The 230,686-nt window shown below is 55.4% G+C and carries 146 protein-coding genes and 2 pseudogenes (1 of these 148 cut by a window edge); 61 read left to right on the top strand and 87 right to left on the bottom strand.

Annotated features, from left to right (window positions below):
• The 12 genes from ilvN to RBB75_RS00690 form a co-directional block, all read right to left on the bottom strand.
• Window positions 1-189: the 5' end (the start) of an acetolactate synthase small subunit gene (gene ilvN, locus RBB75_RS00745; protein ID WP_179638604.1), read on the bottom strand. 426 nt of this gene lie to the left of the window's left edge; the window shows 189 of its 615 coding nt (coding positions 1-189); it begins with the start codon at window positions 187-189; the stop codon falls past the left edge of the window.
• A complete protein-coding gene (locus tag RBB75_RS00740; protein WP_353069220.1) occupies window positions 171-755 on the bottom strand; it encodes a GNAT family N-acetyltransferase in 585 nt (194 codons plus the stop codon). The genes ilvN and RBB75_RS00740 overlap by 19 nt, the downstream gene beginning before the upstream one ends.
• Window positions 756-853: 98 nt before the next feature.
• A complete protein-coding gene (locus tag RBB75_RS00735; RefSeq protein ID WP_353069219.1) occupies window positions 854-1,426 on the bottom strand; it encodes a hypothetical protein in 573 nt (190 codons plus the stop codon).
• A gap of 251 nt (window positions 1,427-1,677) precedes the next feature.
• On the bottom strand, window positions 1,678-3,423 hold the full coding sequence (ilvB, locus tag RBB75_RS00730) for a biosynthetic-type acetolactate synthase large subunit (protein WP_179638601.1): 1,746 nt from the start codon (window positions 3,421-3,423) through the stop codon (window positions 1,678-1,680).
• A gap of 248 nt (window positions 3,424-3,671) precedes the next feature.
• Entirely contained in the window at window positions 3,672-5,360 is a 1,689-nt protein-coding gene (ilvD, locus tag RBB75_RS00725; RefSeq protein ID WP_179638600.1) for a dihydroxy-acid dehydratase, read from the bottom strand.
• A 30-nt stretch (window positions 5,361-5,390) separates the two neighbouring features.
• Entirely contained in the window at window positions 5,391-5,903 is a 513-nt protein-coding gene (locus tag RBB75_RS00720; protein WP_179638599.1) for a hypothetical protein, read from the bottom strand.
• Window positions 5,900-6,550: a 3-isopropylmalate dehydratase small subunit gene (leuD, locus tag RBB75_RS00715; protein ID WP_353069218.1), complete on the bottom strand. Its 651-nt coding sequence runs from the start codon at window positions 6,548-6,550 to the stop codon at window positions 5,900-5,902. Before leuD ends, RBB75_RS00720 begins: the two co-directional genes overlap by 4 nt.
• Window positions 6,550-8,019 carry a 3-isopropylmalate dehydratase large subunit gene (leuC, locus tag RBB75_RS00710; RefSeq protein WP_353069217.1) on the bottom strand — a complete coding sequence of 490 codons (1,470 nt, stop codon included), beginning with the start codon at window positions 8,017-8,019 and terminating at the stop codon, window positions 6,550-6,552. Before leuC ends, leuD begins: the two co-directional genes overlap by 1 nt.
• A complete protein-coding gene (locus tag RBB75_RS00705) occupies window positions 8,016-8,729 on the bottom strand; it encodes a hypothetical protein (RefSeq protein ID WP_353069216.1) in 714 nt (237 codons plus the stop codon). The genes leuC and RBB75_RS00705 overlap by 4 nt, the downstream gene beginning before the upstream one ends.
• A gap of 5 nt (window positions 8,730-8,734) precedes the next feature.
• Window positions 8,735-8,917, bottom strand: a complete 183-nt coding sequence (locus tag RBB75_RS00700; RefSeq protein WP_179638595.1) for a hypothetical protein — start codon at window positions 8,915-8,917, stop codon at window positions 8,735-8,737.
• A gap of 5 nt (window positions 8,918-8,922) precedes the next feature.
• Window positions 8,923-10,032 carry a 3-isopropylmalate dehydrogenase gene (gene leuB / locus RBB75_RS00695; protein WP_353069215.1) on the bottom strand — a complete coding sequence of 370 codons (1,110 nt, stop codon included), beginning with the start codon at window positions 10,030-10,032 and terminating at the stop codon, window positions 8,923-8,925.
• Window positions 10,033-10,056: 24 nt separating this feature from the next.
• Complete coding sequence (locus tag RBB75_RS00690) at window positions 10,057-11,250, bottom strand: 2-isopropylmalate synthase (RefSeq protein WP_179638593.1); 1,194 nt, start codon at window positions 11,248-11,250, stop codon at window positions 10,057-10,059.
• 120 nt (window positions 11,251-11,370) lie between these two features.
• Here RBB75_RS00690 and RBB75_RS00685 point away from each other — a divergent pair, with 120 nt between their 5' ends.
• From RBB75_RS00685 to RBB75_RS00675, 3 genes are all read left to right on the top strand, one after another.
• Window positions 11,371-12,294: a LysR family transcriptional regulator gene (locus tag RBB75_RS00685; protein ID WP_179638592.1), complete on the top strand. Its 924-nt coding sequence runs from the start codon at window positions 11,371-11,373 to the stop codon at window positions 12,292-12,294.
• 117 nt (window positions 12,295-12,411) lie between these two features.
• Complete coding sequence (locus tag RBB75_RS00680) at window positions 12,412-12,879, top strand: Spy/CpxP family protein refolding chaperone (RefSeq protein WP_353069214.1); 468 nt, start codon at window positions 12,412-12,414, stop codon at window positions 12,877-12,879.
• 164 nt (window positions 12,880-13,043) lie between these two features.
• Entirely contained in the window at window positions 13,044-13,679 is a 636-nt protein-coding gene (locus RBB75_RS00675; RefSeq protein ID WP_257030988.1) for a porin family protein, read from the top strand.
• An 86-nt stretch (window positions 13,680-13,765) separates the two neighbouring features.
• Here the strand turns inward: RBB75_RS00675 and RBB75_RS00670 are convergent, their stop codons facing one another.
• From RBB75_RS00670 to RBB75_RS00655, 4 genes are all read right to left on the bottom strand, one after another.
• Window positions 13,766-14,293 (bottom strand): outer membrane beta-barrel protein, encoded by a 528-nt coding sequence (locus RBB75_RS00670; RefSeq protein ID WP_179638590.1) that lies wholly within the window; start codon window positions 14,291-14,293, stop codon window positions 13,766-13,768.
• 102 nt (window positions 14,294-14,395) lie between these two features.
• On the bottom strand, window positions 14,396-15,040 hold the full coding sequence (locus RBB75_RS00665; protein WP_179638589.1) for an outer membrane beta-barrel protein: 645 nt from the start codon (window positions 15,038-15,040) through the stop codon (window positions 14,396-14,398).
• Window positions 15,041-15,055: 15 nt separating this feature from the next.
• Window positions 15,056-16,927 carry a hypothetical protein gene (locus tag RBB75_RS00660; RefSeq protein ID WP_179638588.1) on the bottom strand — a complete coding sequence of 624 codons (1,872 nt, stop codon included), beginning with the start codon at window positions 16,925-16,927 and terminating at the stop codon, window positions 15,056-15,058.
• Between the two features lie 91 nt (window positions 16,928-17,018).
• Window positions 17,019-18,116: an energy transducer TonB gene (locus RBB75_RS00655; RefSeq protein WP_179638587.1), complete on the bottom strand. Its 1,098-nt coding sequence runs from the start codon at window positions 18,114-18,116 to the stop codon at window positions 17,019-17,021.
• A 381-nt stretch (window positions 18,117-18,497) separates the two neighbouring features.
• On the opposite strand from RBB75_RS00655, the gene galE reads away from it, so the two are divergent.
• Together galE and RBB75_RS00645 are read left to right on the top strand one after the other, a co-directional pair.
• On the top strand, window positions 18,498-19,469 hold the full coding sequence (gene galE / locus RBB75_RS00650) for a UDP-glucose 4-epimerase GalE (RefSeq protein ID WP_179638586.1): 972 nt from the start codon (window positions 18,498-18,500) through the stop codon (window positions 19,467-19,469).
• Between the two features lie 83 nt (window positions 19,470-19,552).
• Window positions 19,553-20,140: a DUF421 domain-containing protein gene (locus RBB75_RS00645; protein WP_179638585.1), complete on the top strand. Its 588-nt coding sequence runs from the start codon at window positions 19,553-19,555 to the stop codon at window positions 20,138-20,140.
• 34 nt (window positions 20,141-20,174) lie between these two features.
• Here RBB75_RS00645 and RBB75_RS00640 read toward each other — a convergent pair whose 3' ends face one another.
• Complete coding sequence (locus RBB75_RS00640) at window positions 20,175-20,360, bottom strand: hypothetical protein (protein WP_179638584.1); 186 nt, start codon at window positions 20,358-20,360, stop codon at window positions 20,175-20,177.
• A 73-nt stretch (window positions 20,361-20,433) separates the two neighbouring features.
• Between RBB75_RS00640 and RBB75_RS00635 the strand changes: the two genes are divergently transcribed.
• Window positions 20,434-21,774, top strand: a complete 1,341-nt coding sequence (locus RBB75_RS00635; RefSeq protein ID WP_257030987.1) for an amidohydrolase — start codon at window positions 20,434-20,436, stop codon at window positions 21,772-21,774.
• A gap of 97 nt (window positions 21,775-21,871) precedes the next feature.
• Here RBB75_RS00635 and RBB75_RS00630 read toward each other — a convergent pair whose 3' ends face one another.
• Both RBB75_RS00630 and RBB75_RS00625 read right to left on the bottom strand, forming a co-directional pair.
• Window positions 21,872-22,033 (bottom strand): MFS transporter small subunit, encoded by a 162-nt coding sequence (locus RBB75_RS00630; RefSeq protein ID WP_179638583.1) that lies wholly within the window; start codon window positions 22,031-22,033, stop codon window positions 21,872-21,874.
• A gap of 58 nt (window positions 22,034-22,091) precedes the next feature.
• Window positions 22,092-23,468 (bottom strand): L-lactate MFS transporter, encoded by a 1,377-nt coding sequence (locus RBB75_RS00625; protein WP_179638582.1) that lies wholly within the window; start codon window positions 23,466-23,468, stop codon window positions 22,092-22,094.
• Window positions 23,469-23,676: 208 nt separating this feature from the next.
• Here RBB75_RS00625 and acs point away from each other — a divergent pair, with 208 nt between their 5' ends.
• Window positions 23,677-25,632: an acetate--CoA ligase gene (gene acs / locus RBB75_RS00620; RefSeq protein ID WP_179638581.1), complete on the top strand. Its 1,956-nt coding sequence runs from the start codon at window positions 23,677-23,679 to the stop codon at window positions 25,630-25,632.
• A gap of 8 nt (window positions 25,633-25,640) precedes the next feature.
• Here acs and RBB75_RS00615 read toward each other — a convergent pair whose 3' ends face one another.
• Together RBB75_RS00615 and RBB75_RS00610 are read right to left on the bottom strand one after the other, a co-directional pair.
• Window positions 25,641-28,037, bottom strand: a complete 2,397-nt coding sequence (locus tag RBB75_RS00615) for a PAS domain S-box protein (RefSeq protein ID WP_353069213.1) — start codon at window positions 28,035-28,037, stop codon at window positions 25,641-25,643.
• A gap of 66 nt (window positions 28,038-28,103) precedes the next feature.
• The gene (locus RBB75_RS00610) at window positions 28,104-28,694 is read right to left on the bottom strand and encodes a YybH family protein (RefSeq protein ID WP_257030986.1); all 591 of its coding nucleotides are present in this window, start codon (window positions 28,692-28,694) and stop codon (window positions 28,104-28,106) included.
• A gap of 78 nt (window positions 28,695-28,772) precedes the next feature.
• Here RBB75_RS00610 and RBB75_RS00605 point away from each other — a divergent pair, with 78 nt between their 5' ends.
• Window positions 28,773-30,164, top strand: coding sequence for a dicarboxylate/amino acid:cation symporter (locus RBB75_RS00605; RefSeq protein ID WP_179638579.1), 1,392 nt, complete (start codon window positions 28,773-28,775; stop codon window positions 30,162-30,164).
• 71 nt (window positions 30,165-30,235) lie between these two features.
• Here the strand turns inward: RBB75_RS00605 and RBB75_RS00600 are convergent, their stop codons facing one another.
• Together RBB75_RS00600 and sppA are read right to left on the bottom strand one after the other, a co-directional pair.
• Entirely contained in the window at window positions 30,236-30,595 is a 360-nt protein-coding gene (locus RBB75_RS00600; RefSeq protein WP_353069212.1) for an HU family DNA-binding protein, read from the bottom strand.
• A 249-nt stretch (window positions 30,596-30,844) separates the two neighbouring features.
• Window positions 30,845-31,858 carry a signal peptide peptidase SppA gene (gene sppA, locus RBB75_RS00595; RefSeq protein WP_353069211.1) on the bottom strand — a complete coding sequence of 338 codons (1,014 nt, stop codon included), beginning with the start codon at window positions 31,856-31,858 and terminating at the stop codon, window positions 30,845-30,847.
• Between the two features lie 188 nt (window positions 31,859-32,046).
• Between sppA and RBB75_RS00590 the strand changes: the two genes are divergently transcribed.
• Complete coding sequence (locus tag RBB75_RS00590) at window positions 32,047-32,862, top strand: dolichyl-phosphate beta-glucosyltransferase (protein ID WP_179638576.1); 816 nt, start codon at window positions 32,047-32,049, stop codon at window positions 32,860-32,862.
• Between the two features lie 921 nt (window positions 32,863-33,783).
• Here RBB75_RS00590 and RBB75_RS00585 read toward each other — a convergent pair.
• The 4 genes from RBB75_RS00585 to RBB75_RS00570 form a co-directional block, all read right to left on the bottom strand.
• Window positions 33,784-36,504 carry an ABC transporter permease gene (locus tag RBB75_RS00585; protein WP_353069210.1) on the bottom strand — a complete coding sequence of 907 codons (2,721 nt, stop codon included), beginning with the start codon at window positions 36,502-36,504 and terminating at the stop codon, window positions 33,784-33,786.
• Window positions 36,501-36,848 (bottom strand): PadR family transcriptional regulator, encoded by a 348-nt coding sequence (locus RBB75_RS00580; RefSeq protein ID WP_179638574.1) that lies wholly within the window; start codon window positions 36,846-36,848, stop codon window positions 36,501-36,503. Before RBB75_RS00580 ends, RBB75_RS00585 begins: the two co-directional genes overlap by 4 nt.
• Before the next feature lie 374 nt (window positions 36,849-37,222).
• Entirely contained in the window at window positions 37,223-39,376 is a 2,154-nt protein-coding gene (locus RBB75_RS00575; RefSeq protein ID WP_353069209.1) for a hypothetical protein, read from the bottom strand.
• 501 nt (window positions 39,377-39,877) lie between these two features.
• Window positions 39,878-43,894, bottom strand: coding sequence for a chitobiase/beta-hexosaminidase C-terminal domain-containing protein (locus RBB75_RS00570; protein WP_353069208.1), 4,017 nt, complete (start codon window positions 43,892-43,894; stop codon window positions 39,878-39,880).
• A 571-nt stretch (window positions 43,895-44,465) separates the two neighbouring features.
• On the opposite strand from RBB75_RS00570, the gene RBB75_RS00565 reads away from it, so the two are divergent.
• Complete coding sequence (locus RBB75_RS00565) at window positions 44,466-46,733, top strand: TonB-dependent receptor (RefSeq protein ID WP_353069207.1); 2,268 nt, start codon at window positions 44,466-44,468, stop codon at window positions 46,731-46,733.
• Window positions 46,734-47,285: 552 nt separating this feature from the next.
• On the opposite strand, the gene RBB75_RS00560 is transcribed toward RBB75_RS00565, so the two are convergent.
• Complete coding sequence (locus RBB75_RS00560; protein ID WP_353069206.1) at window positions 47,286-47,510, bottom strand: hypothetical protein; 225 nt, start codon at window positions 47,508-47,510, stop codon at window positions 47,286-47,288.
• Window positions 47,511-47,528: 18 nt separating this feature from the next.
• Here RBB75_RS00560 and RBB75_RS00555 point away from each other — a divergent pair, with 18 nt between their 5' ends.
• From RBB75_RS00555 to RBB75_RS00545, 3 genes are all read left to right on the top strand, one after another.
• Window positions 47,529-47,717 (top strand): gamma-glutamyltransferase, encoded by a 189-nt coding sequence (locus RBB75_RS00555; protein ID WP_353069205.1) that lies wholly within the window; start codon window positions 47,529-47,531, stop codon window positions 47,715-47,717.
• Between the two features lie 621 nt (window positions 47,718-48,338).
• The gene (locus RBB75_RS00550) at window positions 48,339-51,479 is read left to right on the top strand and encodes a TonB-dependent receptor (protein ID WP_353069204.1); all 3,141 of its coding nucleotides are present in this window, start codon (window positions 48,339-48,341) and stop codon (window positions 51,477-51,479) included.
• Window positions 51,480-51,899: 420 nt separating this feature from the next.
• Window positions 51,900-53,027, top strand: a complete 1,128-nt coding sequence (locus tag RBB75_RS00545; protein ID WP_179638569.1) for an NAD-dependent epimerase/dehydratase family protein — start codon at window positions 51,900-51,902, stop codon at window positions 53,025-53,027.
• Here RBB75_RS00545 and RBB75_RS00540 read toward each other — a convergent pair.
• The 10 genes and pseudogenes from RBB75_RS00540 to RBB75_RS00495 form a co-directional block, all read right to left on the bottom strand.
• On the bottom strand, window positions 53,024-53,722 hold the full coding sequence (locus RBB75_RS00540; RefSeq protein ID WP_179638568.1) for a glycosyltransferase family 2 protein: 699 nt from the start codon (window positions 53,720-53,722) through the stop codon (window positions 53,024-53,026). The genes RBB75_RS00545 and RBB75_RS00540 overlap by 4 nt on opposite strands.
• Entirely contained in the window at window positions 53,715-55,142 is a 1,428-nt protein-coding gene (locus RBB75_RS00535; RefSeq protein ID WP_353069202.1) for a hypothetical protein, read from the bottom strand. Before RBB75_RS00535 ends, RBB75_RS00540 begins: the two co-directional genes overlap by 8 nt.
• On the bottom strand, window positions 55,139-55,867 hold the full coding sequence (locus RBB75_RS00530; protein WP_218884551.1) for a TIGR04282 family arsenosugar biosynthesis glycosyltransferase: 729 nt from the start codon (window positions 55,865-55,867) through the stop codon (window positions 55,139-55,141). Before RBB75_RS00530 ends, RBB75_RS00535 begins: the two co-directional genes overlap by 4 nt.
• A 27-nt stretch (window positions 55,868-55,894) precedes the next feature.
• Window positions 55,895-56,632 carry a class I SAM-dependent methyltransferase gene (locus RBB75_RS00525; RefSeq protein WP_353069201.1) on the bottom strand — a complete coding sequence of 246 codons (738 nt, stop codon included), beginning with the start codon at window positions 56,630-56,632 and terminating at the stop codon, window positions 55,895-55,897.
• Window positions 56,633-56,722: 90 nt separating this feature from the next.
• Window positions 56,723-57,100, bottom strand: coding sequence for a molybdopterin-dependent oxidoreductase (locus tag RBB75_RS00520; RefSeq protein WP_353070427.1), 378 nt, complete (start codon window positions 57,098-57,100; stop codon window positions 56,723-56,725).
• 772 nt (window positions 57,101-57,872) lie between these two features.
• A pseudogene (locus RBB75_RS00515) lies at window positions 57,873-58,448 on the bottom strand (cytochrome b/b6 domain-containing protein); the annotation flags it as partial.
• Between the two features lie 315 nt (window positions 58,449-58,763).
• Complete coding sequence (locus tag RBB75_RS00510; RefSeq protein WP_218884648.1) at window positions 58,764-59,201, bottom strand: response regulator; 438 nt, start codon at window positions 59,199-59,201, stop codon at window positions 58,764-58,766.
• A 211-nt stretch (window positions 59,202-59,412) separates the two neighbouring features.
• A complete protein-coding gene (locus RBB75_RS00505; protein WP_179638564.1) occupies window positions 59,413-61,488 on the bottom strand; it encodes a beta-galactosidase in 2,076 nt (691 codons plus the stop codon).
• A 58-nt stretch (window positions 61,489-61,546) separates the two neighbouring features.
• Window positions 61,547-62,863, bottom strand: a complete 1,317-nt coding sequence (gene xylA, locus RBB75_RS00500) for a xylose isomerase (RefSeq protein ID WP_179638563.1) — start codon at window positions 62,861-62,863, stop codon at window positions 61,547-61,549.
• A gap of 583 nt (window positions 62,864-63,446) precedes the next feature.
• Window positions 63,447-63,830, bottom strand: coding sequence for a hypothetical protein (locus RBB75_RS00495; protein ID WP_257030981.1), 384 nt, complete (start codon window positions 63,828-63,830; stop codon window positions 63,447-63,449).
• 373 nt (window positions 63,831-64,203) lie between these two features.
• Between RBB75_RS00495 and RBB75_RS00490 the strand changes: the two genes are divergently transcribed.
• The 3 genes from RBB75_RS00490 to RBB75_RS00480 all read left to right on the top strand — a co-directional run bounded on the left by RBB75_RS00490 (window position 64,204) and on the right by RBB75_RS00480 (window position 68,190).
• Window positions 64,204-65,475: an ROK family protein gene (locus RBB75_RS00490; RefSeq protein WP_179638562.1), complete on the top strand. Its 1,272-nt coding sequence runs from the start codon at window positions 64,204-64,206 to the stop codon at window positions 65,473-65,475.
• Window positions 65,476-65,495: 20 nt separating this feature from the next.
• Window positions 65,496-66,977, top strand: coding sequence for a xylulokinase (gene xylB, locus RBB75_RS00485; protein WP_353069200.1), 1,482 nt, complete (start codon window positions 65,496-65,498; stop codon window positions 66,975-66,977).
• A gap of 130 nt (window positions 66,978-67,107) precedes the next feature.
• Entirely contained in the window at window positions 67,108-68,190 is a 1,083-nt protein-coding gene (locus RBB75_RS00480; protein WP_179638560.1) for an ATP-dependent DNA ligase, read from the top strand.
• 30 nt (window positions 68,191-68,220) lie between these two features.
• Here the strand turns inward: RBB75_RS00480 and RBB75_RS00475 are convergent, their stop codons facing one another.
• From RBB75_RS00475 to RBB75_RS00435, 9 genes are all read right to left on the bottom strand, one after another.
• Window positions 68,221-69,585, bottom strand: a complete 1,365-nt coding sequence (locus tag RBB75_RS00475; RefSeq protein ID WP_353069199.1) for a DNA polymerase domain-containing protein — start codon at window positions 69,583-69,585, stop codon at window positions 68,221-68,223.
• A 586-nt stretch (window positions 69,586-70,171) separates the two neighbouring features.
• Window positions 70,172-71,734, bottom strand: coding sequence for a tetratricopeptide repeat protein (locus RBB75_RS00470; RefSeq protein WP_179638558.1), 1,563 nt, complete (start codon window positions 71,732-71,734; stop codon window positions 70,172-70,174).
• Window positions 71,731-75,555 carry an FG-GAP-like repeat-containing protein gene (locus RBB75_RS00465; protein WP_179638557.1) on the bottom strand — a complete coding sequence of 1,275 codons (3,825 nt, stop codon included), beginning with the start codon at window positions 75,553-75,555 and terminating at the stop codon, window positions 71,731-71,733. Before RBB75_RS00465 ends, RBB75_RS00470 begins: the two co-directional genes overlap by 4 nt.
• A 20-nt stretch (window positions 75,556-75,575) precedes the next feature.
• On the bottom strand, window positions 75,576-77,174 hold the full coding sequence (locus tag RBB75_RS00460; RefSeq protein ID WP_353069198.1) for a tetratricopeptide repeat protein: 1,599 nt from the start codon (window positions 77,172-77,174) through the stop codon (window positions 75,576-75,578).
• Window positions 77,175-77,186: 12 nt separating this feature from the next.
• A complete protein-coding gene (locus RBB75_RS00455; protein WP_353069197.1) occupies window positions 77,187-80,831 on the bottom strand; it encodes a carboxypeptidase-like regulatory domain-containing protein in 3,645 nt (1,214 codons plus the stop codon).
• 298 nt (window positions 80,832-81,129) lie between these two features.
• Window positions 81,130-82,362: a multiheme c-type cytochrome gene (locus RBB75_RS00450; RefSeq protein WP_353069196.1), complete on the bottom strand. Its 1,233-nt coding sequence runs from the start codon at window positions 82,360-82,362 to the stop codon at window positions 81,130-81,132.
• 6 nt (window positions 82,363-82,368) lie between these two features.
• Complete coding sequence (locus RBB75_RS00445) at window positions 82,369-83,772, bottom strand: hypothetical protein (protein ID WP_353069195.1); 1,404 nt, start codon at window positions 83,770-83,772, stop codon at window positions 82,369-82,371.
• Window positions 83,773-83,995: 223 nt separating this feature from the next.
• Entirely contained in the window at window positions 83,996-87,550 is a 3,555-nt protein-coding gene (locus RBB75_RS00440; RefSeq protein WP_353069194.1) for a glycosyl hydrolase 2 galactose-binding domain-containing protein, read from the bottom strand.
• 254 nt (window positions 87,551-87,804) lie between these two features.
• Complete coding sequence (locus tag RBB75_RS00435; RefSeq protein WP_353069193.1) at window positions 87,805-89,901, bottom strand: hypothetical protein; 2,097 nt, start codon at window positions 89,899-89,901, stop codon at window positions 87,805-87,807.
• 1,459 nt (window positions 89,902-91,360) lie between these two features.
• Between RBB75_RS00435 and RBB75_RS00430 the strand changes: the two genes are divergently transcribed.
• The 3 genes from RBB75_RS00430 (at window position 91,361) to RBB75_RS00420 (ending at window position 97,977) form a co-directional block, all read left to right on the top strand.
• Entirely contained in the window at window positions 91,361-92,500 is a 1,140-nt protein-coding gene (locus RBB75_RS00430; protein WP_257030980.1) for a GntR family transcriptional regulator, read from the top strand.
• A 248-nt stretch (window positions 92,501-92,748) separates the two neighbouring features.
• Window positions 92,749-96,321 (top strand): TonB-dependent receptor, encoded by a 3,573-nt coding sequence (locus RBB75_RS00425; protein WP_353069192.1) that lies wholly within the window; start codon window positions 92,749-92,751, stop codon window positions 96,319-96,321.
• A gap of 240 nt (window positions 96,322-96,561) precedes the next feature.
• Entirely contained in the window at window positions 96,562-97,977 is a 1,416-nt protein-coding gene (locus RBB75_RS00420; RefSeq protein ID WP_179638549.1) for a glycoside hydrolase family 32 protein, read from the top strand.
• A gap of 381 nt (window positions 97,978-98,358) precedes the next feature.
• Here the strand turns inward: RBB75_RS00420 and RBB75_RS00415 are convergent, their stop codons facing one another.
• The 3 genes from RBB75_RS00415 to RBB75_RS00405 are packed head-to-tail and all read right to left on the bottom strand — an operon-like array spanning window position 98,359 to window position 103,501.
• A complete protein-coding gene (locus RBB75_RS00415) occupies window positions 98,359-99,636 on the bottom strand; it encodes an MFS transporter (protein WP_353069191.1) in 1,278 nt (425 codons plus the stop codon).
• On the bottom strand, window positions 99,633-100,304 hold the full coding sequence (locus tag RBB75_RS00410) for a carboxymuconolactone decarboxylase family protein (protein WP_353069190.1): 672 nt from the start codon (window positions 100,302-100,304) through the stop codon (window positions 99,633-99,635). The genes RBB75_RS00415 and RBB75_RS00410 overlap by 4 nt, the downstream gene beginning before the upstream one ends.
• A gap of 2 nt (window positions 100,305-100,306) precedes the next feature.
• A complete protein-coding gene (locus RBB75_RS00405) occupies window positions 100,307-103,501 on the bottom strand; it encodes a TonB-dependent receptor (RefSeq protein ID WP_353069189.1) in 3,195 nt (1,064 codons plus the stop codon).
• Window positions 103,502-103,760: 259 nt separating this feature from the next.
• On the opposite strand from RBB75_RS00405, the gene RBB75_RS00400 reads away from it, so the two are divergent.
• Window positions 103,761-104,297 (top strand): carboxymuconolactone decarboxylase family protein, encoded by a 537-nt coding sequence (locus RBB75_RS00400; RefSeq protein WP_353069188.1) that lies wholly within the window; start codon window positions 103,761-103,763, stop codon window positions 104,295-104,297.
• Between the two features lie 309 nt (window positions 104,298-104,606).
• Window positions 104,607-105,311 (top strand): 4Fe-4S dicluster domain-containing protein, encoded by a 705-nt coding sequence (locus RBB75_RS00395; protein WP_353069187.1) that lies wholly within the window; start codon window positions 104,607-104,609, stop codon window positions 105,309-105,311.
• Between the two features lie 722 nt (window positions 105,312-106,033).
• Here RBB75_RS00395 and RBB75_RS00390 read toward each other — a convergent pair.
• Window positions 106,034-108,421, bottom strand: a complete 2,388-nt coding sequence (locus RBB75_RS00390; RefSeq protein ID WP_353069186.1) for a TIM-barrel domain-containing protein — start codon at window positions 108,419-108,421, stop codon at window positions 106,034-106,036.
• A gap of 943 nt (window positions 108,422-109,364) precedes the next feature.
• Here RBB75_RS00390 and RBB75_RS00385 point away from each other — a divergent pair.
• A complete protein-coding gene (locus tag RBB75_RS00385; protein ID WP_179638543.1) occupies window positions 109,365-110,375 on the top strand; it encodes a LacI family DNA-binding transcriptional regulator in 1,011 nt (336 codons plus the stop codon).
• Window positions 110,376-110,546: 171 nt separating this feature from the next.
• Here RBB75_RS00385 and RBB75_RS00380 read toward each other — a convergent pair whose 3' ends face one another.
• A complete protein-coding gene (locus tag RBB75_RS00380; RefSeq protein ID WP_353069185.1) occupies window positions 110,547-112,940 on the bottom strand; it encodes a glycoside hydrolase family 2 protein in 2,394 nt (797 codons plus the stop codon).
• A gap of 55 nt (window positions 112,941-112,995) precedes the next feature.
• Window positions 112,996-115,218, bottom strand: coding sequence for an alpha-galactosidase (locus tag RBB75_RS00375; RefSeq protein WP_353069184.1), 2,223 nt, complete (start codon window positions 115,216-115,218; stop codon window positions 112,996-112,998).
• A 254-nt stretch (window positions 115,219-115,472) separates the two neighbouring features.
• On the opposite strand from RBB75_RS00375, the gene RBB75_RS00370 reads away from it, so the two are divergent.
• Window positions 115,473-117,227: a tetratricopeptide repeat protein gene (locus tag RBB75_RS00370; protein WP_353069183.1), complete on the top strand. Its 1,755-nt coding sequence runs from the start codon at window positions 115,473-115,475 to the stop codon at window positions 117,225-117,227.
• 64 nt (window positions 117,228-117,291) lie between these two features.
• Here the strand turns inward: RBB75_RS00370 and RBB75_RS00365 are convergent, their stop codons facing one another.
• The 3 genes and pseudogenes from RBB75_RS00365 to RBB75_RS00355 form a co-directional block, all read right to left on the bottom strand.
• Entirely contained in the window at window positions 117,292-119,082 is a 1,791-nt protein-coding gene (locus RBB75_RS00365) for a CRTAC1 family protein (RefSeq protein ID WP_434557142.1), read from the bottom strand.
• A 53-nt stretch (window positions 119,083-119,135) separates the two neighbouring features.
• Window positions 119,136-121,718 carry a tetratricopeptide repeat protein gene (locus RBB75_RS00360; RefSeq protein ID WP_353070426.1) on the bottom strand — a complete coding sequence of 861 codons (2,583 nt, stop codon included), beginning with the start codon at window positions 121,716-121,718 and terminating at the stop codon, window positions 119,136-119,138.
• A gap of 60 nt (window positions 121,719-121,778) precedes the next feature.
• Window positions 121,779-122,198: pseudogene (locus RBB75_RS00355) on the bottom strand (FG-GAP repeat domain-containing protein); the annotation flags it as partial.
• Between the two features lie 1,151 nt (window positions 122,199-123,349).
• Here RBB75_RS00355 and RBB75_RS00350 point away from each other — a divergent pair.
• The 4 genes from RBB75_RS00350 to RBB75_RS00335 all read left to right on the top strand — a co-directional run bounded on the left by RBB75_RS00350 (window position 123,350) and on the right by RBB75_RS00335 (window position 131,098).
• Window positions 123,350-127,078, top strand: coding sequence for a TonB-dependent receptor (locus tag RBB75_RS00350; RefSeq protein ID WP_353069181.1), 3,729 nt, complete (start codon window positions 123,350-123,352; stop codon window positions 127,076-127,078).
• A 241-nt stretch (window positions 127,079-127,319) separates the two neighbouring features.
• Complete coding sequence (locus RBB75_RS00345) at window positions 127,320-128,624, top strand: tetratricopeptide repeat protein (RefSeq protein WP_353069180.1); 1,305 nt, start codon at window positions 127,320-127,322, stop codon at window positions 128,622-128,624.
• A 206-nt stretch (window positions 128,625-128,830) separates the two neighbouring features.
• Window positions 128,831-129,886 (top strand): hypothetical protein, encoded by a 1,056-nt coding sequence (locus tag RBB75_RS00340; protein ID WP_257030972.1) that lies wholly within the window; start codon window positions 128,831-128,833, stop codon window positions 129,884-129,886.
• A gap of 3 nt (window positions 129,887-129,889) precedes the next feature.
• Window positions 129,890-131,098, top strand: coding sequence for a hypothetical protein (locus tag RBB75_RS00335; RefSeq protein ID WP_179638536.1), 1,209 nt, complete (start codon window positions 129,890-129,892; stop codon window positions 131,096-131,098).
• A gap of 216 nt (window positions 131,099-131,314) precedes the next feature.
• Here the strand turns inward: RBB75_RS00335 and RBB75_RS00330 are convergent, their stop codons facing one another.
• Window positions 131,315-134,974 (bottom strand): carboxypeptidase-like regulatory domain-containing protein, encoded by a 3,660-nt coding sequence (locus tag RBB75_RS00330; protein ID WP_179638535.1) that lies wholly within the window; start codon window positions 134,972-134,974, stop codon window positions 131,315-131,317.
• Between the two features lie 629 nt (window positions 134,975-135,603).
• Between RBB75_RS00330 and RBB75_RS00325 the strand changes: the two genes are divergently transcribed.
• Entirely contained in the window at window positions 135,604-136,437 is an 834-nt protein-coding gene (locus tag RBB75_RS00325) for a tetratricopeptide repeat protein (RefSeq protein ID WP_353069179.1), read from the top strand.
• Between the two features lie 124 nt (window positions 136,438-136,561).
• Here the strand turns inward: RBB75_RS00325 and RBB75_RS00320 are convergent, their stop codons facing one another.
• Together RBB75_RS00320 and RBB75_RS00315 are read right to left on the bottom strand one after the other, a co-directional pair.
• The gene (locus RBB75_RS00320) at window positions 136,562-138,304 is read right to left on the bottom strand and encodes a CRTAC1 family protein (protein WP_353069178.1); all 1,743 of its coding nucleotides are present in this window, start codon (window positions 138,302-138,304) and stop codon (window positions 136,562-136,564) included.
• Window positions 138,305-138,475: 171 nt separating this feature from the next.
• Window positions 138,476-139,981 (bottom strand): cytochrome c3 family protein, encoded by a 1,506-nt coding sequence (locus RBB75_RS00315; protein ID WP_179638532.1) that lies wholly within the window; start codon window positions 139,979-139,981, stop codon window positions 138,476-138,478.
• 331 nt (window positions 139,982-140,312) lie between these two features.
• Here RBB75_RS00315 and RBB75_RS00310 point away from each other — a divergent pair, with 331 nt between their 5' ends.
• Window positions 140,313-141,332 carry a LacI family DNA-binding transcriptional regulator gene (locus RBB75_RS00310; RefSeq protein WP_179638531.1) on the top strand — a complete coding sequence of 340 codons (1,020 nt, stop codon included), beginning with the start codon at window positions 140,313-140,315 and terminating at the stop codon, window positions 141,330-141,332.
• Window positions 141,333-141,453: 121 nt separating this feature from the next.
• On the opposite strand, the gene RBB75_RS00305 is transcribed toward RBB75_RS00310, so the two are convergent.
• Both RBB75_RS00305 and RBB75_RS00300 read right to left on the bottom strand, forming a co-directional pair.
• A complete protein-coding gene (locus RBB75_RS00305) occupies window positions 141,454-143,142 on the bottom strand; it encodes an alpha-L-fucosidase (protein ID WP_179638530.1) in 1,689 nt (562 codons plus the stop codon).
• Between the two features lie 72 nt (window positions 143,143-143,214).
• Window positions 143,215-145,896 (bottom strand): glycosyl hydrolase family 95 catalytic domain-containing protein, encoded by a 2,682-nt coding sequence (locus RBB75_RS00300; RefSeq protein ID WP_353069177.1) that lies wholly within the window; start codon window positions 145,894-145,896, stop codon window positions 143,215-143,217.
• Between the two features lie 246 nt (window positions 145,897-146,142).
• Here RBB75_RS00300 and RBB75_RS00295 point away from each other — a divergent pair, with 246 nt between their 5' ends.
• Together RBB75_RS00295 and RBB75_RS00290 are read left to right on the top strand one after the other, a co-directional pair.
• Entirely contained in the window at window positions 146,143-147,444 is a 1,302-nt protein-coding gene (locus RBB75_RS00295) for a glycoside hydrolase family 27 protein (RefSeq protein ID WP_257030971.1), read from the top strand.
• 58 nt (window positions 147,445-147,502) lie between these two features.
• A complete protein-coding gene (locus RBB75_RS00290; protein ID WP_179638527.1) occupies window positions 147,503-149,653 on the top strand; it encodes a beta-galactosidase in 2,151 nt (716 codons plus the stop codon).
• Between the two features lie 91 nt (window positions 149,654-149,744).
• On the opposite strand, the gene fucP is transcribed toward RBB75_RS00290, so the two are convergent.
• The 3 genes from fucP to RBB75_RS00275 are packed head-to-tail and all read right to left on the bottom strand — an operon-like array spanning window position 149,745 to window position 153,989.
• A complete protein-coding gene (fucP, locus tag RBB75_RS00285) occupies window positions 149,745-151,076 on the bottom strand; it encodes an L-fucose:H+ symporter permease (RefSeq protein WP_179638526.1) in 1,332 nt (443 codons plus the stop codon).
• A gap of 19 nt (window positions 151,077-151,095) precedes the next feature.
• A complete protein-coding gene (locus tag RBB75_RS00280) occupies window positions 151,096-152,103 on the bottom strand; it encodes a zinc-binding alcohol dehydrogenase family protein (protein ID WP_179638525.1) in 1,008 nt (335 codons plus the stop codon).
• Window positions 152,100-153,989, bottom strand: a complete 1,890-nt coding sequence (locus RBB75_RS00275; protein ID WP_257030970.1) for an aldo/keto reductase — start codon at window positions 153,987-153,989, stop codon at window positions 152,100-152,102. Before RBB75_RS00275 ends, RBB75_RS00280 begins: the two co-directional genes overlap by 4 nt.
• Before the next feature lie 158 nt (window positions 153,990-154,147).
• On the opposite strand from RBB75_RS00275, the gene RBB75_RS00270 reads away from it, so the two are divergent.
• Entirely contained in the window at window positions 154,148-154,522 is a 375-nt protein-coding gene (locus RBB75_RS00270) for an L-rhamnose mutarotase (protein ID WP_179638524.1), read from the top strand.
• A gap of 90 nt (window positions 154,523-154,612) precedes the next feature.
• On the opposite strand, the gene RBB75_RS00265 is transcribed toward RBB75_RS00270, so the two are convergent.
• Window positions 154,613-156,559 carry an alpha-L-arabinofuranosidase C-terminal domain-containing protein gene (locus RBB75_RS00265; protein WP_353069176.1) on the bottom strand — a complete coding sequence of 649 codons (1,947 nt, stop codon included), beginning with the start codon at window positions 156,557-156,559 and terminating at the stop codon, window positions 154,613-154,615.
• Window positions 156,560-156,875: 316 nt separating this feature from the next.
• The gene (locus tag RBB75_RS00260; protein WP_353069175.1) at window positions 156,876-158,138 is read right to left on the bottom strand and encodes a tagaturonate epimerase family protein; all 1,263 of its coding nucleotides are present in this window, start codon (window positions 158,136-158,138) and stop codon (window positions 156,876-156,878) included.
• A 408-nt stretch (window positions 158,139-158,546) separates the two neighbouring features.
• On the opposite strand from RBB75_RS00260, the gene RBB75_RS00255 reads away from it, so the two are divergent.
• The 6 genes from RBB75_RS00255 to RBB75_RS00230 all read left to right on the top strand — a co-directional run bounded on the left by RBB75_RS00255 (window position 158,547) and on the right by RBB75_RS00230 (window position 165,793).
• The gene (locus RBB75_RS00255) at window positions 158,547-160,160 is read left to right on the top strand and encodes a ribulokinase (protein WP_179638522.1); all 1,614 of its coding nucleotides are present in this window, start codon (window positions 158,547-158,549) and stop codon (window positions 160,158-160,160) included.
• The gene (locus RBB75_RS00250) at window positions 160,157-161,884 is read left to right on the top strand and encodes a sodium:solute symporter family protein (RefSeq protein WP_179638521.1); all 1,728 of its coding nucleotides are present in this window, start codon (window positions 160,157-160,159) and stop codon (window positions 161,882-161,884) included. Before RBB75_RS00255 ends, RBB75_RS00250 begins: the two co-directional genes overlap by 4 nt.
• A gap of 31 nt (window positions 161,885-161,915) precedes the next feature.
• Entirely contained in the window at window positions 161,916-162,143 is a 228-nt protein-coding gene (locus tag RBB75_RS00245; protein WP_179638520.1) for a hypothetical protein, read from the top strand.
• 28 nt (window positions 162,144-162,171) lie between these two features.
• On the top strand, window positions 162,172-162,900 hold the full coding sequence (gene araD, locus RBB75_RS00240; RefSeq protein ID WP_179638519.1) for an L-ribulose-5-phosphate 4-epimerase AraD: 729 nt from the start codon (window positions 162,172-162,174) through the stop codon (window positions 162,898-162,900).
• Between the two features lie 234 nt (window positions 162,901-163,134).
• The gene (gene araA, locus RBB75_RS00235; protein ID WP_179638518.1) at window positions 163,135-164,589 is read left to right on the top strand and encodes an L-arabinose isomerase; all 1,455 of its coding nucleotides are present in this window, start codon (window positions 163,135-163,137) and stop codon (window positions 164,587-164,589) included.
• Between the two features lie 103 nt (window positions 164,590-164,692).
• Window positions 164,693-165,793: a LacI family DNA-binding transcriptional regulator gene (locus tag RBB75_RS00230; protein ID WP_179638517.1), complete on the top strand. Its 1,101-nt coding sequence runs from the start codon at window positions 164,693-164,695 to the stop codon at window positions 165,791-165,793.
• 1,462 nt (window positions 165,794-167,255) lie between these two features.
• Here RBB75_RS00230 and RBB75_RS00225 read toward each other — a convergent pair.
• From RBB75_RS00225 to RBB75_RS00215, 3 genes are all read right to left on the bottom strand, one after another.
• Window positions 167,256-169,166 (bottom strand): PDZ domain-containing protein, encoded by a 1,911-nt coding sequence (locus RBB75_RS00225; protein ID WP_353069174.1) that lies wholly within the window; start codon window positions 169,164-169,166, stop codon window positions 167,256-167,258.
• A 90-nt stretch (window positions 169,167-169,256) separates the two neighbouring features.
• Window positions 169,257-170,042 carry a LytR/AlgR family response regulator transcription factor gene (locus tag RBB75_RS00220; RefSeq protein ID WP_353069173.1) on the bottom strand — a complete coding sequence of 262 codons (786 nt, stop codon included), beginning with the start codon at window positions 170,040-170,042 and terminating at the stop codon, window positions 169,257-169,259.
• Window positions 170,043-170,199: 157 nt separating this feature from the next.
• The gene (locus RBB75_RS00215; RefSeq protein WP_257030969.1) at window positions 170,200-171,114 is read right to left on the bottom strand and encodes a sensor histidine kinase; all 915 of its coding nucleotides are present in this window, start codon (window positions 171,112-171,114) and stop codon (window positions 170,200-170,202) included.
• 257 nt (window positions 171,115-171,371) lie between these two features.
• Here RBB75_RS00215 and RBB75_RS00210 point away from each other — a divergent pair, with 257 nt between their 5' ends.
• The 11 genes from RBB75_RS00210 (at window position 171,372) to RBB75_RS00160 (ending at window position 182,918) form a co-directional block, all read left to right on the top strand.
• Window positions 171,372-171,905 carry a nuclear transport factor 2 family protein gene (locus tag RBB75_RS00210; protein ID WP_179638513.1) on the top strand — a complete coding sequence of 178 codons (534 nt, stop codon included), beginning with the start codon at window positions 171,372-171,374 and terminating at the stop codon, window positions 171,903-171,905.
• A gap of 258 nt (window positions 171,906-172,163) precedes the next feature.
• A complete protein-coding gene (locus RBB75_RS00205) occupies window positions 172,164-172,760 on the top strand; it encodes a hypothetical protein (RefSeq protein ID WP_179638512.1) in 597 nt (198 codons plus the stop codon).
• Between the two features lie 72 nt (window positions 172,761-172,832).
• Complete coding sequence (locus tag RBB75_RS00200) at window positions 172,833-173,261, top strand: hypothetical protein (protein ID WP_353069172.1); 429 nt, start codon at window positions 172,833-172,835, stop codon at window positions 173,259-173,261.
• 993 nt (window positions 173,262-174,254) lie between these two features.
• Window positions 174,255-174,515: a ferritin-like domain-containing protein gene (locus RBB75_RS00195; protein ID WP_179638943.1), complete on the top strand. Its 261-nt coding sequence runs from the start codon at window positions 174,255-174,257 to the stop codon at window positions 174,513-174,515.
• A 119-nt stretch (window positions 174,516-174,634) separates the two neighbouring features.
• On the top strand, window positions 174,635-175,423 hold the full coding sequence (locus RBB75_RS00190) for a cytochrome P460 family protein (protein ID WP_179638510.1): 789 nt from the start codon (window positions 174,635-174,637) through the stop codon (window positions 175,421-175,423).
• A 122-nt stretch (window positions 175,424-175,545) separates the two neighbouring features.
• A complete protein-coding gene (locus RBB75_RS00185) occupies window positions 175,546-176,385 on the top strand; it encodes a TonB-dependent receptor (RefSeq protein ID WP_353069171.1) in 840 nt (279 codons plus the stop codon).
• Window positions 176,386-176,424: 39 nt separating this feature from the next.
• Window positions 176,425-178,536, top strand: a complete 2,112-nt coding sequence (locus tag RBB75_RS00180) for a TonB-dependent receptor (protein WP_353069170.1) — start codon at window positions 176,425-176,427, stop codon at window positions 178,534-178,536.
• 72 nt (window positions 178,537-178,608) lie between these two features.
• Window positions 178,609-178,932: a hypothetical protein gene (locus RBB75_RS00175; protein WP_353069169.1), complete on the top strand. Its 324-nt coding sequence runs from the start codon at window positions 178,609-178,611 to the stop codon at window positions 178,930-178,932.
• Between the two features lie 973 nt (window positions 178,933-179,905).
• Window positions 179,906-180,403 carry a hypothetical protein gene (locus RBB75_RS00170; protein WP_353069168.1) on the top strand — a complete coding sequence of 166 codons (498 nt, stop codon included), beginning with the start codon at window positions 179,906-179,908 and terminating at the stop codon, window positions 180,401-180,403.
• Window positions 180,404-180,445: 42 nt separating this feature from the next.
• The gene (locus RBB75_RS00165; protein WP_179638506.1) at window positions 180,446-181,063 is read left to right on the top strand and encodes a hypothetical protein; all 618 of its coding nucleotides are present in this window, start codon (window positions 180,446-180,448) and stop codon (window positions 181,061-181,063) included.
• Window positions 181,064-181,601: 538 nt separating this feature from the next.
• Window positions 181,602-182,918, top strand: a complete 1,317-nt coding sequence (locus tag RBB75_RS00160) for a carbohydrate porin (protein WP_353069167.1) — start codon at window positions 181,602-181,604, stop codon at window positions 182,916-182,918.
• Window positions 182,919-183,315: 397 nt separating this feature from the next.
• Here the strand turns inward: RBB75_RS00160 and RBB75_RS00150 are convergent, their stop codons facing one another.
• Window positions 183,316-184,788 (bottom strand): hypothetical protein, encoded by a 1,473-nt coding sequence (locus RBB75_RS00150; protein ID WP_353069166.1) that lies wholly within the window; start codon window positions 184,786-184,788, stop codon window positions 183,316-183,318.
• Between the two features lie 929 nt (window positions 184,789-185,717).
• Here RBB75_RS00150 and RBB75_RS00145 point away from each other — a divergent pair.
• On the top strand, window positions 185,718-186,659 hold the full coding sequence (locus RBB75_RS00145; protein ID WP_179638503.1) for a DsbA family protein: 942 nt from the start codon (window positions 185,718-185,720) through the stop codon (window positions 186,657-186,659).
• Between the two features lie 716 nt (window positions 186,660-187,375).
• Here the strand turns inward: RBB75_RS00145 and RBB75_RS00140 are convergent.
• The 6 genes from RBB75_RS00140 to RBB75_RS00115 form a co-directional block, all read right to left on the bottom strand.
• On the bottom strand, window positions 187,376-189,082 hold the full coding sequence (locus RBB75_RS00140; protein WP_179638501.1) for an FAD-dependent oxidoreductase: 1,707 nt from the start codon (window positions 189,080-189,082) through the stop codon (window positions 187,376-187,378).
• A gap of 231 nt (window positions 189,083-189,313) precedes the next feature.
• Window positions 189,314-190,549 (bottom strand): NAD(P)/FAD-dependent oxidoreductase, encoded by a 1,236-nt coding sequence (locus tag RBB75_RS00135; protein ID WP_353069165.1) that lies wholly within the window; start codon window positions 190,547-190,549, stop codon window positions 189,314-189,316.
• 384 nt (window positions 190,550-190,933) lie between these two features.
• Entirely contained in the window at window positions 190,934-191,563 is a 630-nt protein-coding gene (locus RBB75_RS00130; protein WP_353069164.1) for a response regulator transcription factor, read from the bottom strand.
• A 127-nt stretch (window positions 191,564-191,690) separates the two neighbouring features.
• Window positions 191,691-194,948 (bottom strand): sensor histidine kinase, encoded by a 3,258-nt coding sequence (locus tag RBB75_RS00125; protein WP_353069163.1) that lies wholly within the window; start codon window positions 194,946-194,948, stop codon window positions 191,691-191,693.
• Window positions 194,945-196,987, bottom strand: coding sequence for an amylo-alpha-1,6-glucosidase (locus RBB75_RS00120; protein WP_353069162.1), 2,043 nt, complete (start codon window positions 196,985-196,987; stop codon window positions 194,945-194,947). The genes RBB75_RS00125 and RBB75_RS00120 overlap by 4 nt, the downstream gene beginning before the upstream one ends.
• Window positions 196,988-197,107: 120 nt before the next feature.
• Complete coding sequence (locus RBB75_RS00115) at window positions 197,108-197,614, bottom strand: DM13 domain-containing protein (protein ID WP_179638491.1); 507 nt, start codon at window positions 197,612-197,614, stop codon at window positions 197,108-197,110.
• Between the two features lie 1,008 nt (window positions 197,615-198,622).
• Between RBB75_RS00115 and RBB75_RS00110 the strand changes: the two genes are divergently transcribed.
• The 3 genes from RBB75_RS00110 (at window position 198,623) to RBB75_RS00100 (ending at window position 202,756) form a co-directional block, all read left to right on the top strand.
• Window positions 198,623-199,045: a hypothetical protein gene (locus RBB75_RS00110; RefSeq protein WP_179638487.1), complete on the top strand. Its 423-nt coding sequence runs from the start codon at window positions 198,623-198,625 to the stop codon at window positions 199,043-199,045.
• Entirely contained in the window at window positions 199,008-199,637 is a 630-nt protein-coding gene (locus tag RBB75_RS00105) for a response regulator (RefSeq protein ID WP_179638485.1), read from the top strand. The genes RBB75_RS00110 and RBB75_RS00105 overlap by 38 nt, the downstream gene beginning before the upstream one ends.
• 689 nt (window positions 199,638-200,326) lie before the next feature.
• Entirely contained in the window at window positions 200,327-202,756 is a 2,430-nt protein-coding gene (locus RBB75_RS00100; protein WP_353069161.1) for a sensor histidine kinase, read from the top strand.
• Between the two features lie 513 nt (window positions 202,757-203,269).
• Here the strand turns inward: RBB75_RS00100 and RBB75_RS00095 are convergent.
• The 3 genes from RBB75_RS00095 to RBB75_RS00085 form a co-directional block, all read right to left on the bottom strand.
• Window positions 203,270-204,232, bottom strand: a complete 963-nt coding sequence (locus tag RBB75_RS00095) for a sensor histidine kinase (protein ID WP_353069160.1) — start codon at window positions 204,230-204,232, stop codon at window positions 203,270-203,272.
• Between the two features lie 182 nt (window positions 204,233-204,414).
• The gene (locus RBB75_RS00090; RefSeq protein WP_353069159.1) at window positions 204,415-204,903 is read right to left on the bottom strand and encodes a heavy-metal-associated domain-containing protein; all 489 of its coding nucleotides are present in this window, start codon (window positions 204,901-204,903) and stop codon (window positions 204,415-204,417) included.
• A gap of 1,267 nt (window positions 204,904-206,170) precedes the next feature.
• Window positions 206,171-206,857: a sigma-70 family RNA polymerase sigma factor gene (locus tag RBB75_RS00085; RefSeq protein ID WP_179638481.1), complete on the bottom strand. Its 687-nt coding sequence runs from the start codon at window positions 206,855-206,857 to the stop codon at window positions 206,171-206,173.
• 439 nt (window positions 206,858-207,296) lie between these two features.
• Between RBB75_RS00085 and RBB75_RS00080 the strand changes: the two genes are divergently transcribed.
• The 3 genes from RBB75_RS00080 (at window position 207,297) to RBB75_RS00070 (ending at window position 210,328) form a co-directional block, all read left to right on the top strand.
• Window positions 207,297-209,261 carry a ligand-binding sensor domain-containing protein gene (locus RBB75_RS00080; RefSeq protein ID WP_353069158.1) on the top strand — a complete coding sequence of 655 codons (1,965 nt, stop codon included), beginning with the start codon at window positions 207,297-207,299 and terminating at the stop codon, window positions 209,259-209,261.
• Window positions 209,262-209,317: 56 nt separating this feature from the next.
• Window positions 209,318-209,530, top strand: a complete 213-nt coding sequence (locus RBB75_RS00075; RefSeq protein ID WP_353069157.1) for a triple tyrosine motif-containing protein — start codon at window positions 209,318-209,320, stop codon at window positions 209,528-209,530.
• 90 nt (window positions 209,531-209,620) lie between these two features.
• Window positions 209,621-210,328 (top strand): sensor histidine kinase, encoded by a 708-nt coding sequence (locus tag RBB75_RS00070; protein ID WP_353069156.1) that lies wholly within the window; start codon window positions 209,621-209,623, stop codon window positions 210,326-210,328.
• A gap of 432 nt (window positions 210,329-210,760) precedes the next feature.
• Here RBB75_RS00070 and RBB75_RS00065 read toward each other — a convergent pair whose 3' ends face one another.
• Window positions 210,761-212,617 carry a glycoside hydrolase family 15 protein gene (locus tag RBB75_RS00065; protein ID WP_179638476.1) on the bottom strand — a complete coding sequence of 619 codons (1,857 nt, stop codon included), beginning with the start codon at window positions 212,615-212,617 and terminating at the stop codon, window positions 210,761-210,763.
• Window positions 212,618-213,047: 430 nt separating this feature from the next.
• On the opposite strand from RBB75_RS00065, the gene RBB75_RS00060 reads away from it, so the two are divergent.
• Window positions 213,048-213,728, top strand: a complete 681-nt coding sequence (locus RBB75_RS00060; protein ID WP_179638474.1) for a MarC family protein — start codon at window positions 213,048-213,050, stop codon at window positions 213,726-213,728.
• Between the two features lie 473 nt (window positions 213,729-214,201).
• Complete coding sequence (locus RBB75_RS00055) at window positions 214,202-217,225, top strand: sensor histidine kinase (RefSeq protein ID WP_353069155.1); 3,024 nt, start codon at window positions 214,202-214,204, stop codon at window positions 217,223-217,225.
• A 132-nt stretch (window positions 217,226-217,357) separates the two neighbouring features.
• Here RBB75_RS00055 and RBB75_RS00050 read toward each other — a convergent pair whose 3' ends face one another.
• Window positions 217,358-218,203, bottom strand: a complete 846-nt coding sequence (locus RBB75_RS00050) for an MIP/aquaporin family protein (RefSeq protein ID WP_353069154.1) — start codon at window positions 218,201-218,203, stop codon at window positions 217,358-217,360.
• A 293-nt stretch (window positions 218,204-218,496) separates the two neighbouring features.
• Between RBB75_RS00050 and RBB75_RS00045 the strand changes: the two genes are divergently transcribed.
• The 3 genes from RBB75_RS00045 to RBB75_RS00035 all read left to right on the top strand — a co-directional run bounded on the left by RBB75_RS00045 (window position 218,497) and on the right by RBB75_RS00035 (window position 222,023).
• Window positions 218,497-219,399, top strand: coding sequence for a hypothetical protein (locus RBB75_RS00045; RefSeq protein ID WP_353069153.1), 903 nt, complete (start codon window positions 218,497-218,499; stop codon window positions 219,397-219,399).
• Between the two features lie 42 nt (window positions 219,400-219,441).
• Entirely contained in the window at window positions 219,442-220,512 is a 1,071-nt protein-coding gene (locus tag RBB75_RS00040) for a DUF4331 family protein (protein ID WP_353069152.1), read from the top strand.
• A gap of 338 nt (window positions 220,513-220,850) precedes the next feature.
• On the top strand, window positions 220,851-222,023 hold the full coding sequence (locus tag RBB75_RS00035; RefSeq protein WP_179638464.1) for an outer membrane beta-barrel protein: 1,173 nt from the start codon (window positions 220,851-220,853) through the stop codon (window positions 222,021-222,023).
• Window positions 222,024-222,117: 94 nt separating this feature from the next.
• Here the strand turns inward: RBB75_RS00035 and RBB75_RS00030 are convergent, their stop codons facing one another.
• From RBB75_RS00030 to RBB75_RS00005, 6 genes are all read right to left on the bottom strand, one after another.
• Window positions 222,118-223,122 (bottom strand): MBL fold metallo-hydrolase, encoded by a 1,005-nt coding sequence (locus RBB75_RS00030; RefSeq protein ID WP_179638462.1) that lies wholly within the window; start codon window positions 223,120-223,122, stop codon window positions 222,118-222,120.
• A gap of 130 nt (window positions 223,123-223,252) precedes the next feature.
• Window positions 223,253-225,943, bottom strand: a complete 2,691-nt coding sequence (locus RBB75_RS00025; RefSeq protein ID WP_179638460.1) for an MGH1-like glycoside hydrolase domain-containing protein — start codon at window positions 225,941-225,943, stop codon at window positions 223,253-223,255.
• Complete coding sequence (locus tag RBB75_RS00020) at window positions 225,940-226,971, bottom strand: VOC family protein (RefSeq protein ID WP_353069149.1); 1,032 nt, start codon at window positions 226,969-226,971, stop codon at window positions 225,940-225,942. The genes RBB75_RS00025 and RBB75_RS00020 overlap by 4 nt, the downstream gene beginning before the upstream one ends.
• A complete protein-coding gene (locus RBB75_RS00015) occupies window positions 226,968-228,572 on the bottom strand; it encodes a GMC family oxidoreductase (RefSeq protein WP_353069148.1) in 1,605 nt (534 codons plus the stop codon). Before RBB75_RS00015 ends, RBB75_RS00020 begins: the two co-directional genes overlap by 4 nt.
• Window positions 228,573-228,614: 42 nt before the next feature.
• A complete protein-coding gene (locus tag RBB75_RS00010; RefSeq protein ID WP_353070425.1) occupies window positions 228,615-229,541 on the bottom strand; it encodes an MIP/aquaporin family protein in 927 nt (308 codons plus the stop codon).
• A 20-nt stretch (window positions 229,542-229,561) separates the two neighbouring features.
• A complete protein-coding gene (locus RBB75_RS00005) occupies window positions 229,562-230,365 on the bottom strand; it encodes a glucose 1-dehydrogenase (RefSeq protein WP_353069147.1) in 804 nt (267 codons plus the stop codon).
• Window positions 230,366-230,686 lie beyond the last annotated feature (321 nt).

Below are 230,686 nucleotides of genomic sequence, written 5' to 3'. Positions count from 1 at the left end.
CGAGGCGCGAATGCGATGCGCAGCATGGTCCGGCGCCTCGCAGACGATCGTCATCCGCGAGATATCGGCCCGCTCGCTCTCACCCACCGTCAGTGAGACGATGTTGATGTTGAGTCGGCGAAACAGCGAGGCGACACGCGTCAACACGCCGGGTTTGTCTTGGACCAGAGCTACAAAGGTGTGGAGCATGAGACCTCGGAGATGTTCGGGTTGTGCAGGCTGTAAAGTGTGTGGCGCTCATACGGATGGCCTGACGGAACGCGGGGATGATTGAAGTCGAGCTCAGGATGATGAGTCATGCCTAACTTCTCCATGACGCGACGCGAAGGATGGTTAGCCAGTGTCGTAATCGCAACGACCTCGGCGAGTGCGAGTTGTCGGAATGCAAAATCGATGATGGCACGTGCGCCCTCCGTCGCCAATCCCAGCCCCTGGTGGTCCTGTGTGAGGCGCCAGCCTATCTCGACCGCGGGTTGATGGAGATTGGGTACGGCGTCGCGCATGGTTTGCAGTCCTATGGTCCCGGCGAACGCGCCCGTCTCGCGCAGGGTCGCGGCGAAGAAGCTGAACCCCTCGCGTTCGAAGGCCGCAAGGTAGCGGTCGATCGACTCGTCGCTCTCCTGGCGTGTGAACGGAGCGGGGTAAAACCTCATAACGGCCGGGTCGGCGTTCATTGCGGCGAAGGGTGCACGGTCAGTCTCCTGCCAGCGGCGCAAAAGGAGACGGGGAGTCTCGAGTTGGAGTGTCTTGGGCAACTCATCTTCTCTCAAAAAATAGTTCAGTGCGGCAGCTTCGGTGTGGAGCATAAGTGCCTTTCAGCCGGGTGCTGCGTTTAGTAACGAAGCGCGGCGTTTTAGTTTGGACTATGGGGCAGCGAATCGACCGGCGGTGCAGGGTACTGGCGAAGATAAGTCTTGGGAACCTCATAGAGGATGAGCTCGCCCGGCTTAGCCTTCGGGCTTGCACTGCTGCAAAGATTGCCCGCTGTCACTCCAGCGCTGAGAATCGCTGCAACGGAGTAGTTGGTATAGAGCTCACTCCGTGGCCTGCAGTCCGCATACATATTCGCGAGGATGCGGAGAATGGTCGCCTTCTTCGGATCCACCAGGATAAATCCGTTCTTGTCGGTCCCCATAGCGACCGATCCGATCTGATCCTCGCGAAGAGCCACATTCAACCTCTCATCGTGGACAGGCGCGTTGGTGAGCGCGTTGATCACCCGGATGCGAACCTGACCCGGCGGAGGCGGGGCTTCGGCAACAGTTTGAGCCGATGCAGCAGCCTGAACCGGCGCAGCAGCCTGTGCCGGCGCAGCAGCAGCTTGAGCCGAAGCAGCCACAGACGCCGAGACGGCGAGAAGCGGCCAGACAACGCGTGCGAGAACTCCGAGTTTTCTACTCGCTCCAGCTCCGAATCGACTCAGCATCTGTAGCCCCTCTCTCAAAAGATCACAATTGTGCAGCAGGTAAAAATAAACTTCAAAAATCTGGCGTATTTTTCGGCGATCAAAAGCACGCTGCTAACGCACCACGTTTGCCACGCATTTCACCACGTTCTCACCATCAAAAAACCACATCCAGAACACCGTTTTTTCTAAAACACCCCTCAAAAACAAGGGAAAAACAATGATCTTAGCTCCAGCACCACAGCCAGAATTTTTCTGGAGAAACCTAAAGATTATTCGTCCTCCGCCGTCTCCAGAAGCGGATCGTTCGCCGGCCGCCGCACCATCTCATGGAGCGCCGCCCCGGGAGCGATCATCGGATAGACCCCATCCTCTTTCTCAACCTGAAAGTTGATCAGAAACGCCTTACCGCTGGTCCGCGCCTTTGTAACCGTGGGGGTCACATGCTTTCGTTCGCTAACATGCGCCCCATCAATACCATGCGCTCCCGCCAGCTTCACGAAGTCAGGCGACAGAATCGGCGATGCTGCGTAGTTCTTCTCGTAAAACGCCTCCTGCCACTGCCGAACCATGCCCAGAAACCCATTGTTAATCACGGCGATATTGATCGCCAAACCCTCCTGAACAATGGTCGAAAGCTCAGCAGCAGTCATCTGAAATCCACCATCTCCTGCGATCACCCACACATCTTTGTCAGGACAAGCGACCTTCGCGCCAATCGCCGCCGGAAGCGCAAAACCCATGGTGCCAAGGCCTCCGCTGGTGATCAGCGAACGAGGCACATCGTGCTTATAGTACTGCGCCTCCCACATCTGGTGCTGCCCGACATCTGTAACGATGATGGTTCGATCGGCGCGGCCCGCTGCGTGTGCTTCGCGCCAGATGTCGTTGATGACATGGGCTGCATAAAGATGGCCATTGTCGGGCAGATTGATGATGTCGCGAACGGCTGCATCGCCCTTCATCGCATTGACCTCACCGATCCAGGTTGTATCTGTCTTCTTCGCCAGCAAGGGTAGAAGAAGTTCAAGAGTCTCGCGAAGATCGCCTATAAGAGCCACGTCAGCTTTCACATTCTTGTTGATCTCGGACGGATCGATCTCGATGTGAATCTTCTTCGCATTCGGCGCATAGTGCGCAAGGTTGCCGGTAACGCGATCGTCGAAGCGCATCCCGAAGGCTAGTAGCAGGTCGGCCTGCTGGATCGCGTTGTTGACCCACGATTCGCCGTGCATTCCCATCATGCCGAGCGACAGCGGGTGATACGTCGGGAAGGCTCCGAGGCCGAGCAGCGTGCTCGCGACGGGGATCTGTTGACGTTCTGCGAAAGTGAGAACCTGTGCTTCAGCGCCGGAGTGCGTGATGCCATGACCGGCGAGGATGACGGGGCGTTTCGCCTGCTGGATGAGTTCTATCGCCTGTTGGATGGAAGAGGACTCCGCCTGCAGCATCGGGTGAGGGCGGTAGGGCGCGGGAGCAGCAGCTTCAAAGTTGAAGGCGGCGGTGTTCTGCTGTGCATCCTTCGTGATGTCGACCAGCACAGGGCCGGGGCGGCCATTGGTCGCAACCTGAAAGGCTTCGCGCAGTGCTGGTGCGATGTCATCAGCACGCGTGACGAGGTAGTTGTGCTTGGTGATGGGCAGCGTGATGCCAGTGATGTCGACCTCCTGGAACGCATCGGAGCCGAGAACCTTGCTGCCAACCTGGCCGGTGATGCAGACGATGGGGATGGAGTCGAGCATGGCCGTCGCAATGCCGGTAACGAGGTTCGTAGCGCCGGGTCCGCTGGTGGCGATGCAGACGCCAACCTTGCCCGATGCGCGGGCGTAGCCATCGGCCATGTGCGATGCGCCCTGCTCGTGGCGCACCAGGATGTGATGGATGGGAAACTTGCGCAGTGCGTCATAGGCAGGGAGGATGGCTCCGCCTGGGTAGCCGAAGACCTTGTCCACGCCTTCGCCGACGAGTGTGGCCCAGATGATTTCCGCTCCGGTGAGTTGGGGGTTGTAAGTGGTCATGGTTAGCTCCCGAAGGGTCGAATTACAGTGAAGATAAAAACAATGTCGACGATGGTAATGACAGCTCCCAGCACGCGGTACTGCTGTTGTTTCTTTCTGCTGTGAAGGCTACTCCGCATCTCCCACGCTTCCTTTGATCCGCTTCTGGCTATTAGGTGGATAGCCAAGGAGGGCTTGATCATCAGGGACGTTCCAATGAGCAAGGCGTAGATCGTAAGAAGAATTGTTATGCCTTCGATCATGATTGGTTAGGTGGTGACGGCTCCTTCGCTGGCGCTGCTTACGGTGTTAACGTACTTGGCGAAGACGCCGCGTTTGAATCGGGGTTCGGGGGCCTTCCATGTGGCGAGGCGTTTGGCGATCTCGGCTTCGGGGATGTTGAGGGTTAGTTTGCGGTTGGGGATGTCGAAGGTGATGGTGTCGCCTTCGTGGACGGCGGCGATGGGGCCTCCAAGCTGGGCTTCGGGTGCGACGTGGCCGACCATCAATCCACGTGTGGCACCGGAGAAACGTCCGTCGGTGAGGAGAGCTACGGTTTCGCTGAGCTCCGGGATGCCCTTGATGGCGGCGGTGACGGCGAGCATCTCGCGCATGCCTGGGCCTCCACGTGGGCCTTCGTAACGGATGACGCAGACGTCGTTGGGGTTGATCTTACCGGCCTCCACTGCGGCGTGGCACTCGTCTTCGGACTCAAACACGCGGGCGGGGCCAGTGTGATTGAGGCGCTCGTGTCCGGCTACTTTGACGACGCAGCCATCGGGCGCGAGATTGCCCTTGAGGATGACGAGGCCGCCGGTGGCCTTGAGTGGGTGGTCGGTGGTATAGATGACCTTCTGGTTGGGCGTCTCGACAGCCGCGGCGGCTTCTTCGGCGAGGGTCTTGCCGGTGACGGTGATCTGACCGCCGTCGATGAGACCAGCGTCGAGGAGTCGTTTAGCGAGAAGGCGGCTGCCGCCTGCGTTTTGATAGTCCGTGGCCGCGTACTTGCCACCGGGGGAGAGATCGCAGATGTGCGGGGTGCGGTCGCTGATAGCGTTGAAGTCGTCGATGGTGAAGGGAATGTTGAATTCGCGCGCGATGGCAAGCAGATGAAGGACTGCGTTGGTGCTGCCACCCGAAGCGCAGGCGGAGACGTAGGCGTTCTCGATAGCTTTGCGGGTGACGATCTTCGACGGGCGAAGGTCGTTCTTGGCTAGTTCCATGACGAGACGTCCTGCTTCACGGCTGGCTGCGGCTTTCTCGGGAGACATGGCGGGGACGCCGGTGATCTGGATGGGGGAGATGCCGAGGAACTCGCCAGCCATGGCCATGGTGTTGGCGGTGAACTGTCCGCCGCAGGCTCCGGGGCCAGGACAGGCGGCAGCTTCGAGGGCTTCGAGTTCGTCATCGGTGATCTTGCCGGCGGCGTGTGAGCCCATGCCTTCGAAGACCTGGAGGATGGTGATCTCCTTGGTGGTGCCGTCGGGCTGGGGAAGCTTGCCGGGGGCGATGGAGCCGCCGTAGAGCATGAGGCCGGGGATGTCGAGGCGGGCGAGGGCCATGATGGCGGCAGGCATATTCTTGTCGCAGCCGGCGATACAGACGAGGCCGTCGAAGGAGTTGGCGCGGGTGATGAGTTCGATGGAGTCGGCGATGACCTCGCGGGAGACGAGCGAGGCCTTCATACCCTGGGTGCCCATGGTGATGCCGTCGTGGACGGTGATAGTGTTGAACTCCATGGGGGTGCCGCCGGCGTCGCGAATGCCTTGCTTGACGGCGGCGGCGACGTCGCGGAGATGGAAGTTGCAGGGACCGACCTCGGTCCAGGTGTTGGCGATGCCGATGATGGGCTTGTGCAGGTCTTCTTTGGTGAAGCCTACACTGCGCAGATAAGAGCGAGCCGCAGCGCGGGATGGGCCTTCTGTGAGGACTCTGGAATACTTCTTTGCGTCGGCCAAGTATCTCTCCTGTTTCCGTTTTGATCTCTACTAATCTTTGGTGTAGCCGGGAACGTGTTGTGGTGGTGCAGCGGTGGCGTTTGGTTGCGTGATGATCTGCAGATCAAACATGACAGCCTTCACGGCAGTATTTTTCGCGAACGGTTCGGTGATGGTCCAGAGACCTATGTGGGTCTGGGTATCCAGTATTGCCAAGGTAAGGTTCGAGTAAGCGTTTGAGTGGCCCTCTCCGTTCAGAACGTCCATAGTGCCGGTTCTGGCCACCATGTGGATTTCGAAGATGAGGTCTGCGGTAGCTGGCGAGGAAACAAGTTGATACTTTCCGAAGGAAGACAATGCGGTGTAGAGACCGTTGTAGACCTCCGCGCAGGTCTTGTAGTCTTCCTCACATCGATTTGAGAGGAAGATTGTTTTGGCGGCGGCGATCTGTGGAGGGATCGGAGCGTACGAAGCTGCAGGTGGGTTTTTGTTCGCACTGGCGCTAGCAGACCCGGCAGCGGTAACAATAGCCAGCGCGAATATGGCTACAATTTGATTTTTCACGAAGTAGCTCCGCTTATTGAAGCGGACTTCGGCTTCAGCCAGAATTCGGTGTCGTGTTTTGTTTCGTAGGTGTCTAGCGCTGATCCGTGGCGCAGGGTTAGGCCTATGTCGTCGAGGCCGTTCAGGAGGCAGTATTTGCGGAAGGGGTCGATGTCGAAGTGCGCGCTGAAGCCTTCGTCGTCGGTGACGGTCTGGGCTTCGAGGTTGATGGTGATCTTGTGGGCGGGATTTTTTTCTGAACGCTGCATCAGGGTTTGCACGTCGGCTTCGGAGAGGCGGACGAGGACCATTCCGTTCTTTCCTGCGTTGGAGAAGAAGATGTCTGCGAAGCTCGGTGCGATGACGCTAAGGAAGCCGAAGTCGGTGAGAGCCCAGGCGGCGTGCTCACGGGAGCTGCCGCATCCGAAGTTTTTTCCGGCGATGAGAATCTTCGCGCCCTTGTGGTGGTGTTTGTTGAGGACGAAGGTCTGGTCGGGTTGGCCAGCGTCGGGGCCGTCCTGGATACGTCGCCAATCGTAGAAGAGGAAGTCGCCGTAGCCGGTGCGTTCGATGCGCTTGAGGAACTGCTTGGGGATGATCTGGTCGGTATCGACGTTGGGGCGGTCGAGAGGGGCGGCGTGGCTGGTGAGAACGTTGATGGGATGCATTAGTTCGCCTCCTTCTGTGTTGGCTGATCTTTGAACTGCCAGGTGCGAATATCGGTGAAATGGCCGGTTATGGCGGCGGCAGCGGCCATCTGTGGGCTGACGAGGTGGGTGCGGCCACCGCGGCCCTGACGGCCTTCGAAGTTTCGGTTCGAGGTGGAGGCGCAGCGCTCGCCGGGAGCGAGGATGTCTGGGTTCATGCCGAGACACATGCTGCAGCCCGGCTCGCGCCAGTCGAAGCCTGCTTCGGTGAAGACTTTGTCGAGACCTTCCTTTTCGGCTTGCGTTTTGACGGACTGTGAGCCAGGCACAACCATCGCACGGACTGAGGTGGCGACGTGGTAGCCGCGAACGACAGAGGCGGCGGCGCGCAGGTCTTCGATGCGGGCGTTGGTGCAGGAGCCGAGGAAGACGCGGTCGATCTTGATCTCTTCGATGGGTTCGCCTGCGTGCAGGCCCATGTATTCGAGTGCGCGCTCGAAGGCTTTTTGGTCGGCTTCGTTTGCCGTGGGGTCGGCGAGGGGAACGGTGCTTTTGACGCCGGTGACCATGCCAGGTGAGGTGCCCCAGCTGACGGTGGGGGTAATGTCGGCCGCGTTGAGAGTGAGTTCGCGGTCGAAGATTGCTCCTTCGTCAGTTACAAGTTCGGACCAGTGGGCTATGGCTCCGTCCCATGCAGTGCTGGACGGGGAGAAGCGGCGGCCTTTGAGATAGGCGAAGGTGGTGGCGTCGGGGGCGATCATTCCAGCGCGGGCTCCGGCTTCGATGCTCATGTTACAAACGGTCATGCGGCCTTCCATCGAGAGGGCGCGGATGGCGGAGCCGGCGTATTCGACGACGTAGCCTGTAGCTCCGGCGGTGCCGATCTCGCCGATGATGTGGAGGACGATGTCTTTGGCGGTGACACCGACGGGAAGCGTGCCTTCTACGTTGATGCGAAAGGTCTTTGGCTTGTCCTGTGGGAGCGTCTGCGTGGCCATGACGTGTTCGACTTCACTGGTGCCGATACCGAAGGCGAGTGCGCCGAACGCGCCGTGGGTGCTGGTGTGCGAGTCACCGCAGACGATGGTCATTCCGGGTTTGGTAATGCCAAGCTCTGGGCCGATGATGTGGACGATGCCTTGCTCGGGCGACTGGACGTCGTAGAGTTCGACACCGAAGTCGGCGCAGTTTTTGCGGAGGGCTTCGATCTGCTTGGAGGCGATCTGGTCGACGATGTGCAGGCGGTCCTCGATGCTGCTGGTGGGGACGTTGTGGTCTACCGTGGCGACGGTGCGGTCGGGGCGGCGCAGCTTGCGTCCTGCCATGCGGAGACCGTCGAAGGCCTGCGGGCTGGTGACCTCGTGGACGAGATGCAGGTCGATGTAGAGGATGCTGGGTTCACCCTGCGGCTCGACGACGAGATGCTGCTGCCATACTTTTTCGAAGAGTGTCTGTGGCTTCGTTTGGGGTTTCGTCTGGGGGGTATTCATGGTTGTGCCTTTTGCTCTGTTGATGGAGGTAGGGTGAAGGTGTTGGCTCCGATGGCGGCGGGCTGAATCTGATGGGGCGTGCCATCGGGGTCGACGAGAATGGCGCGAGTGACCTGTTGAATAACGGTGCTGCCGGAGGGCGGTTGTGCGGTCCAGCGGGCGACGCTGTGAGTCAGCGCCGGGGGGATGTGGTCTGGGTCGATGGGATGGTTGGCGAAGATCCAGAGAGTGTATTCGGCGCCGGGTTCGCTGGGGGTTCTGCTGTCCTTGATCCAGTCGATGGCGGCGAAGACGATGAAAGGATGGGGAAGTCCGAGGTCGACCCAGAGCAGGCCGCGCGCCGGATTAAAGCGAAAGACACAGCCGGTGATTGAGAGATAACGGTTGTCGTCGGCGCGAACTTTATCGGGGACTGACAGGAAGTCGAGCGCGGTCTCGTCGAGTGGTTTGTAGCCGGTCTTGGGACTGCCCCAGAAAGTTTGCGGAGCAGTGAGGTATTGGGCCAGGAATGGCCGGAAGCGGGTATCGAGAACCAGTTGGGTCTCGCGGCCGTCGGCCGGCGGGGGGCCGTATTGCCATAGCCACTCGACGTTTTCTTTTGGCTGCTTCTTGTCTTTCTTGATTTGTGGCGAAGAGATTTGTGCGTGCGCGGCCGGAGTTGCGAAGAGCAGCAGAGTGGCGGCGAATTGGATGGCATGGCGCATCTTCATTTTGGTTAGCGACTGCGTCTAGGTTGATTGAACTTTCTTTGACTGAACCACAGCAGGCCGTTGACCAGAGGAAACATGATGATCGCCGTGATGAGGAGCGCCATCGGCGGCGCACCCCGCAGCCAGCGATAGACCAACGCTACGGTGATTGCGAGGTTTGCCAGGGCCGTCTTGAATCTCAAACTCATGTCCTTTAGACGGCGTGCATGGCCTGGCGGCGGTCGATGGACTCGGCCAGGGCCTGGTGTACGAGCTTGCCCATCTCCTGCGTGCTGACTGGGGTTTGGCCGGGTTGCTGCCCGCGAGCGATGTCGGCGGTGCGGTAGCCAGCGTCGAGAACTTTGTTGACCGCTGCTTCGACGGCCCTGGCATCCTGCTCGAGATTCGCTGAATGGCGGAGGACCATCGCGGCGGTTAAGATCGCGCCGAGTGGATTGGCTTTGCCGGTGCCGGCGATGTCGGGTGCGCTACCGTGAACGGGCTCGTAGAGGTTGACTGCGCCGCCGATAGTCGCCGAGGGCAGCATGCCGAGGGAGCCGGTGATGACTCCCGCTTCGTCGGAGAGGATGTCCCCAAAGAGATTTTCGGTGAGGACGACGTCGAAGTTCCGAGGGATGTTCATGATGTGCATCGCCATCGAGTCGACGAGTTGGTGCTCAAGCGTCACGGAGGGATAGTCCTTTGCGACTTCGGTGACGGTGGCTCGCCATAGTTGAGATACCTCGAGGACGTTGGCCTTGTCGACAGAGGTGACCTTTTGGCGGCGGTTGCTGGCGAGCTCGAAGGCCACGCGGGCTACGCGTACGACCTCGTCGCGGGTGTAACGCATGGTGTTGATGGCCTCGTTGCTCTCGCGGTCCCACCAGCGTGGCGCGCCGAAATAGAGTCCGCCGAGTAGCTCGCGGACGAAGAGGATGTCGACGTCTTTGGTGACTTCGGGCCGTAGCGGGGAGCTCTCGCTGAGCGCGGTGTAGGCGATGGATGGGCGTAGATTGGCGAAGCCTCCGAGGGCTTGCCGGATTTGCAGAAGGCCCGCTTCGGGACGTTTGTCGGGAGGGAGCGCGTTGAACTTGTTGTCGCCAACAGCACCGAGGAGGACAGCATCGCACTCCAGAGCAGCATCGAGCGTGGCCGTGGGCAGGGGAGAGCCGGTCTCAGTGATGGCTATGCCGCCGATGAGGCCTTCGACGAAGGTGAACTCGTGTCCGCCCAGCTCAGCTACAGCGCGAAGAATATTTGTGGCCTGGTGGGTTACTTCGGGGCCGATGCCGTCGCCGGCGAGAACTGCAATTTTGAGTCGCATGACGCTCTTTCCTTTTGCGTGGATCTAGTGCGTGGTAACGGAGGACTTGTCCGATTGCAGAAGACCGAGCAGATCCTGGTCGTAGATGGATTTCTTGCGGTCGGCGAGTTCGGTGAAGCGGTGATAGACGTCGTCAAGTTGCGTGCGTGTGAGCGAGTGTCCGAGTTCGGTGAGGCGTTGCTCGAGGAGGCGGCGCCCGCTGTGTTTGCCGAGCACCATGTTGGTTGCGGGGACGCCGACGGACTCGGGTGTCATGATCTCGTAGGTGAGCGGGTTGGCCATCATGCCGTGCTGATGAATGCCGGACTCATGGGCAAAGGCGTTGGCACCTACGACGGCCTTGTTGGGCGAGCAGCCGAAGCTGATGAACTCAGCAAGCATCTGGCTGGTGGGGAAGAGCTGATTGAGTTTGATGTTGTTGGTGTAGGGCAGCTTGTCTCGGCGCACCATAAGGGCCGCGGCGATCTCTTCGAGTGCGGCGTTGCCGGCGCGTTCGCCGACGCCGTTGATGGTGCACTCGGCCTGGCGGGCTCCAGCCTGAATGCCTGCGAGGGTGTTGGCGACGGCCATGCCCAGGTCGTTATGGCAGTGGGTGGAGAGAATGACGTTGTCTCTGCCATTAGGACCAACGATGCCGGGAACCTTTGCGAAGAGCATGCGGAAGGTGGCGGCGTACTCGTCAGGCGTTGTGTAGCCGACGGTGTCGGGGATGTTGATGGTGGTGGCTCCGGCCTGAACCGCGACGGTCACGATCTCGACGAGAAAGTCAGGGTCGGTGCGCGTGGCATCCTCGGCGGAGAACTCGACGTCGTCGGCGAAGGTGCGGGCGAGACGGACGGACTCCGCGGCTTGATGGAGTGCCTCGGGGCGAGTGATCTTCAGCTTGGCTTCGAGGTGGAGGTCGGAGGAGGCCAAGAAGGTGTGGATGCGCGCCTTCTCAGCTGGCTCGATAGAACGGGCGGCGGCTTCAATGTCCTCGCGTTTGCAACGGGCGAGGGAGGCGATGCGGGGGCCACGAACTTCGCGGGCGATCATGCGGATGGAGTCGGAGTCGCCCTGGCTGGCGATGGCGAAGCCGGCCTCGAGGACGTCGACTCCGAGGTCTGCCAGCTGGTGGGCCATGCGCAACTTTTCGTCGTGATGCATCGTGCAACCGGGGGACTGTTCGCCGTCGCGGAGGGTGGTGTCGAAGAAGACGATTTGATTGGGCGAGGACATTAGATTTAGCACTCTCGATCTGGACGTTATCATAATGCATGCTTATGATGGCTTGCAGGTATATCAGAAATTCTAATTGCGACATTCAAGCGGTAGATCTCGGCTGCACGGAGGTAAGGATTGGACTTAGTCCAGATGGAGACGTTTCTGGCGGTGGCAGAAGAGCGTAGTTTCTCGCGAGCGGCAGCACGCCTCCATCGTACTCAGCCAGCGGTGAGTCAGGCAATCGCCAAACTGGAGGGGGAGTTGGGAGAGGTTCTGTTTGAGCGCTCATCGAGGGATGGAACGCTGACCGACGCGGGGGAGGTTTTGCGGGAGTATGCCTCTAAGTTGCTGAATCTGCGGAATGAGGCGGCGGGGGCGCTGACGGAGTTGCGCGAGCTTCACAGGGGCAGGCTGAACCTGGCAGCGAACGAGTACACCTGCCTTTATCTGTTGCCATTGCTTGATGAGTTTCGGAGGCAGAACCCCAGGATTAAACTGGCGGTGCAGCGAACGCTGGCCAGCAGGATCTCGGACGAGGTACTAATGCACTCTGTGGAGCTGGGGGTACTCTCCTTTCGCCCGGACGATGCCCAAGTAAAGTCGATGGTTGTGTACCGGGATGAGTTGGCTTTTGTGGTGAATCCGCGACATCCCCTGGCTGGGGCAGGGAAGGTGTCGATCCGGCAGTTGGGTGGGCAAAACTTTATTGCTCATAACATTCCATCGCCGCAGCGACAAAAGGTTATTCAGGCGTTCAAACGGCATAAGACTCCGCTGCAGATGGGGGTCGAGCTGCCGTCGCTGGAAGCGATCAAGCGGTTTGTTGAGATGGGGAATGGTGTGGCTCTGGTGCCGGGGCTGACGGTACGGACCGAGCTTGAGAGCGGGGCGTTGGTGCGGGTTCAGGTGCCGGAGCTGCAGATTGAGCGCAAGCTGCGGCTGGTTTATCGGAGGCAAGCTAGCCTGTCGCATGCGGCGCTGGCCTTTCTCAATGTTGTGGAGGCCTATGCGGCAGCGCATGGCGATCCGTACTGTTTCCAGGCCGAACGGGGGATGTGAAGACCGCTGTGAATTTTGCAAGAAAGCGGAACATTTGCGAAAAAAGGGCGTCTGTACGAATAGACTTGACCGCCGGAGAAACTCTTCCGGCAGATGCAGCATGAGAGTGAGAATCCGATGATGACACTATTTCGCAAACCAGTATTACAAGCAGCTCTTTTGGCGCTCTGTACGACCGCGCTGAGTGCACTTCCCGCAATGGCACAAGACCCATCTCCTCCGCCGGCGCAGGATCAGGCAGGCCCCCCAAATGGCGGCCACCGGAGTGGCGCTCAAAGGGAGGAGCATCAGGTTGAATTCCTGACGAAGAAGCTCAACCTGACTCCTGATCAGGTGACCCAGGTGAAGGCGATTGACGACGATTCACGAACTCAGATGATGGCTTTGCGGCAGGACACCACAACTCCCCAGGCTGACAAGCGGGCGAAGATGATGGACATCCACAAAGCCTCGCAGGATAAGATACGTGCCGTGCTGACCGACGATCAGAAGACGAAGTATGACGCTCTGCAGGCTCAGATGAAGGAGCGTCGAGAGAGTCGCGAGGGTGGGCAGGGAGCGCCTTCTTCTCCTCCGCCGCAATAATGCGTTAGGAAAAGATGGTCACAGGGGCTGGAGAGATGCAGATCTCCGGCCCTTCTTGCGTCGGTAGTACAACTTCGGGCAGCGGTGCGGTTACAATGAAGAACAGTGAATACGGCGTGCCATAACTTTTGAAGCGCGTTGCCTGCGGGACAGCGTAGGAAGTTATGGGCGAATTCGAAGGGATCCAGCGAAGAATGAAGAAGACGATGTTGTTGTTGGGCGCGCTGACGTTATCTGCGGCCGCCGGTTATGCGCAGGAGAGCCGGCAGGACGTGAGCGTAAGCGGAAGCGCGGCGTTTGCCCCACAGATTACCGGAAACAGCGTGCAGAAAAACACAAGCACGACTATTGGACTGGTTGCGAGCTACCGCTATCTGCTGACGCCGCGGAGCGGACTTGAAGTTAACTACGGATACCAACAGAACACGCAGTACTATCAGGTCTTTGGCAAGGCTAACGGCGGCATTCATACTCTGCAGCAGGAGGTTAGCGCTGCCTACGTCTTCAACCTGAACTTCAAGCACTTTAACCCGTTCCTTGAAGCTGGTCCGGGGGTAATGTTCTTCTCGCCGTTCAAGGATGCGGGATCGACCAACCTGGACGCGAAGCGGAATACAAACATTGGCGCTCTCTTTGGCGGCGGTGTCGCGTATGAGCTAAGTCCAAGCTTCGACATTCGAGCGGAGTACCGTGCGTTCCTGGTGAAGACTCCGACCTTCAGCCTTCCGGGCAATATCTTCAATACCAATCGCTATGAGATTATCTCGACTCCTTCGATCGGTATTGCTTATCACTTCTAACGGTCTGCAGCTTTAAACAGGAAAAGCCCCGGCGTGAACCGGGGCTTTCTCATGTTCTGAATTACGAGTACCTGACAAACAGTCTTCTATCGGAAGCGATAGGCCGCACCCAGCGTGAGGATGTTCGGGGTAAGACTGGAGCCGGCGAAGCTAAACCATTGCTGGTACTCCCAGTCGGCGCGTATGTAGAGGTACGGTTTCACCTTGTAGTCGGTGCCAATACCGGCAGCTATAAGGTTATACGCGAGATTCGGGCGGAATCCGTCCGGGTTGACAGGGAAGTTGAAGACGCCGCGTCCGTAGAGAACCTTGCCATAAGGGACGAAGCGGCGATATTCGCGAAAGTAGCGGCCGCCCACCTCATAGGTCTTCTCGTAGAGATCATTCTGATCTTTGACGAAATGGAATTCGCCCGTGACCCCGATGTGAGAGAGAAAATCGAAGTCAAAGTAGGCAGCGCCGCCATTGAACCGATCTCCGTAGTCGGAGTTTGCGGTGGAGAAGCCGCCACCAATCTTGAGATCTCCTGTGCGAGTGGCCGTTGGATTGGCCTGCGCGCTTAGCATCGATGCGGTCCCCAACAGACCCAGAAAAAGAACAGTCTTTGTCAGCACGTGCACTCCTGTCGAACAGCGTATTCCTTACCGCAGGCTGAAGAGCGCAACGACAGGACATTGAGGTGAAGCAATAACTTCATCATGAGTCAGACTCTCCGGCTAGCGCCAAGTATAAGCAGCACCAATCGTGTAGGCAATTGGGGAAAGGCCATTGGGTGCAAGGCCGGGCCACTTCTGGAGCTCCACATCGAAAGCCCGTACATTGATATGCCGAGTTGCTCGCACATCCAGGCCGCCGCCGCCCGCATACTGGAAATATGTAAATGTTGCCGGCGTGTTGAAGCTGCCAGACTGGAAACCGAAGCGGCCAATACCGAAGAGGACTTTGACATAGGGCTCAAAGCGCTTGTAATGCCATTTGTAGCGCGGGCCCAAGAGGTAAGAGTTCTCGCTGATATCGCCGGGCGTGATGACGGAGATGTGAATGTCGCCTTCGGCTCCCAAATGTTGACCGATATCGTAGTTGCCGTAGATGGTGATGCCCTTAATATATGGCTGCGTATAGTCGGGACTGATGAACGTTCCTGCGGCACCGATCTGTATCGAAGCTGTGCGAGTGGCGGTTGGAACGGCTTGCGCATGCGACCAGTGAGTCAGACTAAGGACGCAGGCGAAACAGCCGATGAGAATATGCCGCTTCAACAGTTGTGCCTCCTTATCAAACAAAAATTGATGCATACGTTGTGTCGAGGGAGCGGGACCCAGACAATAAAAGGCGTGGACGGTCTGAATGAGCAGGTCCATCCACGCTCTTAGGTTTTAGTTTTGTTGTGCGTTGGTTGGTGGGGGAGTGGCAGCCGGTGCTGCTGCGGCTGGTGCTGCTGTATTGTCTGCAGGAGCTGCGGTCAACGGTTGTGCGGCTGGGGCCGCTGCAGGTTCTGCGGGTGCTTTGTAGTAGCTAAGTTTCAAGTAGACCGGCTCAACCTCAAAGGGCATTTTGTCGGCTGCTGTTAGGAGAGGCTCGAAGGCCGAGTGCAGGACGAATACCTGATCGGTCCAGGGATCGAAGCGGAGGAAGCTGGCCAGTGGCATCGCTGCCTGTTGTTTCAGGTCCTTCATATCCAGCTTCGGGCCCTTTGTCGTGATGGCCTGCATCCAGAAGGTAGGATCTGTGTCGCTCTTGACGAGGCCGTCGCCAATCATCGGCTCGTTGAGCGCTTTCAAACTCTTAACTCGCTGCTGTAGTTGCTGGAGGTAGAGGCTGAAATACTGCTGTCCGCCCTCGAGTTCCTTCGCATTGAGCAATTCCATTGCTTTCTTTGCTGCTGCAGCGTTGTCAGCATCGGTGTGATGCATGGGGATGCGGTTGAAGACTGTCGTGGAAGGAAAGAGCAGACGGTCGTTGAAGGCGTACTTGGTGTCGAGGCGGTGAGCGAGAATGATGTGTGCAATCTGGAAAGCCAGAATTGCATTGAGGTTGCCCATCTGTTGCGCGCCGTCTTGAGTGACAACGCCAGTGGTATCAAGCAAGCTCTTTGAGATGACGATGGTATTGCCAATTGCGAGAGACTCCAGCGGTTCTGTCAGCAGCGTTCGGCATCGTATCGGCCTGGAAAGTGTGATGTTGTTGTACGCAAGAATGTTGCCAGCGAGTGCTTCAAGAGTTTTGTCGAACTCGCTTGGCGCATCGAGTAGACCAGCCTGGAAGAGGCGCTCGACGATATTGTCTTCTGCCTGCTGGACCCAGGCGCGCTGTGCTCCCAGAGGGCTGACATCCTGAGCGTCGTTGCTGACGTCGGTTGCGCCGACAACGTCCATTGAGGTGTTTTCGCTCTCTGGCGGCGGGACCTTCAGAACATAACCCCAGATATGATTAATGGCTTTGAACTTCAGAGTGCGTGAGACGCTCCTGGGGTCGCTCTCTTCCACGTAAAAGGAGGTCGGCAGCCAGAGGTCGGGCTGGACGTTGGTCCGCCAGCTGTCAAAGTGATAGAACTCCTTCTGGTCTTCCTGGGTCCCGGCGAAGTCACCGTTGAAGCGAACAACGTTGCCGCTGCGCGCCTCGATCCAGATACGGCCGAAGAAGCGACCGAAGGATTTCTTACCTTCAATCGGGGTTACGTCAAAGACGGCCGTCGGAGTGTTGCCGAGGAAGTCGTTGCGCACGTAGCCAAAGGTATAGTGCTGACGATCGAAGCTGTTGGAATCCATCAGTAGCATCTGCACAAAGCCGGATTCGTGGAAGTTCAGATGGAGACTATTGCCGAGACCGCCGACGAAAGAGACGGAGTGCTTAAAGAATCCGAGTTTGCCGTCATTGCTAGTGCCCTTTGAGGTCTCTTTGTTGACCACATATGAGTTGTCGCCGATGACGCTCTTGAAGTCGACGCGGCTGAGGAAGTGCTCGTCAGACTCCGGAACCTGACCTAGAAGAGGATCCGGCTTCATGGTCTGGATGTAGGTCTCCACAAGAGGAGCCCGCTCCTTGACGGTCTTGACGATCACCTTTTCGCGGGCGATCGCCTTGTCAATCAGTGCGTTCTGCGCGGCCGTCGGCTTGCGCGTTGAGGAGAGATCATCATCCATCTTCTTCTTTTTGCCAGGATGTAGGATGCCTGCTCCCGCGGGGAGAGTGGTTGCGACTAGAAGTGCCAGCAGCAGACCGGCGGTAGACTGTTTCCCGAGAATCATGATTTACGGCTCCTACGGTGACCCCCTGGGGTCAGCCTGATTATGGACTAGATGCTATTTCATGCTGCAACAACGGAACAAAAAAAGTTTCTTATCCGGCGAGTTGGAAAGCTACATTGACAACACCTTCCCAATCGATCGGATGACCCGATGCGTCTGTTGCGGGTTGAAAGCGTGTGGCCTGTACGGCGTGAATGGCAGAGTCGCCAAGGCCGTGGCCGAGATCGCTGGTTACGCCCAGAACCTGGACAGCACCAGAAGAGGAGACCCGAAGGCGGACAGATACGACGCCCTCAATATGAAGGTTGCGAGCCTCCGCGGTGTACTCTGGCTTGGGTTTGAAGAGAACCTTCGGTGCGGTCTTCGCCATTGCCGCAGAAGGCCCGGCTGGCTTTGGCATCGGAGGAGGAGCGTTTTGGCCGAGATTGACGACGCCGGCGGTGCGACCTGGGGCATTCATCGGTCCAGTGCCACCAGTGACTCCAAGCTTGACGCCGACAACGCCAGCTGAGGCGTTATCTCTACCATGCATATTCTGACTGCCAGCTGAACCGGAACCAAGATTGACAATAGTTGACTGCGCGCCCATGCCGTTATTGGAAGCCGGCATCCCCGACATTCCTTTGTTGCCAAGATTGATGGAAGTTGTCGAAGGACGGTTCGAGGGTGCGATTGGGTTGGTCTGTGAGCCGAGGGCGACAGCAGTTGGATGGGGAGAGTTGTTGATCAGCGCAGCCGGCTGAGCTTGTGCAAGGCTGACGACCTTGGGCGCCGGTGGAGGTTGAACGAGCTTGGGAGGTGCCGGAAGAACAACCGGCATCTGCTGCACCATCTTAATCTCAGGCGGCTTCGGAACGTCAGGCAGCTTTACGTCAGGCAGCTTAATTTTCGGCGGCTCGACCTTAACCACTGGTGTAGGCGGAAGTTTTGGCGGCTTGATCTTGATTGGCGGCGGCTCGTCGGGCTTCTTCATCGGAATCGGCTCAGTCAGCTCAGTAAGCTTGTGCCTAGTGTCAATCGTCTTCTTCGCAGCGGCGCCGATGATAATAGCGCAAAGCGCAAGCACAACGTTCAGAGCGATAGAGGTGAAGAGCGAGGACTTGCTCTGGTTGCCGTCGTTCAGGACGCCGAAGTGTGCGAATTGCATATTCTGCGGTGCGGGATCATCACTGCGAAGCGGCTTTGCCATAAAAGTCCTTGAAGTGCCTCGTACCGAGGGCGGGAGAGTTACACCAGTACTGTTATGAAAACAGAACCGATGCGAAGGAGGAATAACTCCGAGGTGCTATGCCGGAGCGCCATAGGGTGATTCGAGCCCGTCGTCTTTGACTCAATGCAACTTGTCACATCACCGGGGGGGTGGAACGCTGTGTCGGCCCGACTTAAGAGACGCAAGCGAGGAAGGAAAAGGTTGTAGCAGGCTCCATGCTTTAGGGAGGTGTCTTTTTCTTTCAGGGCCGGGGCTCTGCTTTTCTCTTTGTTTACTACTACTGCAAGTATAGTGCCGTAAGCGTAAGTGATTGACACTGGCACTTTTGTGGTATCCAAGAAGGGTACTAGGAGACGATGAATGAAGATTCTGATAACAGGTGGAGCAGGGTATATCGGCGGTACGGTAGCGCGGATATTGCTGACTCAAGGTCATGCCATCACGGTGTTCGATAACCTTTGCCACAGCAAGCGCTCGGCGGTCGCTGAAAACACCAAGTTTATCGAGGGCGATATAGCGGATCGTCCTCTGATCGAAAAGACTCTTCGCGAAGGGTGTTTTGATGGCGTGATGAACTTCGCGGCCCTAATCGAAGCTGGCGAAAGCATGAAGCATCCAGAGGTCTATTTCAGAAACAATACTGCGGCAACCCTGACTCTTCTGGAGGCAATGCTGGCTACTGGACACGACCGGCTGGTCTTCAGTTCCACTGCTGCCTGCTATGGGGAGCCTGAGAAAACGCCGATTCTCGAGGACGCGAAACTGCAGCCTACCAATCCCTATGGTGAGAGCAAGCTGCTTGTTGAGCATATGCTTCGATGGATGAACCTCATTCATGGGTTTAAGTATGCGAGCCTGCGCTACTTCAATGTCGCTGGAGCTGTTGAGGGGTACGGGGAGGCGCATGAACCCGAGTCTCACCTGATTCCGCTGATCCTCGATGTAGCGCTAGGGAGGCGGGCGAATATTAAAATCTTCGGCCGCGACTACCCGACCAAAGATGGAACTTGCGTCCGCGACTACATTCACGTGCGTGATCTGGCTGAGGCCCACCTTTTGGCTCTACAAGCGCTTAGCGACTCAAACAGCCGGCTGATCTACAACATTGGTAATGGACAGGGGTTCAGCGTTCTTGAGGTCATTGAGTCGGCGCGCCGCGTGACGGGCAGGACCATTGCTGTGGAGGAGTGCGATCGCAGGCCGGGCGATCCGGCGGTTCTTGTGGCGAGTTCGGCGAAGATCAAGGCTGAGTTGGGGTGGTCGCCTAAGTATGCGGAGTTGGATCAGATTATGGCCAGCGCATGGGAGTGGCATCAGAAGCGATATGCGTAGCAGCGTTTCGAACTGGGCGGCGAGCGTGGAGTGGCGCGCTGCCGTCCCGGCGCTGATGTTGCGATGAGGTAGAAGGAGGCATTTTGATCGAGAGCATGTTTCATCTGCATCTGCCGCTGCTGGAGAAGATTCTCCGGCCGGTTATCGTCTACCTTTTTCTGATTGGATTTTTGCGGTTGTTCGGTAAGCGAGAGCTTGCGCAGTTGAATCCATTCGATTTGGTGGTTCTGTTGAGCCTCTCAAACACCGTGCAGAACGCCATGATTGGCGATGACAACTCTGTATCCGGGGGGATCATCGGCGCGCTATCTCTGCTGACGATCAATTGGCTGCTGTCGCGCCTACTCTTCAATATGCCAAAGCTCAACCAGGCCTTCGAAGGATCATCTTCGGTTTTGATTCGTCATGGGATTGTCGATTGGGAGGAGGCCAAGCGTGAAGCGCTCACGGAGATTGAGCTGCGATCTGTGCTCCACAAGCAGGGATTCGACGACTTCAGCGAGGTTGAGAAGTGCGTTCTCGAGCCGAATGGAAACTTCTATCTCGAAGGGATCAAGTCGATGAGTGATGACGCGCAACGGGCGGAGTTGAGAAAAGCGATCGAGGAGCTGCATCTCGAGGTGAGACAGATGCGTATTGAACTGGCTTCCCGAGGAGCGTTACCGATTTGAATGAGAGGCCTTGTGAGTAAGTGATCTGAGGCAGCTAAGAGTTTGCTGAGTTCTTCTCGAGCGCTTTTGTGTAGCGTTCCGGCGGGGCTGGAAGTTGGGAATCGCGTACGGCGGCGCGATATCCTCCCATATAAATCGAGTACATCACCGCCAGCGCACAACCCACCCCGAAGGCGAAGCCAAGAAAGACGCCAATCAACGATGGCCAGTAAAAATTCACGATAGTTGGAGTCTACCGCGGCCAGCCATTTAGAGTTCTAGTACAAAATAACGTTCGATCCGGGAGAGTTGCGATGCAGACATGGCAGCGAATAGCGGTATGCTGGATCACTGCGACAGCGGTTGGCATGGCAATTCCATCACGCGCGCAAGAGGTCTCGGCGCTGGTCGAGAAGCAGCTTCCGGACTTTTTGACGACCTACAAGAGTATTCATGCTGCGCCCGAACTCTCTCATCATGAGGCTCAGACCTCGGCCTTGCTGGCAGGCGAACTACGCAAGGCGGGTTACTCCGTTACAGAGCGCGTGGGAAAGTATCCTGACGGCTCGCAGGCGTATGGCGTGGTCGCGATTCTCAAGAATGGCGCAGGTCCAACCTTACTAATCAGGACCGACCTTGACGCTCTCCCGGTGACCGAGAAGACGTCGTTGCCTTATGCAAGCTCTGTGCGATCGAAAAACCCTGCGGGACAGGACGTCGGCGTTATGCATGCCTGCGGGCATGATGTTCATATCACCACCATAATCGGGGTAGCGCGCAATATGGCTGCACTGATGAGCCAATGGCACGGGACGCTGATGTTGATCGGGCAGCCGAGCGAAGAGACGATCGATGGGGCGAAGGCGATGTTGGCTGATCATCTGTATGAGCGCTTCGGTCAGCCGGACTTGGCGATTGCGCTCCATGATGCGAACTTCGCGGCGGGCAAGGTCTCGGTGGTGTCAGGTCCGGCGCTGGCTAGTTCTACCTCAATCGATGTGGTGATGCGAGGCGTCGGCAGCCACGGTGCGGCACCGGAGGCGGGCAAAGATCCGATCGTGATGGCGAGCGAGTTTGTGGTAGCGGCACAGACGATCGTGAGCCGGTCTATTGCTCCCGACCAGCCGGCCGTTGTGACCGTGGGCGACATTCATGGCGGTACGAAGCGCAACATCATTCCAGACGAAGTGAAGATGGAGCTGACAACCCGCTGCTACAGCGAGGCGGTACGACAGGCGATCATCGAGGGTGTACGGCGCACAGCTAAAGGAATCGCCATTGCGGCCGGCGTCCCAGAGGACAGGATGCCACTCGTGACGGTGCTTGAGGGCGAATCGACGCCGGCCACGATAAACGATGCGGTGCTTGCGGCACGGCTGCAGAAGATATTTGTTGAGAAGCTTGGTGTCGAAAACGTAGTCGAGAGAAAGCCCGTCATGGGCAGTGAAGACTTTGGAATATTCAGCCTCGATCACAAGATTCCGGCAGTCATCTTCTGGCTCGGCGCCTATGACCCTGCGAAGGTGGCGGAGAGTGAACGCACCGGCTCCGTGCTGCCTTCACCACACTCTCCCTTCTTTGCTCCGCTGCCGGAGCCGACCATACGTACCGGCGTCACGGCGATGACTGATGCAGCAGTCTCATTGCTGCAATAAAAACTGACACCGATTGAGTGGTCTCGGCGTCAACCTATGGGACTTCTTTCCATACATGAGGCTTAGTTCACTAGGGGATGGTGAAGTTATGCTCGACTCACTTCGCTGGAGCCGTGGGCGTGGGCGTGGAGGCAGCAAAGATCTTCAGGGCGTTTTTTACGGTGTAGTCAAGCCCCCAGGCGGTGGGGATGATGACGATGATCCAGGCCGCCGCGACTAGAAGTGGAGAGGATTTTTTGACGTTTGTGGAATCTGCCATGAGAGCACTCCTGAGTCTGGGATACGGGCGGAGGTAAAAGGCACTCCGCCGGGTTAGGTTAGTGGGCTGGCCCAGCGGCGACGGCGACGTTCTGGTCTTTCAGCCAATACTTTTCAGCAACCGGCCGCACCATCAGGTTTGCCACAAAGCCGACGATCAGCAGACCGCACATGATGTGCAGGATGAGCGGATAGGCTTCCTGCTTACTCATGTGATTTGCGACGTAGTGGTCGAGGATGCCGTTGACGATGAGCGGGCCGATAATTCCGGCAGCCGACCATGCGGTGAGCAGGCGGCCGTGGATGGCAGAGACGTTGAAGCCGCCGAAGAGATCCTTCAAGTAGGCGGGAATGGTGGCAAAGCCTCCGCCGTACATCGAAATTACCAGCGCGGCGATAGCGACGAAGAGCGGAATCGAGTCGATCTTGTCCTGGCGCGAGAAGGGAAGAAAGAAGTAGAGAATGGCACCGAGCGTGAAGAAGGTGAAGTATGTTCCCTTGCGCCCGATGAAGTCCGAGACCGAGGCCCAGAGAAACCGGCCGGCCATATTGAAGATGCTCAGAATCCCTACGAAACCGACAGCGGCTGCGGGGCTGATCTGGCCCTTGAAGAGGTCCTGAATCATCGGCGCTGCCTGCTCCAGGATTCCGATGCCTGCTGTGACGTTGACGAACAGCATGACCCAGAGCAGCCAGAACTGTGGCGTCTTCCAGGCCTCGGTGACGGCGACGTTATGGCTCGATATCAGCGCGGAGTGGTTGACCGATGGAACCCATCCCTCCGGTTTCCAGCCCGTTGGCGGGACGCGTATGGTGAAGACGCCGAACATCATGAAGATGAAGTAAAGGACGCCCATGGTGACCATGGTGTAAGGAATTGAGGGCTGGCCGGCGGCTTTGAAGTGAGCCATCAGGTTGCTGGCAAGCGGTCCGCCGATCATTGCGCCACCGCCAAAGCCCATGATGGCGAGGCCGGTAGCCAGGCCTGGACGGTCGGGAAACCACTTGATGAGGGTCGACACCGGGGAGATATATCCCAGTCCCAGGCCGACCCCGCCAATCACTCCATAACCGAGGTAGATAAGAGCTAGTTGATGCGTGCTGGCTCCAAGCGAGGCAATCACGAAGCCTGCGCCGAAGCAGATTGCGGCGTAGAACATCGCGCGGCGCGGACCTGCTTTCTCCAGCCACGCTCCAAAGAGTGCGGCTGATAAGCCGAGGACTGCGATCGCAATCGAGAAGATGTAACCGACCTCTTTGAGGTTCCAGGCGGAACCATCAGCTGCATGCAGAGCCAATAGAGGATTTTTGAAGACGGAGAAGGAATAAACCTGCCCGATGGAGAGATGGATTGCAAGGGCTGCGGGTGGGACCAGCCAACGGCTGTATCCTGCAGGGGCTATAGAGCGGTCACGGTCGAGAAAAGCCAGGGCCATTGAGAACCTCAGGAGTTGGTAGGTCGTTCATCGTCGAGCGGAAGGCACATAAAACAGTTGATTTCTCTGACAGTCAGATGCGAAAACCACCATACATGATTCGGACAGCACCCGTGTCATCAAAATGCAACGCGCACAGGTTGCCCGGTTAGAGTTGTATAGAGTACCTTCACCTTGCGGGATGAAACCATGGAGGGTTGTGCGGGAGATGTCTGAACAGAGTACGGATCTGGATTCGAGTCTGCGGGAGAACCGCGTATTTCCGCCGCCGCCGGCGTTTGCCGCGCAGGCTCACGTGAAGAGTCTTGAGCAGTATGAGGCTATGTACAGGCACAGCGTGGATCACCCGGAGGAGTTCTGGGCCGAGGCCGCTCACGAACTTGATTGGTTCGCGCCGTGGACGAAGGTGATGGACGGCGAAGGAGCACATGCAAGATGGTTTATCGGGGGCAAACTTAATCTCTCGCATAACTGTGTCGATCGTCATGCTCTGGGAGACCGCAAGGATAAAGTCGCTCTGTTGTGGGAAGGTGAGCCGGGTGAGGTCCGCAAGGTAACATTTGGGGAGTTGCATGAGCAGGTGCAGCGCTTCGCGAATGTGTTGAAGTCGCTGGGAATCCGCCGTGGCGACCGAGTTGCGATCTACATGGGCATGGCGCCGGAGCTTGCGATTGCTTTGCTCGCCTGCGCACGAATTGGTGCGGTGCACTCTGTGATCTTTGGCGGTTTTGCAGCTCATGCCATCTCGGACCGCGTTAATGACTCCAGCTGCGTCGCCATCCTCACGCAGGACACGAGCTACCGTCGTGGTTCCGAGGTGCAGTTGAAAGCAATCGTCGATGAGGCGATGGAGAAGTGTTCCACGGTCAAGCATGTCGTCGTCTTCCGGCGCTCGGGCTCTCCGGTAATGATGCAGCCTGGCCGCGATCTGTGGTGGCATGAGGAGATGGAAAAAGCCTCGGCGGAGTGCGCTGCGGAATGGATGGACGCAGAAGATCCGCTGTATCTGCTCTACACTTCCGGGACTACCGGCAAGCCGAAGGGTCTGCTGCATACCACCGGCGGCTACGCTGTGCAGACCTATCTCACCAGCAAGTACATCTTCGATCTGCGCGATGAGGACGTGTACTGGTGCACCGCAGACATCGGCTGGGTGACAGGGCATAGCTATGTTGTTTATGGCCCTTTGCAGAACGGTGCGACGGTAGTAATGTATGAGGGCGCGCCTAACTGGCCTGAGTGCGACCGCTTCTGGAAGATCATCGACGACCACAAGGTGACCATCTTCTACACTGCTCCGACAGCGATCCGAGCCTTCACAAAGTGGGGAACCGAGTGGGTGAAGAAGCACTCGCTCGACTCTCTGCGGCTGTTGGGTACGGTAGGCGAGCCTATCAATCCCGAGTCGTGGATGTGGTACCACCGCATGATCGGCAAGGAGCGTTGCCCAATTGTTGACACCTACTGGCAGACCGAGACTGGGGCCATCATGATTGCTCCAGTCCCTGGCGCTGTGGCAACCAAGCCGGGCTCGGCTACAAGACCGTTTTTTGGAATTGTTCCCGAGGTGGTTACGAAAGAGGGCAAGCCCGTTCCCGATGGCCATGGGGGGCTTCTTGTTGTACGCAAGCCCTGGCCTTCCATGGCTCGAACCATCTATGGCGATCAGGCCCGTTACGAGGCGGCTTACTGGAGCGAGGTTCCCGGCAGCTACTTTACCGGCGACGGCGCGCGCCGCGATGCCGATGGGTACTTCTGGTTGATGGGACGCGTCGATGATGTCATCAATGTCAGCGGCCATCGACTAGGCACGATGGAGGTAGAGTCGGCGCTTGTTGCCCATCCGAAGGTGGCGGAGGCGGCTGCAGTCGGCAGGCCCCACGAGATGAAAGGGCAGGCGATTGCCGTATTTGTCACGCTGGAAGGTGGTCACGAGCCTAGTGAGGAGCTGCGTCAGGAGTTGCGGCAATGGGTCGCGAAAGAGATCGGCGCGCTTGCCCGGCCGGACGATCTGACTTTCACCCAGGCTCTGCCGAAGACACGCAGCGGAAAGATTATGCGGCGACTTCTGCGCGAACTCGCAACCACCGGTGAGGTGAAGGGCGATACCACTACGCTTGAAGACTTCACCGTGATCGCAAAGCTGCGCGAGGGCGAGGAGTGATGGGACCTCTAGCGTAGGTTGGTGCTGGGTTTGGTGGGGAGAGTGAAGTGGAAGATGGTGCCCTGGTCGGGCGCGCTGGTGGCCCAGATGCGTCCGCGGTGTTGATTGATGATGCTACGACATATTGCCAGGCCGAGGCCTGTGCCGCCCATCGCGCGTGAGTCCGAGGCATCGCCTTGCTGAAAGCGGTCGAAGATGTGTTCGAGCTTATCAGCAGGGATGCCTCGGCCCTGATCGCGAACCTCGATTAGCGCTTCATTCTCGTCAAGATTGCGCGCTGTAAGGTGGATCTCGCTGCCTTCGGGAGAGAACTTGATCGCGTTTGAGATGAGATTGTTCAGCGTCTGCAGAATGCGGTCAGGGTCGGCCCAGACGTTGACACCATGAGCGGCGAAGAAGATGCGGATATTCGGCCGCGGAGTGCGCGTCTGTTGAACGCTCGCCGCTCTTCGCAGCAGATCTTCTGCGCTGCACATCATCGAGTGGAGCTCTGTCTTGCCGCTGCTGATGCGCTCAAGGTCGAGAATGTCGTTCACCAAACGCACCAGCCGATCGGAGTTACTGATGGCAATCTCAAGCATCTGCTGAGTCTTCTCCGGGCGATTGGTGAGTGCGCCGCCGGCGAGCAGGCCAAGCGCTCCACGAAGTGAAGTAAGCGGCGTGCGAAGCTCGTGGGAGACGGTGGAGATGAACTCGTCTTTCATGCGGTCGAGGGCGCGGCGTTCGGTCGTATCGGTGAATGCCACAACGACACCAAGCGCTTTGGGTGCGCTCGAATCAGGCGACTGCGAGTCGATCTGCGGCCTCGCGACATACTCCACCGGGAAGCAGCTGCCATCTTTGCGCCAGAAGATCTCATTCGAGATGCGGACCGTCGCGAAGTTGGTAAGGCTCTTGCGGATCGGTGAGTCGGCGGAGGCGTAAGGTGTACCGTCGGCGCGTGTGTGGTGGATCAGTTGATGCATGTTGCGGCCCAGCATCTCCTCCTGCTTGTAGCCGAGCATCTGAGCCGCGGCGGAGTTGACGACCGTTACCTTGCCTTCGAGATCGATACCGTAGATACCGTCGCCGACAGACTCGAGGATAGAGTCGGATTGCCGCGTGAGAGTGCGGAGTCTGCCTTCCGCGCGAACCTGCTCGCTGATATCAACACCGAAGCCGAGAACGTACGGTGCGCGTCCGGGCACGACGATCAGCTTGTTCCGGTAGGCGACTACGCGCATATCTCCATCGCTGTGAGAGAGGTGTAGGAGGCCTTGCGCTTCGCCGGTCTCGCCTATCTTTTTCAGGTAGGCAGGCAGAGCGGCCTTCCTGTCGGGCACGATGAACTCCTCGAGATTATGCCCGGTCATCTCCTCGATCGTGCGCCCCAGGGTTTCGGCGCCGTGAGTGTTGATCGACAGAAGTGTTCCGCGCAGGTCGTGGGTGCAGACCATGCCCAGCGATCCTTCGACGAGCTGGCGGTAACGCGCTTCGCTCTCGCGCAAGGTCGCTTCGGCAGCGCGTTGAGTTGTCACATCAATGCCGGTTGCAATGATGAATGCAACCTGACCCTGCGTATCGGTCAGCGCAGTCGCGGACCACGCGATGCGTCGTATGCTGCCGTCACGGTTGAGCCATTGATTCTCGTAAGCGGCAGGGAAGTGGCCAGAGCGGAGACGTTCGAAGGTCTCAATGGCTTCGGGAATCTCCTGACGTGGGATCAGCTTGTCCCACGCGTAGCGGCCGACAAGGGTGGGGAAGTCGTAACCCGATGCGTTCTCGCACGCGCGATTGAAACGAACGATTCGACCGGCCGGATCGAATACGGCGACTAGTGCGCCCACGGTATCGAGAACGGCCGAGACGAAGTTTCGCTCCACGGTAAGGGCAGACTCTACACGCTGGCGTGAACGAGCGGCACGGTCCATCTGACGGATGCGACCATTGAGCTCCAGACGCGTGATGACCTGGCGGCTGAGGACGCTGAGAGCCGAGGATTGAGCCGGAGTCAGCGTGCGGGGATGCCGGTCCAGTACCAGCAATGCTCCAATGCTTACTCCGCCGGGAGTTGTCAGCGGCGCGCCCGCGTAAAACCGGTAGAGACGACCATCGATAAGAATGCCATCGGGAGCGTAGTCGGGGTCGTTGCGTGCGTCGGAGATCTCGTAGACCGTGTCGCCCAGAATAGTGGTCTCGCAGGGAAGGCTACCGAGCGCAACGTCTTGTGAGTCGATCCCAAAACGGGAGCGTAGCCAGATGCGGTCCGAACCGATCAGCGAGATAGCTGCGACCGGCGTGTCACAGATCTGCGCAGCCAGGTTCGTCAGGTCATCCAGGATGGGATCGGGCGCACTGTTGAGTACCTCATATTGGTTGAGGGCCTCGATTCGCAACGCTTCGTCTTTGACCAGGAGAGCATTCATTTCAACAGTTCGATCGTAGGGGATGTGCAAAGGATTGCGCACTCCTACTTTTGTTGCAGCAATGATTTACGGCTTTGGAAGGGTGCAGCACTCCTTCGTTGGAGGAGGCTCTTCTGCGCTCGCGTCCAGGGCGACCTTCCAAGTGCCGTTGGGTAACTTCTTCCATATGGTGAAGTAGCGTCCCGAGATCACCACGGGCTCGCCATTTTTATCTTTACTATGGCCTTCATAGTGCCCCCAGGTGAATCCCATGTCGTTGGAAGGGCCCATCTGGGCGCCCTGCGGAGTCCAGGTAAGCTGATAAGTCTTTGGATCCCACTGAGCCTGTGCGGCGATGGCGGTGCGGCCAAGAATCGCAGGCTTACCGTTGTTGAGAGTAACTCCATCTTCTGCGAACCAGCTGCCAAAGGCTTTTCCCCCGCCTTCGGCAACCGCCTGCGAAAAGCGCCCTTCCAGTTCGAGCAACACCAGGGCACCGGGTGTAAGAGTCGGTTGGGATAGCGGGTTGGAGACGATCCCAGGACTCTGTGCTAGGGAGTCGAAACCGGAGGTGGCAATGATCCCCGACCCGGCACCGCTCTGAGCGATCGTTTGAGCGATCAAGGGAGAAGATGCAATAGCGCAAAACATGATGCTGTTGAGGGTTACGCGTAGCATAGTGTGTATGCTATCAGCGCTCGAAAAGGGTTTGGAGAGCATCTGCTTTCTGTTGAAGACTGGTATTCTTCGCACCTGATGTTAAAGACGAACTTTCAGCGCTTTCTGTTGCTTGCGGCTGCGATTTTCCTCTCAGCTGGAATCTTGCAGGGGTTGATCCATGGCCCCGCGGTTCGCTATGCGGGAGTCGCCCTGCGATGTGTCGCCATCGTGCTCTTGGCTCTGTTTGCGCTCCAGCGCCGCTCCCTAACGCCTTGGATATTCGTTGCAATGGTAACCGGGGCCGAGCTTGGCTTCGATGCGCCCGTGTTGGCGATCAGCCTCCGTGTCTTCAGCGACATCTTTTTGCGGCTGATCAAGACCATCGTCGCGCCACTGATCCTCGCCACACTGGTGACCGGCATCGCTGGTCATGGCGACCTCAAGAGCGTCGGCCGGATGGGAATCAAGAGTCTGATCTACTTCGAAGTGGTTACGACGTTGGCGTTGGTCATCGGTCTCGCAGCCATCAACCTGAGCCATGCTGGAGTTGGCCTCTCTCTGCCCCCGGCTACCTCCGGCGAGACGATCGCATCGCAGCCCCCAACTCACTGGCAGGATTTTCTACTCCACGTCTTCCCGGAAAATATCGCCAAGTCCATCGCCGAAGGTCAGATTCTCCAAGTGGCCGTCTTCGCGGTCTTTTTCGGGATCGCCCTGGCCAGCCTCGATGAAAAAAGACGGACTCCGGTTCTGCACCTGTTCGAGAGCCTGAGCGAGGTCATGTTCAAGTTCACCAATGTTGTCATGTACTTCGCTCCGGTCGGGGTGGGGGCCGCGATGGCCTTCACCGTCGGCCAGATGGGTCTTGGAGTTCTGGTGAATCTAGGCAAACTTCTTCTGACTTTGTATGGTGCCTTAGTGGGCTTCGGCCTTCTCGTTTTGCTGCCGGCTGCGCTGCTTTTTCGTGTGCCGGTTCGGCGATTCCTCGCGGCTGTTGCCGAGCCTGCGACGATTGCCTTTGCCACGTCGACCAGTGAGGCAGCTCTTCCACGCGCGATGGAGTCGATGGAGGCCCTCGGCGTCCCGCGCCGGATCGTCGCGTTCGTTATTCCTGCGGGCTACAGTTTTAACTTGGACGGCTCGACGCTCTATCTTGCGGTTGCCAGTATCTTCGTGGCGCAGGCAGCGGGAGTTCATCTATCGCTTGGCCAGCAACTCCTGATGATGGTGACTCTCATGCTGACCAGCAAAGGAGTCGCGGGGGTTCCCCGTGCAACGCTAGTCGTCCTGCTAGCGACGGCGGCCACCTTCCGCCTGCCTACCGAGCCGATCTTCGTCATCCTCGGCATCGACGCGCTCGCTGATATGGCGCGCACATCGGTCAATGTTGTGGGAAACTGCCTCGCCAGCGTTGTTGTAGCCAAGTGGGAGGGAGAGTTCGGCACGGAGCCGATCTCGGCGGTGGTTTTAGAAGGAATGGCCGAGTGACGGACACTAAACTCCGAAGCAAAGAGCAGGTGCCGAAGCACCCGCCAGCTTGAAGATGGGCATCGCCGTGGTTACATTGCCGGGGGATGATGTGGGTCGATGTGCTCTTCGTCAACCGCTTTTTTCGCAGCTGCAGGTCGAGATTTCACAGCGCCGTTCGGATTCACCGAGTCACGAAGTTCCTTCGACGGCTTGAAGAAGGGAACCCGCTTCGCTGGAACATCGACCTTGGCTCCAGTCTTTGGGTTTCGGCCCGTCCGGGCATTTCGCTGGCGGGTCCGAAAGCTTCCGAAGCCGCGAATCTCGATCTTGTCACCGGTCTTCAGAGCTCCAATGACAGCATCGAAGAGCGTATCGACGATAACCTCCCCGTCACGGCGGGTCAGGTCTCCAAGAGAGGTCACTTTATCAACAAGGTCGGCTTTAGTCATAGTGGGTTCCTTTCGTACTAGGGGGAGGGCGATCGGGCCCGGCAAAGCAATCCGTTGTTGTTGATTGTAGACGGGATGGAGGCTAAAAGGTTGTGCAAGAAGTCAAAAGAATCAGTCGACCAGGTATTGCGTCATAGGATGCAAAATCCGGCCTATCGGTCGGAAGATCAATAAAAAAGAGCCCCATTCCTTCGGGGCTCCGTTCTGTTCTTGCAGGGTTTAGCGAGGTAAAGACTGAAGGACCGTATCTTACTTCCACATAAAATAAAAACCCGGGGCACGGTTCAGCAACTGGCTGGGGTTCGGGAACAGGTCTTCGCCGTCGTCGGCGAGCAGAGCAAACAGCCCGCGCTTATTTTTTGAAGGGCGCACCACATTTGGTTCGCCGGAGATTCCTGCCTCCCTGGCAGTCTCGATCAAAGCCACCCGATAGCCGCCTACCTTATCGATCAAGCCCAGCGGAAGGGATTGCTGCCCCGTCCATACCTGGCCGGTCGCCAGAGGTTTGATCTTCTCGTCCGTGGTATGGCGCCCAGTCGCGACGTCATGAACAAATTGCGTGTACATGTTATCGACCAGTGACTGAAAATAAGCCTCTTCTTTGGGCGTCAGATCACGGCTGGGATCGCCCGCATCCTTGAATTCTCCGGCGTGGATGACCACGTTCTTCAACTTGGCCCAGCGCAACAGGTCGCCATAGTTGGTCCACTCCATGATCACTCCAATTGACCCGACAACGGAGGCATCGTTCGCATAGATCCTGTCGCAGGCGCTGGCGATGTAATACGCTCCGGATGCGCCCACCGACTCGATGGAGGCGACAACCTTCTTATGGCTCTCCTGCCGCACCCGCAGCACCTCGTGGTAGATCTCCTGAGAGGCAGCAGCCCCGCCGCCAGGCGAGTTGATGTGAAGCAGAATCGCCTTGACCGACGAGTCATCCCCAAACTTGCGCAGCTGCGTGTCGATGGCTTCAGGAGAGAGAATCGCCCCGGAGATGTCGATTACCGCGATGCTGTCCGAACTTAAACCCAGCCCAGCCGAACGTCCGCTGACCGAACGTGCCGTGACCCAGACCATAAACGTGACCAGCAGAAACACAGCGGCCAGGGAACCGGCGATGATCCCTATATAAAACCACGCGGAACGTTGGCGCGGGGGAGGGAAGCCTTGCCGTGGTGGATAAGGATAAGCAGGCGTTTGCGTGTTGGAAAACGATGGCGGCGGTGGCGGTGGCGGCGGTGTTGAGTAGTCTTCCGGCATGTTGTGGAGTTTAGCAGGCGTCTTGATTGCGGTGCGCAGTCGCGGGTTGAGCAGCTAGCCGGGGAAAGATGCAGGCAAAGTGAAAAATAGAGCCAATTGATGCGGTTTTTGCGTCAAACATTGCAGTATGATAAATCGCGACACGCTCCGTGTATCTCTCTGGAATCGTTGAAAGAAAGTCTGACGTTATGGCACATCCGCAGCTAAGTATCGTAATTCCGGCCTACAACGAGAGCGCTCGTATCGAGAATGCTCTGGACAGGGTGTTGTCGTGTGTCGCGGAACAGGGCTGGGATGCCGAGGTTCTGGTCGTCGACGACGGCTCCACCGACGATACCGCTGTGATCGTGCAACGTTGGATGACGCAGCACCCGCGTCTTCATCTTGTGCAAAACCCCGGTAACCGCGGCAAAGGCTACTCGGTGCGCAACGGCCTTCTTCAGGCCGCAGGCGAGATTGTCATGTTCACCGATGCAGACCTTTCGGCTCCGATGGAAGAGGCGGAACGCCTAATCGCGGCCTTGAACGATGGGGCAGACGTGGCGATCGGCTCCCGCTGGATGGACCGGACTCGTCAGACGATCCACCAGCCGCTCTATCGGCAGTTCTTCGGTCGCTGCTTCAACTGGGTCACTCGAACTGTCATGGGCCTGCCGTTTAAAGATACCCAGTGCGGTTTCAAGGCATTCAAGCGCTCCGCCGCTCAGGTCATCTTTCGTCTGCAGACCATCGAACGCTGGGGCTTCGACCCCGAGATCCTCTTCATCGCTCGCAAGCTGAAGTATGTCATTCGCGAGGTCCCGGTCACCTGGGGTCACGACGAACGCAGCCGTATGAGCTACCTGAAAGACGGCATCAAGATGCTGGAAGACATGGCGCGCATTCGAGGTAACTTCGTGGCCGGCCGATATGACAAAGCCATCGCCGCCATGAAGGACACCAGCGCAATGGTGACTCCTCAAGTGGAGCAGGTGGCCAAGGTCAGCAGCGCGGAAGTCCGCTAGGTCCTTGTGCAGTCTGCCGGCTGGTTTACTACGGCCCACCGCCTTGGTAAAAAGCGTCTCCCTATTCGGTGCTGTGTCCTTTATGCTTTCTCTTTCCGATTTCTAATATCACATTAGAAGGATACTGACGTTAGAACGAATATTGACGATAGCAAGGCGCGTCGGAAAATCTTGTCCGAGCCGGTAGTTCGGCCTCCAAGTAAACCGGTAGTTTGCACCCACGAGGGAGAGATTTTCTTGAGGTGTCACTCCGCCCCTAGTCAAATGTAAATGGTGTTAATGCTGCCGATGATGTTGCCCCGCTGCGATTTGAGTATAGCGAGACAGAGACCGCTCGACGCTAAGTTCAGCATCGCAACGGTGAGAACATTCCCGAGGCTCGTTGTAGGCGGCTTCCTTTGCGGACCGCAATGGCGAAGGTGCCAGACAGCAAGCCAATTGTGCCATCGAGAATGTGCAGGATCAAGAGCGGGAATCGCATACTTTTTACGGCGTTTTCAGCACTTATGATTGCGAAATCACCTGTGAAGTAAGTCTACGCACTTTGTGGCGGAAACGTTCGTAGTTTGTGAAGTGTATAAGCGCTAACGCCAAGCTCATCGGGCATCATTCCTGAGGAGCTCTATTCCCCATAAATTCTCGGATGGTCGGCAAACAGGAATTTGTCCGGTCGTAGAGGTTCAGTTTCGAATAGTCCGTTACCTACCCTCGACTCAGAAACCAAAGATTTCTCTTGTCTGGAGCGTTTGTTATGTGACTTGGCGATAATGCGTTCGTTGACGACCTGCGGGAATCTTGGGAGTACGGCGTTTTGGGACACATCCTCTGGAACCCCGAGTGGGGTGAATTCATCAGCATCCCGAAGATGGTCATCGGGATGGCCACAACCTGCGAAGACAAATCTCGAGGAGCGCCAGGAAGTCATTCGGAGTGAAGTGTAGTGATTGGATCCAGGCGCATGGCGCGCAGCGCCGGGATATAGCTGGCGGCGAGCGCGACAGTGGCCAGTGCAAGGGTGACGCCAGCAAATGTGGGCAGATCGGTCGACGACACGCCGTAGAGCAGTCCAGCCATGAGGTGAGAGACAATGAGCGCACCCACTACACCGAGGCCGGCACCAGCGGCCGCCAGTCCGAGTCCCCGGCGCAGGACCATCTTGAGGATATTGCCTCTTTGAGCTCCCAGCGCGAGACGAACGGCGATCTCACGTCTTTGTTCATTCACAACATAGGAGATAGTTCCGTAGATTCCAAGTCCGGCAAGCAGCAAGGCAGTGGCCGCAAAAAACGCCACCATTTCCATGGAGAATCGCCTAACGGAGAGCGAGGAGGAGAGCACGTCACCCAGCGCCTCCGCACGGAAGACCGGAAGTTCCGGATCGACAGCCTGGACCTGGCTTCGCTCCTGTTCGAGGATGGTGCTGGGATCGAGTTGTCCGCGAAGAAAGATGGCCAGGCTTTTGGCGGGGTGCTGGTATATGCTGCGGTAGATCTGCGGCGTCGCCACGTTGGCCAACGATTCCGTGCGAGCATCCGCAATCACGCCGACGATCGTGGTCCAGGCTGGCTTGGCCGAGTTCAACAGTTCGCGGGCATCCAAGTGCAAGCGGACACGTTTGCCAAGCGGGTCTTGGTTTGGCCAATAGGTGCGAGCCGCAGCCTGATTGATGACCGCAACCTGGGGCGTGTCCTCAAGGTCCTGGTTGCTGAAGAGGCGTCCTTTCAACAGCGGCATGCCTAACAGGTGAAAGTATTCGGGCGAAACGATGGGGCTATCGATCACAGGTGCCTGATTGTCCATCGTCTCGATACCTTCGCGGATCAATGGCAGTGGGCTTGGATTGCTATGGCCCAGGGGAAGAGCGTCCACGTCGCCGATGGCCGCCTCTTCTACACCCGGCAGGATTCGGCTGCGGCGAAGAACCTCGCGCAGCAAGACCGACTCCTGGGTCGCGGTTCGGTAGATATCCTGACTGGGATCGTTAGGCCCCGGAAGCCAGGTTTGAATGGCCATAACGCGGTCAGGATTGAAGCCGGGCTGTACCTTGAACAAGTCCCAAAAGCTGCGCAGCAGAAGACCTGCGGCGACCATGAGCACCAGCGAGAGCGCCAATTCACTGATGACCAGAATCTGGCGCGCGCGCGAGCGTCTATGTGAACCTACAGACCCGCGGCCTTCCTGCCTGAGCGTCCCGATCAGATCGACACCGCTCATAAGCCAGGCGGGAGCAAGCCCGAAGATGGTTCCGGCTGCGACGGAGACTGCGAGAGCGAACACCAGCACGCCCCAGTTGATCGATATGTCGCTCATGTGCGGTAGGCTCTCCGGAACCAACTGCAGCAGGAACTTCCTCGTGAAGAAGAGAATCGCACAACCGGCGATCCCGCCAAGCAGGAAGAGCAGCAGACTCTCGGTCAGAAGTTGACGGATGAGGCGCGTTCTTTGCGCTCCCATAGCTTGGCGAACCGCGAGCTCACGGCCTCGCACACTGGCTCTGGCGAGCAGGAGATTGGCGACGTTGACGCAACTGATCAGGAGGACCAATCCTACGGCGCCGAACAGCAGAATGAGAGATTGTCGAACGCTGCCGACCACGCTTTCGCTCAGCGGAGTCAGGCGCACGGTCCACGCGGCCTGTGACGGATATTCCTCCGGATATTGCTTTTTCAGCGATTCAACCAGCGCATCGAGGTGCTCCTGCGCGGCCGCAATCGAGAGACCGGGCTTCAAGCGGGCGACCGCTCGACTCTGCAGACGTAAACCGCGCCGTGGGGGCGGAAACGGCAGACCGGCCATGCCGGCTCCCAGCCATACTTCCGTATTTCGCTCCTCGCTGGTTGAGCCCAAATCGCGAAAACCGCGCGGCATGACGCCCACGACGTGATAAACGTCGTTGTCCAGGCGCAGCGCTTTGCCGACAATGTGTGGGTCGGCTCCGAATTCTCTCCTCCAGAGCCCGTCGCTGATCACGGCCTCCAGGTTGAAGCCGGGAGTCGCATCGTTCGGATCGAATGTACGACCCAACTGCGCGTCTACACCGAGTACCGTGAAGTAATTCGGCGTAGCATGCTTGTAGCTGAGACGCTCGGGCTGTGCACTGCCGGTCAGGTTCACGTCTGCGCCGGTGCCGGAGACCGACACGGACTGGAATATCCCGGCACTCTCGAGGTCTCTCCACTCAGGGACGGAGATGCCGACATTTTGCGCGCCTACGCCCGGAAGGTCGTCCTGAACGCGCACCAACTCGGATGGGTTTGGATACGGCAAAGGGTGCAGCAGCGTGGCGTCGATTACGCTATAGATCGCGGTGGTGGCTCCGATGCCCAGCGCCATAGTGGCGATCGCAATGAAAGAGAATCCAGGAGATTTCAGGAGCATGCGAACCGCGTATCGCAGGTCGAAGAACAAATTCTCAATAAAGGGAATGCTGTGCTCGGCGTGATGGCCCTCCCGAATCGCCTGGGCCGCGCCTAGTTTAAGCGTCGCCTGCCGCCGTGCCTCGGCGGGCGACATTCCGGCGCGCAGATTCTCCTCTGTCTGGAACGCGAGATGTTCGGCGATCTCATCCTGCAGGCGTTGGTCGGCAGTCCGTGATGTGACGAGATTCGACAAGCGTATCAGCGAGCGTCGCAGGAATTTCATGTTAAATCCTCCGCCTTGAGTTTGAAAAAGCGCGCGATGATCGCTGCTGTTTGCTCCCATTCGCGGGTCTCCGCCTGGAGTTGCTTGCGGCCGGCCGCGGTAAGCCGATAGAAGCGCGCGCGGCGGTTGTTCTCCGATGCGCCCCACTCGGAGGCAATCGAGTCTTCATGCTCCAGCCTGAGCAGCAAGGGATAAAGCGTACCCTGGTTGACAGCCAGAAGGTCTCCGCTAATCTGCTCGATGCGCCGGGCTATTCCCCAGCCGTGCTGCGGTCCCAGGACATCGAGTGTCTTGAGGACCATCAGTGCGAGCGTACCTTGCAAGACGTCGGGCTTTTCCTTCATGACAAATCAACCTTTAGGTTTCCAACAGGAATAATATGGCATGCTTCCTTTTGGAAAGCAACAGGAAATATTAACTTTTGCCGACAAACCCAGAAGAGCCGTCGGGAAACGCCGGAACATTGTTTATTGAAGCGGCGAGTTTGATTTCTAACGAAAAGTCGGCAAGTGTCGAGAGATCTGCAAGTAGCTCCAACCTCAACTGTTGACTTCAGGTCAATGCACTCATTGAGTTCTGTGCCGAGAGCCTTGTGAGTTCCTGATCGACTGCGAACTGCCCGGAGCTGTCTGGTTCGGGCTAGTTCGAATGGCCAGTTGTAGCAGTGCACGAAGACCGGTGTTTTGAGGGCAAAATAGAATCTGCCACACACACTAACTCATTGGGTCGGTAGCAGCCCAAACACTGTCACCCCGTTTTGCGTGCCGACGTACACCTTTCCGTTCACGATCACCGGTGCAATAAACTTGTTGCCGTTCCCAAAGTTGTCGCGTCCATTCGCAGCTTGGCCGCTGTTGTACAACTCATGCGACAAATTCGCCGGATCGTACGCGTGCAATACCCCCGGCATCGTCAAGCCAGACTCTAACGCCCACACGATCCCATTCTGCGTCCCATTCGCCGAGATCGTTGGCGTTGGCCCCGGATGCTGGAACGTCACCGACGTCTTGTTCGAAGGATTCGTAGCCATCACCGCATTCGTCAATGGAAACGCCTTCAGCACATCCCCGTCAGCCGCGTAGTACACCACCCCGTTGAAGTACGCTGGCGTCGAGTACACCATCCCCGCCATCGCCCCTGGAATCTCCTGGTAGATATTGCTGTCCATCGGATCGCTCGCCGGATTGAACTTACCCATGTTGTCCCGATCGGCCAGATAGATATTCTTATCTTTGCCCGCGGCCACAATCAGGTGATGCACCCCGCCGCTGGCATCCTTCTGATCCGGCAGCAGCATCGCTCCACCCGATCCCAAATCCAGATCCTCGCTCGACTCCGCGCTCCCGTTATACGTCTCAAAGTAGTCCACCACCGCCAGCTTCCCACTCGCTGTCGAAAGTTTCACCATCGCATTTCCGTAATCGCCCTGCGCCGGAAATCCCGCCGTCGTCAGCGTCGTATCAAACGTCCCATTCGCATCCAGCAGATAGATGAATCCGCTGCTGTCTGCAGCCATTCCATCCCCGCTCATCCAGATCGAACCCTCGTCCCCATCCGGCGTCAAGTTCAGCAGCTGCGTCTGCTGTAGCGTCGACTCGCTATACCCCATCACCCAACCCGTGTACAAACCCGCATCGCAGTGAGAAGTCCAGCCTGTGTAGATCGTGCCGTTCACCAAAAGAAGCCCCGCCCGCTCCGCATATTGCGCAGGATCAAAGACCACGCTGCCGTTCTGGCTATTGTCTCCCGTTCCCGGATAGCTGGCCGCAATCTCCGTGGGTGTGGACAGATCCGCGCCTGTCGTCAAGTCCAGCGCATGCAACCGATGGTGATATCCCCCACTTGTATCCTTGGTCATCCCGATAGTAAACAGAGTCCCATTTGTCCCCTGCTTGCGATCGATTACCGGAGTCGAGGTGATCCCGATCTCCGGCGTAATCTGCGAGCATCCATGATCGTCGCTCGTCGTCTCGCCGCTGCCCAGGAGCGACTTCACCCACAGCTGTACGCCCGTATCCGCGTCGAACGCATACACGCTGTCATGCTCCGTCGCCACATACAAGACATTGTGCAGCTGGCTGCTCGACTGTCCGAGTATTGGTACATTCGCCAGATAGAGCGGCTGCGCATCCACCTTGCCGTCGGCCGCATCAAACGCGATCTTGCCAAACTGCGTCGAGTTCACATTGCTCGGCGAAAGAATCGTCTCCTGCGCATTCAGCCCATCACGCGCGAGGTCGTAGTGGAACGTCGTCACATCCGGCGCGTTCGTCATCGCCACCGACTGCACCGTCAAAACCAGCGACGCAGTATGGACGATGCCTCCTGACGTACCCGTGATCGTCACTGTGGCCGATGCCGACGCCACACTGAGCGCCGCCGACAGAATCGTGCTCTGCGCCTTCCCCGGAACAAGACTCAGTGTCGCAGGATTCGCCGTCACTCCCACAGGCAGTCCCGCAATCGTAACCGCCACCGTGCCGCTGAACCCGTTCATTGCGCCTCCAGTCACACTCACCGGCACACCAGCTGCTCCGCCGACCAACGTCAGCGATGTGGGCGCCAGCGTCAGCGTAAAGTCGGGCGGAGGCGCGGAGATGGTCGCTGCTACCGTGGAGCTGTGCGTCAATGCCCCGGAATTCCCCGTCAGCGTCAGCGTAGCGTTCCCCACCATCGCGCTCGCCGCCGCAGTTACGGTCACACTCTGTCCCGTGCCAGGAGTCAGCATAAGCGTCGCCGGCTGCGCGGTCACCCCAGCCGGCAGTCCAGTAATTGCAACTGCAACCATTCCAGTAAAGCCGTTCGCCGCTGTCGCAGTCACATTCACCTGCTGTCCCCCAGCGCCCGGCATAAGCGTGATCGCCGCAGGCATAGACGCGAGAGAGAAGTCCGCTGGAGCCGGTGCCGGCGCACTTTTCCCTCCGCAAGACGTCAAGGCAACGGAGAACACAATCAAACCGATTCCAGCTCTAAGCCCACTACGCAATCCTGCACCTGGTCCGTTACCAAGACACCCACTCATCGCCTTCGAGACAGGTCCCATAACCACCCTCCGAGACTGAACACTTAACCTGGACTACCCGCACCTGTCCATTCAAGACAAACCAAAACTACATCCATCCGCTCCGCCAGCTGTCACCAAAATGTATAACTCTGGTCCGCGCTCTCAACCCGAGTTGAGAAGCGGGTAGACTTAGACTACGCGCCCGGGGGCGACTTGGACTGCGACCACGTCAAATGAGAGTTTGCTGACCGACGGCCAGTCCGCGATAGACAGATGCAGAAAAATCGTATGTCTGTGCGAAATTGAGTGTTGTCGATTCAATTTGACGATCCGTAACCAAAAACCGGATCCATGCAGCATTTGCGTTTGCTAATTGTGATATGTCCAGTCAAGAATGTTAGCGTTCATGCTTGAGCCGCCACTTCCCGCTGTGAAGCCCAAATAGGCAGTTGTGCCACCAAGTACGCTGGCTAAATTCACAGCTTCGGTCGCGGTAAAGCTCGCAGATGTTGTAGTGTCGGTAAGCGTCAATGTAAGGTTCGTACCGTCGTAAGTGACGTGCGCATGCAAGATGTGTCCGCTAGTCAAGATTACATTGGAAGGAGTCAGATTCATGGAAGGTATCGTTGGCTGTGCTCCATCTGTATAGAACCCGGTAGAGTCTGATCCTTCACCGGAGTTGTTGTGAATATCGAACTTGATTGCCAGACTTTTTCCTATTCCAGAAATTCCGCCTCCGTATCCCAGCGCGTTTCCTGTCGATCCAATGGCCAAGGGTCCTTTAGTTTGAATGGCGAAGGTAAAACCATCTGCCACCCCGTTGAGAATCTGAAAATCAAAGTCGGTCGTAAATGTAGCAATGTTGACAGCCGGTGTAAACCATATCGAACTTCTGGAAGAAGTCTGGCTTGCAGTCATCATCTGCAGCGTCGAACCGCTCAGAATCCCAACTCCGTTAAAGATGAAACTGCTTGCGGCACCCGCGAAACCGTTTGGGAAATTGATTACTTCAGTCGTCGGACTGATCGTGTACCCGCCACTTGACACAGAGCTTGCCGAAAGACCTGGAGCAATAGCCACCGCTTGAATAGTCTCAGTTGATCCAACCAGAATGGGGCTGGAATACACCGAAGAACTGGTGCTGGGTGTTGTGCCGTCCACCGTGTAGTAGATGACACTGCCCGCTGTGGAGTCGGAGAGCGTAATGCTTTGCGCACTCGCATATGTGCCTGGCGCGGGGGAGAACGTCGGCACGGCGGTAACACCAGGTACCGCAGCCGAAATCACATAGGTTGCAGTCGTGACAGCGCTTTGCAAGCCAGATGGCGCAACACCTAGCGCTTCGAATGTTGTCGTCGTTCCTGCATTAACCGCAATAGGGTTGCTGTACACCGAAGAGGATGTTGTCGGAGTCGTGCCGTCCATCGTGTAATAAATCGCGGCACCCGAAGTGGTATCACTGAGCGCAATGTTTTGCGTCGTCGTATAGCTGCCACTCGGGGGACTGAAGGTCGGAGATGCAGGAGGAACTGCGGCCACCGAGGCGCTGTAGGTCCAGGTTAGGATCTTCTGGATTGCTGTGCTTCCGCCGGATCCGCCTGTGAAGCCTACATATGCCGTATTGGCTCCGACAATCTGGGGAATATTAATCGCCTGACTGTAGATAAATGTCTTAGCTGCGATGATGTCGGTCAGAGTTAACGTTAGAGTGGTGCCGTCATAAGACAGATGAGCCTGCATGATGTTGCCACTCTTCAAAATGACCCCGCTTGACGTCATATCGACGGCAGGAATCGTGGGCATTGCTCCATCTATATAAAAACCAGTAGAGTCGTCGCCCTCTCCCGAGTTGTTGTGGAAGTCAAACTTAACAGCAACGCTGGTGGGCATGGCTTTCGTGCTTGCATAACCTAACGCCGAGCCGTTGCTTCCAAGTGCAGTGGCCTTTGCATTCTGTATTGTGAACGTGAAGCCGTCCGCTTGCGGATTAATAAGCTGGAATGCAAAGTCTGCCGTAAAGGCGCGAATATCAATGGGTACGTTATAGAAGGCGCTCCCCGCCTGGCTAACGCCTCCGCTCGTGAGTAGAAGGCACGCGTCACTACTGGTAGTAGCTGAACCGTTAAAGGTGATTCCAGTAGCGGTTGAAAAGCCGCTGCCAAAATTTATGCTCGAACTGCCGGGCTGTATAACATAAGCGCCCGCGACAGCGTGATTTGTCAGCCGCGCCGGATCTACTGCTAAGGCGCTTATGGTTGTATTTGCTCCCACCGCTATGGGACTCGAATAGACAGCAGATGAGGTCGTGGGCGTGGAACCATCCAGCGTGTAGTAGATCGTGGCGGAGCTGTCCCTGTCGGACAATACAACCTGCTGCGCTGAGTTATAGGTGCCTCCGGCTGGGGTGAATACCGGCAACGGCGTCAATGGTGACGGAGTGAAAGCTGCGGAGGTTATCGAGCTCTGAAGGTAGTTGGTTCCACTCGCCATCGCTTTGACCGTTGTAGCGGCCGTTAGCCAGATTGGCGAAGTATAGAGATTGGAACCAGTGGTAGGAGCTGTTCCATCCAACGTATAAAAAATATTCGTCGAGGGCGTTGCCGTACTGAGCCATATCTGTTGGGGCGAATCGAAGACACCCCCGTTGGGTATGAAGGTTGGCACCGCAGCAACTGGTTCGCCGTTGAGTAAGCCAAATACATCAAGCTGATGCTGCGCTCCGACGTACACCTTGCCATTCGTGACAATAGGTACAACAAATTTGTTGGACAGACCAGGATTGTCGCGCGGCTGCTTATCGCTTTCATACAAAACCTTCGACAAGTCGGTGGCATCGAAAGCGTAGAGAACCTCGGGAGCAGTGCCCCCGGTTTGCCGCACAGCCCACGCTATACCGTTCTGTGTCCCGTTTGAAGATATAACGAAACTAGCCCCCGGGAAGCCGGAGGTAATAGTGCCCCGGCTGGAAGAGGTAGATGCGAGTACACCATTATTGAGGCTAAACGCTTTAGGGTAGTCTCCAGTACCCCATATATAAACACTTCCATTCCAGTAGGCGGGAGTGCTGAAGATGCCTGTCGTTGCGCCCAGAATATCCTGCAAAGCGTTTGTGTTCGAAGTGCCTCCGGGTAAATAGCCACCGAGATTATCTCGATCTAAAACCACGATGCGTCCTTCTTTTCCCGCCTGTATTAGGAGGTGAGGATTGGGACCTGTTCGATCGGGCAACAGAAGGACCCCGCCGGAGCCCAGATCGTGATCAGCTGCGGATAACGCAGCCTGATTGAAGGTAGTGAAGGCATCAGTCACAGCAAGACTGCCACCTGACAGACTAACTTCCACAACGCTGTCCCCGAGATTGACACTCGGATTGAAAGGAGGGAAAGGAGTGTTCAAGCCATTACCCGTTGAAAAGAACATTCGCCCGCTGGTCCCTCCATTGTCGATTGGCATTCCGGCACCGGACTCCCAGACACCAGCTCCAGAACCGCTGGGAGACAAACAGATAGCCCCAGTCTGGGCAAGTGTTGTGCCATCAAATGCCAACAACCAGCCATGCCATGGGCCGTTATCACCGTGAGAACCAAACCCGGCATACACTATGCCGTTGTAGTAACTTAAGGCCGCGCGGTTCAGCTGCCATAACGGACTAAACGCGATTTGGCCGCCTGAGCTGCCAGCTCCTGTGCCCAACGCCGTCGCTTGAATTACTGTTGGGCTGTTTGGCTGCTCTGCTCCGGTGAGTATGTTGATCGCATGCAGCCGCTGTACATATCCTCCACCTTCCTTCGTCTTGCCGATGACGTACATCGTGTTGCCAGTGACGTTGATCGCAGGGGTACTAGTGATTCCTATTTCAGGAACAATGTCATTTGAGTCAACATCCGCGCTGGGAACCGTGGTTGCGCCAGGCGCAGCGCCATAAGCTGAGTTGAGCAGGCTTATCTGCCACAGTGGCTGCGCATTTGTGCCAGCATTCGAATCAGCATCGAAAGCGTAAACGGAGTCATGCTCGGTTGCTACAAAAACAACGTTGTGTACGAGCCCATCGGTCATCGTAAGGCCGTTGATGTAGAGAGGCTGGGCATAGACATAACCATCTACGGATCTCGAAAAAAGCAGACCGAACGATGAGCCAGTAACATTAGTTGGAGTCAGTAGTGTCTCCTGAATATTTGCTCCCGCCTCAGTATTGTCGTATCGCCAGGTAGGCACATTTACCGAAGTCGCGACTTGGCCCAACGCTGCCTCAGTCATAGCAGTGAATACGCAGAAAAAAAGCGTTGCTCTTAACAAGGACCTCGCAGCTGCTTCAAACCTGCTTGAAATGTAAGGTGGAAGACCTGAGATGGCCAGACCAATAGGCACAAATTTAACCAGCGACATGACTCCCCTCCAGCGTCCCAAGGTTGTTTCGTTGAGAGGGGAGGATGAATCAAATTCCTAACGAGTTTCCAACCAAGGGCCGAATCGAACGACAGAACTGCAGCAGGATCTTTCGCTCCCGCGGCAGGAGGCCAACAAACGTGCCGACTCATGCAGCACATTAAACGCAAAATGTAATGCATCTGAGCCGAACACGTGTATGCACAGTAGTAATGAAAGCTGGTTACTTTGCCGCGTCGTACGAGCGCCAATCGCAACTTCTTTTAATGGGGATAGTTGAAACACCAACCTACTCGCAGCCCTTGGCCACGCAGACAAAGTCCGTTCATTCAATCAACAATGTTGTTCATGACATCTAAGCTGTCGAATTTTCCCTTGATGACCTGCGATTGGAGATGTCAGCACGAAAACATAAGTGTGCCCATCCTCGGCTCCTTCCCCGAAGGATGGGATGTAAACTGCTCCACACCCAATCCCGCAGGCCTAAAACGTCTAACAAACGGTGAAGGATTTGAATTTACGCCTACCTTTCGGGGTCACAAGATGCCTGCTACTTTGCGTCTGTTCCGCAATGGGTCAGGCGAATACGGGAGAGTTACTTCTAAAAGCGACCGATTCCACTGGAGCAGGACTCGAAGCATCCGTGACCGTAATAAGTCAGGGGAACCAATATAGAACCGTCCTTATAACCGATGAAAAGGGAAACGCTGTTATCCGTCGGCTTCCATATGGGGTTTACTCGATCACCGCCGAGAAACAGGGTTTTTCGTCGGTCTCCAGCACTCTGCAAATGGGGTCATCCATCCCCATCGAATCGGTGGTTCAACTCCAGGTTGCCCCGGTGAACACGGTCGTAGCTGTGAATACCGAGGAGACGCTCATCGATCCGGACCGACCCTCCTCCATCATGCAGATAGGCTCGAGACAGATTCGGGACCGCGTCCAGTCTCTACCCGGCAGATCGATACAAGACCTCGTGGTCTCGCAACCTGGCTGGCTCTACGAGGGCAATGCGGTATTGCATCCGAGGGGTTCTGAATACCAGACCCAGTTCGTGGTCGATGGGCTTCCGCTTACCGACAATCGTTCGCCCAGCTTCGGACCGGAGATTGAGGCTGACGATCTGGAATCAATGAGCATCTATACCGCCGGCTTCCCTGCGGAGTACGGTAGGAAGATGGGCGGTGTGATAGAGCTCAACACCAAGCGCAACCCCGACGCAGGCCTGCACGGGCAGTGGATCCTGACAGGCGGGACATATGACACGTTAGGCTCCTATGCAAGAGTGCAGGAGACGTCGGGCAAAAATACGTTTTCGGCAACCGCGTCGGGCGGTATGTCAGCGCACTATCTCAACCCCGTGGTGCCGGAGAACTTCACCAACCGTGGGACTGTCGGCGACTTTTCCCTGAGGTATGAACGGGATTTCAATGAAAAAGACCGACTGATCGTGGTCGCCCGACACGAGTTTTCGCGATTCGAAATTCCCAATGAACAGTTGCAGCAAGCGGCGGGTCAGCTCCAGACCGGCGACAACTTTGAAACCATAGGGTCGGTGACTTATCAGCACATATTTTCGTCTGACAGCCTGGGAACGCTGGAGGGATTTGTTCGCAAGAATGCCAATGACCTCTACTCCGACGTCTTCTCGACACCTATCATCGCTTTCCAGAAAAACTACTTCAAGGAAGGCTACTTCAAGGGAACCTACTCCAGGCACTATCACAATCAGGAGCTCAAAGCCGGGGTCGAGTCAGATAACAGCTTCCTGCATGAGAAGTTCAACTACTCCATTACTGATCCAACACAGTTCGATCCCGATACTCCCCCGGCGCTGAATTTCGCCGCCAGCCGTCCCGACTTAGAACAGTCTACGTTCGTCGAGGACCTCATCCGTTTGGGGAGTTGGACGGTAAGCGCCGGGCTCCGTTGGGACCACTATCAACTCATTCTGAATGAAATTGGAATTAGCCCAAGAGTTTCGGTCGGCTACTATGTTCCGTCTTGGAAGATGGTGCTGCATGCCTCGTACGACCGAGTCTTTCAGACTCCTTCCTTTGAAAATATCCTGATTTCGAGCTCAACTCAGATTGATGCGCTCAGCAGCGACTTCCTTCGTCTACCAGTAAAGCCGTCGAGGGGTAACTACTACGAGGGAGGTGGAACTAAAGCCTTTGGCGACCGGATACGGCTGGATGTGAACGTCTATCCACGCGACGTGAGTAACTATGCAGACGACGACCAACTCCTCAACACCGGCGTCAGCTATCCGATAGCCTTCGATCACGCGGTCATTTATGGTGCCGAAGGTAAGTTGCAGGTCGTCAGGATGGGTCCGCTTACTGGGTTCATCAGCTACTCCTATATGGTCGGCCGTGTCTGGCTCCCCGTGACCGGCGGCCTGTTTCTTGGCGATGACGCGGATAACGCATTGTCGCAGTTGAGTGGACATTTTCCCGACTCGCAAGACCAGCGAAACACGGCGCGCACCCGCTTTCAGTATCAGCTGATGCCGCGACTGTGGTTGGCGGCAGGCGCTTCGTACGGCTCGGGCTTGCCTTTCGAGTACCAGGGCACGTATCAACAGGCAGTCGATGAGTACGGTCTCCAGATCGTAGATCGATTGAACTTCGAGCGGGGGCGAATTCTCCCAACGCTGGCAGTCACCGCATCCCTTGGTATTGATCTATACCAGGGCGACAAGTTTAACTCTCGCTTACAGCTCGACGGCGACAATCTGAATAATCGCTTGAATATTATCGATTTTGGAGGTCTTTTCTCCGGGAACGCAATCGCGCCTGGACGCAGCTGGGCATTGCGCCTGAATTCGTTTTTCTAGCGATATCGGCCGCCCGTCCTACAAGAAGTCGGAGAAGTACCGAATTTGAGACTTGCGTTACGGTAGGAGTTAGTTGGTTGTAGGCATAAGAAAGCGCCGTTGCCAAATACGCCACCGTCCTACTCCCCGAAGCCTCGGCGACCTGAGCAGAGGCTCGGCTGCAACGACAGCATCTCCTTCGTCGATAGTCCAACAGGGCAGGCTCTTAAGGCGTCGGCCAACATGACCGTGAGCGGAAACACAGACCAGCACGACAAACTCTTGGCTCTATGGAAAACTGACGACTCCCGGGATGTCCTGAAGAGACAATGCTGGCCCAGGCTCCTCATTAGCTGAGGAGAAGCAGTAAATCGTCTTCGCGCTGCGGAACCCCTCTAAACTTGCGACACTACTACGAAACTCATTGCTCGGGCGGAGACAGTCCGCTTGGGTAGAGAAGCAAGGCAAGAACGCCTTGATATATCGGAGTGAAACTCTAAACGTACGGCTTTGATCGCACCTCATTTTTTTGTCTGCGAACATTCGACCAGGAGAACAACATTGCGCCGTCGCTCATTCATCGCCGCACTCCCGCTTGCCATCGCGTAGCTTCAGCCATCCGTCGCCATCGCCAGAGTGGCGACCCGAATCAGGCTCATCGGACACATCCCTGCCGAACTTCCAGCCCTCAAGCGCCGAACGCTTTGTGCGACCAGACGTGCATGCCGGCGACCGGGTCTCAGGTGCCAGCTTCGCCAGCCGTTCCGCCGCTATGGGATGCTCTGGAGCCGCCGGCACAGCCACCCCATCGCGACCTTGACTGCAATCGAAACTCTGAAGCGAGGCGGCTCCGCAATCGCCGCCAACGCCTGCCTTGGCTTCCTCGAGCCGACAAGCTCCGGCATCGGTGGCGACTGCTACACAATGATCTGGGATCCAAAGCTCGCCAAGGTCGTCTCATTAGCCTTAGAGATGCGCGCAAACGGCCGCGTCCTCGCCTACTAACGTGGCCTGAGATCCATCCTTGCCTGACTTAATACGCGCGGCCCATTTTGGATGATCGTTACTGTTTTGGGGAATCGTCGTCTAACTGGAGTGATGTCTTCGGCAGCTTTTGAGCGCCCTTGTACTTTGTTTTTATCCGATCTTCTTGACACGCTCCGCTACGGCTTCCTCTTTGCTTGCCGTTAGCGTTGAGTCGATGCTCGCATCGTGAATGGCGAAATAAGCTCAAAAAACTGACAGAACTAGTTGATTCCAATAACCGTTTGCACTCATTAATTTGTCGATAGATTGGCGAAAAATAAATCCGCTAGTAATGACTCGGCATATTGACATCGCTGGAAATAGGTGAAATTTTAGATATCATCACAAAAAAGTTTATTGTGGAACGGGTCGCGGTCCGCTTCAGATAGTAAATCGAGGCCGACAAGACCGGTCCACCGGCGTTATTTGGGCCCATCAGATCTAATTGCAATACGTACGTTCGAAGTCCTTTTTCGGGCCGCAGTTCTTCCACATAGAAGTCGTAGGTGCAACTTGATTTGCAGGAGGCCTGAAGTGAAAATTTCTAAATTGTTCTCAAGCGGATTCTTAGGTTTTGTTCTGTTGTTACAGAGCGTTGGCGTGTGCCTTGCACAGTCGACGGCGAATCTGTCGGGCACCGTGATAGACCCAAGCGGTGCGGTGGTTCCAGGCGCGCACGTTAGAGTGCATTCGCTTGCCACGGGCCTTGATCGCGAGGTCGTTACCGATGGGGCGGGAGTTTATGGCGTTCCGTCGTTGCAACCAGGCGAATATGAAATACAGATTTCTGGTGCGGGCTTCAGCCTATATACCGTAAAGAAGTTGACGCTGGAAGTGAATCAGACGGTTGCGGTGAATGCGCAGCTTGCTCTAATATCGGCCGGCGAGACGGTGCAGGTGGACAGCGGCGCACCGCAGATCGAGACACAGACCATGACGGTCGGGCAGGTCATCGACAGGACAACGGTGCAGCAGATTCCACTGAACGGGCGGCACTTTCTGGATCTGACGGTGCTGACGCCCGGCGGCGTGGTTGCTCCGACAGCCGGAAGTCTGACGTCCGCGAGCCGCGGCCTGGGTGCCAACTCCTTTGACTCAGCAGGCAATCGCGAAGACTCGGTAAACTTCCAGATCAACGGCGTGAACCTGAACGATATCAGCCAGAACCAGATCACCTTTCAACCGTCGATCAGCACCACCTCCGAGTTCAAGATCGATAACTCGACGTTCAGCGCAGAGTATGGCCGCAGCTCGGGCTCGATTGTGAACGTTGCCACGCGCTCCGGCACAAACCAGTTTCATGGCGAGGCGTTTGACTACTTCCGCAACGACGCGCTCGACGCGCGCAACTACTTCAACCGCAATTTCAGCCCTGCAACCGGATTACCAATTCCTGGCCTACCGGGCGAGAAGGCGCCGCTCAAGCGCAACAACTTCGGCGGATCGGTGGGCGGTCCCATCTGGAGAGAACACACCTTCTTCTTCGGCAGCTATGAAGGCCTGAGGCAGAAACAGGGCATTCTGCAGAACAGCACGGTGCTTACGGCCGCTCAGCAGGCGCAGATCGCGGCGAACGCGGCACAGTTTCCCGCTGCTGCAAAGCTGGCGGCGCTGCTTCCGCTCCCGAACAGCGGAAGTAATTATGTCGCGTTCACGCCTGGCCCGGTCAACATTGATCAGTTCACCGTCGACATCATGCACCAGTTCAGCACCTCGGATTCGGCGCATGGTTTCTATGCCTTTCAGAAAGACGTTCGTACGGAGCCTGCGTTGCAGGGGGATACGATTCCAGGATGGGGCGATCACCGCAACGCGCATCGGCAGATACTCACCTTCAACGAGACGCATGTCTTCAACCCGAACTTCGTGAATGAAGTGCGTCTCGGCTTCAACCGCATCTCCATCGCCTTCAACCCGGCCAATCTTACTAATCCGAATGATGTAGGCCTTGGCGATGGCCTTCAGGGCAATGTTGGTCTGCCGCAGATCACGCTCTCCGATATTGGTCTGGTCTTTGGTGGGCCCGCGGGATTCCCGCAAGGACGCAACGACACGCTTGGTATTCTTTCGGATACGGCGACATTGCTGCGCGGTAGGCATAGCATCAAATTCGGTGGTGAGTATCGCCGCTATCTGAGTGCCAGCTTTGCCGGGAACATCGGGACGCTTACCTATGTGAGCACAGCCAACAACTTCGAGATGGACAACGCCACGGTCTTTAGTATTCAACCGAATACCGTCACCAGCCGGGTCTACGACACCGCAGTCGGAGGGTTTGTACAGGACAACTTCAAGCTCACACCGAAGCTGACACTGGAGTATGGCTTGCGCTTCGAGTGGAATGGTACGCCGGTCGAGGGTGCGAACAGATTTGTGCTCTTTAATCCGAATGGAAATGGGGGGCCAACGCTGACGCAGGTGGGCACCAATGGAATTTCTGCCAACGGCGCCTACTCGCAGAACTACAACATCGAGCCCCGGCTGGGATTTGCGGCCGATGTCTTCGGCACCGGGAGGACCGTGGTGCGTGGAGGCTATGCGTACCTGGTCGACCAACCGGTTTCGAACGTAGTGGGCGGACTGTACACCAATCCCCCCTTCAGCACGGCAGTCTCTTATAACGGAGCTCCCATTCCTGTCTCGACGCTGTATGCATCGGCGAAGGCTTCGGCCATCGGGATCAGTTCGGTCAACCCTAACCTCAGGAACGGGTACATCGAAAGCTTTAATCTGAACGTGCAGCAGGCGCTTGCCGCCGGCATGGTTGCCTCGATCGGGTACTACGGATCGGTTGGACGCCATCTGCGCATTACAACCAACGAGAACCAGGCATCCGGGCCAGTTGGATCCCCGCATCTGTATCAGAAGCTCTCACCCAATAGCCCCATCGATGCCAACGTCTCCATTGCTTCGAACATTCCGGAGGTAAACAGCATCGGCATCTCGAATTACAACGGGATGTGGGCGACGCTCAGTAAGACCATGAGACGCGGACTTGAGTTTAATGTGAACTACGAGTGGACGAAGTCGATGGATCTCAACTCGCTCGGGTCACAGGGAGGCCTTACTGCGGCAGGTGGTGCTCCGCAGGACAGCAACCATCTCAGCGGCAACTACGGGCTGTCGGATTTCGACACGCGCAATCATTTCGCCGGAACCGCGATCTATAACCTGCCCTTCAAGGGCAACCGCCTGGTCTCGGGTTATCAGCTTTCGACGATCGTTCAATACCAGACGGGAAACCCCATCAACATACTCTCAAGCAGCTCAAACTACAACGGCCTTACGGGTGCTGTACGCCCCAACAAGGTTGGTTCAATCACAACGCATAAATCGCAGACTGCGATTGCCAATGTAACCTTCATTCCGCACTCGAATGTTTGCGCCATTGAACCGACTTTGGCCGTTCCGGACGGATGCAGTCTGCAGATTCAGGGAACGCAGGCGACTCCGACTGCAGCCATCGTCTACACCGGCATCGGCAATATTCAGCGGAACGCAGTGACTGGACCTGGATTTGCGGACGTCGATCTTTCCGGAGAGAAGGACACGAAGCTATTTGAAGGGTTTAACTTTAGACTGCGTGTGGATGCCTTCGACATTCTCAACCATCCCAACTTCGGTCAACCGTCTGGTAACACGCAGTCTTCGACCTTCGGCCAGATCTCCTCGACCCGCTTCGCCACCAGCGATGGCGGCTCTTCCCGTCAGCTTCAAATTAGCGGTAAGTTTGTGTTCTAAATAGACTGGACGGCGCTTCGCTGAGTTGCTCTCAGCGGGGCACCCCTTTGTTTAACATGCGTTCTCAACCTGTTTTTCACTTTGAAAGCCTATCGCTTCTAGCGCCGGGCGGAACGCCTGATGTCGGACTTTCATGCCCTTAAGTTATGTCAAAGCAGCTGGCTCGAGACGGAACACCTCATCAGTTGGTGGGTAAATAGGGCAATTACGAATGCCATTGTGACGCATCCCTCTGTAGATCTTCGGAATTAGTGTGTGTTTGTTCCGAGCCAACGGTTGCGACGCCAGTTGACCCTTCTATGGGTTTGATGAGCAGGCAGCACGGATGGCGCAGTTCCTTCAGAATAGCGCCTTCAACATCGATATATTTGCAATCGAAGGATCCAGCAAAGGAAAGATCGCTAGGTTAAGATAGAGGTAATGTCACATCCAAAACGCGCATTGGTCACAGGCGGCGCTGGCCTGATCGGTTCTCACGTCGTCGATCTCCTCATTCGTGAGGGCTGGAGCGTTCGTATACTCGACAACCTCGAACCGCAGACGCACAAGAACGGAAGGCCGATGTGGATGAACCTCGCGGCGGAGTTCCGCCAAGGCGACGTGCAGGACTATAAGACCATGCACGAAGCACTACTCGACATCGACGTCGTCTTTCACGAAGCGGCCTATGGCGGCTACATGCCTGAGATGGCGAAGTATGTGCTCGTCAACAGCTTCGGCACGGCACAGATGCTGGAGATCATTCGCGATCATAAGCTGCCGATCCAGAAGGTTGTCGTCGCTAGCTCGCAGGCCGTCTACAGCGAGGGTGCGGCGCTGTGCGTGGAGCACGGTCATGTTGTTCCGCTGCTTCGCCCCGCGGAGCAGTTACGCGCAGGCGACTTCAGCGTGCACTGTCCAATTTGCGGCAGACATACGATCTCGATCCCTACGCCGGAGGGGACGCCGGGCGGCGGCGAGACAGTCTACGCGCTGACCAAGGTGGATCAGGAGCGGCTTGTGCTTTTATGGGGCAAGCAGACCGGCATCCCCACGGTGGCGTTACGCTACTCCTGCACTTATGGGCCGCGCCAGTCGCTGTTCAATCCGTATACCGGCGTCATCGCGATCTTCTGCACTCGGCTGCTGAACAACCAGCCGCCGATTCTGTATGAGGACGGCGGACAGACGCGCGACCTCTGCTTCGTTGAAGATATTGCCCGTGCCAATCTTCTGGTGGCGACGACCGACAAGCTGGACGGTCAGCCGGTCAACGTCGGCAGTGGACATGCCACCAGCGTACGCGACCTTGCGGGTATCATCGCCGAACAGCTCAGTATTCCTCTCGCACCGCTGGCACGCGGCGAGTTCCGTCCCGGTGAGATTCGCTCGTTGATCTCCGACATCAGCCGTATCCGCAGCATTGGCTATGAGCCGCAGACTACGCTCGAACAAGGCATCGCGAAGTATGTCGCGTGGATCAAGACACAGGGTGCGGTAGAGGACTACTTTTCAAAGGCTGAGACAGGATTGCGCGAGAAGGGTATCGTCCAGAGCATTGCTGTCTAAGATTTGCGCGACATGCCAACCCGGAAGGCGACGACGAGGATGCGGACGCCTGCCTTGAAGGAGGTGCGCAGATCGCCGGAGACCTTACTGACGCCGCCGATTCTGCGCCGATAGTTCACAGGCAGCTCGAGAATGCGCAGCTTGTGCTGCGCCGCCTTGATCTGCATCTCCAGGTTCCATCCGTAGGTCATCTCCGACATCTGCAGCCGCTCGAAGCTGGTGCGACGAATCGCGCGGAAGGCTCCCATGTCGGTGTAATGGACGCCCTGCAGCATGCGCACAAGAAAGCCGACGAGGTGCGCTGCAAAGATCTGACTGCCGAGCATCGAGCCTGGCTCGACGTGTCCGCGAATGCGGGAGCCGATCACGAAATCGGCCTCATCGCGCTCGATGGGTTCGATTAGTCGCGGCAGGTCTTCAATGGTGTCGCTGCCATCGCCGTCGAGGTAGACAAGGATGACGCTGCTCGCCAACGCCGCCTCCGATCCAGCCTTGCACGCTGAGCCATATCCGCGAGAAGCCTGAACTACACGCGCGCCTGCGGCAGCGGCAACCTCTCCGGTGCCGTCAGTCGAGCCGTTATCCACAACGATGCACTCCGCGATACGATCCCATGGCATCGAGGCGACGACGTGGCCGATGGACTCGCACTCGTTCAGGGTGGGGATGATGACGGATATCTGCGACTTACTCATGAGGCGAGCGCCTCTGCGCGACGCTGTGGCGCATCGTCCATTGTCGCCATACGACATCTATTCCCAGCGCAACGAGCACGCCGGTGTAGAGGATGCGGTTCAGCAAGAATTCGGACTCCGCCGTACCCGCGCCCAACTGCGTCGCGCAGAGATAGAACAGGCCGCTGGTGTATGCCAACAGCGGAAGGCTCGGCATCAGGGTGAAGAACGGCACCAGCCATGCGACGTACCATGGATAGTGCGGCGAGAAGAGCAGCATCATGGCAAAGGCCAGCACCATCGCGGGGGGAAGAAAGTTTGCGGTAGCAGGAAGGTTGAGGGCTTCGGTCCAAAGTGAACCGCGCACCTCGCCGGGAGCGAGGCTGCTCGCCGTCTTCCAGCACCACACCAGAATTGCAGCGAAGACACAGGCTACGAACACCATATACGCTGGTACGGGCAAAACGTGCAATCCCGGAATATGCTGCGTCAGCTCCAGCAAGAAATAGCGTGCGCCGGAGCGCATGCCTTCTTCTTGAATGTAGCCGCCGAGAAATCCGAAGACGCGCATGCCTACGGTAGCGTAGCAGGCATAGGAGAACGCGCCGAGTGCCGCCAGAATCGCGGGCATTTTGTAATCACCACGGCGGAAGAGCGCGGGAAAGAGTATCAGAGGATAGAACTTGATGAAGATGGCCGCACCGAGAAAAACCCCTGTAGCAAGTGGCCTTCCGCGATAGCGCGCCAACAGAGCGAGAGCGATGAACGCCATCGCGGCGGAGTCCAGGTGCCCGGAGCTGCCGATCTCCCAGATGAGCAGCGGGCACCAGGCGTAGAGCAAGACTCTCTCCCGCGCGAAGCCCATGCCTGTAAGCAGGTGGACCAAGGCGTACATGGTCAGCCCCTCCATCAGGATCATCGCCAGCTTCATAAACGTGACGGTGGGATTGAGAAAGGTGATGAGGAAGAACAGAAACTGCGAGACCGGAGGATAAATCGTGTGCGCGTAGTCGCGCCGGTTGATGTGATCGAAGAGGTCCTGATTCGGAGCACGCAGAGCAGTAAGCGCAGGATCACCCGGCACATAGCGATACGGCGAGATGTGTGCATGTTGCACTACTCCATCCCACGCGTAGCGATAGATATCCGAAGACATGAAGGGTTCCGGCAGCAGTGTTACCAGACGACACGCGATCGCTATGGTCAGAATGATCGCAAAGGTATAGCGGTTGACCGGCTGTGTCAGAATGAGGGCCATGGCCGCGAGATAGACCAAAACAGACCAGCCGCTAACGCCGGAAAAGCCAATAGTAAAGTGATGGAACTCCTTGATGAGCTGACGTGTCAGGTCGAGCAGGATGAATCCAAGCACGCTCAACACGATGTTCGTCAGCCATGCCCTTACCCCCGCGTGGCGTAGTTGTATTCTTTCCTGGCTCATGGCTGCGTCTCCAGGTCCAGCAAAAACTTTCTGCTGTGCTCTGCCGCGTATCCCTTCAACGTTGCGAACGACGGTCTTGTTCCATCAAGCAGTTCCGCGCGAAGGATCTCAAGCGTTGCGCCATCGTCGACGTCGTACCACATGGGTAATTCGACAAGCTCGATGCCTGCAGCGCAGACCGCCGCAACGGTTTCTTCGTACACGACTGAGGTACTCCACGTAATGTTCGTGAAGGGCCGTGGATGCGGCTGCTTCAGGCCGATCAGATAGTAGCCTCCGTCGTTCGATGGGCCCAGCACGATACGATCGCCCGACTGTAACAACGCCTCGACCGCCTGCGAGAATGCTGCCGCCGGCACTGTCGGCGAGTCCGAGTCGATCAGGCACACCGCTCCGAATCCGCAGGCAAGCAGGTCCTCCGCCGATGCCAACAGCCGCTCGCCAAAGCTGTCGCCACGCTGTGGAATCAGCGAGAACTCCGGCGGCAGCAAACCATCGAAGAGAGCCTCATCCCCGATGGGCGTATACGAGATAACTCCGGCACTGTGTCCCTTAGGCTGTAATGCTGCGATGTTCGCCGTTGTGTCCTTCAAAAAACAGGTATTGATGGCAGCCGACTGCTCCAATGTCAGAGGCGGTGCCAGCCGAGTCTTTACCTTGCCCGGCCTCGGAGCCTTCGCCATTACGGCCAACGCGCAGACCGAAGCCAAAGTGGCATCTTTCATTGTAGGGTTCAGGATCGGATACAGCACTCAGGCAACACTCCAGTTCTTCAACGTGTGCTCCTCCACCCTCTCACACACTCCCTCTAAGGTTAGATCTTCCTCTGCATACGGCTTTTGACAGACGGCATACTGATATCCAGTGGTGCTCTGGATGCTTACCGACTTCCAAGGTTGTGTGTGGATCAGGTCGCAGAAGGCTTTGTGGCAGAGCACTTCCGCTTTATGCGGCTTGCCGCTCCATCGTCCGGAGCGACTGATGATGTTTGCCGCAAGATGCATCCCCAGCAGGGGAATGCGCGTCTTAAATGCGGATGTTGGTTCCGCGAAAAAACATCGGCCACCGGGTCTCAAAATGCGAAAGACTTCAGCCAGCACCGCCTCTCTGTCTGGGACGATCAGCAGGAGTCGCGAGCAGATCACTGCATCTACCGGAGCGTTTAGTTCCGGTAGCGCCTGAGCGTCGCCTTCGCGGAAGCTGCAGTTCTGTAGACGCAGATTGGAGGCACGCACCTTCGCCCACTCCAGCAGACGTGCCGACATATCGATGCCCATCGTGCGAATGGTGGGATAGCGTTGCGCCAACCGCCGCGAATAAAACCCCGGACCACAGCCGACCTCAAGGACATAGGTTCCACTCAATGGGCCATCTTCGGGAAAGAGAGCCTCAGTAATCTCCGCGGTATGATCGCGAAACAGGTACTCGCGACAGATCGCATAGAACCACGCGCACTGCTCAAACAGATTGTCACTATGGTCTCGAATCACTGAGCAGGGTGGACTACAGTCAATTGGTTTCATTGTGCGTCAGTCCCATCGCCCCCAGCCAATATTACAGCCCCGCATACCAGTCATACCCTAGTTTGGTCCAGTAGTCATCCGGTTCATATTCGTATAGCTGATCAGACCTATGCGTTTGATCTGCTTGTAGCCGTACTTCGTCGGCATGTGGAGCCTCAGGGGCGCTCCATGAAATTGGGTGAGTGGAGCGCCCATCAGCTCCGTGACAAGTAATGTCTGGGGATGACGACATACTTGCATATCGTATCCGGTGTAGTAGTCGCCGCCGGACGTCTCCATGTAGACGTACCTCGGCTCCTGACCATCGATGAGCGCGGGAGGGTACGCGTCCAGAAAGTCCACCATCTGTACGCCCCGCCCAATAGACGATCTGGCTCCAACCTTCGATGCATTTGAATTGCGTGACCAGTTCGTGCCTGGGGAGGCGCAGGACATCCTGCAGCGTGAGAAGCAGGCCTGGCGTGCCCGGCGCGAGCGTCGAATGGCTCTGCCCAGCCTCCTTTCGACCCCGCGGCATGTGACCGCTTCGGCTCTCGCGCTTCACTTCTTGATCAACCATCTCCGCTGGGGCCATCTTTTTTGCCGTACCGGGCGGTGGCGTCTTGTTATCGTGGCCTTGATCCTCATGCGATGCGGCGGCGACGTACTTGTACTCCCAGGCAGTTACATCGCGGCTGAATCGCGGATGGTCTGCATCATCGCGACCGACAAGCTGCAGGCGATAGTTCTCCGGAACCAACTCCATTTTCAGACCATAGACCCCGATAACCCGCAAATTCTCGGCCTTGCGGAGTGAATACGTCGGAGCTAATGCCCGATCATCGAAAATCGTCCGTGACAGTGACGCGTTGGCATTGAACGCTCGTCGAAACGGAGAGGGCTGCATCTCCAGCCGAGAGCGATCGGTAATCCAGTCGTACAGATTGTAGCCTGCAATGGCTGCAACAGCCGCGACGGCAAACGAGCGGCGCGTGTGCTTGCGCGAGTCAGCTAGAACGGCGGCGTTCTGCTCAGCCAGATGCGCAGCAACGGACTCCTCCAGGCTATCCTCAGCGGCTTCGACGAACTCGGGTTTCGGCGACACAGACGGATTCTCGTCTTTCGCAGAAGGCGTCGGAGCACCTTCGACCGCTGGCGATGAAGGAGCTTCTTCTGGCTCGACGGGAACCGCGGAGGGCTCGTCCTCGCTTGAAGCGGCAAGGAAACCCATTGTGATCCAGAAGTGCTCCCAGCGCGCCATCTCGTAGCCGCCGAGGATCGTCGTCATCCAGTGAAGCTGCGTCGGCTTGTAGATCGCCAGTCCACTCACCAGCATCCCAAATCCCATGACGATCACGCCTGAATAAGCGATGCGCTGGGCCCCGTTGTATTTTGTCTGCGGTGGTAGCCCTTTTCGCAAGTGCAAGTCCACTAGTGTCACCTGAATCGCCTCCTGCAGGCTCGTCCGCTCCGGAACTAGAAAGTGCCACTCGCCTGAGATCGCCAGAAACGACCCATAGGCAATGCCATTTGCGGCAAAGATCCACATAAAAAAGAAGTGATGTCCCAGTCCCTGGGTGACGTGATACGGTGCGTTCATCGCCTTCCAAAACCAATTCGGAAACAGGTGGAATAATGTGAATTTTCCGATTCCAATGCGATATATCTCATGCGGATGCTGGTAGGCATTGTCCGTGTCGTTCCAATAAATCAGCAGTCCGCTCCAGATCATCAGGAAGAGCACGGGAAAGTTAATCCAATGCATCCACCGAATGGCGAGCGGATGCTTTCGGTCAATCCGCATTGGGGCCGACAGCTCCCGTGTCTTTGTCATCTCTACGCGCAACTTGTTTAAATGATCGCCATTATCTAAAAAACACGAACGACAGTCTCGATTAGAGCGGCTAGGCTTCAAAAGGTTACAAGAAAATCATCGCTACGGACCCATTCGTTTATGCGTGGCATGATCGGCTAAGGCAGGATGTACTCTGAGGGTTCAGGTGTATTCGTGTTCTTGCGGATTGATGGAAAATGCGCAGTCCGGAATACGCAGGTCACTTTAACACGGAGCAGTGAAGTGTTTCCCCGGCCTCGCTCGCCAACGGTGCTGCGAACAAAGTCAGTATCGCAGCTTCGCCAGTAGATCCGCAGGATGTACTGGTTTCGGCAGCAAGTCGAAGTCATATCCCTGAGCCCCAGCATCTTCAAGCAAATCGACGGTTGCGGCCTGTCCCGAGAGAAGCAAGCTTTTGCATTCAGGGTGAGCCTGTCGAAAATAGATTGCTAATTCAACCCCGGTCATGCCGGGCATCATCACGTCGGTGATGAGGAGGGCAGGAAGTCGCGCGGCTCTTGCGGCGATTGCCATTTCAGGTGATCGAATGTGCTTGCCTCGAAGCCTAATTGATTCAAGGTGATTGCTAGGGGTCTGGGCTATCACAAATTCATCATCAACGACAAGACAACACGTTTCGTCGGCGTTGGAGATTAAAAAGCGCGAGTTGCCGTTGACTGGTCTTATTGTGCCGCCTTGAGAACGCGCGTACCCGCGCGGCAAACAGAAAGCTGGCAAGGTTAGGCACGCTCAAGTCGAAGGCGCCGGTTATCATCAAATCAGTTTGACGAAAACGTGTGCTGATACATCGAAGCGCACCAAGAGGTCACGTGAAGGCACGAAACTTTGGGCTGCCAGCATTGAACTGAGGCCCAACACTAAGATGAGCGTGCAGTATCGTTCCATTTTCGCTGCACGAGACAAAGCGATCCTCCTACTCAGTACCGGCCAACTCCTTAAGCACTGCGACACCAAATCGGGGAAGGGAAACGCTGGTTGTATCGCCACCCTTGAGCACATCCTGCATTGCATGAGGCAGCTGGATGAGGTGCATCTCAGACCCGTAGTTCGTCAGGATGAGAATCCTGGTCTTTGTGTTTGACCTTATCGTCACATCCACATCTGTTGGGATCTCAGGCAATACCGTCGCGACTCCGCTCTGCTTGAGCATCCACTCTGCCGCGTGTTTCATCGCAGGCTCATTGAGCGCCGCACCTATGTATGTGACCGTTCCCCGTCCAACTTTCCTCGTCACGGCTGCAGGCTGCCCGTCCAGCCAGCCATTGCTTGCGCCGTAGCGCATCAAAACCTGGGTCGTCTGTTCCGTTACGCTTAATTGTTCGGCCCAGATATTATTCTGCGCGTCGCCCCACACGCCACTCACAGGGATGGCTTGATCCAACGCATAGAATTGTTCGACTCTTGCTCCCAACATCGCGGCTAGTGGCCCGGGTTGCCGTTCTGAAAAGAGACTATTGTCTTCGTTCTTCATAGCGCTTCGCTGTCCGAGCACCAAATTGCCACCCGCGAGGACGTAAGCCTGTAAATTTTTGGTGGCCTCCGGGGTCAAAACGTTGAGCGCTGGAGCGACAACCAGTTTGTACTGCGCAATAGGTGCGGTATCGCTAATCACATCAACTGAACGGGCCAACTGATGTAGTGGAGCGTAATAGCTCAACAGTGCATCGATAGGGTCGAAGGCTTTGTTGTGTCTCTGCCAGTTGATAGCCCAACGACTCGAGTAGTCTTGCAGCACAGCAACCTGAGACTGTATGGTTGTTTCCGCCAACGATGGAGCAGCTTTCTCAAACTCTGCCCCAATTTGTTTTACCTCGTTATATAGCGGAACAGGGGTCCCATCTGCTCCAACCAGCGTGCCGTGATACTGCTCCTGTCCATTCAGGGCACTTCGCCATTGCCAGTACTCCACAGCTTCCGAGCCATGCCCTATCGCATTCCACGCCATGGCTCGAACCTCGCCCTTGTCGAGCGCATTGTTGTCCGTTTGCCAGTTCACAGATCCAGGCTGCGTCTCCATCACCCAGAAGTTCTTGTGCAAGAATCCGCGGGTCAGATCGTGAGTCGCCCCGTTGCGCACTGGGTCGAGATGCCCAGTGCCCACATAATCGTCCCACGAGGCAAAGTCGAGGTCCTGCGCTACCGTGTAGTGATCGTAAGCGTCGAACCATCCCATCATATTCGTGGTGATCATCTGCCGAGGCTCAGCATGAGCACGGATCGCATCTAATTGGTTCTTCTGATAACTCCGCCAAGTGTCGGAGACAAACTCTTTCCAGTTCAGCATCAGACCCGGGTTGCCCCCGTGATTGGCAATCGGGATCTGGTTCCAATCCTGATACGTCTCACTCCAGTAGGCGGTGGTCCACCGATTATTTAGATTCTCAAGCGTGCCGTACTTCGCGTGAAGCCAGTTCTGAAATTGCGTCTGGGTTGAAGGTCCGAAGCTTTCGTTGGCGTATTCGTTGTCAATCTGCCAGCCGACCACATTCGCATCGTGACCGAAGGCCTCGGACATCTTCTCCGCGACTCTCCGGCTGAGCTCGCGATACTTTGGATCGCTCCAGTCAAACTGCTGGCGGCTTCCGTGCCCGTCTTTCCGACCGTTCTCCATGGTGCGGAGAGTCTCTGGATATTTCTGCGTGAGCCATGCTGGCGGTGCGGCGGATGGCGTGCCTATGACAACCGCAATGTGATGCCGCTCTGCTGCACGTACCGCATGCTTCAACCACTCCAGATGAAAATCACCTTCGTGAGGCTCGATAGTGCTCCATGCAAACTCACCCACACGCACAAAATTTATGTGCGCCTGTTCCATCAGCGTGAGATCTGCATCCCAACGACTCTCCGGCCACTGCTCGGGATACCACGCCGCGCCAAGGCCCAATGCGGAGCGGCGCGCATCTGAGGGCAACGGTGCCTGCGAAAGGGCAGGGAAGATTAATGCCAATGAGACCAACGCAGACAGTGCAATCCGGTTCCGCAAAATCATCGTAACTCCTTCATGTTCTCCTCACCGACGTTCGCGGCCCGGTGCGGTCTTTCCTTGACTACAGGTAACGATTGATCAAGTTTTCCAGTTGCTCTTGCCGTCCCGATCGAGGTTGCGGGTTGATATTGCGCTCCTCGCTTCGGGCAGCGATCTCATCCAATGACTCTTTGCCCGCAAGAATCGCCTGGTTCTCCGGTAGATTCCAACCGGCATAGCGTGTCGAAACAATCTCAGCGAGACGCCCTTCCTCCTGGACCTTCGCCGCGATCAGGAACGCGCGTGCACACATATCCACACCGCCAATGTGTGCGTGCAGCAGATCTTCCGGCTCCGTAGACTGTCGCCGCACCTTTGCATCGAAATTCATACCGCCCATCCCCAGACCGCCGGCCTGGATTACCTGGTACATTGCCAGCGTCATCGAGTACAGATCTGCGGGAAATTGATCCGTGTCCCAACCGAGCAGTGGATCGCCGCGATTGATGTCGAGAGAACCGAGAATTCCGAGGTCAGCAGCGGTCGCAATCTCATGTTCGAAGGTGTGCCCTGCCAGCAACGCATGATTCGCTTCCAAATTCACCTTCACCTCGCTCTCGAGGCCAAACCTCTTCAGAAATCCAAAGACTGTTGCGGTATCGAAATCGTACTGATGCACAGTGGGTTCTTTCGGTTTAGGTTCAAGAAGGATTTGCCCACTGAATCCGATTTTGTGCTTATACTCCACCACCAATGAGAGCATGCGACCCATCTGTTCAAGCTCACGCTTCAGACTTGTGTTCAGGAGTGTCTCGTAGCCCTCGCGGCCTCCCCACAACACATAGTTTGCACCGCTTAATCGTTTCGTGACGTCCATGCAGTGTTTGATCGTCGTTGCACTGTAGGCAAACACCTCGGGGTCAGGGTTAGTTGCGGCGCCTGACATGAACCGCGGATGGCTGAAAAGGTTTGCCGTACCCCACAACAACCGAGTCTTTGACGACTCCATCTTCTTCGCCAGGTAGTCCGACATGCTGAGAAGATTCGCAATGGATTCACGTAGAGTTGCGCCCTCAGGCGTGATATCGCGATCATGGAATGTATAGAACGGGAGATCGAGAACGCGAAAAAGATCGAATGCAGCGTCAGCTTTATCATGGGCGGCTTGCATCGCATCATCGCGGTTCATCCAAGGACGATTTATTGTCGGTGCGCCAAACGGATCGCTACCGTTCATCACTAAACTATGCCAATAAGCGACTGCAAATCGCAGATGATCGCGTAGCGGCTTTCCTAGTACCGATCGGTCGGCGTCGTACCAACGGTACGCCAGACCGGATGTGCTGGCTGATCCCTCGTATCGGACTGTCGTAAAGTCACTGAAAATCGATTGCCCCATATATCCCCCAATAAAATTTGCTTTGTGCCTTTGTCTTATAGAGAACTTACTCGATCGAGTGCTCCGCTGGACGAAACCGCACAGTGTAGAAACCGCCGAAGAGGGTCAGTAGAACGCCCCACCAGAGTGTCGGTTGCAAATTCGCCAAAACTGTGGACGGTTCGTGACCGAAGTGCTCAAAGGTGCCTTGGCCTAACAGAACCAGACCATCGGCAAGCATCAAGATACGGTAGAAAAACCATATCGAGAGCTTTGCTTTGCGAGTTTGACCTCCTTGTTCTTGCGAGTGATTGTCCCTCATCGTTTCTCCTTCAGCTCTGTTTAAAAACTATGTTCAGAACGAAGAACACAACGATCACTACTGCTGCCAGAAGGCTGGTTTCTGCAGAGACTTTCTGCGCCGTCGCTGCGTAGCGGAGTTACTCCGTAGACCAATCCAGCAAGTTGGGCGGTGGGTGTAGCTTTCGTCATCGGCCTTACGGCGACCGTCACGCCAACGCAGATCAGCCAGCTCCACAACACATGATAAAGGTTCTTCGCCATCGGACGTGCGTCGGGACTCATTGCGATATATCGCAGACCCTCACCATTCATACGCACCCAGACAAACATTCCTATTGAAGCGGCGGTTCCGGCAATAGCCCCCGAATCCTCCGGCTTTCGTAGCCCTCTTCCACAGCATGCCCAAGATCACAGTCCCGAAGAGCGGCGCAATGAAAAAGCTGTATAGCGCTTGCACGTAGTCCGTGATCGAGGCCGCATTCATCCCGAGATTATGCTGTCGCAATCGACACGAGCATCCCAATAGCCGTTGACCATCGTCCCATAGTGACGTAGTGCTTGACCGATGCTTTTTGTTGATGAACGCGCCGTAGATGTAGTAGGTCCAGACAGTGATGAACGCGCCATAGATGTAGTAGGTCCAGACAGTGGAGAACGCGCTGATATTGCCCGCCATGTCGCTCATAAAAATTTCCCAAAAAGGTTGGTGATCGTCGGGATGATCAAAAAAACGTTATTTTACTCGCGACCCGAACTATATCGACCATGCGACTAAGTTGTCAATGGGTATTGCTTGGACTGCAAATAGACATCCTCGTGCCACCCGCGCAGAATAGATGTTTACAGGCTATTCATACCTTCCCCTGAGGTTGCTTTACTTCTCTCTATAAATTGCGGTAAGGCACCGTTATACTAGGCCTTGACGAAATAGTTCTTGCGATTTTATTAACTCGGCGAGAGACACATCCCCTTTGCAAACTAAAGGTTGACTAATTTACGAGAGGCCTACTTCTTCGACTATCGATAACTAATGAGCTTTCAGCTTATGCGAGCACGCCATGTTTGCTAAAGAAATAACGGAGCGCGTCGAGAAAGGCTTCAGGCGGATCGATCTCGCTTACGTCGAGCTCGCATCAAGCGAGATCGCCCGCGACATCAACCGCGACATCGTGTTGGAGATTGTTCGGTCCAAGCAACCGATCTCGCGTGCGGATCTGTCACGCGTCTCAGGCTTGCAGCCCAGCACCGTCTCTAATATCGTCGAGCAGCTGCTTCAGGAGACCTGGATTGTTGAAGGGGCGGTGGCCCGGAGGCCACGCGGCCGCCGCCCGACGATGCTATCGCTCAACGACAATCTCGTCATGTTGGTAGCCGACCTTCGGCCGCGAAGAGCAATCCTTGCCATCATTGATCTCAACGGGCGCATGCTCGCGCATGAAGAGATCAGTATCTTCTCGGACCCTGAGCGATCTGTGGCGGGAATGATCGAAGCTATGCAGGCGATGCGTGATCGCTTTCCCCACAAAACCTTTGAAGGGGTTGGAATCAGCGTGCCTGGCCGCGTCCACCCAAAGACAAACCATCTGATTCACGCCCCCAACTTGAAATGGGCGGACTACGACATTAAGGGAGCGATCCAGAAGAAGCTTCACCTCCAGGTCGAGCTTGACAACGATGCAACGGCTTGTCTCCTCTCCGAACTCTGGTTTGGACGCATGGACAAGACACGGAATGCCGTTCTTATCAGCCTTTCGGAGGGACTTGGCACTGCAATCTTTGCCAATGGGCAGATTGTCTCTGGTCTCAACGGCCTCGCGGGCGAGTTTGGGCATATTCCGGTTGATCCTGCTGGGCCTCTTTGTGGTTGCGGAAAGCGGGGTTGCTGGGAGACGCTCGCGTCATCCGATGCTGCCCTCCGTTTCTATTCTGAGCTCAGACCAAACACAAACATTACCTCCATTCAAAATCTTATGCACTTAGCCAAGGAAGGCGATTCGCACGCAATCAAAGCGATCAAGAAACAAGCCCTTCATCTAGGACAAGGGCTCCGACTCGTCACAGCAGCCCTTTCGCCAGAACTTCTTCTCATCACTGGTGCTCTTACGACTGCGTGGTCCACCTTCGGTTCCATCGTGCAAGAAGAGTTGATTTCCGGCATTCTCGCAGGCTCTCCACCTCGCCTGGAGATTACGACTGGGGGAGAGATGGCTCGCCTTCGTGGAGCTGCTGCCATCGCGCTTCAGCGTCACTCCGGCTATCACAGCTCATTGCGCCGTAGTATAAACACAAGTAAGCGCTCAGAGTCTGCAACCAAAACGCTCGCAACATAACGGAAGACGAGACGCCAACCATGTATCTCGGTATTGACTGCGGCACTCAAGGAACAAAGGCTCTCTTGATTGACGAGCATGGCATCGCACATGGTCGAGGACACGCGACACATCAAATTATCCAGCGACCTTCCGGCGCTCGCGAGCAGGAACCTCAATGGTGGATTGAGGCACTCCGACTCTCAATCAAGCAAGCAATGGCGAAGGCTCCTGGCCGTCCGATAAGAGCCCTCGCAGTTTCGGGCCAGCAGCACGGGTTGGTCGTTCTTGATGAACGCATGCAGGTGATTCGTCCCGCCAAGCTTTGGAACGACACCGAAACCGCATCGCAGAACGCCGAACTGATCGCCCGATTTGGAGGTGAGCAAACTTTTCTCAAGCGCTTTGGCATCATTCCCCTTACCGGCTACACGGTATCAAAGCTGCTTTGGCTGCAGCAGCGAGAACCAGAAAACTTCGCAAAAATTCGACACATTCTTCTTCCTCATGAGTACCTCAACTTCTGGCTTACCGGCAATCTCTACGCGGAGTATGGAGACGCCTCTGGCACGGGCTACTTCGATGTTCGCAGCCGTGCCTGGGCTGCTGAGATTCTCGCCTCTATTGACCATGGCACCGGGCAGCTTCTTCGTGCGCTTCCGGCACTTGTTCCTGCAGAGCGGATCGTTGGAACTGTAAAGCCAGATATAGCCGCGGATCTTGGTATCTCCAACTCTTGTCTTGTCGCCAGTGGCGGTGGAGACAATATGATGGGAGCAATTGGCACAGGTAATGTCACGGAAGGCGTTGTTACCATGAGTCTTGGCACCTCCGCTACCGTCTACTCGTTCCGCGATGAATTCGTGCCCAGCTTGGATCCAGGCATCGCTCCCTTTTGTGCGTCCTCGAACGGCTGGCTTCCTCTCGTGTGCACCATGAACGCAACTAATGTCGTCACACAGATGTTGAATACGCTTGGCCGCTCAGTCACTGACATAGAGTCAGCTATGACAACTACAGTGCCGGGGGCGGATGGTCTCACTTTCATTCCGTTTCTCAATGGCGAACGCACGCCCGACCTACCGTCTGCGCACGGCTCTATTCTCGGGGTCTCGGCGTCCAATTTCACTCCAGCCAATCTCATCCGGGCGACGATTGAAGGAGTCAGCTTTGGCGTTCTCGATGGCCTCGATCTCATCCTCAATGGTAAAAGCGCAAAACGCATTCTACTCATCGGAGGTGGTTCACGTTCAACGCAATGGCGTCAGCTTCTGGCCGACGCGAGTGGCACAGACGTTCACGTTCCTCTGGAAGAAGAAGCCGGGTGTCTCGGCGCTTGCATTCAGGCCATCTTTGCCGCTGGTAGCGAGGGCGGTTCTCGAGAAACCTTTGTCGAGATCTGCGATCGTTGCATCAAGCTTGATGACAGGGGGACAGCTTCGTCTAATCCTATAATTGCGCCCCAATACGCTGAGGTGCGTGCTGCGTACAAGCAACATCGACTCGCTCAATATGGTGTCTAGCAACACGAAACACAATCGTATTTGCAGAGCCTCGACCTGTGGGAGGCGGCCAGTTTGAGCGCGAATATAGCGAAAAGCCACTGAAAGATAGCGATCAACCGCGACAAGGACAGCCCGCATCAAACACAGCATGCGCTTACCGTTGTCGCCGCCGATCCTGCCAATGCTCGCCAAGCGGGTCGATACGATCCCCTCCGATGCAGACGTATGGATCTTTGAGCCGAAGTGGGACGGATTTCGCGCTATTATTTTTCGCGACGGAGAGGAGTTGCTACTCCAAAGTCGCGATGGCAAGCCTCTCGATCGCTACTTTCCAGAACTGCGCGACCCGCTGCTCAAGCTATTGCCGCAACGATGCGTCCTGGATGGGGAGATCGTCATTGCGCGGGATGGCGGTCTTGACTTTGAGGCCTTGACGCTACGCATACATCCTGCGGCTTCGCGCGTGAAGACCCTCGCTGCCCAATCTCCGGCTTCGATTGTCTTCTTTGACCTGCTTCAACTTGACGACCGTGACCTGCGCGACGAGCCTTTCGCCGTGCGGCGCGGCGAGCTTGAACGAGTCCTTGCAAACTTGCACATGCCGCTGCACCTGACGCCCGCAACACGGAACCGCACAATTGCGCAGGACTGGTTCACACGTTTCGAAGGGGCGGGGCTCGACGGCGTGATTGCCAAACCCATCGCGGGGCCATATACGCCAGACAAACGTACCATGCTCAAGATCAAGCACGAGCGTGACTGCGATTGCGTTGTCGCCGGTCTTCGGTGGCACAAGGATGGCGAAGGCACCGCGGTTGGCTCGCTACTGTTAGGCTTGCATGACGCTTCTGGGAGGCTACAGCACGTCGGGGTCTGCGCCAGCTTTACCGCCACCAAACGCAGGGAGCTAGTGGAGTTTCTCGCACCCTATCGCGAAGATGCGCTCCGCAACCATCCCTGGGAAGACTGGAAAAGCGAGGACGCACATGCCAGCGGCCGCATGCCCGGCGGCCAGTCGCGATGGAGTGGTGGCAAAGACCTGAGCTGGGTGCCGCTCCGCGTTGAGCTTGTGGTCGAAGTCGCCTACGAGCATATGCAGGGCACACGCTTCCGCCACCTGGCGCACTTCAGGCGTTGGCGTCCTGACAAGGTTCCAAGGGACTGCACCTACGAGCAGCTCGAGGTCATTCCGCCTGAGGAATTGATGAGCATTTTTCCGGAGCGAATCTAGCCGCGAGTCAACAGGCTCCAACCGAGCGCTTCACGTCCTTTCTTTCGTCTCGCGCCACGCCCGTGTTGGGTCATCGTCCGGATCCGGCGTATCCTGCGACGGCCGTAGCGTCTCCGGCACATGTCGCAGATTCACACGAATGCGATACCACACGTACGCCGACCCGCGCATGCGGTCCAACAGCACGTCATCCGGTGCCAGCAGCGCCGCAGCTTCGGAGTGCTGCTGCTTCCACCGCTCGAGCCCTGCTTCCGCCGCAGCTTTGTCGGATGACTGTGCAACCACGATCAGGGGCATCGTGGGCTGCCGTCGTCCTTTCTTCGCGACAGGAGCGGCCGCCGGATCAACCTCTTCACCTTCAGCTTTGACCACCTTACTTGACTTGCCGGAGCTGCGGGCCTTCGATGGTTGCACACGCGCAGGCTCACCCTCCACCTTACGGAAGTGAGGAGGCCATGGCGCATCGCCGAGACCCACCGCCTCATCCCGCTCAGCCATTGTCAGCAACGCATCGAGCACACCCGCGTGTTCGTCCATGGCAGCGTGCGGGTCACCGATCTTCACGAATCGATCCGGAATGGTAAGCACGGTGAAGTCCGCTGGATCGCATCTCATCACTTCATCCCACCGCAGCGGTGTGCTCACTCGCGCATCGGGCAGCGGCCGCACCGAGAAGGCGGAGCAGGTCGTCCGATCTTTCGCATTCTGGTTGTAGTCCAGAAAAACTCCATGTCGCTCTTCCTTCCACCATTTGCTGCTCGCCAACGAACATCGTCCCTCCACCGCGCGAGCCAGAGCCAGCGCGGCCCGGCGCACTTCGGTAAAGCTCCACCTCGGTTCAATCCGGATATTGATGTGAATACCACGTGATCCACTGGTTTTCGGCCACGCCACCAGACCCAACTCGTCGAGAAGAGCTTTCACTTCCATGGCTACAATGCGCACGTCGCTCCATCCGACTCCGGGTTGCGGATCGAGGTCCACGCGCAGCTCATCGGGATGATCGAGGTCTCCCGTGCGAACCGGGTGCGGGTGCAACTCTATGCAACCAAGGTTCACAATCCAAGCGAGACCGGCGGCCTCATCCACCACCACTTCGTCTGCGGTGCGACCGGACGGGAAGGACAAGGTCACCGTCCGCATCCAGTCCGGGAGATCACTGGGGGCGCGCTTCTGATAAAACGGCTCCGCCTCCGCGCCATTTACAAAGCGTTTGAGGACCACGGGACGATCCACGATGCCGCGCAGCGCACCTGGCGCGATGGAAAGGAAGTAGCGCACAATGTCCAGCTTTGTCAGCTGGACGCCCTTTGAAAAGTAGGGCTTTGACGGGCTGCTGATGCGCACCATGTGGCCCGCGACCTCAACCAACTCTGCATCATCTGTCTTCGCCATGACATTCTCCTCGCTCCTGGCAGTTGTGATGCGCTTCACCGGTCCAGGAGTGGTTGAATGCCGGGCAGAAAGGCGAGCCGGCTAGGTCTCCATCCTCGGAAATAGCCGGAATGCCAGCAGATCATCGCGTCTGGTCCGCAGTTTCGATTCGCCTGGAAGTCAACGTCGTGGATCTTCTACTTCCTTTATCGGAATTTTGAGACCAATGAAGGGTTTCGTCGGATCAATGTTTGGCTCAAGCCTGATAGCGTATCCACGCGCGATATTCATTTGATTTCTAAGCGGGGAGCATACATGTCAAAGGTGCGTGTAGTAGGACTTTTACCCTTTCGTTGGACGGTTTCAGCCCGGGGATAGATCAGAGCCTGGACGATCCGCTGGGCAAGCGCGGCCCAAATATCTTCAAGTGGTTTTTCATACCAAGACATTCTGCGCCATGCACGGTCAGGAAGGCGGATCGATCGCCATGGGCGACGTGTTCGCACGGCGGACGGTGGAAAAAATTTTGGCGCCTGATCCGTGCTCGCACTGATTCATCCGCAGATGCAAATCTAACAAAGTGTTTAGGATCGCCATTACTGCGAGGTTAAGGGCATTGGAGCGGCAGACCGGAGTGCGGTCTTGGTGCGCCGGTTGCCGAGATGAACTGTGCTAGATCAATGCCGGTGAATGCGGCGGAGGCCTGGCCGCCGACTTCGCGCGACTGGCGGAAGAGCTGCATCTCGCGGTCGGAGTCGGCGGCGCGGCCCATGCGCTTGTAGGCGAGAGCGAGGTGGTAGTGTGGCTCGGGGTCGTGCGTGAGCCTGAGAGCGGTTTCGTACTCGGAGACTGCGTCGGCGAAGTCGTTGCGGCGGAAGTAGCTGTCGGCAAGCTGCTGGTGGGCTTTAGCGAGGGCTGAGTCTAGCTGGATGGCGTGCATGAGCAGGGCCTCGATTTGCGCGGCGTTGCCTGGAGGATATGCGCGGGCGAGCGCAAGGGCGTAGAAGTAGTTTGCGTTTGCGCTGTTGGAGTCGAGCGCAAGATAGCGTTTGAAGGTGTCATGAACGCGGCTCCGCTGATCAGTTGAAGCGGCAGCGGATGTAGCGAGGAACGAGTAAGGGCGCGGGTCCGCCGGGTCGATATCTGTGGCTGTAAGGAAGTTCTGGAGTGCCGCGTCGATGTCGCCTTGAAGGAAGCGGGTGGTGCCTGCTCCAATCTGCATGGAGACTGATTTGGGATAGCGGGTGATGCCTTCAGTGAATGCGGCGGCAGCATTGGCGAGCGAGCCGGAGAGGAGCAGTTCGTATCCGATGCCGAAGGAGCTCTCTTCGGAGGGCAACAGAGCGACGGCCACGCGGTATTCCTGTGCGGCTTGTGGGAAGAGGCCAGAGCCTTCGTCGGCGCGGGCAAGGAGCTGGTGGAGCTCAGATGTGTCGCGGGTGACGAGAAGCCGTTTGAGTAGCTTTAGCGCGGCGTCGAAGTTGCCTGCTTCGAGCCAAGCAGCGGCGAGGGTGCGGGAGGCAGATTCGTTGGCGGAGTCGAGCGCCAGGGTGTGTTGCAGCGGCGGGATGGCTTGGGAGGGTTGATCGTGGGCAACGTACAACTGGCCGAGCCGGAAAGATGGTTCGGGCTGATCGGGATGCTGTGCGACGGCTTGGCGGAGTTGGGGTTCGAGGACGCAGGGCCAGTCCTTTGCAGTTGACGTAGCAAAGGAGGTGTCCTTGCGCCTCAGCTCGGCGATGCCGCGCAGCACACCAGTGGAGGCGGTTGCGATGGATGCGGAGTAGCCGCCGGGATCGATGAGGCCGCGGATGCCAGAGGATTGGAACTCGAGCGGAGGCGCGGGGGCGCGGGCGAGGACGATGTCCGCGTTGAAAGGGGCTGATTGGAGATGAATGGAAAGTGGGCCGGATGCAGCGTAGCCCGTGAGGACGGCGGAGAGTGCGTAATCGCCAGGTGGAAGGTCTGCGGCGAAGCGGAAGCGTCCGGATGAGTCACTGATGGCCTGCTGCGTGGAGCGACCTGCGAGGGTGAGGGTGACGTTGGCGAGGGGGTTGCCGTCTGAGTCGCGAACGGTGCCGGAGACGGATGCTGAATCGGCTGCGGAGCTGAAGGTTGGTGAGAGGATGACGAGCAAGAGCAGGCAGGCGAGAAGGCGAAGAGGTCTCATGGCGTTCCCATCCTGTCGAGCGCGGATTGCACGGCGGCGTTGCCCGGATGGCGGGTAAGGAAGGTAGTAAGGATCTCGCGGGAACGATCGCGCTGGCCGGCGCGGTTGTAGAGGGCCGCGGCGTTGATCGCGGCGCGGTCAAAGTCCGGAGCGAGCCGGCGGCAGCGCTCGAACTGCTCCAGCGCTTGGTCGGTCAGGCCGAGGCGGAGCAGGACGGCGCCGAGATTATTGATAGCGTCGGGGTTGCGAGGGTCAAGACGGATTGTGGTTTCGAGTTCTTCGCGGGCGTGCTTCAAGTCGTTCTGCGCGACCAGTGTCACGGAGAGGTCGAGATGAAGCTGGGCGACGCCAGGCGCGGTGGCGATCAGCTCTTCAAGGATCCTCTGGGCTTCGGCGGCGCGGTTCTGAAACTGGTATATGCGCATCATGTTTTCGATCGCGTTGGCGTGGTGCGGATTGATGACCGCGGCGCGGCGGAACTCATCGAGAGCCTCGTCATACCTCTGCTCGGAGCCAGAGACTGTGCCGAGGTTGTTCCAGGCGTCTGAGTCTTGCGGGTTGAGGCGCGTCGCTTCGGTGAGATACTTGCGGGCCTCGGGGTAGAGCTTGCGGTTGAGGAAGATGGTGCCGAGGTTGAACCAGGCAAGCTGGTTGTTGGGATCGGCGTCGATGGCGCGGAGGAAGGCGAACTGGGCGGCTTCCTCATGGCCGTACTCGGAGAAGGCGATGCCGAAGGTGAGGTAGTCGTGCTGCATGGGAGCGCCGTAGTAGGGGCCGGGAAACGGCATGGCATGAGCGAGGAACTCGTCAGACGTGCGCGGCGCGGAGTTGGCGTCGGTGATGACTTCCTGCGCGGCGACGAGGCCGGTGTAGACGCGGACGATCGCGCCCTGCACGTCGAGGAGGAAGGAGACGGGCAAGGGCATGTCGCGGCGGCGATCGAAGAGGTATCGGTACTGGATGTTCCAGGGGCCGAGTTCGCTTTCAGTGGCGATGTGGATGGGGAATGCGGAGGTTGCGAAGGCGGTTGCGGATAGCTCTTTATCGGAAGATGCGGAGACAACGAAGAGCGCGAGGTTAGCACTAGTGAATGCCGCAGAGGCTTGCGTGAGGTGTTCGAGCTGTCTGCGGCTGTCTTGTTTCGCGGTGCAATCCGCGCCGAGGAAGGTGAGGAGGACTTTCCTTCCCTTGAGATCGCTGAGTTGATGGATATCGCCGGTGCTGTCGGGAAGCTTGAGGGCGGGGCCGAAGAGCGGGGCGATCAACCATGTGGCCAGCCTCGTATCAACTTGTGCGGATAGCTGCGAGGGAGGCGGAGCAGAGGCGGTGTGCGATGGAATGGATCGATAGGGTTCTGCTTTGAAGGTTGGCGTGCCTTCATCGATCTGAATGCGATGGTCGATTGGGAGGCCGTCGTAGCGATCGACGTTGCCGGTGGGCCAGCAGATGGAGATGGAGATCGGTCCCGATGCGCTGCCGAGGCCGAAGGACAGTTCCTTCGTGTGCTGCGAGGCGAAGCCGCTGCCTGCGGAGATGAACTTAGTCTGGCGTTGCGCGCCGGACTCGATAGTGACGGTCGCGCCGATTGCGTCGCGGTTGCTGGTGTGTCCGGTGAGGCGAAGGACGATCGAGTTGCCGATGTCTTCGAGGTCGTTGCGGAGTAGGCGCAGCTGTGGGCCTGTGCGGTTTTTGAGGACCACTTCGAGGCGGCCGTCGTGGTCGAAGTCGCTGAGCGAGAAGGCGCGAGCGTCGTCGATGAGGTCGAGACCGACCGCGCCGGAGACCTCCGAGAACGTGCCATCACGGTTGTTGGCGAAGAAGACGTTGCGCTGGTAACCACTCCAGGAGTAGCCCGAGCGGAGAAGCTCGTTGATGGCGTTCCAGGCGAGTTCGTACTCGGGCGATGCTCCGGCGGAGGTAGCGGAGCGTTGCGCGACCTGCCGCCAGAAGAAGCTCTGTAGGTCATAGTGGTTGGGACTGGAGACAAAGCCGTTGGCGACGTAGAGATCCGCCCAGCCATTGTTGTCGAAGTCCCATGATGCGCTCGACCATGACCAGCCGCACTTGGCCGATCCGGCATGGGTGGTCCGGTCGGCAAAGCTGCCATCGCCGTTGTTGCGATAGAGCGAGTTGCCGGCGTTGTGCTTGCGATAGAGCGCGCGGATAGTGGAATCGACGCCGGGAAGGAACTGATCGTCGGCGGTGATGCGGTTGCCTTCGGCGAGCCACATATTGGCAACGTAGAGGTCCTGAAGACCATCATTGTCGTGGTCGATCCAGCAAACACTCATGCCTGGCCCGTAATCTTCGACCCCTGCTTTGGCGGCGATGTCGGTGAAGGTGCCGTCGCCGTTGTTGCGGTAAAGATTCTTGCGGCCGAAGTCGTTGGCGACATACAGATCGGGCCAACCATCGTTGTCGTAATCGCACCAGGCGGCGGCGAAGCTAAAGCGGTTATTGTTCTGGTCCATGCCGCTTGAGACAGTGACGTCTTCGAAGGTTCCGTCACCGCGGTTGCGGAAGAGGAAGTTTGGCGGCCCATTCTGCGCGTCATAGTAAGGCGCGGGAAACTGGTGATGGTTCAGGCCCTTGTAGTAACTGTAAGTGCAGAGATAGACATCGAGGAGGCCATCGCGGTTGTAGTCCACAATCGCCGCGCTGGTAAAGGTGCCTTGCGGCAGCCGGCCGAAGTGGAAGGCATCAGGGCGGGGTTCGAAGCGGCCATTGCCCAGGTTCTCGAAGAGAAGGACGCCGCCGGTGCGGACGACGAGGAGGTCCTGCCGCCCACGGTTTCGGAAATCTGCGAGGAGTGCAGAGGCGGTGCCGTCGAGGATGCCGGTGCCGGAGGCTTCGGTGATGTCTTCAAAGGTGCCATCGCCTCGGTTGTGATAGAGGCGGTTAGGAAGACCGGCGGGCTGGCAGACGTAGAGGCTGTCGTATCCGCTTGCGTCAATGTCACCGACGGCGATGCCGTGGTTTCCATAGACGTCGATGCCGGTAGCACCGTCGAGCGCGGTGCGACATGCGTCGATACCAAGCGACAACTGTGTGCTCGGGGAGAGGCAGCGGCCTGTGATCTCGGTGAAGCCGGGGCCAGTAAGGCGGCTTCGGAGTTCGGGATCGGCAGCCCAGTGCGTGATCTTCCACTCGGCAGCGTCTTCTCTTGCCCACACTAGCTTCCACGCTCCAACCCGTTGTTCGCGTGCGCCATCGTGTGTTTTTCCGACAAAGTTGTAGCGGATGTCCGTGTCGATGGTTAGCGGAGAGGTCGTTGCGATGCGGATGTCGCAGAGGTCGAGCTCAAGGGTTTCAATCTTGGCGAAGGGAGCGAGGTATATGGCCAGTTCGGCGAGGAATTTCTCTGGGCTGCTGCTTTGCGAGACTTGGAAGCTGCGGCGCTCGATGTGAAGCGCGCCGGAGTTGCGAAGTGGGACCGTTTGGAATTGAGCCATCGAGCAGGCTATGAGCGATTCCGCGAGATGAGTGCGTATTGCACCGATTACAGATGTCTCGGCATATATTGAGGCGACCCATGAATCCAGCACTTCAATAATGTCGACAGCATATTGCTCACAGACAAAGATGTCTGCTGCAGGATCGAGTTTGGAGATGAAGCGTTCGAGCAGCAGAGGGTAGAGCGTTCGCGAGGTTACCAGGCATGGGGGAGATAGAGGTGGCGGCGGAAGCAACAGCGCTGCGCGGAGTTTGGCCGCACGCAGCGCGAGAACGATACCTCCGGAGCGAACGAACGATCGGCGGGAGAACCACGTCGAAGAGGCGGGATCGGGAAGGTCCGAGGTGGGATGTACGTTTTCGGTCATTGAGTCTTAAGCTCAGGAAGTCACTGCAAGGAAGATCCGCCAGTCATCTCGCGCATTTCGATGTTGGCGTTCGCTCGGCGTTGCGCGATGAGAGCCTTAGCCTGGTCTTCTGCCTTCTGAGCGAGGACGACGTTGCCGGTCTTGCGGTAAAGACGTGAGAGCTGAAAGTGGATGCTGCCGTCCTGATCTCCGGGAAGAGCGAGTTGATACTCCCGTATGGCAGCCTCAATGCTGCCTTCCTTGGCGTCGGCGTGGGCGAGCAGGAGGTGGACTCGGGGCTGCATCTCGGGGGGTCCGGCAGCGCACTTCGCGAGATAGGGCCGGGCTTCGACGTAGTGGAAGTTGGCAGCCAGGATTTCGGCCATGAGGAGGTTTAATTGCGGGTCCTGCGGGCGGTCGGCGAGAGCGAGCCTGTCGGTAGCGGCGGCTTCGTCGAGCCGGCTCGTGCCAATGTCAGCGACGACTGAGCCGAGAAGAGCCCCGGGGTCGTGGGGATCAACTTCGAGGGCCTTCCGGTATTCGCCGAGGGCACTATCCATCTGACGCTGGTCACGGTAGAGGTCGCCCACCATGTCGAAGCTGGCGGCGGAGTGCGGGGCGAGATCTTCAAAGCGAGCGAGGGCGGCTACGGCCATGCGCTCATTCGATTTGATGGACCAGTAGAGGGCTTGGGGTTCTTGCGGGGAACGCTTCAGAGCTTCGTCTGCCTGCGCGGCGCTGTGTTCGTAGTCGCCTGCCCAGAAGGCGCAGGCTGCTGCGTCGAGCAGAGCGGCAGTAGCATCGCAGGCGGCCAATGACGCTTTATTGAGGGCAGAGCTGAGTTGCTCGTCGAGCTTCTGCAAGGCAGTTTGCGAGTTTGCGGGAATAGGAAAGAGATCGGGGTGCGATTCAAGCCAGCTTACTGTGCGGGCAAGCGTAGCGTGCTGGGCAGGAGTGGCTTTGGCGAGCGCGCGGTTGTAGGTGTCTACGGCTTCAAGAGGACGGCCCTGGGCGAGGAGCTCGTCGGCGAAGAGCGCGCGGGCCCAAACAGATTGCGGCTGGATCGTGGCTAAGTCCTGGCCATCGGCGGCGATGACGTTGAGCGACGCGGTGCCGAGGCCGAGCCATGCGGCCGGGTTATCTGGAGTGAGGCGGGCGGCAGTGGCATAGGCAGACTCTGCCTCGCGGGGTTTGTTCAGGACAGCGTTGGCTTTGGCGAGAGTGAGAAGGACTTCGGGATCGCTGGGCTGAAGGGTGTGCGCTTTGTTGAGATAGGGCACGGCCAATTCGGGCTTGCCGGACTGGATATACCCCTTGCCGAGAAAGAGCATGGGAATATAGAGGGTCGGTCTCAGCCGCAGAGCGTGCTTCAGACTGATGACGGAAGGGCCAATCTCGCCGGCTAGATACTCCATGACGCCGCGGTTAGACCACAGCTCAGGCGTGGCAGGAGCGAGAGTTGTGGCGCGAGCGTAGATGGCCGCAGCTTCAGCGTACTCTCCGGAAGACTGAGCGGCGCGCGCCCTCTCAAGCAGTCCGTCGAGATCTTGTGCCTGGCCGCGCAAGGGACAGGCACAAAGCACACCGGCGAAGAGCGACAACGAGAACGCAACACGCCGAACAAGTTGAGACAGCCGCATCAGACGACCAATCTACCAGATCACCTTCAGAGCGAATTGGATGGATCTGGCGTCGAATGCCTGGGTTATATAACCAAACTTTCCGACACCGTCGTCCACGCCAGTATCGGGAGTAAAGAAATTCGCGTGATTCGGCAGGTTGTAAAACTCCGACCGGAACTGGAGGTTGATGGTGTCGTGGAGCTGCCAGACCTTCTGTAGCGATGCGTCCCAATTATCATAACCAGGGGAACGCAGGCGGGAGATATACCGAGGGGTATTGCCAGGGGTATACGCGGGAGCATTCTCGAACGCTGCAGTGTTGAACCAAGTGCCGGTGCCAGGAACGGTATTGCTTCCTATGCCGGGGTGAGAGACATGGGGGTCCGCGATCTGTTGCGCATGCTGATTGCCGCCGAAGTAGTTGGAGTTGTTGTTGCCGGTGATGCTGAGCGGGAGTCCCGTCTTGATCGTGGTGATGCCTGATACCTGCCATCCGCCAATCACTGCGTTGGTAACCCGGCCAGCGTTGCCGGCAAACTTCTTACCTTTACCGACAGGGAGCTCGTAGATGTAGTTCACCACCAGACTGTGGGTCTGGTCGGTTCCGTCGACAGACCTGTCGAATCCCGGATTGTAGTTGTTCCGATAGCCGTTCGAGTTACCCCGATAGGCCCAGTCGGCCGTTCCGCCGGTGTCATCGATGAATCTTGAAAAGGTGTACGAGACGAGGACATTCAATCCCGCATGGAAGCGATGATTGTAGTCGATCAAGAGCGCGTTGTAGTACGAATCGCCGATGGTAGGCTCGTTCTCCTGCACGCCGCAGTACTGCGGGAATGGCTGAAGCAGATGGGCCTGCTGAATGGTGGGAGCATCGAGGCCGCAGGAGCTGGACTTGATGACGCCATAGAACGGATTGGGCACCATGGCGACCAGATTGTTATTGTTCGCCGCCGTAACCAGCGAAGGATCCAGCTGTGTGCGGTTGATGTAGTTGGCGAGCAGGTGGGTTCCGCGGTTGCCAACGTAGCTCGTCGTCAGCACGTCGTTTGTTGTGAACGCATACTGCACTCCCAGCGAGAACTGCTGCAGGAGGGGAGAATGGCGGTTGTAGTGAACCCCGGTGCTTGCGTTAAACCCTACGTCGGTCAAAGGTCCGAGCGCGTTGCCGGTAGGCGCCAGCAACCCATTGGGGAAGGGATTGCTGAGGTTCGTTTTGAGGGTGAGACCACCATTATCGCTGGCGTCGTAGTTTGTCGCCTGGCTATATCCGGGGCTGGACTGGATACCAACGAAGGAGGATGGAGGAAAGAATATCCCGTACCCGCCGCGCAACACAATGTGCGTGTTGAGCTGGTCGGTAAAGCCGAAGCGCGGCGCGACGTTGGTCAGATTCAGATTGTTCAGGCCGCGGTTGCCAGAGGTGCTATACACCTCTCGTCCGGGAAGGGAGAGTCCAACCGAGTTGCCGATGGGGTTGATGCCGGTGTAGTCGAAGTAGGCCTGACGGTTATGCCGCTCCGTGAACGAAGGCTGAAACTCGTAACGCAGTCCGAGGTTGAGAACGACTGTCTTCGTTACCTTGAAATTATCTTGACCGTAAAAGCCGATGTAGTGCCTCTGGGGGGCGGTATGGAAGGCGTTAAGGGTGGTAGGGTTACCGTTCGTTCCGCTGTCTGGCGTTCCGATCAGCAGCGACGCAAATCCATAGCCTGCAGAACCAACCGGGCTCGTGTTCAGAAACTGCGAAGTGTAGTCCGGCTGAAAGCTGAACTGAGTATTTGCAGGACCATTGCCGTTGTTCTGCAGGACGACGTCGATAAAGCCGAAGGAGAGGTCATGCTGCTTGAACGTCTTGGTTGCGTCCACGCTCACGCTGCCGACATTCGCGATGCCGGCTCCGAATCCGCCTTGGACGGGTCCAAGCGAAGAGCCTCCGTTGCCGACAAAGATCTCAGGGAACTGGTTCGAACCGTTGTTGAGGGCCGCCGGCAGTCCAAGGGTTGTCTGGTCGAATGGGTAGCCTTGGTATAGGCCGCCCTGGTTCCAGCGATGGAACCCAGCGTTTGCGCTGATCGCGGTGGTCGCATTGAAGATATGGCTGAAGCCGGTGGCGATGCTGTAGCGGTTGTTGGGACGGATGTTGCCTGGACCGCCGGGATCACTCGCGCCATAGTAAGTAGGCGAGTTTGTCTTCTGCTCGTGCTTGTTCGCGTAGCGGAAGTACATGCGGGTGGCATCGGTGAAGTTGTGGTCTACCCGGACGATGAACTCGTTCGAGGTGGTCGGGGCGGAGGCGGTCGCAAAGAAGTTGTTGCTTACGTTGCCGTTGGTCGGTGTGGGGTAGTACGAGATGAGCTTTGCGCCGACCGGGTTAATCGATGAAGAAACGTTGTTGTTCTGGAAGGGATCGCGGTAGTAGCAGGTCGCCGTTCCACCGGGGCAGCTAACCTGCTTGCCGACCGTCGCGTCGACGCTTCCGTTGGTTAAAACTCGTCCGGTTGCGGGATTAAAGAGCTGGTTCACCTGGATGGTGTTGCCAAAAGGATCGAGAACATTGGTGGTCGTGCCGTTTACTGTTTGCGTGACCAGCGCTCCCGTCAACAGTTGCGAGAAGTCGCCTGTCCGCATGGCGGCAGTCGGAACGGTAAAGGTGCTGTTAACCGGGGACCCTTGACGCAGCCCCTCGTATGCGCCAAAGATGAAGGTCTTGTCGCGCTGCTTGTAGAGTCCGGGAATGTAGAGCGGTCCGCCGGCGGAGACTCCAAACTGGTTGCGCCTGAATTGTTGTCTCGGGCTGCCGTTATGGTTGTTGAAGTAGTTGTTGGCGTCCAGGTCGGAGTTCCGGATGAACTCAAAGACGTCGCCATGAAAGTTGCTGGTGCCGGACTTGGTCTGGATATTGATGACGTTGCCGGTGCTGAATCCGTTCTGGGCGGTGAAGGAGTTGGTTTGGATCTTGAACTCGCCGACGGCCTCGACAGAAGGCACGTAGATGGCAGCGCCCCAGGTGCTATCCGTATCCCAGATGCCGTCAATCAGATATCCTGAGGTGCCAAAAAAACCTCCGCCGAAGTTGAGGAAGGAGACGTCCTGGTCGGCCTTGCCGGAGGTTCCGCCTTCGCCGAGCGCCTGACTCTCCGAGGTGTTCGAAACAGAGGAGTTGAGGGTCGCAAGAGCGATGACGTTCCGAAGGTTGAGCGGGAGATCCTCGACTTGCTTCGAGGTGATCTCGGAGGAAAGGTTAGCGTCGCCGGTGTTCAGCAGCGGCGCCTGGCTGGTGACTTCGATCTGCTCACTTTCGGCACCAATAGGAAGCCGGATGTCCTGATGGGCTGAGCGCTCCGCGACGAGGGTAATCCCCTTTTGCTGATAGGATTTGAAGCCCTTCATTTGAACCTGCAGGCTGTACTGTCCTGGCGGCAGCAGCGGGACAGTAAAGTCGCCGTTGGCCTCCGTCTTGATCGCACGGGAGACACCGTTGTCGGATCCCGAGACGATGACGGTCGCCCCTGAGATGACCGCGCCGGTGGTGTCAGTGACAGTCCCGGTCAGGGTCGCTGAAGTGGTGAGGTCCTGAGCAACGAGAGCAGGCGACACGGTGACGAACGTGAGAACTGCAAAAATTGAGAAAAAGGCAATCCAGACCGTGCCTGAAGAGCGAAAAACTTTCATGTTCAAGCTTCCTCCGAAAATTCCTACTCGCTCGTCCGGAACTTTTTCATGTTCCGTAACGTGACAAGCGCGAGCAGGATAGCGGCACCCATTACCGACATCCGAGACAGAGCAGGCAAGGTGTACTACGGTAAGCTGAAACGTAATCTCTCATAATCATTTTCATTTCAGTTACTTACGAGCTTGGTAGGGTACTGTCCGCAACCCAATATTTTCTGCGGGACGGAGCCCTCAGATCAGTGGCAAGATCAGCGGGAAGCGTCTGCAAGAACCGGAGTTCAAGGCTGAGGAACGGAAATCAAGGAATGCTTGCGCGCACGATACGAATCTGGTGATCCGTGAAAGAGGCGTGGGTTTGGGGAACCTCAACCTTTGGCATGTGACAGGTGACGCAGTTGTTGGTGGCTACCTTGCACCCAGATGCGGATGGGATCGGATTGGACGTAGAAGGGGGATGATCGCGAACCTGTTGAGCCGACCCTGAGTTGTGGCAAGCGAGACAGTTGTGGTCGTAGGCTGCACTCTCGCGGACCAGCGGCCGGTGGGGGTCATGACAGGCGATGCAGGTGATACGTGCGTCGCCGGTCTTTCCCCAGCAACGGCTCTTCTCCAGGCGGTAGGGCTGAAAACGGACCGAGATCGCGCCGAGGTTGGCTGGCATAAAGACAGCGACATCGGAGAAGGTGCGGTGACAGGAGCCGCAAAAGTCGACAGAATCGGCAGGCGACATGGAAGCGGGGTTGATGACGGAGGCGATGGTCTGGCGAACCTTTCCGGTTTTGGCAGCGACAACATGCGCAGCGCCAGGGCCGTGGCAGGCTTCACAGGTGACGCCGGGGACGGATTTTTCTGGAACGAAGACGTTCGATAAAGTGGACGCGGTAGTGTGGCAGGCGAAGCAACGCTGTGCGGTATCGAATGCAAGTTCGTGACCGAGAGCGTCGTGCAGGCTCGAAGGAAGCTGTCCGGAGTGGCCGACGGTGATGTCGAGGGCGTTCAGGGCGGTGTAGTAGCTGAGGCGTGACTCGATGTAGCCGTCCTTTTGCCTGAGGAGATAGGTCTGGCCGGTCTCGCTATTGCCGAAAGCCCAGGCAACGGCTCTGGAGTCGGAATGAGACCCGGAGGCTGAGACGGAGTCAACCGAGTAGATGGTGCCACTCACGGTCTGTTGAACTGCGTACGAGAAGGTGCTCTCCTGAAACTTCAAGGGTGAGTGGAGAGAGAGCAGTGAGGCTGGTGTCGCCGCATGGTACATGGGGGTCTGGTGCTGAAGAGAGGCTATGTCTGCGTGGCAACCCGCGCAGGCGGCCTCGCCCGCGTACTCGCTTGCGGAGGCGTCGCCTTTGGTAGGCCAAAAAGCAGAGGCGTACATACGCTCCTGAGTCGTGAGGCTGGTAGGTGCAGTAACCACTTGGGGAGTCGTGTTGGAACGGGCGTAGCAGAGAGTGACCGCTGCGATGGCTGCGACGCAAAAGAGATGGCGGACCGCTGGCCGGAACCGCGTCACTAAGCTCGGTCTAAGGACTGGCAAGGTGATCTACCAATATGATGTGGCAACCACATCGACCGCGACCGGGGCGTTGCCTACGACCTTAATGCGGAGGACGGCCTGCATATTTTTTCCCTCCCAGCCAGATGGCGCGGACTTCAGAAGGTCGTTCATTCTATCGGGGCTGGTAACGAACTCGGCTGCGGCCTGGGTGCCAAACGAGCCTATGCCGCCAATGGAAAGCACTGGGCCGCCGGTGTTCGAGTGTTGCAACCGTGATATCAAAGCGTAGTCTTCGGTCGCCGGAACCCCATTTTCTTCGTTGATCGTCCAGCTATGTGCGGGGTCCGCACGGTTTTCGATTTTGATGCCATCTCGAAACGAGTAAGGGAGGTCCTTCGTCGTCTCGAGCGTCCACGTGTCGTTGAAGCCGCCGACGAGCACAGTGGGAGTATTACGGATGTCACCCATGGTGATATCTGCTGCAGACCTCAGATTGTATGGCTTGTCCCAACCCTTCATGAGGCTGACGACCTGCGTAACGGCTGCAAGATCCGCGACACTTACGAAACAGTCCTTCACCGCCGTGAGATCGTCCGCCTGAATGGTGCCACCCTTGGGGAGATCTACAAAGAACTCGGGACCATTGTGTTCGATTCCATGCTCTTTTTTGTAGCGTGCGAGGTATGAGGGCGTGAAGCGATAGACGGCATTTGATCCGACGTAGACCAGGACAGGCTGGCCGGAGCGGGTAAGCGGTGCCCAGAATCTCTGCTGCAAGATATTAGAGCGGACTGTCCAGGCCTTCCAGCCGACGAGAACGAGCAGAGAGAAGATCACTGCGGCAAGGCCGATGTAAACTCCTGCCCGGCGCGCCTGCGGGGGGTGGTCGAAGCTGACGGGCAGAGGAGCAACGTGATCAAGCACAGGCGGCCCTATCAGGGCTGCGCCGGCTATAGGGGCTGTCGAGTCATGGGAGGCGGAGTCGAGGGCGGACGCGGAGACCGGAATTGGCCTCAAACCGTGGTCCTCTCTTAGCCCGTGTTCGTAGTGAAAGGTGACCCGGTACGATCCGGGCTTGAGCTCGATGTGGACGATCTCAGGGGGTGCGTCTGAGTTGGCTTGGGAGTTAGGCTCGACGGCTTGGTAGAACTGGGCAAGGCGCTTGCGGACGTCGGCGGCGCGCATTCGGACGACTGGATCTTCGCTGGTGTCGTAGTTAGCGGCGCGGCCAAAGACCTCGATGCCGAGGATGCGTTCGCGCAACGATGCGTCATCGCCATGCAGGGAGTGCTTGACGACATAGCTAAGAAGATCCTGGCACTGCCTGCTGGTACGAAAGGGCTGGCTTTGCAGAATGAGGTGCAAGGTGGCGCGAACCGCCGCGTCGCTGGGCTCCAAACGGGGTAGCGGGGAGGAAAGACTCTCGGGCGCGTGCGGCACAGTTGGCATGTTTGTTCCCATTTAATATCGATAAGATAACCGGCGGTAGTATACCCCCGATGGATCGTCCAGCACTAAGTGATACAAGCCTCGCAGCAGGGGTCTACCCGGTCATTCAACTTCCAGGATGTGGGCCTGCCGTCGCTGAGTGCGCGGGACGCATCGTAGACTGCCCCCTAAGTGCGAGATGCGGAGCATAGACGCCGTGTTAATGGCAGAGAGAACTCGCAGACTACGGAGCGAGCGCAATGGAAGCCGGTGTAACGTTCCATCCACGCAGATCGACTTTCATCATCGTGGTTGCGCTCGTCGTGGGATAGGCTATGTCAATCGTCTTCGTCGCGCCCGGAAGCAGTGAGACGTAGTTGTCGCTGTAGTACGCGGGCAGGATGCGTAACCCGGTTGTCGCATCCTTGAGCGTGAGTTTGGTTGCGACCGCAGCACCCGTTCCGGAGTTCACGAGAGTGATGGTCGCATGGCGTTCGCTTCCGTTTGTCGCGGAAATCTTCCCCGTAGCAGTGAGGTTTGCAGCAGGCATCTCGTTCATGCGTCGGTAGTCAGACTTGTTCGCTGCGAGCCAGTAAAAGTTGTCGGAGAGCAGCCTGCCAGTGCTGTCCTTCAGTTCAAGCTTGATGAGAACCGTGCGGGCTGCCTCCAGAGCGGCTTTAAGCTCCATGGCCAACGCGGGCGTCTCGGCATTTGCAGCGGCGGTGAGAGTGGCGGTCTTGTCGAGCAGTGGCTTGCTCCTTGTGTCGAAGACCCGCGCTGTGACCGTCACGTTCGTGAGCGGTACAAGCGTGTTGTTGATGATGGCAACATCGTGCGCGGGAAGGTTCATCTGAATATGGATCGGCTCCGAAGCTTTCTTCACTCCATAAAAGGAACCGTGGGTGTCGTAGTCGTGGCTGAAGATCTGCCACTGTGTACTCGGCCATGCAGGCTGCGTCATCCACAGCAAGCGGCCGCTGTTGGGCTGCCAGAGATGCGCGTTGAAGCCTTCGAAGACAGCGCGGTGACCCTCATAGTTGAGCATCTGCGCCTTGCGATCGAAGTCTGTAAGGCTCGTCGCCGGACCGAACTCTTCATTGATCGTTTGAACAAATGGCTCAGTCGCGCCGTTCCCGCCCTGATGCCAGTCGTGGTAAGCCCAGTCGTCGCTGATGGGCCACTGGTCTTCTTTCGGAAGAAATGCCTGGAAGGCTTCCAGAGTTGGCGGCGAGGCGAGCCCAACTTCTACTGCAAAACCAAGAGACAGCTTAGTAAAGTAGTCCTCTGGCTCCTGGTATTTGTATGGACCGCTATCATGCAGATTGATCTTGTTCGAGTCAGCAGAGTAGTAGCGGGTGCCGTCGAGTTCGGTGATTAGTTTGTTGAGTCCGACGTTGATCGCAGGCGGAGGAACGCCCTCGTTCCGGCCGCACCACACGGCGATCGAAGGATGATTGCGGTAGCGGGAGATCGTGTCCTTCGCGTTGGCGAGAAAGAGCTCGGAGTCGTCGGGTTCGAGATTCCAGTTCTGTGTCGAGTCCCAGAAATCATTCCAGATCAACATGCCATATTCGTCGGCGAGCTCGTAGAAGACGTCTTCGGTGTCCTGGCCCATCCAGTTGCGAATCATGTTGACGTTGGCTTCCTTGTGCAGCCGAAAGAAGGGTTCTATGCGTTCGCGCGAGACGCGCTTGAGCATATCGTCCATGCCCCAGCTTCCGCCTTTGACAGCGATCCGGATGCCGTTCACCTTAATGACGAGCGCAGTGCCAGGCTTCATGTCGGCATCCGGCTTGAGCGCGGGTGAGTCTTCCATGCCGGGAACGATCGAGGTTATCCAGCCTTCGGGTGTCTCGCGAAACCCTTCATGGGACTGCTCGATGACCGGGCCTTTGCCGAGCAGCTTAGCCACCGTCGGCGAGTCCTCGACGCGGCGAACGTGGCCGCTGGCATCGAAGGCGCTGATCTCGTAGGTGATCTCGCGGATGCCGAAGCGCTCTTCCCGAACGTCGGAAGCCTTTCTACCTTGCTCAAAAACAAGCTTCATGGTGTGCAAGTCCTGTGCGCCATAGCCATTCGGCCACCAGAGCTTCGGATGCTGCACAATAAGCTGCGGAAACTCCTTGGGCGATAGTTCGACGGATGTGCCGCCTGATGGAACAATCACAGCCTTCGAAAGATGGACATCGTCAAACGCAATCCCGACCGTGCCGCGAACGGCGGCCTTGGTGTCGTTCGCGAGCGGCACACGGACTGTGATCTCGGCCGTGGTGATGGCTGGGTCTGGATCGCTGAGATGCGTGATGATCTGCGGAACTGCGACTTCGACTGCGCCGCTTGCGGTCACCACTACATCCTGCCAAATCCCGATGTTGCGGTCGCGAATGCCGGGTATCCAGTCCCAACCCTCGGTCGCGCCGAAAGTCGGGCCGTCGAGCATCATCACGCCACCGTTATCGCCGGAGCCTGCGGCGAGGCTCTGCTCATGCGCGATGCCAGGATGGAATGGGGGCTCTATGAAGACGGCGAGGGTGTTCTTCTCGCCGGGTTTGACGAACTGTGTCACGTCGAACTCTTTATGGCGGAATGCACCTAGGACGTCACCGACGCGGTTGCCATTGATGAAGATCGTCGCGCGGTAGTTAATGCCGTGGAAGGTCATTGCAAGCTTCCTGCCCTTCATCGTTGCGGGCGGGGTGAAGGTGTTGCGATACCAAAAGCTATGCTTGGAGAGCGACTCGGGGATGGCCATGTTGTCGAGGCCGAAGTCCGGGTCTGGATAGACGCCACGTGCGATCAGCGTCGTCAGGACGGTCCCAGGAACAACAGCGGACATCCACTTCGCGTCATCGAAACTCGAGCCGGCGATTTCGCTGCCGGATACCTTGATATCCGCAGCGTCTGCGAGCATCCAGCCGTGGCGAAGGATGAGCGTATTGCCGTCGTTGATCGCGGCATCGGTACCCACCGCCCAAGGAACCGCTTTGGGCGCGAGGAATGGCGCAGAGCTATGCGGGAGCAGCGACGGGTCCTGCGGAGCCACCATTCCGGATGGGCCCTGCGTCTGGATGGGCCATGGCCGCGAACCCTCTTCAAACGGAAGATTGTCGAGACCCGCCGGCACTGTAGACATGGCTGAGATCGCATCCGCAGAGAGCGGCGTTGAGCGCAGACTGACCTGCGCGAGCAGGCCACCGAAGTGCTTCGTGCCAGGCCAGGAAGAGTCTTCGGTTGGGGCCATGAGGATCGCGCTTGACGAGACGCCGAGTGCAATCGTCCCCGACGCGACTTCGGCTCCGTCCGCTAGGAGGTGCGATCTGCCATCGGCGTCGACTGATACTGCCAGCGAATGCCAGACGCCGCGGGCGAGCGGAGTTGCGCCGATGAGCTCGTGGCCTTCGCCCATTCCGCCTGCCCAGAATGCGGGGCGGCCATCCTTCAGCGCGAGATAGCGCGGGAAGTTCTCCCTTGGATGGCCGACTCCGGCGAGGAAAGCAGTCTGTGCAGGCTCATCGGACTTGAACCAGAGCGACATCGACCAGCTATGCTGTGCTGCTGCGAGAGCCTCATGCTCATGAAGATTCTTGCTGAGTCCAATGCCCCCCTGAAGGATGTGTGCGTTGTACGGGCCGTACGCCACTGCCGGTTGGGCCATGATGATAAGACTTGGCACGGTGGGACTCTGCGCCATGCCACGGCCAGTTGCGGCGAAAGCGATGAGAGCAACTGCGCCGATTCGTCCGCCCAAATTGCAAATGATGGATCCAGCAATCATTAATTCATTCCCTCTTGAATTCATCCCTCTTGATTAAGGTTCCGGATTTGTAATTCCAACCAGGTTACTTTTGAGCGGTGAGGCGGAGCAACAGCACTCCAGCGACGGCACAAGTGCGATATAACGGCTTTAATCGACTTGTGTGTCCACAGCTCGAGGAATAGCTTGTTCTCCCCGCCGTGGTCGAGCTTCCGGAATACCGCGACCCACTTGTCGGAGAGACGCGTGAGCGTGAGTCATAGCAGAGAAGCCGGGAAAGATTGCAAGAGCTACACGCACTACGGCGCCACCGTAGAGTAAAAGCTCTTGGGGATTGGCTGGCGATCGATGCCAGGGCCCTCCCAAAGCAGAAGAGGCTGGTCCGAGACTGGCCCGGGAGGCATCTGCGCGTTTTCGAGGCCGACCCTGCGCTCAATGCGGATGTGGTGATCTCCGGCGGTAAGCGCAGTGCTGATGCGCATCGCTTGCACGGAGTCGCCTTCAGAGCCGCATACCTGCCGACGTGCTTTGGGCGAGTGCGCCGAGTGTCCGTCGATGCTCATCGTCGCCTCCAGGCTGGTCAGTAGCGTGAAGGTGTAGCCTCCGTTGGCTGGGACGTGCAGGATGCGGTCGAAGACGCTAGCTCCGGGCAGCAAAGTTTCAAGAGCCACCGACGCGGGGGCAAGCCTGGCCTGAGCGATCACAACCGGCTGGCTGCTCCATCCCTGCTGCGATTGTTCGCTGTTGCCGCCGCTCACATGCAGGAGCACGCGAAAGCGGCCCGATCCGTCAAGCAGCGTCCCCTTCGAGTCCGGAAAGCGGTGGCGAACACTGCGGCCTTCGCTTCGTGTTCCATCGCCGAAGAGCCACTCGAAGCGGCGGCCCTCGGTCGCGGGATCATCTGCCGTGAATTCGACAGATTGCTTTGGCTTGAGCAAACCTGCAGTGTAGGTGAAGTGAGCTTTGATCCGTGCCGGCTCAATCACCGGACTCGTAGCTCCTCCCTCAACGTCGGTCGCTGCGCCCTCAAAACCTTGTTCGGTTGCACCCGTGAGCGTCACTCCGGATACATCACCCTTCAAAATTGGAGCGACCATCGCCGGACCATCCATAGCCCACATGTCTTTGAAGGCGATGTCGCGGACACTCGGGTTGGGCTGGTCGATGTTGAAGAGCGAATACCAGTCCTCAAGACGAATGTCCCGGAACCGGTAGTCAGAGTGCGAGCCTCTGCCTTCGGGATCGGCCCAGAGTTCGAAGAACGCAAAAGGAACTTTGCAGCCGCCGTAGCCGGTGTGGATCACGTCCATGTTGCTCATATGAAAGTGGGCGCTGTTGAACGTCTTCTGGGGCCACGCGACGCGGATGGTGTTCGAGATACTGGTTGAAGCGATCGTGTCTTCGATTGTGATGTTGGTGACGTCGTGTCCGGGAATGCGCATCAACGCTAGTTCGTACCCGTCCCAGTTACCCTGAAGCGCGAAGACGTCGTCCGAGGCGCGGAAAAAACTGTTGCGAATCGTGGTGTCGCCGCCGCCAAGCCAGTCGATGCCGTCCTGGTTGGCGTCGTTCGGATTGCCGCCAATCACCTTAACGTTGTAGATGCCTATGTGGCGCGAGTCCTTCATCTGGACCTGCCAACTCCGGCTGCGCGTTATGCACGTAATGCCGTCGAGCTCGATGTTGCGTGCGTTGTCCATGATGATGCAGTGCCAATTCTTCTTATGTATCCAGCCGGTATCAAAATACGGATTCTGCGGGCCGTCGTAGATGATGGTGCCGGTACCGAGGACATGTACGTTCTCGACCTGCCAGATGTTGAGCGAGCCGAATAGGACCGCGCCGCCGGCGAGATAGATGGTGTCCCCGGAACTGGCATCGATGTTCTCGTGATAGACGCCGGCGCCGTAGTAGCGGACGTGTGGCGTTGAAGCCGTGATGCCGGAGTGGTCGATGGGGTTGGCGAAGAGGAAGAGAATCTCAGCATCGGCAAAGTGGTCGCCGGGGCGCGTGATCGTCAGCTTCGATGGCCCCGCCATGGTGAAGCTGATCGTCGCTCCGTGGCGCGCAGGGCGAATGCCAAAACGCATCGGTTGAACTTCAACACCGCTGTCCCAGAAATGTGGATCGTCCGCCGTGACCGAGACATGGACCGGACCGGAGGTATCAAAGTTCAGCAGGTAGTAGCCCGTCGCCGCGTGCAGTACGTCCGTGCTCTGTCCGTTCAGGCTCACGCGGAAGTGCGAAGAGCTTACCTCCGCCGGCACAGGATACAGTGTTAGTTGTGGGAGTACACCACTTGCGTACGATGCTTGGCTGAAAACAGCCGTAAAAATCCAAATCGTTGAGAGCACACGAAAGATCAAATCGTTGCGTGAAGCGGAAAAGTGGGACATTTACTCAGATGACTCCAGGGATAAGACTTGCATCTAGAATGGAATTGCCTTCGGTCGCTCTCAGTGCACCGTACAGCGGCTGTTGCCGGTTAGAGGCGGTCGTGGCATGCATCGCCCTGGCATGAGTTCTGGTCTGTCGTATTTCTATAAGCACGGCGATAGAACTGTGAAATTGAACGGATGGGATTACGAGGTTCATTGCCAAACAATCCTTGGAGTCATTTTTTGGTAGCCAAGCCGACTGTGCTGCTAATCTGTTTTTAACGGGTCAACATTATCAGTCTCCGCAAGGGAAAACATCGTCGGCAAAGCTTATTGTCGTAATTGATACTGCCTTCGAAAGCGATATGAAGCAGAGACCAGCGTGATCCTTACGGGATAGTGAGACCCTTCAGAAATACAAAGCTGTTGCACATCAGGCATTCTAACGACGGTAAACGTCAAGGTACTGTACGGTATTACTTTGACGTAATCTGTAATTGACGGAATTTCTACAACTTCGTGTGGGTAACTTACTGTAGAGAATACGTACTAAAAAGAGAGGTCAAACCGATTCATACCCGAGTCAAGTCGGAGCGAAGCCGAGCGCACCTTCAACATTTTTCTAAAATGTTTTTGACGGAGCTGCAGCACTCTATCGATTCGAACCTTTTGACCGGAATAATCTGGATTCGTGCGGGCGCTCGATGCCGGAGGCATTCTTCAATATCATTGAGTCCTGCCTAGAAGCTATCGGTGATCGCTCAAACGACACGCAAGTTGATGGAGCGCTTAGTTAAAGCTATTCTACGATTGCCAACCTGCATGATAGAGGTGCTAAGTGGCGCTTTTATCGTCTGAGTCAAGATCCAATGCGATCCGTGTGCTTGGACAAGAGATGGCCTCTCATTTCGATTATCTTTAGTGGCGGTTCAATCTTCGGGAAGCGCGGCAAGCTTAGAAACCTGCTTGCGAAGAGGCTTCGTCGCGGCCGATACAATATCAATTGGCGATGAGATTCGCGATGCTAGGCCGCCAATCGTGTGGAGTTGCATTTGGAGACAGGAACTTGACACCCTTATCAACTACCTCACGGCCATTAGCCAGTGTCACAACTATAGCTTTGAGAATGTGCTGGAAATTGAGCGGCAGATGCAAATCATCCTCGAAATTCCTACAGGTGAAGCGTACGACTTTAGACGTTTGGTGTACTGGACCCCTTATGACGGGGTTCTAACTCGCGATTCAGCGCTAAGAGTAGGAAGCCTAATCCCGGCTTTGGGAGATCTGCACACATATAGATTTTCGGTCTTCCAGAGGCACATCAAAGCACCAAGCCGAAGGGCATAATAGCCGTATGGTGATCCGTATCGAACCAGACTCGCGTATATTCAAATCTTCTGTTAGTTGTCTAGTCTAAAGCTCTATCAGCTTGTCAAAATACTGCCGTGGGTTGACTATGGAGCTGGCGAGGACCGACATGGCCGAGATGGAAGATGGTTTCGACGAAAGTGAAGATCGGGATAGCAGCTCGCAGCCCAAGTATCTCAATATCGTACAAACGTTAAGGCAGAAACTAAACTCGGGCCACTACCGGGGAGGTGCCCGGCTGCCGAGCGAGGCGGAACTAACGCGACGGTTCAAGGTGAGCCGCATGACCGTCGTTAAGGCTATTCAGCATTTGCAGCAGGAGGGCCTAGTCGTGAGGCGCGTGGGGTCCGGAACCTACGCGGCGCCCCAGGACGGATCGGAGAGCCTCGTTTTCGGCCTGCTCATACCTGATCTCGGCGAAACTGAGATTTTCGAGCCCATTTGTCGCGGCATGGTTCGATCTCCGCAGGCGAAGCGGCACTCGCTGCTCTGGGGACATTCCTTCGCCAGCGCGGACAACAAAGAGGAGCAGGCCAAACAGCTCTGTCAGCACTATCTCGATCAGAAGGTCAATGGAGTCTTCTTCGCGCCGCTCGAGTTCAGCCCGCATCGTGAGCGCGTCAATAGAGAAATTCTCAAGAAATTGGATCAGGCCACCATCCCGGTCGTACTGTTAGACCGCTGCGGACTGAGGTTTCCCGCCATGAGCCGGCACGATTTGGTCGGTCTTGACAATCGGCGTGCAGGGTACCTCATCACCGAACACCTGCTCAAGCTGGGGGCGAAAAACATTGCGTTTCTGGCCCGAAAAGGTTCGGTGGAGACCGTAGAGGCCCGCATTGTCGGTTGCCGCGAGGCACTCTTCGCCGTGGGCAGATCGTTGGTTGAAATCGTCATTGTTCCTGAAGACGCGATTGATTCGAAGACGATCCGCGAGGTCCTCGACCGTAGATCGCTTGACACACTCGTTTGTGCCAACGACCACATCGCGGCCAATCTAATGCAAACCCTGCTCGGGTTGGGCAAACGGGTTCCAGAACAGGTCCGGGTCGCCGGGTTCGACGATGTCAGCTACGCCGGATTGCTGCCTGTCCCTCTCACAACAATGCACCAGCCATGCGGCAATATCGGCGCAGCTGCTATGTCGGCAATGCTCGAAAGAATAAACAATCCTTTTCTTTCTCCTCGCTCCATCCTTCTCGACGCCCACCTAGTCGTGCGGCAGTCCTGTGGAACCTTGACCGACTAAGCGAACTCATCCTAATCAGCGCAGCGATGTCCCCATCAATGCAAATCCTCTCTCTTACGTCTTTTGACAAAAGGTCTAAGTGTCGGAATTGGTATATTCAGATTAATCACATTTACCTATACCAATTTCTTGACATATGTATACCTAAATCACTAAAAATGTCTTCGGATCAGAAGGTGCGCAGCGAGCTTTACGCAAAGGTGAATGCGTTACTCCCTGCGGACTCTCGCTACCTCAGGAGGCGGCAAATGAAACAGCAATGTTCTACGGCAAAAGGTCTTTCAAACCGCCGAAATCACATCTCTCGCATTTTTGTGGTGTGCCTCGTCATTCTCCTGCCGTTCCTCGGCCATCCGCGGGCATTCGCGCAGACCAGCTTCGGGTCGATCGTCGGCACCATTAAGGACTCCGCTGGCGCGACCGTAGTCGGTGCCCAAGTCACGTTGACGAACAACGGCACCGGTCAAACGGAAACTGCGAACACAGGCAGTGGAGGCAACTACACCTTCCTCAACCTCAATCCGGGTTCCTATTCAGTCGTCGTCTCGAACCCTGGCTTTAAGGCGTTCAATCTATCGCATGTCGACGTGACCATCGGCGGCACGACGCGTGCCGATGCAGCTCTCTCTCTAGGCGATGTGTCGCAAAGCGTGACGGTTGAGGCGTCGGAAAACACCAGTCTTCAGACGGACAGCTCCTCGTTGGGCGGGGTGGTTGAGGGGAGACAGGTTCTTGAGTCTCCGCTCAACGGTCGGAATGTAAACAACCTTTTGGACTTCGTTCCTGGCGTTGTGCCCGGCGGCGGAACCTCGGGCAATACTATGGCCAACGGAGGCAGCGGTAGCTTCCAGGCGGGTGCACAGACGCAGGCAATCGCATACGGCAACTACCAGATCGGCGGCGGCTTCAGCGGACAAAGCCTATTCTTCGTCGACGGCGTGCTGTCCAACATCCCGGAGAACAACGTCAACTCGCTGGTGCCCACACAGGACGCTGTGCAGGAGTTTCGCGTTTCGACGAATAACGTGACCGCAGAGTTTGGCGGTTTCGCAGGCGGGGTCATTCAAATCTCCACCAAGAGCGGCACGAACGAGTTTCACGGCTCGGCTTATGAGTACTTCCGAAACACGGTGCTTGATGCGAACGACTGGTTCAGCAACCATCAGGGACTTCCGCGGCCGCCGCTGCATCAGAATCAGTTCGGAGCCAACGTCGGTGGCCCGCTCATCAAGAACAAGCTGTTCTTCTTCTTCTCCTACGAGCGCGAGACGCTAACCTCGGGAAGCATCTCTACCTACACGCTTCCAACCGCTGCGCAATTGAGCGGCGACTTCTCGGCTCTGGGAACGAACATCTATAACCCTGCGACCGGCGTGCAGTACTCCTGCAACGGGCGCCTCAATGTTATCTGCGCTCCCGATCCCACCGCAGTAAAGATCCTTCAGCTCGAGGCTCCACTTCCGAACCGTCCGGGACTGACGAACAACTATGTCGCCACTGCGCCAATCTCAGGCGCACAGAACCAGTACAACGCTCGCGTGGATTACAGCCTGGGTAAGGCGGATCAACTCTTCGCGCGGTACACCTTCTGGAATCCGCACAACGGCGACAGTGATCCGTTGGGGACCAAGACTGGCGCGGGGCCGACCGGCAATACGACCACAGAAGCAGTTGTGGGCGACAATCACGTCTTCAATCAGTCAACTATCGCCGACCTCAGGCTCTCCTACCTCGAGAACTACAACTTTCAAGTTCCCCTCTCGAATGGATTCAACCAAAGCGCCATCAACGCAAACTACGGCGCGCTACAGTCGCAGCAGGTCAACAACCAGGGTCTGCTACCAGGCCTCGGTATCCAGAACTATAGTGTGGGAGCTGAGCTCTCGCAGCTCTACTGGCTAAACACCGCATACTCGATCAACGGAAGTCTGACCAAAGTCAAAGGCCGCCACACTATCAAGGTCGGCGGTATTGGACGCCAAATCGAGTGGACTGGCTTCGGCAACAATCAGGGAGTTGGACTGAGTGCGCTCTCGAGCTTTACCGCGAGCCCCTCCGATCCCACCTCTGGAAACGCCCTTGCCTCCTTCCTGGCAGGCGTGCCATCGAGCGTTGGTATTAATGAGGTTGGTGCAACTCGTGCCTTCCTTCACTCCTACGGCTTCTACGGCGTTGATACTTACCAGGCGAGCAATAAGCTAACGCTGAATCTCGGCGTTCGCTGGGAGCAGCCCGGATCCTACTCTGAGGTTAACAACAACGACACCGTCCTGCTCCCCAACCTAGCGACTAGTCTTCCGGCTGTTACAAATCCCGTCACTGGCTCGAGCCAGGCGACGGTCGGCGGTCTCTCCTTCGTTGCAAGCCCGGATTACTCCTCGCGACGTGAGGAGCAGCTCCACTGGAAGCTCTTCTCTCCACGCGTTGGATTCGCCTATCGTCTGGACGATCAAACCGTCGTTCGCAGCGGTTACGGTATCGCCTTTCTCCCGGCCGAAATTACGGCGGACGGACCTGGAGGCAGCCCGATCAACTCAGCCTCGACAAGCCTTGCCAACACACCGGGCACCAGTTACGCCGGAGAGCCTACGGTCGCTAATCCCTTCCCGAACGGGATCAACCTGCCACTCGGACGCAATCCTATGGCCCTGACGCAGCTTCTAGGACAAGGGATCGGATCTCGCATCCCCGATCAACCTTACGGTTACGTACAGCAATTCAACTTCGGCATAGAGCGCGCCTTGAGTAACAAGTCGACCTTCACGCTTGCCTACGCCGGAGCAAAGGGCACCCACCTTGTGCTCTCACAGGGCTTCACCGGGACCGGCATCAATCTCAACCAACTGCCTGATCAGTACGACTCTATTGGCGGCGACCCCGGCTCAGGGACCGGTCTCTTCACCCCAACACCGAACCCATACGCAGGAAGGTTCTCCTCGGGTGGCCAACTGAATCAGCCCACGGTGCTCCAAGGCTACTTGCTGAAGCCGTACCCGCAGTACACGGGAGTCAACCAGAGTGTCCCGCGGTTTGGCGCCTCCACTTACGAGGCGCTGCAGTCAAGTTTCACACAGCGCACCAGCCACGGAGGTCTCATCCAGGTTGCCTACACCTGGGCGAAGCTGCTTAGCAACACGGACAACACCAGCAGCTTCCAAGATGGACAAGGTGGCCAAGGCGTCGTGCAGGACAACTACAACGTCAAGGCGGAAAAGTCGATTAGCCTTCAGGACCTGACCAACAACCTCGTGATCAACTACGGCATAGATCTTCCGTTCGGCCGCCGCCAGATGTATCTCAATCGTGCGAACTCTTTAGTCAACGCGGTCGTCGGCGGATGGCGTGTGAACGGCATCACGACCTTCCACAGCGGACTGCCGGTGCCGTTCTCTACCAACGGAAACTTCCTGAGCCAGTACTTCGGTTCCGGACCTATTCGGCCGAACGTCATTCCCGGTTGCGTCAAAACCGCGACGGGGTCGGCGCAGAACAGAGTCAATTCGTGGTTCAACACCACTCCAAATTCGGAAGGCGGCAAGGGTTGCTTCTACAATCCGGGCCAATTCCAGTTCGGCGATGAACGGCGCGTGGATTCAAACATCCGCTCTGCCGGCGCGGCCAACTTTGACTTCTCCGCAAACAAGAGCTTTCCGATATTCGAGCGCGTGACCGGAAAGTTTAGCGTGGAGACTTTCAATCTTTTCAACCGCGCGCAATTCGCGCCACCGAACAGCAACCTGAACGATCCCGCATTCGGTACCGTCACGAGACAAGTCAATCTGCCGCGTACCTTGCAGTTCGCCATGCGTGTGTCGTTCTAATCTGAAGGCGCACCGAAGGAGTGACCGCCGGTGCGCTTCTGTTTTGCAAACCTATCGTTTCTGCAAAAGCTATTTTTGCATTCACAAAGTTACGCGAATTGTGAGGGAGTGCTGTTAGTGAAACAACCGTCTGGAAGATTCACGAGCCGTCGTGCTTTTCTGTCATCGGGCGGCCTGGTGACCGCAATGACTCTGTTGCCAGGTAAGCTCGTGGCGGCCTTACCGGCAGGAGGCCCTGAGATGCCCGCAAGCACTCTTGCGGCTGACCCTATGCGCCCCCAGTTTCATCTGCTGCCCGCAAGAAACTGGATGAACGACCCCAATGGACCGGTATACTTTAACGGGCAGTACCATATGTTTTTTCAGTACAACCCCCAGGGTCCGACGTGGGGCAATATGAGCTGGAATCACGCGGTAAGCAATGACATGCTGCACTGGTCTCATCTTCAGCTTGCACTCACTCCTACTCCCGACGGACCGGACTCCTTTGGAGTCTTCTCCGGATCGGCGCTGCAGGTCGGCAAGCGTGTCTACTTCGTCTACACCGGAACGAAGGTGAGCACAGCCAAGCTCGCGACGATTCGCGACGGCCAGGACAGGATTCAGGAGTCGCAGTGTCTCGCGTGGTCCGACGATCCGCAACTCATCAAGTGGACCAAGAACCCGCAACCGGTTGTGCCGCTTCCCCCCGAGGGCATGAAGATCACCGGCTTTCGCGATCCGTCTGTGTGGAAACAAGGCGACTGGTATTACATGACGATCGGGGCGGGAGTGGCCAAGATCGGTGGATGCGTTCTGCTCTACCGATCGAAGGATCTGAACGCGTGGGAGTACATGCATCCGCTGTCCAGCGGATTGTGGAACGGCAAACCGGCCTCGAATCCATGCGATAGTGGTGAGATGTGGGAGTGCCCCGAGTTCTTCGCGCTCGATGGCGGCCATGTACTGATCTACTCGACCGAAGGCAAGGTCTTCTGGCAATCCGGCGTGCTCGATCAAGTCACGATGAAGTTCCAAAGCTTTAAAACGGGACTGCTCGATCTGGACGCATTCTATGCGCCGAAAACACAGCTTGATGCGCATGGCCGCAGGATCCTATGGGGATGGATCCCCGAGAGGCGGCCGGAGGCTGCAATGCGCGAGGCCGGATGGTCCGGCATGATGAGTCTGGCGCGTGTCATGAATCTCGACAAAGATGGTTCTCTTCGCCTTCGCGTGCTCCCGGAATCGAGGCATTTGCGTGCAGGTGCCGTTCCAAAACAGCAGTCGGCAACGGGAGCTAGGGCGGTGCTCAAGGGCGCCTCCGGAGAGGTGATATGTTCAGGCGTCAAGGGAAAAAGCTTTGAGCTAACCCTGGCGAGCAACTCTGCCGAGCTTCTCCACATCAGCTACTCGAGCGTGGAGCATAGGTTGAATGTGGCGGGACACGAGGTAGCCCTTGAACCGACGGATGAGCCGAGAATTCATATCTTCGTAGACGGCTCAGTGATCGAATCAATCGTAAGCGAACGCGTGGGCTATACTAGTCGCTTCTACTACAGCGCAAAGACCGCACCCGATATTACGGCTAGCGTAAAAGGCGAAGGTCAAATTACCGCATGGAAGATCTCACCGATTACGGGCAATCGTCTTACCACGCCCGCATCCCAGGTGTAGCAATCGGCTTCGAGATCACTTTTGAATCGCTATCTTGAGAAGGCAGCGATCGTAGGAGTGCTGGGCGGCTCCTATTTGGCCTTGACAACGCAGTCATCGCCGACACCACATCGCAGCTTACCGAGATCTCTCAACTGAATCCAACCACCTTCGGCCTCGCCGTCTCTATCCATGGGCTTATCCCTATCGTCACATCACGTCATCGCGCGCCGTCGTCTGCAGTCCATCGACGTAGCGGTTGTAGATCGAGAAAACTACGGTAAAGAGTACGGTGTCGTGAGTGCGAAGCGGTGTTGGCGCGCCTCGTCCACGAGTTTCGGAGAAAGGCACAACCAGCGGTGATCGCTGGCATGTCTTTAAGAACTGCACTATGCGGCATGGTTATTTCTCCAACGAAATGCTGGCCGAGGCCAGGCTGATATCAGTTGCGTGATATGGATTGCGGTCGCTTCGGAGGAACACGCTGAGTCCGGCGGCTAGTAACGTGGTGCATGCCAAGCCGACAATGCAGCGCGGTTGATAGGAACCAGCGCGGTCGTAGAAATGTCCCACCACCATGGGGCCGGTTGCGCCTCCAATCGCGTAAGCGGTCCATGTAAGGCCGTAGAGTACAGAGAAGTGTTTCCGCCCAAAGTAGCGTGCCAGCAGGTAGGGTGCGACGTCCGCTTCGCTTCCGAGTCCGATGCCAAGGAGGGCCGCCCCCAGAAGAGCCATGGCCGAGGTGCCCGAGAAGGCAAGGACGAGCGTGCCGGCGGCGGAGAGCAAAAGGATACCGGTCTGGATTCTCTGCGCGGGGAATCGGTCGATCAAGAAGCCTGTAAATAATCGGCCGATGATACCTGCACCGCCCTTTACTGACAGGGCAAGGGCAGCGGCCTGGACGGTGATGCCGTGTTCGGTGAGCATGGCCGCGAGATTTGTTACCAGGCCATTTTCACCGAAGGCCGAGAGCATGATGATGAAGGCAAGTATCCAGAAGGGTGCGGTGCGGAGTGCCGATCCGACGGTCGCGCCGGACATTGGGCTTTCATCCACTCGCTGCGGCACAGACCTGTTGCGTACGAGAAGAGCGGTGACCGGCAAGCTAAGCAACGCAACTCCACCGAGCATAAGATAGGCGTCGCGCCAGCCATGGTGATCAATTACCCATTGCGTAAGCGGAGGGATAAGAATGGACCCTACACCGCTGCCGGTAAGGAGGAGAGCGAGTGCGAGCCCGCGGCGCCGGTTGAACCAGGTAAGAATGGTGCGCGTATAGGCGAATTGGGCGGTGCCGTTGGCAACTAATCCCAGGACGAAGTAAGTCAGGTAGAAACGTTGGATGCTCGGACCGAGTCTACTGAGCGACGCCAACGCTAGCGCGAAGATTACGATTGAGGGCAAAATAATACGGCGCGGCGGAAGACGGTCAAGCAGAACACCGATTCCGGGAGAGACGACGGCTACAGTGATCGCTGCCAAGGCGAAGGTGCCGGAGATGGCTTCGCGCTGCCAGCCGAATGCCGCATGCAGGGGGTTCAGGAACAGGCTGAACGTGTAAGGCACGATGGGAGCGAAGCTCACCATTACTCCGACGAAGGCGGCCATCGCCACTTTCCATCCCTGGTAATTAATGGAACTCTCATCGTCCTGGAGCTTCAAAATAACCTTGTCGCTCAATCGTTGCTCCCGTGTTTTGGCGCTTCGGACGATCCGGGTTCTTCCTGAGGAGCATTTGCGTACATGGAAAGCAGATCCTGCGAGGGCAGCCCAAACGCATTCACAACCCGATTGAAACAGGCGAAGAGCGCCGTGACATGGATGGCTTCCGCAATCTGCAGATCAGTCCAACCAGAGTCGTGTAGTAATTCGATGTCGACGCGAGAAACGCTTTGCGCATCGTCTGTGATCTTTTGCACGAAGCGAAGAAGGGATCCCTGTTGCGAAGTAAACTCCTTGGAATCGACCTCACATTGCATTACTGCTGTAAGCAGTTCTTGCGAGCCACCATTCGTACGGAGAAAGAACCCGTGACTGTCAGCGCAATAAGCACAACTATTCAGAGAGGAGACAAACGTCGCGATCAACTCTTTATGCCGTCGATCGAGTGCGCCGTCTACGAAAAGCATGGATTGTGCGAGACCCATCATGTGCTCCAATAGAGGCGGATGGGTTGCAAAGCACTGCAGAATACCCGGTACGCGTGGCCTGCCGAAGTCGGTGCGAAACCTCATGTAGAGGCGTTCAACCTCTGGTGGGGCGTCATTCTCGTTTACGATCGGTAGGTTTGTCGATTGGATAGGAAGCAACTTATCCAGGGCGAGTTTTTGGCCTTCCCGCATGATCATGATTAGAACTCCAATCTTGCGGCAAGCTGAAATGCTCTAGGTCCGCCAGAGCCAAAGAACCCTCCTGCGGTCGTAACTGCGGAGTAGAAGTTCGACTGTACTGTCTGAGCGGGTTGACCGTTTTGCGCCGATTGAAAAGGGCCGATGGAGATGCTTCGTCCTGCATAGTTCTTATTGCTGGTGCCACGGATGTTCGTTTCGTTGAAGATATTGAATGCTTCTCCAATGAGGTTGAGGCTAATTCCTTCCTTGAATTTGAATTGCTTCTGCAACCGAAAGTCGAGAGAGCTGAATGGACTGAAGAAGTTGATGTTTCCCGGGACGTGCTGAAGGAGTCCTCCCGCAAGGCAAGGAAACGTAGCGGGACACGCGGGAAGAGCGTTCCACTTATCGATCATAGCGTTCAATTGATTGCTGTTTTTAATCTCGCGACCGAGGGAGTTACGAGAGATGAGAGGGAGGCGAGAGCCGTTTGCGCCGTTAATGGCGGTCCCCGGTAGGAAAGTGTCGGCAGGCACGCCGGACCCGAAGGTGTAGATCGGCGCGAAGGAGATTTGCCAAGGGAACTGCACTTCTCCGTAGAGGGTGATTCGATTCAGCTCATCGGTGACGGCGTATCCCTTCTCGAGTTGGGGCTGGTTGATTCCTTCGACGAGATTGACCTGCTCGTTGGCGTTGCTGTTGGTGAGTTGATCGTCGTCGGAGTAGTCGAGTGTCTTCGATAGGGTATAGCTGATGTTGTATTGATATCCTATGCGGCTTAGGTGCGACTGCCTATGCTGGAGACTAAGGATCAGGCCCTCGTACCAGGACTTTGCCCTGGACTCGATAAGGGTGATGTTGTCGGAGATTCCGCTGAGCGGATCGGTCAAACTGCAGGGCACGTTGTTGCCCGGGCATGAAACGTAGGGAGAGTTTGAACTGGTGCTGCGAAGCAGATGGCCATTCAACTGACGATTTGCGAAGACGTGCAGCCCGTCTGCTGACATAGCCCAGCTGTCGCCAAACTGCTGCTGAAAGCCAAGAGAGAATTGTTGAACCAGAGGATGATGGGAGTCGGGGCCCATGCCGATCATGCCAACTCCGCCTGTCTGATGGGGGCCGCTGAATGGCGCTGCAAGGCTGGGGCTGCCTGTGCCGAAGCTCGCTTGGGGAGCAAAGCATGCATTGAGACTGGGCGGCCCAGGCACAAAGGGGGAGACGCAGTACGATCCGGCGTATTGGGTGACGGTGAGGGCGCGGTCGTTCTGCACGAGTTCTTCGGCGCCACTTTCAAGAATGATGCGGTCGTAGTAGATTCCGTAGCCGCCGCGGACAACTGTTTTGCCCAGGCCGAAGGGATCGTACGCGAAGCCGATGCGAGGACTGAAGTCCTTCATGTCGGGTGACTTTTTAAGGTCGATCACGTTCGCCATCCAGGTGCATGGGTTCGTCGGCACCGTAGTCAAGTTGGGGCAGGGGTCGTGGGCGCTGGAGGTCCCGGTGAGGTTGGAGTCGTACTCCCAGCGCAGGCCAAGGTTGAGAGTCAGCCGGGGCAGGACGCGCCAGTCGTCTTGGGCATAGAACGCAAGGTAACCGTTGAAGACTTTCGGGATCGGCACCGGCGTGACAGGCGCGCTGCTCTTGATTCCGACTGCCTCCGGAATATCAAGATCGTTGATTTTGCCGTCTCCGTTCAAATCAGCAAAGGCGAAGTTGGTCGTAAGGATTACCGTGCCGGTGCCGAAGACGTTGATCTCTCCGTGCGCGGTGTAGTGCTGAAATTCACCGCCGAGCCGGAGAGCATGTTTCCCAAAAGACCAGGAATAAGCATCGCCGAACTGATATCGGTTCAGAAAAGTGGCTTGTGGAAGATTGAAATTTGCTCCATCTGCAATATCAGGAAAGATGAGTTCGTTCGTCAGGTTCAATTGCGGATTCGTAGTGGGCGCACTGGGTGAGTAGGGCGGAATGTCGTTATAGAAGTTGTCGTAGTGGAAGGAAAAGTTGTTGATGCGGGTGGGCGAGAGAACAGTTGTCAGTCCTGCAACGAGCGAGTTGAATCGGTTGAGGGAGTTCTGACGTTCCGCTGACGTGAAGGAGGGTGTGGTCTGGGAGGGTGTGGCCTCGCCGGTATCCGTCGAACGATTGAAGGAATATCGAGCCATCAGAGTGTTCTTCGCACTTAACTGCTGGTCGTATCGAGTCGACCAGAGTGCTTCACGAAGTGGAGAGGGAGCAGAGGTGTTTTGAATTTGAGAGGTCGTGAAGTTACGCGTTCCGGTCTGGAGCGCTGCGTTCTGGTCGCGGTATTCGAAACCCGTGAAGAGCCATGCCTTTTCCTTCCGGATCGGACCACCCAGCGTTGCGCCGTACTGTTCTCTGTCAAATGGCGGCGTGGGAAGGGAACGGTCGAATGTCGCCGGCAGTGCCTGCAGATTGCGATTGCGCTCGTAGAAAAACAATGACCCGTGATATTTGTTCGTTCCAGTCTTTGTGACGATATTGATAATGCTGTTGCCTGATCGCCCGACTTCGGCCGTGAATCTCGCGGTCGCAATCTGAAACTCCTGAATCGAATCCTCAGGGAAGTTAGAGAGTGTTCCTCCGACCACCTCGTCGTTGTTGTCTCCGCCGTCGACAGTAATGTTGCCACCTCTACCGAATCCGCCTGCTGAGCTTACTTCGAGGGTGTTGGTCTTCGTCGGGTCGAAAGTGGGTGCGGGACGGTTTCCTGGCACCAGATAGGCAAGTTCGAGGAAGTTCCTGCCGTTCAGCGGAATACTCGCAATAGTCTGCGATGTGATCTGACCCTGAATCATGGACTGCGTAAGATCAACATCCCGTCTGCTATTGCTGTTGACATCGATCGTGCTCGTCTGAGCAGCAACGCTCAGCGTCGTATCCAGCGTAATGGACTTTCCAGCTTCGATCTGGACGTTACTGTAGCGCACGTCAGCGAATCCTGTGGAGGCGAGTACAACCGTGTAGCTTCCAGGTTCAAGATTCGACAACGTGAAGGAGCCGTCCGCGCCGGTTGCACCTTCTCGTGTGGTGCCTTGCCGCTCATTGGTCGCGGTTATATGCGCACCTTGGATGAGCCTGCCGCTCGAGTCCCTCGTGATCCCGCCGATCGAGCCGCTGGGCAGTTGAGCATGCAACGATGAACCGAAAGCCAGGATGCAAGCGATAGTTCCAACCGGGGAATACAGGCGCATCGGATAGAGCCTCCAAAAAATGTAGAAAACCGGTTTTGCGTACGGCCTGAAGACAAGGAAGGCATACACAAATAATGTGGTTGCGGTTGACGCGAATCCTATAGATCACATGGCAATCTGTCATCCTTCATAAGGTGGAGAACGGACTCCATCTATTTCGGGACGTGATTTATGGCGTATGCTTTTCGCATATAAATTTTGGAGAACTCCTATGCCGCACATTAAATTGCCAGAAGGATTGCAAAGTATACGCAGCGCGATGGCGCTTCGTCCAGAGACCGCCAAGCCTCTCAATGAACTCGCGGAGGCGTTGTTGCACGCGCCGAACTCTCTACCGCAGGGAGACCGCGAATTGATCGCGACCTATGTCTCATATCTGAATGACTGTTATTTCTGCCAGACCGTTCATGGTTCTATCGCGGCTGCTTGCCTCAACGACGACCACGAACTGGTGAAGCGTGTGAAGGTTGACTTTCACGGGGCGGACATCTCGGAGAAGCTGAAGGCGCTACTGGTGATCGCAGCGAAGGTGCAGAAGGGCGGTAAGCAGGTATCGGCGAACGACATAGAAGCTGCTCGGGAGCAAGGCGCGACAGATATGGAGATTCACGACACGGTTCTGATTGCAGCAGCCTTCTGCATGTACAACCGGTACGTCGATGGTCTGGATACATGGCAACCGCGCGACGAAGAGCTGTATCGGCAGCGAGGCAAGAAGACCGCGCAGGAAGGGTATGTCTCGATGAGCCGTGAATATCTGCCTGCGAAGGCGCCTGAAGTCGGAGCGCAAAGTTGAGACTGCCGTTGTACCGCCGGGTGAATGATGTCAAAAAAAGCTAGCTTGGACGGCATTAGACGCAGGCCTTACACTCCGAGTCCGGAGACTCTTGCACTGTTGCGAGTGTCTGGTAATGCAATCAATGGGGTCGGCGAAACTGCCGTTCGCAGAGCTTCCCCATTCTTCTGGCATCCGCCGAACCAGCATCCGTACGGCGATTTGCAAATTGTCGCCCGGCAGAGCTCGCGCCGTTGTCCCGGTGCAGCGGAGGCCTTTGCTGCTGCGTACAATCACCCAGAGCTCTGTCCCATAGCGGAACAACGAAACGTGGCTTCTGCCGAGCAGCTTGCATCTGAGATGAAGGCATTTGCGCTCACTCACGAAGCCGATGCAGTCGGCGTTGCAGCGATGGATCCGCTGTATGTCTTCGAGAGTTACACAATCGAAGAGCCGTGGGTCATCGTACTTGCGCTCGCACACAACTACGAACGCCTTCGACAGGTTCCTTCGGATGAGACGAATGGGATCGGAGTGAGCGACGTTGGCGATCAATACGCTCGAGGCACACGATCGTCCTATGCACTTGCGAACTGGATACGCTCGCAAGGATACGACGCACACCCGTATCCAGGTCCAATGGCTGATGCGTTGCTGCTCGTCCCACCCGCAATCGCATCCGGTCTCGGTGAGCTGGGCAAGCACGGTTCTCTGATCAGTCCACAGTTTGGGGCAGGCGTTCGTCTCGCGGGCGTTACAACCGACATGCCCCTTGTCGCAACAGCTCCGATCCGCTTTGGAGCTGATGACTTCTGTCAAAGCTGTCAGGCATGTACCAGGGCCTGTCCTCCCAGTGCCATCCTGGAACAGAAGCAGATGGTCCGTGGTGTGGAACGCTGGTATGTAGACTTCGACAAGTGCATCCCCTATTTTGCCGAGGCGGCATCCTGCGGAATCTGTATTGCAACCTGCCCATGGACGAAACCAGATGCGCGGCCCAAGCTGCTCGCCACAATGGCTAAACGGACTCCTTGATTCAGGAATGGACCTCGCGCGTGAATCCCTATGTCGCGTCCTGCAAGTACATTCTTCTCATCAGCCTTGGTAAAGGTCCTTGTGCTAACAAGGCAACTGTCAATTTGCGAATAGTCGGCAAACTGGAATGTGGCGGTCTTTTCAGTTGTAATAAATCGCCGAGTCACTCATTTAACCGTGATCGGCAAGCGGAAATCGGATTCCGACAGGGAAGTTCTTCGGCTGGATCAAAAAAACGTCTGCTTTCATGATCTCGCTTCGCTTCCTCTGAAAAGAGAAACACCCCCTTGGACACCCCTAAAGAGAAAAGAAAAAGCCTAAACAAATGAGAGAGAATCTCGACGGGCTCATCCCTGCGCCGCTTACTCATCCCCGTGTGAGGTGCGCGCATCACTGAAATCTACCGACAGACTTTCCAATCGCTGACACTGCCACGGCTGGATCGCATCACACTCAGACTTACTTTACCGCTACCAATAGGTAAGCGAAAGCACGCCGCAAAGGTGGGCCGTTATTCGGACAGCGACCCTTCAACCATTACTACGCTTCAATATGACTGGTTCGCGAACACAGGCGCCTTTCCTTTCAAAATCTAAAATCGTGACATAGACTTCCCGAAGCGTTCCGGCCTCACCACCATCAGCTACAACGGGCCGGTTCTCATTATGGATGGTATTACGCGGTGGGGACAAATTATGGCAACGATTAAATTAACGAGAATCTTAGTGCACGATTTCAATCAGACCAGTCTCTTTTTCGTTCCAAGCATTGGCGCCTTCTTGTTTCAGCTTGCCGGTAGCGTCGTCCCACTTGAGAGTTGTAATCTGCCTGTCTCCTTTTTCATAGGCGTAGGTTGTGCCGTCATCGTTGTAAAGCGTGAACTCTCCATTTGCTCCGGGGTACACTTTCACCTTTGCGATCGCCTGCTGACCATGCGTGCTTTCGACTGGAGCTCCCAACGGTAGGATTGATCCAGCTCTCACAAAAAGCGGAATAGTGTCGATAGGAGCGTTCACAGTAAGTGTTTGGCCGCCATGCAATCTCTCATTCGTCCAAAAGTTGTACCAGTCGGCACCATCTGGGAGATAGACTTCGCGGGTGCTGGCTCCTTGCTCAACCACCGGCGCGACGAGCAACGCAGGACCGAACATGTACTCGTCGGTTATATTCGAAATTTTGTTGTCATGTGGAAAATCCATGAACAGCGCCCGCATGAACGGTGCGCCGGTCTGATGAGTAAACCAGCCTAGCGAGTATATATAGGGCATGAGCGTGTACCGCAGCTTCAGATACTTCTCAAGGATCAGCTGGGCCTCGGTTCCGTAACTCCAGACCTCGTTGTAGCGTCGAGTACCATGTGTGCGCATGGTTGGGAGAAAGGTTCCATATTCGAACCAGCGTACGTAAAGCTCCGGATAATCATCGTATTGCCCCACATTATTGCGCGCGCTTGTGGGATCAATGAGTGGTGTATGAGACGGAGTATGCCTGTAGGGAAGATCTTGCCAACCACCGATATCGTTACCCGCGTAGGCAATGCCGGAGGCTGCGGTATTGAGGCCAGTTGGAATCTGGCGCCGCAAAGTATCCCATGTGGGCGATATGTCCGACGACCAGAAGATTGTGCCATTTCGCTGGGCTCCGAGATAAGCGTCCCGCGAAAGCGTGAGAGAACGTTGTTGCGGCTTGTCCCGGCGAATGCCGTCATAGATCGCACCGGTGTGCGATAACGGATACACATTGAAGTACTGTGTCCCTGGACCGATGCTCAGGTAAGCTCCGTCAGGCGGAAGGTCTGGTTCGGTTTCGTCGGCCCAGAAGAAGTCGAAACCTTTTGCAGCGATATTGTCTCGAATCAGTTTCCACCACCAAGTGGCTGCTTCGGGGTTTGTCGTATCGATGTCTGATCCTGCTTTATCGTATGGCATGCCGTCAACTGGCTTGCCCGGTGCCGGCTCGTCGGCGGTCACCGGAAGTCCGCTTGCGTAGTGCTCGAACCAGCCTTTGTTCAAAAGGAAGTCGTAATAACGCGACCCTGGCGCAAAACGTGGCCACACGCTAATCATCGACTCGACGTTGTCAGTATGTAGTTGCTTATTCATGGCCACAGGATCGGGCCATGCCTGGGCATCAAAGTCATACTGACCCATCTGCGTGTAATAGAACCAGTCCACGACGATGATATCCAAGGGCAGATGGCGTTCGCGATAGCCTTTGGCTACGGCGAGCACTTCTGCCTGCGAGCTATAACGCTGCTTGCACTGAATGAAACCGTATGCCGCCTTTGGCAGCATCGGTGTCGCGCCTGTAAGCAGCCGATAACCCTCATAGATCTCGTCGGTGGTATCTCCCGCGATGACAAAAAACGAAACTCTTCTGCCGAGCGTCGATGTCCATTTTGTTTCGCCGTCAAAGGCTGGATAAATGGTTGTGGACGATGGGTTGTCCCATACGATTCCGTACCCCTTATTTGTGACCAAAAACGGAACACAGTACGATGGAGAAGCAGGGGCGAGATAATTAGCCACACATGTGATAGGGCGTTGCCGGTGGTCGAGGTAGCCTTCTTGATTTTCACCCAGACCGTAGTAATGCTCGTCGTCGGCTGCCCGGAAACTTGCGCCGACGGTGTAAAGTGGCAGGTCCTCCGCCTTTATACCCCGCGCATTCTTGAGAGTGTCGTCTTTTTGGTTCAACTCAGCCATCTGCCAGCCATTCATCTCAGTGAGCGAGGAACCGTCCGGCAATGTGACAGAAATGTCTGTGCCGGGCACAGAGCCTGAAAAGAACTTTGCGGTATCCGGGAGTCTTTCATTTGGACTCCGTTGATGCTCCGGAGCAACTATCACGGTCATTCGCTGACTCTTGTAGACGTCGGCACCATCTCCCCGCAAGGTGTGTATCCAGCCAGTTTGTTCCGGCTTAGCCACGAAGCCATAACCTGGACCAATCGCGGCCTCTCGGGCAATCATGCTCAATGTGACACGTACGATGTTTGGCGCATAGGGCTCGATCGTGATCTTTTGACCGTTTCTCTGGAGTGGCAGTGATTGTCCCAGTGAGATTGCCGGAACAGCTAGGAACAGCAAGGTAGAGAACCAATGATTCATTAGCGCCTCTTGAGTGTGATACCGATCTTTCGACAATACGATACTTCTGCATCGTAAGCAGGCAACCGGATACCATGGCTTCTAGGCAATGCGCGAAACGGTGCGTTGGAAAAGCGGATACAACATATGTGGCTCTCCTGAATCAGGGTTTTAGCGATCAAGCATCGTGTTGAGGCGAAGCCTGTTAACCCGCAAACGCTGCGTTAAAAAGCACGGCAAGTTTGCGTGGCGAACCCGTCTGTTGGCATCGGGAGAAAAGAACGACAGCGGAATTGTCAAGAATTTTATACGTAAACTGTAATGTTTACGCAAACCTGCGTACATGCACAGCAAGACTTCTGTCAAGCTACGATTTGTCAGCCGAAGTTACCCTCAAGAGTTATGTCTCCACGTAGCGTGATGGGGAGACGTATTGGTAGGGGTGTAGCGGGTGTCGAGCGAGGCATTCCATGACGGCAGCTCGGTGATTTTGCTTATTGGATGGCTGCAGTCTGACCCGGGACACAATAAAGCAGGGGTTCCGGTTCGAACCCGTTGACCTTGAATGAGCTGATCACGGAGCAGATGGGGGCACCTTTCCGCTTGCATTAGTTGGGCCAAAAATGTTTGCAAGAGTCATTCCTACTCCTCCTTTCACTTTATTTCTTGTCATTGGCGCGTGAGCGCGAATCGCCGTAGCCGCATCGCAGTTGAGAGAGTGCTTAACGACCATGGCTTCGAACAAGGTCCTCATAGTGTCGAGCAGAGGTCTTGTTGGCTTGACCGTTCCCAATCGCAAACGCAAGAACATATCCCAGAATCAACCTCTCAAATAGACATTTGGATACAATCTTCCGAATGCGTTGATAGAAGATATATTCAATTCATGTCCGGTTGCTATCAGCATCGGTCAAACGATGATTGCGAAAATCGGTTATGGCTAACGCCGTTCTCGCGGGGATTTATGAATATTGAAGCTGTCGCCAGACGCGCCAACGTTTCAACTGCCACAGTTAGTCGGGTAATCAATCGACCAGAACTGGTGCGGGCATCGACGGCTGCGGCGGTTCTGGAAGTCATTCGTGAGTTGAACTTCTACCCCAACCGGAATGCGCGAGCGTTGGGAACTGGCCGCAGCAGCATGTTTGGGCTGATCATTTCCGATATCACCAATCCCTTTTTCCCTGAGTTGGTGAAAGCGTTTGAGACCATTGCGGTAGAACACGGACAGGAGGTGCTGGTCGCGAACACTGATTACAATCCGGTTAGGATGGAGCATTGCCTGAGCCGCATGCTGGAGCGCAAAGTGGACGGGGTCGCCATTATGACCTCCGAGATGGATGAGGCGCTGATAGGGCCTTTCGGCAAACGTGGCATTCCGCTGGTGTTTTTAGATGGCGGGAAGCCGGCGCTTGGAGTCAACACTATCAATGTGGACTACAAGACAGGCATCGGACAGGCGATGAAGCATCTGAGAACGCTAAATCATCGCCGGATCGGATTTATCAGCGGCCCATTGAGGCTGATCTCGGCGCGGAAACGTCTGGACGCATTCATGAAGGGCATGGCAGTCGATAAGCCCCGCATGAAAGAGACATGGATCGAGGAAGGAGATCATCGGATCGAAGGCGGAAAGATTGCGATGAAGCGCATGCTAACTTCTAAGAAGTTGCCGACGGCCGTGATGGCGTCGAACGATCTCACTGCGATCGGGGCGATCGACGAGATCCATGAACAGGGTTTGCGGGTGCCGGAGGATATCTCGGTGATCGGCTTCGACGATATTCACATGAGCGCCTTTACCCATCCTGCTCTGACGACGATCCGCCTGCCCAGAACGGAGATTGCACAGATTGCCTTTCAGGCTCTGTTTGAAAGTTATGATGGGCACCAGATTGAACCGCGTCCGGGAAGAAACCGCGTAATTGAGCCTGTGCTGGTGGTCAGGAAGTCGACGGGACCACCGAAAAAGTAAAGTTGGTTTTGTCTGAGATTTGTAGTACGGCTCAGGGAAGGCTTTGTCACAGGGCGGTTTTTACTGCGGTCCGTGCTTTCGCACGAATATCCCATCCTATCGCGATGGGACTGCGAAAGGATGGGATATTCGGTCTCTGTGGAACTAGCGTTGCGGCAATGGGTGAGTTGGTCAGGCTTGTTCGGGTGAGGCTGCGGAGCACTGAATGTCGACGGTCTGCTCGCCGAGGACTGGGTGAATGGCGCGCAGGCGGAGGCTGCCAGGCTGTTCCTTCGTGCGGATCCAGATGGCTCCCGTGCCTCCAATGAGACTGAAGGGGTTGTCGCCGATGATCTCGCCGGGACCTTCGAGTTCAAGCCGGATGGCATCGTTGGCGAAGGGGCGTACCTGGCCGAATTCATCGTTGACTCGGAGGACGACGCGGGTGGTGTCGGCACCGTCTGCGATCAGTTCATGATCGTCGGGCAACAGCACGAATTGCTGATCGACGCCCTTGCCGGAGTAACGTTTTGAGATGACCTGTTTGCCGCCGATGTAGCCTTCGATGCGGAGGTCTCCCCAGGCGCGCAAGCCTTCGCCGAGCGGGATGGTGAAGGGCGCGTGTTTAAGGGAAGGGAACTGTTTGCGGTCGGGATCGCCTTCGCCGACGAGGCGTTCGCCTTTGGAGTCTTCGACGAAGAGCTTGAGGTGGTCGCAGTTGGAGGAGATCATGGCGGTGGTGAAGCCGATCGATTCGTCGTTGCGAGCCCAGTGGAAGGCGGGTTCGAGCACGATCTCTTCGGCGGGTTCGCACATCGATTTATAGAAGCCTGCGGCGGACTTCGGTGTGCGGAAGATGTCCATGACGCCGTGGTAGCAGATGCGGTCGCCGGAACCGAAGTTGTTATGCGTGTTGTAGTCGAAGGCGCACCAGCCGATGCCGCCTGCGTATTGGGGGTTGGAGGCGAGAGTGTCGTGGACGCGAGCGTGGCGGACGACGAACTCCTGCAGACGCTCCTTGCTGTCGATGGTTTTGGTGGGAAAGGTGTGGCCGACGAACTCGGTGTTGAGGTAGAGGGGATGGTTTGGGGCCTTCAGTGGCCAGCCGAAGTCGTTCATGGTGAAGACATCTTCGAGGAATTCGGACTCCTGGAAGTAACGGATGCCGCCGGTCTGGCGCAGCTCGTCGAGCGCGTGCGCAAGGGCGTTGGTGCGGGTGTAGAAGTCGTGGTTGTCGCGTGACTCGTTGATGCGGACGCCCCAGAGGATGATGGACGGGTGGTTCCAGTCGCGGCGGATCATGCGGCGAACATTATCGACCGCGATATCCTGCCAGGGCTTATCGCCAATGTGCTGCCAGCCGGGAATCTCTTCGAGGACGAGCAGGCCGATCTCGTCGCAGGCGTCCAGGAAGTACCGGGACTGCGGATAGTGTGAGGTGCGGACGATGTTGCAGCGAAGATCGTGCCGGAGGATCTTTGCGTCTTGTCGTTGGACGCGTGCGGGCATCGCCTGGCCGACGAAGGGGAATGTCTGGTGGCGATCGAGGCCGTGGAGCTTGACGATCTTTCCGTTGAGCGAGAAGCCTTGCGGGGTGAACGTCGCCTCACGGAAGCCGATGCGGCGTGCGTCTTCGTCGATGACTTTGCCGTTTTCGAGAAGTTGGACGTGAACCGTGTAGAGGTGCGGAGTTTCGAGATCCCAGAGGTTGAGCTTGCCTAGCTTATCGAGAGTAAGCGTGTAGGAGCCGGGGACCGGGGAGGTGGGCGGAAGAGCGCCGAGCGCCTGGTCGGCATCGGCTTCATGGTGTTCGATTGGCGACGGTTCGGAGATCTTTTGTGTGGCGATGGCGATGACCTTGTCCTCGTGCTCGCGACGGAGTTCGGCGCGGATCGAAAGTGCTCCGAGACGGGAGTCGGGGGCGCGATCCAGGAAGCATTCGACCTCAACGGTGGGGGCGGCACTGAGCACATTCTTTGGACGAGCGTAGATGTTTTCAAGGAAGGTCTGGGGGACGACGCGGAGTGATACCTCACGATAGATGCCACCGAAGGTGAGGTAGTCGACCTCGTTGCCGAAAGGGGGGATGTCGGCGCGCTCGGTGGAGTCGACGTCGACGGAGAGGAGGTTTTTGCCGGAAGGGTCAAGATGCTGGGTGAGTTCGAAGGAGAAGGGCGTATATCCTCCGCGGTACTCGCCGAGCTTCGTGCCGTTGAGATAGACGGTCGATGCGGTCATGACGCCTTCGAAGTCAACAAAGACGCGCCTTCCGCGTGCGGCGGCAGGGACGTTAAGGGGTCGACGGTAGAGGGAGATGAACTCGTAGGTCTTGTCGTCAAAGCTGTGCCAGGGCAGACGAACGTTGGTGTGCGGGACGACGACCCGGGTAAAGCTGGAATCGTCGAACCCGGGGGAATGGCCCTCGCTCGATGTCTTGGGGCTGTAGCGCCAGCCGCGATTGATGGGCAGGATCATGCGGCTGCCAGGAGTGGTGACGGGGGCGATCGCATGGCTGGTGGCGGCGGGGGCTATGGCACCGGCTGCAAGGACTGTTCCGGTGGAGGTGAGAAAGTTTCTGCGGTTCATGCTGTCGGGTCCGTTCTATGAGTTAGAGAAGATTCGTTTGGGATTGAAGGAGGTGTTATTTGTGTTCGACCTTCTCGAAGACAATTGCGGTGCTGTCGTAGTCGCCGATGAGATGAAGGGAGATGCCCGGTCCCATGAGTTCACTACCGGTCATCTCCTGCGGCAAGCCTGGCGCTTTTAGTGGATCGAGTGGTTTGACCCGGTAGAGGGCTGCCGGCTCGAGTCCCTGAGCGCGAAGAGTTTGAAATGGTTCTCCGTAGTGTTGCGAGTGCAGAAAGGCGAAGAGTACTGCCTGATGGCCATCTTCGGCGACGTACTCGAGCGCTGTCTGCTCGCTGGTCTCAGGTGCGATGAGACGATACAGCGCGCCTTGCTGCACGGTGGAGCGGATGGTTTTGTAGAACGCTATGAGATTTGTGGCGAGAGCGGATTCGTCAGCCGTCCATTTGGTGACGTCGCTTCCGATTCCGAGAGCACCAGTCATAGCGACCGTAAAGCGGAACTGCAGCGGGATGATACGGCGGTCGAGGAAGTTTGGGACGTCGGTGACCCACGCCACCATGACTCCAAGGGTGTAGGCGTGGGAGAAGCCATCCTGGATGGAAAGGCGGTCGAGAGCATCGGTGTTGTCGGAGGGCCAGACCTCGTCGGTGTAGCGGAGAATGCCGAGGTCGACGCGGCCGCCACCGCCGGAGCAGGACTCGATCTCGAGCTTCGGGTGTCGTTTGCGCAGTTCGGCGAGTATCTCGTAGAGGTTGTTGATGTAGCGAACATAGATCTCCTTCTGCTCCGGCAATGGCACTGCATCCCAGCCCGGCTCGGACCAGTTGCGGTTGTAGTCCCACTTGAGGAAGGCGATGTCGTTCTCGCTTACAAGCTTGTCCAGAAAGCTGAGGATGTACTGCTTTACGTCATCGCGGGCGAGGTTGAGCACGAGTTGGTTGCGGGCTTCGGTGCGCGGGCGGCCAGGGAAGTTCATCGCCCACTCGGGGTGCTTGCGATAGAGATCGCTGTCCGGGTTGATCATCTCGGGTTCGACCCAGATGCCGAAGTCCATGCCGAGTTGATGGACGCGATCGATGACGGGTTTGAGGCCGTGGGGGAACTTCGTCTGGTTGACGTACCAGTCGCCGAGACCGGCGTGGTCGGTGACGCGCTGGCCGAACCAGCCGTCATCGATAACCATGCGCTCAACGCCGAGGCTGGCGGCCTTTTCGGCGAGGGCCAGCTGGCCGGCTTCGTTGACGTTGAATCCGGTTGCCTCCCAGGAGTTGTAGATGATGGGCCGTGGTTTGGGATGCGGTGCTCCGGGCAGAATCTGCTGTTGCTGGAAGCGGTGAAGAATTCGCGAGGCTTCGCCGTGTCCTTTGCTGGTGTAGCCCGCGTAGAAGATGGGGGTTTTGAGAGATTCCCCCGGACCGAGAGGATAGGAGAAGTCAAAGTTGTTGTAGCCGCCCGTGATTTTGACGCGATGGCTGAAGGTTTGTTCGACGTCTATCTGCCAGCTCCCGCTCCAGCCGAGTTCGGCGAACCAAACGGGGCCTGCTGTCTCGGTGGTCTCGCCGGTGCGTCCGATGGCGAGCCATGGATTGGACTGGTGTGAGGTGCTGCCGCGGCGGCTTTCCAGCACGCTGTGGCCAGGCACAAGGGGGACGGTGTGCAACTGCCACTCGGCTCCCCAGCGGCCACTTAGTGAGCTTAGCTCGTAGGAGGTACTTGGAGGCAGGTTGAGGGTTGCGGAGGCGGCTTGTTCTACCGTGATGACTCCCTTGGTGCGATTTTCGATTTGAGACCAGCGAGCGAGAATACCTGGCGCGTACACCTTGTAGAAAAGATGGACATAGACCTCGGCGAGGCGGTCACGGAGTGTGATCTCCAATTGATTGCCGTTGGGGCCGTCGGTCTGTTTGCTATCGAGATAGTCGAGGAGGAGCGAACGGTTGCCGTCCGGGAAGCTGATTTTGAGGGCGGGCTGCGTCGGTATGCCGCCACCCCAACCGGCGTATTCGAGTGGGGTGGCCGACACGGAAGGATCGAAGGAGGCGGCCTCCGGGTAGGCTTTTGGCGTGGCTGGAGTCGACGGCCCTTCTAGGCGTGGACCCCAGTACATTGTCTGGAGACCGTTCTGATCGTTGACCCCTATTTCGTAGGTCATCTCACCTGCGGACAACTGCCAGACGCGTGTAGCAGGATCGTAACGAATCGCAGACTGAGGGAGCGCAGCCCCTGAGGTCACTAGCGCCGCAAGAAGAACGAGGTAGACTTTACGTCCAGGCAAGAAGAGCTCCTTAGTTTGGAGAGTCAAAGTATCTGCGCGGCGCAGAGCGCGGGTTCGTTCGATCTTGTCTAATGTACGCGCATACATTGCAGGCTAGCAATTGTAAATTTGTGGATGCTACAAGGGATCGTGCTTGCAATTCGCGTTTATATGATGATGGTTGCTACGCCAAGTCGAGAAATGCAATTCAAAACAGGGCAAACGCGATTCACCTTCCTCCTGAAAGAGACGGAGTTATAGTTGCAGTCAAGTACATGAAGAACCCCACTAACAACCTGTTTGAGACGAGTGCAGCGAATTCACCGAGGGTAATATCGCGCGAATTACTTTCTCACGCCAAAATGGGCGCTGCTAGTTGGGTTCGTGGTGTTTTGGTGGCTGTCGCTGTGCTTCTGTTTGTTGTCTCCCTTGACTTGGCATTTGCGCAGCAGATCTCTGCTGACGTGACGGGGGTTGTACAGGGAACTGTCCATTCTCCAAACGGTAAACCTGTCGACGGCGCAGTCGTGAGGCTCGAACAGAAGGGGGCTCATGCTGGTATCGAGATTCAAACCAACGCAGATGGCACGTTCGCGTTTTCGCCCATTCAACCGGGAATATATCGGCTGAGCGCGGAGAAACCGGGATTCCGTGGCCGCGCTGTAACTGTCACACCATCTTCAAAGGGCACCCAACAGAAGGTTGATCTGGTCCTAGAAGATGGAGGTTCAGGCCAATTTACGCCCGGGACAAACTCTTCGTCTTCCGGACAAGCTATGGCGTTCGCCGACAAACCGAACTTCACCGTTGCGGGAGTGACTGATTGGACGGCGGTAGGGGGGCATGGATCGGACTCTATGCTGCGGACCAGCGAAGCTCTCGCGAGTGAAACAGTTACGCTCAAACCATGGGATCAGACAGGCAGTATTGGAACAGCTGATGCTGCTCCTGTTAGAAAGGAGATTGAAGGCAAGTTGCGCTCAGAGTTGAAACATTCTCCGGGAAGCTTTGAAGCGAACCATAAGCTTGGTGAATTCTATCTTCGAACTGGCCGGTACGGCGAATCGTTAGCGCTTCTACAAAATGCATATCGGATTAATCCGGAGAATCTGAAGAACCAGTACGACCTAATTCTGGCTTATGACCGGAGTGGTCGTACTGCGGCGGCCCTCGATCGCGTCCATGAGCTACTCAAGCAACATGGGAACGGGAAGCTATATCGGCTTGCGGGTGAGTTGGATGAGACATCAGGCAATCCTCTAGCCGCCGTTCATGAGTATGAGGAGGCGGTCCAACTGGAACCCAGTGAACAGAATTATTTTGAGTGGGGTTCTGAGTTGTTAATTCATCGAGCTATTTGGCAGGCACAGGAGGTCTTTCGCAGAGGCAACGAAACCTACCCTAGGTCGGCCAGAATGCTTACGGCCCTGGGTGCGGCTCTCTTTGCCGGCGCGCTGTACGAGGAGGCGGCCGCTCGCCTGTGCCATGCTTCTGATCTTGACCCGATGGACTCTGAGCCGTATATGTTTATGGGTAAGATGCAGATTGTGGCTCCCGATATATTGTCGTGTGTTGAGCAGAGACTGGCACGGTTTGTAAAGGAGCAGCCTGATAATGCTCTTGCCAACTATTTTTATGCGATGGCGATCCTAAAGAGGCAGCACTATTCGGAGGAGACCCAGACCATGAATCAGGCCGAGGCGCTGCTTGCGAGAGCTGTCTCTATCGATGCAAAATGCGGCGACGCTTACCTCCAGCTCGGGATACTGTCTGCGTCTCGATCCGAATTTTCCGAGGCGATCGATTTTTATAAAATGGCAATCGAAGGGGAGCCGCAGCTGGGCGAGGCCCATTACCGGCTCGCGCTAGCCTATGACCGAGTCGGTGAACGAGCGAAGGCCGAAGAAGAGTTCAAGCTTCACGATGAGATCAAGAGTCAACAGGCAGAGGCCATTGAGAAGAAACGCCGCGAGGTTAAGCAATTCCTCATCATTCTGCCAGATCAGCCCGTTCCTTCGACGGCACGATAAAAGCAAGCAGACTGATCCAGCGCTTGTCGACTGCGCATCGCTGATGAGAACCGGTCACATCTCCCTATGTGGAGCGCGAGGTGGAGGAGGGCTTGAAAGTTGCGACGATTCCGTAGCCTTCGCGGATGGTTAGTATCTGATTCGGTTTGACCTGCAGGAATCGTTCGATCTTTTGCGTCGTCGGCCACTTGACTTCAATTACATCCACTACTTCGGCCTTGCCCAGACCGAAGTGAATGCGCAGATCGCTCTGCGACATCACGCTTGTACCGCTATGGACTTCGTCCATTTGTATGTGCTTGCCAATTATGACCCGCACACGAGCTCCGATTGCGGTGCGATTGCACTTCACGCCAAGTAGTTTGATCTTGATCCAGTTTTGTTTGTTGCCTCCGTTGTTGCGAAGGAGTGATGGCAAATCGTTCATGTTAAGAATCAGCACATCCATGTTCCCGTCGTTGTCATAGTCTCCGAAGGCCGCGCCCCGGCTGGAAAAATGTTCGGCGATGCCGAGCCCCATCGACGACGAAACATCCTTGAAGCGTCCATTGCCAAGGTTCTTGTAAACCAAGCGCGGGTTCTTGAAGGTCTGATCGAAATGGTAGTTGTCGATCTCGGGGTAAACGTGTCCATTTACCTGAAGGATGTCCTGCCAGCCATCATTATCATAGTCAATAAAAGCGCATCCCCATGCGACATAGCGGTTATTGATTCCAACCCCAGAGGGAAACGTAACATCGCTGAAGGTTCCATCGCCGTTGTTGTGGTAAAGGTTGCAGGTGTCGTCCGCGAAGTTGGTCTTGAAGATGTCGAACCAGCCGTCGCAATCGTAGTCGGCGACCGCGACACCCATTCCGGCCTGCTCATGGCCGCTATCGCTGTAGGCGCAACCGGCGATAACGGCGACATCGGTGAACGTTCCGTCGTGATTGTTCTGGAAAAGAATACTCGGTTGTGAGTCCACCGCAACATAGATGTCAGGCCAGCCGTCGTTGTCGAAGTCGTAAGAGACGGAGGTTATAGAGTATCTCGGGCCGGGTTTCAGGATGCCCGACTTTTGCGAGACGTCGGTAAAGGTGCCGTCTCCATTGTTGTGATAAAGAATGTTCGTGTCGCCAGGAAGGCCGCGGGGGCCGCACATGATGGGCACTCCCTTCCACTGACAATAGTGCGTATCGTCTGCGGCTGGAATTGTCTCCGGATTCAACTTGAGATAGTTACAGACGAAAAGATCGAGGTGGCCGTCCCTGTCATAGTCGAGAAAGGTGCAGCCAGCGCCCCAACGGAACTGTTCCTGATAAAGGCCGGCATGATGAGTGACATCAGTAAAGGTTCCATTTCCATTGTTGTGGAAGAGGATGTTATGCCCCCAGAACGTGCAAAATAGATCGTCCCATCCGTCGTTGTCGTAGTCGCCGATGCAGACGCCGGTCTGCCAACCGGTGACGCCCAGACCTGACTTCTCGGTGACATCAGTAAACGTGCCATCGCGATTGTTCTTGTAGAGATGAGATATTGGTGCCTTTCCAACGGGCCAATGGGCATCCAGTCGATTCCCATTGGTGAGATAGATGTCCAGCCAACCGTCGTGGTCGTAGTCAAAAAAAGCCAGCCCACTTCCCTTGGCCTCGATAATGGAGCGCTTGTGGTCGATACCGCCCCACACATTTGGGATTGTCAATCTGGCTTGCTGCGCGACGTCCACAAACTGCACTGGGGGCAGGGGATTTGATTTGGCGGCTTGGATCAGCGTTGGGTCTCTCCATTGCCAGAGCGGAGTGGTTAGCGCTTCCATCAATGGGGTGCCAAGCATAACAAGAGATGAACCGAGGAAGCGACGCCGGGGAAGATTCATAGGTTGCGATTATAGAGGGACAGGATTGGTTGGGTCGGGGTTTGAAACTTCGATTAAGGCACTTCGTTCAACATCTCCGTGGCGTGTATGGCGCTCGGGTTCTCAGGCTGAATGCGGAGCAGATCCTGCAAAACCTCTTTGGCTTTTTTCCTGTCGTTGCGCAATGCGTAGAGTCGAGCAAGATTGAGATAGGACTGGTCGAAACTTGGGACGATGCGGATGCAAGTCTTGAACCGCTCCTCTGCCTTCGCGTAGTCCTGCTCTCTCACGAAAAGAACGCCAAGGTTGTTCAGTGCTTCAGGATAATCGGGACGCAGTCCGACGGCTTTTTGCAGATAATCCGATGCGTTTTGCATCTCGCTTTTCTGTGCGTAAAACATACCGAGACTGTAGTTGATTTCAGGATTGTCGGGTTCAATTTCGATCGCGCGGTTCAAGCAGTTCTGTGCCTTCTCCACAGCGCCCTGTCGTCGGTACACATTTCCCAAGTTCAAAAGAGCAATGGCATAGGTTGGTCTGAGGAGTAATGACTGTTGAAAGTTCTGGATGGCTTCGTCAGGATGGCCTTCCTGGGCAGCCATCATTCCAAGATTGTTCCACGCCTCGGGATAGTTTGGACGCAGCTTCAGCGTTTGTTGAAGGTATTGGCGTGCCTGCTTGAAGTCATTTCTTCGCAGGCTGAGTGTCCCCAGGTTGTAATAGCCTTCCGGATCATCCGGTTTTGCGGCGATGACCTGCTTGAATGACTCAGCGGCCTGTTCGAGATAACCATGCTGAAAGAGCGCTACCCCGTAAGTAAAGTCATTGCGTTGAAATCCGCCTTGGTAGAGCACTCCGCCTAGAGGCATCGCCTTTTGCATGCGACCCGCTGCCGTGGTTGGAACAGACCTTACATCCTCGAGGAGACGCTCGGCGCTAAGCAGTCCCTGATAAACCTTGACGATCATGCCGTCTCTGTCCAGCAGGAAGGAGGTTGGAATCGCTAGGTCTCTGCGACGATCGAACAAGTAGCGATAGATGATGTTATAAATTCCCGCTATCTCTACGGTTGCGAAGACAAGCGGAAAGGAAAATTTCTCTTGCGCCGCGAATGACCGAGCTTTATCGAGATCGTACAGTTCGTCGACGCCCATTGCGAGGATCTTCAGTTGGCTTGCGGTGAAGGCTGACCAGTGATGATTAAGAAGTCTCAGCTGGTCGGGACAGAGCGGCGCTGTTGTTGCCCAGAAGTTGAGAAGCACAAAGTTACCGCGTAGAGCTTGGAGACTTCGCATGCTGCCCGTGAGATCAGGTAGGGAAAACTCTGGCGCCATTATGGGTTCAATGAGCCACGTATCAACCTGTGATGGTAGAGGCTCTAACGTCGGCGGGGCGCCTGCTTGTGCCAAGGAAGGGTTGGGGGCGGCGAAGGGTTTGGCTATAAATGCGGGGGCACCCTCTTCGATTTCGATCCGGTGGTTTACTGGTAAATTCTCGAATTTTTGAGAAAGCCCACTCGGCCAACAGATCGTGACGCTGGTCGGTCCCTCCGACTTCCCAACCCCAAAGAACACCTCTTTGGAATGCTGAGCCAGAAACCCGGAGCCTGCTTGCAGATACTTTGTCTGACTGAGGGTTCCAGCTTTGACCGTAATCGCAGTTCCGATCGCATCGCGATTGCTTTTGGTGCCTCGTAAACGGAATGCAATCGAGGCGCCGATATCTTTCATCACATTATGAAGGATCCGTAGCTGGGGGGCGTTGCGGTTTTTGAGGATGAGCTCCAAACGTCCGTCGTGGTCGAGATCGGCGAGGACGAAAGAGCGGCCGTCCTCTGGGAAGTCCAAACCGAGCGCACCCGAAACCTCAGAAAATGTGCCATCGCGGTTGTTCCTGAAGGCTACATTTCTTTCATGGCCGCTCCATGAGGTGTCCGATCGAATCAATTCGTTAAGAGCGTTCCAACCACGCTCGTAGGCCAAAGCGGGGACAGCGTCTTCGGGAGACTTCGCAACCACTTGCCGCCAGAAAAAACTGCTGAGATCGCTTCGCTCTGATTGACGCTCAGAGGCGGAGATGTACCCATTGGCGACATAGAGGTCAGGGTAGCCGTCATGATCGAAGTCCCACAGATCTGAGCACCAGGCCCATCGGCCCATCTCTACTCCGGCTCGCTGGCTGATGTTTTGAAACTGCCCATTCCCTTGATTTCTGTAGAGCGCATTTCCCCGCGCGTGCCGCTGGTAGAGTGCGCGGATTTCTTCCGAAGCCTTTTCCTGAAAGTGCATTTGCGTTGAAACCCTTTGGCCCGCCGCCGACCACATATTGGCGACATAGATATCTTGATTTCCGTCGTTATCAAAATCGGACCAGCAGGCACTCATCCCTGCTCCCACGTCCTCAACGTTGGCCGAGCTCGAGACTGCGGTGAACGTTCCGTCTCCGTTGTTCCGATACAAGTTATTGCGCCCGAAGTCATTGGCCACGTATAAATCGGGAAAGCTATTAGAGGTGGATTCGCCCCAGGCGCACGCGAAACTGTATCGGTTGTTATCAACATTCAGTCCTGCGGCTTCGGTATTCTCGACAAAGGTACCGTTCCCCTGATTGTGCAGCAGGCAATTGGCTGGGCCATTCCGGGCGTCGAAGTAGGGCACTGGATAGTGATACTGATCGAGGCCCAGGTAATAGCTGTACAGGCAAAAGTAGATGTCGAGAAGTCCGTCGCGATCGTAGTCGGCAATCGCAGCATGTGTGAACGATCCCTGAGGAAGACTCGTAAATTGGAAGGCGTCGCGCTTGATCGCAAACGTTCCGTCCCCTTTATTTAGGAATAGCAGGGGGCCGCTCCCGCAAACCACCAGAAGGTCCTGAAACCCGTTATTCCTAAAGTCGGCGAACAGAGCGCATGCGGTATTGTCCAGCACTCCGACGCCGGATCTTTCCGTTACGTCTTCGAAGGTGCCGTCACCCCGATTGCGGTACAGGCGGTTCGGCAGACCTGCCGGCTGACAGACATAAAGATCGTCGAATCCATCGTTATCGAAATCCCCCGCGGCTATGCCGTTGTTGCCGTAAACGTCGATGCCGCATGCGCCATCCAAGACCGTACGCCAATAGTCGGACCCGCGAAGCATTTGCTTTGTATACGATTCCGTTCCACCGAGAGATTCATGGGTGACGTCAATGAAGACGGGCCCGTCAGTGACGCTCAAGATCTCTTCCGTAGCCTCCCATCTTTGTGCTTTCCAAGTTTCCAATGCGTTCCGCGATTCGTCGTAGGACCACTCGGTGCGCCACAATCCAACTCGCTCCTCGCGGTGTCGATCCTTTCGATTGGCGACGATGTCATATCGAACATTCAGGCGAACCGTAAGGGGAGCGCTCGAGACTTCCTTGATATCAGTGATTTCGAACTCTGCGGTTTCCACGCACGAGAGCTGCCCTAGCCATCTTTGAACCTCCTTGAGAAATCGCTCACGTCCAGGGACAACCTGGGACGAAAACTGTCGCTTCACGACATGCATCGCATCCCCGGAGCCTAGCCTGATCTCTTTGGTGAGAGCCAGTGGCGAGGCTTCCACGGAAGAATCCAAGGAGCTGGCTAAGGCTGAAAGATCATTGGCTGATGCCTCGAGGGCTCGGCTCCAATGATTCAGTTGTGACCCGATTTCAAAGGCGTATTTCTCGGTGATGTAATCATCTGAACCCGGAGGAACCAGACGGAGAACATCTTCCAATGGAGATTTTTGGGGGTAGTGGGGTCTGAGCCTTATGTCGGCGTAGGAGAAGTTTGAAGCTTGACTTGGGAGGGTCTCCAAGGGGGCGAGCAGGAATGAAGATGCATGGAAGGCAACTGGACGAAACAGGACAGGTGTTAAGCCTAAGCTCTTGAGGAGTTTTCGCCGTGAAAGAAAGTGACTTCCGCTTTTGCGATGCGACATTTAGGGTAGGTCCGTGTAGATGGCAATGTTAGCACCGGGCGAGACGCAGCTGGGATCGTGCCCCGGAAACACACAACCCACCGGGGGAAGAAGCCCATCTATCTGCAGACGGCAGTCTCAACCTTTTGGTTGACAATAGTTATCCGGTTGTACTAAATTCCTCACGTTGACAAATGTAAACGCTTACTTTTATCCGGAAAAGGTTTACGTGTCTATTCAATTAGCCTTTCGGGTTCGGCGAAGCGCAATGACCATGGAACGAAAAAACTGAGGTAATTCGGATGGCTTTTGATCGCAATGCTATGAGCTGGTGTAGACGTTTCGGCTTTATAACCCTTTCATGTTTGTGCCTTCTCCTGGCTCAGACCCAATGCGTCTTTGGGCAGGTCGACGAAGGAGCAATCAACGGCACGGTCGTAGACGCCGCAGGTGCGATTGTTCCGAATGCTCACGTGACTCTTTTGAATATCGACCAAGGGTTGTCTCTGGAGACCGTTACGAACGGAGCCGGTGTATACATATTCTCGCCGGTAAGGATCGGTAACTATACGGTTACGGTCACGAGCCCGGGGTTTTCTACAACCTCTCAGAAAAATCTTACGGTGTCTGTCGGGCAGAACTTGCAGGTAAACATTGAATTGAAGCTAGGCGCAGCGACCACGACGGTGGAGGTTACTACCGCGCCACCGCAGTTGCAAACAGACGAATCGTCGGTTGGACAAGTTGTGTCCGAGCGCACGGTAAATAGCCTGCCTTTGAATGGGCGCAACTTCACCTTTCTTGCTCAGCTTGGTGCCGGCGTGAATTCGTCGCAGGCGGACACACGCGGAAACGCGGCCTCCGGAGCCTTTACCGCGAACGGTCTGCGGCCGGCGCAGAACAACTACCTGCTCGATGGTATCGACAACAACTCCAACGCAGTCGACTTTCTGAACGGAACGAACTTTGTCATTCTTCCTCCGTTGGACGCGATCGCGGAGTTCAAAGTACAGACGGCAGGCTTCAGCGCTGAGCTTGGTCGTTCGGCCGGCGCCGTTCTGAACGCCACGATCAAGTCCGGCACGAACAGCCTCCATGGAGCGGTCTGGGAGTTCTTCCGCAATGACAAGCTGGACGCGGCAGACTATTTCGAAACAAAAAAAGGAGCGTTGCGCTTTAACCAGTTCGGAGCAACCATCGGTGGGCCAATCATCAAGAACAAGCTCTTCTTCTTTGGCGACTATGAGGGCTTTCGGCGCGTCCAGGGTAATACTCAGTCTGGTGTCGCCGTGCCGACAAATCTGGAGAGAAGCAGCGGCTACACAAATCTCTCTGAACTGATCACTGATCCGACGAAGCTGCGTACAGACAATGTAGGCAGACAGATACCATTTGGCACGATCCTGGACCCGGCAACAACGCGTCCGGTTACGGCAGGTACGGTTGACCCTGTCTCAGGTTTCCCAGTGAACAAAAGTGGCTACGTTCGCGATCCGTTCGGCTCTTGCGGGCCAAATACCCAGTCTTTTTCACCAGCAACCTGCAACCTGAACCAAATCCCTGGCTCGCGCCTGGATCAGAATGCAATCGGCCTGCTTAATCTATATCCATCGCCAACCGGCTCGGGCATCGCCTCGAACTTTGTAACAAGTCCAAAACTGTATGAGCATCGCAACGCCTTTGACGTGCGCGGTGACTACAATCCCACGCAAAAAGAGCAGATATTCGTTCGCTTCAGCTACGTGGATGACCCACAATTTATTCCGGGGCCTTTTGGGGGTATTGCCGACGGCGGCAGCTTCCAGCAGGGCCTCCAGACGGCGAAATCCGATCAGGCTGTTGCCGCCTGGACCCACGTGTTTACTCCCGACATCGTCAACGTAGGGCGTGTTGGCTTCAACCACCTGCACACCACTCGATTTGGCCCAGAGGGTAGCACTACGGGCCTCCCAGCAAAATATGGGATCCAAGGCATTCCGCAGTCGTCTGAAAACGGAGGCCTTCCGGCAATCGTCATCGGCGGCCTACAAACGCTGGGCAGCAATGACTTCCTGCCTTCTGACGAGGTCAGCCAGACCCTTCAGATCACGGATGACTTCACCAAGATCTATGGAAAGCACAGCTTTAAAATGGGCGTCGAGTTCCAGAATGTCCACTTCAATACGTTACAACCCGCGTACTCCCGAGGTGAGTTCGACTTCAATAGTGGCAACTACGTAGGTATCCCGGGCCAATCTGGCGACCAGAACGGTATTGCACAATTCCTAGTGACACCACAGAAAGCAACCTATCCAGATACGATGTATCCAAACGTGCAAGGAGTCGGTTTTGTGGGAGGGGCGAACGAGATACACGCTTCCAACATCAGCAAAACCTACGACACCAGGAAGTACCTCGCCGTATACTTCCAGGATGACTGGAAGGTCACTCCGAAGTTGACGCTTAATCTCGGCCTGCGCTGGGATTACTTCAGTCCAATCTCCGAATCAAATGGCGCCCAGAGCAACTTTGTTCAAAGCGGTCCTCCAAACGGAGTGCCGACCTATCTAATTCCGGCGTCAGGGAAGGCCGATAGGTCTCTGTCTTCCACCTCCAATAATCCCTCTCTTAACGGCAACGGCTTCCTCGATCTGTTAGCAAAAGACGGAATTACGCTCGAGGAAACCAACAGATACGGGAAGGGACTCACCCAGAATCAAAAGAATAACTTTGCGCCGCGCGCAGGCTTCGCCTATCAAGTTACTCCGAAGTTTGTAATGCGTGGCGGCGTTGGACTCTTCTACAACGCCTTTGAGAGTCAGGGATACGGACCCAACATCGGTGAGAACTATCCCTTCGTCTACAACTTCGACTACAAGGGAACCACAGACTCCGCAGCCTTCGGTAGCGGTTCTAACCCCTACGGCAGCTGCGCGACCGCAGGTCCGGGCGGAAGCGCACCGATTGGTACCGGGTTGTCCTGCAGTTCCTTTACGCCTCTTGCGGTGAATGCTAAAGGCCTGGGTCTTCAGGGGCTTCAGTTCAAATTCATAACACCGGTTACTCTCAGCTCCAACTTCACTCTCCAATACGCGATTACTCCCTCTATGTCCGCGCAGGTTGCTTACGTATTTACGAACGTCAATAACCTGCAGGTTGGTATCGGCAACAATAACGTCTCCCAATTGATACCTGCCAACACCAGTGTGCTTCCTTACCTGCCGTTTCCAGATTTTGGTCAGAATGGGAGCTACCAGCAAACTCTTGGAATCAGTAACTACAGCGGCCTGCAAACCAAACTTGAACAACAGTTTTCTAGTGGGTTGAATTATCTTGTCACCTACACCTATTCGAAGACGCTTTCGGATGCCGCCGACCTTCTCAACGGAGGCAGTACGGGAAATTCGAGTGGATTTCGGGCCGCGTATGTCCCGGGGCTTGGTCCGAGATTTGACTACGGGCTGGCCGACTTTGACATCCGAAATGTGGTTCATTTGAGCGGTGGCTATCAACTACCGTTCGGCAAGGATAAGAAGTTCATGGCCGACGCTGGCAAACTCGCGAATGCTGCTATCGGAGGGTGGAGTCTGAACTGGATCGTAACCCTCCAGGGCGGTCAACCGATCACTCTCACTTGTCCGACCGCAACAACCTCCGGAACGTATTGCAATGACGTGCAAGTCCCCGGGCAGAGTCAGAAGCTTGGCCTGCATAAGGACTCGAACGGAAAACTCAGCTGGTTTGGAAACCCGAACGCCTTCCAGCAGCCCTGCCCGCTGGGCACAGCTGCACCCGCCGGATGCTTCCCTCTAACCGGAAGTGCAATTCTGGGAGCCGGGCCCTCAACTACCACTGGTCCGGGATTCCATCGGTTCGATTTCTCAACGTTCAAGGCCTTCCAGCTTAGCGAGCGCTTCTCGATGCAGTTCCGGGCCGAGTTCTTCAACATCTTGAATCATCCGAACTTCAATGCGCCTAACTTCGGAGGTAACGGCGTAACGGCGATCGGAAACTCGGGCAATTTCACCGATTCCCGCTTTGGCGAAATCGGATCGACCCGCGATGCACCATACGATCCGCGACAGATTCAATTTGCTCTGAAGCTATACTATTAATCTGAGTTGAAATACGCGGGAAAGGCGCCTCCAGCGGCTCCTTTCCCGTATTTGTTTTCCAGGGTGCTCAATTGCGCGTATCGTTGTACTTGTGCGGCGATTCCAGAGGTGGACTGTGAGCAATAGGCCCCGGTTGCGGCTCGTAGTTCTTGGTGGCTCGCTTCTGGTTTGCTCGGTATTTGCGGTGAATAGCTCGGCGACCCAGGACAGTCGGAGCCAGGAGCTGGATCGCCAGTTTCAGTTGGCAGTAGCCCAATACCATGCTGGAAAGTTCACGGAGGCCGGTGCCCAACTGGAGCGTCTCTTACCGAGTGTGCCGAAGAACTTTGAAGTCCACGAGCTTCTGGGCCTGACCTATGCTGCACAGTCGCGGGACGAGAAAGCTGTAGAGCAGTTGGAGATAGCAGTACAATTGCGACCGGATTCGGCGACTGCGAGAACAAATCTGGCGACGGGCCTTTTTAATTCAGGGAAGCTCGTACTAGCTGAATCACAGTTTCGTAAGGCACTCGATCTCGAGCCTCAGGAGTTTGACGCTAACCACAACTTAGCTGACTTCTATCTTCAATCCAATAGGATTGCGGATGCTCTCCCTCTGCTTGAGCGGGCACAGCGAATTAATCCTTCCTCGTACAATAACGGCTACGACTTGGCTCTTACCTACGTTCTCACTGGTAGATTAGGCGATGCGCGGCAGCTAATTCGGAGCATTATGCAACAAAAGAATACCGGCGAACTGCACAACCTTCTGGGTCAGATCGAGGAGAAGGATGGAAGATATGTGGAAGCGGCGAACGAGTTCGAAGTTGCCGCTCAAATGGATCCGAGCGAGGACAATCTGTTTGCCTGGGGAAGCGAGCTTCTTCTCCACAGGACGTATGAGCCAGCCATCGACGTCTTCCACCAAGCTAGCCGGCATTATCCGAATTCCCCACGTCTACTCATCGGGTTAGGGATGGCCCTATATTCACAGGGCAGGTATGCGGAATCGATCGAAGCTTTGCTTACAGCAGCGGATCTTGACCCTGCCGATGCCCGATGTTATCTCTTTTTATCCAAGTCGTACCTTAGCTCTCCCAATCAGGCGGATGATGTAATCGAAAGATTTCGGCGATATTCGGAACTGCAGCCACGCAACGCGCTGGCGCAGTATTATTACGCTGTTAGTTTATGGAAGGGGAAACGGCTGGAAGAAGCCAGTGTGGATTTTCGGGCGGTGGAGTCTTTGCTGCAAAAGGCGATTGCGTTAGATGGAACACTCGCCGACGCGCATTTGCAATTGGGCATTCTGTACGCAGATCAGCATGAGTTGTCAAAGTCGCTTCCTGAGTATCGGCGGGCGCTAGAATTGAATCCTAGTCTTCCAGATGCTCATTACCGTCTCGGCCAGTATTATGTTCGCGCCGGACACAAAGACCAAGCACGGGAGGAGTTCGCGCTCTATCAAAAACTGGAGGCCCAACACATGGCCGCGGTTGATAAGGAAAGGGCCGAGGTCCAGCAGTTTGTGTATTCGGCGAAGTCCGGCTCGGGAACCAAGCCTTGAATGCCGGCGTCAGCGATCGATGTCGAACAAGAGAGAAGAAGTTGCGCATGATCGAAGTTAGGAGGACATAAGGTGGATTTGAGTTGAGGGCATCATCGTCATCCAGCGAGGCGACTCTTGTCCGATCTCGAACTGCACAGCGTCTTAGTCGCAGCAGGCGCGACTTCCTGCGCAGTACGGCTGGATTGGCGCTGGGAAGTGCGCTGATGGGAAGCAGCCCCTTTGTGTATGGAGAGGCTGCGGCAAAGAAGCGGAAGATCATTGTCATTACGTTTGGTGGAGGTGCTCGGGATCAAGAGACATTCGCTCCGGAAGGGCAGGAGAATATCCCACACATGCTCCACGAACTGGCTCCGCAGTCCAGTTTTTTCACGCATGTGACAAATCAGGGGATATTGGGCCACTATGTGGCGACCGCAAGTCTGGCGACCGGCGTTTACGAAACGCTCAATAATTTTTCGGCGGTTCCGCCTGAACATCCTACGGTGTTTGAGTATTTTCGCAAGGACCTGAATCGCCCGTCGTCGAGTGCATGGGTGGTCGCGCCCAGCAACGGGTTTAACCGAATTGGCGAAAGCAACTATCGTTCCTATGGTCCCGGCCTGGGAGCGAAAGTTATTTTACCGAAGCATCTACTGAGTGCGGCAACATCCGGCGCGGGTGCGGATTTCAACCATTTGCTTCGTGACAATTATGAGACACCGCTATATGCACCGCAAATTGGAGGCGGCGAATTCGAACTGCAGCAAATGGAAAGAATATTGAAGCTCTCGGTAGATGATTTCATGGTGCACGCACGAACTGTCTCGAGCCCGGATGAGCTTTCCGTATATATTGCAAAGCGTCTGATGCAGCAGGAATCTCCAAGTTTGCTTTGGATTACGATGCACGATATCGATGTCGCTCACACCGGCGCTTACTCGCTCTATATTGAAGCAATTCGGCGCACAGACCGTCTTTGTGCGGAGCTTTGGAAAGCGGTTCAAGCCGAACCCGAGTATGCGGGTAATACGACGATGTTTATCCTGCCGGATTTTGGACGCGATGCCGACGAGGATGCCGGCGGGAATGGATTTCAGCACCATCGCACGGGTGACGCAGCGTCACGCACGACGTGGATGATGGCTCTGGGCACAGGCGTTCGACAGGGAATGGTGTACGATCGTCCGCTGCAATCGATCGATCTTGTCCCCACTCTCGGCGCAATGATGGGATTCTCGCCGAAGCTGTCACAAGGCGCGCCGATCCACGAGTTGTTATAGGGTATGCTGCCAAGGGACCTCAAAGCCGAACAGTTTTTTGGGTATCCGCCCGAGGCAAGAAAGCTCGTCGTGGCTCACCTGGAATCACTGAAGCAACTGCCGCTGAGCTTCGTGCCAAGCTTACTACGGGAGGTCATTGAATACGATTACAAGTTTCCCGCAGAGCATGCGGCAATCGATCGGGAACTTGCTGCTCTTAGTTCTCTAACGCCCGCGCAGGTCCATGAATGCTTTCAGGCATTCTGGCAACTTTCTCTATCCGGGAAACTTGAGAGCCTTGATTGGATCAACCAGCCAGCCCAGTTTGTCGAACAGTTATCGGCATACCTTTGGACAACTCATCAACTGGATGCGTTCAGGGACGCAGCGATCGCTTACGGCAACCGTACGCGCATAGGAACGGCGGCGCCCCAACCAAATGCCATGCGCAGACTTGGAGTTGCGGTTATCGGGCAAGGCGTTGTGTCTTACGACGAGCCTCTGTTCCGTAATCTGCGCGAGCACGGAACTTATTTTAGGCAAGTCAAGCCGGAGAACGGAGTTAAACTTCTGCTGGCCGCGGTTGAAGCCAGGGCAAAGGCATATCCGGTTCCTTATGGACATTGGTATGTCGATGGAGGGCAGGCAGCGAAACACAGCCCATTGCTCACTTGCGTGTTCTTTCAGGAGCTTGAACCCGTACGCGCCGCATTGCTAAAAAATATTCAAATGGAGATTGGAAGACCGGGAATGGGCCCTGAGGAACTGCGCACACACATGGCGCGTCTATCTCCAATGGACCTCGGTCTCGACAAAGGAGGAGAAGAGGTGTTGCAGCGCTTTCAGGTGAAGCTGCTCACAGAGGGTTCTGGTACCCAGATATTCAGTACGACCTTTGTCCAGTGGACGGCGCGCGAAGCTTTGCGAAGGGCGCAACCCCTCACCTTATTTGTGCGTTTTGCCCCCCGGCAACGGCAGAGACCAATGAATGAGCTGATGTCCGGTAGCGAGAGCAATCCCGAACTCGATCTCAGGGGCTCCTTGATTGATGCGGATATGGGCGCCTACTATCATTGGATCAACCAGCAGCGACTCCCGGGATCTGAACAGTCTTCGTTTTTGGTTTGGTTTGAGGACCACGGCGAGGCCCTCGTGATTGCTCCATCACTGCCTAGGGGCACAGAGTCGAACTCGATGCTTAGTCTCGCGGAGTTGCTTTCAGTTGTCGGATGATCGCCGGGCAATCCTGACTGTGAGGCGTTGTACGGCCCAAGATTCGAAAGCGGCTCCGAATAAATGACGCCTTGAACGACCAGCTTATCTTTAGGGCTAAGCCCATTTCACTGCAAGCAATTTCCGGGCACAGCTTGATGATGTGCACGTAGCTGGACCTGATCAGAGCCTGGGAACAGAATATTTCTCTGCTCCCAAGCTATCTTCTTTCGACAGTTAGAACTCCGCGCGGAAGGTGAGTTGAAGCGAACGCGGGCTGTTGGCAGTGCTGCCGACCGTTCCGAAGCCAGCATCGTGCGGGTTGTTGTCGGGATTGCCGAAGACGTGGCGGTTGAAGGCGTTGAAGGCTTCGGCACGAAACTGGAAGGATACGCGTTCGGTGATGTGAGTCCGCTTGATCAAGCCGAAGTCTTCTTCGAGATAGCCGAATGAGCGATCGTCGGACTCATAGGCGGGTTTGTCGCCGAAAGAATAGGAGGTAGTTCTAGTGACATTGGCGTTGGGATCGCTTACGCCGGCAGGGTTGTACCAGAGGTTCGATCCTGCAAGTGCGGGGTTGAACGATCCATTCCTTCTGGCGGTTGAACGCAGATTCTGGCCGGGCACGAAGTTGTAGCGGATGCAGTTGTCGTATCCGGGGACCCCGGTTGCGCAGCCGAAGCCGAGTGGCTGGCCACTTTGGTATCTTTGGATGCCGCTGACTGACCATCCGCCGACAAGGTAGTTGACTACGCCGCCGCGGCTCAGGAAGCTCTTGCCCTTGCCGAAGGGCAGGTCGTAGATGTAGCTAATGACGAAGATCTGGGGCGTATCCTGCGGCGAGATAGCCTTTTCTGCTTTTAGATTGAGTGGGTTCTGAATGCTCGCGGTGTAGGAGCCCCCGAGGCTGCCACCGATGATGTTGCCAGTGTCCGTGAGAATCTTGGACCAGGTGTAGGAGGCGAGGAGATTAAGCCCATTGTGATAGCGGCGTTCCAGCTTAGCAGTTAGCGCGTTGTAGGAAAGCTGGCCGTGGTTTTCGCCGTAGGCGCCGGTGTTTACCAAGTGATATTGAGGGAAGGGTCTGAGAGCTTGCGCGACGGTTCCCTGAAAGCCTGCATAGGGGGCGGCGACTCCGTCGACTGGAGTTCCGGAGCCGGTGAAGGAGTCGGTAAGCTGAGAGCCGAGGCCGAAGTTCTGTTGCGGAAGATTGTTGAGGTAGAGCAGGTTGGAGCCGAGATGAACGCCGCGCTCGCCGAGATAGCCGAGGGTAAGGATTAGGTCGGTCGCAAACTGCTGCTGAACGGTGGCGGTATAGGTCTGATCGTAGCCGGGCTTGCCGAAGTCGCGGCGGGTGTAGTTGACGTTCTGGCCGTTGAGCTGGCTGCGGTCGAAGCTTGGAGTGGAAGGGATTGGAGGAACTCCGAAGGCTCCTGGATTGGCGATTCCGGGGCTGTTGAGCGAACCGGGATCGAGCAGTTCGCCAGCGGTGAAAGGGTTAGCGTTATTGTTTACCTGGCTGATGGAGGAGTAGCCAGCAGGCACTCCGCCGTAAATCTGTTGCCATTGGAGGATGGGAGCATTGAGGCCGCTGTAAGCAGCGGAGAATACGGTCTTGTGATCGAGGGAGCTTGGAGACCAAGTGATGCCTACGCGTGGCTCGATGTTCTTGTAGTAGACGTTGGAGTAGCGGGAGCTGAAGCCATCTTTACCGGCACCGCTGCCGGCGAACTCCAGTGCCCCGGGGGTGTTGGTGCCGGCGGCTCCGGTGTTGACGATGTCGGGATTGAACTGGGAGCCGAAGTTGTGTAGCTCTTTGAAGGGAAGGTCCACATCGTAGCGAAGTCCAAGAGATAGGTTGAGGTCCTTATTCATTTTGAACTCATCCTGAACGTAGGCGGCGCTGTACTGGCCTACGTTTCGGATGGTGACGAAGTTCTGCTTGACGGTGGCCTGAGCGACCTGCCCTAGGAGGAAGCTGGCGAAACCGTCTCCGCTGTTGGCGGTGGTTGTAGCGGTTCCGGCGGTCTGTGCGCGGCTGAAGACAAAGCTGCCGCTATCCACGCTAACGAAGCTGGAGATGGAGACCGCATAACGGTACTCCCCACCGATAGTGAGGTTATGCTTGCCTTTGGTCAGGGAGATGGCATCGCTGACGTAATACGAGTTGTCGGAGATCTTTGAATTGAATCCGTTGTTGTTTGGATCGACATAATCGCCGAGATTTACCCGACTGCTCTCATTGCCGGACACGCCATTGAGAATTATGCCGGGAAAGTAGTTCCCGGTGCCGCCTGGAAGTCCGACGAGCTGAGAGTAGTCTTTGCCCTGCGATGGCGTGATGAAACCTTCCTTGTTGAGTACGCGGGTGAATGCGATCAAGGCGTGGTTCAGTACGGTTGGCGAGAAGATGTGATCGTATCCGACGCGGACCAGGTGAGTGGGAAGATCCTGAGAGGTGAGAAACGAAGTAACTGGTAGTTGGAACTGGGGAAGATTGTTGTTGTTCCGGACGTTATCGCGCACGTTGTAGGAGACGAACACTTTGTTGTTCTGTCCGAAAGCCTGATCGAAGCGAATAGATTCGGCAGTGCTAATGATGGGATAGGTTCCGGCGAAGACGAAGTTATTAGTAAGGGCGCTTGAGGCCTGCGGAATGTAGGCTGTGATGGCGCTGGCGACTGGGCTCAGCGGAGAGGTGATGATGTTGTTGGGATAGGCGGTGCGGCACTGCTGGCCATTAACGGTCCGGGTAGTGGCCGGGTTGAAGACCTGTCCGGCGAGGATGGGAGTTCCGTCGCAGGGATTGATGATTTGGTTGTTGTTCGCGTCGAGTACGGGGGCGCCGAGATTGCCGGAGAAGTCGCCCTTGAGGTTCGCCGGGGTGGGGAGAGTTATGAGGTTCGAATAGCCTTGAGTTTGACGGAACTGTTCCCACGCGAAGAAAAAGAAAGTCTTATCGGTTCCATTGTAGAGATGCGGAATGCGAACTGGGCCGCCAAGCGCGACGCCGTAGTTGTTTTTGTTGTCGGGCGGTGTACCGTTGCTGGAGTTGGAGCCGTTCTGACCCTTATTCAGATTGTTGAACCATGTGTTGGCGTCAAGCGCGGTGTTCCGATAAATCTCGAAGGCAGTGCCATGATAGTCGTTGGTGCCGGACTTTGAGGCGTAGCTCTGAATACCGCCTGTGGTTCTGCCATACTGCGCCGGGATACCGCCGATGAGGACCTTGAACTCGCCCGTGGCTTCGACGGAGGGAAGGATCTCGTTGGCAAATCCGTCCCCGAAGCTCTCGACTTGTAGGCTAGCGCCATCGAAGAGGATTTCGCTGCCGAACGCTTGGCCGCCTGAGACGCCGCCCTCGAAGGTGCCTCCACTCGTTCCTGTGCCGTAGGTGGCGGGAGTGAGGAAGACGAAATCCTGCGAGTTGCGGATTGCGGAGCCATTGGTGGATAGTGGCAGATCTAAAACCTGCTTGGGAGAGACTACCGTTCCGACGTCGGCGCTTTCGGTTTGGACCTGGGGCGCGTCAGCGTTGACCGTCACTGTTTCGGTCTCCAAACCGACAGACAACACGACGTCGAGTGTGGTCGTGGACTGGATTTGAACGGTAACGTTGGTCTTCTCGAGCTTGCGGAAGCCGCGAGCTGTAATCGTGACGTCGTAGCCGCCGATTTGGAGGGAGGGGAAGTGGTAGTCCCCGGCCGAGCTACTGACAGTAGTGGCCGACTGCCCGGTGGCAAGGTTGCGCGCCACGATGGTGGCTCCGGAAACGGTTGCACCACTGGCGTCTGTGACAAGCCCTGAGATCGCGCCCTGGTTGGACTGTGCTCGCGCGTAACCGGCGATGAGCAGAAGAGAAACGCTCAGCAGACCGAGGAGAGCTTTAAGTTTCATTGTCGTTCGCATTTCTTGTAAACCTCCAAAATTGGCAGTCCCTTGCGGACCTATACGTCATGTCATGGAACCTAGTCGGCCTGTCTGTCCTATAGCGCGACACTTACCGAATTCGGATGGAAATACTACGTTTCAGTAAACGCTTACTAGTTCTTTTTCAAACGCGGTCATCCTATTAGGTCCAAATCGGAGATGTCAATAAAAGAATTTATTTTTTTGTCATTCTTTAGGTGGATTGATTAGGTTTAGGTGCAATTCGAGGTTCAGCCTGCACGGTTGGGCATTGTGGCTAAGCGACCGTATCTATAATGTTCGGGATGAAACCGCATGAAATATTTCGGCGCACGTTCATTCGCTTTCAGGTCTTTTCAGAAAATCTTTACTCGCAAACGTCGTCAGCTAAAAGGAAGCGCAAACTCGCCCTTTTGAAGATCGTCGTGGACAGAAGGGAGACCTATTTGGGATGGATTGGATTCCTCGCTTTTCTGCAACTGGCGATTTCGGCGGTGGGGCAAACGCTCCCAGTACGGATAGGCTTGCTTGAGTTGAATGGATTTTCAGGTTCTTGGGTGTTGTATGGAGATCGTTACGATCAAACCAGCGGCAAGGAGGCAAGAGCGGAGAATTCATTGCAGCAAGCACGGGATCAAATAAAACGATCTGAATTCGCTGCTGCAGAGCAAGTCCTGCGAACATTTTTGCAGCGCGAGCCTGCTTCCGCCGATGCACTTTATCTGCTGGGCGAGGTGCTGATGCGTAGAGATCAGCCGAAGGAGTCGCTAAGAGTTTTCACTCAGGCTGCTGCAGAACGCCGACCTACGGGCGAAGAGTTGCGCCTGGTTGGGCTGGACTACGTTCTGCTACAGGATTACGCCGATGCAATTCGATGGCTGAAGCAGGCGACGGATCTCTCTCCGGGCGATGCGGATACCTGGTACAGCCTGGGACGCGCGCAGTACAGCAAAGGAGATTACGGCGGAGCTGAGACGTCCTTCCGGAGGGTGCTTACCTTGGATAGCCGCAGCGTAAAGGCGGAGAACAATCTGGGGCTTACACTTGCGTCTCAAAATCATCTGGAGAAGGCGATGGAGGCGTATCGTAAGGCCGAAGCGCTACAGCAGGGCTCGGCGTTACAGAGCGAACAACCGCTACTAAATCTTGGGCTGTTGCTACTGGATCGAAATCAGCCGCAGGAGGCTGCTGAAAAACTAGCGCGGGCAGCCGCGATTGGTCCGTCGTGTGCGCAGTGTCAAGAGGCGCTTGGCCAGGCTTTGCTGGCTCTCAACAGGCTGACGGAGGCGGAAGCGGCGATGGAGAAAGCGGTCGCGCTGGAACCGAAGAATCCGCGGTTCCACTTTGTGCTGGGGCGCGCCTACAAGCAGAGCGGCGAGGTGGAAAAGAGCAAAATCGAACTGCAAAAGAGTGCAGAGCTATATGGTTCTCATTCCACTACGGCGCAATAGGGATAGGTGGGTTGGTTTGATGCGCTGGCGGCGACTGAATCGGATTTGTCTTGGTGGGGTGGGCATAACCGGAGGCATAGCTGATGTCCTCGAAGGTTCCGAACTGACGAACGCTCCTCGAAGATCAGCGCCTGGAGGACTCTGCTGGACTGGTCTCCGCGGTCGATTGAAGAGGTTCGTCCACCTGAAGAATTCGGTCGGACTTTACCTCACCTAACTTCTGGACGACACCACTAGGCCACCGAATCTCAATCTCCTTTGCGACTATATCCGTTCCGAGGCCAAAGTGCGCGCGTTTATCGTTAGAGGAGAGATAGCCCCCCGCGGTCGAGACAGTGACATATTGAGATCCTTTGGATGTTGTCAGCTTTATCTCTGCGCCGATGGCATCCCGGTTGCTGCGGTGGCCGACCAGGCGCAGCGTGAGCCAATGATTCTGCGTCGCCGTTTCGTTATGCAGGATGTGGGCGGCTCCGCCGTTTGTCGTGACTACTGCGTCGATGCGGCCGTCATTGTCGAAATCGCCCACCGCCATTCCGCGACTGACCCAAGGCTGAACGAAGACGCTTCCTGAGACCTCGGACACGTCGACAAAGCCGTGACCAGTGTTGCGCGCAAGAAGCATCGGCTCTTTGTAGTGAAGTTGAGGTGAAGTGAGTTCGATAGTGTCGAGATCATGTCCCTGGGCAATGAGTAGATCCTTGAGCCCGTCATTGTCGTAGTCGAGAAAGTGAACGCTCCAGCCGGAGTGGAGAAGAGTGATGCGGCCAATGCCTGACATGTAGGTGTCGTAAGTGAAGCTGCCGTCGCCGTTGTTTTTGTAGAGGGCGTATCTCTGGTTGGCAAGATTGGTGATGACAAGATCGGGAAGACCATCGTTGTCGTAGTCTTCAAAGTCGATGCCCATACCGGCGTAGGTGCGGCCATCGCCGTCGACTGCGATCTCGGCGTTGAGCCCCATCTCCTCAAAGGTGCCGTCTCCGTTGTTGCGGTAGAGGAACTCCAGCATGGAATCGTTCGCGACGGCTATATCGATCTTGCCGTCACGGTCAAAGTCGGCGAGCGCGATCCCGAGACCTTTGCCGGGGACAGAGAGGCCGATTTTTTTAGAAACCTCGGTGAAGTGGCCGTTTCCGTCATTGTGGTAGACCAGGGGAGCGATCGCGGGGAAGATGTCTGGATGGCAATAGGCGCGATAACCGTCGCGATGCTCGCCGCACCAGACGTCTTCAAAGTCCCATTTGACGTAGCGGAGGACGACGAGGTCGAGTAGGCCGTCGTTGTCGAGATCGATCCAGGCCGCACTGGTCGACCAGCCACTGCCAGCGGTTCCGGAGCTCTCGGTGATGTCGGTGAAGCTGCCGTTGCCGTTGTTGTGATAGAGGCGATTGCCGCCATAAGCCGTCACGTAGAGATCTTCAAAGCCGTCATTGTCGAAGTCTCCCACTGCGACACCCATGCCGTAGCCGACGCCTTTGAGCCCAGAGCGCTCGGTGACATCCTCGAAGGTACTGTCCTTTTTCTGGTGATAGAGGCGGTTCCAATCGTGGGGGCCGGACTTCTGCGGAATGGTGCCCTTTGTTGTTGGGCTGTCAAGGTGAGCTCCGTTGACGAAGAATATGTCAAGGAGGCCGTCGTTATCATAGTCAAAGACGGCGACTCCCGAGCCCATCGTCTCAAGCAGATACTTTGTCGAGGTATGGGACGCGACACCTTGAAAATGAATACCACTGCTTTGGGTGATATCGACAAATTTGCCGGGGATGACGGGCGGTTGTTGTGTGGCAACGTGAGGAGGAGGTGAGATCTGCCCGAAGACAACAGATGCAATCAGGAAGCAGAGCGAAGCCGCACTGCCGGTGCACACGGATCTCGCAACGAGAAGGATTGGGAATCGTGTTCTGAGGTTCCGGGCCTGAGATGAATCTGCTAAGGACACTGTTCGCTCTTTCTGCTTCTTTGATGTGCGATTTCGATCTATTATCTCGATCTATTTTGACGATTGGACAAGACTCACCTGACAAATCCCAGTCTTGGTCTACCTGTTTTCTTTCGCTTGGGGAGCAGCACACGGCCGACTGCCGTCCTCCAACGCTGTGAGAGTATGGCGCGCCTCTCCCATTCCAGGGCTGTAGACGAGCACAGTTCTGAGCGTGTCTTCTGCGGCTTCTTTAGATCCAAGCATGCACTGCGCCTTGGCGAGATTCTGTCCGAGGGCGGGGATGTCCGCGTTTTGACGGAAGGCTCGCTGCCACGAATCTGCAGCTGCCTGGAGGTTACCCGCTCGGGCGAGGAGAGTACCTAGATTCGTTGCGGCTGCCAGGTTCTCGGGATCGTTTTTCAAGACATCCTGGTAGTAGGTCTTGGCGTGAGCGTCATCCTGATTCAATTGGGCTATGATTCCGAGCGCGCGCAGCACTGCAGGGTCCTCGGGATCAGATTTTTCCGCCGCAATGAGCATCTGCCATGCACGCGATCTTTCGGTTGTGAGTCCTTTAACCACAACGAGGTTGTAGTACGCCAGAGCGAGGTCGCGCGATTTGCTCGTGCTGGCTAGAATCGGAACCAGCTCCGGGGTTCGAGCCGGAACGGCTTCCAGATCGGGTTGGGCGGGATGCTGTCGGATGCGGTGATCGGTCCATGATACATGGGGGATGTTCTGCGCTCCGGTTTTTGGCATATGGCAGCTGGTGCAGTCGCGAGTTACGACGTAGTGCTCGGCGACATATTTGTCCTGAGTGTGACAAGTGAGACATTTGGTGCGATAGAAGTTGGTGCGCTCTTCAGCCGTTGGCGAAGCGTGAGGATTGTGACAGGTCATGCACGACATGCCGGGCCCGCTCGCGATCCTGCACCTGCTGGACTGGAACTGCTCGATCTCGCTGACGGCACGCTGGGTCGTGTTCTCGCCGACATAGACAAAGTAGGACATGAAGTCGGTGAGATCGGCGCCAGGTTTGAAGTCGAGTACGGACCGGTCGCGGCGTTCGACACTTGTATCGCCTTCGAGATGACAAACACTGCAGATACTATCTCTCTTTGCAGGCGAAAGCTTGACGGGGTTGACGACAGCGGTGCGTCCGCTAGAGGCAACATGTTCGCGGCTATCCCCGTGGCAGCTCTCGCAGGTTATGCCTACGTACTCGAAGGGTAGTCCGCGATAGAGATTGTCGGTGCCTTCTACCTGCTTGTTCACGCTGCTCATGTGGCAGCGCAGACAGCTTGGGTTGAGCGTGAGCGCTCCGGGGAGTTCCCGCGACCGCTGAAAGCCGGGCTTCATGGCGTAGCCTTTGAGGTTTGCGTAGTAGGCAATCGGACTTTCCAGCAGGTATCCGTTCTTCGAATAGAGGTAGGTCAAGCCGAGGTGACCAGAGCCTAGGAAGTAATGAAGCCGCTCTTCGATTTCGATAGGAGGCGCCGTGGGAAGGGTATAGTCAAGTGTAGGGTGCGCTTGGTTGCTAACTGTGTAAATGACGCCGGATGGAGCGTGCCGAAACGATCCTGGGATAAGTCGTTCGCCGGCTAGTCCGCTCGCGTTGGCCATAGGTGTCTTGAGGTAAGTCTCGAATATCGTACGGTGACATTGGCTACAGACGGCGTCGGCGTCGCGCACTGGTGTAGCAGCCTTGTCCTGCGGTAACCCACGCAGTGAGAAGGCGGCAGCTAAGAAGAGCGGTAACGCCCGCGGCAATCTCCTTAGAAACATTAACTCACTTTCCATACAGCGTGCTCGCCTAAGTCTTCAAACTGCGTTTCAAAAGTAGAACCACAGTTTAGGTAAAGGTTATCTCGACCTGAAAGCTAGAAGATGCAACGGCGTTTGTCAACAATGAGCAACGCTATCGAGGCCAAAACGTATCTTGTATATTCACTCCATGGCTGTCCGAATGAAAGATGTTGCGCAAAGTCTCGGCGTCTCGATCGTGACGGTCTCAAAGGCGCTTAAGAACCATCCCGATATTGCGAAGGCAACACGCGAACGAGTGATGGCGAAGATCAAAGAAGTTAACTACCGGCCGAATCTGATGGCTAGGAGCCTGGTGACCGGGCGCAGTTCTCTCGTTGGTCTCATCGTGCCGGACCTAATTCACCCCTTCTTCTCCGAGATCGCGAAATCGCTCTCAAGTGCGCTGCGCAAGAAGGACTTCTTCCTGCTCGTAGCCTCCTCCGAGAGTGACGCTGTCCTCGAAGATGCCGAGATCGAGCATATGCTCGCTCACCGGCTGGATGCCCTGGTGGTAGCCACAACACAGTCGACCTCGGAGAAGTTGCGCAAGGTCAGCGAGAATGGGCCGCCGCTGATTCTTCTCGACCGCGACTTTCTGGATTTTCGCTCTAACTTCCTCGGATCGAACGACTACAAGGTTGGTGAGTTAGCAACGGAACATCTCATCGCCATCGGTCGCAAGAAGATCGCCCACATCCGAGGTCCGGAGAACAGGGTAGGGAAGAGCCGTTTCGAGGGATATCAACATACTCTCGAGCGCCACGGGGTTGCCATCGATCCTCGGTATGTGATCGCACCGCTCGGCTCAGTGGATGTAGATGGCCGGAGGCGAGGGGAGACGGCGATGAAGCACCTGCTAAGCCTGAAGATGCGTCCGGATGCGGTCTTCTGCTTCAATGACATGATCGCGTCCGGTGCCATGATGGCCGCTTTGGACGCCGGCCTGAAGATACCTCGTGATCTCGCAGTCATTGGTTGCGGAAACTATCACTACGATGAACTGCTTCGCGTCCCGCTTTCGACAATAGACCAGAGGATTGAGCCCCTGGGCCTTCGGACCGCGAAGATGATCTTCCGTCTCGTTGAAGCAGAAGGGCCGATTCGTCCCCAGCGCGTCATACTGGAGCCAGAGCTGGTGGTTAGAGAATCTTCCAGAGTTGTGAAGTAGGAAAGCAAAGTTCTCCAGTGTCTCGGGTCAAGCCACATCTCCTGTCGAGAGATGGTCGCGATTGATATGGTGGATGAATCCAGTGTGCTGAGACCAGAAAAATCAACAAATGTCTCAAGCCTTAACTGGACGTATTAAGGCGAGACACCTCAATCCGAAATCCGTACGCGATGTCGTTCGGCTTCTGTGTCGGCAGTTTCACAACCAGTTCGTTCGAGTTCCGCTCGAAGGAACAAGGCTCTCCGACGCCGAGCATCTCGACTTTGCTGATCTCGCTTGGAAGCTCTTTCGATCCGCGAGCGAACGTCTTGATCTTAAGTTTGCTATCTGCGGGCCAACCGAGCGCGATGACGTAAAGACGGCCATCCTTAACGGTGAAGCGCATGTCCTCGGAGGTATAAGGTCGGCCATTTCCCTCGTTGAAGTTACCAGTTTTCACCGGGTCCGGTGGGCCTTCTCCATACACGGTGAAAGGCCGCGTGCCGAAGATGGCCTCTCCGTTTATCGGCATCCAGGCTGCTAGGTCAGCAAGGATTTGCCGCTCGTCGGAATCGATGGTGCCGTCACCCTTCAACGGGATATTCAAGCACAGATTTCCGTTCTTGCTGACGACGTCCGCCAACAGATGAATCACTGTCTTTGCATATTTATACTTGTGCTGCTCAAAGACTTCACGGCTATAGTGCCAGTCGCCGATGCAGGTATCGGTCTGCCACGGAAGCGGAAGAATGTCATTCGACCTGCCTCGTTCGAGATCGAGCGCTGCGGCTCCTCTATGCTGTGGAACAAACTCTTTCCCGAAGACAACGGCCTCATTGCGTCCTCCATGAAGGGCCATATTCGAGTTGTAGAAGTGGGTCGTAATATCGACACCGGTTTGGCCCAGCGGGAGCCCGGTGTCGTCGAAGTAGAGCATGTCCGGTTTATAAGTGTCGAGAAGATCCCTGCAACGCAAAAACCAGGTGTTAGTAAAGTCGGGATTATCAGCTGGGGGAAATTCATCCCAAACGCGATCGTTCGCATTGTGCCAGCTAAGCATCTTCTGGGCTGATGTGAAGCCATCCGGGACGACCAGATTGGGTCCCACGTAGAGCTCCTGGGGATTTAGGCCGACCAAGCTCTTCTTTGTAAATCCGTCATACCGCACACCCGCCAATGGACCCTCCGCATCGTAGCCGTATGCAGTCTGGAACCAATGCCACGCATGGGCCGAATGGTTGCTGACCCCGTATCGCAAGCCGCGTCTTTTACAGATCGCACCCCAGGTCCCGACAATATCCTTCATTGGACCGACTCGCGTTGAGTTCCAATCGTGATATTTGGACTTGTAGTTGTCGAAGTTATCGTGATGATTGGCAAGCGCCATGAAGTACTTCGCGCCAGCGGCCTGGTACAGATCCATCAGGGCCTCAGGATCCCAGCGCTCTGCCTTCCACATGATGTCGATATCCTTGAAGCCGACCTTTGAAGGATGGCCGTAGTTCTTGACGTGGTAGTCGTAAGCCGGATCGCCCTGAAGGTACATCCTGCGGGCATACCAATCCCCCTGCTCGGGCACGCACTGTGCCGTCCAATGGGCCCAGATGCCGAACTTCGCATCTCGAAACCAGTCCGGTGTCTCGTAATGTGCTTTAAGCGACTTCCATGTAGGTTCGAACGGCCCCTTTGCAAGAGTGCGCTCAAGGCTGGTCGCAACTCTCCCTACCGGGTTTGCCGGGGAATTGATAACGGCACCCAGAAGTCTTGACGTGACGGCAGCTTGTCCCGCGCCCGCGAGAAGACCGAGTGCACCTCGTCTTGAAAGTTTCATGAACTCTCCTGCTGATTCTGTTTCGGTGTTGGGCTACTTTGATCGTAATCATTGTTACGATGAGTGAATTGACTATTTGTCGGAGACCCCTGCGACCAAATGATATTGTTGTCCCTTGCGCACACGTATCGTAACTATCTCCCTATCTTTGTCTGGAGTGAGGTCGACTGCGTCCCCCTTCGTGTTGGTGGCCATAATAAGGCGCAAACCTCTCTGAACACGGAGCCGGTGAGTGCCATCGCGCAAAGCAAGAAGTTCCGCGTCGACTAATTTGCCGTCCTTCCATCGCAGTGCAACCTCCAGTCCACCGCGCGTGCGCAGACCCCTGATAGAGCCGTTCTTCCATGCGATTGGCAGTGCTGGTAAGAGTGCGACTTCTTTATCGTGGCTTTGTAGGAGAAGCTCGGCAATAGCAGCCGTAGCGCCAAAGTTTCCATCGATCTGAAAGATGCTATGCGGGGGTCCAGCTGATTTCGAACGCGCCGTCTTCTCGCCGGAGCTGGTGGCGATGGCTGTCTCCAGGGTTTCGCCCAGCGGGTGTGTGTCGAACAAATTCGGTCCGGTGCTGTGCTCGATCAGCATCTTGAGCGACTCCCAGGCCATGTCTCCGTCTTCCAGACGTGCCCATAGACCGATGACCCAGGCGCGGCTCCAGCCCGTATAAGCGCCACCGTTGGCAAGACGCCGCTCAACCGATCTTCGCGCTGCCTGCGCAAGCCGTGGATTATTGCGCGGAGTAATCTCGGAGCCGGGATAGACAGGATAAAGATGTGACATGTGGCGCTGCCCCGGCTGGCTTTCCTCATAATCGATTGCCCACTCCTGAAGCTGGCCCCATCGCCCAATCTGATAGTCGGGCAGACGCTTGACGACGGTGCTGAGCCTAGCCGCAAAGGCAAAATCGGTATTCAGAACGGTCGCAGCTTGCTGCACGTTCGTGGAGAGTTCTCGAATCAGTGCGAGGTCCAGCGTGCATCCAAAGCTTGTACTTGCCGTAGTGCCGTTTGGCGCAAAAAATGTGTTTTCGGTGGAGAACGACGGGCAGGTCGTCAAACCGCCTTTCCCGTCGTCCACCATCCAGCTCAGGCAGAACTCTGCCGAGCCGCGCATAATCGGATAGACCTTGCGCAGAAATGATTCATCGCCGGTGAAGAGATAGTGCTCCCAAAGGTGTGCGCACAGCCACGGCCCGCTCATGGCGAAGTTGGCCCAGGTGGGTGTCGCGAACTCCGTTCCCATGCCGACCGGGGCGGACTGCCTCCACAGGTCGATGTTGTGGTGCGAGACCCAACCATTGGCGCCGTAGTTGACCTGTGCCGTCTTCGCTCCATTCTGGCTGAGGTCCGCGATCATTTCGGCCAGCGGCAGGTGGCACTCGGAGAGGTTGCAAGTCTCAACCGGCCAGTAGTTCATCTGGACATTGATATTCGAAGTCCAGTTCGAGCTCCACGGCGGACGCAGCTCATCGGTCCAAATACCTTGCAGATTCGCAGGTTGCGTGCCCGGCCGCGAGCTCGTCATCAGCATATATCGGCCTAGGTTGAAGTAGAGCGCAAGAAGCGCAGGATCGGGGTTCGCTGCAAACTCCGATACTCGCTTGTCGGTCGAACTCGAGCTGGACCCAAATTCTTTACCGAGGTCGATCCTTACTCGTCGATAGAGCGCCTGATGATCCTTCAGGTGCGCGGAATACAGGCTCTCGTACGAAATGACTTTGGCACTCGCAACAGGCCTCTCCGCGGCAGCCACAATTTCAGCGAGCGGCATATCGGGAATCTGCGCATATCCCTTGTAGCCGGTAGCGATGCCGACCAGCAGGAGCACGCTGGTAGCGTTCTTGATCGCAAGAGTCCCGTCCTGCGCACGCGTAACTGAGCCGTCCCTGGCTGAGGGATGTGAGTTCGAATCCAGCAGCTGTGCGTCCAGTACCGCAGCGAACCGCATGCCAACCCCTTCCGCATCGCTGTATTGAATCGGATTGTCGTTGTGCAGGTAAGACGGTATCGAGACGCTGGGCGCTTTTCCGATCAGACGAATGGTATTGTCGTCGATCGCCTCCGTTTTCGACTGCAACAGGCTTACGAATCTCACTATTCCATTGAGTGCCCCCTTACGGCTGCAGGTCAGCCGAATAACGATGACCTGTGCCGGGGCCGAAACAAAGACCTCGCGTATGTATAAGTCCCCAACTTCCGCGTTCGCGCCTTCTGCGCCAGACACACTGTAGCGAACGGTCGCCACGCCGCGATCAAGGTCCAGTTCTCGGCGGTATCCGCTCACGGCCGACGGATGATCGAGCGTAATCAGCACATCCCCCACAGGCTCGAAGGCCTGGTTGTAAGGACCCTGCATCTTCCGGCACTCCTGATCGGCCGCCTGGTATTTGCCTTGCTGCAGGATGAGCTTGCGAACCTCAGGCAAATGGTGCTCGGCGTCCGGATTGTTCCAATCGGAGGGGGCTCCGGACCAGAGCGTGTCTTCGTTCAGTGTGATGCGCTCCCTGCCCGCGTCCGACGTGCCACCGAGGCCGCCCCCGAGCACCATAGCGCCCAGGCGTCCATTACCGAGGGGGACGGCGTCTACCCACTGGCCCGCGGGCTGCTCAAACCACAGCAGTGATTCTGTGCTCGCATATTTTGTATCCTCTGAAGAACTCTCTGCGATGGCGTTGACGGAAGCGCTCGAAAGGTAGGAAGAAGCATAGGTGAGTCCAAGCAGACTGAGAAAACTGCGGCGTGTTGAAGAAGATCCCATTCGAGTCCTTAGCGCTCTTCAGCCTTCTCGGCTGCTTTGATATTGACAATTGTGGGGCGGGTCCCATATCTATGTACACGCAACAGTAAACGATTACTTGAAAAGCATGCAATGCCTCAAACATACTAATTTCCCTCCCAAGGATTTTTACTCATGGCGCTTTCCGCGACCGCATCTTGCCTGACGTCTCTTTGTCTCGCGGCATCCTTTATTCACACGCTAAATGCTCAGGATGTTTCCAGCACGATGCTGGCTCCCACGCCACCCATGGGATGGAACAGTTGGGATTCATTCGGACCCTCCGTGCGCGAGGACGAAGTGAAGGCAAATACCGATGTCATGGCGGCTAGGCTAGCAAAGTATGGTTGGCAATACGTCACGGTCGACATTGAGTGGTACGCACCCGACGCCCATGCTAATGGCTACATCCCTCGGGGCAGGGTCGTGCTGGACCAGTACGGGCGCTTTCAGCCAGCGCTCAATCGTTTTCCGACCGCGGCTGACGGAGCGGGGTTCAAGCCGCTCGCCGCCTACGTGCATAGTAAGGGCTTGAAGTTTGGTATTCACATCATGCGTGGAATTTCGCGGGAGGCAGTCGAAAAAAACCTGCCCATCGAAGGGTCGAAGTACCATGCCGCCGATATTGCCGACAAGGTTAACATCTGCCACTGGCCCCAGATGGAAGACACTTACGGCGTCGATATGAGCAAGCCGGGCGCTCAGGACTACTACGACTCCATCGCACGTCTTTACGCAGCATGGGGGGTTGATCTGGTTAAGGCAGACGATATGAGTCGGCCCTTCCATGAGCCCGAAATCCGTGCTCTCAGCTCTGCTCTGAGGAAGACAGGTCGACCCATCGTTCTCAGTCTTTCGCCTGGACCCGCGCCGATTAGCAATTATCTGGAGCTCAAAGCCAACGCGCAGATGTGGCGTATCTCGGATGACTTCTGGGATCGATGGATCGATGTCAAGCAGCAGTTTGAGCGGGCTCACCTTTGGGAGAACGACTCGCATCCGGGAGGCTGGCCCGACGCGGATATGTTGCCGCTTGGTCACATCGCGATCCGAGGCGAGCGCGGTGTCGATCGCAACAGCTTGCTTACGCATGACGAGCAGATCACTCTGATGACTTTGTGGTCGATCTTTCGCTCTCCACTGATCTTCGGTGGCGACCTTTCCACGAGCGACGCATTCACCTTCAGTCTGCTCACCAATCCCGAGGTGCTGGCGGTCAATCAAGCCAGCACCCATGGCCACCAGGCCTACCGTAATGACGACATTATTGCCTGGACGGCAGATGAGGAGACCTCCGGCGGCAAGACCCTGGCAAAGTATGTGGCAGTCTTCAACACGGGTGACACCACCAAGAGCGTGCATCTCTCCTGGAAGAGTATTGGGATCGGTGCTCCAGCAGCCGGAGTCCGTGATCTATGGGCGCAGCAAGAGGTTAAGAAAGAGAGTGCCGATGCGGAAGCTCTTCACACCTCTCTTGCGCCACATGCCTCTTTGTTCTACAAGGTCGTCACTCTTGAGCAGAGCCATTGACGACCTGCGCCTCAGCCGTCGGCAGCGGGGTGGCATTTCGTAGGAGCAAGGGGATATCGTGATTCCGAGAAGAGATTTTCTAAAGGGTGGCGCTGCAACCGTGGCGTTCAGCGCAGGCAAGAAGACCTTTGCTGGTATCTACACGAAAGACCAGCCTGTCGCTTACGACGAAAAATCGGTCATTTTGAATGGACACCGAACCCTCGTCACCTGCGGAGAAATACATTACCCTCGGTCGACTCGAGCTATGTGGCCCGTTCTCCTTGAGCGAAGCAAAGCGCTGGGTCTGAACATGGTTGCAACTTACGTCTTCTGGAACTTCCATGAGACAAGCCGTGGGAACTATGACTTCACCGGCGAGCGCGATCTTGGCCACTACCTCGACCTGTGTCAGCAAAAGGGACTCTCTGTCTTCCTCCGAGTCGGACCTTACATATGCGCGGAGTGGAACTACGGAGGATTTCCTCCTTATCTGCGCGACGAACCGGGCATCACCATTCGCACGATGAACGCAGCCTATACGGCACGTGTAGAGGCCTTCTTTCACAAACTGGCTGCCGTGGTGCGACCACATTTCGCATCCAATGGCGGTCCGGTGGTGCTAGTCCAGGTAGAGAACGAATACACCAACGTCGCCAAACGGTACGGAGGAGAGGGGCAGGAATATCTCAGGTGGATTGTTGAGTTGGCGAAGCGAGTCGGTCTTACCACCGTGCCAACCACAACCTGCGAGGGCGGCGCTCAAGGCGTTATCGAGACCTCGAACGGATTTACGATTCCCCCGGAGCGCATCGCGGCCGTTCGCAAGTCCCACCCGGGCACACCACTTCTTTGGACCGAACTTTATCCAGCCTGGTACAGGGTCTGGGGAGGCCGCAACCCCATGCCTCGGGACGTGCGGGAGATTGCCGGTGCCATTCTAGATTTTGTAAGCCGCGGTGGCTCAGGCTGGAACTACTACCCGTGGCACGGCGGCTCTAACTTCGGTCGCAATCCGATGTATCTTCAGACGACCTCTTACGACTTTTCCGCCCCCATCGACGAGTATGGAGGCATTACGCAGACAGGAGTTTATCTCGGTCAGTTCCATGCTTTCATGCAGGAGCACAGCTCTATCTTTTTGGAGGGATACAGCTCTGACAGTCTCGATGGAGAGCATCGGACGACCACTTGGACCAAGGGAAGCGATCAACTGCTGCTAGTGCGGGGAACGGACCCGAAGGATGCCCGTCTCCTGAACGGCAAAGGCGAAACCCTCTTTGATCTGAATGCTGTCCATTCGAAGGTCGAGCATAGTTACAGTGAAACCAACTGGACCACAGTGCCCGGAGGCGACGAGGCAAGCTCCTGGACGATGTGGAAGGAGTCTCTTCCCGGAGTCAGGCAGGACAAAGGCGTTGTCTCTATAGAACCAATCGAGCAACTGCTGCTGACGAAAGACATGACAGACTACTGCTGGTACAGCACGATGCTGCTAGTCGCGAAGGCAGGCGCGCAAGAGATAGTCATTCCGTACGGTGGGGACTTTTTCTATGTGTTCGTGGATGACGCTCTCGTCGCCTCGTCCAAACTGCCGCTGCACGAAGATCGTGGAGCCATTACGCCTGATGATCCTGTTCATCCAAGGGTCGTTGCGAACGTGAGCGAGGAGCATCACGAGAGTGGCTTCCGGCACGCATTCACCATTCCCTCTTTGCCGGAGGGAGCGCATCGCCTGGACCTACTCGCAGTTGCGATAGGCATGGTCAAGGGCGACTGGCAGATTGCAAGTCCGATGAACTTCGAGCGGAAAGGTATATGGGAAGGTGTCCTGTTTAACGGCAAACCTCTTCGCAACTGGACGATGCGTGCAGGCCTCATCGGTGAGCGTTCTGTCAGCGCACCCACGAAGGATGAAAATATCTGGCGGGCCACAGGAACGCCTCAACCGCTTCAGTGGTACAGAAAGCAGTTGGCGGTTCCGGCAAGTCTATTATCCGGAAGCGCGGTCTTTCGCATCGATGGAAATGGTCTTGGGAAGGGCATGATCTGGCTGAACGGCAAAGCTGTCGGCCGTCATTGGCTGATCGATGCGAGCAATGCGCCGGAGACTCCGTCACAACGTTATTATCACGTTCCGTCCGATTGGCTTCGTCAAAGCAACGAGCTCATTCTCTTTGAGGAGCACGCAGTCTTGCCGACCGAGGTAAGACTTCAGGTGCGAGCCTAACGGTCCGTCCGCTCGCGAGCAGGATTCTATATAGAGTTTGCAGCATTGGCCAAAGGGTCCACATAATTTGTGTGGGCCTCTCTTTTTGGCGTCAGATCTCGAACGTCGTTGTCACCATCAGGTTCGCTTCGTAGCGACGCATGTACTGGGCGAATACAGCGATCACCAGGTAGGCGTAGAGAGGGAGTTGATAGCTTGCGGCCGTGCTGTGCGTGTGTTCCGCAATGAGACCCATCAATGGCGTTATGATCGCGCCGCCAATGATGGCCATCACGAGGAGAGAGCCGCCGAGATTGGTATTCGCGCCGAGCCCCTTCAAGCCCATGGCGAAGATCGTCGGAAACATCATCGACATGAAGAAGCTGGTCAGTAGAACAGCGCCAATCCCGATTGTGCCAGGGTTAAAGATACCAACAAGCAGCAGCGCGACATTTGAAAGCGCAAAGACCGTCATCAGAGAGCCTGGCGCGAAGCGTTTCATCAGGAAGGTCGATGAGAAGCGGCCAAGGCCAAACGCGCCAAGGGTGTAGGTGAGGAGGTGCCCGGCCGTCTTCTCTGGAGTATGCGCGTAGTCCTGCGCATACTGGATGAAGTAGCTCCAGGTTCCTACCTGCGCGCCTACGTAGAGGAACTGCGCGACGATAGCGAAGAGAAAGTGCCTGTAGCGTAAAAGCTCCCTCCAGTTGCCGCTTATCTCTGCGGTGTGCTCGCGTGTGCGGATAAATGTCGGAAAGCGCGTCATAAGGATCATCACCGCCCAGACCAGGGCAACCGTGCCGAGAACTAGGTACGGCGCGACGATCCGTAGCGTCTCGCGATGCAGGTACGCCGTGTAGGTTCCCTGGTCCCGCATGACCGCGATCTGGTGTCCGGTCAGTTCGATCCCGGAGAATATAAACGTTGTGCCGACCAGCACTCCCAGGATGGCGCCGAGCGGATTGAATGCCTGCGCCAAATTGAGTCGCCTCTCCGAAGTTGCCGTTGGCCCGAGCTGCGCGATAAATGGATTTGAGGCCGTCTCCAAAAAGGCTAATCCGCTGGCGACGACAAACAGGGCCATCAGAAAGAAAACATATCTTCCGGAGTTTGCGGCTGGCAGAAAGAGAAAACATCCCGATGCAAAAAGCAGAAGACCCGTCATGAAGCCGGCTTTATATCCCTTCCTCTTCACGAGCAGCCCCGCGGGAAGCGCCAGCAGAAAGTAGCCCAGGTAAAAAGCCGACTGTACCAGCCCTGCTTCGAAGCGGCTAATCGCAAACGATTTCATAAACTGGCGAATTAAAACATCATTCAGATTGTTCGGGATTCCCCAAAGAAAAAACAGGCCCGTGATCAGGAGAAAAGCTCGCAGAACACCTGAAGGAAGAAGCGGGGCGCTGCGATTCGCATCAACGGCGGAAGGGTCTGGGGTGGAGACGATCATCGCGACCTTTCATGTTTCGCTAAAGGTGAATTTGCACCATGATTTTCGTGTAGTCGGCGGGAGAACTGGACCACTTTGCAAGCATTGAAGGAGCTTCCTCCAGGCCGACGATCGCGCTCACCGCAAGGTCAACCGGAAACCGTCCGGCCCCCAGCATTGCGATCACCTGCCGAAAATCCTCTGGAAGCGCATTCCTTGACCCGAGAATGTCGAGTTCCTTCTGCACAAAAAGCTTCGTCTCGTATGCGACCGGTTCCTTGGCATACCCGATGTAGACCACGCGACCGGTGAATGCGACAACCTGCACTGCAGCCTGGAAGGTCGCCTGCAGCCCGATCGCCTCGATGACGACGTCAGGACCGTCTCCATCCGTAAGCTCCTGCAGCCGGGCGCGAAAGTCCTCCCGCTCGGAGTTGATCAGGTGTTTCGCACCTGCGGCCCGCGCGGTCTCGAGCTTCGTGTCGTCCAGATCGATTGCGATGGTTCGGGCTCTTCGGAAGGCTGAGCCTGCAACGGCGCCAAGTCCAATGCCGCCGCATCCGAATACCGCCACAACATCGGTCTCAGTCACGCGAGCGCGAGCTACTGCATGAAAGCCGACTGTCAACGGCTCAACCAGGCACAGCTCCTTCGTCGAGAGTGCTGATGGATACACCTTCCCTTCGGGTACGACCAACAACTCCGTCAAGGCCCCGTCGCGCTGCACTCCAAAGGTCTGATTTTCCCTGCAAGCATTGAAGCGTCCGCGACGACAGGAAGGGCAGCGGCCACAACTTGTGTAAGGCGAGACCGCAACGCGTGTTCCTGCAGGTACCCCCGACGTACCCTGCAACACCGTGGCCGCAATCTCATGGCCGAGGACGCGAGGATAGGTCACCAGGGGATTATTACCGCGAAAGCTGTTCAGATCTGTTCCGCACAGTCCCACCATGTCGACCCGAAGCAGTAAGTCGTCTGCAGAGAAGACCGGCTCAGAGATCTCGACGATACGTGCATCGCCTTTGTTAATCAACGATAACGCTTTCATAGATCCTCAATTTGTTGTGAGCGATGTGAGAGCATGACGGAACCATGGACATGAGTCTTCGAGTGTGCGAGTCGATATACGCGCTTCGCGACCATGCCTAGAATGTCCGCCTGCTCAGTTGTGGAGAGTGGGGCAATCCATCCTTCTACAACGCGCCACCATTCGGCGTAGTCGCAGCCCAGCGTCAACACAGGCCAGTCTGTCCCCACCATCAGCCTGTCTGCGCCAAAAGCCTCCAGGGCAACCTGGAAGTAGGGCGCGAGAGCAGCTGGCGTCCACCTCTTCCAGTCCGCTTCGGTCACCAACCCGGAGATCTTGCAGCTCACGTTGTGACGTCTAGCGAGCTCTCGAAGAGCCATGGTCCAGCTTTTAATTTCGCCTTGAGCCATGGCGGGCTTCCCCAGGTGATCTAACACGAAGAGCTGATTCGGGTGCCGATCAACGAAACGGGTGACCTCTTCGAGCTGTCTGGAAAAGACCAAAAGGTCGTAGACGAGACCGGTGTCGCGCAGGAGGCGTACGCCGCTGTTGAAAGAGGGATCGTCCAGAAAACCAGCCTCTTCAGCCTGAACGACGTGCCGCAGCCCTTTCAGCCCAGGTTGTTCGGAGAACTCATCGAGGAGGGCAGGGAAGGTCGAGTTCGCTATGGGCAGCCACCCCACAACGCCGCTGATGAAATTGTGCGTGTCAAACAATTCAAGAAGCCATGCCGTCTCATCCAGGGTCTGGCGCGCTTGTACGACAACTGTGCTCTCGACATGAGCCCGAGCCGCTTGGGCCTCCAACTCCGCAGGAAGAAAATCGCGGCGAAGGGGCTGCATTGCATCGTCGATCCAGCCAAACTCACCTGGCGTGTAGCTCCAAAGATGATGGTGCGAATCTATTCTCTCGAACACGATAGTTTCTTTTTTTGCCCATGATCGACTATTTGGCTGAAAGGAGTTCCTTGACCCAAAGTGCTCATTTTCGGGACGTCCTTGCGGCCATGTCGTGTTGAAGATTGGAGCAATCGTCTCGTTCAGCACCCGAATCAACTCTTCGCTTGGTTGAAAGTCGAGCGCAGCGCAATTTTCGTCTACCTGTGCCTCGCTGGACATGCCGACGAGTGTGGATGCCGCGACAGGGTGAGAGAGGCATGCATTAAGAGCAACCGCCGAAGGCGCTACTCCAGCGTAATGGCAAATGGCGACCACTTTCGCAGCCGCAAGCTTTACATTCTTGGGTGCAGGATGCCATTCCGGAATGTCGATCCCCACCAATAGACCCATGTGCATGGGCGAAGCGTTCAAGAGGCCCACGCCGCTCTCGCGCACGAATGGCGTAAGCGCGCGATCCATATCGTTCATCATCAGGTTGGCATGACAATAGTTCAGGATCGTGTCTACCGGTTCAAGCCGTGCAACGTGCGTCAGAACATTTGGCCAATAGCCGGTAATACCCACAAACCTGGCCTTGCCCTGCTCTTGCAGACGACGGAGGGCAGGCAGCGTCTCGGATATGATCTGCTGAATATCCCCGAACTCGATATCATGCACCTGAAGCAGATCAACATAGTCCGTGCGCAGGCGCCGCAAGGAGTCTTCGAAGCGATCCGTAACCCCGCGTGCAGAAAAATCGAACTCCTTCAAACCATACCTGCCGCATTTGGTGGCGAGAACGACCCCATGTCGCAGCCCTTCCAATGCCCCGCCTAGTCGCTGCTCCGCTTGCGTGATCCCGTAGTAGGGCGAAACGTCAAACAGGTTAATGCCGCAGTCAACCGAGTGGCGGACTGCACGCTCTCCACTCGAAGCACCAACTTTTCCGAACACATTTCCCAGCGTAGAAGCACCAAAACCGAGCACTGAGACGCTCAGGCCGGTCGTTCCAAGATCACGATAGCGCAAAGGAGTCTCATTCCCCAAACGAGGTATTAGCCCGAAAGCATAACATTTAGCGTTAACTATGCGCAACGCCGGAGGTTATCGCCGTCCTGATAACGTGGTAAATCTAAAGTCTGACGGCGCCAACTGCCTTAAAGCTTTTCCGAATAGAGGAGTGAATCATGAAACGCTTCTGTCTTACGTTGAGTCTTCGCCCTGACCCTGAACTCATTGCCGAATATATTGAGCATCACAGAATTGGCCGCCCGGAAATTCACCAGAGTATCCGCGATGCGGGTGTTCTAGATATGGAGATATTTCATTTGCAAGGAATCCTTTTCATGATCATGGATACGACAAACGACTTCACGTTCGAGCGTAAGGCAGAGATGGACCGCCTCAATCCGGCAGTGCAGGCATGGGAGAGCTTGATGTCGAGCTACCAGAATGTCTCCTCCGGGTCAGACCCCAGCACACGTTGGAGGCAGATGGAGAAAATCTTCAAGCTGGCACACACAACCGACCAACCCATGCTTGCAGATCGCAGGGAATTTTAGACATGAGAATCTGAACCTCATCCGAAGCGAGTTGATAGCTAATGCTATCCCGAGTAAGCTGTCAACCAACTCGGTCAAAAGACGTGGCCCCTAGTGAGCCTCCAACTCAAGCACTTGCACACTGTACGGTGGGATGGTGTGGGAGAAATTCGGCCCCTCGATTCGCGTGGATGTCTTCACCGGCACGATCTGCGTCGGAGCGCTGATCGAATTGGTCTCTGCGTTCGTCTTGCCGCTGAGCGAGATGAGCATGGCTACTGGCATGACCTTGTTCATACCGGAGAAGTTAATGTCCAACACTTGAGGAACGGACGAAGCGTTGACCATCTTGAGGTAGATCTTTCCAGTACGAGAATCGCGGGTGACCGAATAGAAGAAAAGTTTACCCTCGCCGGTAATGGAAGAGGTGGGAACTTCGTTGCCCAGATACTCTCCGAACATGCACTGCGCGTAATAGCTCGGCGAGCCGTAGCTCTTCAGCGCGTCATAACCGATCAGATCTGACTCCCACTGCATGCCCCCTGGATTCACATTCACGAACAACGGCGCGTAGGAAGCCATCACAATCAAGTCGCTGTTCCTCTCCATGCCGGTCATCCACGCCGCGTCTCCCAAAGCGGCGCCCATGTTTGTCGTGGGTGAGCCCTCCCGAGTCGCCCATTCGCCTACGAAGATCTTGGGTCCGTTGCGATCAGTCTGGTCATAGTGCTTCACATCGTCAAAGAACTCGTCCGCGCGCCTATAGTAGTGGTCGTCGACAACATCAGGCCTCATTCGTTTGAGTGGAGTTGTCGCGATTAGTTGAAGCTGTGGATATTTTGTTTTGATGGCTTTGTAAAACTGCGCATAGCGACCCTCATAGCTGTCGGAGTGATCGAACTGGTCTTCGTTGCCGATCTCAACATAGTTCACATGAAACGGCATTGGATGACCGAGCTTCGCGCGCAGCGCACCCCATTGAGTCGAGGTATCACCGATCGCAAACTCGATCTCGTCGAGCGCATCTTGCACGTACGGTACTAGCGCTGGTCCTGCCTGAATATGGTCCCCTTTGAGTGAGTAGCCGGCATAGACCGCGAGCACAGTCTCAATCTTTAGGTCCTCAGTCCACTCCAGAAACTCGAGCAAGCCCATGCCGTCTGACGACTGGTAGTTCCACGGACTGCGATGGGTAGGTCGATCAACCAACGGACCAATCGTGTTCTTCCAATCGAACCTTTCATCAATCTGATCTCCCTCAAGATAGTTGCCGCCGGGAAGCCTTAGGAAGGTCGGATGCATGGCTGCCATCTTCTCCATCAGATCAGACCGATTGCCGTTCTCCCGATTGTTGAAGGTTGGTGGCATCAGCGAGATCAGGTCCAGCCAGATCCTGCCGTTATGGCCAGCAGTCAGCAGCAGATGATTTTCAGACGACGTCTCCAAGTCGCCCGTCTTGAGCGTGAACTCGTATCGCTTCCACTCTCTCGTCAATGCTGAAGTGTCCGTTGACGCGGCTGCTTTTCCCGTGTTGTCGTTGATCAACGCTAAATTCAGACTCCCCGCAAAAGTCGAGTCAGCCTTGGCATACAACGAACCCTTGTATGTGGTGTTCGGCCGAAGGGCCATACCCCAGTAACCTTCATTTCGCACACCCGCTCTGTTTGCGGGGTCGGCCTGCGTGATCGTCAACGCCAGACTATGAGAGAGCGCTGCACTCGGACCCTCTGCCTGGTCGATCTCCATCGAAGCTCTCGAACTTCCATAATGTTCGATATTCCAGTGCGCGACCCCTCCGAATCCATGGTCCTGAAATGTCCGGTTTCTCACGAGTTCTGCATACAGGCCGCCGTCATAGGAGAAGTTGATCTCCTCGGTCATCAACCCGTAGAGTGTTTGGCTTACGGCATGAACAGGTTTGTCCAAGGCAATCTGCAAGGATGCGGGTGTTGTTTGTGCCTCGCCGGTCGCGATTAATGACGTGGCAACCATGAGAGCCGCGGCCTTCAATCCTAAGAGGCGCGCGAGAGCTGCTTTTTCTAAATGGATTGACTTCACTGGCACTCCGGCTTTTCTCTGTTCCTGCAAAGTTATAAGAGTTTGGTACCTGACAACCCGACCATCACGCTTCCGTATCAGGTTTATGCGGGCAGTTGCTATGTCGTGTACGAGGCCCGATTAATCGAATTGGGCAAACACGTTTCAGCCGTACTCGCCCGCATGATTTGGGGCCATAACTGTAGCGTTAACTGGAAACATCAGAACGGTAGCCAATGTTTGTCCTAATTGTCAAATCGCAGTAGCAGAAGCGAGGGACTGAGACCGATGGCATAAGAAGATCACCAAATTTCGCGTGTTCTGCGAAATCACACCACTAGACTCCCAGAAACACGGGCTTGATATGCCGAAGGAAGAGGTTTTCTGTCACATTTTTTGCGATAATTTCTTGGTTGGCTTCGAGTGCCATTAGATACGTTTTACCCATCTTTGCCGCGACTTTGAAGCCTACATGCAACAGCTGCCTGAAGCTCTCGTTGTACAAGCCATTCCCTGGGTCGTGCCGCAGCGTCGAGGTAAACTGCTCGCTCATCCACTCATTAACCTTGTCCGGCGTCGGCAGCTTTGTCGGGTGGATATCGATGACAGCGGCGTAAGGCGCACAAAGCTCCTCGCGGTGCGCGTAGGCCCCCTCATATATCTCTTTCGCGATCTCGAGTCCAGAGCCACCCGACTCAGCGAGGCCGATCACTTCTTCCAACCAAGTTGTTCCGGCGGTCTTCAAGTGAACTCCTGCATCGAATTTCTTGATTCCAGCGTGAATTGCTTTGTAGATCGAAAACTTGTCTGATCCGGAGTGAACGCTTAACTTCAGATTGTCCGGTAGATCGTAGGTTTTGATCGCAAACGCGATCGTCGCCAAATCCTCCTCGAACTCTTTTGAAAACTGCATCACATCGCCAGCGTAGTCAACGCCTTTATTGAAGCGGCCGGTGAACTTCGGCGCAACCGTCTGGATCGGGATTTTCTGGTCAGCGATGGCCGCGAGAATAATCAATAGTTCCAATGGTGTCTGAGGAGAGTCCGTCTCGTCCATCGAGATCTCAGGCACGAAGTTTCCTTCGCCCTTCTTCTCCACGAGCAGACGATAAATCTCCCCTGCATGTTGGATGGCCGCCAGAAATTTGTTGGCCACGCCCTCAACAAATCCTTTATCCGTCTGGAACGGTTCAGCGATATTTGTGATCGTTACTGCTCCCACAAGCTCTTGATGCCGCCTAACAAACGCGGCTACATCCGCTGGCCTTGCGGCTTCTCCAATCAAGTCCGCGACGTCCAGAGTAAAAAAGTCGCAAGGCTGGATGAATCTCTCAACCGTCTTCTCGTTGATATGATCCGCATCGACGAAGTATGGCTTGACCCATCCCAACTCCTTTACGGCAGCGTCGGCCGCAGCCCTCGTCTGGAGTGGCTCTGACCCAATAATCAAGTGCTCTCGATTCGACTTATTCCACACCGGCACCACATCGATTCCGGCCTCTCCCGCATTGACGCATGCTTTCAGTTGCGCTTTTGCCTGGTGAGCAAATCTGTCACCGACTCCGATCGAAAACTTTGGAAGCTTCAACTGCTTGTTCATCGCAACGTCCCTCTCCTTTTCCACGAAACGGTTAGTCCGATAGATCGATCACGTGGTTCTACCTACAACGCGGTTATGGCGCTAAGGCTAGATTGCAATGCCCGATACGTGGAGCGACTGAAGCAGACGCCCCTAACCATAGCTGCCGAGAACTCGAACCTACTCTTGACAGCCCTATATGTATACCCTACGATTTGTCCCAGTGAAAAGCTTTTCATGTTTCCGCATAAAAAAGTAGCTTACAGGAGTCGATTTGTAAAATTTCCGGTTGCTAAACAACATGTCTTCATCGTGTAAAAGTGCGCCTGTTGAACTCGGCCAGTCTCTGTGCCAACCACCCTCTTGAACTCGTAAAGTCGCTTTTGCCGAGAAACCTGGATTATGCATGAGCCATGGAGCAAACCATCGATGCGGATAGTTGCAGGAGTAGATTTTGGAACGCTAAGTACCCGCGTAACCCTGCTTGATAGCAAGACTGGTCGGCTAGGTACAGCATCTGCCGCATACCCTTTACATCGCAAGCGTGAGGATCCCGATTTCGCCACTCAGTCCCACAACGATCAGATGAACGCCTTGGTTCAAGCAATGCACAAGGTGCTTTTGCAGACCGGAATTAAGGGCAATAAGGTCGAGGCGCTCGCTCTGGACACAACAGGCTCAAGCGTCATTCCAGTAGATGCTGAGATGACGCCACTGGACGACTATTATCTGTGGTGCGATCATCGTGCTGTCAAAGAAGCGCAACAGATCACTAAACTGGCGCATGCACAGGGGCTTGAAGCGATTCAGTGGTGCGGTGGCGTGTACTCGCACGAGTGGGGCTTTGCAAAGTTACTCCATTGGCTGCGGAATAATCCTGAGAAGCGAGCGCTCCTTGCATCCGCTTTCGAGCATTGCGACATGGTTGCCGCCACTCTGTGCGGAATCACAAGTCCGCAGCAAGCAAAGCGCAGTGTATGCGCGCTGGGGCATAAATGGCTCTGGAACCCGAAGTGGGGCGGTTTTCCGCCGCAGGAATTTTTCACTGAAGTCGACCCATTGTTCGCAGGAATCCGCGAAAAGCTGGCAGGTGAGGTGCTCACCTCCGATCACTTGGCTGGGACCTTGTCTCCAACCTGGGCTGAGCGCCTCGGTTTGAACGCAGGCATTCCGATTCCAGTCGGAGCATTCGACGCGCATTGGGACGCAATCGGTGCAGGATGCCGCGAGGGAGACGTGGTCAACGTCGTTGGCACCTCCACTTGCATAATTGCAATGCAGGGCCGAACCCAGATCATCCCCGGTGTATGTGGTGTCGTACCTGGCAGCGTTCATCCAGCGTACACGGGGGTGGAGGCGGGCCTGTCCGCTGTGGGGGATATCTTCGAAGCGATCGCACGCAGGGCCGGCACCGACGTGCAAACTCTGTCCGAAGGACTTGAAGAGTACCGCGCCGGCCAGACCGGATTGATGCGGCTTTCCTGGGACAATGGCGATCGCACCGTGCTCATCAAATCAGAGCTTGGCGGTATCACGATCGGATGGAATCTTCTCCACACCGCGCAAGACGAGCTATTTGCCGCCATTGAAGGCACCGCCTTCCATACGCGCATCATTCTTGATCGACTCGCCGAGAACGGTGTTCCAATCAAACGAGTCATCAATGCCGGGGGCATCCCGCAAAACAACGCCACTCTCAATCAGGTCTACGCGGACGTGTTCAACAAGGAGGTGCTGGTTCCAGACGGCATCCCAACCAGTATCGGGTCGGGCATCTTCGCACAACTTGCCGCTGGCATCTTTCCAAGCATCGAGGAAGCACAGAATCACATGTGCCTGAAGCATAAATCCTACCTTCCGAACCCAAGCAACGTTGCGGTTTATGAGCAACTTTATCGTCTCTACCGCAGCGTCTACTTCGCGTTCGGCGATGACTCCGCGCCCGCTTCCAGGCTCGCCGAAGTACTCCCCAAACTCCGCGAATACGCATATATGTCACACTTAGAAAGTTTCAAGCTTCCGTCGGCTATCGAGAAACCATGACCGCCTTGGCCATCCTGCTCACTACGCAACTCACCCATCTCGCACCGATCGACATTCTGATACTCGTCCTTTATTTTGTGGTCGTACTTTTCATTGGCTTTTATGTGAAAGGGTCCACCAAGACCAGCGAGGATTTCTTTCTGGCCGGTCGCGAGATGACCGCCTGGATCGCCGGGCTCAGCTTCGTCTCGGCAAATCTCGGCTCCCTGGAGTTGATGGGTTGGGCGGGCGCAGCCTACCAATACGGAATGCTCGCAACCCACTGGTACTGGATCGGGGCCATTCCTGCGATGTTGTTTCTTGGCATCGTCATGATGCCCTTCTACTACATCTCTAAAACCCATTCCGTCCCTGGCTACCTGCAGCTTCGCTTCGGTGAGGGCGCGCGCGGAGTCAGCGCCGTCAGCTTCGCCTTCATGACCATCCTCATGTCGGGCGTCAATATGTATTCCATGGCTCTGGTCATGAAAGTAGTTCTCGGATGGAACATCAGCTTCTCCATCTGGGTCGGCGCAGTCACGGTTGCCATTTACGTCATGCTTGGCGGGCTGAGGTCGGCCATCATCAACGAGGTATTGCAATTCGTTCTCATATGGGCAGGAGCTGCGCTGATCCCGATTCTCGGCCTGTGGGAGGCGGGTGGATGGACCAAGCTCAAGGCACAGATTGCTTTGAACGTCGGATCGAGCGACTACACCCATCTCTGGACCACGCTCGGCTCCTTCAAAGACAATCCCATGGGCGTGCACTGGACGGGCATCGTCTTCGGCCTCGGCTTTGTCATCAGCTTCGGCTATTGGACGACTGATTTTCTCGTAGTACAGCGCGTCCTCAGCGCCAACAACCTCCGCGCCGCAAAGATGGCCCCGGTGATCGGCGCTGCCTTCAAGATGGCAGTCCCATTCATCGTCATCGTTCCCGGTCTTTTGGCGCTCGCAGTCCTCCGCGACCCGCATACCCATCAGATCATCCATCTTGTCGGAGAGAATCAAGTCGATGCAGCCCATCCTTACAGCTACAACGAAGTTCTCCCTCTCATGCTGATTCGATATTGCGGCCCCGGCCTTCTCGGCTTGGGCATTACAGCGCTGGTCGCCGGATTCATGAGCGGCATGGCCGGCAACGTCAGCGCGTTCTCCACCGTTTGGACCTACGACCTCTACGGTGCCTTCTTCAACAAGAAAGCAAGCGACGCACATTACGTCTCTATGGGCCGATGGTCGACCGTTGTTGGCATGATTGCATCGATCGGCACGGCCTATCTCGTGATGCACGCCGCTTCCATCATGGATTACGTCCAGGCGCTCTTCAGCTTCTTCATCGCGCCGCTCTTTGGCACCGTCATTCTTGGGATGCTCTGGAAACGCGCCACGAAAGCCGGCGGCTTCTGGGGGCTGCTTGCCGGCACCGTCTCCTCGATAGCAATGTGGCTTTACACCACATACGGCGGGCAGCAGGCTCTGGCTCGGATCGCATTGTCCGTGGACGCAAAGCCAATGGCAGAGAATCTCTACCGCGCCTTCTGGAGTTGGCTCATCTGCGTCGTTGTTACGGTCTCAGTCAGCCTGCTCACGCGTCCTGTTCCGGAAGCTCAGCTTGCTGGCCTGGTCTACGGCGCGACGACGATCCCCGACGACGGGGCAAGATCTCTTTGGCAAAAACCAATCTTCTGGGCAGCGATTGTGATCACGATCTTCTTCTTCTTAAACATAATTTTCTTCTAAAGTTCGAACACGACGTATCGGAGGTTTTCTCATGGCGGAAGGTACAGGACGTGGCGAGTCTCTCTCGATCTGGTTCTTCGTTGGAGGCCTTACTCTGCTCTACGGCATCATTCTTCTGCCGTATGGAGCGTATGAGTGGTTTAGTGGGCATGAGAGCTCCACTGTACTCAGCAACCTACATCCCACTTTCTGGTGGGGCCTGCTGCTGACACTCTTTGGTGGCTTTTACTCCATCCGCTTTCGCCCGGGAAAGGGATGAAGCTCGACGCGACAACTGGAGACAGGACATGCTACTCACACAACTACGCGAGGAAGTCCTCGAAGCAAACCTGGAACTGGTCCGTGGAGGACTGGTGCTCTACACCTTCGGCAACGCTTCGGGCGTCGATCGCGAGCAAGGCCTCGTCGTCATCAAACCCTCCGGTGTTGACTACGACAAACTCAAGCCCGAACACATGGTGGTAACCGATCTGGAGGGAAACATCATCGAAGGGAATTTGCGGCCCTCCTCCGATCTCAATACCCACACCCTGTTATATCGGGAGTTTGGCGAGATCGGAGCCGTCGTTCACACTCACTCTGAGTTTGCCACCAGCTTCGCGCAAGCCGGACTGCCCATCCCTGCATTTGGCACAACCCACGCCGACTACTTCCACGGGCCAGTTCCTGTCACGGCCCCGCTATCCGACGAAGCGATCGAGGGGCAGTACGTTCGCGAGACAGGTGCGGCGATAGTGGCACGATTTCGCGGAGGCGAAGACTGCGCCGCTATCGATCCGCTTGCGGTGCCTGCCTGCCTCGTCCATGGGCACGCTCCCTTTGTCTGGGGAAAGACGCCGCACGAAGCCGCCCACAACGCTGTCGTGCTCGAAGCGGTTGCGCGCATGGCGTATCGCACCCTTTCGCTCGAGGCGAACACGCAGGAGGTGTCACATACCCTGCTGGACAGGCATTACTTTCGCAAGCACGGCGCCAAAGCCACCTACGGACAGTCAAGGAAGGAGCACAACCTTTGAGCGATCAGGCCCTTTTTTCCAAACAGGCCGACAACCTGATCGCGTCTCCTTGGTATTGCCCCGAACTCGATCCTCTAACACGAATGTGGCCCGTAGCATCGAACGGACTAATTGAGTTGACGCATCTCACTCAAAGCCTATAACTTGTCAGGAAAGCTTTTCTGGAGAAATTTTTACTATTCCTTACTTTTGTAAAACTGAACGTCCCGAGCAGCGAATCCTGGAGAGAGATCTGTGAAAGTCTCAAAGCGTCTCAAAATCTGGCTTGTTACAGGCAGTCAACACCTTTATGGAAAAGAGGCGCTAATACATGTAGCGAACAACTCCAGGGAGATCGCCGGGTTTCTCAATTCCGAATCCGTCATTCCTTACGAGGTTGTTCACAAACCGGCGGTAACAACCGCTGAAGAAGTCAAAGCTCTCTGCCGGGAAGCAAACGCCGACGTAGCCTGTCTCGGTCTCATACTTTGGATGCATACCTTCTCGCCGGCAAAGATGTGGATCGCCGGCCTGATCGCGCTCAACAAGCCAATCCTGCATCTTCACACGCAGTTCTATCTAGCGTTGCCATGGTCTTCCATCGATATGGACTTCATGAATCTCCATCAGGCCGCGCATGGAGACCGCGAATTCGGCTTCATCACGGCAAGATTGAAATTGGCCCGCAAGGTAGTCGTAGGTTTTTGGCAAGATCCCGAGACCGTCCTCGAAGTCGCCGCCTGGACGAGAGCCGCTGCGGGCTGGCATGAATCGCAAAATCTAAAAGTCGCTCGCTTCGGGGACAATATGCGGGACGTCGCAGTCACCGAAGGGGACAAGGTCGCAGCTCAGGCCCAGCTGGGGTACAGCGTGAACGGCTACGGAGTCGCCGATCTCGTCGATCGGATTCAACAGAGTTCCGAGGCGGAGGTATCAAAGCTTGTAGACTCATACCGCGAAGACTACTCCATTGCCAAAGAGCACGATCGTCCGGACAGTCTGCGTGCAGCTGCAAGAATCGAGTTGGGCCTACGCGGTTTTCTCACCGAGGGCGGCTTCGGCGCGTTCACCGATACCTTCCAGGACCTCCATGGACTCGACCAACTGCCTGGCATCGCAGTCCAAAGACTCATGGCGGACGGATTTGGTTTCGCTGGAGAAGGGGATTGGAAGACAGCCGCGCTGGTCCGGACTATGAAAGTGATGGCGCTCGGCCTGCCCGGAGGCACCTCCTTCATGGAGGACTACACCTACGACTTCAGCGGCACGCCGAAGGTCTTGGGTTCGCACATGCTAGAGATCTGTCCTTCTATCGCAGCTGGGAGGCCATCGCTGGAGGTGCACCCCTTGGGAATCGGAGGCAAGGCCGATCCTGCTCGGCTCGTCTTTACGGCTCCCCCTGGCCCTGCTGTCGTCGCCTCTCTCGTTGATATGGGCGATCGTTTCCGAATGATCGTCAACGAGGTGGACGTGATCCAGCCTGAGCAGCCGCTTCCGAAGCTGCCCGTAGCACGCGCCGTATGGATGCCTAGGCCAAGTCTCAAAATTGCTGCTGCAGCCTGGATCTATGCGGGAGGAGCCCATCACACAAGCTTTAGTCAGGCCCTTACTCTCGAGCACCTTGAAGACTTTGCACAGATTGCAGCCATCGAGCTGATCATCATCGACTCGGAGACTCGCATACGAAACTTCCGCAGCCAACTCCGGTGAGCGATTTTTGAGTCTCTGACCTCCCAGGACTCCTAATGGAGCTTGTTTCTGGAAGACAAGGATCGTGGCGTAGAGTACTTAATGTAGACGGAGGCTTACTGACTTGGCCGGCTCCAAAAGCATCTCTCAGCTGAAAACACCCATCCCAGCATCCTCCAAAGGGACCAAACGGGGCATCCACGCAGTCGCGGAGCGTGCTGGCGTTTCTATCGCAACAGTTTCAAGGGTAATGAATGGCGTCACAAACGTCGATGCAAAGCTCGCGCGTAAAGTTTGGAAAGCCGTTTCTGAAATGGAATACGTTCCAAATCGCCACGCTCAAGCTTTAATCTCCGGCCGCACTCGTCTCATCGGCCTTCTTGTCCCCGATATCATGAATCCGTTTTTCCCCGAACTCATACATGGATTCGAACAGGCAGCGACCGCTCAGGGCTTTGGAATTCTCATTGGCTCCACTCACGATGTAGCTAGTGAGACCGAAGATTGGGCCCGACGCATGTTGGAGCACGGTGTTGAAGGACTGGCGCTGCTGACCTTCAAAGAAGAAGATCCTCATCTCTATGATCTTCTAAAGCAAACGCCGATGGTTCAAATCGAAGCTGGCAAAACACCAGACGGGCCCGAAGTAGTCGCAGTAGATTACGAAACCGGCATTCGCCAAGCGGTGCAGCACCTAGCCGCGCTCGGACATCGCGACATTGTCTTCGCTGCCGGATCGCTCGATAACTTCACTGCCGAACTTCGTCGAACCTGCTTTAGGAAAGCGATGCTCGAGATCGGAATTGTCGTTACCAACGCGATCTTCGACGAGGACCACACGCTTGAAGGCGGCATTGCTGCAGCGCATAAAATCCTTGGACGAAAGATCCTTCCCACCGCCATGATCTGCTCCAACGACCTCATGGCTATTGGAGCCCTTAAAATTCTGCACTCCAGAGGTCTCGACGTCCCAAAAGACATGTCCCTAATTGGTCTCGACGATATTCATCTTGCGGAGTTCACCTCGCCCCCGCTGACGACGGTTCGAATTCCTCGTACACAACTTGCCGAAGCATGTTTTGATCTACTCTTCCGAAAACTGAGGCCGTACGAAGACGCGCCTACGAGAAAAATTGTGTCTACATACCTCGTGATCCGCGAATCGACAGGATTCCCTCCTCATGCCTTACAGGCTGCTGCCGCCAAGGGTAAAGGACGATCATAAAGCCGCATATGCGCTATACGAGAGATCGTAGGGCTGAACAAAGGTCGCTTGAAGGGGCAATTGCCATGGTGCTCTTCTCCTGACCAGCAGCGAGCACGGCAACAACGGCTTCGTTGGTTCTGCGCTGTTCCAAACGCCACCACGTCGCACCCACTCAACGATATTCGCTCTATCGCCGTCAGGTAGCTTGTCTCCCTTCGGAGGCAGCTTTGCAACAACATGCATCTTTTCGATGAACGAGCAGATTCGTCAACGACGACACAGCATCGCTTGATGTAGCTCCGTTGGTAATATGATCTCTACACGTACAGGCATCGCTCTGATCACGAAACTCTATTGAGAACACCTAATTGTTTGTGGGTCACTTGCCTGCTGTACCACCCGTCTCGGGCCAGCTGCATCTTTTGCTTGATCAGGTCGCCCTTTTGCTATACTCGTCATCCGAGGCGCTGAGGTGCGGGCAACCGAATGAATCCCACTGGCCAAGAGAACGAACCGGAAACGAAACTCCTCGCTAGCAGCGTTGATCGCTGCGAGGGTAGTGCGAGTGCGATTACCTTCAGAAGGCTCATCGGCGAGGTAGCGTGCGATCTACCAAGAATGTAGTGAAGCTGTCGCGTGAGCCCGTAACCAGAAAAAAACACAACAGGAGGCGCCAGCCAATTCCATCGAACAAGATCGAGACCACGGACGGGGCACTTAGCTTACCGGCAGCGAGATAGTTGTCGCGGGGACGCAGCTTGCCGTTAAGAGTGTAAGCGCGATCAGCAGTGTAGGGATGAGGCCAGCTAAGCATCGGCGTGCATTCGATGCGAGGTGGAAGCATGCTGGAACCGCTTTCATTGGGCTTCTGTCGTATGAAGAACCCATTTGCCGCAAAGAAACGCGACAAGTGTGAGGATGAAATCACGAAATATCATTCGGTAGAGGCCCAAGGGGCAGGGTGGACCGGGCTCGTCGACGATGACGGCGGATTATACGTTTCAGACTCCTTGAGTAGCCTACTTCACCAGGGTGGAATTAGACCAGCGCGGGGCTGGAAAGACCTATACGGCGAACGACCCGAAGATCGTTGGGCCACGACGACTCTTGAACAGATGACCCGCGATGTGGAGGAGATCGTTAAGTTTCTACAAAAGACCTATAGTAAGAAGAAAATCGTTCAAGTAGGTCATGGGTTGTTGGCCGCGACATTTGACGATTGGTGCTACCCCTCTTTCGCTTGATCCACTAGCCGAGTCGAACCTGTCGAGTCTTGATGCATATTATTAGTCGATCCTTCGCCAGCTTAATTGTGCTTGGGTCGTGATGCTTTTCGTCGCTTTCCTCTAGAAGGCATAGGTCATCCGAAAATCAAATCCGAGTTGCAACTGAAACAACCCGAAGTGCTGTCTCGATAGCAAAGAGTCCCGTTTGAAAGGCTTTGGTGCGCAGGTTCCCGGTCCGACGTTCGTGTTGCTCATTATTTCCGGGCTGCCAGCAAGGGTGTAAGGCGATCAATCCTGTCAGGAATACGTTCCAGGTATGGGTACCGCAAACCTCCGTGGTAATCGACGACCGCGGTCTGCACCATGTTGTTCACCTCAAATGTCAATGAGAGCGTTGATGATTGCGCCAGGTTCACTGCGTGCTCTATCGTCTCGAAGGTGAACGGCTGTCCATTGACCGCCGTGATCCGGGAGCCAGGAGCGAGACCGGCAATGAATGCGGGCCCGTCCCAGACGACCGATCGCACTGTGCCGTCAGACCGTACCTGTAGACCAATCGAGTAGTCGAGGTTGCTGACACCTGACTCTGTCTCGTCCTGGCGAAACGTCTCTGTTGGTGAGTCCTTGTAGACCAAACGCCAGCCAGCTCTCGCGAGACCTGCCACAGCATCGTTGTCGTAGTGCGATTCCAGATGTCTGCGAAGTCTCGCTGCCCAGTCGTCCTTAATGATTGCATTCAAAGCGCTGCATACATCTTCAAACGTATAGGTGCTGATTTTTCCTACAGCACCATGGGTAGCAAAAAAGAGGTGCGCGAAATCATCGAGTGTTCGTTGGCCACCGCTTATCTCTTGCAGGCGCGCGTCCATATCAAGCCACAGCAGAACACCTTCTGGATAGTAGTCTTCCCGTCGTTGCCAGTCACGCCATGCGATAGGGTGTCCTGCCATGTAGAGCGGGTCGTTATTGCTATCTGCGAGCGTTTTCCAAGTGCGCCCTTTACGGTTCGCGACCAGGGCTGCATCCATGGCCAGTCGATCTAGAGTCTCCTGATAGGTGCGAAGTTCGGCACGGGCCGCGAGCACACGTCCCCAGAATTCTGTCTGCCCTTCATAGACCCAAAGCATGCTGTCGCGTACGGGGGTATTCAGGTTGGGTGACCAAAGATCGGCAGGCTGTCGAAAACGGCCATTCCAGGCATGCACATATTCGTGAACGACGAGATCACGGTTCATCAATTGATCCGGCAGATTGGTGAAGTAGTCGGCCGGCAGATTGTTCTCTCCTTCCTCGGTATGCTCGATGCCTCCGCCTGGAGAAAGCACGTCGCTAAGAGTAAGGATCGCGTCATAATGATGGAATGGTGCCGGACCGAAGACAAGTTTGGTCTGCGTGATCATGTCGTGGAGCTTCTTCACTTCGTCTTGCGTGACCGATATCTGGTTTGCCCGATCCGCGAGCACATCAAGCCTTACCGGCGCTCCGTCATTCTGACCTAACTCACGTTGCAGCCAATAGCGACCGGCGTAGACAGGTGCATCCACCAGATCATCCAGCGTTGTCGGAGCAAAGATGAATGTGTGGCTCTCTGTCTTTGCTACGTCCAATGAAGTGAACGGATGCATACCTTCAGGAAGTGTAAGTCGTGCGACAACCGGAAGATTCTTGAGGGAGTAGTTCGCCGGGTAGACCAGCAGGCGATGCCAGGGTACTTCGATCATCCCCGGACGTAGAAGGGCCGCAGAACGAAGTGCAAGAAACTCAAATTCGACTGAGATCGTCTTTGTTCCTGCTGGCACTTCGATATGGAACGCATGCGTTTGAATCGGGTCCCGGAGCCACTCGATCCTCTGATCGTTCGCATGAATTATGAGACCTGCCAGCTCTGCCACCGACGCCGTGGGAGCATGACTGCCCGGTTCCCACTCCGGGTAAAGCAACGTGAGCGGACCCCGCGTTTGGATCGTGATAATCTCACGCACTACGAAAATCTGGTGATTCATGTCGGTTGCAGTCACCGACAAATCGATCTGCCCTTGAAATGGTCGACCGGGAGGCAAAGACGCAGAGATGTGTGCAATCACATCGTGCTGGGCAATTGCCAATCGGAATTGTGCAAGTGCGAATAGTGATAGGAGAAACAGGGTTCTGGTCAGATAGGTCATTCGGAAGGTCATCTCAATTCAGCTATCAGCTGTGTCAAAAGCAGACGATTGTTTTTTTATCCCGCCAGACCCGGTTCGCACGTATGAGGGCTAAAGCTTTTGTCTAAATCGCTTCTCAATTGAGCTGCGATAGGTTCTGCTGACACGGGGACGGGAACCGTCTTTTAGGAGAACCTCGAATTCCCCATGTGAAAGGGACTCCAACTGGACGATATTTTCAATATTAACGATGAAAGAGCGATGTATCCGAAGAAAGAGACTTGGGTCGAGACTTTCCGTCAAATCAGTTAACGCGGCTCGATAAAGAAATTCTTTCCCGGAAGTGTGGAGGGTGACATAGACCCCCGCCGCTTCGATCCATTCTATGTCCTTCACACGCACGAATCTTGTGATTCCATCCGTCTTGACTGCCAGTCGGTCCAAATAACGCGGTTGGGTCGCTTGCATCGCGATCACCTGCGCAACGTTTTCGCCGAACTCCCGAAGATGGAGGTCATCCCTACGCCTCTTGACCCGCGTCAGCATCGCCTCGAACCGCTCATCGCTGAACGGCTTGAGGAGATAGTCCAATGCATTTGCTTCGAAGGCCCGAATGGCGTGCTGGTCATACGCAGTGACAAAAACTGTAAGGGGCATATTCTCCGGTCCAACTGCTTCAATCACCTTTAGGCCGTTCAGTTCAGGCATCTGCACGTCCAGAAGGACGAGGTTGGGTTCCTCGGTGAGGATCATTCGGACTGCCGTCTCGCCGTCGCCTGCTTCTTGCAGCGAACGCAATTCTGTATCTTGTTTCAACAGGTCGGAGATGCGCTGGCGTGCAGGAGCTTCGTCATCCACGACGAGTGCCCGGATGCCATCAGGTTGTAAGGCCGTCATCTGTCTCCTTTCGTTTGTGCAACGGAAATGAAATGGACACCTCTGTTCCGCCCTCACTTCTCCGCCTGACGTCGAATTGGCTCGTGTCGCCGGGGTACAATCCGGCGAATCGCTCTCGTGTCACCGAAAGACCCACGCCCTTATGAGTATCGAACGACTAGCCAGAGGGTAATCCCACGCCGTCGTCCAGCACTTGAATGAAGAGTCTCTTCTCGAAATGCCGCGCACGCAAAACAATGGACCCGCCCCGAGTCCTCTTCGAAATACCGTGCCGAATGGCATTTTCCACCAATGGCTGAATGAAAAGACTGGGAACCAAGGCGTCTCTTACGTCTGGCGCGATATTCGTCTCTATTTTCAACGCATCGCCAAAGCGGATCTTTTGTATGGCCAGATAGTGGTCAACAAACGCTAACTCTTCTGCAAGTGATATCTCGTGAACTCCTTGTGAGTTCAGCGAAAAGCGTAGCAAATCGCCGAGGTGTTCGATCATTTTTCTCGCAAGTTTGGGTTCACGTTCGACCTGTGAAGATACGGTGTTGAGTGCATTGAAGAGGAAATGTGGGTCTAACTGCATGCGCAAAGCGTTGAGGCGAGCTTCTGAAAAGTTCCTTTGCATTCGCTCCATCTGCAGTTCAACGGAGACATAGCGCTGGTGGTATAGGTAGGCTTCCCACACGCCAACGATGAGACTGTACACGAGCATGCTCCAGAACATCTCCCTGAGAGCTTCCGTAATGACTGTCGCACCGGACAACCTGGACCAGGCACCTACGCCTAGCAGAGCTTTCAAAACGGTCTCGACGTAGGAATACACTACCGTCACAAAGGGTCCTAAAACGAAGTGCGCGATGAGACGCGGCAGAATCCGTTGCGCTGAAAAAGGAAGGACATGGTCCAACGCCAAAATGGCTGGAACTAAGATTCCCCAGGACCACCATTGTGCTAACGCTGAAGTAAGGACCTTATGCAGATTGCTATTCTGTCCTAGCTGAGGCAAAGCAAAGATCACCGCAATAGCCGTCCAAAAGACAACTGAAACGGCCGTCCATCTGAGAGTGCTTTTCATCATTGCTTCTCTAATTCTGACAGAACACGTCGGCTGACGTGACCGTCTTCTGTGGTGGAGTGGTCATTAAAAGAACACAAGTTCTCGTTGTGCTTTGTTCCGCATCCCTTTCGTTCTATTTCTATACCGATCTGCAATCGCCAGCCGCTTCAGAACATATCGTCCATCTTCGGGGTGAATTTGCGTAGATTCACGTTAGACATCCGTGCTCTCACATACAAGTGTGACCTTTGCGGGCTTCGTCTTCAAGGAGAGAACACATGAAGCGTTTCACCAGCGGACTCGTTTTTGCTCTAGCAATTTTGATCGGCACCGCGAGCTTCGCTCAAACCGCACTACCTGCTGAGGGCAACAAGGTTGTCCCTGCCAATACCGCGTCGGATACTGTCGACGTTCAGCATGTGATCGACGCCTACCACGAAGCTGTTCTGAATCACGACGGATCTCGGCTAGCCAGTCTGTTCATTCCCCATGGCAGTATGTGGCTCAACGTTCTTTCTGATGAGGCTTACGCCCGTGCTAAAGCAAAGTCTCCCGATGCGCAGAAGATTCGTGTCGGAAGCTTCACGGATTTCGCAAAGATCGTATCAACCTCAAAAGCCAGCTTCAACCCGACGCATACACACCTTCAGCAAAACAGCGACGGGACGATTGCTTCGGTGTATTTTGACTTCATATTCCTGGTAGATGGCATAGAACAGAATCGCGGGAGTGAGACTTGGGTCTTGGTTAGAGGGAGCGACGGTTGGAGGATAGCCGCAATTACCTACTCGTCAAATCCACACAAGTCATAAGCGTCCGTGCCGATTGCCAGGTGTCTGGTCGTCGGCACCGGCGTCGCAGTTCCTGGGTGCAGATCTCCGTCGTTCTCCGGCGTTTGATTCGTTAGCCCACTCTGTAACGTTCCTCTCGGCACTGAGTAAGAGCGGCAGGATTAAAGAACAAAAAGGACAATGATGCATAGGTTTCAACTGGGTGTACTCATAGCTTCACTTTGCCTCTCTCTGCCTAACACCATCAGCGCAGCGGAGCTTGAGGTTGCGACAAGCCAAGTGATCCTGATGACATCAAGTCATTGGCATCCCGTCAGCGACAAGCCTGACCTGCAATATGTTATGAAGGAAGGATTCCCGGAAGGAATGATCGTTCTAAAATCGGGGGATCTCGCTCTCAACGAACTGTCCTTTCGTGATGGAACGATCGAGTTCGATATGAAGCCGCTGGCCGACGATATACCGGGCATACGCTTCAGGCAGCGAGATCATCAGAACGGCGAAGAGTTCTACGTACGTAGTCTTCCTGACTGCAGGGCCGAAAACGACTGCATTCAGTACAGCCCCGTAATCAATGGCTTTATGCTTTGGAACGTCTATCCCGAGTACCAGAAGCGGGCTCCTGTCTTCGCCGACGGCTGGAATCACGTGCGGCTTGTGGTTTCGGGAAAACGGATGAACGTCTTCATCAATGACTCAGTTCAACCTACGCTTGAGGTTGGTGAACTCCTTGGAGATACCCAGCAGGGTGGCTTGGAGCTGCACGGCCCAGCGGCCTTTGCCAATCTTGTGGTCACGCCGGGCAAAACAGACGGTCTGTCCCCAGTTCCGCTTAACGACAGCATCGCGGAAGATGCTGGAATTGTTCATGAGTGACAACTGGGGCCCGTGACGGCGTTGCACTATGGATCGGATCCCGTGTACGCGGAGAGGCCCCAAGATCCGAAGATGTGGAAGCCTATCCGCTCCGAACGATTTGGAGTCGTGAATCTCAATCGGCAGTACAGCGCTTCTAAGGAGCCGTCGTCCTTGACTTGGCTTAAAACCTATGTTGATTCTGACCGGGATCAGACGAAGAAAGTATCGTTGGGCTGGATCGGCCAGGTGTGGGTTTTTGCGAATGGGTCTTTGATAAACTCCGAGAAAAATTTCTATGATCCGGAATCCGAGCGGCAACGTCCTGATGGCCGACTCTCCTTGGAAAATAGCTCAATTCAAATTCCACTGCATCGCGGTCGCAACGAAATCACGATCGCTCTGTATAGCTCGATCCACGACGACGACAAACACTCTCGAACGCTCTACGGATGGGGCTTGGCTATGCGATGGGACGACATGCAGGGTCTCGCACTCCAGAGGCAGCCAGATAATCATTAGTGGCAAGCATGATGAGGAGCGGCGAGGTAGCCTTGCGTGTGAGGTGAAAGCATATGTCGGGTTGGCTAAGAAGCTGCGAGAGCGAGTCATAAGTAAGCGACGGAGGCACACCAGAACCGATTTAGGATTAGCCGGCGTATCCGCGATGGCCTAGACCAATCAAGTTGATTTGAGGGAAGGCATTTACTCCCCGACGCCCCGGATTAGGACACGACGTACATCATTCAGTCTGTAAGCAGCGCCTGGGTGCGGGAGCGGACTCGATGGGTATGACGACTACAAGCTGCAGAGTTATCAAAATGAAGTAGCGGCTTATTTCGCCTGCAACGGCCGTCTCTGGTCTGTGAGTAGAATTGGAGCCCAGAGGGATCGATCTGAGCCATCTGCCCTCCAATACTGAGCCGCCGCCGGTTCGTAAGTGCGTGGGTACCCAAGGCCATTCAGAAGGGTAAAGTCCATCGAATCCTTTCAATGAGCAAAAACGCCACAGGCGACGACTCCTCACCATCCAAAAGCCCTTGTCGGTGGTTTGCATCCTTCTGGTCTGATCATCAATTGTCCAGTGATTGCGCACCCCGAACTGCCGGCTCGTTGAGTTCCATAGCGGATATCCCGCAGTTGACGACTGCTATTCAGGCTGCGGGGTAGTCCTACTCTTCGTGTCATCGTTACGTCCTATATAACTATCGCCGGTCGTTAGGTGTGTCCCTATTTCCCCAAAAACGAAAGGAAAGCTCATGCCAGAGAGGCCTGAATTGATCGCTCCGCAACTTTCCATTGAATACGCCGTCCGACATCGATTCCAAATCGATATCTGAGATCGCCTCTGCTATGAATGCTTTCGGACACACTCGGCAAGATCGTCAGTCATCGCAAAGATCTGGTCCGTGTGATCGTCCAGCAAAAGATGGTAGTCGCGGAAATGAGGCCGCTCATGCCAATGAAAGCACTTCTCGCTGATGCCTTCGCGCTCTATGTGAAGACGAAGAACAGATCGGTGGAAATACCGTAAGATCAATCGGACAAATCGCTCGTCTACAAAGGGTCGCCGACAATGATGTTGACTTCGTCACCCCAGCCGACATGTTGAGCGAGCTTCATGAAGAAGAGAAAGCATTGGTCTTGCGAATGCGCGCTGTCCACACGCTCTGTGAGGAAGCGGGTGATATAGCTTCAGCCGGCCTTCTCGAGAACTGGATCGACCAGGTCCAACGGCGTGGGTGGTTTCTATTCGAAGCGACTCGCAGTGCGTAGCAATTCTCATAGGAACTGCACTGGCAGTTGTTTTGCTGGGTGCAGTTCCCGTGCTAATAGGTCGCGATTGCGTTATCCACACAAACGAAGAACCTGTAGAAAAATATAGGGGCAAGCCCATGTTCTATAAGGTGCCGGACGTCTCTGAAGACGCCGATCATAGATATTGTTGGTCCTCAACCGCCTGCATGAAGGATCAAACAGGCATTGAACAGGAGTCTTCCATGATCAATACAAGGCTGTTGAGGACCGTCACTCGTCTCCGTCTGGTAGGACTTGCGCTAGGTGTGCTTACAGTCCTGGCGGTCGTGACTACCACCACCGGAGGCTTGGCTAAGAATCAAGTACTCGCATCTCAATCGGAATCGACGATATCTATTCATTCTGCAGTCTTCGAAGAGGACGGAAGTCTTCACCTTCCTGACGGTTATAGACAATGGGAACACGTAGGAGCTCGAATCAAGCCTGATGGGCGCAGTGTTCTTGACGGCTCCCAGATCACGACCCCGCAAGTTATGGACACATACATCACCCCCGCCGCGTTCGATTCTTTCAAAAGGACCGGAGCCTGGCCGGACGGCACGCAGATCGTGAAAGAGATCAGCCTTATCAAGACTGGAAAGGACTGCGATAAGAGCACTTTTGTCTGTTTTACATCGTTTGGATCGGGCATCTTCCAAGCCAGCTATATCGGACTGGGAATGATGGTGAAAGACAGCAAACGCTTTCCATCTGCGCCAGGCAACTGGGGCTACTTTGCCTTTCGATCAAACGGCTCGATGTATCAAGCGGCTGCCACGATCCGGCCTCAGCAGCAATGCGCGTCTTGCCATATGAAGCTTGCCTCGAGTACAGACTACGTTTTTTCGAGCACGCACATCGGGCTATTGCCGTCCAACGCGCAATAACGACATTGGGACTTGATTAGTGCGTTTGCGAATACGACACTCTCAATCCTGGAGGTCATCGTGACGTCTCGAGTTCATACCGAGTTTTGCGCATCTCCCTCTGTATAACCAAGGAGGTCTCCGTGTTGAAGCGCCTGCTTGTATTGGTCTTCATAATTACAGTCAATGTGGGAACCGCATTCAGCCAAGCTGATGCTGGCGTTCTTTCTGGCATAGTGACGGATACAACGGGTGCGGCAATTGCCGAGGCGACGGTGACGGCCGTCAATGCCGGCACGAACGCTGCTCGCACCGTGAAGACGGCTCCCAATGGCACCTACCAGATGGAAAATCTCACTGCCTCCGTGTATGAGGTGTCTGTAACAGCAGATGGATTCGCGGTACTGAAAGCCGAGGTTGAAGTAACGGTGGGTGGCCATGCACCCCTCGATGCAAAACTTTCAGCCGTGGGTGTCACTCAGACAGTTGAGGTGGAGTCGCTGGGTGGATCTCAGGTAAATACGGATTCACTAGAAATCTCAGAGATCATCAGCCCGCAGCAGGTAAGCGAATTGCCGAGCCTGACTCGGAATGTGTACGACTTTGTCGCGATCTCCGGCAATATCTCAAACGGCGATGCGGCGCAGGGCCATGCGGAGAATTCAGCCAATCTCGGTGTCGGCTATTCGATTAATGGACAACGTTCGAGTGGCACCGAGATACTGCTGGACGGGATTGAGAACACGGAGTTGTTTGGTGATGTCGTAGGCATCCAGGTCCCGATCGACTCGATCGCCGAGGTACGCATGACGACAAGCAATTTTGAGCCTCAGTATGGTCGCGCGTCTGGCGGAGTTGTGAATGTAGTGACCACAAGCGGCACCAATAGGTTTCACGGTACGCTGACAGAATTCAACCGTCTCGCAGCGTATACGGCCAACAGTGTGACCGGTGATCTGAGTGGGCAACCTAAAGGTGGATAAACGCGAAACCAATTCGGCTTTTTTGCGAGCGGGCCTGTTGTGAAGGACAAGCTGTTCGTAGCTGCGGGCACAGAGTGCTTACGCGTTCGAAGCGATGCAAACGTCCAAGCATATATTCTGACGCCGCAGGTGCAGAGCTACCTGGCACCGACAGTGCAGTCGTTTTTGACACAGTATGGCCAAACGTTCGCCTTTGCGAACACGCTAACAAACGCACAGGCTGGCGCTGCGTCAAATCCGAGCAATTCCAATCCTTCACCATTGTTTCCTGGCGTCCCATCATCAACTCCTGCGCTAAGCTTAGTGAATTACAACGTCCCTCAGGATGCAGGCGGGGGAGTCCCAGAAAGCTCGTATAACGTCACTTTGCGCGGGGATTACAACTTCTCGAATAAGACAGCGTGGTTCGGGCGCTATATCACGTATCGCCAGTCGCAGCCTCCAGGAACAACGGCCTATACCCCATACTCAAACTATGATGTGGGTGCAACTCAGAGAGACTACTCCGCTCTGGCCGGTGTCACACACACCTTCTCGGCGTCGCTTGTAACGAACGGGCACGTGGCGTTCAGTAGGATAAACCTGAATAACAACTCAAAGCCCATTGCTGTGACGACGCCAGATCTGTTTCTGGGTGCGAGCGCAAATATCGGTGGTGTAAATGTAGCGTTTCCTGGCACGGGCTTCAGCCTGCCGTATGGCGGACCGCAGAATGCGATTCAGTGGAATCAGGATGTGAACTGGATCAAGAAGGCGCATTCGCTCCAGTTCGGCTCGCAGGTACTCTATATCCAGGAGAATAGGTCTTTTGGTGCGTATGCGCAGGCGACGGAGCAACTGGCCGGCTCTGTCACCGGTGACACAACCGGATATCCAGGACTGTTTTCAGGCGTATTAGGAACGTTCTCCACTGCAATTAATCCGGAAGGAGCTTATCCGGGACAAATGATTACGACGCCCGCAACGCAGCCGAACTTTGCGCGCAGTGACCGATTTCATGATTGGGCTGTGTACGGGCAAGATGGCTGGCGTGCGACTTCGAAGCTGACAGTGAACTACGGCGTGCGATACGAGTATTTCGGCGTGCAACACAACAACAAGCAGAATCTTGACTCGAACTTCTATTGGGGGTTGGGTGCGGGACTGCTACAACAGATAAGAGACGGCACGGTCTACATGGCTCCGCAGAGTCCGATCCACGAATTATGGAAGCCCAGCTATGGCACGGTGAGTCCGCGGGTTGGGTTCGCCTTCGATCTTTTGGCTAATGGCAGAACCTCGGTCCGTGGCGGTTACGGAGTTAGTTATGAGAGAAACTTCGGCAATGTGACGTACAACGTCATCCAGAATCCGCCCAACTATGGCGTGATTGTTCAGAACAAGGTTCAGGTGACTTCAACGAACCTGGGAGCGTTAGGAAATTCGATAGGTCCTGTGACACTCCCGAGCACGAGTCTCCGAAACGTCTCGCAGAATATTAGAACGCCACAGACCCAATTCTGGAGTCTTGCTGTCGAGCAGCAAGTTGCTCAAAACACGATAGTCGCCGTGGAGTACCTGGGAGCACGTGGTACCCACTTATACGACATCAAGAACATCAATGGCCTCGGCTCAGGAAATTATCTACTGGGTGATCCCGACGCCGGCGCAAATTATGCTGGACTTACTCGACTGAATGCGACGTACTCGAACATCAATAACCGTGGCTCGAGCGGCGATTCTTACTATGAAGCGACAAACCTCCGATTCAAGACCGTGGACCTGCATCGGACGGGCTTAGGGATGACTGCAAACTACACATGGGGTCACCAGATCGACGATTTGAGTTCGACCCTCTCGGAGACCTATGCAAATGGCAACGGATTTAACCTTGGATATACCAATCCATTCGACCCGGGGTATGACCGCGGTACCGGCGATCTGGATGTGCGGCAACGTTTCGTAATTGCGCCGATCTACGAGACGCCGTGGCTCAAGAGTGATCGCAGATTGGCGGGGCAGGTGCTGGCTAGCTGGGAGATAACGGGCATCTACACGGCACGGACCGGCTCATCTTTCACATATTACGACTCGACGAACAATGACGGCACATTTTTCAATGTTGCGCGCTATGTTCCTTCGACCCCTATTTCTCGTTGGAAGTATACGTAGTCAAAGGGACAAGTAAATGTAGGTACCAATCAGTACTACCTCACACCAAGCCTGCCAACAGGTGAACGAAGCGTGAATCAGGCATTGGGCGGCTACTCAAACTGGATCTTTCCAACTTACGCGCCAGAGCGGAACTCATTCGTTGGGCCTGGAGCGTGGAACCTCGACCTGGCCGTAAGCAAGAGATTCTATATTTGGAAAGAAGCCAGCATTGAGTTGCGAGCAGAAGGCTTCGATCTGCTGAACCACCACAATCTCTATGTTCAACAGGGGCTAGCGAATGCAGCCAGCTACTATTCTTCTAATCCAGAAATACTGGCTTCGAAGGGTGGAGTTAACGGCGCGACCAGCGAAGAGCGGCGGTTTGGACAGCTGCCTGCGAAGATCGATTTCTAACGCTATCTTGACTGCCCGAAACCGAATACACAACTACACAACAGACGAGAAATGCTTTACACCTGCATACACGGGAGAGTGTTCCCTAACAGTTTTTGCAGGTTGAAGTACAAAATTGCGTTTGACCGAAAGGCTAAATCGGAGAACTCCGCCAGGAAGAGGCAACATCGCTCTGCTATTGATTGCCTCTTCGGTTACATCTTTGAAGTCAGGTGTGTGATAGGCGGAAGATTCTTTTAGCACTGTCGATTTGTCGCCATTGATTCCGATCAATGACGAAGAGAATCGTGCATGTATCTGAGATTTCTTCAGAAAAGTGGTTGATAAGTTAGCAAGACGAAGTTTTCTCATATGGCTCCGATCAGACTTCTGCTAGTGGGTTTTGTGCTTCTTCTGCCTGGCATTCCACGTTGTCTTGGCGCCGTCGACGCGTTTACGGTGTCGTTGCGTTCATGCGTGCCTGATGCTGCGAAGCAGGTACCATGCGTAGATGTTTCTGTGGTACTTGATGGGGCCCCATGTAGCGCAAGGACAATCCCTACTGCGGATGCCGCTGGTCGTGGAAACGTGGAGACGGATGCGACGACCTTATAGGAGTTGTCTGCAAGCGATACAAAGGGCGTTTTGCCGCTGACATTCCATGACGATGCTGAAAGCGCGAAGACTGTTTATCGTCACTGGCAAGCGACACGAGCCACGGCAAGGGTAAGTCGTCGTTCATTATCATGCTCCCATCTCCACGGCGCTTGCACCGCGCGGAGCAGCACCGCCGCTGGAGTTGCGTTCGGACCATGCATCGTTTTCCGGCCAGGAAAAGACGTTCCTCATGCTGCAGGAGGATGATCGACCATGTCTTTTGTCGGTTCTCGGGACTTAAACGGATTAGGGCAGATGCTATTGGCGTCACGAGTATGGGGCCTGGCGATGTGCCGTCACCAAGACGCCTTCAGAGGGATTGGGGGCAAGCTTTTTCATGGGCGGCGATGTGCATTTGTATCCGGCAGTGCCTGCACCAACCGGCTTCTTTGAGGCGTGGTATGGCAACCCTCCGTTCAATCTTCAACCTGTGATGGAATCTGAGAAGAATCTCTATCGGTTCTACGAGTCGTTCTTCAAGCGGCTCAACACTGTGCCCTACGGTGTCTTCATACGCGAGAACCTGGTAAATGCCGGCGGTGGCGTCAGTCTCGGAAGCACGTCGTTCGTGAGCACTTTTGAACCCACGACCGATTGGGGTCAACTGAAGATCACACTTGCGCATGAGATGCTGCATACCTTTGTCGGTCAGTTGGATTCCGGAGGCACGGACGGGTCATGGTATTCCGAGGGATCGTCAGTTTACTACGCGCGTCTGCGGGCCGGACAAGTTACTTCGTCAGAGTTTCTTGCCGACTTGAACAGCACTGCGGGACGCTATTACACCGACGTCATGATCCACACCCCGAACAGCGAGATAGCGCCGAACTTCTAGGCGGATACACGCCTTCGCGTGCCGCCGTATGACCGCGGGTCAATGTACTTTGCGGTTCTCGATGGCGAGTTGCGTGCCGCTTCGAACGGGAAGCAGTCGCTCGACGATCTTCTGCTCGCAATGGTCGATCGCCGCCGACACAGTCTGCTAGCTGATCAGGCTGCGTGGGTCGAACTGCTTCGGTCGCACCTTGGAGAAAAGGGGAAGGCGGAGTTCGAGGCTATGCTGGATGGGGCTGTAGTGCTGCCCCGCCCACAGGACTTTGGCCCTTGCTTTACGAGAATCACCGAACCGATGCGGCGGTATCAGCTGGATTTCGAGCCCAGGGTGCTCGTCGAACCTAAGCGCGTGGTGCGTGGGTTGATTCCGGGTTCGGCAGCGGAGGTTGCGGGCGGGCGGAATGGCGATGAGATTACCCAGCCTGTGCCACAGGATCAGATACAAGCCCAGCAGGATGGTGTTCTGACGCTAAAGCTGTGCGGGACGGGAGTTCACTGGAGATTAGGTATGTGCCACGCGGCGAGACGGTGGAAGCATATCAATGGGTCAGCCAGCGATGCGCTGATGAGGCTAATGGAAAAGAGTGAGTTTCCAGCCGAGCCAGACCACCGAACTTACTCTTGTGTGAAAGAAATAAGCCTCCTTTGGCTCGGCTATTAGACACCATCCCCGCACTCACAAACGCAGTCGGCGTCTGACACTCTTCTGCAATTCATTGGGCTCGCCGTGGAGGCCGAGCGCCTAGGCAAGGACGGACCCACTTCCGTATTCACAAGTCGCGCGGCAATTGGCGTCCCCGTTTGCTTGCGGCAGTCGGAACTCCAATTTCGAGCTTCTGATTCTTGAGGTGCGAGGCTTCGTCTTTAGATGGCGTAACTAAGAAAAGAGAAATCGGAGCGATCCTTTGGCTGTTGACGGGCAATAGACTCGTATGCATTCAAGCCTGGAACACTGACCGGACTGTCTACCACCTCTGGAATACCGGAACTCAGCTGGCGATTTTGTGGGGTAGTCACCTCCTCTTTTCTACAGGTTCGGAATCCCCGTCATTTGCAAAAATCATTCTATACGCAAGCGATCTCGTTCCTGCTGAATCACTCACGTTACCGCGATGATTGCTTCTTCGCACGTAAACCAACTCTCGAGAGTTGCCCGAACAACTCCACATCTACAGTTTGGGTTCCTCTAAAGGAATCAAATGAAGATGACCAAGCTTGTATTAGGGACGGTTCTGGTGGCTGTGGTAGAAGCACCTGCTGTCCTTGCGGCTCAGAGCACGGCATCGAGCGGCATTACTGGAGACAGTACCAGAACGAGCCAGATGGAACCGCATGCGATGCCGCCTGTCTTGAAAATGTCACCGGGCTTGATGCAGGAGTTGGACACAGTGGAGGCGGCGCTGGCGTATGTCCCAGCAGATCCGCTTTTGAAGGGCGATCTCTTCGGATTCATCACACGACCGAGCGATAAAGGTGTGAGTTGGCTGGAGAAGGCCGCACGCTTGCGGCTGGATGCTACATACACCATCATCAACCAATATGCGACGGATACCCCACTTGGCGTGCGGCACAACCAGGCGAGTGGACGGCTCGATTTCAACGGAAACCTGGCGGTGTATGACCGCGAGAGTACGAGCGCGTCGATTGGACTGCTGATACGTTCCGGCACGAATATTGAAATCAGTCAGCAGTTCAATTTGAGCGACAAAATGGGTTCCGGAGTATTCTTGAACTCGCTGCAGGGCGGGGGAGAGCAGCGGCCAATCACACTTAACATTTTCTACTTGAGACAGGATTTTCTTCGTAAGCGACTTTCGATCTACGTTGGCAAGGTACATCCAAATCAACACATCGGGCTGAGTCTGTATAACGGCGATGAGACGACGCAGTTCCTAAATGGTGTGGATAGCGGAAACCTCACAGTCCCTTATCTTGGTGCGTTTGCAGGTGGTGCGGCGGTGGAGTATCAGTTCACTTCGCACCTTTACCTGCATAGTGTGGCTGTGGATACAGTGGGGGGAGCACAAGATGGCATTGCGACGTTAGTAGATAAGAAATATTTCGAAGCTACTGAGTTGGGCTGGTTCAAAGGTAAGCCTGGAAGTGGCTTTCAAAGCCTGCGTCTCGCTTTTTGGCATGACGATACGAAAGATCTTGGAAGCGGTCATGGGGTTGCTTTTGGTTTCGACCGCGAATACCGCAACGGCTTGACACCTTTTGGACGAGTTGGCTTTGCAACAGACACGGGAGGACTGATTAAGGGAGCAGGCTCGCTTGGTATTACAAATATAAAACCATTCGGACGGCGCGGAGATATGTTCGGCGCTGCGATGAATTACATGGAGCCAAACCACACCGGCAGACACCACGAGAGTCTTTTTGAGACCTTCTATCGACTTCGACTTACAAACAGCATTGAAATGGGGCCTGACCTCCAGGTGTCGATCCATCCGACGTATTCGGTGAAGCCTTACACGAGCGTTCTGCCCAGCGCAAGGATGCGGTTTATTTTTTGAGTTCCCGCTCCGCGCTGACACTGACACATTCGAAATATTGGTATGCTTTACCACGATATCGTGTGGCAACTTCAAATCTACGCCTCGTCTGAAAAGTTCAATACAACGATGACCTGTTCGGTATCATCGGCACGCACGTAGGCGTAGACATTGGCGTACTGTTCCGATATATCTCTTTACGCGCCGAAGATAAGCACCTTCTTTAATTTTTGAACTCGGAGCAACTGCCGGTAATAAGACAATACCGAATCTTTGTTGGTACTTTCAGCATGCACATAGACCCTGAAGTGGTTGGGGTTCAGGACGATCCACGCAAAGCACTATTCCGATCATTATTGGTCGGAGACGAGAGACCGATCCTCTTGATCCTCTTTCTGGTAGGCCACGCTGATTAGGCTCAGATCATCCCAGGCTGCAACAAATCGGATGACCCAAACCAGACCTTTGCGGCGTGCTCTTGAATGCCAGCGGATTGGGGATCTAGCAACTGACCGGCAATCTCTGCCAGTACACGAAGGCTAACAGGATCGTTTGGCATGGCAAGAAGTGTTGTTTCAATCTCCTTACGGGCTTCGCGAAGATGCCCTTGAAGCAAAAGCGCTTCACCAAGACTTCGGCGCGGCGGCCAAGGCCAGATCGGTGGATCGCGATAGCCATCGTTCTCTTCCGCAAAGCTTGCTGCCGCAGTGTACTCTTTCACTGCACTCACATAGTCTTTCTGGACTATTGCAGCTTGACCGTTTAGCGTTTCACGGGCGACCGTCAGCATAGCGACAATCTTCGGATCAGTATGCTCAAACGAGCCGGTCTTATGTACGTCTTCAATCAGTGCAGCCTCGTGACCCGCGGCGATACCGTCGTTGCGACGAATCATCGCCTCTCCACGTGCGAAGTGATAAAACCCATTTGCCAGAGAGGTATCAGGAGCTTTCAGGTTCAGAACATCCTCTACAGGAAGAAATCGACCGAAGGCAAGATAGGACTCCGCGAAGGCCAAGCTCTGAGGCGGAGAGGATCGCTGCATTTCATCTGCGAAGCTTAATGCCAAATTCTTATCGCCACTGATGAGTGACGATACAAGTCCGAACAGGAGGTTGTGTAGGTGCATTGGGATGGACGCCATTCCCCCGGGGGGCTGCATTTTTTCCACGTAGCCTATATCCGCCAAGACTGCGGCCATGTTGGCTTGCGCCGCAGCTTCGTACTCGCCCGTGCGGTAGTCGATGTGACTCGACATATGGAGCATATGCCCCGATGCTGGGGCGAGCGACGCAAGTCGATTCGCATACTGCAGAGACGCGGCAGGCCGATCTTGCCATTCCGTCAAGTGCAGATAGAAGTGGATCGCGGGTGTATATGTGGGATTGCGATGCAGCACGGTTTCAAGATGCGCCTGCGCCTTCACTAAATGTGGGTCTTTCGCAGACGCGGAGCCTGGGACACCGTTCTCCGCTGCAATCATCTCTGCATTTGCGGCGCTCACCTGAAGGAAGTCATCTATGGGAAAAATATCCGCCAAAGCATCAGCAGCTTTTGCCCCTGCTTCGCCATCGACAGTCCATGATCTGTCGCGCATCACATATCGTTGCTGTTCTGCAGTAATGATTGCATTGGCCTTTGGAGATAGGCTGATGGCGAGCGCCTGAGCATGCGATAGAGCTTCGACTGCTCTCGCCGCTTCACTTGAAGCAATTGTGTAATTGATGGTCGGAGCAAGTGCCGACGCTTCTCCCCAATAGCACATAGCGCAACCCGGATCTAAGTGTTCGGCAAGCATAAAGGCGCGAATCGCCTCTTCTTGAGAAAAAGAGTTATCGAGGCGTATCCCGTTTTCGAATGCGATGCGCGCAGCGAAAGAAGCCCTTTCCACTTCGACACCTCCATCACCCAAGTTTAGGATTGGGGTTGTCAGATGTGTATCATTCGGGGGATTCTCTGGGAGAATCTTAGGCCCCACCATCACATGCTGAGCCCCCGCAGATATACACAAACCCGCTAATATCCAGGCTATCGACGCTCGTCGAAAAAACATTCTACTTCCTCGTATTCTTGTCCGTATGGTTAGGCTATTTCTGCAGCTTGGACATTGCCGACAAGCGAATGAGATTATCAATCGATGTTGGCTAAGTGGCCTTTAGCCTGGGCTGCCGGCTGCGTTGCGGAGTTTCGACGCATAGTTGATGCCCATCGCCCGTGCGAAAAATAAGTTCGATGCATTGGTTCAAGATGTAAATAGACTGATTGGCCGCTTGAATCCAGGCAGCAACATATCGCAATGTGACGTTCACCTTGCGATATGTAAAGTCCACCGCTACTACGCTCTGAACAAATACGTGATCGCTTGATTCGAACTTCGAGGGTGCATCAGTGTTTATACACAGGACGATGGTTTTCCCGCACCTCAAATTTACTGAGAGCAGTAGCTTCGGAAGGCGTTTGTGCGAGAACAACGGCGGGCGCACAGAGCGTCAGCAACAGCAGGGTCGATTTACTGTCCATTTTAATGACCTTTCTTCGTGTTCAGCCATTCTCTTTATATCGAGAATGACAGAGTTGACTGCAATCAACGAGTCATATTGATCGTTCACATCACCGCTCTACCTGTTTGCATACACTTGGTCAGTGCCGTGCCGGGCATTCTTAAGAAGCCTCTTGCCGTAGAGATGCGAGCGTACCGCTTCGGTACCTTGATGCTCTCTGAATCGCGATTTTAGAGAGCCATCCCGTGCAACAGCAGTGGCCCTGTATCTTTCTCTAGGTGAGCATCACATTGGAGTCTGGCGTGGGAAAATTGAAGTAATGTCGATTTCGTTCGCAGTTTTCCGTTGCACGCTATTTTTATGTTTGACACTAGGCAGCGCGAACATAAGCCAGGCTGGAGAGATAACAGGTCCACCAAATCAACCACTTTCGCCTGAGCTGAAGTGGAGAATAGAAGTTATTTTTCGTTCTCATGCAGAATTGCCTCCCGAGTCCACGGTAGAGGTTGGTCCACGAGTGGCAAGTCTGGTGCCCGGCTATGATCAAGTTGAGGTTTCCTACATCGCCAATGGCATCCATTCAAAGCCCGTCGATTTGCTCCTTTCAAAAGACGGCACAAAGATGGCTCAGTTCCGTGAATTGGAGGTGCCATCCACCGCGCTTACGTCGCTCGCTGATGAAACGCGCCCAAGACGAGGTGGCCCTTCGACGGCACCTGTGCGAATCGTCATTTTCGATGATTTGGAGTGCCCGTTTTGCGCACGACTTAATCAGACACTTTTTCCTGCTCTCCTTGACCGATACGGAGAGCAAGTCCATGTCGTGTATCGAGACATGCCTTCCGAAGGCCATCCATGGGCAGTCAGAGCAGCAGTTGATACGAATTGCCTAGCGAAGTACAACTCGACTGCATATTGGGAAGCAGTCGACCAGATCCATAAAGTATCGAGTGAACTAGGCGGCCAGGAGCGAACCTTAGCTAAGGCCAACGAAGGCATTGATGCGATCGTTTTAAGAATTGCGGAGCGCAGTCATCTCGACGTGACCGCGGTCAACGCTTGCGTCTCAAAGCAAGACGCTGGTTCTATCAAACAATCACAGCTGGAAGCGGAAGATTTGGGAGTCATAAGGACTCCAACGCTATTCATCAATGGAGCGAAAATAGAAGGTGCAGTGCCAGTAACGTTTCTTTTTCAAATAATCGACGATGCCCTTCGTTCGCAGGGTATACGACCCCCTGTCGTCGCTATCAAAAAGTGATTCTTTGGTGTGGGCTAGATGTCTTTGGCTTCCAAATCAAGACTGTCGAACCTGCGCCATTTGTAAATCCGATAGAAGCGATCCAACTCACAGCGAACAAGACGATGCACTAGCCAAAAGTGCCAAAGTTTCCCATTGAGTTCCGTCACGAATCTCCAGAAGACACCCGTGAGTTGGAACTCTCCCGCCAGCAACCAAGAGCTTCCATCCCTCCAACCGCAAAGGCAAACCACAACAGATATGAGAACGTATCATGAGGTTATAATAAAGCTTTCGAATTAGCTTCACGAAAGCCCAGCCATATGCTCCCAGCATCTGAACTATCTGCAAGAATTTGCTTCATGCGTGCCTCCGTTTGTCGTTTTGCATTAAGCTGGCAATAATTGAAGCAAAATGATCCTGGTGCCCCCTGATTGCATGTAGGCGATCTCGCCTACAAAGCTCAGAATGCTTCGTGATCAATACCTTCATGACAGAACTATTCCAGCAGTTGACACGCATCACCCTAACTAAGCCACTTGTCTTGAACTTACTCGTGTGCACGTCGGCGAGACCATCGAATCTTGAGTTGTGAGTCTGTAGGTTTTTACAGTGGAAGCTTCAGAGACGACGACACTGAGTACATATCCAGTCAGAGTCGAGTTGTTCCAGCCGGGCGTTATCAACTCTTGATATGCGTAGGCAAGGCGCAAGAAGAGGACGAATATCATGGGCCATTAATAAGCCGACACACAGCCTGCAACTCTTAGCTTCTCCAAGTAATGATGTACATCCGAAATGACCACCGACCCCTCACCTACGGCGGAGGCAACGCGTTTCACAGACCCGGCTCTGACATCGCCGATCGCGAAGATCCCTGGTCTACTCGTAGCGAAACGCGACTGCATTTTCCATTCAGCTCGGCCTGTCTCAATAAAGCCATTATGATCGAGGTCAAGATGCTCCTTGAGCCAGCTCGTATTAGGATGTGCACCGATCATGACAAAAATATTAGCGACCTTGAAGACACTTCTTCCTCCCGACGAACGGTCTCGCACTTGAACAGAGTGCAGTTGGTCGCCACCCAGGATGGCATCGATTTCGGAATGGAGATGCAGTTTGATCTTGGGGGAACACACAATACGCTGTACTAGATAGTCCGACATCGTTGCTTCAAGTGTCATTCCACGCACGACTAGGTGCGTGCAACCTGCGTCCTTAGACAGATGCAGTGCAGCTTGCCCAGCTGAGTTGCCACCGCCGACCACGACTAAATCTTGGCCAATACAGCGGGTCGTTTCGATTGGCGTCGCAGCGTAGTGGATGTTGGTCAGCTCATACCGTTCATAACCAGGAACCAGTAGCTTGCGATATCGAGCTCCTGTCGCAATCACGACGGTACGGGAGGTCACCATGCGACCATCCGAAAGACAGAGCCTATGCAGCTTGGGAGAACTGCTTAGGCCAACCACATTTCGGGCGACCTCAAGACGCGCTCCGAAACGCTGTGCCTGAATCTCAGCACGAGAAGCAAGTTCCTGTCCCGTTATGCCAGTTGGGAAACCGAGATAGTTTTCGATCCTGGAACTTGTGCCTGCCTGCCCCCCGGGAGCAGTGCCTTCCAGCACAACGGTCGTGAGCCCTTCTGAAGCGGCGTAGACTGCGGCCGCTAAGCCCGCTGGCCCAGCTCCCACAATGGCAACATCGAAGATCTCTTCGGCCTCAAATACGTTGCTTATTCCCAGTTCGTCCGCTAACACTGTGTTGCTTGGATTCCTCAGGACACGCTGGTCGGGCAGGAAAACCACCGGCATCTCCGATGGGTCGAGGTTAAGCCCATTGAGCAGCAACTGGGCAGTAGGATTCGACTCGGCCTCGATGAGCTTGTTGGGGTAGCCATTGCGAACCAAAAACTGGCGCATCCGCATAGTCTCTGCATCGTGACTGTGTCCAATCACAATGACGCCTCCATGGGAACGCTGCATGAGACTCGCACGGCGTTCGATCCATGCACGGACGATTACGTCTGCAATGTCCAACTCCGAGCGCATTAAATTATGCAGTGAGTGTGCATCGATGCGGAGAATTCTGCTTCCCCTCGCGGTTCGACCACTCAACAGCCCATCCCGTCCGCTAAGCAGATCCAATTCGCCGCTGAATTGGCCCTTTGTTAAGGTCGCCAATGGCACAACGGGGTGTCCTGGCTTATCTTCAAAGAGATCAATCCGACCCTCGATGACCACAAACATATCGCCACTTCTAGACCTTCTCTCGAATAGTGTCAGACTTGAGTCAAATGTCTGAGTCTCGCCATAGGCGTTAAGACGCTGAATCATCTCCTGAGAGAGCATCGGCGCCGCGGTTCCCTGCGTAGCGCTTCCGATGTATTTGAAGCTGACATCTTGAATAGCTTGAGGTGGTGTTCTTCGATTCTTTGCCATCATCGTGTCCTCTCGTGTCGTCGGCGGACTTAGGTCTCGTAATTCTTTTAATGTAACGTGCCCATCGAAATTGAATTGCCAGTGCAGGACATTCTGGACTGGCTGCAGCTTTAAGCATCGATAGCGTCTTACACGCCCTGAGAATTCGAAGCACTGGCTCTACTCTCTAGAGTGTCTGAAGATCCCTTCTCTGGAATGCCTTGACCAGGTGCTCGAAAGGACATGAACTGAACGCTATCTTTGGAAAAGAAAAGGTCGAGAAACCAGTTCAAAGCAACATGAATTCGTTTCCCCCATCGTGGGAGTTTGGGTGAGATATACAGTTCTCCAGAGGAACCATGCCGTAAAACCGGAAAACCTGTAACCTAGAATTTGGGCTACTCCGCTCCGTCTCCCAATCGAAGCCATTTGGCCGATTGTGTTAAAACTTAGCTCTCTTGTGGTTTGACCATGTAAGGAAGCCGCCAAGTTTTCTGCAAGAACTCTTGCCTGTCGCAATGCATGCTGGGCTGTCGGTGGATAGTATCTTCCATTGCTATCTGGTATTCGTGCGCAGTCGCCCAAGGCCCACACATTTGGATGGCCTTCTACCAGCATCGTTCTGGTCGTCAACACCCTTGCATCCTCTGATTCGGTTCTGAGTTGGGCAAGTTGAGCTGGCGCAGTATTTCCCCCCGTCCAGACGACGAACTTGGTGGCGATTACTCTCCCGTCATCGAGGGTGACGTCATTCGGAGTGGAGGCGATCAGTTTCCTGTTTAGAAGGACTTCGATGCCACGTGCGACCAGCTTGTCCCCGGTGAAGTTGCCAAGTTCAGGTCCGAGTTCAGGAAGAAGATGCGATCCGCCATGGATGAGCATTACCCGGAGCATCGAAGGAGACAGATTTGGATAGGTCTGCACGGCTGATTCCATAAAGTCGTAAATCCCGGAAACCGTCTCTACTCCAGCGAATCCACCCCCCGCAACAACCATTGTGAGCGTCGCATCCCGCGTAATCTCCGAACAGTCTGGATCGGCCTCTTCCAAGTGTGCGATCATTCGATTCCGCAGTGTGATGGCATCTTCCAGCGTTTTCATGGTCATTGCATTCTGTTCCAAGCCGGTGATTCCACGAAAGTGTGAAACGGAGCCTAACGCAAGCACTACATGGTCATAGCCGAGAATGTGAATATGCCGGTCGACTCCATGTGCAATCGTGACGGTCTGTTCAATCAGGTTGATCGAGTTCACGTCTGCAGCAATAAATTCGGTGCGACGGACCATCTTTCGAATGGGATTCACGATGGTCGTAATATCCAGGTCGCTAGCGGCGACCTCATGCAACAGGGGCGTGAATAGCAAAAAGTTGTCTCTGCTCACAAGGCGAATCTCCGCCTCTCTTGTCTCTAGGAGTCGCTCGAGAACCCGAGCTACCTCCACGCCTGCGAAGCCTCCGCCAAGGATAAGGATTCTAGTTTTGCGCGACACGTTTCGCTCCTGTCTTAGTAGGCTTCGGCTGCACAGTTGCTACCGCGGCGACTCATGTCCCCGAACCAATGTGACCTACTGCAGTAACGGACGATGCTATAGCAAATGCTACACGTTTCGGAACATAGCGCTTTCTCCTCTCACTACAGTTGAAGAAAGTACGAACCAAATCAGCTATGGTCATTGTGCCGATTCTGGCGCGGGAGCGAACTAGCATTCGTTACGGCAGGAGGCCTATCGTTTTCTTTAGGTGAAATCTTGAGTCCTAGATGCCCGAGCCCTGCGCGTTGGGTGGCAGTCCGTGACGGGCGAAAGTCATAACCCAAAGTCGTAAGAAAGACGCCGAAGCACCGTCTCGCTAGGAGTGTCACCATTTCGATAGATCTAGACGTTCAGAATGCCTCTACGAATAGCGATGGAGATGGCGTGTGCCCTGTCATTGGCCTGCAACTTGTCCATGACATTCTTGACGTGAAAATTCACTGTGTTTTCTGATAGAGAGAGTTGTTCGGCGATTTGCTTATTGCGATTGCCGCTCTGAATCAGTCTGAGCACTTCCATCTCACGCTCTGTGAGATTCTCTTGGCCCAAGTGCTCCGCAAGACGGCAGGCAACACCGGTCGGAATATGCGTGCGCCCGGTATGCACCGACCGGATGATCGAAAACAACTCCTCCGATGGTGTGCTTTTCAATACATAGGCTGAAGCCCCAGCACAGAGGGCCCCCTTGATTTCGACGTCACCTTCCGACGTGGTCAACATGATCACGCGAGCGGCGGCGAACTCTTTTCGAATGGCCACCAGAGCGCTTGTTCCGGTCTGTCCCGGAAGACGTTGGTCCATTAGCGTGATATCAGGCTTATGACGGCGGAACTCTTCGACTGCCTCCAAGGATGTCCCCGCCTGCGCTACCACCTGCATATCTGATTTCGATGCGATAATTATGTTCAACCCCTGTCGGAAGAGTGGATGATCCTCGACCAGCATGATGCGGATTGGGTCGGATGACTGCATTGGGTTTGCTCCCTTTTAGAGTTATGGCGCGTGCCATGACTCGGAAATGAATCGTGAATATGTGGATGAGGTCAGACGTTAGAGCAACATTTCATCGAGACCACTCTGACCCTTGGTGGTTCGATGCTCAGTTGTGAGCGCCTCCTCCCGAGCCGTTATGTTGTGTCGAATCCTGCCCGATGGCAAACAGCTTCAACAATTGCGACCGTTTTGTAGGTCTATAGGTCTTGAAAACCACTGAGCCGGGAACAAGCAGAGTAACCTCGGTTCCATCGTTGGGTGCCGTTCGCACTAAAAGCTTGGCGCCAATACGGTCCGCTCTTTCCCGCATACCCTCCAACCCAAAGTGTCCGGTCTTTCCGGACTGTAGGGTCTTTTCTTCAATGCCCTTGCCGTTGTCTCTGATCTTTAGCTGAACATTGTGGTTATAGGTGAGCTCTACCGTAACGAGACTTCCTCCAGAATGGACGCAGGCGTTATTGATGGCTTCGTATCCGATCCGGTAAATCTCATCTCTCACAATGGGATGCATGTCGCTGCTGGTCCCGGTCAGGATGTGGGACACCTGGATCGTGCTACCTATACGACAGTCTTCTGCTGCGTGGCGAAAAGCTGCAGCTAAATCATTGGTGTCGACGGTCGAACTCCTCAGGGAGTTGAGAGCTGCGCGCCCCTCCAGCGTGGCTCGTTCCAACCACGTTGACACAAGATCGAGAGCCTTATGCATGTGGGCAGCGTCGGATGGCCGCTCAAGAGCATTATCTGCAACCATCTTGCTGCCTTGGATTGTCTGAAGCAACGTGTCGTGTAGATCGCGAGCTAACCGCGTTCGCTCTTCAATTCGTTCGTCAAATCTAGCCTTGAGCATAGCTGCATACTGTCTTATCCGGAATTGATAGAGGGTGTAGGCTAAAGTCGCTGCAAAGATAACGCATAAGAACTTGAACCATGCTGTTTGATACCAGGCAGGAGGAATCATAAAACTGATAGTCGTTCCCTGTTGGTTCCAAACCCCGTCGTTATTACAAGCCATCACGCGGAAAGTGTTGTGGCCGGGGCCGAGATCGTTATAGAAGGCTTGCCGACGGGTTCCGGAGTCGGTCCACGCATTGTCATACCCAACAAGCTGATAGCGAAACCTTACTTCCTCTGGAACGACAAAGCTGAGAGCTGAGTAGTCGATCTCCACTTCGTGGGGAGAGACAGGAAAACGAATATCCCTGCCTACGGGGTATTCCTTGTGGTCGACCCCGATACGCTCGATATGAACGGGTGGCGGCGTGTCGTTATGAGGCAGGTGTTTTGGGTCGATGACTTGAACGGCAGATCGATCAACTGACCAGATACGCCCGTCGGGAGTGGCGACCGGAGACGTTTCAGATCGTCGGGGCTGTGCCCCCTCGAGTAGGCCGAACACAGTGGTCTGAACGTAATAGGCAGGGTCGCTCCACCAATGTGCAAGTTCGCTGTCGTCAATTTTCACAATCCCGCATGCCATATAGAGCCAATGGTGCCCGACGTGATCGTTTACGATATCGAATCCACTGTCACATGGGAGTCCACTCCTGCTCGTAAGAGACCGGGCCTTGTTATCCTTGTAACGAAGCATCCCTTCTTGCTTGGTTACAATCCAAATGGCCCCATCGGGGTCTCCTGCCATTTCAACCACCGGCCCATCAAATCCTCCGGCAGCTACCCGCTCGAAGTTTCCATCATGAAATCGAAACAAGCCGTGCTTATACCCGCCTGCCCATAGACCTCCATTCTGGTCTGAAGCTATGGCATTGAGTCCTTGCGCACCCATGGCTCCAAGTGACCTATACCTCTCAACGACATGTGTTGCGTCTATGTGGAGTAGGGAGTCTTTCCCTGTCTTTCTATCTTGGGCGGAAACCCATAGCTTATGCTTGCTGTCCTCCGTCATGTAGACGACATATCCTATATCTGCACTATTCTGGTCCAACACGGGTACGAAATGGCTGTCCTTGTATAAATACAACTGCTGTCCTCCCGCCACCCACAACTGATTGCGAGAGTCATGGAACAGATAGTGAACACCTGATGTGGGCAGACCGTTTGCCGGAGTAATGGTCGAAAACGTCTGACCTCTAAAAAGAACAAGCGAACCTTTAGTACCAACCCAAACTGTTCCGTCATCTGATGCCGCAATCGCAATCGCTTGGTCATCTGAAAGACCTTCACGCGTTGTATAGGAGACGACGGGTAGATCCCGAAACGCATCCAAGCCACGATCTGTCACTACCCAGAGGTTCCCTTCTCGGTCCTGAAAGATTCCGTTGATCGTGTTGCCACTCAGCCCGTCCGCCGTATCGAATCGATCAAGCTTACCCGCGTTCATTTTGTAGAGACCCTTACTCCGCGTGCCGATCCACAAAGAACTGCTTCGATCGCAGAGTAGAGAAGTTACTGGCAAGCTCGTGCCATCCAGCTCAGGCGTGACATAGCTTTGCCACCTGTCCCCCGTAAAAGCCAACAGGCCATACCCGGGTCCCTCGATCGGAATACCAGACCAGAGCGTACCCTTTCCATCGGAAGTGAGTGCATCTACCCAATTGTTAGCCATATTTGGGCCGGACAAATAAGGTAGGGGAAAGTTGACCGGTTGTTTGTCTTGCTGCCAGTGGCATATGCCTTCTTTGCTCCCAACCCAGATCGAGCCGGCGTGTTCTGACATCAAGGAGGTTCCGTTCATGCAGTCGAATCCATCCTTGGTACCGAAACACGTCAAATGCTCTTTACCTACCCGGCAAAGAGTGCTGGCGCTCGTGAAGTTTCCAAAGTCTCCCATCCAAACAGATCCCTGGCTGTCTTCGAAGAACGGCCCAGGCCATTGCAGTGTTTCTGGGTAGTTGTAGATGTGGCCATGCGTCAATCGCGACAGGCCGGTATCAGTTCCGATATACAAGCTGCCGTCGTTTGCTCCAAGCAGCCTAAATATGTAAGAACTGCGGAGTTGCTCACCGCTCGAAGGACTCCAGCGGGTGAAGCGAACCCCATCAAATCGGAACAAACCATAAGACGTTCCAACCCAGATGTAGCCATCTGGAGTCTGGGCTATCGACAGGGGCACGCTATTGAGGCCGTTTTGACCGAGTCGCCACGCCGTGTGGCCATATTGTGAGATATGTCTAGAAGGATCCAAACCATACGCTACGCGGACTCCCCAGAGAATTAGACACCACAATGCCACTGTGATCTGCGATCGTACGTCGAATCTCCGCCCGGTTGCACCTGGCATATCGTCGGGACACTTTGTATGCCCGGAATCAATCGCTGTAGCACGGATTTGATCTTTGGCATTCATACGAAACGTGATCAACCCGGCGGTCCCTAAACAGAGAGTTAGCCGGAGGTCGAGATTCACTCATGGTCTCCGGGAGTTTCTGCTGCTACGCGACTTGCAAGTCTCAAAATCTCTGCAACGCTCCATGCCTGGGCAATGCATCCGCGAGGAAAGAACGGATGGTCTCCTTCGAAGATCTCTGAGACCTGCCCCAGGCCAGCATCACGCAAGTGCGGCGTGAAACCATCAAGCCAGCGCTCAATCTCGCTCATCGTAGCTGCAGGAGACTCACTCACTGCCAATTTCGCAAAGAAAAACGGTCCGGCGAGCCATGGCCATACGGTTCCTTGATGATAGGCGCCGTCCCGGCTCCAGCCATCTCCCTCGTAGCTGCCACGATATTGATGGTCGTCCCGCGAAAGCGTCCGTAGACCGTATGGAGTCAACAACTCTTCTTCCACCCTTTGGATGACCTGTGCTGCGGGCTTTCCGATAATGAGTGGATAGTGAAGGCTTACAGTAAAAATCTGGTTGGGGCGGAGAGACGCGTCGCGCTCTTCACCCCTAGCTACGTCAAATAAACATCCGCGCTGTTCGTTCCAGAAGACGCGAAGAAAGTTATTTTGCAGGCGGTCTGCAAGGGCGTTATAGTCCTCGACCGCATTCTGATCTCCAAGTAAAACTCCGAAGGAAGCGATCGTACGCAATGCGTTGTACCAAAGAGCTTGGATCTCGACTGGTCGTCCATGCCGCGGTGTAAAGGCGACATCACCGTCCTTGGCATCCATCCACGTGAGCTGCGTGCTTGGATCGCCTGCCCAGAGGAACCCCTGTTCGTCAGCATGGATGCCGAAGCGCGTTCCCTCAACATGAAACCGGATGATCTCCTTGAGGGGAACGTACAGGTGTTCCTCGAGTAAAGCAGTAGCTTGCGAGCGCCATGTAGGGCAATTTTCGTAAGCGACGTATTGTCGAATCGCCTCAAAAAACCAAAGGGTTGCATCTACCGTGTTATATTCGGGCTGTTCGCCCGCGTCGGGAAAGCGATTCGGTAGCATACCCCCATCAATAAACTGTACATAGTGAAGCAGAATCTCTCTTGCCAACTCGTGCTTACCCGTGGCAAGCATCAAACCCGGCAAAGAGATCATCGTATCTCTGCCCCAGTCTCCGAACCAGTGATAGCCGGCGATAGTCGATGTAAATGGCGTTCTGGTAATGGTGAACTGTCCCGCTGCTTTTTCAAGAAGGGAATTCAGATCGGAACGCCCAGAGCCTTGGTTGGCGGTGTTGGGCGACTTCCATCCACGGGCGACATCTACCTGTTTGTATTGGGCCAATCGTGAGATCGGTTGGAGCTCAGTGGAAGCGATAAGACTAAAACAGTTTTCACTGTCCAGACTCGTCGTTAGGAGTAGTGGACTGAACAGGTCTTCTTTATGGTCAAGCCCTCTCTCTTTCTCTCGTTCATATTCAAATTCCCGATACCAGTAGCCATCCACTTGCACTTCTGCGGGGTCATGCGCGATGTGAAGCTTCGGCAATCCTTGGTATGGTTGCAAAGTTAGAGTTCCGTTCCCCTGATCCACCCACCGATTGATGGCCTGATTCTCATGGGTGGCCGCATGATATCCGCGAAAGGCGATCAGAGGTCTCACCTCGAGAAAGAAATGTTTTCCCGAGCCTCTTTTGCCAAGTGCATATTCGATTATGGTGGTGTTTTGACCTTGAACCATCGATACAGTTCGCGTGATCTCCCACCCTCCATTGCTGTAGGTGAAGACCGGATCCGGATCGAGTCGGAAGCCTACAAGGTTTAGGTAGCCCGAAGGATGAACAATATTCTCCGAATACAGGTTGGTCGATAGGGGGAACCGAGCTCCATCGACTATAAGGGTATCTTCCAACTGCGAAAGGAGAACGAGCCTTCCTAGAGGAGCCTCCATTGAAGCCACAAGCAAACCGTGATATCGCCGGGTGTTCATGCTGGCGATTGTGCCCGACGCATACCCACCCAGACCATTCGTTACCAACCACTCCTTCGTCTTCAGGCCATCAAGATCGGAGCACTCATTCGAATCAAATTTGATCACGACTCTTCCGTTTCTTTGTTGCGGCAATATCCGGCTTTTCTGGAGGAATGATAAAGAACAATGGCCTGCTGACTCGGTGTCCGAGAGAGTCTGAATCACTCGCTCAGCGATGAAGCAATCCTTTCGAATCAGAACACCATTGCGGCTTTAGAATTCCTCGAGCTTCGCGGCACCGAAGTTGGCGTGAAAGCGTTCACAATAAATCGATACCGTAGCGAACGTCTTGAGATCAACCCCCTTGGGGACCATATAGTCTTGATCTCCTTGATTTCCTTTCAGATCACCAAGATCAACGTTCTTCACGGCCGCCAGAGCAAAGTCTTTTGTCGGGTCGATGGACGTCCCGTCTATCAACAACACGTGCACGGCAGGTCCGTTGGAAGTAGAAAAATCGGTCAATCGCAAGACACGGCTGCCATCCGCTTGCTGATACACGGTAGCTCGGCCAGAAGTCTTATGGATCTCTCCAACAAATCGTCCTGTCAACAGCGGGGTGAGTTGACCTGCAGCTTGGGCGGGATGGGCTTCATTCACCTTCTTGTTGATGAAAAGCTTCTCGGGGCGAAAGGCAAACCAAAGCACCGCGAGAATAAGCACTCCAATAACACCTAGAACAATTCGCTTTGATGTCGCGTTCGTCGAGGAAGACGTCATGTTGGATCTCCTAGTGAGATAGTGGGAGAACAGAGCAATCCGCGCTATGCGCACGGCGACCTACTTTTCGAGTGATCTCGCGCCAAAGTTGTCAAAGCGCTCGCAGAACATCGCAAAAGGCTTATACTTGGCAAGATCGGTTCCGCAGGAAGACGTAGTTCTGATCGCCCTCGTTGACTTTGAGCGGTCCGAGGTCAACCCGTTCGACCATGCTGGTAAGGAAGTTCCTTCCCGTGGCCTGGTATACAGTCGCCCGGCCTGAGGCCTTGTGCACAATACCGTGAAAAGTCCCGGTCGCTAGGATCGCGCCAGACTGAGCTATAGAGGACATCGCAGGCAATGCCAGAACAGCGGACAGGACAATGATTCTTTGAATCTTCATCGTTTTTCTCCAATGGTATTGTGCTCGAAGGAAGCAGCGAATGCGTCGGCGGGTTGGATCACCATTCTGGAGTAAGCATCCACTCCGCAGGGACCAAACACCCCCCCGGATCGAAGAGTACTAAACCTGTTCCTTTCTACAGGCACCAAAGATTTCATTGGTATCTAATGAACCGGGTGGAGACGTATGCGTGCAGGCATCCTGTACTTTCGTTACTTCAGCGCATTCTCCGAAAGATCGAAAGGTCCGCTGTGAAAGATGTAGTCGCAGCCATAATTTGGTTACGAATCCCATGAGGCCACGCAATCTGCAGCCCAAGAATCGGCATCGACCTGCGATTGTCATTCGATTTCAGAGGAAGTCGAATCCAATCTCCGGGGCAGATAAGCAATCCAAAACCGAGAACTGTGCAAAATCGGATCAGGATTTCGGTAAGGCTGAGACTGTGGAGAACTACAGGCAGGACACTGTGGAAAGTGACTTTGCGGCGTTCTTACCACCCTATACGCTTGGTCGTGATGATTCACTGTGTCGGTTTTCAATTTTAGGAAGTGTGGCTCTACTTACTGTGAGACCACGAATCTGCCTTGACTGGCGAAGTTCGAAGTCGCTAGGGGGTTGGGACAATGGAAACACTTCATCTCTCTCTTTTCGTCTTGTACTCCGTCGGAATCTCCATAGTTGCCGCTCTTGGTTTGGGCCTGCATTTGATGTACCGGCGCGGTATTCGCCGCTACGAACGGACGCTCGACTATACCTACTCTCAACGATTTGAGCAGCGCACGGTAATTGCTAAGTCGATCCACCCCCATCTGGAGCAAATGATTTGTCACAGCAAATCCGTCATTGATCAGGTGCGACGGAGAGCAGATGGGACAGAAACCACGGATGCCTTGAATCAGGTCTCAGGATGGCTTGATGGGGCGGCTGGGGAGAGTGATCGCGCGCTCAGGTCGCTTGAAAGTGGTTCTGCCAAAGCGTTCAATAATGGTTACATCGCGAGAGGAGAGCATGCCTACACCCAGACAAATTCGAATCATGGTCGTTGAAGATCACCCCGTATTCCGTGAAGGGCTCAACATGATCATTGCAGCGGAAGCGGACATGGAGACCGTGGCTCAGGCATCGACCGCAGAGGAGGCACTACAAGAATATCGCCGGACCAGGCCGGATGTAATCTTAATGGATCAGAGACTGCCCGGCGCAAGTGGCACAGAAGCCTTGATCGCCATCCGAAGCGAGTTTCCTCACGCAAAGATCATGATGCTGACCACCTCAAGCGGGGACATCGAGATTCAACGTGCGCTCCGCGCGGGTGCTACCGCTTATGTCCTTAAGAGCACGCCGAAGAATGAGCTGCTGAGGATTATCCGAACTGTGTCAACGGGACGTAAGCATATTCCATCCGACGTAGCCAGCAGTGTGGCAGAGCATATGGGGCAGGAGGATCTGACGCCGCGCGAGTTGGAAGTCCTTGAACTGATCCGCGAAGGAAACAAGAACAAGCAGATCGCCGATCAATTGTCGATCTCGGAGACGACCGTTAACTTTCACATCAAAAATATCGTCGACAAGCTGCAAGCGAATGACAGGACGCATGCGGTTACGATCGCTTTGCGACGGGGTTTGCTCCAGATTTGAGCTACCTTCGCCCAAAACGAAATGAGTGTCAGAGTATGAACGTCCGGGCAAAGGCTCTTCTGGTCGCAACGCTGGTTCTGATTTTCGCTCCACCTAGAGCACAGTCTGTCGAACCTACGACACGGCTGACGCAGCTAGCTCATCGGGCGTGGCGCACGGGCGACGCCGGCTTGATGGGTACTCCGCAGGCTCTTACTCAAACCGCGGATGGCTACATTTGGGTCAGTACGGAAAATGGCTTGTATCGCTTTGACGGCATGCGATTCACAAAATGGACTCCACTAGCCGGCGAGGCTCTTCCCAGCATCTCTTTGTGGCACATCTTTGGGACGCGTGACGGATCGCTTTACGTGGGCTCAGATCGAGGTCTCGCAAGAATCAGAGATGGGCATGTTTACACATATCCTGGAAGTCCGCGTTGGCCGGGTCCATTCGTGGAGGACCATGACGGCGGCCTGTGGATGGGTATCAGTGGAGCCCACAGCAATCCAAGTGCACTCTGTAAGGTGGGAGAGACAGATCTCATCTGTTTCGGAAAGAGTGAAGGATTTTCCTGCATCAGGGGCGTGTCGAATACGACAAGCTCCGACGGCTTTCTTTGGGTGGGAAGCGCTGAGGGCATCTGCCGCTGGAAGCCAGGTACAAGACCCGATACTGAACTTGTTCCATCGCTTTCAAGTGGTCGAGGGTTGAACACGATCACCAGTCTGGCCAGCACCACGGATGGTGAGCTCTGGGCTGGGATGAAACGAAGCGGGCACGGTGCCGGTCTCCTCCGTCGAACAAACGGACACTGGACCTCCTACACAGTTCCAAGAATAGACGGCCGTATCTTCTCGGTGTCCGCGCTCCTTCCAGAGCAGAATGGAGCTCTATGGATTGGAACGGATGATAAGGGTCTCTATCGAGTTGTCGATGGACGTCTGGATCACTTTGACGCGATAGACGGTCTTAGCGACCGCAACGTTCTTTCGATCTTCGAGGACCACGAACGAGGAATTTGGGTTGTCACCCCGAAGGGCATTGATCACTTTAGGGATTACGCGGTTATAAGTTTCACGGCTAGTGAAGGTTCGCTCGCGGACCATGCAAACGGTGTTGCGACGGATCGTAGAGGATCGGTCTACATGGGGAGCCGCACACTGGCTCAACTATCGGGAAAGACCCTGATTCAACTAAGGGACAATAAAGGCCGGCTGCTGGAAGATGTGCAATTCCTTTTCACGGATTTACGAGACAATGTCTGGATCGGTTCTGGGGATAGACTCTTTGTTAAGCGAGATCAGCGGATCGCTTCCGAAGTTCCTGGATTTCCGACTGGAAAAGGCGATTACGTCGTTTACATCACTGAGGATCACGTGCATGACATCTGGGCATCTGTAGAAAATCTGGAGACTCACAATTCCAGCCTGATCCAGATTCGCAACTATCGGGTGATAGACCGATTCGACGTGTCCTATTTTGCGGGAAAACAAGTGATGAACGCTCTTGCCCCCAACGCGGCGGGAGGAATTTGGATAGGCGGATCAGTGCATGGCCTGTTCTCGTTTCGTAACGGCCGATTTGAACATGTAGTCGCGGGCGGCTTCAACGACAGAGTTGAGAACCTTATGGAGGATTCAGACGGCGCTCTCTGGATCGTGACGCAGCAAGGTTTTATTCGATACTTCGAGGGGCAGGCGAGAAGCTTGACGATGGCCTCTGGGATGCCGTGCAACAGTGGGGTCAACATTCACGACGACGGTCGCGGATTCAAGTGGTTCTATCTCCATTGCGGCATCGTGCGTGTATCTTATTCCGATCTTGCCGCGTGGTGGCAAAATCCTGCCAAGCGTGTCCATGCTCGTGTCTTCGATGCGCTCGAAGGGGCACGACCAAATCTCTCAAACGGAAACCCAGCGCAAACTCCTGATGGCAAGATTTGGTCCGCCAGCGACTATGACTTCCAGATCATCGATCCGCAACACTTACCCTTCAATGAATTGCCCCCACCGGTAAAGCTGGAGCGGCTGATCGTCGATGGCAACGACGTTTCGGTCGGTCAACATCTGAAACTGCCTGTGCACCCGCGTCAGATCGAACTCGACTATGCTGCTTTGAGCTATGTGATCCCCGAACGGGTGCGCTTTCGTTATCGTTTGGATGGCCACGATTCTAACTGGACAGAGGTTGGCCGACGGCGCCAGGCGTTCTACAACGATTTGAAGCCGGGTCCTTATGTATTTCACGTTACCGCTTGCAACAATGACGGGGTATGCAACTGGCGGGGCACGGAACTTGCATTCACGGTGCCACCAGCATGGTTCCAAACTCTCTGGTTCCGGGCCTTGGTGGTGCTCTTATTGCTCGTGCTCGTATTTCTCGCATATGTATATAGGTTGCGTAGGTTCGCCAAGGCTCTCAAACAGCGCTTCGACGAACGATTGCAAGAACGGACTAGGCTCGCACGGGATCTTCACGACACGCTCCTTCAGACGATTCAAGGCAGCAAGATGGTTGCAGACAATGCGCGGGAACATCTAGATAATCCACGTATAATCGGTCGCGCGTTGGATCGACTCTCCGAATGGCTTGACCGTGCGAGCATAGAGGGTCGAGCTGCACTGGAAGCCCTGAGGAGTTCCTCGGTCGAGGCCAATGACCTGGTAGGAGCTCTTCATCGCGTGGCCGATGATTGCATCCGGGGTGCCAGAATGGCTATCAGCATTTCGACGGTAGGCGCGATTCGGGAGATGCATCCGATTGCACGCGACGAGGTTTATCGAATTGCCTATGAGGCGATCCGTAACGCATGTGCCCACTCTGGAGCGCGTCATTTATGGGTCGAACTCGAATATAAAAGACGCTTTTACCTCACGGTGCGAGACAACGGACACGGTGTCGACGAGGACGTTCTGCGTAGCGGCAAGCCGGGTCATTTCGGCTTGGCAGGGATGCGTGAGCGTGCCTTGTTTATGGGGGGCAACTTCAACATCTCAAGCTCTCCTCAGAGTGGTACGGTTATATCTGTTGTCATACCGGGTCAGGCAATCTACAAAAATCCGTCCAGGAGACTTCGCGACTGGCTAGGTGAGCCCTTCCAATCGAAAGCTGATCCCCACAAAGACGAGTCGCTCTAGTGATCAACTATCTCACTCACATTGATCGGGGTAGTGCTCGGTTTACTCGAACCAGCATTTGAAGCCGGAAACACCCGGTTAGAAACAGCGCCTACTAGATTAGGCAGGTAAAATCCCTAAGTTTGGGGGTGCTCCCAGGACATTAAGACCAACAATAGAAGTATGGTCTGTGACTGGATGATCGGAATCATTCTAGCGAAGATCCTCAGCCCTAAACCTCTATGACCGTGGTCTTCCGTTCGCGCGAGGGAAATATGAAACCGCATGTGATGGCCATGCTCGAGATGACGAGCGCATCGATTTATAGACTCGGGTGTCTTGGCGGTTGCTCCAGCTCCGAGTTCCAAGACCAGCACTCTATGCCTTACAAAAGCGAACGACACTATCTCGGCGGCGTAGTCGGTCAGAATCTTCCGCTCCGTCCGGCTCAGCGACCGCTCCGCAGCAATCAACGACAGTAGAGCTTGTTGACATTGATCCTCACTTGGAAATATGTACAACAGTCAGACCAGATCAGGCGATGAAGATCGCCTCGCCTGGCACAAACAAGGTAACTATTGTACCTGTCTCCGAACACACGACCGTGTGCTTTGCTCCGATACGAGCAGCTCTCTCGCGCATTCCGATCAACCCGTAATGGCCCGATCTGCCGGCTTGCAGGATGTGTGGGGCGATGCCTTCGCCATCATCTTGGATTCGCAGGAGCATATTTTGATCGTAGACAAGCTCGACGATGAGACGTTTACCTCTGGAATGATTGCAGGCGTTCAGTATGGCTTCATGTCCAATTTTGTAAACCTCATCTCGTGCGATTGGATGCATTTCTTTGTTCGCACCTATCACTAACAATTCCAACTCCATCTGAGCATTACAGCCTTCGAAAGCCTCACGCAAAGAGCCGGCGAGGTGATTGCTCTCGGTTGTAGAAACGCGAAGAGAGTCTAAAGCAGCTCTGCCTTCAAGGACAGCTCGCTCCAACCAGGAAGAGAGACGATGAAGAGCAATCTTTGCCGCGGGCTCCTGCACATTATTCTTTTCATTGTCAGCGACGAGTTTTCCACCTTGAATGGTTTGCAGCAACGTATCGTGCAGATCGCGCGCTAGACGAGACCTCTCTTCGAGCCGTTCATCAAAGCGCATCTTCATCGATGCAGCTCGGAGGCGGAGTCGATACAGATATAGCCAGCAGCCGATTGCAATCACAAGGAGGCCACACAGCAGGCGAAACCATACAAATTGGTACCACTCCAGTATGCCCCCCAGGACGTAGGCCATGAAGAAACCGAAAGACCAAATCGTAGCTGAACCCCACAGCAGCATACGGCTGAACTTGCTTACTCGCCCGCACATCGTCGGATCATCTTCTATGCAAGCTTCCCCCTCTCTCATCCGAGGAGCCATCCAATACGTCATCATGAAGCTCATGCTGATGAGTATGCCGGCGATAGCGAACGTCCACACTTTATGCTTCGACATCGTCACAAGCCATGGAGCGACTGAGAGTGCGGAAGCTACAGTGGCTCCCATCCCCATCAACACAAGCAACGAAGGTAAGGCGCAGCAAAGGAGCGTGCTGAAGGACCCGAACAATGATAGATAGTTCATCAGCGACGCTTGGCGAACCCGCTTGATCGCTGGCATTAGAAGCGAAGAAGTCGTCATTGGGGCACCGCGATCGTCTTGTATCGAAGGGTGACCGGAACCTTACCTTTCGCCGACTGAGGTAATACACCTTGTACGATTATCGACTTTCCCAATAGGGATGTAACATCGACTCCTTGAGCGAACGGCATTAGTGCGTAGCGATCGTTTGTGCCCGTTACCTGCAGGAGCGGTGCTTTCGGCGAGCCTGATAGAACACCCTCGACAAGCACATCTGCATCTTGATGTGCGAAGCCGTTCTTTTCCACGGCCTCGTTGAACTGTCTCAGCTCAGCTGTACTTCCAGCTGTCAATTTGATCGCGACCAGCCCCTTGTTCAGGTCGACATCAACGCCGCTGACCCCACGGACGTTCTTCATAGAGAGCCGGATTGCGAAGGCGCACGGAGGACAGTCCATTCCGAAGACAGTCAAATTAATCTGCTTGTACTGGCCCTGAGCGGTCAGCGCACACATTCCAAGGATTCCGGCAATTGCGATCTTCATCACCAATCCCTTCAACGAGAGCGACTCCGCGACGAGTATTTGAGATAGCTGAGGTTGACTCCGAAACGAATGCGCTCACGGCCATAAATAACGTCCGATTCATCACGAATGATTGGACCCTGGACCCCGGCCTCAACTGCGAATTCCTTAAAGATCCCCAAGACGGAAGGTCCCAGCCACACCGTGGTAGAACTGCTGTTCGGCAGGATCGTTCCACTGCTTTTCACCTCTCCAGTGTGTTCGCCGGCTAACTCCATAAATCCACGGTAATCCCATTGATCGACGCCTCGGCGTAGCTTGGACGGCCGGTAACCATATGCCACGCTCCAAGATGTTGTGTCAGGTCTTCTGTCATGTGAAGCATTGGCATAACGCGTGTAGCCACAGCCTACCCAAAGATATTGACTCCGCGAAGTCATTCCCGCTGCTAATGTTCCAGCAACACCGGGCGCTCGATGCAGATCGCCAAGTATGCCCGTGGCAGGCTGTGGACCTGACGCAACTGCGCTTACGGACGCTGTTGACTCCAGCCGACGTCCCACGCCAATGACGGAATCGAGAAAGCGCCAAGACACACCCATTGCCCATTCAGAACCGCTCATGATTCGGCTTTCTGGTAGATTGCCCGTTCCGAATGTGACAGGTAGAAAGGCGTTGATAGTGACGTGCGGCCTAAGGCCATACCCAAACCCTGACCCAGTTGAAAACTGAGTTCCCCCAGATCCGGTACGGCCAAAGAGTCCAGTGTCGAAACTGAACTCCCCTTCGGCATTAACAGGCGTCGCATAGCTGAACAAGGGGCTGTGGTCTGTTGCGCGCGCTGAAGATGTCATGATCATAGAGCAGGCGCAAAATAATACGAATCTCGTCCACGTTTTTTCGATCAAATCACGCGTGTTACGGAAGCGTGCCTTTCCCTCGTACCCCGCGGCCGCATTCTTACCTTTGCGCTGACCCAAGCTTCTGAGGCACCCAACGGGTGTATTGAGGGGACTCCAGCGTAATTCGGCACGCGCGTACATATTGCACATTCCGTAAGCATAGGTGGCATGAAGAATTTCACGCCCATAGAAAAACATAGGTATCTACCAGTCTTTTTCCCACGTAGAATTTCGTGCACCCAACGCAAGTCACGCATCAGCGAGCGTGATTGAATCATCGTACACACGAGTTTGTCTTGGGTCTGTGAGCAGACTGTTTGAAGCTAAGTTTTCCAGTTTCCTTCCCAATTGCAAAGCGGCGGAAGTTCCTGGCAGGCAACGCACGTTCAACAATCTCCGATGGCATGGAAGGTCTTCTCCCGAGTCCGATTTGCATCGAACCGTCTCTGAAGCATCCGGCGAGCGCGGTGAAGGCGAGCTTTGATCACCCCTTCCGTTGACTTAAGCGCCTGCGCCGTACAGCGGACACTGCATTCATCGAGAAGGCGCATCTGCAACACATCTCGGTAGATCGCTGGAAGGTCCGCAACTGCTCGTTGCAACTGAGATCGCAACTCAGCCCGTTCCAGGCTCAGTAGAACACTCTCCTGTTTGTCGCAGACGTATCGAGCAGGTGACAGCGATGCCTGATTCGAAAGAGAGTCCAAAGAAACGGCAAGTCCCCCTTTTCGACGACGTAAGCGGGCGCGAGCCTCGTTCAGGACAATGCTGGTGAGCCAGGTGCTGAATTTAGATTCAGACCGAAAGCTTGCCAGCTTGCGATACGCCCGTAGAAAGGTCTCCTGAGCGGCGTCTTCGGCATCGGCTTCGTTCCGGAGCATCACGAATGCCATGCGGTAGACAAGCGTCTCGTAGGGCCGGACGAGATCATGGTAAAGACTCGTATTTCCGGCGAGGATGGAGCCGATCAGCCCTTTCTCATCGCGGGTTGCCGATGAATCGTCTGCAGGTCTAACGAGAAACGGTGACTTCGGACTTTCGTGCGAAGCGACTGCTTGGCGAAGCGTTTCCATGGTGGGCGTACCTCAGTCAAAAAGGCGTCCAGTCCAGAGGGCTGGCGCAAAGCGTTGCTACCGCGTTGAACCTTAATCTCAAGGATTTCGTGCGCCTCCGGGAGATCAGAAGCAACAGGACTGGAGCTATATATTTCTGCAGGTCTGTCCTACACGGCGAGTAGACCGCGAACTCAATCAACAAAATTGCAAGTGTTCTCTGAGTGACGAAAGGCAGAAAGCTCCTGTCTTTGCAAGCTTGCCAAAGATTTTGCTAGTCGACGAAGCGTCTCGTTAAATCGTCGACAGCTGGAGTTTTCTACAGGTTGACCTGCCCCCAGAATGCTTAGGATTGGGATCAGTGGAGAACCTGCGTCTGTGGTCAGCTGTGCGGATTACAAGCGGAGCGAACACATCGAGTGATGTGACACTTTCGTGTCCTCCGTCACGGCTGGGAGCTATGCTCGTAGCCCTGTGCCTCCTTCTGGCCTGTGGTCGTCCGGCGCAGGCGCTGAACCCGTCGACCCGGATTGCGCAGTATGGACACAAGATTTGGCGCATTGGCGAGAGTGGACTCGATAGCTCACCAAAGGCGATTGCCCAGACAACAGACGGCTATGTCTGGGTTGGGACAGCAAATGGCCTGTTTCGATTCGATGGTATTCGCTTCACCCATTGGACTCCTCCGGTCGGCGAGCGGCTTCCCGGTCAGGATGTTTCACAATTGTTTGGCGCGCGCGATGGCAGTTTGTACGTGGGAACAGAGTTGGGGCTGGCGCGGGTGACCAACGGTCATATTTATGACTATCCAGAGAAGCAGAGGCTACCTAGGCCATTCCTCGAAGACTCGGACAATGAAATCTGGATGGGACAAGGCGACTGGGAGGCCGGCGGACAGCCGAGGATGTTCTGCAAAATAGGTGATCTGCATATCTCCTGCATCAGCAAGCGAGACGGATTTGGGTGTACACGCGGATTCTCTATCGCGTCTGAAAAGCCAGGGTCGATTTGGGTCGGCAGCGAAGACAGCATCTGCCACTGGCAAGCAGGGGAGAAGCCTCAGACATACCCTCTAAATGTGGGTCATTCCAAGTCATTCAGCTATGTGCTGGCGCTCGTTGCGGATCAAGACGGGACGATATGGGGGGGGCGGCGTGATAACGGTCCGTCAGGGGGGCTGCTGCAATTCTCCAATGGACAATGGAAGAGTTATGTCACCCCGGAAGTTGACGGTAGAACACTTTCTGTAAGCTGTCTCTTCTTCGATCATGACCATTCGTTGTGGATTGGGAGTCAATCCAACGGTCTTTACAAGCTCAGCGACGGAAAACTCGATCACTACGACACTACGAACGGCCTTTGCGGCAACTCCTTTCATAGCATCTTTGAAGATAGGGAAGGCAATCTTTGGGTGACGACAAGCGGCGGCATTGGCGAATTCCGCGACCTCCCGGTTATCTCCTTTACTGAAAACCAAGGGCTATCGGGTGAAGATGCTTCCAGTATTGCGGCCGCCGCAGACGGACATGTTTGGGTTGGGATGGATCATGGCATCGACGTTTATCAGGGTCAGGATTTCTCACATCTGAAGTCTTCGGATTCTTACACCGACTTGCTCTACAACGATTCACACAGAAGAATGTGGGCCACAGCCGGGGAGAAACTACTGTCGTACCGAGCCGGAAACGTTATCGAGGTGTCCGGCCCGGAGGGCATGAAGATTCACTACGCTGCAGCAATGGCGCAGGATACTCAACACCAGTTATGGGTATCGGATATCGATCAACAATCGCGCGAGAAGGCACTGTATCGCCTAGACGATGCTCGCGTTGTCGCTAGGTTTCCGACACCCGGAAATCAAACATTGTTTTTAGCGCCCAATCCAGAAGGTGGTTTGTGGGCCGGTGGTTATGTTCACGGTTTGTTCTGGTTCCACAATGGACAATTCGAGCCCGTCAAAGGTTATAACGGAAGTGTCTACGGCTTGAGATCAGACTCAGATGGCACTCTTTGGATCTCGAGCGTTGAACATACGCTCTACCGATATCAGAATGGAGAAGCGCGAAGCTTAACAACGAAAGACGGAATGCCCTGTGATACTGGATTTTCAATCGTTGATGATCGCGTAGGTTCACACTGGTTCTATATGGAGTGTGGCATCGTAAGGGTTAGTGACAAGGAGCTTGCACAGTGGTGGCGCAGTTCTAGTCACCTTATGCGAACGGTTGTCTTTGACCTCCGCGACGGTGTCAGGCCGGGGCTCGGAGGCGGTAGCACGGCCGTGACGATCGCTCCAGACGGGCGCCTCTGGTCGACTAACGGCAGCATCGTCCAAGTGGTCGATCCTCACAATATTCCATACAACTCGATGCTCCACCCGTTCATATCGAGCGCATCATCGTCGATCGCGAGGATCTGCCGCTGAGCACCAGACTCCAATTTCCGATCTCGCCGCGAGACACTGAAATTGACTATGCGGGATTGAGCTACGTTTTGCCGGAGAAGGTTAAATTCCGCTACCGGCTGGTCGGACATGACAGAAACTGGATCGATGCTGGAATGCGCCGTCAGGCCTTTTACAACGACCTTCGCCCAGGCCACTACACGTTTCAGGTAATCGCCTGCAACAACGATGGAGTGTGGAATTCTGTCGGAGTTCTATTCCGTTTCACAGTACCTCCTGCCTGGTACTAGACAGTCTTGTTTCGACTACTGTGCACTCTCTTGTTGTTGGCGACGGTATACTCAATCTACCTCATGAGGATACGGCAGTATCGAGCCGCGATGAAGGCACGGTTCGATGAACGGTTGGAGGAACGCACACGTCTCGCGCGCGATCTGCACGATACGCTGCTGCAAACTATCCAAGGGATGAAGATGGTTGCAGATCAGGCGAACGATACCATCCACGAACCAACTGCTAAAAAGTTTGCACAACGTATCTCCGAATGGTCAGAGCGTGCTTCAAGGGAGGGACGGGCAGCGCTAGACTCGCTGCGCAACTCAACGACCGAAGGAAATGACCTCGCAGCAGCCCTCCGTGCTTCTTTTGAGAACTGTGCAATCAATCGCGCCATCTCCGTGAATATATCAGTAACAGGCAAATGCAGAGAAATGCATCCGATTGCACGGGATGAGGTCTATCGGATAGGCGATGAAGCGATTCGCAATGCTTGCCTTCATTCGAATGGCCATCGAATCGACATCGAACTAGCCTACGACAACAACCTTCTGCTTCGCATTCGCGATGATGGAAGAGGAATTGATTCGAGCATCTTGAAAAGCGGAAAGGCTGGCCACTACGGTTTGACCGGCATGCGCGAAAGGTCCGCCCATATCGGTGCCAAACTCGAGGTTTCCAGTTCACCAGAGGGGGCGGAGGTCGTTTTGCGCATCCCCGGAAGCGCGATATACAAGAAAGCTCCCGCAAGTCTTGTAATGCGCCTTCTGAAGCTGATTGGACGAATGACAAAGCGCCCTCTCTCAGATTAACCGATACGGATGGTCATCGAGAGAGAATCTTTGCGTGGGCTCTTCATCATGTTGCCTCGCAACTTGTCTGATATTTTCATTGTCAGCTTTGTATTGGAAGCAGACTCAGCGCGAGTCACACTCTACTTTTAGGGTTCTTTGCAGGATGCAGGCGCACCGTTAACGATCGGTCTCCACTCGTATCCTATCCGCTACGCGGCCATCCTTGAGTATGCTAGTTACCGAGACGCGCGTTAGACAGGGACCGAATACCCCAAAGGGAGAAATGATATCCTTCGCGCCTTCGATCATTGCCACGCGAAACTCTGCGACTGCCATCCGAGCCCAGAGCAGGCTTGACAGTGGGAATCAGCTCGTTCCCATGTTCTAGATATTCTTGCCTACGCTGATGGCGATTCCGGACATCCGTTGGAGAAGTCCTGCCTCATGAACCTAGACCGTGGAGACACTGGTAGTCATAGTGGGTTCGTACTCAGATGCTCCGCTCTCACGCTGAAAAATCGCCCACGCAGCATTTATCAATCCGATGTGGCTGAATGCCTGAGGAAAGTTGCCCAAGAGTTCTTTTGTATCTGGAAGTATCTCTTCGGAGAGCAATCCGACGTCGTTGGCAAATCCGACAGCCTTGGCGAAAGTCACCTTAGCTCGATCTAACTGCCCTGACATCGCTTGTGACTGTGCAAGCCAGAAGGTGCATAGAAGAAAGGAGCCTTCCTTGCCAGCCAAGCCATCTTGTGCAATGTAGCGAAAAACGAGACCATGCTGGTCCGTGAGGTGTGTGACAGTTGCCTCTATAGTAGAAAGAACTCGCGCATCGTCCGCTGGCAGAAAGCCGACAATGGGGATCATCAAAGAGGATGCATCCAGGTCATCTGTCCCAAATGCTTGCGAGAAAGATCCGGCCTTCTGGCTCCAACCTTGTGAAAGAATTGCTTCGCGAATCTCTTCTCGAGTCTGTTTCCAAGACAATACCCTATCTGCAGCATGCAAGAGTTCGGCCATTTGGATGCCTCTATCTAGAGCAACCCAGCACATTAGCTTGGAATAGAGAAAGTGTCGCGGCTCACCGCGGATCTCCCAGATTCCCTGGTCTTTTTGCTGCCAGTGCGAGGCCGCTGCGTCTATGATACTGACCAGGAACTCGCCGGTAAGCTCGTCCAGACCGTTGAGCTGTTGCCTGAGCAAAAAGACAGCACCCATCAATTCACCATAAACGTCCAACTGGCGCTGGTTCCATGCGCCATTGCCTATGCGGACCGGGCTGCTATCGCGCCATCCGCGCATTTGAGGCAGCGTCCGTTCGGTGAGGTCGTGCTCACCACGGATTCCAAACATGATCTGCAGGTCCGCTCCTCTGCGGACCTGCGTCAGGGCTGCTTCCGCAAGAAAATTGAAGAACTTCAATGCTTCATCCGGACAGGCCGCAACCCACAGAGCCTCCAGCGTAAAGCTGGCATCTCGAACCCAGGTGAAGCGATAGTCCCAGTTCCGGTCCCCACCAACCGATTCCGGCAAAGAGGTCGTAGGCGCCGCCACAATGGCTCCTGTTGGAAAGTACGTAAGAGCCTGGAGCACACGACCGCTATGAGCGACAAGTTCCTTCCAGGGCCCCTGATAGTTTTGATGCAGCTGAGACCACGTCTGCCAGCCCTCCACTGTATCGGCCGAGTGATCAGCAATCTCCGTCTGGCTCCACGAAGGCGGACGTTCGTCGAGAACCGAACGATGTTGTAAGGAAAAGTGAAGAGCTTGACCTGATGTGAGCTTGAACTCGTTGCGCGCAGCACTCTCCACAATTTCTAAATCGATTGGCGTGGAGAGAAGAAACATGCTCGCTCCTCCACGGCTTTCCAGTCCTCCGCTGACGCGCTTTAGAAGCGGAAGTACAAGCCCGTACTCTGGGCGTGGGGAGTATTCAAAGTCGACATGTACGTTGCCGTTCGTGCAAGCAACTGAACGCAACAGAGCATGTGGGGATCGACGGCCAAGATCGTGTCCTCGCTCGCCCTTTCCAAGAGCCATGGCATCCGTAACAACCGCGGTCCCTGATTTCGCGACGAATGTTGTCTCTAAAACCATCGCTTCTTTCACATACTTTCGACTTATCTGCACAATATCCCTTGGACAGATAGACCAATGTCCGCAGTCCGTATCGAGGAGCCGGCCGAAGACAGACTGAGAATCGAAGTCTGGCATACATAACCAGTCGATTGAACCGTGCGAGTTCACCAGAGCAGAGGAACAGCAATCGGACAAGAGGGCGTAATCAGCGATCGGTGTACTTTGCAAGGGAATGCCTCTCAATCAATAAGAACGGTTGGCCCGCAAAGCCCAATCATTTGGCCTTAGCGACATTTTCCGCACTCATAGCTATCTGATACCCGTTTTAAGGATGGTGCGCAGGCAATCTCTTCAGGCTATGAACTAGAGATTTCTTTAGGTGAGCACCCTGCGACCCTGGAGAAAAGTACAGTGCAGGGGCTGCAGTCTATGGGCTGTCGTTGCAGCGCTCTCCTCAACGATGATCACAGTTAGGTCAAATTGACTCGGATCCCTTGAGTGGTTTCGTCGGAACGTTATTGTCACTCCAATGCATACGTCCTAACGAAGGGATCAGTGAAAGGGCCTCGAGAATTTAGTCGCGGTCAGGTGAGGACTGCCGTCGCAGTGGTTCGTTTGCGATGCGAAGCGATCTTACAGGTGTTCCAGAGGGTGCAACGTGCTGTTCTCAAAGTCTTTTATTCTCGCGCTGACTGCGCTTCTCCCGCTCATTAATCCAATTGGATCTGCGCTGGTCTTCCTTGGGTTAGTGAGGAACGAACCTGCGGAGGTCTATCGTCAATTGGCGCGGAAGATCGCGTTCTCGACATTTGGATTTCTTATCGTCATCGAGTTTCTAGGTTCTTTGCTCCTCGCCTTCTTTGGCATATCTCTTCCAATTGTTCAGGTAACTGGGGGTATTGTCATCGCGGCAACTGCGTGGGCGCTTCTGTTCGAAAAAGATGCGAACGCTGCAAACCGTGCCAAACATCAAGAAATTGAGGGGAGTGCACCTACTGAAAATGAAGACCTGAACGATAAGATTTTCTATCCATTCACCTTCCCAATCACGGCCGGCCCAGGAACTCTTGTTGTGACAATCACACTCAGTGCGCACGCGACTGCCAGCAGGCTGATCGAAAAGACCGAAGCCTACGGTGGAATAGCTTTAGCTGCAGCTGTCTTGAGCACATCGGTTTACTTGTGCTATGGCTATGCGCCGAAGCTGATCAAGGCGGTCTCACCGGCCACTGTGCATGGTATTTTGCGCGTCATGGCCTTCGTCCTGATGTGTATCGGCGTGCAGATTGCTTGGAACGGCATGTCTCTTCTTGGTATGGTTCTGTCGGTGCATCACTGATCTCAATGTCTGTCATTGTCAAATCGAAGTCGCACTCTACTCATAAACTTTCTCTGCCAGCCGCGCGGTTGTGGACAGGATCGGCAACCTGCGGCGGGAAACATATGCGCTGTAAAGGCCTTTGTCGCCTCGCGCTCCTTTATTGGTAGGCAACTCGCAAGTAGAGATTCTCGGTCGCTCGGGCAGCCAGGAAGGCTATTGAGACTCTGTCGGCGAGTTATGATGAGAATCCAGATGAAGGTAAACGCAGCCATTCTGGCGAATCGTCTAAGAGAGAGTTCGACGATTCAAACCCGCGCCCTGTGCGAATCTGATATTAGGGTTACCCAATTCGTGACGACATGCGCCTGAATTGAGTTAGATCCAGCCGGACCTTCCTGATATTGTGATCCGGCCTGATCTAACGCATTCGGCGCGGCAAATCCGCTTCGGCGTGCCCCGCGCAAGGAAGCAGCCGTTCAGGAGGGAAGAGAATGAAACTCGTAGGCGCGCTCTTGATTGCATGCGCACAGGCTTGGCTCATTCCTTCTTCCGCGTGGCCTCTTGACCCCACCCGCCATATCTCGCAGTACGCTCATACCGCGTGGCGGCTTCAAGATGGCTTTCTCTCTGGAACACCTTCGGGATTCACACAAACCAGCGACGGCTACCTTTGGATTGGTACTCAAGGGGCATTATTCCGCTTCGACGGCGTCCGCTTTGTTCAGTGGACTCCTCCCTCGGGTCAAAAGCTGCCTTCGGAAAACATCCTCTCATTAGCTCCTGACAAAGACGGTGGGCTCTGGATTGGAACCGGCCGGGGGCTGGCGCATTGGACGGGCCGCGAGGTTGTCAACTTCGGTCCCATTGCTCGCATCAATAGTGTCGTCACTGACGATGACGGAAATGCCTGGTTCACCCGAAGCAGAACTCAAGACAATCTCGGCCCCTTGTGCGAGGCGGTTGGCTCTGCTCTCCACTGCCATGGAGTTGCAGACGGCCTGGCTTCCCCCAACGCAGGGCCCCTAGCGCAAGACACCGCGGGTAATCTCTGGCTTGGTCTTACAGACGCGTTTGCCCGATGGCGGCCGGAGGCGTCGACCACCTTCAGAGTCAATGCGCTTGCGGCCGCCAAAGGACTCTCCGGAGTTGAGGCCATTGCGATCGCAGCCAATGGCTTGACATGGGTGGGCATGAATCGGTCCGGTCCGGGTCTTGGACTGCAGCACCTTGTCAATGGACGGCTGAAGGACCCTGTACTTCCCGGCTTCGACAGCTCAAAACTTAAAGTGGCCGAACTCTTCACCGATCGCGCAGGAGATCTGTGGGTTGGCACCTTGGATGAGGGGATCTATCGTATACACGGCGATCAAATCGATCACTACGACAGTTCGGCTGGTCTCACCGGAGATGGGATCAATGGGTTTTTCGAAGATCGCGAAGGCGACATCTGGGTTGCCACAACATCCGGAATCGATTGTTTCCGCGATCTGCCGGTCGCCACCTTCTCCAAACGCGAGGGTCTTTCTTCCGATCAGGCAAGCTCTGTCCTGGCCGCGAGGGATGGAACGGTCTGGGTCGGGACTGTCGGCTCATTGGATTTCATGCGCGACGGCCATGTGTCGTCGATCCTTCCTCACCACGGCCTGCCCGGACAGCAAGTCACCTCCATGTTGCAGGATCATCTTGGCAATCTCTGGGTAGGGGTCGACAACTCTCTCTTTATCTATAGCAACTCTCACTTCACTCCCGTGCTCGATCTTGAAGGCAAGCCCACTGGCGTCGTGCAGTTTCTCACCGAGTCCGAGGATCACACCGTCTGGGCCAGTCCCGTGCGAACCGCTCACCTGTACAGGATCGTCGGCTTTCGCAACGGGAGAGCATTTCAGGAGTTGGACGCTGCACAAACGCTAAACTCCTATCACCTATCCGCCGCCGCCGGTGGAGGACTTTGGCTGCTTCTTCCTAGTGGCTTCACCCGGTATCGCGACGGCCAAATCGACGCCGTCATTCAGAAGCAGACCGCGAGCATCGGCCACGTAACGGATATCTCTGAGGACGGCCCTGACTCCCTCTGGCTGGCTACCCCCGCCGGCTTAGCTGCTTGGAGACAAGGAACTCTCCGCTTTCTCACGGAACGCAATGGCTTGCCATGCAGTGCGATCTACGCCATGGTTAGAGACGCTCATCGATCGCTTTGGCTGTACAGTCACTGTGGGCTCGTACGGATAGAAAATGCTGAATTGGAGCGGTGGTGGGCTCATCCCGAGACCGCAATCGAGACGCTTACCCTCGATGTCTTCAGTGGTGCACAGCCGGCAGGTTCGACGTTTGCGCCGCGCGCGTCGCGCTCCCCTGATGGGCGCCTCTGGTTCAGCAACGACAGCGTGGTGCAGATGGTCGACCCCGATCACCTCAATTTGAATCAGCACATGCCGCCCGTCCACATTGAGCAGGTTATCGCACACGATACGCTGTATTCCGTGGGCGGCCAGCTACGCCTGCCTCCCCACACCCGTGACATCCAGATCGACTACACAGCCCTTAGCTTTGTTTCGCCTCAGCGCGTCCAATTTCGCATCAAGCTTGAGGGTCACGATCCAGATTGGAGGGACGTCGGTCCAAGGCGTTCCGCTTTCTATACCAATCTCAGTCCGGGAACTTACACATTCATCGTCCGCGCCAGCAACAACGCTGGAGTCTGGAACGACCAGGGAGATGTGCTTCGCTTCGTTATCATACCGACGTGGTACCAAACCTTATGGTTCCCCGCACTCATCGTTCTGCTTGCTGTTTCACTTGGCTATACGCTTTATCTCTTAAGGGTTCGCCAATACGCGGCTGCCGTGCGCATACGCTTCAACGACCGCCTCGAAGAGCGGACACGCATCGCCCGCGACCTGCATGACACCTTGCTACAGACAATTCAGGGAAGCAAACTGGTTGTGGACGGGGCGCGGGACAGCTTACCGGATCACAATAGAACTTGGAACGCGCTCAATCTTGTCTCTGAATGGCTTGGCCGTGCGACACTGGAGGGGAGGACCGCATTGGAATCTCTTCGCGCGACAGAATTCAGCGATCTCACAGCATCCCTCAGATGCGTTGTCGAAGAGTTCCGCGCAAGCCATGATATCGAATTCTTGCTCTCATTAGACGCTGTCGAGCGCGAGATGAATCCAGTAGCAAGAGACGAGGTCTACCTGATTGCATTCGAGGCTATTCGTAATGCATGCAATCACTCTGGTGCCAAGCGCATCACCGTTGAACTCGTGAGCAGGCAAGATCTGACGCTGCACATTTGCGACGACGGACGGGGAATTCCCGAAACCGTCCTGCAAAAAGGGAAGGCTGGGCATTTCGGACTGAAGGGCATCCGTGAACGAGCATCCCGCCTCGGAGCGAAGCTTCAGATCGCGAGCACTCCCAAAGCCGGGACAGACATCAGCTTGATTGTTCCCGGCAAGACGATCTTCACACCTCAGAATAAAAGCACCAATCAATTCTGGCGGCGCTGAGAGCGTCTGGCTTAATTCTTCCGTTGCCGTAGAGCAGCTCTCACATATCTTAAGGCATTAGCAGTCTGATTGAAGCCCGGTGCCATGTCATCTCCGTGTGTCAGCACGTGAGCCGACATCAGAGCATGAGCGCTACCGCTCATGCTCGAGATGTGCAAATCGACATGGAAATGGGCAGGTTGAGTGCAGATCGTGGAAAACCTTTGCGCAGTACACCCGGCTCGGACCAAAAGCACGGATATACGCCCCTGCGGCCGCGAGCATACCGAGACAGGGAGCGATGAAGTAAATCCAGATCCCCCACCAGATCGAGGCGAAGAGCGCAGATGAGAAGGTTCTGGCAGGATTTACACTGAAGCCCGAGATGGAAGAGCATATCGCAAAATAAAAGACAGTGACCGCGGCGACCAGGAGCGGACTAAAGCGTGCCAGGGTCCGATGGTTCGTGGCAAAGAGCACGACACCCATTAGCAACGCAGACAGCAGAAACTCCGAGGTGAAAGCGGCTTCTCTCCCGTAGCTCCCTGGGACGGTAACTACATAGTGAACTGGGTCAGACGATAGAGAAATCCCGAGTATTTGACGGGCGATGAAAACACCGCACAGAGCTCCCGAAAACTGAGCTGCGACGTAAGAAACAGCATCCCAGCGGTGGATTCGACCGAGCCACAGATACGTGAGAGTAATCGCAGGATTGTAATGCGCACCAGAGCGTCTGCCGAATGGCGATCGAACGACAAGCAATGTCGTGCCGGCAACACCCATTCCCATAATTGCTGCGTTTTCGGGTCGCGAGAGAGCAAAGCGAGTCAAGGGAGACGCGTTGCTGTAGAGAAGTGTCCCGAAAAGACAGATGCAGAACATCAGTGCGCCCGTTCCCGAAAACTCCATTACGTACTCCCGCCAATGCGTCTTAACTGCCTCTCCGAGCGAGGCGGACGGAGACAGAGCGGTTATTCGAAAGTCTGAGGATGACATGATAGATCGCCAATGTTGTTTGGGCACAGTTGAAGAGCTTAAGGCGATCCTTGCAGGACCGCTTGTCGCCTTACTTAGAGTGCAGCAGTCGAAGCCGACGAAGCACTAGAGAAAAATACAGGTATGTCCCTATGGAATGGGTAGATGCCTGACTGTCAAGCAGAGAGAAGAATACGAGTTGTACAAGCGACGTTGCCAAGTTTCTGTGTCGCCATGAACCTGGTCAGGCTCGGACGTAGAAGGCGCTGCTGGGGCGTCAACAGCTGCAAACTCCAGCGTCACAAGGAGACAGAATGAATCGAGCAATCACGAATCTCGAAACAAAAACTACACGCCGTACAGTGTTGGGCGGCGTTCTGGCCAGCGCTGTGGCGTCGATGGTGCCGTCGAAAGTATTCGCAGAAGTGGTCGACTCTGGCGCAGATGGCAGTGCCCTCGGTCTGAACTCAAAAAAAGCTAACCTGTACGCATTTCCTGGCGTACACCCGGAAACAACCGTAATCGCCGCCACATGGCCGATTCGTCTGAATCGATTTGACTGCAGCGCGCAAAAAGAATCGCAGGTCACGATACACGCGGGAGCGCGAAGGTGGGACGTAGAGCTACCTGGCGGCCCGGTGGAGGCTGCGTTGTTGGAACAGCAGGGATGCCGAATCTTTGCGGGCAGCGTCGCGACACAGTCTGGAACAGACGGTGTCGTTCTCAAGGCGGTGATCATCGAAATACCAAAGAAGGTGTTGACCGGCTCAGGAGCGATGGATATATGGGCTGAGCGAGTGTTGCATACTGGGCAGCGGCAGCGAGTCGGATCGCCGTTTATCGCCGCCCTTGTCGCGGAACAGGCCGGCTTGGCGAGGTCGTATCACAACCTCTCTCCCTCCGACGATCGCGCGATGCTCATGGAAGACATCGTCAAGGCGATCGCATCAAAAAGCCGCAAGAGCGGAATGGCAGGCGATCCCGATGCATATGCCCGACGGGTGGCCTCGCGTCTGCTACCCGACGTGCTGCATTACGATCCACAGTGGCCTTCCGGTTTTACGTTCGCTGCTCAAAATGGCCGACACCCGGAGGAAGTTTCCGATCTCGTCGTGGATACCATTCTCAATGGTTCTCCCGCTCTTGGGTCACCGAAGGCAGATGTGCATCTTCAAGAGCCGTTCCCATTCTTCTCGCGGCGCGACTCCGTCGCCTAAACCCTTCGATTCACTGCAATCACTTTATGAAAGAGGTTACGTATGTCGCATCATTTCGACACAAAACTTGCCAAAGAGGATCCGAGCCTCAACGTCTGCGATTTCTATCTCTTCGAGGGCGTCCCCGGTCACACGGTGATGGCTATGACAGTCAACCCGGATGCAGGTCTGTCTGTGCCAGACGTTCTCCATAAGGAAGGCCTGTATGCGTTTCGGTTCGACCTGAATGGTGACTCGCACGAGGACGTAACGTTCAACCTCCAGTTCGGCGATGCCCGCCACGCGGATGGTGACGAGCACACCCATATTCAGAGCTACAAGGTTCGCAGAGCAACTGGCAAGGATGCCGCTCGCAGTGCCGCTGGTGAAATCCTCATTGAAGGTGAGACCGAGAAGATCGAGACCAGGAATGGCATCCGTGCCTATGTTGGGTTGGCGCCAGATCTATTCGCTGGCGACGCCGTTGCCATCATTGGCTGGATCAAGACGTACTACAAAGAAAAGCGGTATGACGCCAGCCACTTCCAAAACCGGAAAAACTTCTTCGGTCACCGAAACGTCACGGCAATTGTTCTGGAGGTTCCAAACGACCTCATCGGAAAAGGAAAAGTGCATGCATGGGCCACATCTTCACTGTATGGACATGCGCCTGAGATGCAGGTACAACGCTGGGGACTACCGTTGTACACCCACATTTTTCTAACGGATACTTCAAAGCCAGAATTGATCGACAAGTTCAACGCTGCTGGACCGGCTGACGATGTAGCGAACTACGCTGGCGTGACTGCTGAATTTGCCCAGAACATGTCTACCTATGCAGGATCCGTGGTCAATCCATCCGAATACGGGAAGCAGGTCGTAAGCCGTCTTTTACCTTCTGTCCTACCTTATGAACTCGGCACGGAAGCTGCGTTCGATCAGGCAGCTTTCAACGGTCGTCCGTTGGGCGATGACGTCATGGACATCATGCTGCAGCTGGCATCAAACACCCCACTTGCAGATGGCGTTTCCCCGGACCTCAGCCGCACACGGAAGGAATTCCCTTACTTCGGCGCCGCCTACACAAAGGACGAGCAAGTCGGAGTGGTTCCCGTTCCGCGTCCCACCAAATAGAGCAATTCCTCGTCGCAAACGCGCGCAGCACGGCCATCGGTGCTTACTGCAGCGGGAAAGCTCGAAGGGACCGGGGTTTCCGGTCCCTTTTTTGGTTTTGCCAACGGATTGCGGGACAAACGTTCAAGGCCCTCACACTTCAATCGACTCAACTCCAGTCGGACGCACTGAAGGCGTCCTCCTCGATCCCATGCAAGCCTCGCAGCCGTAAGCCGGTTTGGAAGACCACTGAAATTATGATGAGCAAACACGTAACAATTCGAGCCCACGCGCTATCTATTCTTCTCCTGACCTGGTGTGCAATGTGCTCCGCGCAAACGTCCTCCGAACCTAAAGGAATGGGGCAGATGACCGGGCGCGACGACTCTGGCGCGGATCGCAGGACCTATACCCTCGGCAGGTACCCAGAAGACCAGAAGCCGTTGTTGAGTGGGAATGCCCTTTCCGATTGGGGACAGAAACACAGGGTTCGCTCCTTTGGATGGCTCGATGGCGGATTCACTTCCGTCAGCAACGCAAGCGGGCTAGTGGCCGAGGCCCCCACCCCAAATCGATTCAGTAACCAGTTCATGCTCGATGCCGCGTGGGTAGTTCTGGAACGATCAACGACTAAGGCTCTTTCGTGGGGATTTCGGACTGACTTCTATGCAGGCTCTGACGCAGCTCTCCTCCGCTCGCAAAACCATTTTGGTCCAGATAGCACGCGATGGGGTACAGAGTTCCGGCAAGCCTACTTCAAATTGCACACACCGATTCTCTTTCGGGAAGGGATCGATTGGACCGCAGGAAAGATCAACATTCCCACAGGTGTGGAGACGACACTTTCCCCCTACAACCAGCTCTATTCCCGCGGCTATTTCTGGACGCATGATGGTTCGAGTGGCACCGCGTTATTTGCAACCGCCCATACTAATTCGCAAACCGACATCGTCCTGGGAACGGCGATGGGCTACAACACATCCTTCATCCTTCGCGGGCGCGCGCCCAGCTATTTGGCCAAACTTATTTACCATCCGACGACCGAGAGGAAACAACAATATCTCATAACGGTCTATACAGGGCCGAAGCCTCTAGCTGCGGCATCAAACCACGTTGGAACCTGGCAGACACTTGCTGAACTGCAGGCGCGCGAAGTATGGACTCCCCGCTTCAATCAAGCTTTCGACGTCGGGTATTTTTCTGATCCACACGACTCGGCAAACGGGCGGCACAACTCGGGCAGTCAGGACGCGTTCGTTATCTCGTCCTATGAACTGAATCGGATTGCCGCGTTGCAAACGCGGTTGGAATGGTTTGCCGATCCTCATGGAGCAAGGGCCGCAGTACCGGGCTCCTATGGAGAAGCAACCGCGGGTATTACGCTGCGCCCCAAACCATGGTTCGAGTTTCGGCCTGAGATCAGGGGAGACTTTTCCGGGCAGCACTCGTTTGGAGCCGCGGACTCGCCTATCCGGCATCGCAACGAATTGAGCGCCGAGTTCGAACTGCTTCTCAAGGGCCGAATCTTTTGACGAGCGTGCAGGACAAACGCCACGCTCTTAACCAGGGATTGTGAAAAGGACTATCTTCAGCTTGCGAATCCGCTCTGCGCTCTCAGGATCCTGGTCACTTATTGTGGCTCGGTTCTCCGATAAAGTGGAGCGGTAGGAACGTAAAACCTTGTTGTGAAATACGTATATGGCCGACGCCAGGAAATGGTAAGTGTGAGCCGGCGATCAGATCCCTCCGAGAGCCAACCTCTTTCAGCATCTTGAAACGTTCCCCTCGGGCTTGAATCGGATCACTATCGAACAGGATTGTTGTCTGGGGTGTGGTGAGCTGTACCTCGGCCACATGGACGATGTCACCCCAAAATAGAATTCGCGCACCGTCGCTCACAAGAGCAAACATGGTATGTCCGGGTGTGTGGCCCGCCCCGCTTATCGCACGCAGGCCAGGCAATACCTCCTCACCACCGTGGAACCATTTGAAATGGGCCGCGTCGATGTAAGGCTGTATCGCTTTACGGGTCTCGACGAAGTTATTTTCGACGAACTTGGCCTGTTGGTCCGAAGGATGTCTGGCGGCGTTATCCGATGCCCGCTTCTCGTTTTCCGAATTCAGCCAGTAGTTTGCCTCTCTGTCGTCGGCATGGAGTATCGCGTTAGGAAACGCTCTTATCCCATTGCTAGTCAATCCGCCCTCATGATCGATATGCATGTGCGTCATGAAGATGTCGTCAACCTGATCTGGTTCGTACCCAGACGCCCGAAGATTCGCCATAAGATGATTGAGTGTTGGACCAAGGGTTAGTCCGGCACCCGTATCGATCAGAACGAGCCTGGTACCGAAGTTCAAGAGGAAGCAGTTTACTGAAGTTGCATAAGGCTCCTTGATGAAGGATGCAGCGAGTGCCTGATCCACAAGCGCCGGTGTGGTGTGGGTAAGCAGATGATCCATCGGTAGTGGAACGGTCCCATCCGACAAGACCGTGACCTCCACTTCGCCTACCGTGATTCGATAAAAGCCGGGGGCTTGAACGCCTGCTTTTCTCGCCGACCCGTGCACATCGGGACTCGCGATTCCTGTGGCCGCGATCAATCCAAGTACGAAGATGTGCCTAAATTTCATCTCAAGAGCCTCCAATACTAGCTGTGTGAATAGATTTGTGAACTCCGCCCAAGCCTAGGACAAAATGATCCGTCAAACTATTCAGGCTGATTCGATTTGGCTTGCGTTATCGACAGTCGCACGCAGTGCACTATTTGTACGTGCTCGAGACAGGTGTCTGACCACCACTTTGTTGCAAGAGTTTTGCCACGAGCCCGGTCCACCCCGTCTGATGACTTGCGCCCACACCCGACCCGTGATCACCGTGAAAGTATTCAAAGAAGAGCAGAAGATCCTTCCAGTGTGGGTCGCGTTGGAATTTCTCTATGGACCCGTAGACTGGACGCAGGCCCGCTTCATTCTTCAAAAAGATGGAGCTCAGACGGTTTGATAGCTCAACCGAGACTTGCGCAAGGGTCATCAGCCTGCCGGAGCCAGTGGGGCACTCTACTTTGAATCTGTCGCCGTAGAAGAAGTGATACTTCTGCAGCGACTCAATGATGAGATAGTTCATCGGAAACCAAATCGGTCCACGCCAGTTGGAATTGCCACCGAATAGTCCGGAAGTTGACTCAGCGGGCTCATAGTCAACGCGATACTCTGTGCCACCGACGTATTTGATGTAGGGGGATTCGAGATGGCTCCGCGACAATGCTCGCACTCCGTATGGGGACAGAAATTCGTTTTCGTCCAACATGAGGCGAAGAATCCCGCGAAGCCGTTCTTCGTCAATGATCGACAGGAGTAGACGGTCATTCTGGCCGCCATGCATACGGGCGATATTTGAAGTGAGGTCAGGCCGATTCTTGACGAACCAGTTCAGCCGGTGCGTAAAGTCGGGCATTCTGTCCAGATCGGCCGATTCCAAAGTATCCACCGCAAACAAAGGCGTCAGCCCTACCAGGGATCTCACCTTCATTCGTTCCCAATCCCCACTCTTCGAATACAGGACGTCGTAGAAGAAGCCGTCTTCACTATCCCAAAGTCCTTTTCCGTCAGCGCAAATATGGGTCATTGCGTGGGCGATGTAGAGGAAGTGCTCCCAGAACTTGCTGGCCACGTCTTCGTAGGCGGGATTGTATCGAGCCAATTCGGAGGCGATCGTGAGCATGTTGAGGGTATACATTGCCATCCAGCTCGTGCCGTCGGACTGCTCGATTAAACCAGCCACCGGAAGCGGTGAGCTTCGATCAAAGACCCCGATGTTGTCGAGGCCTAGAAACCCACCTTCAAAGACGTTCAGGCCATCGGCATCCTTTTGATTGACCCACCAGGTAAAATTCAGCAAGAGTTTGTGAAATGCAGATTCAAGGAATCTGAGATCACCTGTGCCTCGCCGCCGTTCTTCGATTCGATATACCCTCCACACTGCCCATGCATGCACCGGAGGATTCACGTCCCCGAAAGCCCATTCGTAAGCGGGCAGTTGTCCGTTCGGGTGCATATACCATTCGCGCAGCATTAGCGACAGTTGACTCTTCGCAAAATCTGCATCGACGATCGAAAGGGCAATGCAATGAAATGCAAGATCCCAAGCAGCGAACCATGGGTATTCCCACTTGTCGGGCATTGAAAGCACATCAGCGTTGTAAAGGTGTCCCCACGTGGAGTTGCGACCCGTATCTCGTACGGGTGGAGGAGTTGGCTGTTTCGGATCTCCCTCTAGCCATTCTTTGATCACATAGTGATAGAACTGTTTGGACCACAACAGGCCCGCAAGGGACTGACGCATAACATTTCGCTCGTCATCATTGAGTTCTGGCGGGATAATCGCCGCATAGTAATCGTTCGCTTCCGTGACTCGTTCTTGAAAGATAGCATCGAACCCCTCGAAGGCGTGGGTGAGGTCATTGTCTCGCGTCAACCGTAGATGCAGTACCGCGGTTTGTCCGCCTTGGAGCTCTAATTTGTAACGTGCGGCGGCTTTGCTGCCGCGATTCTCCGGATTGCAAGCCTGCATCCGTCCGCTGACGACTACATCATTGATGCCATCTTTGGTGAATGAACGGTTCGGAGAACCGTAGAAGCGCTCGTAGTTGGTTTCGTTCTCGGTAAACAAGAGATCTGGGCTGCCTTCAAAAGACAACTCGTAGGCATCGAACCCCGCCTTCTTTGTAAGTAAACGAGATTGACCTGATTTGTTCTTGGCAACTTTGATCTCCGGGATTTCCTCGTCACCAGCCCAAGACCAGGTATTACGGAACCAGAGCGTGGGGAGCACATCGATAGACGCTGCATCGGTTCCGCGATTAGTTACGGTAATCCGAATCGCTATGTCGTCGACATCCGCTTTCGCGTACTCTACTTGAACGTCGAAATACCGATCTTCGTCAAAGACACCCGTGTCGAGCAATTCGAATTCAGGCTCGTGCTTTCCGCGCCGAGCGTTTTCGCTCACAAGTTTGTTGTACGGAAATTCACCTTGCGGATATTTGTAAAGAAATTTCATGTAGGAGTGTGTCGGTGTCGAATCGACGTAGAAGTAGTACTCCTTCACGTCCTCACCATGGTTTCCTTCGCTACCTGTCAAGCCGAACAGCCGCTCCTTCAAAATCGGATCATGGCCATTCCAAAGAGCCAGCGCGAAACAAAGATTTTGGTGGTTGTCGCAAATGCCACCTAGACCATCTTCATTCCAACGGTATGCACGAGATCGTGCGTGATCGTGTGGAAACGAGTCCCACGCGGTCCCGTTGGCGCTGTAGTCTTCACGGACTGTTCCCCAGGCACGTTCGCTTAGATAGGGGCCCCACCTCTTCCAATGCTTTTCTTTCCTGCTCGATTCCTCTAAACGGCTTTGCTCAGCGTTGTTGACTTCCGTATATTTCTTGTCATCGATCATTGTTTGACAGGCTCCATAGAAGCGCCTCGCCTGATCAGCTCTAAAAGGTGGCCGTCGGGGTCATTCATCCAGGTGGCTTCGCGATCAGTTCCGTCACGGTCGGATACTTTGATCCAGTGTGTGTTTGGAAACTCGTCAATCTTTTTGACAGACGATGACCCCGGTGAAACCTCTAACGGGATTTGCCAGCGAGCGACATCGGAAACATGGAGGTTGCTGGGGATTGGACGGCCGGAGGTCGGAGTTACATAATCAAGAAGCTCTATTCCTATACCTGATTCGGCGCGAAGACTGGTGATGAGAACATGGGCGTTGAACACACCACTGAGGTGCTCCTGCTCCTCCCCGTAGTTCTCGCTGCTTCCGGCAACTCGGAAATGAAGTTTGTCACGATAGAAAGCAATACTCCTCTGAGTGTCAGAGACGGCAATCGCAGTATGGTCAATACCCAAGAATGTCTTCTTTGATGGCATCTGCCACTTCTGCTGGCCCTTTCCCGAGGGAAAATGGATCAACTCCAGATAATGTCCATCTAGATCGCGAAAATAGAATGCGGATATGCCTCCGGCCTCCTTGTTCCACACCGGCAAAGTTTGAGGAATGTTCGATACAAAACGAACGTGCGCTACTTTTAGTCGCTCATATGCCTCATTCATGTTCGATACCACGATCGCTATATGCTCGAACCAAAGATCATTCGCTCGCGAATCATCAGGAAATGGTTTGCCTTTCGGCGAACTGTACTCTGTAATGTCCAGGCACTCGTCGCCAAGTGACAGCTTCGCAGTTCTAGCCGTCGCTTTCGGGGGCATGGCAGGTGCGAGCCGCGCTGAACTAGACGAGTCCTCCATCTTCACAAGATGAAAGTCCAGCACCTTTGTGTAAAACGTGATTGCGCGGTCGAGCGAGACCATCGAGATCGAGGGACAGTCTACGCTGGTCACACGAACCGACGCCTTGGCGTGGCCATAGCTGAAGACCACAAGGGAAAACGCCAGCCAACGAATTGCATGAAATGAGTACGTCATGCGTGCAATGCCTGCGATACTTCCTTGCGCGCATGCATACGCTCTAACAAATGGTCGCCAACGCGCAGTGCGTTCGCGACGATCGTCAGGGCAGGATTTACCGCGCCACTCGAAGGGAAGAAGCTCCCGTCGACTACATAGAGGTTGTCGACGTCGTGAGCCTTGCAGTTGATATCTAGCGCGCTTGTCAACGGATCATGACCGAAGCGCACAGTACCATTCTGGTGAGCAACCCCTGCGAGTGGAATCTGTTGGCCAATAAAGATGTTTCTGTCGAATAGTCCCTGGTGGCATCCGGGCCCATGAAACTCACACGAGGTGCTCTTCATCATCTTCGACAACTGATGCTTGAGCCGCTTATGGGCCTCCAGGTTGTTGGGTGTATAGCTCAGAACAATCTCGCCGGCACTGTTGATCGTGACGCGATTCTCGGGGTTAGGCAGGTCTTCCGTGGTAAGCCAGAAGTCGAGTGAGTGTTTTGCCATCAGTTCAAGACTCCAGCCAGGAGCAATCGCCGGCGCCCCAGCCCTAAGTGTGTCGAGATCTAGCTTTCCAACGAAGGAGATGTGTCCCATCGGAAACTCCCATTCGCCTGAAGCCTGATAAAAGTCATTAACCGATAGCGTCTTCTGAAAGATCGTGGGATTGGGACAGAGCGAGAGAGCCATGACCACCGAGTTAGTGTGTCCCATGTAGTGCCTACCTACCACGCCCGAACGGTTGGCCAATCCGTCCGGATGATCGCTGTTCGCCGAGCGCAGCAATAGCGCGGCCGAATTGATCGCTCCGCAGGAGACGACGACAACATCCGCTGACACTTCCACCTGCTCTCCATCATGCTCGAAGAGAACACCGGCGATCTCTTTGCCAGAGCTGCCGGTCTTGAGGGAAGTGACCTTCGCCTTGGTCAGGAGCGTGACGTTGTCATGCATCTTTAGTGTCGGCTCGATGCACATCATCTCGGCATCGGATTTCGCGTGGATGAGGCAAGGAAATCCGTCACATGTGTTGCAGCGGATGCAGCGGCTCGTGCGCAGGTGCTGCTCGTCGAGGCGCACGCCTAAGGGCGTATGAAACGGATGAAGCCCCATGGAGGAAAAATCCGCACTGAGTCTTTCAAGCCGTTCTTCATGTGAGATTGCAGGATAGGGATATGGACCGGTGGTCGGTGGGTCAGTAGGATCGACACCACGCTCTCCGCGAACCTCGAACAGGTGCTCGGCCTCGTCATAGTACGATTCGAGATCTTTATAGGAAATGGGCCATGCCGGGGAAATCCCGCCCGCGTGTTGAATCTCTCCAAAGTCGACTTCGCGCAGCCGGAAGAGAGCCGCACCAAAGAACTTTGTGTTTCCCCCCACGTTGTAGTTGGTATGAGGCTCAAGGACCTCTCCGTCTTTTGTGCGCCACTTCTCCTTGGCGAGATAGTGTCCCTTGAGGTTAACCTCCAGAGAACTCCAGTTCTCTTTCTCGCGAGGGACGTAGTCGCCGCGCTCAAGGATGAGAATCTTCATTCCTGAGGGCGCGAGGCGTTTGGCCAACGTTGCTCCGCCTGCACCTGTTCCAATGATGATGATGTCGTAACGCAGTTGCTGTGCCATGATTCTCCCGTTGAAATGCGTGGTTAGAGAGCCTTCTCCGAATCACGAGTGAGACGCGGATGGCTCCGGTTGTGCCAGCCGTTGAAAACGGCAGCGAAAAGGGCAAGGACTATGAAGATCGTGGTAAATCTTGGCGCAGAAGACCGCCTGTGATCCGAAGAAAAAGACATAGAGTAAGGCTGCAAGAAGCATGCCCAACAGCGGAGCCGTAAAATAGAGCCACATCGCCGTCCACACACCAGCGAAGAGCGCCGAAGATATTGTGCGAGCGGGATTGAGACTAAAACCGGACACTGGGGAGAACGCAATCACATACGTCGCTACCAAAAGTCCCACCAGCAACCAGGTGATGCGTGAAAGACGCTGACGATTGGAACTCTGAAGCACCACCGTCATCGTAAGCAGTCCCATAAAGAACTCGGCCAGAAAAGCGAGAGGAACGCCGTACTGTCCCGGAACTGTGACAACGTAGCGTACGGACGGGGAGGCAAGCTGGGGCCCGAGGAGAATCCTCGCAATAACTACCCCAAATGCCCCTCCTAAAAATTGAGAGGCTATATATAGCAGCGCATCCAACCGATGCATCTTCCCAAGGCAGAAGAATGTGAACGATACCACGGGATTGAAATGCGCTCCCGATCGACGCCCCATAGGAGAGAGGATGATCGCGATCGCGGTACCGCCCATCGCAATCCCCATGAGAACAAGACGAAGCACAGCGGATGGCAACCATGTAACGATAGGAGATTCGGAGTAAAACAGCAGCGTCCCAAAGGCACAAGCCGAAAGCATGAACGCCCCCAGTTCCAACCCTTCGAACAGATACTCGGGCCAATGCAACGCGATGGCATCAGCTAAAGTGGCTGACGGAGATAGTTCTCGTATGGGATAGGTTGCCGATTGGTTTTCCACGATGGCCCTAGCTTCTTCTCTAGAATGAATTGGCGTCCATTCACTACTGAACCCCACCAAAAAAGTCTGCCGTCGCGCTATCCGCCTGTCGCAAACCCCGGATATAAGGTCATGCCGCCGTCGACGAAGAGCGTGGTTCCGGTCACATAATCCGACTCATCGGAGGCCAGCCATACGGCTGCCTTTGCAATGTCCTCCGGAACTCCGACACGGTCGTATGGAATGAGTGTGCGCAACGCCGCCTCGGCGGCGGGCGTCTCCCAGGCCACTCGATTGATAGGTGTCTTGATGGCTCCGGGACCGATCGCGTTGACTCGAATCTTATGCGGAGCTAACTCTTGCGCGATGCTCTCCATAAAGAGCTTGATGCCACCCTTCGACGTGGCATAGTTGCAGTGTCCAGCCCACGGAATCACCTGATGTACGGAACTCATGCAGATGATCTTTCCCGTTGCAACCGATCGCGAAGGATCCGGGCCACGCCTCAGAAACTCACGCGTCGCCTCTCTCGCGCAAAGGAATTGCCCGGTAAGGTTGACATTCAATACAAACTGCCAATCTGCGAGGCTCATTTTGGTGAAAGGTGAATCGCGTTGCAGGCCGGCATTGGCAACCAAAATATCAACCGTTCCGAATTTCGCGACGATATCGCGGAACATCGCGATTACCTCGTCCTCTTTGCTGACATCCGCCCCAAGAGCAATCGCCGCACCGCCGTTGCTCTTGATCTTGCCGACAATCTCTTCCGCTGGTGCGGGAATATTCGGATGATTGACGACGACGGTCGCACCTGCATCTGCGAGTGCAACGGCGACGGCTGCACCGATACCAGAACCCGCCCCGGTTACGACCGCGACTTGTCCTTTTAGCAATGTATTCATTTCGACCCCTTAGGCGTTCGCCAAGTTCAATCTGTGAACAGCAACATGCGTGAAGCTGTGATGATTGTTATTGGTGGGGACTTCATTCACACCCTGCCTTCCTCCTGCTCAATCGCTAGAGTTTTCTACAGGGCGGTCCAAGGTGCATAGATCGAATCGCAGCGCACGACCGGCCTCGAACTGTGCTGGCAGTACGCCGCTAAATGGATAAGGGATCTTGATCTAAACTTGCACATAATGCAAGGTAGGTCCGTCAGCAGGAAACGCTTTCATAAAGCGGAGACGCACCTCGGGCTTGGTGTGTAGCTCTGTTACGAATTT

The sequence above is a fragment of the Tunturibacter empetritectus genome (genome assembly GCF_040358985.1).
Classification (GTDB): domain Bacteria; phylum Acidobacteriota; class Terriglobia; order Terriglobales; family Acidobacteriaceae; genus Edaphobacter; species Edaphobacter empetritectus.
Note: the sequence above shows the minus strand (reverse complement) of the source record. Positions and strands in the feature narration are given on the sequence as shown.

What these genes read in the sequence shown, in the direction of transcription:
- RBB75_RS00330 (WP_179638535.1), bottom strand. Translation starts at nt 134,974, where the DNA reads ATGAAACTTAAAGCTCTCCTCGGTCTGCTGAGCGTTTCTCTTCTGCTC.
- leuD (WP_353069218.1), bottom strand. Translation starts at nt 6,550, where the DNA reads ATGCATCCCATCAACGTTCTCACCAGCCACGCCGCCCCTCTCGACCGC.
- RBB75_RS00245 (WP_179638520.1), top strand. Translation starts at nt 161,916, where the DNA reads ATGGCGGAAGGTACAGGACGTGGCGAGTCTCTCTCGATCTGGTTCTTC.
- RBB75_RS00090 (WP_353069159.1), bottom strand. Translation starts at nt 204,903, where the DNA reads ATGAAGATCGCAATTGCCGGAATCCTTGGAATGTGTGCGCTGACCGCT.
- RBB75_RS00140 (WP_179638501.1), bottom strand. Translation starts at nt 189,082, where the DNA reads ATGATGGCAAAGAATCGAAGAACACCACCTCAAGCTATTCAAGATGTC.
- RBB75_RS00035 (WP_179638464.1), top strand. Translation starts at nt 220,851, where the DNA reads ATGGGGCAGATGACCGGGCGCGACGACTCTGGCGCGGATCGCAGGACC.
- RBB75_RS00690 (WP_179638593.1), bottom strand. Translation starts at nt 11,250, where the DNA reads ATGTCCTCGCCCAATCAAATCGTCTTCTTCGACACCACCCTCCGCGAC.
- RBB75_RS00170 (WP_353069168.1), top strand. Translation starts at nt 179,906, where the DNA reads ATGGGCGGCGATGTGCATTTGTATCCGGCAGTGCCTGCACCAACCGGC.
- RBB75_RS00460 (WP_353069198.1), bottom strand. Translation starts at nt 77,174, where the DNA reads ATGCGGCTGTCTCAACTTGTTCGGCGTGTTGCGTTCTCGTTGTCGCTC.
- RBB75_RS00455 (WP_353069197.1), bottom strand. Translation starts at nt 80,831, where the DNA reads ATGAAAGTTTTTCGCTCTTCAGGCACGGTCTGGATTGCCTTTTTCTCA.
- RBB75_RS00630 (WP_179638583.1), bottom strand. Translation starts at nt 22,033, where the DNA reads ATGGCAGATTCCACAAACGTCAAAAAATCCTCTCCACTTCTAGTCGCG.
- RBB75_RS00655 (WP_179638587.1), bottom strand. Translation starts at nt 18,116, where the DNA reads ATGGCAAAGCCGCTTCGCAGTGATGATCCCGCACCGCAGAATATGCAA.
- RBB75_RS00340 (WP_257030972.1), top strand. Translation starts at nt 128,831, where the DNA reads ATGGGAAGCAGCCCCTTTGTGTATGGAGAGGCTGCGGCAAAGAAGCGG.
- RBB75_RS00080 (WP_353069158.1), top strand. Translation starts at nt 207,297, where the DNA reads ATGCTCGTAGCCCTGTGCCTCCTTCTGGCCTGTGGTCGTCCGGCGCAG.
- RBB75_RS00335 (WP_179638536.1), top strand. Translation starts at nt 129,890, where the DNA reads ATGCTGCCAAGGGACCTCAAAGCCGAACAGTTTTTTGGGTATCCGCCC.
- RBB75_RS00520 (WP_353070427.1), bottom strand. Translation starts at nt 57,100, where the DNA reads ATGTCCTGCGCCTCCCCAGGCACGAACTGGTCACGCAATTCAAATGCA.
- RBB75_RS00160 (WP_353069167.1), top strand. Translation starts at nt 181,602, where the DNA reads ATGAAGATGACCAAGCTTGTATTAGGGACGGTTCTGGTGGCTGTGGTA.
- RBB75_RS00600 (WP_353069212.1), bottom strand. Translation starts at nt 30,595, where the DNA reads ATGACTAAAGCCGACCTTGTTGATAAAGTGACCTCTCTTGGAGACCTG.
- RBB75_RS00480 (WP_179638560.1), top strand. Translation starts at nt 67,108, where the DNA reads ATGCGCTTACCGTTGTCGCCGCCGATCCTGCCAATGCTCGCCAAGCGG.
- RBB75_RS00370 (WP_353069183.1), top strand. Translation starts at nt 115,473, where the DNA reads ATGAAGAACCCCACTAACAACCTGTTTGAGACGAGTGCAGCGAATTCA.
- acs (WP_179638581.1), top strand. Translation starts at nt 23,677, where the DNA reads ATGTCTGAACAGAGTACGGATCTGGATTCGAGTCTGCGGGAGAACCGC.
- RBB75_RS00130 (WP_353069164.1), bottom strand. Translation starts at nt 191,563, where the DNA reads ATGCAGTCATCCGACCCAATCCGCATCATGCTGGTCGAGGATCATCCA.
- RBB75_RS00040 (WP_353069152.1), top strand. Translation starts at nt 219,442, where the DNA reads ATGTCGCATCATTTCGACACAAAACTTGCCAAAGAGGATCCGAGCCTC.
- RBB75_RS00020 (WP_353069149.1), bottom strand. Translation starts at nt 226,971, where the DNA reads ATGACGTACTCATTTCATGCAATTCGTTGGCTGGCGTTTTCCCTTGTG.
- RBB75_RS00070 (WP_353069156.1), top strand. Translation starts at nt 209,621, where the DNA reads ATGAAGGCACGGTTCGATGAACGGTTGGAGGAACGCACACGTCTCGCG.
- RBB75_RS00030 (WP_179638462.1), bottom strand. Translation starts at nt 223,122, where the DNA reads ATGAAATTTAGGCACATCTTCGTACTTGGATTGATCGCGGCCACAGGA.
- galE (WP_179638586.1), top strand. Translation starts at nt 18,498, where the DNA reads ATGAAGATTCTGATAACAGGTGGAGCAGGGTATATCGGCGGTACGGTA.
- RBB75_RS00580 (WP_179638574.1), bottom strand. Translation starts at nt 36,848, where the DNA reads ATGAAGGAAAAGCCCGACGTCTTGCAAGGTACGCTCGCACTGATGGTC.
- RBB75_RS00540 (WP_179638568.1), bottom strand. Translation starts at nt 53,722, where the DNA reads ATGAGTAAGTCGCAGATATCCGTCATCATCCCCACCCTGAACGAGTGC.
- RBB75_RS00405 (WP_353069189.1), bottom strand. Translation starts at nt 103,501, where the DNA reads ATGCGCCTGTATTCCCCGGTTGGAACTATCGCTTGCATCCTGGCTTTC.
- RBB75_RS00440 (WP_353069194.1), bottom strand. Translation starts at nt 87,550, where the DNA reads ATGAATTCAAGAGGGAATGAATTAATGATTGCTGGATCCATCATTTGC.
- araD (WP_179638519.1), top strand. Translation starts at nt 162,172, where the DNA reads ATGCTACTCACACAACTACGCGAGGAAGTCCTCGAAGCAAACCTGGAA.
- RBB75_RS00295 (WP_257030971.1), top strand. Translation starts at nt 146,143, where the DNA reads ATGCTGGCTCCCACGCCACCCATGGGATGGAACAGTTGGGATTCATTC.
- RBB75_RS00300 (WP_353069177.1), bottom strand. Translation starts at nt 145,896, where the DNA reads ATGGGATCTTCTTCAACACGCCGCAGTTTTCTCAGTCTGCTTGGACTC.
- RBB75_RS00570 (WP_353069208.1), bottom strand. Translation starts at nt 43,894, where the DNA reads ATGTCGCTGGTTAAATTTGTGCCTATTGGTCTGGCCATCTCAGGTCTT.
- RBB75_RS00575 (WP_353069209.1), bottom strand. Translation starts at nt 39,376, where the DNA reads ATGCCTGCGGCGATCACGCTTATGCCGGGCGCTGGGGGACAGCAGGTG.
- RBB75_RS00305 (WP_179638530.1), bottom strand. Translation starts at nt 143,142, where the DNA reads ATGAAACTTTCAAGACGAGGTGCACTCGGTCTTCTCGCGGGCGCGGGA.
- RBB75_RS00445 (WP_353069195.1), bottom strand. Translation starts at nt 83,772, where the DNA reads ATGCCAACTGTGCCGCACGCGCCCGAGAGTCTTTCCTCCCCGCTACCC.
- leuB (WP_353069215.1), bottom strand. Translation starts at nt 10,032, where the DNA reads ATGCGACTCAAAATTGCAGTTCTCGCCGGCGACGGCATCGGCCCCGAA.
- RBB75_RS00095 (WP_353069160.1), bottom strand. Translation starts at nt 204,232, where the DNA reads ATGTCGAAGCATAAAGTGTGGACGTTCGCTATCGCCGGCATACTCATC.
- RBB75_RS00530 (WP_218884551.1), bottom strand. Translation starts at nt 55,867, where the DNA reads ATGAAAGATGCCACTTTGGCTTCGGTCTGCGCGTTGGCCGTAATGGCG.
- RBB75_RS00425 (WP_353069192.1), top strand. Translation starts at nt 92,749, where the DNA reads ATGAAACAGCAATGTTCTACGGCAAAAGGTCTTTCAAACCGCCGAAAT.
- RBB75_RS00545 (WP_179638569.1), top strand. Translation starts at nt 51,900, where the DNA reads ATGTCACATCCAAAACGCGCATTGGTCACAGGCGGCGCTGGCCTGATC.
- RBB75_RS00110 (WP_179638487.1), top strand. Translation starts at nt 198,623, where the DNA reads ATGGAAACACTTCATCTCTCTCTTTTCGTCTTGTACTCCGTCGGAATC.
- RBB75_RS00660 (WP_179638588.1), bottom strand. Translation starts at nt 16,927, where the DNA reads ATGATTCTCGGGAAACAGTCTACCGCCGGTCTGCTGCTGGCACTTCTA.
- RBB75_RS00085 (WP_179638481.1), bottom strand. Translation starts at nt 206,857, where the DNA reads ATGGAAACGCTTCGCCAAGCAGTCGCTTCGCACGAAAGTCCGAAGTCA.
- RBB75_RS00200 (WP_353069172.1), top strand. Translation starts at nt 172,833, where the DNA reads ATGTGGAAGCCTATCCGCTCCGAACGATTTGGAGTCGTGAATCTCAAT.
- RBB75_RS00005 (WP_353069147.1), bottom strand. Translation starts at nt 230,365, where the DNA reads ATGAATACATTGCTAAAAGGACAAGTCGCGGTCGTAACCGGGGCGGGT.
- RBB75_RS00165 (WP_179638506.1), top strand. Translation starts at nt 180,446, where the DNA reads ATGTACTTTGCGGTTCTCGATGGCGAGTTGCGTGCCGCTTCGAACGGG.
- RBB75_RS00365 (WP_434557142.1), bottom strand. Translation starts at nt 119,082, where the DNA reads ATGAATCTTCCCCGGCGTCGCTTCCTCGGTTCATCTCTTGTTATGCTT.
- RBB75_RS00585 (WP_353069210.1), bottom strand. Translation starts at nt 36,504, where the DNA reads ATGAAATTCCTGCGACGCTCGCTGATACGCTTGTCGAATCTCGTCACA.
- RBB75_RS00505 (WP_179638564.1), bottom strand. Translation starts at nt 61,488, where the DNA reads ATGATTTTGCGGAACCGGATTGCACTGTCTGCGTTGGTCTCATTGGCA.
- RBB75_RS00615 (WP_353069213.1), bottom strand. Translation starts at nt 28,037, where the DNA reads ATGAATGCTCTCCTGGTCAAAGACGAAGCGTTGCGAATCGAGGCCCTC.
- RBB75_RS00050 (WP_353069154.1), bottom strand. Translation starts at nt 218,203, where the DNA reads ATGTCATCCTCAGACTTTCGAATAACCGCTCTGTCTCCGTCCGCCTCG.
- RBB75_RS00210 (WP_179638513.1), top strand. Translation starts at nt 171,372, where the DNA reads ATGAAGCGTTTCACCAGCGGACTCGTTTTTGCTCTAGCAATTTTGATC.
- RBB75_RS00605 (WP_179638579.1), top strand. Translation starts at nt 28,773, where the DNA reads ATGTTAAAGACGAACTTTCAGCGCTTTCTGTTGCTTGCGGCTGCGATT.
- RBB75_RS00255 (WP_179638522.1), top strand. Translation starts at nt 158,547, where the DNA reads ATGCGGATAGTTGCAGGAGTAGATTTTGGAACGCTAAGTACCCGCGTA.
- RBB75_RS00380 (WP_353069185.1), bottom strand. Translation starts at nt 112,940, where the DNA reads ATGAACCGCAGAAACTTTCTCACCTCCACCGGAACAGTCCTTGCAGCC.
- RBB75_RS00045 (WP_353069153.1), top strand. Translation starts at nt 218,497, where the DNA reads ATGAATCGAGCAATCACGAATCTCGAAACAAAAACTACACGCCGTACA.
- RBB75_RS00145 (WP_179638503.1), top strand. Translation starts at nt 185,718, where the DNA reads ATGTCGATTTCGTTCGCAGTTTTCCGTTGCACGCTATTTTTATGTTTG.
- RBB75_RS00115 (WP_179638491.1), bottom strand. Translation starts at nt 197,614, where the DNA reads ATGACGTCTTCCTCGACGAACGCGACATCAAAGCGAATTGTTCTAGGT.
- RBB75_RS00700 (WP_179638595.1), bottom strand. Translation starts at nt 8,917, where the DNA reads ATGAGTTTGAGATTCAAGACGGCCCTGGCAAACCTCGCAATCACCGTA.
- RBB75_RS00190 (WP_179638510.1), top strand. Translation starts at nt 174,635, where the DNA reads ATGTTCTATAAGGTGCCGGACGTCTCTGAAGACGCCGATCATAGATAT.
- RBB75_RS00465 (WP_179638557.1), bottom strand. Translation starts at nt 75,555, where the DNA reads ATGACCGAAAACGTACATCCCACCTCGGACCTTCCCGATCCCGCCTCT.
- RBB75_RS00105 (WP_179638485.1), top strand. Translation starts at nt 199,008, where the DNA reads ATGCCTACACCCAGACAAATTCGAATCATGGTCGTTGAAGATCACCCC.
- RBB75_RS00055 (WP_353069155.1), top strand. Translation starts at nt 214,202, where the DNA reads ATGAAACTCGTAGGCGCGCTCTTGATTGCATGCGCACAGGCTTGGCTC.
- sppA (WP_353069211.1), bottom strand. Translation starts at nt 31,858, where the DNA reads ATGCCGGAAGACTACTCAACACCGCCGCCACCGCCACCGCCGCCATCG.
- RBB75_RS00280 (WP_179638525.1), bottom strand. Translation starts at nt 152,103, where the DNA reads ATGAAAGCGTTATCGTTGATTAACAAAGGCGATGCACGTATCGTCGAG.
- RBB75_RS00420 (WP_179638549.1), top strand. Translation starts at nt 96,562, where the DNA reads ATGCCCGCAAGCACTCTTGCGGCTGACCCTATGCGCCCCCAGTTTCAT.
- RBB75_RS00625 (WP_179638582.1), bottom strand. Translation starts at nt 23,468, where the DNA reads ATGGCCCTGGCTTTTCTCGACCGTGACCGCTCTATAGCCCCTGCAGGA.
- RBB75_RS00015 (WP_353069148.1), bottom strand. Translation starts at nt 228,572, where the DNA reads ATGGCACAGCAACTGCGTTACGACATCATCATCATTGGAACAGGTGCA.
- RBB75_RS00220 (WP_353069173.1), bottom strand. Translation starts at nt 170,042, where the DNA reads ATGACGGCCTTACAACCTGATGGCATCCGGGCACTCGTCGTGGATGAC.
- fucP (WP_179638526.1), bottom strand. Translation starts at nt 151,076, where the DNA reads ATGATCGTCTCCACCCCAGACCCTTCCGCCGTTGATGCGAATCGCAGC.
- RBB75_RS00610 (WP_257030986.1), bottom strand. Translation starts at nt 28,694, where the DNA reads ATGCTACGCGTAACCCTCAACAGCATCATGTTTTGCGCTATTGCATCT.
- xylB (WP_353069200.1), top strand. Translation starts at nt 65,496, where the DNA reads ATGTATCTCGGTATTGACTGCGGCACTCAAGGAACAAAGGCTCTCTTG.
- RBB75_RS00315 (WP_179638532.1), bottom strand. Translation starts at nt 139,981, where the DNA reads ATGGCCAACGCGAGCGGACTAGCCGGCGAACGACTTATCCCAGGATCG.
- RBB75_RS00260 (WP_353069175.1), bottom strand. Translation starts at nt 158,138, where the DNA reads ATGAACAAGCAGTTGAAGCTTCCAAAGTTTTCGATCGGAGTCGGTGAC.
- RBB75_RS00470 (WP_179638558.1), bottom strand. Translation starts at nt 71,734, where the DNA reads ATGAGACCTCTTCGCCTTCTCGCCTGCCTGCTCTTGCTCGTCATCCTC.
- RBB75_RS00430 (WP_257030980.1), top strand. Translation starts at nt 91,361, where the DNA reads ATGGCCGAGATGGAAGATGGTTTCGACGAAAGTGAAGATCGGGATAGC.
- RBB75_RS00225 (WP_353069174.1), bottom strand. Translation starts at nt 169,166, where the DNA reads ATGACCTATCTGACCAGAACCCTGTTTCTCCTATCACTATTCGCACTT.
- RBB75_RS00735 (WP_353069219.1), bottom strand. Translation starts at nt 1,426, where the DNA reads ATGCTGAGTCGATTCGGAGCTGGAGCGAGTAGAAAACTCGGAGTTCTC.
- RBB75_RS00680 (WP_353069214.1), top strand. Translation starts at nt 12,412, where the DNA reads ATGATGACACTATTTCGCAAACCAGTATTACAAGCAGCTCTTTTGGCG.
- RBB75_RS00475 (WP_353069199.1), bottom strand. Translation starts at nt 69,585, where the DNA reads ATGGCGAAGACAGATGATGCAGAGTTGGTTGAGGTCGCGGGCCACATG.
- xylA (WP_179638563.1), bottom strand. Translation starts at nt 62,863, where the DNA reads ATGGGGCAATCGATTTTCAGTGACTTTACGACAGTCCGATACGAGGGA.
- RBB75_RS00565 (WP_353069207.1), top strand. Translation starts at nt 44,466, where the DNA reads ATGGGTCAGGCGAATACGGGAGAGTTACTTCTAAAAGCGACCGATTCC.
- RBB75_RS00270 (WP_179638524.1), top strand. Translation starts at nt 154,148, where the DNA reads ATGAAACGCTTCTGTCTTACGTTGAGTCTTCGCCCTGACCCTGAACTC.
- RBB75_RS00385 (WP_179638543.1), top strand. Translation starts at nt 109,365, where the DNA reads ATGAATATTGAAGCTGTCGCCAGACGCGCCAACGTTTCAACTGCCACA.
- RBB75_RS00310 (WP_179638531.1), top strand. Translation starts at nt 140,313, where the DNA reads ATGGCTGTCCGAATGAAAGATGTTGCGCAAAGTCTCGGCGTCTCGATC.
- RBB75_RS00025 (WP_179638460.1), bottom strand. Translation starts at nt 225,943, where the DNA reads ATGATCGATGACAAGAAATATACGGAAGTCAACAACGCTGAGCAAAGC.
- RBB75_RS00490 (WP_179638562.1), top strand. Translation starts at nt 64,204, where the DNA reads ATGTTTGCTAAAGAAATAACGGAGCGCGTCGAGAAAGGCTTCAGGCGG.
- RBB75_RS00590 (WP_179638576.1), top strand. Translation starts at nt 32,047, where the DNA reads ATGGCACATCCGCAGCTAAGTATCGTAATTCCGGCCTACAACGAGAGC.
- RBB75_RS00665 (WP_179638589.1), bottom strand. Translation starts at nt 15,040, where the DNA reads ATGGACCTGCTCATTCAGACCGTCCACGCCTTTTATTGTCTGGGTCCC.
- RBB75_RS00705 (WP_353069216.1), bottom strand. Translation starts at nt 8,729, where the DNA reads ATGAAGATGCGCCATGCCATCCAATTCGCCGCCACTCTGCTGCTCTTC.
- RBB75_RS00495 (WP_257030981.1), bottom strand. Translation starts at nt 63,830, where the DNA reads ATGAGCGACATGGCGGGCAATATCAGCGCGTTCTCCACTGTCTGGACC.
- RBB75_RS00250 (WP_179638521.1), top strand. Translation starts at nt 160,157, where the DNA reads ATGACCGCCTTGGCCATCCTGCTCACTACGCAACTCACCCATCTCGCA.
- leuC (WP_353069217.1), bottom strand. Translation starts at nt 8,019, where the DNA reads ATGAATACCCCCCAGACGAAACCCCAAACGAAGCCACAGACACTCTTC.
- ilvB (WP_179638601.1), bottom strand. Translation starts at nt 3,423, where the DNA reads ATGACCACTTACAACCCCCAACTCACCGGAGCGGAAATCATCTGGGCC.
- RBB75_RS00400 (WP_353069188.1), top strand. Translation starts at nt 103,761, where the DNA reads ATGGCGCTTCGTCCAGAGACCGCCAAGCCTCTCAATGAACTCGCGGAG.
- RBB75_RS00410 (WP_353069190.1), bottom strand. Translation starts at nt 100,304, where the DNA reads ATGATCATGCGGGAAGGCCAAAAACTCGCCCTGGATAAGTTGCTTCCT.
- RBB75_RS00635 (WP_257030987.1), top strand. Translation starts at nt 20,434, where the DNA reads ATGCAGACATGGCAGCGAATAGCGGTATGCTGGATCACTGCGACAGCG.
- RBB75_RS00435 (WP_353069193.1), bottom strand. Translation starts at nt 89,901, where the DNA reads ATGTCCCACTTTTCCGCTTCACGCAACGATTTGATCTTTCGTGTGCTC.
- RBB75_RS00390 (WP_353069186.1), bottom strand. Translation starts at nt 108,421, where the DNA reads ATGAATCATTGGTTCTCTACCTTGCTGTTCCTAGCTGTTCCGGCAATC.
- RBB75_RS00675 (WP_257030988.1), top strand. Translation starts at nt 13,044, where the DNA reads ATGGGCGAATTCGAAGGGATCCAGCGAAGAATGAAGAAGACGATGTTG.
- RBB75_RS00215 (WP_257030969.1), bottom strand. Translation starts at nt 171,114, where the DNA reads ATGATGAAAAGCACTCTCAGATGGACGGCCGTTTCAGTTGTCTTTTGG.
- RBB75_RS00535 (WP_353069202.1), bottom strand. Translation starts at nt 55,142, where the DNA reads ATGAGCCAGGAAAGAATACAACTACGCCACGCGGGGGTAAGGGCATGG.